Annotated in this window: 200 protein-coding genes, 2 tRNA genes, 2 other RNA genes and 5 pseudogenes (1 of these 209 running past the window's edge); 106 read left to right on the plus strand and 103 right to left on the minus strand. The window is 65.2% G+C overall.

What is annotated here, in order from left to right:
* On the minus strand, nt 1-1,103 hold the 5' portion of the coding sequence (gene recN / locus AC1POX_RS08495) for a DNA repair protein RecN (RefSeq protein WP_372356997.1). The gene continues 562 nt to the left of window position 1, outside the view; only the first 1,103 of its 1,665 coding nucleotides appear in the window; the start codon lies at nt 1,101-1,103; its stop codon lies off the left edge, out of view.
* 137 nt (nt 1,104-1,240) lie between these two features.
* Here recN and hrcA point away from each other — a divergent pair, with 137 nt between their 5' ends.
* The 6 genes from hrcA to AC1POX_RS08525 all read left to right on the plus strand — a co-directional run bounded on the left by hrcA (nt 1,241) and on the right by AC1POX_RS08525 (nt 8,784).
* Complete coding sequence (hrcA, locus tag AC1POX_RS08500; protein ID WP_008577240.1) at nt 1,241-2,272, plus strand: heat-inducible transcriptional repressor HrcA; 1,032 nt, start codon at nt 1,241-1,243, stop codon at nt 2,270-2,272.
* Between the two features lie 98 nt (nt 2,273-2,370).
* Nucleotides 2,371-2,889: a nucleotide exchange factor GrpE gene (gene grpE, locus AC1POX_RS08505; protein WP_003483633.1), complete on the plus strand. Its 519-nt coding sequence runs from the start codon at nt 2,371-2,373 to the stop codon at nt 2,887-2,889.
* A 141-nt stretch (nt 2,890-3,030) separates the two neighbouring features.
* Nucleotides 3,031-4,956, plus strand: a complete 1,926-nt coding sequence (dnaK, locus tag AC1POX_RS08510) for a molecular chaperone DnaK (RefSeq protein WP_011346955.1) — start codon at nt 3,031-3,033, stop codon at nt 4,954-4,956.
* A 160-nt stretch (nt 4,957-5,116) separates the two neighbouring features.
* Nucleotides 5,117-6,244 carry a molecular chaperone DnaJ gene (gene dnaJ, locus AC1POX_RS08515; protein WP_008577236.1) on the plus strand — a complete coding sequence of 376 codons (1,128 nt, stop codon included), beginning with the start codon at nt 5,117-5,119 and terminating at the stop codon, nt 6,242-6,244.
* A 525-nt stretch (nt 6,245-6,769) separates the two neighbouring features.
* Entirely contained in the window at nt 6,770-7,666 is an 897-nt protein-coding gene (gene pdxY / locus AC1POX_RS08520) for a pyridoxal kinase (RefSeq protein ID WP_372356998.1), read from the plus strand.
* The gene (locus tag AC1POX_RS08525; RefSeq protein ID WP_122273089.1) at nt 7,663-8,784 is read left to right on the plus strand and encodes a prephenate dehydrogenase; all 1,122 of its coding nucleotides are present in this window, start codon (nt 7,663-7,665) and stop codon (nt 8,782-8,784) included. The genes pdxY and AC1POX_RS08525 overlap by 4 nt, the downstream gene beginning before the upstream one ends.
* Nucleotides 8,785-8,958: 174 nt before the next feature.
* Here the strand turns inward: AC1POX_RS08525 and AC1POX_RS08530 are convergent, their stop codons facing one another.
* From AC1POX_RS08530 to purB, 15 genes are all read right to left on the minus strand, one after another.
* Complete coding sequence (locus AC1POX_RS08530; RefSeq protein ID WP_008577231.1) at nt 8,959-9,153, minus strand: hypothetical protein; 195 nt, start codon at nt 9,151-9,153, stop codon at nt 8,959-8,961.
* 446 nt (nt 9,154-9,599) lie between these two features.
* Entirely contained in the window at nt 9,600-11,003 is a 1,404-nt protein-coding gene (locus tag AC1POX_RS08535; RefSeq protein ID WP_046931948.1) for a TolC family protein, read from the minus strand.
* Entirely contained in the window at nt 11,000-12,085 is a 1,086-nt protein-coding gene (locus AC1POX_RS08540; protein ID WP_372356999.1) for an efflux RND transporter periplasmic adaptor subunit, read from the minus strand. The genes AC1POX_RS08535 and AC1POX_RS08540 overlap by 4 nt, the downstream gene beginning before the upstream one ends.
* Nucleotides 12,069-13,757, minus strand: coding sequence for an ABC transporter transmembrane domain-containing protein (locus tag AC1POX_RS08545; protein WP_372357000.1), 1,689 nt, complete (start codon nt 13,755-13,757; stop codon nt 12,069-12,071). The genes AC1POX_RS08540 and AC1POX_RS08545 overlap by 17 nt, the downstream gene beginning before the upstream one ends.
* 89 nt (nt 13,758-13,846) lie before the next feature.
* A complete protein-coding gene (locus tag AC1POX_RS08550) occupies nt 13,847-14,746 on the minus strand; it encodes a hydrogen peroxide-inducible genes activator (protein ID WP_011346962.1) in 900 nt (299 codons plus the stop codon).
* A gap of 241 nt (nt 14,747-14,987) precedes the next feature.
* Entirely contained in the window at nt 14,988-16,757 is a 1,770-nt protein-coding gene (locus tag AC1POX_RS08555) for an ABC transporter transmembrane domain-containing protein (protein ID WP_109290661.1), read from the minus strand.
* Nucleotides 16,754-17,356, minus strand: a complete 603-nt coding sequence (locus AC1POX_RS08560; protein ID WP_008572004.1) for an IMPACT family protein — start codon at nt 17,354-17,356, stop codon at nt 16,754-16,756. The genes AC1POX_RS08555 and AC1POX_RS08560 overlap by 4 nt, the downstream gene beginning before the upstream one ends.
* A 266-nt stretch (nt 17,357-17,622) precedes the next feature.
* Nucleotides 17,623-18,216, minus strand: coding sequence for an LOG family protein (locus tag AC1POX_RS08565; protein ID WP_029819100.1), 594 nt, complete (start codon nt 18,214-18,216; stop codon nt 17,623-17,625).
* 213 nt (nt 18,217-18,429) lie between these two features.
* Nucleotides 18,430-19,872: a dihydrolipoyl dehydrogenase gene (lpdA, locus tag AC1POX_RS08570; protein WP_014089806.1), complete on the minus strand. Its 1,443-nt coding sequence runs from the start codon at nt 19,870-19,872 to the stop codon at nt 18,430-18,432.
* Between the two features lie 111 nt (nt 19,873-19,983).
* Nucleotides 19,984-21,198: a dihydrolipoyllysine-residue succinyltransferase gene (gene sucB / locus AC1POX_RS08575; RefSeq protein ID WP_372357001.1), complete on the minus strand. Its 1,215-nt coding sequence runs from the start codon at nt 21,196-21,198 to the stop codon at nt 19,984-19,986.
* Nucleotides 21,199-21,240: 42 nt separating this feature from the next.
* A complete protein-coding gene (locus tag AC1POX_RS08580) occupies nt 21,241-24,069 on the minus strand; it encodes a 2-oxoglutarate dehydrogenase E1 component (RefSeq protein ID WP_008571999.1) in 2,829 nt (942 codons plus the stop codon).
* Nucleotides 24,070-24,249: 180 nt separating this feature from the next.
* On the minus strand, nt 24,250-25,182 hold the full coding sequence (locus AC1POX_RS08585; RefSeq protein ID WP_372357002.1) for a GNAT family N-acetyltransferase: 933 nt from the start codon (nt 25,180-25,182) through the stop codon (nt 24,250-24,252).
* Nucleotides 25,179-26,675 (minus strand): JmjC domain-containing protein, encoded by a 1,497-nt coding sequence (locus tag AC1POX_RS08590; protein ID WP_372357003.1) that lies wholly within the window; start codon nt 26,673-26,675, stop codon nt 25,179-25,181. Before AC1POX_RS08590 ends, AC1POX_RS08585 begins: the two co-directional genes overlap by 4 nt.
* A 245-nt stretch (nt 26,676-26,920) precedes the next feature.
* The gene (locus AC1POX_RS08595; protein ID WP_011346970.1) at nt 26,921-27,421 is read right to left on the minus strand and encodes a DUF3060 domain-containing protein; all 501 of its coding nucleotides are present in this window, start codon (nt 27,419-27,421) and stop codon (nt 26,921-26,923) included.
* Between the two features lie 243 nt (nt 27,422-27,664).
* Nucleotides 27,665-29,032, minus strand: coding sequence for an adenylosuccinate lyase (gene purB / locus AC1POX_RS08600; RefSeq protein ID WP_057681578.1), 1,368 nt, complete (start codon nt 29,030-29,032; stop codon nt 27,665-27,667).
* Nucleotides 29,033-29,196: 164 nt separating this feature from the next.
* On the opposite strand from purB, the gene AC1POX_RS08605 reads away from it, so the two are divergent.
* Nucleotides 29,197-30,180 (plus strand): CAP domain-containing protein, encoded by a 984-nt coding sequence (locus tag AC1POX_RS08605; protein ID WP_041855041.1) that lies wholly within the window; start codon nt 29,197-29,199, stop codon nt 30,178-30,180.
* Between the two features lie 10 nt (nt 30,181-30,190).
* On the opposite strand, the gene AC1POX_RS08610 is transcribed toward AC1POX_RS08605, so the two are convergent.
* Nucleotides 30,191-31,513, minus strand: a complete 1,323-nt coding sequence (locus AC1POX_RS08610) for a hemolysin family protein (RefSeq protein WP_029819108.1) — start codon at nt 31,511-31,513, stop codon at nt 30,191-30,193.
* A gap of 283 nt (nt 31,514-31,796) precedes the next feature.
* Between AC1POX_RS08610 and AC1POX_RS08615 the strand changes: the two genes are divergently transcribed.
* Complete coding sequence (locus tag AC1POX_RS08615) at nt 31,797-33,200, plus strand: class II fumarate hydratase (RefSeq protein WP_338334507.1); 1,404 nt, start codon at nt 31,797-31,799, stop codon at nt 33,198-33,200.
* A 128-nt stretch (nt 33,201-33,328) separates the two neighbouring features.
* Here the strand turns inward: AC1POX_RS08615 and AC1POX_RS08620 are convergent, their stop codons facing one another.
* The 7 genes from AC1POX_RS08620 to AC1POX_RS08650 form a co-directional block, all read right to left on the minus strand.
* Nucleotides 33,329-33,751, minus strand: coding sequence for a hypothetical protein (locus AC1POX_RS08620; RefSeq protein WP_014089812.1), 423 nt, complete (start codon nt 33,749-33,751; stop codon nt 33,329-33,331).
* A 366-nt stretch (nt 33,752-34,117) separates the two neighbouring features.
* Nucleotides 34,118-34,648, minus strand: a complete 531-nt coding sequence (locus AC1POX_RS08625) for a DUF2884 family protein (RefSeq protein ID WP_071117725.1) — start codon at nt 34,646-34,648, stop codon at nt 34,118-34,120.
* Between the two features lie 34 nt (nt 34,649-34,682).
* Nucleotides 34,683-35,501: a DUF4097 family beta strand repeat-containing protein gene (locus AC1POX_RS08630; protein WP_011346977.1), complete on the minus strand. Its 819-nt coding sequence runs from the start codon at nt 35,499-35,501 to the stop codon at nt 34,683-34,685.
* Between the two features lie 10 nt (nt 35,502-35,511).
* The gene (locus tag AC1POX_RS08635) at nt 35,512-36,498 is read right to left on the minus strand and encodes a hypothetical protein (RefSeq protein WP_011346978.1); all 987 of its coding nucleotides are present in this window, start codon (nt 36,496-36,498) and stop codon (nt 35,512-35,514) included.
* Entirely contained in the window at nt 36,495-37,370 is an 876-nt protein-coding gene (locus AC1POX_RS08640; RefSeq protein ID WP_005913764.1) for an ABC transporter ATP-binding protein, read from the minus strand. The genes AC1POX_RS08635 and AC1POX_RS08640 overlap by 4 nt, the downstream gene beginning before the upstream one ends.
* Nucleotides 37,367-37,729, minus strand: a complete 363-nt coding sequence (locus AC1POX_RS08645) for a GntR family transcriptional regulator (RefSeq protein ID WP_003483692.1) — start codon at nt 37,727-37,729, stop codon at nt 37,367-37,369. Before AC1POX_RS08645 ends, AC1POX_RS08640 begins: the two co-directional genes overlap by 4 nt.
* A 2-nt stretch (nt 37,730-37,731) precedes the next feature.
* Nucleotides 37,732-37,980 (minus strand): hypothetical protein, encoded by a 249-nt coding sequence (locus tag AC1POX_RS08650; RefSeq protein WP_074053199.1) that lies wholly within the window; start codon nt 37,978-37,980, stop codon nt 37,732-37,734.
* Between the two features lie 132 nt (nt 37,981-38,112).
* Between AC1POX_RS08650 and AC1POX_RS08655 the strand changes: the two genes are divergently transcribed.
* The 11 genes from AC1POX_RS08655 to AC1POX_RS08705 all read left to right on the plus strand — a co-directional run bounded on the left by AC1POX_RS08655 (nt 38,113) and on the right by AC1POX_RS08705 (nt 48,084).
* The gene (locus AC1POX_RS08655; RefSeq protein ID WP_011346979.1) at nt 38,113-38,670 is read left to right on the plus strand and encodes a glutathione peroxidase; all 558 of its coding nucleotides are present in this window, start codon (nt 38,113-38,115) and stop codon (nt 38,668-38,670) included.
* Between the two features lie 30 nt (nt 38,671-38,700).
* Nucleotides 38,701-38,886: a hypothetical protein gene (locus AC1POX_RS08660; protein WP_223866235.1), complete on the plus strand. Its 186-nt coding sequence runs from the start codon at nt 38,701-38,703 to the stop codon at nt 38,884-38,886.
* On the plus strand, nt 38,804-39,727 hold the full coding sequence (locus AC1POX_RS08665; protein ID WP_223866234.1) for an FKBP-type peptidyl-prolyl cis-trans isomerase N-terminal domain-containing protein: 924 nt from the start codon (nt 38,804-38,806) through the stop codon (nt 39,725-39,727). The genes AC1POX_RS08660 and AC1POX_RS08665 overlap by 83 nt, the downstream gene beginning before the upstream one ends.
* Nucleotides 39,728-39,752: 25 nt before the next feature.
* Nucleotides 39,753-41,102 (plus strand): UDP-glucose dehydrogenase family protein, encoded by a 1,350-nt coding sequence (locus AC1POX_RS08670; RefSeq protein WP_136733828.1) that lies wholly within the window; start codon nt 39,753-39,755, stop codon nt 41,100-41,102.
* Nucleotides 41,095-41,331: a SlyX family protein gene (locus AC1POX_RS08675; protein WP_008576524.1), complete on the plus strand. Its 237-nt coding sequence runs from the start codon at nt 41,095-41,097 to the stop codon at nt 41,329-41,331. The genes AC1POX_RS08670 and AC1POX_RS08675 overlap by 8 nt, the downstream gene beginning before the upstream one ends.
* 18 nt (nt 41,332-41,349) lie before the next feature.
* Entirely contained in the window at nt 41,350-42,084 is a 735-nt protein-coding gene (locus AC1POX_RS08680) for a DUF2058 domain-containing protein (RefSeq protein ID WP_372357004.1), read from the plus strand.
* Nucleotides 42,085-42,415: 331 nt separating this feature from the next.
* The gene (locus AC1POX_RS08685) at nt 42,416-43,261 is read left to right on the plus strand and encodes a transporter (protein WP_029819116.1); all 846 of its coding nucleotides are present in this window, start codon (nt 42,416-42,418) and stop codon (nt 43,259-43,261) included.
* Nucleotides 43,262-43,399: 138 nt separating this feature from the next.
* Nucleotides 43,400-44,575 (plus strand): LacI family DNA-binding transcriptional regulator, encoded by a 1,176-nt coding sequence (locus tag AC1POX_RS08690; RefSeq protein ID WP_372357148.1) that lies wholly within the window; start codon nt 43,400-43,402, stop codon nt 44,573-44,575.
* Nucleotides 44,576-44,588: 13 nt separating this feature from the next.
* The gene (gene fucP / locus AC1POX_RS08695) at nt 44,589-45,899 is read left to right on the plus strand and encodes an L-fucose:H+ symporter permease (protein WP_372357005.1); all 1,311 of its coding nucleotides are present in this window, start codon (nt 44,589-44,591) and stop codon (nt 45,897-45,899) included.
* Complete coding sequence (locus tag AC1POX_RS08700; RefSeq protein ID WP_338334502.1) at nt 45,896-46,882, plus strand: carbohydrate kinase family protein; 987 nt, start codon at nt 45,896-45,898, stop codon at nt 46,880-46,882. The genes fucP and AC1POX_RS08700 overlap by 4 nt, the downstream gene beginning before the upstream one ends.
* A complete protein-coding gene (locus AC1POX_RS08705) occupies nt 46,879-48,084 on the plus strand; it encodes an AGE family epimerase/isomerase (protein WP_011346984.1) in 1,206 nt (401 codons plus the stop codon). Before AC1POX_RS08700 ends, AC1POX_RS08705 begins: the two co-directional genes overlap by 4 nt.
* A gap of 140 nt (nt 48,085-48,224) precedes the next feature.
* On the opposite strand, the gene metH is transcribed toward AC1POX_RS08705, so the two are convergent.
* The 3 genes from metH to AC1POX_RS08720 form a co-directional block, all read right to left on the minus strand.
* A complete protein-coding gene (gene metH, locus AC1POX_RS08710; RefSeq protein ID WP_372357006.1) occupies nt 48,225-50,978 on the minus strand; it encodes a methionine synthase in 2,754 nt (917 codons plus the stop codon).
* Between the two features lie 166 nt (nt 50,979-51,144).
* Nucleotides 51,145-52,275: a homocysteine S-methyltransferase family protein gene (locus tag AC1POX_RS08715; RefSeq protein ID WP_011346986.1), complete on the minus strand. Its 1,131-nt coding sequence runs from the start codon at nt 52,273-52,275 to the stop codon at nt 51,145-51,147.
* Nucleotides 52,272-53,267 carry an ArsR/SmtB family transcription factor gene (locus tag AC1POX_RS08720; RefSeq protein WP_008576541.1) on the minus strand — a complete coding sequence of 332 codons (996 nt, stop codon included), beginning with the start codon at nt 53,265-53,267 and terminating at the stop codon, nt 52,272-52,274. The genes AC1POX_RS08715 and AC1POX_RS08720 overlap by 4 nt, the downstream gene beginning before the upstream one ends.
* 88 nt (nt 53,268-53,355) lie before the next feature.
* Between AC1POX_RS08720 and AC1POX_RS08725 the strand changes: the two genes are divergently transcribed.
* Together AC1POX_RS08725 and AC1POX_RS08730 are read left to right on the plus strand one after the other, a co-directional pair.
* Nucleotides 53,356-54,537, plus strand: a complete 1,182-nt coding sequence (locus AC1POX_RS08725; protein WP_029819122.1) for an acyl-CoA dehydrogenase family protein — start codon at nt 53,356-53,358, stop codon at nt 54,535-54,537.
* 208 nt (nt 54,538-54,745) lie between these two features.
* Entirely contained in the window at nt 54,746-56,269 is a 1,524-nt protein-coding gene (locus AC1POX_RS08730) for a platelet-activating factor acetylhydrolase IB subunit (RefSeq protein ID WP_372357007.1), read from the plus strand.
* Between the two features lie 346 nt (nt 56,270-56,615).
* Here AC1POX_RS08730 and AC1POX_RS08735 read toward each other — a convergent pair.
* Nucleotides 56,616-56,702: transfer RNA gene (locus AC1POX_RS08735), tRNA-Leu, on the minus strand.
* A gap of 121 nt (nt 56,703-56,823) precedes the next feature.
* On the opposite strand from AC1POX_RS08735, the gene rnr reads away from it, so the two are divergent.
* The 4 genes from rnr (at nt 56,824) to AC1POX_RS08755 (ending at nt 64,454) form a co-directional block, all read left to right on the plus strand.
* Nucleotides 56,824-59,352: a ribonuclease R gene (gene rnr, locus AC1POX_RS08740; RefSeq protein WP_372357008.1), complete on the plus strand. Its 2,529-nt coding sequence runs from the start codon at nt 56,824-56,826 to the stop codon at nt 59,350-59,352.
* A gap of 273 nt (nt 59,353-59,625) precedes the next feature.
* Nucleotides 59,626-60,099 (plus strand): GFA family protein, encoded by a 474-nt coding sequence (locus AC1POX_RS08745; protein WP_033837274.1) that lies wholly within the window; start codon nt 59,626-59,628, stop codon nt 60,097-60,099.
* A 308-nt stretch (nt 60,100-60,407) separates the two neighbouring features.
* Nucleotides 60,408-61,157 carry a 23S rRNA (guanosine(2251)-2'-O)-methyltransferase RlmB gene (gene rlmB / locus AC1POX_RS08750; protein WP_011346992.1) on the plus strand — a complete coding sequence of 250 codons (750 nt, stop codon included), beginning with the start codon at nt 60,408-60,410 and terminating at the stop codon, nt 61,155-61,157.
* Between the two features lie 261 nt (nt 61,158-61,418).
* Nucleotides 61,419-64,454: a diguanylate cyclase domain-containing protein gene (locus AC1POX_RS08755; protein WP_372357149.1), complete on the plus strand. Its 3,036-nt coding sequence runs from the start codon at nt 61,419-61,421 to the stop codon at nt 64,452-64,454.
* Nucleotides 64,455-64,686: 232 nt separating this feature from the next.
* Here AC1POX_RS08755 and rnt read toward each other — a convergent pair whose 3' ends face one another.
* The 9 genes from rnt to AC1POX_RS08800 form a co-directional block, all read right to left on the minus strand.
* Nucleotides 64,687-65,328 carry a ribonuclease T gene (gene rnt, locus AC1POX_RS08760; protein WP_082244450.1) on the minus strand — a complete coding sequence of 214 codons (642 nt, stop codon included), beginning with the start codon at nt 65,326-65,328 and terminating at the stop codon, nt 64,687-64,689.
* Between the two features lie 257 nt (nt 65,329-65,585).
* On the minus strand, nt 65,586-65,993 hold the full coding sequence (locus AC1POX_RS08765) for an RcnB family protein (protein WP_011346994.1): 408 nt from the start codon (nt 65,991-65,993) through the stop codon (nt 65,586-65,588).
* A 110-nt stretch (nt 65,994-66,103) separates the two neighbouring features.
* Complete coding sequence (gene phoU, locus AC1POX_RS08770) at nt 66,104-66,814, minus strand: phosphate signaling complex protein PhoU (protein WP_008572166.1); 711 nt, start codon at nt 66,812-66,814, stop codon at nt 66,104-66,106.
* 128 nt (nt 66,815-66,942) lie between these two features.
* Nucleotides 66,943-67,773 carry a phosphate ABC transporter ATP-binding protein PstB gene (pstB, locus tag AC1POX_RS08775; protein ID WP_005913798.1) on the minus strand — a complete coding sequence of 277 codons (831 nt, stop codon included), beginning with the start codon at nt 67,771-67,773 and terminating at the stop codon, nt 66,943-66,945.
* A gap of 22 nt (nt 67,774-67,795) precedes the next feature.
* Nucleotides 67,796-68,665 (minus strand): phosphate ABC transporter permease PstA, encoded by an 870-nt coding sequence (gene pstA / locus AC1POX_RS08780; RefSeq protein WP_008572164.1) that lies wholly within the window; start codon nt 68,663-68,665, stop codon nt 67,796-67,798.
* Nucleotides 68,665-69,639 carry a phosphate ABC transporter permease subunit PstC gene (gene pstC, locus AC1POX_RS08785; protein WP_003487154.1) on the minus strand — a complete coding sequence of 325 codons (975 nt, stop codon included), beginning with the start codon at nt 69,637-69,639 and terminating at the stop codon, nt 68,665-68,667. Before pstC ends, pstA begins: the two co-directional genes overlap by 1 nt.
* 112 nt (nt 69,640-69,751) lie before the next feature.
* Nucleotides 69,752-70,843: a phosphate ABC transporter substrate-binding protein PstS gene (gene pstS / locus AC1POX_RS08790; RefSeq protein ID WP_372357009.1), complete on the minus strand. Its 1,092-nt coding sequence runs from the start codon at nt 70,841-70,843 to the stop codon at nt 69,752-69,754.
* A 347-nt stretch (nt 70,844-71,190) separates the two neighbouring features.
* Nucleotides 71,191-72,210, minus strand: coding sequence for a phosphate ABC transporter substrate-binding protein PstS (pstS, locus tag AC1POX_RS08795; RefSeq protein WP_008572161.1), 1,020 nt, complete (start codon nt 72,208-72,210; stop codon nt 71,191-71,193).
* A gap of 190 nt (nt 72,211-72,400) precedes the next feature.
* Nucleotides 72,401-73,651, minus strand: coding sequence for an OprO/OprP family phosphate-selective porin (locus AC1POX_RS08800; protein WP_008572160.1), 1,251 nt, complete (start codon nt 73,649-73,651; stop codon nt 72,401-72,403).
* A 337-nt stretch (nt 73,652-73,988) separates the two neighbouring features.
* Between AC1POX_RS08800 and AC1POX_RS08805 the strand changes: the two genes are divergently transcribed.
* The 3 genes from AC1POX_RS08805 (at nt 73,989) to AC1POX_RS08815 (ending at nt 76,684) form a co-directional block, all read left to right on the plus strand.
* Nucleotides 73,989-74,309 (plus strand): hypothetical protein, encoded by a 321-nt coding sequence (locus AC1POX_RS08805; RefSeq protein WP_014089829.1) that lies wholly within the window; start codon nt 73,989-73,991, stop codon nt 74,307-74,309.
* A 114-nt stretch (nt 74,310-74,423) separates the two neighbouring features.
* The gene (locus tag AC1POX_RS08810; protein ID WP_011346996.1) at nt 74,424-75,104 is read left to right on the plus strand and encodes a carbonic anhydrase; all 681 of its coding nucleotides are present in this window, start codon (nt 74,424-74,426) and stop codon (nt 75,102-75,104) included.
* A gap of 11 nt (nt 75,105-75,115) precedes the next feature.
* Nucleotides 75,116-76,684 carry a SulP family inorganic anion transporter gene (locus AC1POX_RS08815; RefSeq protein WP_008572157.1) on the plus strand — a complete coding sequence of 523 codons (1,569 nt, stop codon included), beginning with the start codon at nt 75,116-75,118 and terminating at the stop codon, nt 76,682-76,684.
* Nucleotides 76,685-76,906: 222 nt separating this feature from the next.
* Here AC1POX_RS08815 and nth read toward each other — a convergent pair whose 3' ends face one another.
* Genes nth through AC1POX_RS08830 form a run of 3 tightly spaced genes read right to left on the minus strand, consistent with a single transcriptional unit; the run spans nt 76,907 to nt 78,784 of the window.
* The gene (nth, locus tag AC1POX_RS08820; RefSeq protein ID WP_372357010.1) at nt 76,907-77,617 is read right to left on the minus strand and encodes an endonuclease III; all 711 of its coding nucleotides are present in this window, start codon (nt 77,615-77,617) and stop codon (nt 76,907-76,909) included.
* Nucleotides 77,614-77,994 carry a hypothetical protein gene (locus AC1POX_RS08825; RefSeq protein ID WP_011346998.1) on the minus strand — a complete coding sequence of 127 codons (381 nt, stop codon included), beginning with the start codon at nt 77,992-77,994 and terminating at the stop codon, nt 77,614-77,616. Before AC1POX_RS08825 ends, nth begins: the two co-directional genes overlap by 4 nt.
* 7 nt (nt 77,995-78,001) lie before the next feature.
* Complete coding sequence (locus AC1POX_RS08830) at nt 78,002-78,784, minus strand: enoyl-CoA hydratase/isomerase family protein (RefSeq protein ID WP_029819135.1); 783 nt, start codon at nt 78,782-78,784, stop codon at nt 78,002-78,004.
* Between the two features lie 163 nt (nt 78,785-78,947).
* On the opposite strand from AC1POX_RS08830, the gene AC1POX_RS08835 reads away from it, so the two are divergent.
* The 4 genes from AC1POX_RS08835 to AC1POX_RS08850 all read left to right on the plus strand — a co-directional run bounded on the left by AC1POX_RS08835 (nt 78,948) and on the right by AC1POX_RS08850 (nt 82,473).
* Nucleotides 78,948-79,646: an FKBP-type peptidyl-prolyl cis-trans isomerase N-terminal domain-containing protein gene (locus AC1POX_RS08835; RefSeq protein WP_004429231.1), complete on the plus strand. Its 699-nt coding sequence runs from the start codon at nt 78,948-78,950 to the stop codon at nt 79,644-79,646.
* 112 nt (nt 79,647-79,758) lie between these two features.
* Complete coding sequence (locus AC1POX_RS08840) at nt 79,759-80,562, plus strand: CoA pyrophosphatase (RefSeq protein WP_014089834.1); 804 nt, start codon at nt 79,759-79,761, stop codon at nt 80,560-80,562.
* Complete coding sequence (locus AC1POX_RS08845) at nt 80,559-81,431, plus strand: sulfurtransferase (protein ID WP_057681561.1); 873 nt, start codon at nt 80,559-80,561, stop codon at nt 81,429-81,431. Before AC1POX_RS08840 ends, AC1POX_RS08845 begins: the two co-directional genes overlap by 4 nt.
* Before the next feature lie 88 nt (nt 81,432-81,519).
* Entirely contained in the window at nt 81,520-82,473 is a 954-nt protein-coding gene (locus AC1POX_RS08850; RefSeq protein ID WP_184420661.1) for a DUF1684 domain-containing protein, read from the plus strand.
* A 219-nt stretch (nt 82,474-82,692) separates the two neighbouring features.
* Here AC1POX_RS08850 and AC1POX_RS08855 read toward each other — a convergent pair whose 3' ends face one another.
* Entirely contained in the window at nt 82,693-83,268 is a 576-nt protein-coding gene (locus tag AC1POX_RS08855; RefSeq protein WP_008576336.1) for an N-acetylmuramoyl-L-alanine amidase, read from the minus strand.
* A gap of 23 nt (nt 83,269-83,291) precedes the next feature.
* On the opposite strand from AC1POX_RS08855, the gene AC1POX_RS08860 reads away from it, so the two are divergent.
* The 8 genes and pseudogenes from AC1POX_RS08860 to AC1POX_RS08895 all read left to right on the plus strand — a co-directional run bounded on the left by AC1POX_RS08860 (nt 83,292) and on the right by AC1POX_RS08895 (nt 90,100).
* Nucleotides 83,292-83,783, plus strand: coding sequence for an MOSC domain-containing protein (locus AC1POX_RS08860; RefSeq protein ID WP_008576334.1), 492 nt, complete (start codon nt 83,292-83,294; stop codon nt 83,781-83,783).
* Entirely contained in the window at nt 83,780-84,307 is a 528-nt protein-coding gene (locus tag AC1POX_RS08865) for an alpha/beta hydrolase (RefSeq protein WP_008576332.1), read from the plus strand. Before AC1POX_RS08860 ends, AC1POX_RS08865 begins: the two co-directional genes overlap by 4 nt.
* 40 nt (nt 84,308-84,347) lie before the next feature.
* On the plus strand, nt 84,348-84,854 hold the full coding sequence (locus AC1POX_RS08870) for a GNAT family N-acetyltransferase (protein WP_029819137.1): 507 nt from the start codon (nt 84,348-84,350) through the stop codon (nt 84,852-84,854).
* Nucleotides 84,855-85,165: 311 nt separating this feature from the next.
* Nucleotides 85,166-85,642 (plus strand): annotated as a pseudogene (locus AC1POX_RS08875) (ATP-binding cassette domain-containing protein); the annotation flags it as partial.
* Entirely contained in the window at nt 85,639-85,830 is a 192-nt protein-coding gene (locus AC1POX_RS08880) for a hypothetical protein (RefSeq protein ID WP_074053196.1), read from the plus strand. The pseudogene AC1POX_RS08875 and the gene AC1POX_RS08880, both read left to right, overlap by 4 nt.
* Nucleotides 85,827-87,962 carry a bifunctional 23S rRNA (guanine(2069)-N(7))-methyltransferase RlmK/23S rRNA (guanine(2445)-N(2))-methyltransferase RlmL gene (gene rlmKL / locus AC1POX_RS08885; protein ID WP_338334497.1) on the plus strand — a complete coding sequence of 712 codons (2,136 nt, stop codon included), beginning with the start codon at nt 85,827-85,829 and terminating at the stop codon, nt 87,960-87,962. The genes AC1POX_RS08880 and rlmKL overlap by 4 nt, the downstream gene beginning before the upstream one ends.
* A gap of 220 nt (nt 87,963-88,182) precedes the next feature.
* Nucleotides 88,183-88,959 (plus strand): NAD kinase, encoded by a 777-nt coding sequence (locus AC1POX_RS08890; RefSeq protein WP_011347007.1) that lies wholly within the window; start codon nt 88,183-88,185, stop codon nt 88,957-88,959.
* Nucleotides 88,960-89,134: 175 nt separating this feature from the next.
* The gene (locus AC1POX_RS08895; RefSeq protein ID WP_481108601.1) at nt 89,135-90,100 is read left to right on the plus strand and encodes a 5'-nucleotidase; all 966 of its coding nucleotides are present in this window, start codon (nt 89,135-89,137) and stop codon (nt 90,098-90,100) included.
* An 81-nt stretch (nt 90,101-90,181) separates the two neighbouring features.
* Here the strand turns inward: AC1POX_RS08895 and AC1POX_RS08900 are convergent, their stop codons facing one another.
* The 3 genes from AC1POX_RS08900 to sbcB all read right to left on the minus strand — a co-directional run bounded on the left by AC1POX_RS08900 (nt 90,182) and on the right by sbcB (nt 93,001).
* Nucleotides 90,182-90,748 (minus strand): DUF2939 domain-containing protein, encoded by a 567-nt coding sequence (locus tag AC1POX_RS08900; protein WP_219196928.1) that lies wholly within the window; start codon nt 90,746-90,748, stop codon nt 90,182-90,184.
* 124 nt (nt 90,749-90,872) lie between these two features.
* Nucleotides 90,873-91,559, minus strand: a complete 687-nt coding sequence (locus AC1POX_RS08905) for a DUF2461 domain-containing protein (RefSeq protein WP_057681556.1) — start codon at nt 91,557-91,559, stop codon at nt 90,873-90,875.
* Nucleotides 91,556-93,001: an exodeoxyribonuclease I gene (gene sbcB, locus AC1POX_RS08910; RefSeq protein WP_014089841.1), complete on the minus strand. Its 1,446-nt coding sequence runs from the start codon at nt 92,999-93,001 to the stop codon at nt 91,556-91,558. Before sbcB ends, AC1POX_RS08905 begins: the two co-directional genes overlap by 4 nt.
* 147 nt (nt 93,002-93,148) lie before the next feature.
* On the opposite strand from sbcB, the gene AC1POX_RS08915 reads away from it, so the two are divergent.
* Nucleotides 93,149-93,225, plus strand: a non-coding RNA gene (locus AC1POX_RS08915) — sX9 sRNA.
* Between the two features lie 239 nt (nt 93,226-93,464).
* Here AC1POX_RS08915 and AC1POX_RS08920 read toward each other — a convergent pair.
* The 5 genes from AC1POX_RS08920 to can form a co-directional block, all read right to left on the minus strand.
* Nucleotides 93,465-94,832, minus strand: a complete 1,368-nt coding sequence (locus tag AC1POX_RS08920) for an FAD-dependent oxidoreductase (RefSeq protein WP_008576314.1) — start codon at nt 94,830-94,832, stop codon at nt 93,465-93,467.
* Nucleotides 94,833-95,003: 171 nt separating this feature from the next.
* Nucleotides 95,004-96,275: a kynureninase gene (gene kynU / locus AC1POX_RS08925; RefSeq protein ID WP_372357011.1), complete on the minus strand. Its 1,272-nt coding sequence runs from the start codon at nt 96,273-96,275 to the stop codon at nt 95,004-95,006.
* Nucleotides 96,276-96,308: 33 nt separating this feature from the next.
* On the minus strand, nt 96,309-98,489 hold the full coding sequence (locus AC1POX_RS08930) for an FUSC family protein (RefSeq protein ID WP_338334494.1): 2,181 nt from the start codon (nt 98,487-98,489) through the stop codon (nt 96,309-96,311).
* Nucleotides 98,490-98,501: 12 nt separating this feature from the next.
* Entirely contained in the window at nt 98,502-99,032 is a 531-nt protein-coding gene (locus tag AC1POX_RS08935) for a 3-hydroxyanthranilate 3,4-dioxygenase (RefSeq protein WP_136733812.1), read from the minus strand.
* An 86-nt stretch (nt 99,033-99,118) separates the two neighbouring features.
* Nucleotides 99,119-99,781 carry a carbonate dehydratase gene (gene can, locus AC1POX_RS08940; RefSeq protein WP_008576307.1) on the minus strand — a complete coding sequence of 221 codons (663 nt, stop codon included), beginning with the start codon at nt 99,779-99,781 and terminating at the stop codon, nt 99,119-99,121.
* Nucleotides 99,782-99,936: 155 nt separating this feature from the next.
* Here can and AC1POX_RS08945 point away from each other — a divergent pair, with 155 nt between their 5' ends.
* Genes AC1POX_RS08945 through AC1POX_RS08965 form a run of 5 tightly spaced genes read left to right on the plus strand, consistent with a single transcriptional unit; the run spans nt 99,937 to nt 102,496 of the window.
* The gene (locus tag AC1POX_RS08945; RefSeq protein ID WP_014089846.1) at nt 99,937-100,473 is read left to right on the plus strand and encodes a glycoside hydrolase family 108 protein; all 537 of its coding nucleotides are present in this window, start codon (nt 99,937-99,939) and stop codon (nt 100,471-100,473) included.
* 42 nt (nt 100,474-100,515) lie between these two features.
* Nucleotides 100,516-101,046, plus strand: coding sequence for a DUF2589 domain-containing protein (locus tag AC1POX_RS08950; protein WP_008576304.1), 531 nt, complete (start codon nt 100,516-100,518; stop codon nt 101,044-101,046).
* Between the two features lie 51 nt (nt 101,047-101,097).
* A complete protein-coding gene (locus AC1POX_RS08955; RefSeq protein WP_003485902.1) occupies nt 101,098-101,715 on the plus strand; it encodes a DUF2589 domain-containing protein in 618 nt (205 codons plus the stop codon).
* 46 nt (nt 101,716-101,761) lie between these two features.
* Nucleotides 101,762-102,022, plus strand: a complete 261-nt coding sequence (locus AC1POX_RS08960) for a hypothetical protein (protein WP_008576302.1) — start codon at nt 101,762-101,764, stop codon at nt 102,020-102,022.
* Nucleotides 102,023-102,496 (plus strand): hypothetical protein, encoded by a 474-nt coding sequence (locus tag AC1POX_RS08965; protein ID WP_338334492.1) that lies wholly within the window; start codon nt 102,023-102,025, stop codon nt 102,494-102,496.
* Between the two features lie 11 nt (nt 102,497-102,507).
* On the opposite strand, the pseudogene AC1POX_RS08970 reads toward AC1POX_RS08965, so the two are convergent.
* A pseudogene (locus AC1POX_RS08970) lies at nt 102,508-102,696 on the minus strand (hypothetical protein); the annotation flags it as partial.
* A gap of 52 nt (nt 102,697-102,748) precedes the next feature.
* Between AC1POX_RS08970 and AC1POX_RS08975 the strand changes: the two are divergent.
* The 4 genes and pseudogenes from AC1POX_RS08975 to AC1POX_RS08990 all read left to right on the plus strand — a co-directional run bounded on the left by AC1POX_RS08975 (nt 102,749) and on the right by AC1POX_RS08990 (nt 105,779).
* Nucleotides 102,749-103,459: a hypothetical protein gene (locus tag AC1POX_RS08975; protein ID WP_039417641.1), complete on the plus strand. Its 711-nt coding sequence runs from the start codon at nt 102,749-102,751 to the stop codon at nt 103,457-103,459.
* 168 nt (nt 103,460-103,627) lie between these two features.
* Nucleotides 103,628-104,497, plus strand: coding sequence for a hypothetical protein (locus AC1POX_RS08980; RefSeq protein ID WP_014089851.1), 870 nt, complete (start codon nt 103,628-103,630; stop codon nt 104,495-104,497).
* Nucleotides 104,498-104,869: 372 nt separating this feature from the next.
* Entirely contained in the window at nt 104,870-105,583 is a 714-nt protein-coding gene (locus AC1POX_RS08985; protein WP_014089852.1) for a response regulator, read from the plus strand.
* Nucleotides 105,550-105,779, plus strand: a pseudogene (locus tag AC1POX_RS08990) (hypothetical protein). The gene AC1POX_RS08985 and the pseudogene AC1POX_RS08990 overlap by 34 nt, the downstream one beginning before the upstream one ends.
* Nucleotides 105,780-105,919: 140 nt before the next feature.
* Here the strand turns inward: AC1POX_RS08990 and AC1POX_RS08995 are convergent.
* Genes AC1POX_RS08995 through asnS form a run of 5 tightly spaced genes read right to left on the minus strand, consistent with a single transcriptional unit; the run spans nt 105,920 to nt 108,835 of the window.
* Nucleotides 105,920-106,555, minus strand: coding sequence for an FMN-binding negative transcriptional regulator (locus AC1POX_RS08995; RefSeq protein ID WP_127171421.1), 636 nt, complete (start codon nt 106,553-106,555; stop codon nt 105,920-105,922).
* 1 nt (nt 106,556) lies between these two features.
* On the minus strand, nt 106,557-106,883 hold the full coding sequence (locus AC1POX_RS09000) for a type 2 periplasmic-binding domain-containing protein (RefSeq protein ID WP_014089854.1): 327 nt from the start codon (nt 106,881-106,883) through the stop codon (nt 106,557-106,559).
* On the minus strand, nt 106,880-107,185 hold the full coding sequence (locus tag AC1POX_RS09005) for a hypothetical protein (protein WP_008576283.1): 306 nt from the start codon (nt 107,183-107,185) through the stop codon (nt 106,880-106,882). The genes AC1POX_RS09000 and AC1POX_RS09005 overlap by 4 nt, the downstream gene beginning before the upstream one ends.
* Entirely contained in the window at nt 107,182-107,439 is a 258-nt protein-coding gene (locus AC1POX_RS09010; RefSeq protein ID WP_029819147.1) for a hypothetical protein, read from the minus strand. Before AC1POX_RS09010 ends, AC1POX_RS09005 begins: the two co-directional genes overlap by 4 nt.
* 1 nt (nt 107,440) lies before the next feature.
* On the minus strand, nt 107,441-108,835 hold the full coding sequence (asnS, locus tag AC1POX_RS09015; RefSeq protein ID WP_011347025.1) for an asparagine--tRNA ligase: 1,395 nt from the start codon (nt 108,833-108,835) through the stop codon (nt 107,441-107,443).
* A gap of 204 nt (nt 108,836-109,039) precedes the next feature.
* On the opposite strand from asnS, the gene AC1POX_RS09020 reads away from it, so the two are divergent.
* The 7 genes from AC1POX_RS09020 (at nt 109,040) to AC1POX_RS09050 (ending at nt 115,986) form a co-directional block, all read left to right on the plus strand.
* Nucleotides 109,040-109,378, plus strand: coding sequence for a HesB/IscA family protein (locus AC1POX_RS09020; protein WP_372357012.1), 339 nt, complete (start codon nt 109,040-109,042; stop codon nt 109,376-109,378).
* Nucleotides 109,379-109,784: 406 nt separating this feature from the next.
* Nucleotides 109,785-110,216 (plus strand): 30S ribosomal protein S6, encoded by a 432-nt coding sequence (gene rpsF / locus AC1POX_RS09025; protein ID WP_003485869.1) that lies wholly within the window; start codon nt 109,785-109,787, stop codon nt 110,214-110,216.
* Nucleotides 110,217-110,227: 11 nt separating this feature from the next.
* Entirely contained in the window at nt 110,228-110,458 is a 231-nt protein-coding gene (gene rpsR / locus AC1POX_RS09030; protein WP_002804494.1) for a 30S ribosomal protein S18, read from the plus strand.
* 187 nt (nt 110,459-110,645) lie between these two features.
* The gene (gene rplI / locus AC1POX_RS09035) at nt 110,646-111,095 is read left to right on the plus strand and encodes a 50S ribosomal protein L9 (RefSeq protein ID WP_003485864.1); all 450 of its coding nucleotides are present in this window, start codon (nt 110,646-110,648) and stop codon (nt 111,093-111,095) included.
* A gap of 209 nt (nt 111,096-111,304) precedes the next feature.
* The gene (gene smc / locus AC1POX_RS09040; protein ID WP_372357013.1) at nt 111,305-114,808 is read left to right on the plus strand and encodes a chromosome segregation protein SMC; all 3,504 of its coding nucleotides are present in this window, start codon (nt 111,305-111,307) and stop codon (nt 114,806-114,808) included.
* A 56-nt stretch (nt 114,809-114,864) separates the two neighbouring features.
* Entirely contained in the window at nt 114,865-115,596 is a 732-nt protein-coding gene (gene zipA / locus AC1POX_RS09045; RefSeq protein WP_008576275.1) for a cell division protein ZipA, read from the plus strand.
* 6 nt (nt 115,597-115,602) lie between these two features.
* Nucleotides 115,603-115,986: a hypothetical protein gene (locus AC1POX_RS09050; protein WP_008576274.1), complete on the plus strand. Its 384-nt coding sequence runs from the start codon at nt 115,603-115,605 to the stop codon at nt 115,984-115,986.
* Between the two features lie 177 nt (nt 115,987-116,163).
* Here AC1POX_RS09050 and AC1POX_RS09055 read toward each other — a convergent pair whose 3' ends face one another.
* Nucleotides 116,164-117,288, minus strand: coding sequence for a pyridoxal phosphate-dependent aminotransferase (locus AC1POX_RS09055; RefSeq protein ID WP_031422051.1), 1,125 nt, complete (start codon nt 117,286-117,288; stop codon nt 116,164-116,166).
* 343 nt (nt 117,289-117,631) lie between these two features.
* Here AC1POX_RS09055 and ligA point away from each other — a divergent pair, with 343 nt between their 5' ends.
* From ligA to AC1POX_RS09085, 6 genes are all read left to right on the plus strand, one after another.
* Nucleotides 117,632-120,133, plus strand: a complete 2,502-nt coding sequence (gene ligA / locus AC1POX_RS09060) for an NAD-dependent DNA ligase LigA (protein WP_372357014.1) — start codon at nt 117,632-117,634, stop codon at nt 120,131-120,133.
* On the plus strand, nt 120,130-121,092 hold the full coding sequence (epmA, locus tag AC1POX_RS09065) for an EF-P lysine aminoacylase EpmA (RefSeq protein ID WP_057681549.1): 963 nt from the start codon (nt 120,130-120,132) through the stop codon (nt 121,090-121,092). Before ligA ends, epmA begins: the two co-directional genes overlap by 4 nt.
* Before the next feature lie 108 nt (nt 121,093-121,200).
* On the plus strand, nt 121,201-121,887 hold the full coding sequence (locus tag AC1POX_RS09070; protein ID WP_008576270.1) for a DUF3011 domain-containing protein: 687 nt from the start codon (nt 121,201-121,203) through the stop codon (nt 121,885-121,887).
* A 198-nt stretch (nt 121,888-122,085) separates the two neighbouring features.
* Nucleotides 122,086-123,150: an S-methyl-5-thioribose-1-phosphate isomerase gene (gene mtnA, locus AC1POX_RS09075; protein ID WP_011347031.1), complete on the plus strand. Its 1,065-nt coding sequence runs from the start codon at nt 122,086-122,088 to the stop codon at nt 123,148-123,150.
* A 209-nt stretch (nt 123,151-123,359) separates the two neighbouring features.
* Nucleotides 123,360-126,062, plus strand: a complete 2,703-nt coding sequence (gyrA, locus tag AC1POX_RS09080) for a DNA gyrase subunit A (protein WP_011347032.1) — start codon at nt 123,360-123,362, stop codon at nt 126,060-126,062.
* 225 nt (nt 126,063-126,287) lie between these two features.
* Nucleotides 126,288-128,756, plus strand: a complete 2,469-nt coding sequence (locus tag AC1POX_RS09085; RefSeq protein WP_372357015.1) for a membrane-bound PQQ-dependent dehydrogenase, glucose/quinate/shikimate family — start codon at nt 126,288-126,290, stop codon at nt 128,754-128,756.
* Between the two features lie 395 nt (nt 128,757-129,151).
* Here the strand turns inward: AC1POX_RS09085 and AC1POX_RS09090 are convergent, their stop codons facing one another.
* The 5 genes from AC1POX_RS09090 to hutI all read right to left on the minus strand — a co-directional run bounded on the left by AC1POX_RS09090 (nt 129,152) and on the right by hutI (nt 135,633).
* The gene (locus AC1POX_RS09090) at nt 129,152-129,880 is read right to left on the minus strand and encodes a hypothetical protein (protein WP_008576266.1); all 729 of its coding nucleotides are present in this window, start codon (nt 129,878-129,880) and stop codon (nt 129,152-129,154) included.
* Between the two features lie 269 nt (nt 129,881-130,149).
* Complete coding sequence (hutU, locus tag AC1POX_RS09095) at nt 130,150-131,817, minus strand: urocanate hydratase (protein WP_372357016.1); 1,668 nt, start codon at nt 131,815-131,817, stop codon at nt 130,150-130,152.
* 16 nt (nt 131,818-131,833) lie between these two features.
* Entirely contained in the window at nt 131,834-132,691 is an 858-nt protein-coding gene (hutG, locus tag AC1POX_RS09100) for an N-formylglutamate deformylase (protein WP_218488410.1), read from the minus strand.
* Between the two features lie 181 nt (nt 132,692-132,872).
* Nucleotides 132,873-134,414, minus strand: a complete 1,542-nt coding sequence (gene hutH / locus AC1POX_RS09105) for a histidine ammonia-lyase (RefSeq protein WP_218488411.1) — start codon at nt 134,412-134,414, stop codon at nt 132,873-132,875.
* Nucleotides 134,415-134,427: 13 nt separating this feature from the next.
* Nucleotides 134,428-135,633: an imidazolonepropionase gene (gene hutI, locus AC1POX_RS09110; protein WP_127165853.1), complete on the minus strand. Its 1,206-nt coding sequence runs from the start codon at nt 135,631-135,633 to the stop codon at nt 134,428-134,430.
* A gap of 60 nt (nt 135,634-135,693) precedes the next feature.
* Between hutI and AC1POX_RS09115 the strand changes: the two genes are divergently transcribed.
* The 3 genes from AC1POX_RS09115 to hutC are packed head-to-tail and all read left to right on the plus strand — an operon-like array spanning nt 135,694 to nt 138,118.
* Entirely contained in the window at nt 135,694-137,064 is a 1,371-nt protein-coding gene (locus tag AC1POX_RS09115; protein WP_071117823.1) for a formimidoylglutamate deiminase, read from the plus strand.
* A 60-nt stretch (nt 137,065-137,124) separates the two neighbouring features.
* The gene (locus AC1POX_RS09120) at nt 137,125-137,352 is read left to right on the plus strand and encodes a hypothetical protein (protein WP_008576254.1); all 228 of its coding nucleotides are present in this window, start codon (nt 137,125-137,127) and stop codon (nt 137,350-137,352) included.
* 28 nt (nt 137,353-137,380) lie between these two features.
* Nucleotides 137,381-138,118, plus strand: a complete 738-nt coding sequence (gene hutC / locus AC1POX_RS09125; protein WP_008576253.1) for a histidine utilization repressor — start codon at nt 137,381-137,383, stop codon at nt 138,116-138,118.
* Between the two features lie 182 nt (nt 138,119-138,300).
* On the opposite strand, the gene AC1POX_RS09130 is transcribed toward hutC, so the two are convergent.
* From AC1POX_RS09130 to AC1POX_RS09140, 3 genes are all read right to left on the minus strand, one after another.
* On the minus strand, nt 138,301-139,299 hold the full coding sequence (locus AC1POX_RS09130) for a restriction endonuclease (protein WP_011347042.1): 999 nt from the start codon (nt 139,297-139,299) through the stop codon (nt 138,301-138,303).
* 539 nt (nt 139,300-139,838) lie between these two features.
* Nucleotides 139,839-140,399 (minus strand): phasin family protein, encoded by a 561-nt coding sequence (locus AC1POX_RS09135; protein ID WP_372357017.1) that lies wholly within the window; start codon nt 140,397-140,399, stop codon nt 139,839-139,841.
* Nucleotides 140,400-140,561: 162 nt separating this feature from the next.
* Nucleotides 140,562-140,837 carry a polyhydroxyalkanoic acid system family protein gene (locus AC1POX_RS09140; RefSeq protein ID WP_008576246.1) on the minus strand — a complete coding sequence of 92 codons (276 nt, stop codon included), beginning with the start codon at nt 140,835-140,837 and terminating at the stop codon, nt 140,562-140,564.
* A gap of 235 nt (nt 140,838-141,072) precedes the next feature.
* Between AC1POX_RS09140 and AC1POX_RS09145 the strand changes: the two genes are divergently transcribed.
* Complete coding sequence (locus tag AC1POX_RS09145) at nt 141,073-141,882, plus strand: FHA domain-containing protein (RefSeq protein ID WP_014089873.1); 810 nt, start codon at nt 141,073-141,075, stop codon at nt 141,880-141,882.
* Here the strand turns inward: AC1POX_RS09145 and msrQ are convergent.
* Together msrQ and msrP are read right to left on the minus strand one after the other, a co-directional pair.
* The gene (gene msrQ / locus AC1POX_RS09150; protein WP_008576242.1) at nt 141,824-142,480 is read right to left on the minus strand and encodes a protein-methionine-sulfoxide reductase heme-binding subunit MsrQ; all 657 of its coding nucleotides are present in this window, start codon (nt 142,478-142,480) and stop codon (nt 141,824-141,826) included. The genes AC1POX_RS09145 and msrQ overlap by 59 nt on opposite strands.
* A 125-nt stretch (nt 142,481-142,605) precedes the next feature.
* Nucleotides 142,606-143,574: a protein-methionine-sulfoxide reductase catalytic subunit MsrP gene (gene msrP / locus AC1POX_RS09155; RefSeq protein ID WP_372357018.1), complete on the minus strand. Its 969-nt coding sequence runs from the start codon at nt 143,572-143,574 to the stop codon at nt 142,606-142,608.
* A gap of 176 nt (nt 143,575-143,750) precedes the next feature.
* Here msrP and serC point away from each other — a divergent pair, with 176 nt between their 5' ends.
* The 3 genes from serC (at nt 143,751) to aroA (ending at nt 147,575) form a co-directional block, all read left to right on the plus strand.
* Nucleotides 143,751-144,836, plus strand: coding sequence for a 3-phosphoserine/phosphohydroxythreonine transaminase (serC, locus tag AC1POX_RS09160; RefSeq protein WP_011347046.1), 1,086 nt, complete (start codon nt 143,751-143,753; stop codon nt 144,834-144,836).
* An 84-nt stretch (nt 144,837-144,920) separates the two neighbouring features.
* On the plus strand, nt 144,921-146,129 hold the full coding sequence (pheA, locus tag AC1POX_RS09165; protein ID WP_011347047.1) for a prephenate dehydratase: 1,209 nt from the start codon (nt 144,921-144,923) through the stop codon (nt 146,127-146,129).
* 123 nt (nt 146,130-146,252) lie between these two features.
* On the plus strand, nt 146,253-147,575 hold the full coding sequence (gene aroA, locus AC1POX_RS09170; RefSeq protein WP_011347048.1) for a 3-phosphoshikimate 1-carboxyvinyltransferase: 1,323 nt from the start codon (nt 146,253-146,255) through the stop codon (nt 147,573-147,575).
* Nucleotides 147,576-147,713: 138 nt separating this feature from the next.
* On the opposite strand, the gene AC1POX_RS09175 is transcribed toward aroA, so the two are convergent.
* Nucleotides 147,714-148,181, minus strand: a complete 468-nt coding sequence (locus tag AC1POX_RS09175; protein ID WP_372357150.1) for an energy transducer TonB — start codon at nt 148,179-148,181, stop codon at nt 147,714-147,716.
* Nucleotides 148,182-148,538: 357 nt separating this feature from the next.
* Nucleotides 148,539-149,210: an energy transducer TonB gene (locus AC1POX_RS09180; protein ID WP_372357019.1), complete on the minus strand. Its 672-nt coding sequence runs from the start codon at nt 149,208-149,210 to the stop codon at nt 148,539-148,541.
* A 111-nt stretch (nt 149,211-149,321) separates the two neighbouring features.
* Here AC1POX_RS09180 and serS point away from each other — a divergent pair, with 111 nt between their 5' ends.
* A complete protein-coding gene (gene serS / locus AC1POX_RS09185) occupies nt 149,322-150,602 on the plus strand; it encodes a serine--tRNA ligase (protein ID WP_209261498.1) in 1,281 nt (426 codons plus the stop codon).
* Between the two features lie 321 nt (nt 150,603-150,923).
* Here serS and AC1POX_RS09190 read toward each other — a convergent pair whose 3' ends face one another.
* Nucleotides 150,924-151,508 carry an FMN-dependent NADH-azoreductase gene (locus AC1POX_RS09190; protein WP_011347050.1) on the minus strand — a complete coding sequence of 195 codons (585 nt, stop codon included), beginning with the start codon at nt 151,506-151,508 and terminating at the stop codon, nt 150,924-150,926.
* A gap of 100 nt (nt 151,509-151,608) precedes the next feature.
* Between AC1POX_RS09190 and AC1POX_RS09195 the strand changes: the two genes are divergently transcribed.
* Both AC1POX_RS09195 and AC1POX_RS09200 read left to right on the plus strand, forming a co-directional pair.
* Nucleotides 151,609-152,625: a LysR family transcriptional regulator gene (locus AC1POX_RS09195; RefSeq protein WP_003485786.1), complete on the plus strand. Its 1,017-nt coding sequence runs from the start codon at nt 151,609-151,611 to the stop codon at nt 152,623-152,625.
* A 368-nt stretch (nt 152,626-152,993) separates the two neighbouring features.
* A tRNA-Ser gene (locus AC1POX_RS09200) sits at nt 152,994-153,083 on the plus strand.
* Nucleotides 153,084-153,365: 282 nt separating this feature from the next.
* Here AC1POX_RS09200 and AC1POX_RS09205 read toward each other — a convergent pair.
* Nucleotides 153,366-154,007, minus strand: a complete 642-nt coding sequence (locus AC1POX_RS09205; RefSeq protein WP_338334480.1) for a XopG/HopH/AvrPtoH family type III secretion system effector — start codon at nt 154,005-154,007, stop codon at nt 153,366-153,368.
* Nucleotides 154,008-154,395: 388 nt separating this feature from the next.
* Between AC1POX_RS09205 and AC1POX_RS09210 the strand changes: the two genes are divergently transcribed.
* The 4 genes from AC1POX_RS09210 to AC1POX_RS09225 all read left to right on the plus strand — a co-directional run bounded on the left by AC1POX_RS09210 (nt 154,396) and on the right by AC1POX_RS09225 (nt 160,478).
* Nucleotides 154,396-154,875 carry a JAB domain-containing protein gene (locus tag AC1POX_RS09210; RefSeq protein WP_372357020.1) on the plus strand — a complete coding sequence of 160 codons (480 nt, stop codon included), beginning with the start codon at nt 154,396-154,398 and terminating at the stop codon, nt 154,873-154,875.
* A 246-nt stretch (nt 154,876-155,121) separates the two neighbouring features.
* Nucleotides 155,122-155,781 (plus strand): DUF1629 domain-containing protein, encoded by a 660-nt coding sequence (locus tag AC1POX_RS09215; protein ID WP_338334574.1) that lies wholly within the window; start codon nt 155,122-155,124, stop codon nt 155,779-155,781.
* Nucleotides 155,782-155,813: 32 nt separating this feature from the next.
* Nucleotides 155,814-159,788 (plus strand): hypothetical protein, encoded by a 3,975-nt coding sequence (locus AC1POX_RS09220; RefSeq protein ID WP_372357021.1) that lies wholly within the window; start codon nt 155,814-155,816, stop codon nt 159,786-159,788.
* A 63-nt stretch (nt 159,789-159,851) separates the two neighbouring features.
* Nucleotides 159,852-160,478 (plus strand): hypothetical protein, encoded by a 627-nt coding sequence (locus AC1POX_RS09225; RefSeq protein ID WP_202903039.1) that lies wholly within the window; start codon nt 159,852-159,854, stop codon nt 160,476-160,478.
* A gap of 11 nt (nt 160,479-160,489) precedes the next feature.
* Here the strand turns inward: AC1POX_RS09225 and AC1POX_RS09230 are convergent, their stop codons facing one another.
* From AC1POX_RS09230 to AC1POX_RS09245, 4 genes are all read right to left on the minus strand, one after another.
* Entirely contained in the window at nt 160,490-161,725 is a 1,236-nt protein-coding gene (locus tag AC1POX_RS09230; RefSeq protein ID WP_277574996.1) for an HNH endonuclease, read from the minus strand.
* Nucleotides 161,726-161,772: 47 nt separating this feature from the next.
* Nucleotides 161,773-162,333 (minus strand): hypothetical protein, encoded by a 561-nt coding sequence (locus tag AC1POX_RS09235; protein ID WP_040237428.1) that lies wholly within the window; start codon nt 162,331-162,333, stop codon nt 161,773-161,775.
* Nucleotides 162,327-162,677 (minus strand): HNH endonuclease, encoded by a 351-nt coding sequence (locus AC1POX_RS09240; RefSeq protein ID WP_078515451.1) that lies wholly within the window; start codon nt 162,675-162,677, stop codon nt 162,327-162,329. Before AC1POX_RS09240 ends, AC1POX_RS09235 begins: the two co-directional genes overlap by 7 nt.
* 181 nt (nt 162,678-162,858) lie before the next feature.
* On the minus strand, nt 162,859-163,185 hold the full coding sequence (locus AC1POX_RS09245) for a hypothetical protein (RefSeq protein ID WP_016850716.1): 327 nt from the start codon (nt 163,183-163,185) through the stop codon (nt 162,859-162,861).
* A 266-nt stretch (nt 163,186-163,451) separates the two neighbouring features.
* Here AC1POX_RS09245 and AC1POX_RS09250 point away from each other — a divergent pair, with 266 nt between their 5' ends.
* Nucleotides 163,452-165,047 carry a MobA/MobL family protein gene (locus AC1POX_RS09250; RefSeq protein WP_338334477.1) on the plus strand — a complete coding sequence of 532 codons (1,596 nt, stop codon included), beginning with the start codon at nt 163,452-163,454 and terminating at the stop codon, nt 165,045-165,047.
* A 52-nt stretch (nt 165,048-165,099) separates the two neighbouring features.
* On the opposite strand, the gene AC1POX_RS09255 is transcribed toward AC1POX_RS09250, so the two are convergent.
* Entirely contained in the window at nt 165,100-165,441 is a 342-nt protein-coding gene (locus AC1POX_RS09255) for a hypothetical protein (protein WP_277574998.1), read from the minus strand.
* 213 nt (nt 165,442-165,654) lie between these two features.
* The gene (locus tag AC1POX_RS09260; RefSeq protein ID WP_338334573.1) at nt 165,655-166,452 is read right to left on the minus strand and encodes an NYN domain-containing protein; all 798 of its coding nucleotides are present in this window, start codon (nt 166,450-166,452) and stop codon (nt 165,655-165,657) included.
* Between the two features lie 542 nt (nt 166,453-166,994).
* Here AC1POX_RS09260 and AC1POX_RS09265 point away from each other — a divergent pair.
* Complete coding sequence (locus AC1POX_RS09265) at nt 166,995-167,600, plus strand: DUF488 domain-containing protein (protein ID WP_372357151.1); 606 nt, start codon at nt 166,995-166,997, stop codon at nt 167,598-167,600.
* Nucleotides 167,601-167,672: 72 nt separating this feature from the next.
* Here AC1POX_RS09265 and AC1POX_RS09270 read toward each other — a convergent pair whose 3' ends face one another.
* The 4 genes and pseudogenes from AC1POX_RS09270 to AC1POX_RS09285 form a co-directional block, all read right to left on the minus strand.
* Nucleotides 167,673-169,784, minus strand: a complete 2,112-nt coding sequence (locus AC1POX_RS09270; RefSeq protein WP_372357022.1) for a methyl-accepting chemotaxis protein — start codon at nt 169,782-169,784, stop codon at nt 167,673-167,675.
* 270 nt (nt 169,785-170,054) lie between these two features.
* Nucleotides 170,055-171,245 (minus strand): FAD-dependent monooxygenase, encoded by a 1,191-nt coding sequence (locus AC1POX_RS09275; RefSeq protein WP_372357023.1) that lies wholly within the window; start codon nt 171,243-171,245, stop codon nt 170,055-170,057.
* 35 nt (nt 171,246-171,280) lie between these two features.
* Nucleotides 171,281-171,745, minus strand: coding sequence for a MarR family winged helix-turn-helix transcriptional regulator (locus AC1POX_RS09280; RefSeq protein WP_372357024.1), 465 nt, complete (start codon nt 171,743-171,745; stop codon nt 171,281-171,283).
* Between the two features lie 42 nt (nt 171,746-171,787).
* Nucleotides 171,788-171,957 (minus strand): annotated as a pseudogene (locus AC1POX_RS09285) (MarR family transcriptional regulator); the annotation flags it as partial.
* A 261-nt stretch (nt 171,958-172,218) separates the two neighbouring features.
* Between AC1POX_RS09285 and AC1POX_RS09290 the strand changes: the two are divergent.
* Nucleotides 172,219-175,074, plus strand: a pseudogene (locus tag AC1POX_RS09290) (hybrid sensor histidine kinase/response regulator).
* A gap of 114 nt (nt 175,075-175,188) precedes the next feature.
* On the opposite strand, the gene AC1POX_RS09295 reads toward AC1POX_RS09290, so the two are convergent.
* Both AC1POX_RS09295 and AC1POX_RS09300 read right to left on the minus strand, forming a co-directional pair.
* The gene (locus AC1POX_RS09295; RefSeq protein ID WP_031422223.1) at nt 175,189-175,533 is read right to left on the minus strand and encodes a response regulator; all 345 of its coding nucleotides are present in this window, start codon (nt 175,531-175,533) and stop codon (nt 175,189-175,191) included.
* Between the two features lie 125 nt (nt 175,534-175,658).
* Nucleotides 175,659-175,865, minus strand: a complete 207-nt coding sequence (locus tag AC1POX_RS09300; RefSeq protein ID WP_033478913.1) for a hypothetical protein — start codon at nt 175,863-175,865, stop codon at nt 175,659-175,661.
* Here AC1POX_RS09300 and AC1POX_RS09305 point away from each other — a divergent pair.
* Together AC1POX_RS09305 and AC1POX_RS09310 are read left to right on the plus strand one after the other, a co-directional pair.
* Nucleotides 175,831-177,348 (plus strand): ATPase domain-containing protein, encoded by a 1,518-nt coding sequence (locus tag AC1POX_RS09305; protein WP_039417102.1) that lies wholly within the window; start codon nt 175,831-175,833, stop codon nt 177,346-177,348. The two genes, AC1POX_RS09300 and AC1POX_RS09305, sit on opposite strands and share 35 nt — an antisense overlap.
* Nucleotides 177,335-179,407: a PAS domain-containing sensor histidine kinase gene (locus AC1POX_RS09310; RefSeq protein WP_014089935.1), complete on the plus strand. Its 2,073-nt coding sequence runs from the start codon at nt 177,335-177,337 to the stop codon at nt 179,405-179,407. Before AC1POX_RS09305 ends, AC1POX_RS09310 begins: the two co-directional genes overlap by 14 nt.
* A 354-nt stretch (nt 179,408-179,761) precedes the next feature.
* Here the strand turns inward: AC1POX_RS09310 and AC1POX_RS09315 are convergent, their stop codons facing one another.
* The 14 genes from AC1POX_RS09315 to AC1POX_RS09380 form a co-directional block, all read right to left on the minus strand.
* Nucleotides 179,762-180,469 carry a tetratricopeptide repeat protein gene (locus AC1POX_RS09315; RefSeq protein WP_008574942.1) on the minus strand — a complete coding sequence of 236 codons (708 nt, stop codon included), beginning with the start codon at nt 180,467-180,469 and terminating at the stop codon, nt 179,762-179,764.
* The gene (locus tag AC1POX_RS09320; RefSeq protein WP_033478914.1) at nt 180,463-180,960 is read right to left on the minus strand and encodes a cytochrome c-type biogenesis protein; all 498 of its coding nucleotides are present in this window, start codon (nt 180,958-180,960) and stop codon (nt 180,463-180,465) included. The genes AC1POX_RS09315 and AC1POX_RS09320 overlap by 7 nt, the downstream gene beginning before the upstream one ends.
* Nucleotides 180,957-181,499 (minus strand): DsbE family thiol:disulfide interchange protein, encoded by a 543-nt coding sequence (locus AC1POX_RS09325; protein WP_008574944.1) that lies wholly within the window; start codon nt 181,497-181,499, stop codon nt 180,957-180,959. The genes AC1POX_RS09320 and AC1POX_RS09325 overlap by 4 nt, the downstream gene beginning before the upstream one ends.
* On the minus strand, nt 181,496-183,484 hold the full coding sequence (locus AC1POX_RS09330) for a heme lyase CcmF/NrfE family subunit (RefSeq protein ID WP_127167881.1): 1,989 nt from the start codon (nt 183,482-183,484) through the stop codon (nt 181,496-181,498). Before AC1POX_RS09330 ends, AC1POX_RS09325 begins: the two co-directional genes overlap by 4 nt.
* 63 nt (nt 183,485-183,547) lie before the next feature.
* A complete protein-coding gene (ccmE, locus tag AC1POX_RS09335) occupies nt 183,548-184,018 on the minus strand; it encodes a cytochrome c maturation protein CcmE (protein WP_372357025.1) in 471 nt (156 codons plus the stop codon).
* Entirely contained in the window at nt 184,015-184,221 is a 207-nt protein-coding gene (gene ccmD / locus AC1POX_RS09340; protein WP_008574947.1) for a heme exporter protein CcmD, read from the minus strand. Before ccmD ends, ccmE begins: the two co-directional genes overlap by 4 nt.
* The gene (gene ccmC, locus AC1POX_RS09345; RefSeq protein WP_011347066.1) at nt 184,218-184,976 is read right to left on the minus strand and encodes a heme ABC transporter permease CcmC; all 759 of its coding nucleotides are present in this window, start codon (nt 184,974-184,976) and stop codon (nt 184,218-184,220) included. Before ccmC ends, ccmD begins: the two co-directional genes overlap by 4 nt.
* A 10-nt stretch (nt 184,977-184,986) precedes the next feature.
* Nucleotides 184,987-186,312, minus strand: coding sequence for a S8 family peptidase (locus AC1POX_RS09350; protein ID WP_014089941.1), 1,326 nt, complete (start codon nt 186,310-186,312; stop codon nt 184,987-184,989).
* Nucleotides 186,309-186,965: a zf-HC2 domain-containing protein gene (locus AC1POX_RS09355; protein ID WP_029819182.1), complete on the minus strand. Its 657-nt coding sequence runs from the start codon at nt 186,963-186,965 to the stop codon at nt 186,309-186,311. Before AC1POX_RS09355 ends, AC1POX_RS09350 begins: the two co-directional genes overlap by 4 nt.
* On the minus strand, nt 186,962-187,555 hold the full coding sequence (locus AC1POX_RS09360; protein WP_007964109.1) for a sigma-70 family RNA polymerase sigma factor: 594 nt from the start codon (nt 187,553-187,555) through the stop codon (nt 186,962-186,964). Before AC1POX_RS09360 ends, AC1POX_RS09355 begins: the two co-directional genes overlap by 4 nt.
* Nucleotides 187,556-187,606: 51 nt before the next feature.
* Nucleotides 187,607-188,416: a TorF family putative porin gene (locus AC1POX_RS09365; protein WP_011347069.1), complete on the minus strand. Its 810-nt coding sequence runs from the start codon at nt 188,414-188,416 to the stop codon at nt 187,607-187,609.
* Nucleotides 188,417-188,745: 329 nt separating this feature from the next.
* A complete protein-coding gene (locus AC1POX_RS09370) occupies nt 188,746-189,138 on the minus strand; it encodes a c-type cytochrome (protein ID WP_011347070.1) in 393 nt (130 codons plus the stop codon).
* 26 nt (nt 189,139-189,164) lie between these two features.
* The gene (locus AC1POX_RS09375; protein WP_372184339.1) at nt 189,165-190,508 is read right to left on the minus strand and encodes a cytochrome C; all 1,344 of its coding nucleotides are present in this window, start codon (nt 190,506-190,508) and stop codon (nt 189,165-189,167) included.
* Nucleotides 190,509-190,591: 83 nt separating this feature from the next.
* A complete protein-coding gene (locus AC1POX_RS09380; RefSeq protein ID WP_195903660.1) occupies nt 190,592-191,212 on the minus strand; it encodes a cytochrome b in 621 nt (206 codons plus the stop codon).
* A gap of 304 nt (nt 191,213-191,516) precedes the next feature.
* On the opposite strand from AC1POX_RS09380, the gene AC1POX_RS09385 reads away from it, so the two are divergent.
* The 15 genes from AC1POX_RS09385 (at nt 191,517) to AC1POX_RS09455 (ending at nt 205,482) form a co-directional block, all read left to right on the plus strand.
* Complete coding sequence (locus AC1POX_RS09385) at nt 191,517-191,954, plus strand: sugar 3,4-ketoisomerase (protein ID WP_008574961.1); 438 nt, start codon at nt 191,517-191,519, stop codon at nt 191,952-191,954.
* The gene (locus AC1POX_RS09390) at nt 191,951-192,622 is read left to right on the plus strand and encodes an acetyltransferase (protein WP_029819188.1); all 672 of its coding nucleotides are present in this window, start codon (nt 191,951-191,953) and stop codon (nt 192,620-192,622) included. Before AC1POX_RS09385 ends, AC1POX_RS09390 begins: the two co-directional genes overlap by 4 nt.
* Nucleotides 192,623-192,625: 3 nt before the next feature.
* Entirely contained in the window at nt 192,626-193,579 is a 954-nt protein-coding gene (locus AC1POX_RS09395) for a glycoside hydrolase family protein (RefSeq protein ID WP_338334470.1), read from the plus strand.
* Between the two features lie 7 nt (nt 193,580-193,586).
* On the plus strand, nt 193,587-194,498 hold the full coding sequence (locus tag AC1POX_RS09400; protein WP_122273040.1) for a GNAT family N-acetyltransferase: 912 nt from the start codon (nt 193,587-193,589) through the stop codon (nt 194,496-194,498).
* On the plus strand, nt 194,486-195,610 hold the full coding sequence (locus AC1POX_RS09405) for a DegT/DnrJ/EryC1/StrS family aminotransferase (protein ID WP_372357026.1): 1,125 nt from the start codon (nt 194,486-194,488) through the stop codon (nt 195,608-195,610). The genes AC1POX_RS09400 and AC1POX_RS09405 overlap by 13 nt, the downstream gene beginning before the upstream one ends.
* Complete coding sequence (locus AC1POX_RS09410; RefSeq protein WP_011347075.1) at nt 195,607-196,860, plus strand: O-antigen translocase; 1,254 nt, start codon at nt 195,607-195,609, stop codon at nt 196,858-196,860. Before AC1POX_RS09405 ends, AC1POX_RS09410 begins: the two co-directional genes overlap by 4 nt.
* Nucleotides 196,857-197,807, plus strand: a complete 951-nt coding sequence (locus AC1POX_RS09415; protein ID WP_338338584.1) for a glycosyltransferase — start codon at nt 196,857-196,859, stop codon at nt 197,805-197,807. Before AC1POX_RS09410 ends, AC1POX_RS09415 begins: the two co-directional genes overlap by 4 nt.
* Nucleotides 197,804-198,937 (plus strand): hypothetical protein, encoded by a 1,134-nt coding sequence (locus AC1POX_RS09420; RefSeq protein WP_372357027.1) that lies wholly within the window; start codon nt 197,804-197,806, stop codon nt 198,935-198,937. Before AC1POX_RS09415 ends, AC1POX_RS09420 begins: the two co-directional genes overlap by 4 nt.
* A gap of 43 nt (nt 198,938-198,980) precedes the next feature.
* Complete coding sequence (locus tag AC1POX_RS09425; RefSeq protein WP_071117905.1) at nt 198,981-199,832, plus strand: Wzz/FepE/Etk N-terminal domain-containing protein; 852 nt, start codon at nt 198,981-198,983, stop codon at nt 199,830-199,832.
* 283 nt (nt 199,833-200,115) lie between these two features.
* A complete protein-coding gene (locus AC1POX_RS09430; protein WP_372357028.1) occupies nt 200,116-200,958 on the plus strand; it encodes a class I SAM-dependent methyltransferase in 843 nt (280 codons plus the stop codon).
* 12 nt (nt 200,959-200,970) lie between these two features.
* Complete coding sequence (locus tag AC1POX_RS09435) at nt 200,971-202,206, plus strand: amidohydrolase family protein (RefSeq protein WP_372357029.1); 1,236 nt, start codon at nt 200,971-200,973, stop codon at nt 202,204-202,206.
* Nucleotides 202,203-202,901, plus strand: coding sequence for a class I SAM-dependent methyltransferase (locus tag AC1POX_RS09440; protein ID WP_372357030.1), 699 nt, complete (start codon nt 202,203-202,205; stop codon nt 202,899-202,901). The genes AC1POX_RS09435 and AC1POX_RS09440 overlap by 4 nt, the downstream gene beginning before the upstream one ends.
* Nucleotides 202,902-203,025: 124 nt before the next feature.
* Complete coding sequence (locus AC1POX_RS09445) at nt 203,026-204,156, plus strand: glycosyltransferase family 4 protein (protein ID WP_372357031.1); 1,131 nt, start codon at nt 203,026-203,028, stop codon at nt 204,154-204,156.
* Nucleotides 204,153-205,274, plus strand: a complete 1,122-nt coding sequence (locus tag AC1POX_RS09450; RefSeq protein ID WP_008574982.1) for a glycosyltransferase family 4 protein — start codon at nt 204,153-204,155, stop codon at nt 205,272-205,274. The genes AC1POX_RS09445 and AC1POX_RS09450 overlap by 4 nt, the downstream gene beginning before the upstream one ends.
* A gap of 131 nt (nt 205,275-205,405) precedes the next feature.
* Nucleotides 205,406-205,482, plus strand: a non-coding RNA gene (locus AC1POX_RS09455) — sX9 sRNA.
* A gap of 15 nt (nt 205,483-205,497) precedes the next feature.
* On the opposite strand, the gene AC1POX_RS09460 is transcribed toward AC1POX_RS09455, so the two are convergent.
* Complete coding sequence (locus AC1POX_RS09460; protein ID WP_372160711.1) at nt 205,498-206,712, minus strand: nucleotidyltransferase family protein; 1,215 nt, start codon at nt 206,710-206,712, stop codon at nt 205,498-205,500.
* A gap of 55 nt (nt 206,713-206,767) precedes the next feature.
* On the minus strand, nt 206,768-208,321 hold the full coding sequence (locus AC1POX_RS09465; protein ID WP_372357032.1) for a B12-binding domain-containing radical SAM protein: 1,554 nt from the start codon (nt 208,319-208,321) through the stop codon (nt 206,768-206,770).
* Between the two features lie 131 nt (nt 208,322-208,452).
* On the opposite strand from AC1POX_RS09465, the gene AC1POX_RS09470 reads away from it, so the two are divergent.
* On the plus strand, nt 208,453-209,511 hold the full coding sequence (locus AC1POX_RS09470; protein ID WP_372357033.1) for a phosphoenolpyruvate carboxykinase (ATP): 1,059 nt from the start codon (nt 208,453-208,455) through the stop codon (nt 209,509-209,511).
* Nucleotides 209,512-209,604: 93 nt separating this feature from the next.
* Nucleotides 209,605-211,326 (plus strand): ATP-binding cassette domain-containing protein, encoded by a 1,722-nt coding sequence (locus AC1POX_RS09475; RefSeq protein ID WP_372357152.1) that lies wholly within the window; start codon nt 209,605-209,607, stop codon nt 211,324-211,326.
* Between the two features lie 160 nt (nt 211,327-211,486).
* Here the strand turns inward: AC1POX_RS09475 and AC1POX_RS09480 are convergent, their stop codons facing one another.
* On the minus strand, nt 211,487-212,902 hold the full coding sequence (locus AC1POX_RS09480) for an MFS transporter (RefSeq protein ID WP_303401379.1): 1,416 nt from the start codon (nt 212,900-212,902) through the stop codon (nt 211,487-211,489).
* Between the two features lie 348 nt (nt 212,903-213,250).
* Here AC1POX_RS09480 and AC1POX_RS09485 point away from each other — a divergent pair, with 348 nt between their 5' ends.
* Together AC1POX_RS09485 and AC1POX_RS09490 are read left to right on the plus strand one after the other, a co-directional pair.
* The gene (locus AC1POX_RS09485; protein WP_008574989.1) at nt 213,251-214,252 is read left to right on the plus strand and encodes an LLM class flavin-dependent oxidoreductase; all 1,002 of its coding nucleotides are present in this window, start codon (nt 213,251-213,253) and stop codon (nt 214,250-214,252) included.
* A gap of 60 nt (nt 214,253-214,312) precedes the next feature.
* Nucleotides 214,313-214,813 carry a pyridoxamine 5'-phosphate oxidase family protein gene (locus AC1POX_RS09490; protein ID WP_372357034.1) on the plus strand — a complete coding sequence of 167 codons (501 nt, stop codon included), beginning with the start codon at nt 214,313-214,315 and terminating at the stop codon, nt 214,811-214,813.
* A 34-nt stretch (nt 214,814-214,847) separates the two neighbouring features.
* Here AC1POX_RS09490 and AC1POX_RS09495 read toward each other — a convergent pair whose 3' ends face one another.
* The gene (locus AC1POX_RS09495; protein ID WP_169306489.1) at nt 214,848-215,516 is read right to left on the minus strand and encodes an exopolysaccharide biosynthesis protein; all 669 of its coding nucleotides are present in this window, start codon (nt 215,514-215,516) and stop codon (nt 214,848-214,850) included.
* Nucleotides 215,500-216,840, minus strand: a complete 1,341-nt coding sequence (locus AC1POX_RS09500) for a hemolysin family protein (protein WP_008571220.1) — start codon at nt 216,838-216,840, stop codon at nt 215,500-215,502. Before AC1POX_RS09500 ends, AC1POX_RS09495 begins: the two co-directional genes overlap by 17 nt.
* Nucleotides 216,841-217,112: 272 nt before the next feature.
* Here AC1POX_RS09500 and AC1POX_RS09505 point away from each other — a divergent pair, with 272 nt between their 5' ends.
* From AC1POX_RS09505 to AC1POX_RS09515, 3 genes are all read left to right on the plus strand, one after another.
* Nucleotides 217,113-217,739 (plus strand): DUF47 domain-containing protein, encoded by a 627-nt coding sequence (locus AC1POX_RS09505; RefSeq protein ID WP_008571222.1) that lies wholly within the window; start codon nt 217,113-217,115, stop codon nt 217,737-217,739.
* Between the two features lie 9 nt (nt 217,740-217,748).
* Nucleotides 217,749-218,876 carry an inorganic phosphate transporter gene (locus AC1POX_RS09510; RefSeq protein WP_372357035.1) on the plus strand — a complete coding sequence of 376 codons (1,128 nt, stop codon included), beginning with the start codon at nt 217,749-217,751 and terminating at the stop codon, nt 218,874-218,876.
* 106 nt (nt 218,877-218,982) lie between these two features.
* Complete coding sequence (locus tag AC1POX_RS09515) at nt 218,983-219,744, plus strand: YdcF family protein (protein WP_372357036.1); 762 nt, start codon at nt 218,983-218,985, stop codon at nt 219,742-219,744.
* Nucleotides 219,745-219,936: 192 nt separating this feature from the next.
* Here AC1POX_RS09515 and AC1POX_RS09520 read toward each other — a convergent pair whose 3' ends face one another.
* Both AC1POX_RS09520 and parE read right to left on the minus strand, forming a co-directional pair.
* Complete coding sequence (locus tag AC1POX_RS09520; RefSeq protein WP_372357037.1) at nt 219,937-221,442, minus strand: S10 family peptidase; 1,506 nt, start codon at nt 221,440-221,442, stop codon at nt 219,937-219,939.
* Nucleotides 221,443-221,810: 368 nt separating this feature from the next.
* Nucleotides 221,811-223,700, minus strand: a complete 1,890-nt coding sequence (gene parE, locus AC1POX_RS09525; RefSeq protein WP_003481816.1) for a DNA topoisomerase IV subunit B — start codon at nt 223,698-223,700, stop codon at nt 221,811-221,813.
* A gap of 164 nt (nt 223,701-223,864) precedes the next feature.
* Here parE and AC1POX_RS09530 point away from each other — a divergent pair, with 164 nt between their 5' ends.
* Both AC1POX_RS09530 and AC1POX_RS09535 read left to right on the plus strand, forming a co-directional pair.
* The gene (locus AC1POX_RS09530; RefSeq protein ID WP_008571226.1) at nt 223,865-224,107 is read left to right on the plus strand and encodes a hypothetical protein; all 243 of its coding nucleotides are present in this window, start codon (nt 223,865-223,867) and stop codon (nt 224,105-224,107) included.
* A 313-nt stretch (nt 224,108-224,420) separates the two neighbouring features.
* Nucleotides 224,421-226,085: a CTP synthase gene (locus tag AC1POX_RS09535; protein ID WP_011347097.1), complete on the plus strand. Its 1,665-nt coding sequence runs from the start codon at nt 224,421-224,423 to the stop codon at nt 226,083-226,085.
* The last annotated feature ends 132 nt before the right edge of the window (nt 226,086-226,217 follow it).

Below are 226,217 nucleotides of genomic sequence, written 5' to 3' on the forward strand. Positions count from 1 at the left end.
GTGCGGCTGTCGCTGAGCACGCCGGCCGCGCTGCGCCAGGCGCCGGTGGCGGTTTCGATGTGCTTGTCGAGCTGCTGCAGGCGCTCGTCGGCGCCGCGCAGGCTCTCGACTTCGGCGCTCAGGTGGTCGCGATGCGCGGACAGTTCGTCCGGCGTGACGCGGTGTTTGCGGGCCAGGTCGTGCAGGCGGCCGAGGCGGCGCTCCATCGCCTCGAACTGGGCCGGGTCGGCCTCCAGGTCGTCGCGCACACGGTCGAGCAGGGCCAGCGCTTCCTCGATCTGGATCACGGCGCTGTCCAGCAGCGCGTCCACTTCGGCCAGCCGCGGTTCGTGTTCGGCCACGCGCGACAAATCGTGGCGGCTGTCCTGCAACAGGCCCAGGGCACTGGCGCCGTCGTCGCCGTTGAGCTGCTGGGCGACGCTGTCGCAGGCACCGATCAGCGCGGTGGCATGGGCCTGGCGGCGGTGATTGACGTCCAGTGCGGCAATCGCGGCCGGGTCCAGGTCCTCGCGCTCCAGTTCGGCCAGTTGGTGTTCCAGAAAGCCGATCCGGTCGGAGACATCGCCCTGCGCGGAGAGCGCATCGCGCTCGTCCAGCAGCGCCTGCCAGCGCTGGCTGGCCTGGCGCACCTGCTCGCGCTGGGCGCTGTTGCGGGCGTAGGCATCGAGCAGGGCGAGCTGGCTGTGCCGGGCCATCAGCGCCTGGTGCTCGTGCTGGCCGTGGATTTCGACCAGTCTCGAGGCCAGTTCCGCCAGTTGCGAGGAAGTGACCGGGCGGCCGTTGATCCACGCGCGCGAGCCGCCGTCGGCGCGGATGATCCGGCGCAGCTGGCATTGCGCCTCGTCGTCGAGTTCGTTGTCGGCCAGCCAGCGCAGCCCGGGATGCTCGGCCGGTAGCTGGAATTCGGCCGACAGTTCGGCGCGCTCGGCGCCATGACGGACCACGCCGCTGTCGGCGCGCAGGCCGGACAGAAAGCCCAGCGCGTCCACCATCAGCGACTTGCCGGCGCCGGTTTCGCCCGATACCACGGTCATTCCCGGCCCGAATTCCAGTTCGGTGGCACGGACAACGGCGAAATCCTTGATCGAGAGGTGTCTGAGCATGAGGTCGAGTGTGAACGCTTTGGGGAAGCTTAGGGTGGCAGGGGCAGACGGGGAATCGGACGCTTGCCATCCCCGGGGCCAGACATTATCTATGCGCTGTCTCACCGGATGATCCCATGCGCGCGTCCCAGTCCCCAATGCTCGACCCTCGCGCCCGCCAGTTGCTGCGCACCCTGATTGCGCGCTACATCCGCGACGGCGAGCCGGTGGGCTCCAAGACGCTGGCCCAGCATGCGGGGCTGGACGTCAGCCCGGCCACCATCCGCAATATCCTGGCCGACCTGGAAGACGTCGGCCTGCTCAGCTCCCCGCATACCTCGGCCGGACGCGTGCCCACTGCGCATGGCTACCGGGTGTTCGTCGACAGCCTGGTGCAGATGCAGCCGCCTGGCGAAGAGGAAGTCCGCCGCCTGCGCGCGGAGCTGGCCAGCGGCAACGGCACGCAATCGTTGCTGGGCAGCGCCTCGCAGATGCTGTCGGCGATGAGCCACTTCGTCGGCGTGGTCAGCGCGCCGCGCCGCGAGCAGTTCGCGTTCCGGCATATCGACTTCGTGGCGCTGGATGCGCGCCGCGTGCTGGCGATCCTGGTGTTTGCCGACAACGAGGTGCAGAACCGCGTGATCGAGCCGCGCCGCGCTTACGAGCCGGCCGAGCTGGAACGGGTGGCCAATTACCTCAATGCGCAGTTTGCCGGGCGCGCGCTGGCCGACATCCGCGCCTGCCTGCTGCGCGAGCTGCGCATGGCCAAGAGCGAGATGGAACAACTGCTGGCGCACAGCGTGGACCTGGCCAGCGAGGCTCTGGTACCGGCCGATGCCGAGGACATGGTGATGGCCGGGCAGACCCGGCTGATGGGCGTGCAGGACCTGTCGGATCTGGATCGCCTGCGCGAACTGTTCGAGGCCTTCGCCAGCAAGCGCGAGATCCTGCAGCTGCTCGAGCGCACCATCCAGGCGCCGGGCGTGCGCATCTTCATCGGCGAGGAAACCGGCATGGTGTCGCTGGAAGACGTCTCGCTGGTCACTGCACCTTACGCCGCCAATGGCCAGGTGCTGGGCGTGCTGGGGGTGATCGGGCCCAAACGCATGGCCTACGACCGGCTGATTCCGCTGGTGCAGACCGCCGCCGACGTGCTGGGCGCGGCCATGGAGTCGCCCGGTACGCGATAACCGGCATCGATCGGCGCGATGCTTTGCTTGAAACGCGCGCGGGCGCCCATATACGGGGTGACGTTGGGGCGGGCGTTCCGCTTGCCCGGGAACTGCATATGAACCAAGACCACCCCGAATTCGACTCCGAAGACCTGTCCCAGAACCCGCCCGAGACCGATCCGCTCAAGGCCGAGATCGAATCGCTGCGCAGCGAGATCGCCCTGGTCAAGGCCGATGCCCTGCGCGAGCGCGCCGACCTGGAAAACCAGCGCAAGCGTATCGCCCGCGACGTGGAAAACGCGCGCAAGTTCGCCAACGAGAAGCTGCTCGGCGAGCTGCTGCCGGTGTTCGACAGCCTGGACGCGGGACTCACCGCCGCCGGCACCGAGCCCAGCCCGCTGCGCGATGGCCTGGACATGACCTACAAGCAATTGCTCAAGGTGGCCGCCGACAACGGCCTGACCCTGCTCGATCCGGTCGGCCAGCCGTTCAACCCGGACCAGCACCAGGCGATCAGCCAGGGCGAGGCCGAGGGCGTTGCGCCGGGTCACGTCGTGCAGGTGTTCCAGAAGGGCTACCTGCTCAACGATCGCCTGCTGCGCCCGGCCCTGGTGGTCGTGGCCAAGCACGACTGAACCGCAGCGCCGGCTGAACTGCCAGGCGCAGGCACGAAACACAGATGTGCGCCGGTGGCTTGAACACCTGCGCACCACCCCCACATCTCAGCCAGACCCGGCGTCGCCGGACACAGCTACAGAATCATCAGGAGCGTATCCATGGGCAAGATCATTGGTATTGACCTCGGCACCACGAACTCGTGCGTGTCGATCATGGACGGCGGCAAGGCCCGCGTCATCGAAAACTCCGAGGGCGATCGCACCACGCCTTCGATCGTCGCCTACACCAAGGACGGCGAAGTGCTGGTCGGCGCCTCGGCCAAGCGCCAGGCCGTGACCAACCCGAAGAACACCTTCTACGCGGTGAAGCGCCTGATCGGCCGCAAGTTCACCGATGGCGAAGTGCAGAAGGACATCTCGCACGTGCCGTACGGCATCCTGGCGCACGACAACGGCGATGCCTGGGTGCAGACCAGCGATGCCAAGCGCATGGCGCCGCAGGAAATCTCCGCGCGCGTGCTGGAAAAGATGAAGAAGACCGCCGAAGACTTCCTCGGCGAGAAGGTCACCGAAGCGGTGATCACCGTGCCGGCGTACTTCAACGACAGCCAGCGCCAGGCCACCAAGGATGCCGGTCGCATCGCCGGTCTGGACGTCAAGCGCATCATCAACGAGCCGACCGCCGCAGCCCTGGCCTATGGCCTGGACAAGAACGGCGGCGACCGCAAGATTGCCGTGTACGACCTGGGCGGCGGTACCTTCGACGTGTCGATCATCGAGATCGCCGAAGTCGATGGCGAAAAGCAGTTCGAAGTGCTGGCCACCAACGGCGACACCTTCCTGGGCGGCGAAGACTTCGACAACCGCGTCATCGAGTACCTGGTCGACGAATTCAACAAGGACCAGGGCATCGACCTGCGTAAGGATCCGCTGGCGCTGCAGCGCCTGAAAGACGCCGCAGAGCGCGCCAAGATCGAGCTGTCGTCCAGCCAGCAGACCGAAGTGAACCTGCCGTACGTCACCGCCGATGCGTCGGGCCCGAAGCACCTCAACATCAAGTTGACCCGTGCCAAGCTCGAAGCGCTGGTGGAAGACTTGGTCAAGAAGTCGATCGAGCCGTGCCGCACCGCGTTGAACGACGCTGGCCTGCGCGCCAGCGACATCAACGAAGTGATCCTGGTCGGCGGCCAGACCCGCATGCCGAAGGTGCAGCAGGCGGTTGCCGATTTCTTCGGCAAGGAACCGCGCAAGGACGTCAACCCGGACGAGGCGGTGGCCGTGGGTGCGGCGATCCAGGGCGGCGTGCTGGCCGGCGACGTCAAGGACGTGCTGCTGCTGGACGTGACCCCGCTGTCGCTGGGTATCGAGACCATGGGCGGCGTGTTCACCAAGATCATCGAAAAGAACACCACCATTCCGACCAAGGCCTCGCAGACCTTCTCCACCGCCGAAGACAACCAGTCGGCCGTGACCGTGCATGTGTTGCAGGGTGAGCGCGAGCAGGCCCGCTTCAACAAGTCGCTGGCCAAGTTCGACCTGTCCGGCATCGAGCCGGCGCCGCGCGGCATGCCGCAGGTAGAAGTGTCCTTCGACATCGACGCCAACGGCATCCTGCACGTGTCGGCCAAGGACAAGAAGACCAACAAGGAACAGAAGGTCGAGATTAAGGCCGGTTCGGGTCTGTCGGACGAAGAGATCCAGCGCATGGTCGCCGACGCGGAAGCCAACCGCGAAGAAGACAAGAAGTTCCAGGAGCTGGTGCAGGCCCGCAACCAGGCCGATGGTCTGATCCACGCCACCCGTACCGCGATCACCGAGCATGGCAGCAAGGTCGGTGGCGATGTGATCGGCAAGGTGGAAGCGGCGCTGTCGGATCTGGAAACCGCCATGAAGGGCGACGACAAGGCGCAGATCGAAGCACGCACCAAGACGCTGGAAGAAGCCGGCCAGTCGTTGTACGCAGCAGCTGCGGCGGCAGAGCAGGGCGGTAACGCCGATGCGGCCAGCGGCAACGCACAGGCCTCCAAGGCCGCCGACGACGTGGTGGACGCCGAGTTCACCGAGGTCAAGGACGACAAGAAGTAAGCCGTGATTTGGGAGTCGGGAGTGGGGATTGGCAAGCGCTAAAGCTTGCCGATTCCCGTCCCGATATCCTTAACGCGTCGCGTCGCCAGGGCGGACCAGCACACGCTGTCCGCTTTTGCGTTTCAACGAATCTCAAATCACGAATCCCGAATCCCGGCTTATGAGCAAACGCGATTACTACGAAGTGCTGGGCGTTGCCCGTGGCGCCAGCGACGAGGAGCTGAAGAAGGCGTACCGGCGCTGTGCGATGAAGCACCACCCGGACCGCAATCCTGGCGACGCGGCTGCCGAAGCGGCGTTCAAGGAATGCAAGGAAGCCTACGAGGTGCTGTCCGATGGCAATAAGCGGCGCGCCTACGACGCGCACGGCCATGCGGCCTTCGAGCACGGCATGGGCGGTGGCGGTGGGCCGGGTGGCCCGGACATGGGAGATATCTTTGGCGATATCTTCGGCAATATTTTCGGCGGTGGCGCCGCCGGTCCGCGCGCTGCGCGACGTGGTGCCGACGTGGGTTACGTACTGGAACTGGATCTGGAAGAAGCCGTCGCCGGGATCGAGCGCCGCATCGAGATTCCGACGCTGGTCGAATGCGCGCCCTGCCACGGCAGCGGTTCGGAAGACGGCAAGGTCGAGACCTGCGGCACCTGCCATGGGCGCGGCCAGGTGCGCATCCAGCGCGGCATTTTCGCCATGCAGCAGAGCTGCCCGCATTGCGACGGGCGCGGCACGCTGATCCAGAACCCCTGCAAGACCTGCCACGGTGCCGGTCGCGTGGAAGAAGACAAGGTGCTGTCGATCAAGGTGCCCGCCGGCGTGGATACCGGCGACCGGATTCGTCTTGCAGGCGAAGGCGAGGCCGGCCCGGCCGGCACGCCGCCGGGCGATCTGTATGTGGAAGTGCGGGTGCGCGAGCATGCGATCTTCCAGCGCGACGGCGACGATCTGCATTGCGAGGTGCCGATCCGCATTTCGCAGGCCGCGCTCGGCGATACCGTGCGCGTGGCGACCCTAGGCGGCGAAGCGGAGATCCGCATCCCGGCCGAGACCCAGACCGGCAAGTTGTTCCGTCTGCGCGGCAAGGGCGTGCGTTCGGTGCGCAGCCGTAGCGAAGGCGATCTGTATTGCCGCGTGGTGGTGGAGACCCCGGTCAATCTCACCGCCGACCAGCGCGAACTGCTGCAGCAGTTCGAAGCGACGTTCACCGGCGAGGATGCACGCAAGCATTCGCCCAAGTCGGCCACCTTCATCGACGGCGTCAAGGGGTTTTGGGATCGGATGACGTCCTGACCCAGGCGGCGTGATGTCACGATGGCCCGGCGTGCGGCTTGCTGCGCGTCGGGCTCTTTTTTTGGGTTGTCCCGAAGGCTGCCCGCGATGCGGCCGACGCGTTGAAGTTGCGGACGCAACGCGATGTCAGCGTGAGAATTGCCGGGGCAGCTGCGCGCGTTTCAGTAGCGCCACTGCGAGATCTCCAGCGACATCTCCGCACATCGCACGTGTGTGTTTGACGCGTCGTCATTGCCTTCAGACGCAGCACGCTGTCGCCCGCAACGCGAGGCAACGCCAGTCCTTGATCGTGCAGTTCGGCCATTGGCCTGCAGCATCGGTCGAGCGTCTTTTGGCGTCTCACCTTGCTCAACGAGCGTACTGCCACTCACGCTGCGCCGGCGGGCTTGGGCATCTGGCCGTGATGTGTTCAAGACCAGGGGCGTGCTGTTCAGCAGCGCCCACTGCCGGTGGTGCCGTTCCTCCACGACATCCTGGCAAGGTTACGCGGATAATCGGTGCCATCTCTCCAGCATGGTCGCCCGCATGAGCGATGCAACCGACAGCCACCTCGTCCATGGTCGCCGCCAGCGTCCGGACGGCCCTTCGCCGATCGACGTGATTTCGGTGCAATCGCAATTGGTCTATGGCCATGCCGGCAACAGCGCTGCGGTGCCGCCGCTGCGCGCGCTGGGACTGCGTGTGGCCGAAGTACCCACCACGTTGCTGAGCAACGCGCCGTTTTACGCGACCCTGCGCGGGCGCATCCTGCCAGCCGACTGGCTGGCGGATTTGTTGCTGGGCGCCACCGAACGTGGCTTGCCGCAGCGTGCACGCATGCTGGTGTCCGGCTATTTCGGCAGCCTGGCCAACGGCGAAGCCTTCGCCGACTGGCTGGAGCAGACCTTGCCGCAGGCCCCGCAGCTGCGTTATTGCCTGGACCCGGTGATTGGCGACACGCACACCGGCCCATATGTGGAACCCGGGCTGGAGCGCGTGTTCGCCGAGCGTCTGCTGCCGCACGCCTGGCTGGTGACGCCCAACGCGTTCGAGTTGGGGCGGTTGACCGGTTTGCCGAGCCTGCAGCAGGACGAGGCCATCGCCGCCGCGCGCGAGTTGCTGGCGCGTGGGCCGCAATGGGTACTTGCACACAGCGTGGCCGGTGCCGCAGGTGAGCTGGTGACCTTGGCAGTCAGCGATGCGGCGGTGTATCGCTGGGCCAGCCCGCACCTGCCGGTCGATGTGGCAGGCACCGGCGATGTGCTGATTGGCTTTCTGTTGCGCGATGTGCCGTTCGAGCAGGCGGTGGGACACGCGCTCAGCGGCGTGCATGGCGCGCTGGAAGCGACGCTGGCCGCAGGTTTCGAGGAGTTCGACGTGCTGGCCGCGGCGCCGGCCGCACTTGCTGGGACGCCGCGATTTGCCGTCGAGCGATTGGCATGATCGCGCAGCCGGTGGTCGGCATCGTCGGCATCGCCGGCGCGTACGGGCGCTGGCTGGCGCAGTTCCTGCGCACGCGCATGCAGCTGGACGTGATCGGGTTCGATCCGGCCGACAGCGGCAGCATGGACGAAGCCACACTGGCGCAGCGTGCTGACGTACTGATTTTCGCCGCGCCGATTCGCCATACCGCCGCATTGATCGAGCGGTATGTGGCACTCGCCGGCGCACGCGCTGCCGCGCAGCTGTGGCTGGATGTCACCTCGATCAAACAGGCACCGGTCGCGGCAATGCTGACCTCGCAGGCGGACGTGGTCGGCCTGCATCCGATGACCGCACCGCCAAAATCGCCGACCTTGAAAGGGCGCGTGATGGTGGTCTGCGAAGGGCGGCTGCAGCGCTGGTCGGCGTGGGTGCAGAACTTGTGCAGCGCGCTGCAGGCCGAATGCGTGTATGCAACGCCGGAGCACCATGACCGCGTGATGGCGCTGGTGCAGGCGATGGTACACGCCACTCACCTGGCGCAGGCCGGCACCCTGCGCGACTACGCACCGCTGCTGGGCGAGCTGCGCGCACTGATGCCGTACCGCTCGGCATCGTTCGAACTGGATACCGCGGTGATCGCGCGCATTCTCTCGCTGAACCCCTCGATCTACGAAGACATCCAGTTCGGCAACCCGTATGTGGGCGAGATGCTCGACCGGTTGCTGCAGCAGCTGCAGCAACTGCGTGCCTTGGTGGCGCGGGGCGACGATGCTGCGCGTGCGCAGTTCCGCACCCAGTTCCTGCACGACAACGCGCAAGCCTTGCAGCACGACGCGCTTGCGGCAGGCAATTACACCTACGAGCGCGTGGGCTACCTGCTGGCCGATCTCACCGAGCCGCTGACACTGAGCGTGTATCTGCCCGAAGACCAGCCCGGCTCGCTGCGCGCCTTGCTGCATGTGTTCGAGCGGCATGGAGTGAACCTGTCTTCGATCCACTCGTCGCGCACGCCGGTTGGCGAACTGCATTTCCGGATCGGCTTTGAGGTGGCGAGCGATCGTGCCGCATTGGCGCAGGCAGCGACCGAGATCGACCGAAGCGGGATCGGCCGGGTGCTGGAGCGTTCCGGCAGCTAGTGGCGTGACCAAGCCCGCCCCAACGCGGTCGATTTCATCCACACAAGGTGTGGATGAAACTTGCACAAGCGTGTGGATAACTGCGCACGGCCCTTGCAGCGCAAGGGTCGGGCAGTGGGTGGTCAAAATTTGACCAGGCTGTGAGGTGACGACGCGCGGGTTTGGCTGCCGTACCTAAAGCGCGGAAAGGCGTAGCTCGCCGCCGTCGGTCACAAACCGCTGCCCCTGACGTTGCAGATGTCGACCGTCGGGAAGCTCGTAACGCGGTGCCGACTGCGGGTTTGCGCGCGGTTGTTGCTCGTCGCGAAATTCGATGATGACGTAAGGCTCGCCATCTGCACCGATTGCGGGAAATTGCCGGAAAGACATACGCACCTCCGAAAGTTCCTGAGTTTGCAGTGCAGATCGCGATGGACTGCACGCCCGGCGCCGAGCCGGTATGGCGAGCATGCGCATGCAGGTGTTACCCAGATGTCGATATGCGGTGAGGTGTGCGAGCCCTGCTGGTTGAGCTCGTCAGGCGCGGTGGCGACAGTGTTTGGCCACGCCGACAAGCGGCTGAGTACGCGTGCGTGGCATGGACGGCTGCCTGGGAGTGATGGGGCAGGCAGCTGCAACCTCGGGTTCGACCACGCGCCAAGCGCGCTGAAGCGTCGCTGGGCGTCATCAGCCAGCCACCTGCGTGACGGTTGCGTACGTGCGTGCGCTGCGTAGGCTTTGCTTGAATCCAGGGATGCTGCTGCGGCATCGCCAAGTCACTCGCACAACCGCGCGATTGCCCGGCATCACCGCCTGCCCGGCGCGCAGCCGAGCGGTCAACGACTCAACTGCAAGGCATCCCGGTCGGCGGTGGCCGCCGCCAGTTCGGCACGCGCAGAGGCGATGCGCGCCTGCGCATCGATCAGGCGTACGCGCGCGTCGTTGGCGGTTTCCTCGCGCTGGTTGACCAGGAAAAAGTCACCCGAGCCCAGCTCGAAGCGCCGCCGCTCGGCCGCGGCCAGGCGGTCTGCCAAGCCGCGTTCCTCATCGGCGATCTTGGCCAGCCGCTCGGCGGCATTGAGCGAGATGACGATCGATTCGACCTCGATCGAAATCTGGTCGCGTAGAAAACGGCTGCGCTGATCCAGCGCTTCGATCTCGGCACGCGCTTCGGCCACGCGGCCCCTGGCGGCGCGGTTTTCCAGCGGCACGCTGAAACGGAAGCCGATGATGGCGTCGGTCAGCGACCGGTTCGGGCCGCCGACGCCGGGCGGGCCCAGATCCTTGCTGACTTCCACGCTGACATCCAGGCGTGGTTTGAGATCGTTCTGGGCCAGCATCAGCCGTGCGGTGGCCTGGTCGATGCGGGTCAGCACGGCGCGGTAATCCGGGCGCTCCACCGGCGCGGTGATCTTGCTGGCGCCGGCCAGTCCTTCCAGCGCCGAGGTGTCGGCCGGCAGGCGTTCGGCGGACACGATCAGCGGCATGCCGGCGTCATCGCGCAAATACAGCGACAAGGCGTTGGCCGCGTTGGCGAAGTCCTGTTCCGCGCGCACCACCAAGGCGCGACGACGCACCAGATTCTGGTCGTTTTCGGTCAGCAGGATGGTGGGGCGCGCACCGAGCGTGACCTGGCGCGAAATCGCATTGCGCCGTTGCTCGGCCAGTTGCAGCAGCTCGTTGTAGGCGCGCAACTTCAGCCCGGCGGCGACCCAGTTCTGGTAGGCATCCACGGCGCGCCGCTGCACGCCGATGGCCACCATTTCCGCTTCGTACTTGGCCACATCGATATCGGTGCTGGCGATACTGCGCTTGGTGCGGCGTTCGTCGATCACGCGGTCGCGCAGCAGCGCGTATAGCGCGCCGACCTTCACTTCGCCGCCGCGATCGGTATAGGACTTGTCCTCGTAGATCGGGAAGGAGCCACGCGAGGAGCGGTAGCCACCGTAGTAATAGCCGCCGTTCTCTTCGAACGGCCGCTTGACCCCGGTTTCGATCGTGCTGCCGTCGTAATAGCCGGCCTCGCGCGAGCGGCCTTCGATGTCGAACACCGTATCGAAGGCGCCATCGGCCGAGATGCCCTTGCCTTCGGCCTGGCGCACCTTCGCCAGCGCTTCGACGATCTGCGGTGCCGAGCGTGCCGAGGACTGCAGCACCTCATCCAGCGTCAGCGCAGCGCCCTGGGCGAATGCCGCACCGGGGCAGAGTGCGATCAACAGGACGACAAGACGGCCGATCATTTCTTACCCGTCGCTTCGTCTTCGGACTTGGGTGTGGCCGGCTTGGCCTTGCTCTCTTCCTGCGTGGCCGCAGCCGGGCGCCGTCCGAATTCCAAGGGGAAGTTGTTGAGCTGGCGCCACAGTTCGTAGCCGACCTTGACCGTTTCGCCCTGCACCCAGCCGCGCACCTTGCCGCCCTGGCGGGCGAATTCCTGCGCCGGCCATGCCGGCTTGCCCGGCATCGGCTCCACCAGGATGCGGAACAGCCCATCGGGCGCGGCGTTGGGGTCGATGGCGCGCACCCGGCCGTCGAACATGCCGTGCGCCACCGACGGCCAACCGCTGAACTGGATCGCCGGCCAGCCTTCGAATTCCAGCCGCACCGGGCGGCCGGGGCGGATCAGCGGCACGTCGCGGCCGTCGATATACAGCTCGACCGCGCGTTCCACCCGTTCCGGCGCGATCACCGCCAGCACGGTGCCCGGCGAGACCATGGCGCTGCCGCTGGCGGCATTGAGCTGCTGCACGCGGCCGTCGCGCGGGGCGCGCACCAGCTGTGCAGACTGGCGATTCAGCTGGATGTCGATGCGGGTCAGCTTGGCGCGCGATTCGGCCAGCTTGGCGTCGGCTTCGGCCACCTTGATCTGGGTCAGCTCGTAGTCGCGGCGTCCGGCCAGGCCTTCGGCCAGCAATTGCCTGCTACGCGCCACATCGATGCTGGCCACTGCACGCGACTGCTGGATGGCGGCGATTTCCGCCTGCGCCTGCGCGCGCTCGCTGGCCAGGCGGGTGAGCAGGTCCGGGTCCAGATCGCCGACACGCGCGATCGGGTCGCCCTTGGAAACATGCTGGCCGTCATGCACGTACCAGCGCTCGACGCGACCCGGCACGAAGGCGGTGACCGGTTGCTGACGGTCGCTGGGATCCAGCGAGACGACCTGGCCTTTGCCACTGGCGGTCTGCACCCACGGCGCCAGTGCCAGGATCGCCGCGGCGATGCCGATGCCGATCAACAGCATCCAGGCGACCGCCTTGGCGATGCTGGGCGGACGCATTGCCGCCAGGGTCGGGAAATGCACCATGCGATCAGGGGCGTGCGGCATGCGGCACCTCCTGCGTGGATGCGATCAACTCGGCGCGTGTGGCGTAGCGTTGCTGGCGCTCCGGCTCCAGCCGGAACCAGCCATCCAGGGTGATGTCCTCCGGCCGCCCGGTGCACAGCAGCACCGTGGTTCCTGCATCCTTCAAGCGTCGCAGGACCTGGGTTAGGCGCTCGGCCGGGATCAGGTCGTACAGCTGCGACAGCATCAGCACGCGCGGGCGCACCAACAGTGCATTGGCCAGCTTCAGCGCCATGACCTCGCCAATCCACAGCGGGAACCCGGAGGCGGCAAGCCGGGTGTCCAGGCCTTGCGGCAACGCGGCGATGCGCGCGCGCAGGCCCACCGTATCGATGGCTTGCAGCATCGCTTCGGAGGTCACATCGGCCGAGGCCATCGCCAGGTATTCGCGAATGGTGACCTCCACGATGGTCGGGCGGTCGAGCACGGTGACTTCCGAACGCAGCAGGTACATATCGAACGTGGCCATGTCCGCACCACCCACCATCACCAGCCCGCGGTCGGGAACGACGTGGCGCTTGAGCACCATGGCCAGCAGGCGCTCGGCGCCGCCATCGGCCAGCGTGACCAGCTGCTCGCCGGCTTCCAGCGCGAAATCGAAACGCGCGCCCTCGATCACCACCCCATCCAGGCGGACCCCGCTGTTGCGCGGCGCCTCGCCGGCGGCAAGCACCGGGCGTTCCTGGGGGATGGCGTACAGCAACGACAACTCCTCCGCGCTGGCCACCAGGTCGTACAAGGTGTCCAGGTAGCTGCCCAGCTGTGCAATGCCGTAGAACACTGCGCTCAGGATCAGTTCGGCTGCCACCAGCTGGCCGATCGACAGCTCGCCGCGCAGGATCAGGCTGCCGCCCAGCGCCAGCAGCGCCGCGCTGGCCACTGCATAGGTGAGCAGGAATGCCAGCGTCTGGGTGAAGGTGTAGCGGAAATGGCGCCGATGCCGGTCGACATAGTCAGCGGTCACCTTTTCCGAGCGATCCATGGCGAAGTTGAGATGGCGGCTGGATTTATAGAACCCGTTGGAGCCGCCGACGCTTTCCAGCCAATGCGCGGCGTTGTGCTTGGCCTGGCTCAGTTCGACCGCCGAGCGGATCGAACCGCGCGACCAGATCATCCAGATCGAGAAGATGGTCAGCAGCAGCAGCGCATTGAAGCCGAGGAAAAACGGGTGATAGAAACTGGTGACGATCAAGCCGACCGCCGACTGCAGCACGATGGTGAACGCACCGACCGCCAGGCTGGGCACTGCCTTTTGCACCACCACCAGATCGAAGTAGCGGTTGAATACATCGCCGCGGTTCTGGTCGGCGAAGAACGGATTTTGCGCATGTACCGCGCGCACGGTGATTTCCGCTACCACGCGTGCGAACAGGCGACGTTCGAACAGCGCCATCACCCACACCCGCATCGCGCTCAGTGCCGCCACCAGCAGCAGCAGGCCCAGCAGCAGGCCGGACAAGGTCCACAGCGGCGTGGGCAGCGCGGTGTTGGCAACGCTGTTGATCAGCAACTGCACCGAGATCGGCGTGGCCAGCGACAGCAGGCTGATCGCAACGCCGTACACCAGGGTCAGGCGCACATACGGCATGTCCGGGCCAACAACTTCCGTCAGCCAGCTCGCCGCTTCCCGCCATCCAATCCGCTTGGCCGCCATTCGATATCCGTTGATGAGTTCAGTGAAGCATTGACGAGTTGCCGGCCCGCAAACAAGGCCATCGCGCTTATGTGCCGCATAGGATTTTCCTATGCAGCCACCGCGCGCAACAGATTGGCGATCAAACCGAAGGCCGGTGCGCGACCGGCACCCTGGCGCCAGAGCAGACCGATCTCCCTATAGTAGCGCCCGCCTTTGACCGGCCGCACCACCACATCGTCGCCTTCGCGGATTTCCTGGCGCACGTACAGGTCCGGGAGCAAGGCAAGACCCATGCCCATGCCGGCCATCTGGCGGATCGCGTCCAGGCTGGTGCCTTCGTAATCGCGCAAGACATTGGCGCCCACGTCCATGGCGATCGCGGCAACCTGTTCTGCCAATCGGTATTCCGGCATCAAGGTCAGCAAGTTGGCACCGCGCAGATCGGCCGGGGTGATGCAGGCCTTGGTGCGCAGCGGATGATCGGCCGCCATGGTCACATGCAGCAGTTCGCGAAACAGCCGCTCGCTGTGCAGGCCGCGGCCGGCCACCGGCAGTTGCGCGAGGACCAGATCGTGCGTGCCGCTGCTCAGGTCGGCGGCGAGTGCGGTTGGCAGGCCTTCGCGCACGTGCACGCGCAGGGCCGGATGCTCGCGATGCAGACGTGCCACCAGGCTGGGCATCAGATAGGCGCCGAGCGTGGGCGAGACGCCAAGGCGAATGGTGCCGATCAAGGTATCGGCGGCGGTGGCGCGGACCTCTTCCAGATCGGTGACATCGAGCAGGATGCTGCGTGCGCGGTCGAGCAGCTCGCGACCGAGCGGGGTCAGGATCGCCTGCGCGCCGCGCTCGAACAGCGGCGCACCGATGATCGCTTCCAACGCGCGGATCTGCTGCGACAACGATGGCTGCGAGACGCCCATCTGCTCGGCGGCACGGGTGAAGCTGCCGGTATCGGCCAGCGCGACGAAATAGCTCAGCTGGCGAAGGGTGGTTCTGGGGCGGGGCATGGGGTCACATCGGATTGCGTGGGAGCGCACGGCCGGCATGGCCGGTGAGACAAGACGGGCGAGGTACGGCTAGCGAGTGCAGCGGTAGCGCGTCCGGCGAGTGCGGACGAGCCGCGGTAACCGCAGTGTACGAATGGCGCATGCCGATTCCGAGCACCGGCCGCGCCCGCATCGCGGTGGGCGCAGTCGTTTCGCTGGTTGCGCCAGGTGCCACCGCTGGAACGACGGCGCCTGGCGGCGCTCATTGGTCGATGAACTGCAGCCGCGCCAGCTCCGCATACAGCCCACCTTCGGCGATCAACTGCGCATGCGTACCCTGCGCGACGATGCGCCCGGCATCCATCACCACGATGCGGTCGGCCTTGAGCACGGTGGCCAGGCGGTGCGCGATCACCAGCGTGGTGCGGCCTTCCATCAGCCGCTCCAGCGCCTGCTGCACGGCGCGCTCGCTCTGCGCATCGAGCGCGCTGGTGGCTTCGTCCAGCAGCAGGATCGGCGCGTCCTTGAGCAGCGCACGCGCAATGGCCACGCGTTGCTGCTGTCCGCCGGACAGGCGCGTGCCGCGCTCGCCCAGTTCGCTGGCGTAGCCCTGGGGCAGGGCGCGGATGAAGCCATCGGCTTCGGCGGCGGCCGCTGCCGCTTCCACCTGTGCATCGCTGGCTTGCAGGCGCCCGTAGCGGATGTTGTCGGCGGCGCTGGCGGCAAACAACGTAGGTTGCTGCGGTACCAGCGCGATGTGTTCGCGCAGCAGGACCGGGTCGACGTCGCGCAGGTCGATGTCGTCGATGCGCACCTTGCCGCTGACCGGGTCGTGGAAACGCAGCAGCATCGACAGCACCGTGCTCTTGCCCGCTCCGGACGGGCCCACCAGCGCCACGGTTTCGCCGGGGCTGACATGCAGGTCGAACCCATCCAGCGCCGGCGCGTCCGGGCGTTGCGGGTAATGGAAGACCACCCGGTCGAAATGGATCGCGCCGCGCAGCGGCTGCGGCAAGGCCTGCGGCGTGGCCGGCGCCACGATCGCCGGTTGTTCGTCGAGCAATTCACTCACCCGGCCCATGCCGCCGGCGGCACGCTGCAACTCGTTCCAGACCTCGGCCAGCGCCCCGACCGACCCGCCGCCGATCAGCGCGTACAACACGAATTGGCCGAGCGTGCCCGGCGTCATGCGGCCAGCGATCACATCGTGCGCGCCAAGCCACAACACCGCGACGATCGCACCGAAGATCAGCATGATCGCCACCGCGGTCACGGTGGCCTGGGTGCGGATGCGCAGCTTGGCGGTATCGATGGCGGCAAACAGCGCAGTGCTGAAACGTTGGCTTTCGTAACGCTCGCGCGCGTGTGCCTGCACGGTGCGCACCGCGCCCAGGGTTTCGGCCGCCAGCGTATTGGCGTCGGCCACGCGGTCCTGGCTTGCGCGCGAAATCTTCTGCAGGCGGCGTGCGCCCAGCACGATCGGCAGCACCGCCAGCGGGATGCCGATCAAGGTGAAGCCGGCCAGCCGCGGGCTGGTGACGAACAGCATGACCATGCTGCCGATCACTGTGACCGAACTACGCAAGGCCACCGACATGGTGGTGCCGATCAGCCCCCGCAGCAATTCGCTGTCGGCCGACAGGCGCGACACCAGTTCGCCGCTGCGGCTGCGGTCATGGAACCCGGCGTCCAGTCCGATCAGGTGCGCGTACAGCCGGCCGCGCAGGTCGGCGACCACTTTCTCGCCCAGCAGGGCGACGAAATAGAAGCGCGCCGCAGTTGCCAACGCCAGCACGACCGAAACTGCGAACAGCAGCGAGAACGCCTGGTTGATCTGCGAGTCGCCGGAGAAGCCCTGGTCGATCATGCGCTTGACCGCTGCGGGCAGGCTCAGTGTGGCGGCAGCGGAAATCGACAGCGCGACCAGCCAGGCGGCGAACAGGCCGCGCTGGCGTTGGACGAATGGCCACAAGGTGCGCAGGCTGCCCAGCTTCCGCAACGGGTTGGAACGTGCAGCGGCTGGCTCGGTCATGCGGCTTCCGGGGTTGAGAGATGGACACGATTGCGAGTGGCGTCGCACAGGCGGGTTTTCAAGCCGGCGAGCTGATCTGCAGGCAGTTGCACGCGCAACGCTGCACCTTCGGCATCGAAGCGTTCGTCCAGTTTGTCGGCATGGAAGGCCGCCAGTGCTGCGTGCACCAGGCCCAGATCGTCGAACCGGCATTGCACCTGCACCAGCGACAACGCGATCAATGGCTGTCGCGTTGCCAGCCGCAGGCACTCGGCCGCGGTACCGCCGTAGGCGCGCACCAGCCCGCCAGCACCGAGCTTGATGCCGCCATACCAGCGCGTGACCACGACCACCACCCGATCGAAGCCCTGGCCATCGATGGCGGCCAGGATCGGCCGGCCGGCGGTGCCGCTTGGCTCGCCGTCGTCGCTGGAGCGGTAGTCCTGCCCGAACCGATAGGCCCAGCAGTTGTGCGTCGCGTCCGGCACTGCCACGCGCTGCACGACCTCCAACGCATGCGCGGGAGCATCCAATGCGGCAGCGTGGGCCACAAAGCGACTGTGCTTGATGTCCAGACTGTGGTGCGCATCAGCGGCGAGGGTATCGAGCATCGCCGCCATTCTATGCGAGGCGGTGCTACCGATCGCTGCAGCCATCGTGACTGCCGTTGCAAGCTGGCAACACGGCGCCGTGCGCGTGCCGTCGTGCTGCAGCACCTGCGCAGTGTGGCAGTGACGGCGGGCGACGCGCCGGCAGTGGCATCGTGCGTGCCGACGCCGCGGCAGCGGCTACGTACGCCTGTCATCGTGTGCCGGGCGACCAGGGAGCCGCGCTCTGCAATCCAGCCGACGCGCAGTGAGACGCCGTTTGTCTTGGCTGCCTTCGATTACACAAGGGTGGAACGACGCTTCTCGTCGATCCACTTCGACGCCTGCGCCGGGGTGTAATGCTGCATCCATTCGAGCATCTGCTCGATGTCGGCGCCGTACCACAGGTCGGCGCGTTGGTCCGGGTGAAGGAAGCGCTCTTCGACCATGCGGTCGATCATGCCAATCAGCGGTGCGTAAAACCCTTCGATGTCCAGAAACGCGCACGGCTTGTTGCCGATGCCGAGCTGGCGCCAGGTCAGCATTTCGAAGATCTCTTCCATGGTACCGAAGCCGCCGGGCAGGGCCACGAACGCATCCGACAGCTCGAACATGCGCATCTTGCGCTCATGCATGGAACCGACGATTTCCAGCGTGGTCAACCCACGGTGCGCCACTTCCCAATCGGCCAGCTGCTGCGGAATCACCCCGGTCACTTCACCGCCGGCCGCCAGCACCGCATTGGCCACGGTGCCCATCAAGCCAACGTTGCCGCCGCCATACACCAGGCGCAAGCCCTGCTTGGCGATGCGATCGCCCAACGCAATGGCGCGCTCGGCATAGGCGGGTTTGTTGCCGGCATTGGAGCCGCAGTAGACGCAGATGCTTTTCATGGGATTCGGGATTGGGGAGTAGGGATTCGTAAAAGCGGGGGCGCGCCGCGTCGATGTCATCTGGAAAGCCGTGGAATGCACGTTGCACGACTGTTCTGACTGGGCCTGAAAAACTTAACGCCGGAATCTACCCGGCGTTATGTCATGGCTGGGAATAGTCAGAGGCGGGAACCGCAGTTGCGAATCCCAACTCCCGAATCCCAAATCCCGGCCTCAGTTAGCCTTATGAATCGCGCGCTTGCTCACCGCCATGGCAGCATCGTGGATCGCTTCGGACAGCGTCGGATGCGCGTGGCAGATGCGCGCCAGGTCGTCGGCCGAGCCGTTGAATTCCATGGTCAGCACGCCTTCGTGCACCAGCTCGGACACGCCCACGCCCACCAGGTGCATGCCCAGCACGCGGTCGGTTTCGGCATCGGCGATCACCTTGACGAAGCCGGCCGGCTCACCCATGGCCACCGCACGGCCGATCGCCGCGAACGGGAAGCTACCGGCCTTGTAGGCGACGCCCTCGGCCTTCAGCTGCTGCTCGGTCTTGCCGACCCAGGCAATTTCCGGCTCGGTGTAGATGACCCACGGAATGGTGTCGAAGTTGACGTGACCCGGCAGGCCAGCAATCAGCTCGGCGACCGCGATGCCTTCCTCGAAGCCCTTGTGCGCCAGCATCGGGCCGCGCACGCAGTCACCGATCGCCCACACGCCATCCACGCCGGTGTGGCAATGCCCATCGACCTCGATCTGGCCACGGTCGGTGACCTTGACGCCCGTGCCTTCGGCCAGCAGGTTCTTGGTGGCGGCCTTGCGGCCCACGGCCACCAGCAGCTTGTCCACGGTCAGGGTCTGCTCGCCGGCCGCGTCGGTGTAGCTGAGCACCACCTGCTTGGCATCGCCACTGCCGGTGATCTCCGTCTTGCTGACCTTGGCGCCCAGCTTGATGTCCAGACCCTGCTTCTTGAATTCCTTCAGCGCGGTCTTGGCAACCTCGGCATCGGCCAGCGCCAGGAAGTCCGGCAGCGCCTCGAGGATGGTGACCTCGGCGCCCAGGCGCTTCCACACGCTGCCCAGCTCCAGACCGATCACGCCGGCGCCGATGACCGCCAGACGCTTGGGAACGGCGGTGAAATCCAGGCCGCCGACGTTGTCGACGATGGTGTCGCCGTCGAACTTGGCGAACGGCAGTTCGATCGACTCCGAACCGGCCGCCAGGATCACGTTGGTGCCCTTGAGTTCGATCTCGCCGCCTTCGTGCTGGGTCACCTTGACGATGTTGCCCGGCTGCAACTGGCCGAAGCCGTAGTACGGGGTGATCTTGTTGGCCTTGAACAGCATCGCGATGCCGCCGGTGAACTGCTTCACGATCTTGTCCTTGCGGCCGATCATGGTGGGCACGTCCATCTTGGCGTCGTTGAAGCTGATGCCGTGGTCGCCGAACAGGTGACCCATGTTCCAGAACTGGCGCGAGGAATCCAGCAGCGCCTTGGACGGAATGCAGCCCACGCGCAGGCAGGTGCCGCCCAGCGCCGGCTTGCCGTCCTTGCCCAATGCCGCGTCGATGCAGGCGACCTTCATGCCCAGCTGCGCCGCACGGATAGCGGCGTGATAACCGGCCGGACCGGCACCGATGACGACGACGTCGAATTGTTCTTGTTCGCTCATTCTTCGCTCACGAGATTAGGAATTGGGGATTGGGGATTCGCAAAACGCAGGATGCTCGAGACCGGGATGCTTTCGCCATCCCGAATCCCGAATCACCAATCCCGGCTTTCATCACAGACCGAACAACATCCGGCCCGGGTTTTCCAGCTGATTCTTGATGTCGACTAGGAACTTCACCGAATCCTTGCCGTCGATGATGCGGTGGTCATAGGACAGCGCCAGGTACATCATCGGGGCGATCACGACCTGGCCGTTCTCGGCGATCGGACGTTCCTTGATCGCGTGCATGCCCAGGATGGCGCTCTGCGGCGGGTTGATGATCGGCGTGGACAGCAGCGAGCCGAAGGTGCCGCCGTTGGTGATGGTGAAGGTGCCGCCCTGCAGGTCGTCCAGGCCCAGCTTGCCGGCGCGCGCCTTGGCGGCGTAGTCGGCAATGCCTTGCTCGACATCGGCGAACGACTGGCGCTCGACGTTACGCAGCACCGGCGTGACCAGGCCCTTGTCGGTCGACACCGCGATCGAGATGTCGCTGTAGCCGTGATAGATGATGTCGTCGCCGTCGATCGAGGCGTTGACCAGCGGGAAGCGCTGCAGCGCGTTGGCGGCGGCCTTGACGAAGAAGCTCATGAAACCGAGCTTGATGCCGTGTGCCTTCTGGAACTCGTCCTGCAGTTCCTTGCGCGCGGCCGACACCTTGGCGAGGTTGACCTCGTTGAAGGTGGTCAGCATCGCGGTGGAGTTCTTGGACTCCATCAGGCGCTTGGCAATGGTCTTGCGCACGCGGGTCATCGGCACGCGCTCTTCCGGACGGGCGCCCGAGGCCTTGCCGACGCCGCCGGCCTTGGCGAAGTTGACGATGTCTTCCTTGGTGACCGCGCCACGACGGCCGGTGCCTTCGACCTGCGACGGGTCCACGCCCTGGGTGATTGCGGAGAAACGCGCACCCGGCGGCAGCGCATCGGCAGCCGACTTGGACGCAGCAGCAGGCGCGGCGGCGGCAGCCGGTGCCGGAGCGGCGGCCGGCGCAGCAGCGGCAGGCGCCGGTGCATCGGCCTTCTTGGCTTCAGCCGGTGCAGCGGCAGCCACGGCGCCTTCTTCGATGATCGCCAGAATCTGGTTGCTGGTGACCGTGCTGCCGGTGTCGAACTTGATTTCCTTCAGTACGCCGTCGACCGGCGAAGGAACTTCCAACACGACCTTGTCGGTTTCCAGGTCGACCAGATTCTCGTCGCGCTTGACCGCTTCGCCGGCCTTCTTGTGCCAGCTGGCGATGGTGGCGTCGGAAACGGATTCGGGCAGTACCGGAACTTTGACTTCGGTGGCCATTCGGGGAGCGTCCTAGGGTTTTCGTTCTTTGGGGAAGAGGAGTTATTCAGCGACTTGGTCGTTGAACGGGTTGAGCAGCGCATCGGCGACCAGCTTCTGCTGCTCGATGATGTGGTCGGCCATGTGGCCGGCGGCAGGCGAGGGCGAACGGGCACGGCCGGCGTAATGCAGGCTCTGACCGCCGGCCAGGCAGAAGTTGAGGTGGTGGCGGATCTGGTACCACGCACCCTGGTTCTGCGGCTCTTCCTGGCACCACACCACATCGGTGGCGTTGCCGTAGGCCTTGAGCTCGGCCGCCAGCTGCGCGCGCGGGAACGGATACAGCTGTTCGATGCGCACGATGGCAACGTCGTCCTGGCCGCGCTTGGTCTGGTCTTCGAGCAGGTCGTAATAGACCTTGCCCGAGCACAGCACCACGCGCTTGACCTTGGCCGCGTCGGCCTTGGCGTCCGGGATCAGATGCTGGAACTGACCGTCGGCCAGTTCTTCCAGGCTCGACACCGCTAGCTTGTGGCGCAGCAACGACTTGGGCGTCATCACCACCAGCGGCTTGCGGGTGGTCATGCGCATCTGGCGGCGGATCATGTGGAAGCACTGCGCCGGCGTGGTCGGCACGCAGACCAGCATGTTCTCCAGCGCGCACAGCTGCAGGAAGCGCTCCAGACGTGCGGAGCTGTGTTCCGGGCCCTGGCCTTCGTAGCCGTGCGGCAGGAACAGCGACAGGCCCGCGATGCGGCCCCATTTGGCTTCGCCGGCGGCGATGAACTGGTCGATCACCACCTGCGCGCCGTTGGCGAAGTCGCCGAACTGCGCTTCCCAGATGCACAGTGCATTCGGGTCGGTGGTGGAGTAGCCGTATTCGAAGCCCATCACCGCTTCTTCGCTCAGCAACGAGTCGATGACGGTGGCGTCTTCCGGGTTCTGCACCAGCTGGCGCAGCGGCAGATAGTAGTCGTCGGTCTTCTGGTCATGCAGGATCGCGTGACGGTGGAAGAACGTGCCGCGGCCGGCGTCCTGGCCAACCAGACGCAGCTTGTGGCCTTCGGCCAGCAGCGTGGCGTAGGCCAGGTTTTCGGCAAAGCCCCAGTCGCCGGGCTGATCGCCGGCAGCCATCTTGACGCGATCTTCGTAGATCTTCGCCACGCGGGCGTGCAGTTCGACGCCTTCCGGGATGGTGGTGATCAGCTTGGCCAGACGGTCCAGCTGGTCGCGCTTGACGCGCGTGTCCACCGGATCGGCAGCGGTTCCGACCAGGTACTTGGACCAATCGATGGCGAATTCGTCCGGCTTGCGCTTGGCCAGTTCGGTGGTGTATTCGCCCGAATCCAGCTTGTTGCGGTAGCCGTCCACCAGTGCCTTGGCCTCGTCGGCGCTCAGCACGCCTTCGCTTTCCAGCTTGGCGGCGTACAGCTCGCGGGTGGTCTTGTGCTTGCGGATGGTCTGGTACATCACCGGCTGGGTCGCTGCCGGTTCGTCGGCTTCGTTATGGCCCCAACGGCGGTAGCACACCAGATCGATGACCACGTCCTTCTTGAACTGCTGGCGGAACTCGTAGGCCAGCTTGGACACGAACATCACCGCGTCCGGGTCGTCGCCGTTCACGTGGAAGACCGGCGCGCCGATCATCTTGGCCACGTCGGTGCAGTACAGCGTGGAACGGGCGTCGTCGCGGGTGCTGGTGGTGAAGCCGATCTGGTTGTTGACCACGATGTGCACGGTGCCGCCGACCGCGAAACCGCGCGCCTGCGACATCTGGAACAGCTCCATCACCACGCCCTGGCCGGCGAATGCGGCATCGCCGTGGATCAGGATCGGCAACACGCTCTTGCGCTCGGCATCGCCGAAACGCTCCTGGCGCGAACGCACGCTGCCGACCACGACCGGGTCGACGATTTCCAGGTGCGAGGGGTTGAAGGCCAGCGCCAGGTGCACCTGCTTGTCGGTGCCAACGGCGATGTCGGCCGAGAAGCCCATGTGGTACTTGACGTCGCCGGTGTGCGCGCGGTCGTCATGGGCATGCTCGAACTTGCCTTCGAATTCGTCGAACAGCTTGCGCGGGTTCTTGCCCAGCGTATTGACCAGCACGTTGAGGCGGCCGCGGTGGGCCATGCCGATCACGATGTCCTTGACCTGATCGTTGCCGGACTGGCGAATGATCTCGTCCATCATCGGGATCAGCGAATCGCCGCCTTCCAGCGAGAAACGCTTCTGACCGACGTACTTGGTGTGCAGGTAGCGCTCCAGGCCTTCGGCAGCGGTGAGCCGCTCCAGGGTGCGCTTGCGGCTGGCCGCATCGCCGGCAATCTTGCCGCCGGCGTCTTCCAGGCGCTTGTAGATCCACTGGCGCTGGTCGAACTCCTGGATGTGCATGAACTCGGCGCCGATGCTGCTGGCGTACGTCGCCTTCAGGCGCGTCAGCAGATCCTTGAGCTTCATCCGCGGCTGGCCACCGACGCCGCCGGTGCTGAATTCGCTGTCCAGATCGGCCTGGGACAGGCTGTGGAACGGCAGGTCCAGGTCGGGCGGGTTGACCGGCGGGACCAGGCCCAGCGGGTCGAGCTGTGCGCCGAGGTGGCCACGGGCGCGGTAGGCGGTGATCAGACGGCCGACATTGCGCTCGCGCTCGTCACTGGCGCCTGCGCCGGTGCCGGCGTTGGCAGCCTGCTTGGAAGCGGTGAGGATGTGGGCGATGGCCGCCGAATGCGGGACGTCACCGGCACCGCGACCTTCGAAACCATCGAAGTAGCTCTTCCACTTCGGATCGACACTGTCCGGGGCGACGAGGTACTGCTCGTACAGATCCTCGATATAGGCGGCGTTGCCGCCGGCGAGCTGCGATGACTGCGCGAACTGCTTTAGGAGATTATCCACGATGGTAAGTCGGGTCTGCTGTGGGGATGATTGTGCGGAAGCGGCAGGGCGAGATGCCCCATCGGTCGGTCTCAAATCTCGAAAAATTATACCCCCTTGCGCTAGTGAGGGGGCGTCTGCAAGCTGACCGGCGGGGTAGACCAATTGCGCGCGCGCCTACGTGCGAGGGGCGCTGTGGGGTCAGATGCCGAGCGCGCGCGGCTCGTTCCAGAGCGCGCTGCGCTCCCATATCTGCGCGAATTCGCGCTCCAACTGGCGGCTGCGCGCTGCGCCCGACAGCCAGGTTTCGCCATCATCGAAGCGATGACCTGTTGGACGAAAGTAGTAGGCGTCGTCGCCGACGACATAGGCCGATGCAAAACTTGCATCGACCGGGTCGCTGACCGCGCGGAACCGGAACACGCTGGGCAGGCGCTGTGCCAGGCGCAGCATCGCGCTGCTGCTGGCCGCAGCGCTGGCGGTGTCTTGCACCAGGACATGTACGCGCTTGTCGTGGCGGGCGGTGGCGAAACGGCGCAGCGCATCCAGCACCGCCGCGTTGTCGAACAGGGGCGGGTCCAGGGCGCGGGTGTAGATGAGCACCTGGCGGCGCGCGGTGCACAGCAGCCCGGTGGTGGCGGCCAGGGCTGCGGTGAAGGTGTCCACTGCCATCGGGCCGTCGAGGCGACGGTGCACGACGGTGCCGGGCGCATCGTGGGCCTGGCCGATGTGCTCGGGTGAGGAAAGGGGGGGCGCGTCGGGCAGAAAGCCCAGGCGCGCGAAGACCGCTTCCGCAGCTGGGGTGGGACATGCGTGCAGGCCGGGCCAGCCGTGCTGCCGTGCCGCGTCGACCGCGGCAGCGAGCAGTTGGTCCGCCACGCCACGGCGGCGCCAGTCGGGCAGAACGCCGAGCCGGTCGAGACGGCGGTCGGCGGTGAGCCGCACCGAGGCGATCAACTGGCCGTCGTCGGTGCGCGCTGCCAGATGCAGGCTGAGTGGGTCCAGTGCATCCCACTCGACACCGCTGGTGTCGCCCGCGGTGTCGGTGGCACAGGCCGGCCGCAGCGCACGCAGCGCCGCGGCGTCGGTGGCCGGGTCCAGCGTGACGATCTGCGGTCTGGCGTGCGCGCTCATGCAGGCTTGGTGGCGTCGTCGCTGTCGTCGGAATCGGTCTCGTCGGCGATCGCGCTGTCGACTTCCTGCTCGGCTTCGGCGGCGTCGCCGGGTTCGACATCGGCCTCCAGCGCCTCTGCAGGGGTGTCGGCAGCGTCGGCAACCTGTTCGACATCGGCGTCGGTATCGATGTCCCCGTCCGCCTCCGGCGCGTCGTCCTCGGCGTCTTGGTCGCCTTGGTCGTCGTGGTCGGCCGACACGCTCAGGGCATGCGCGTGGTCGTCGTCTGCGATGTCGTCCTCGGCATCTTCGTGGGCGCGCTGGTAGTGGCCCTGTGCCAGCAGCTCCAGCACCACCTCGCGGCCACGCGGGGACAACTGCGCGTACAAGGTGCCGTCGATCTCTTCGGCTGCCGCCAGCCGGGACGCATCCTTGGCCGACAGCGCAAACTCCAGGCCGCTGCAGAACAGCGTGGCACCGCGCTTGGCGCGCCGCCAGGCCAGTCGCGACCACGGGTGGCGGTGCAGCAGCACGCCTTCTTCCAGCGCCTGCTCGACCGCTTCGCGCGGGATCGGCTCGGGCGCCGGCACCACGTCGCCGGAGGCGCGGTAGGTGGTCATGAAGCGGCCGAACCAGTCGCCCAGACGGTCGGGGTCATTCATGCGCAGCGCATTGAGCGCAGCGACCACGCGGTTCATCGCGGTGACGTCGATCTCGTAGGGGTCGGCCGGCACCTTGAGGTCTTCGTCGTGATAGCGCACGGCCTCGTCGGCATCGGCAATCAAGGTGTCCAGGTAATCGCCGATCAGCTCGGCCGAGGACGGTGCGCGGGTGCCGATGGAAAAGGTCAGGCAGGCGTCTTCAGCCACGCCGTGGTGCGGGATCAGCGGCGGCAGGTAGAGCATGTCGCCCGGGCCCAGCATCCAATCGTGGGTGGGCTTGAACTCGCGCAGCAGCTTGAGCTCGACATCGTCGCGGAACGCCAGCGGCGTGGCCTTGCGGCCCTGGACGGTGCGCGCATCGATCTGCCAGCGGCGGTGGCCCTGGCCCTGCAGCAGGAACACGTCATAATGGTCGACGTGCGCGCCCACCGAACCACCGGTGGCGGCGAAGCTGATCATGATGTCGTCGATGCGCCAGCGCGGCAGGAAGCTGAAGTGCTCCAGCAGGGCACGCACGTCGGCGTCCCATTTGTCCACGTCCTGCACCAGCAAGGTCCAGTCGTGGTCGGGCAGGCCGGGGAAATCGGTTTCCTGGAACGGGCCGGTGCGCACGTCCCAGCCGTCGGTGGCGCGGTCGTGGCTGATCAGGCGCGCCAGCACGCCGTCTTCGCAGGCCAGCCCGGCCAGGTCTTCCGGCTGTAGCGGCGAGGCGAAATCCGCGAACGCATTGCGGATCAACAGCGGATGCTTGTGCCAGTAATTGCGCAGGAAACGCTCGACCGGCATACCAAGCGGCTGTCCCGGACGGGCCTGGACTTCGATGGCAAGTGGGGTCGCTTTACGTACGGCCATGTGGGGTCCTTACACGATGTAGAAGAGAGTGTGGTGCGCGGCATCGGCCGGCGCCAATGGCCTATTGTCGACTGCCCGAGCCGGATGTCCACCTGTGCGGCGCGCAGCGTGCCGGCTCGCGTTCGCCGCTGCGGGGCTGGTCGGCATTTCCAATCGCTTCTTCATGTCGATGGCCTTGCGAGCGGCATGGTGGCGCTATCGGCGCACGCCGATCGCCGCGTGCGCCGATAGCGCACCAGCGCGCATCACATCACCTTGTTGCCGCTGCCACGGTCGTCCAGTACAGGCTTGCTGGATGGGTTGACGGTGTTGTCGTTGCCCGAAAACCGCACCTGTTTCACGGCGCGCGCGAGCACAAGATTCTTGTTGCCCTGGATATCCACGCGATCGACATCGGTGAGATTGAGCGTGTTGTCGTGACCGCTCACGCTGAGCTGGCCAAGTTGCTGGTTGAGCACCGTGAAGTTGCTTCCCTCCAGGCGAATGCTGCGCGCGGTGTCCAGATTCATCGCGCCACGCGAGGCGGTGATGGTGACCGTGCCGCACTCGCCGTGCAGGATCCATTCGCTGTCATTGCGGGTCAGCCGGACATCCTTGCCGGCACAGTCTGCGCCGCTGGCCGGATCGGTCAGCGTGTTAGATACCGCCGACGGGGCCTGCGCGGCGGGGCCATCGCCGCCGCATCCGCTCAGTGCGAGGACGCTTCCCAGCGTCAACAGGGTCAGTGCCGTGTGAGTGACGCGCATCGCCGATCTCCTGAAAGTGAGGCCGGCACGATAGCAGTCCGGTTCGGTCACCATGTGCAGGCCCTCGCCGGCCGCCCGTCCGCGTGCGGGGGGCGACGCGTCCCGCCCCGGGCGTCTTGGCCTCGTCATCACTGGCCTTGATCGTGCTGCATCGGCATGTGGTGATGCCGATGCAGATTCGCCGATGAGGTCCGATGACGTGGCCCGCTTCGCAAGTCCTGCACCGCGTGCGGTTCGGTCAGCTCAGATCGCGCGCGCCAGCTGCTCGGCCAGGCCGGTATAGGCGCCCGGGGTGAGCGCGCGAAGGCGCTGCTTGTCGTCTTCCGGCAGTTGCAGGCTTTCCACGAAGGCCTGCATCGAGGCGGCGGTGATGCCCTGGCCGCGGGTCAGCGCCTTGAGTTGTTCGTAGGGGTTCGGCAGGCCGTGGCGGCGCATGACCGTCTGTACGGCTTCGGCCAGCACTTCCCAGGCCGCATCCAGGTCGGCATCCAGGCGCTCGGGGTTGACGGTGAGCTTGCCCAGGCCCTTGGCCAGCGAATCCAGCGCGACCTGGGTGTGGCCGAACGCGGTGCCGAGTGCCCGTAGCACGGTGGAATCGGTGAGGTCGCGCTGCCAGCGGCTGATCGGCAACTTGGCGGAAAAGTGCTCGAACAGCGCGTTGGCGATGCCGAGATTGCCCTCGGCATTTTCGAAGTCGATGGGGTTGACCTTGTGCGGCATGGTCGAGGAGCCGACTTCGCCCTCTTTCAGCTTCTGCTTGAAGTAGCCCAGCGAGATATAGCCCCAGATGTCGCGCGCCAGGTCGATCAGGATGGTGTTGGCGCGGCGGCTGGCATCGCCGATTTCGGCCACATTGTCGTGCGGCTCGATCTGGGTGGTGTAGGGATTGAACACCAGCCCCAGGCTTTCCACGAAACGCTGTGCGAACGCTGCCCAGTCCAGGTCCGGGTACGACACCAGGTGCGCGTTGTAGTTGCCGACCGCGCCGTTGATCTTGCCGGTCAGTTCGACCGCGGCGATCTGCTTGCGCTGGCGCTCCAGGCGCGCGACCACATTGGCGATTTCCTTGCCCAGCGTGGTGGGCGAGGCGGTCTGGCCGTGGGTGCGCGAGAGCATCGGCTGGGCGGCCTGGGCGTGGGCGAGGGTGCGCAACGCGGCGGTAATGCCGTCCAGGCTGGGCAGCAGCACCTCGCGGCGGGCCTGCTCCAGCATCAGCCCGTAGCTGAGGTTGTTGATGTCTTCGCTGGTGCAGGCAAAGTGCACGAATTCCAGCGCCGGCCCCAGCTCGGCGTCGTCCTTGAGCTGCTCCTTGATGAAGTACTCCACCGCCTTGACGTCATGGTTGGTGGTGCGCTCGATCTCCTTGACCCGCGCGGCATGCGCCACGCTGAAATCGTCGGCCAGGGCGCGCAGGCGCTGCGCGGCAGCCGGCGAGAACGGCGCCAGTTCGGCGATGCCCGGCTCGGCGGCCAGTGCCAGCAGCCATTCGATTTCGACCTTGACCCGCGCCTTGATCAGGCCGTATTCGGAGAAGATCGGGCGCAGCGCATCCACCTTGGAGGCGTAGCGGCCGTCGAGCGGGGACAGGGCGAGCAGGGCGGAATCCGACATGGGCAAGGGAGGCAGCGGTGACAGTGGGGCCAGCATTCTACGCCGCCAGGGCCGCGGGCAGGCCCGCTGCGCTGGAAAGTGGGTTGCCAGGCCCACGCCAGCGTGGGCTGAATGGCGGGCTATCAGCGCGGCAGAGACGCCCGACATGGCGCGAGCTGCACTTTATGGTAGAGCTCCCCGCGCTGTTCCGGCCTGCCATGCGCCCGATCTTCGCTCGTCTCGCCTTCGCGATCTTGCCCGCCGCGCTGCCCGCCACCGCGCAGGATGCCGATTTCGCCGCGCAGGCGGCGGCGCTGTATCGCACCCCGCCAGCGATCGCCAGCTGCCGGGCCGGCGAGTTGCAGCCGGCGCAGCGACAACGCGTGCTGGCGCTGATCAACGACATCCGTCGGCTGCACGGTCTCGACGCGGTCGACGACGACCCGGCGGCCGAGCCCGAGGCCACCCAGGCGGCCTTGGTGATTGCCGCCAACGGCCGCCTCAGCCATACGCCGACGCCGGACTGGCGCTGCTATTCCGACAGCGCGGCCAAGGGCGCGCGCCGCAGCCTGATCTATGGCGGGGTCAGCTCGCCGCTGCTGCGTTTTTCCAGCGCCGATGAGATCGTGATCGAGTGGCTGACCGACGCCAACAACGTCAGCGCCGGTGGACTGGGGCACCGGCGCTGGCTGCTGGATCCGTTTCTGCAACGCGTCGCCTTCGGCATGGTGGCCGGCCGCAATGGCGCTGCGTTCAGTAGCGGTGCCGCGCTGCGCTTGGTTCCGACGGTCGGCGTCGCCGCGCGAACGCGCGAGGATTTCGTCGCCTGGCCGATCGGCGAGTACCCGGGCCGGTACTACGCCGACGACGCGTTGTTGTCGTTCACCGCCTTGCCGGACCGCAAGCGCAAGTTCGCCAATCGCGATGTCGACTACGCCGATGCGCAGGTGGAGATCCGTGAGCGCGATGGACGCCAGCTGCAGGTGCGCAACCTGAGCGAGGACCACGAAGGTTTCGGGGTGCCCAACAGCCTGCAATTCCGGGTGCCGCGCTTGCAGCCGGGTGTGATATACGACGTGACCATCCGCGGGGTGCGGTTCGGTGGGCAGTCGCGCGATTACCGTTATTGGTTTCGCATCGGCCAATCGCCTCGCGCGTCCACCGAATGAATCGACGACATCAGCTGGCCGCATCGACGGCTTCGCCCACCGGGCGCACCGTGACCGCCTGGATGCGGTGGCCTGCCATGCGCCTTACGGTCAGCAAGTGGCCATCCAGTTCCAGCGTTTCGCCTTCCTCGGGCAGGCGCTGCAGCTGATACAGGATCAGCCCGCCGACCGAATTGACGTGGTCCGGCGCGCTCAGATCCTGACCGAGCAGGCGTTCCAGGCGGAAGATCGAGGTGCTGCCGGCGACCAGCAGCGAGCCGTCCTGGCCACGGATCGGGGCATCGCGCACCACATGGCGGTGCTCGTCCTCGATGTCGCCGACCACCACTTCCAGCAGGTCTTCCAGGGTGAAAAAGCCCAGGATGCGGCCTTCTTCTTCCACGCACAGCGCCAGATGGGTGGTGCCGGCGCGGAATTGCTCCAGCGCGTTGGGAATCGGCGTTTCCAGGGTCAGCACGGTGGGAGGGCGCAGCAGCGGGCGCAGATCGTCCAGGTTCTGGCCGCGTGCCATCGCCACCAGCAGATCCTTGGTGTGCAGGATGCCCAGCACTTGCTCGCCATCGGCATCGAACCAGGGGTAGCGGCTGTAGCGCGACTCACTGAATTCGGCCAGCACCGCTTCCAGGGTCATGCCTTCGCGCAGGCTGCGCAGGTGCTCGCGCGGACGCATCAGGTCGCCGGCGACCAGATCCGGCAATTCCAACGCGTGGCTCATCAAGGCCAGCCCCTGGTCGGGCGCTGCTGCGTTCGGGTCCTGGCGGCCGACGATCAGCATCAATTCCTCGCGTGAATAACGATGCGAGTGGTGTTCCACTTCGCCCCACCCGAGCAGGCGCAGAAAGCGGTTGGCGCTGGTATTGAGTACCCAGATGGCCGGGTACATCAGCCAGTAGAAAACGTACAGCGGCGCGGCGGTCCACAACGACATGCGTTCCGGGCGGCGGATCGCCATGGTCTTGGGCGCCAGTTCGCCCAGCACGATGTGCAGGAACGAAATCAGGCTGAAGGCGATTGCCAGCGCGGTGAATTGTGCCGCTTCCGGCGACAGGCCCAGCGTATCGAACAGCGGTTGCAGCAGATGTGCGAACGCCGGCTCGCCGACCCAGCCCAATCCGAGCGAGGCCAGGGTGATCCCGAGCTGGCAGGCCGACAGATACGCATCCAGATGGGCGTGCACCCCGAGCAGCAAGCGCCCACGCCAGCCGTTGGTTTGCGCCAGGCCCACCGCTTGCGTGTGCCGCAGCTTGACCAGCGCGAATTCGGCGGCGACAAAGAACCCATTCAACAGCACCAGCAACAGCGCGACCAACAGGAGCAAGACGTTACCTAACATTTCCGCCTCCGTGCGCTGCAGGAGCGGTACATCTGCGTGCTAGCGCATATGCGGCAGAGGTGCGGGGTATCCCGGCAACAGATGTGGAGTCTGCGTTTCTACAGTCAGGCTCGTCGCCCATGGCGGCTTGGCATCTCGTCATGATCAACAGGCAGTCTAGCCGACAGCGTGCGACGACATCGTCGCAACGCGGCGAGCGAGTATCGTAGGCAGCCTCGCCAGCGTGGGTACGCCCGCCGCCAGCCATCGATCACCACAAGTCAGCAATGTGCGGAGAGTGCAGATGAGCGAACGTTTCAGGACCGAACACGACAGCATGGGCGAACTGCAGGTGCCCGCCGATGCGTTGTGGGGCGCGCAGACCCAGCGCGCGGTGCAGAATTTCCCGGTGTCCGGGCAGCCGATGCCGCGTGGTTTCATTCGCGCGCTGGGCTTGATCAAGGCCGCGGCAGCCGGCGTCAACGCCGAGCTTGGATTGCTGCCCAAGTCGATCGGCAAGACCGTGCAGGCCGCCGCGTTGCAAGTGGCCGAGGGTCGCTACGATGCGCAGTTTCCCATCGATGTGTACCAGACCGGTTCGGGCACCTCGTCCAACATGAATGCCAATGAGGTGATTGCCACCTTGGCCACGCGTGCCGGCAAGGATGCGGTGCATCCCAACGACCACGTCAATCTCGGCCAGAGTTCCAACGATGTGGTGCCCACCGCCATTCGCGTGTCGGCATTGCTGGCTGTGCAGGAACATCTGCAACCGGCGCTCAAGCATTTGCGCAAGAGCATCGACAAGCGCGCCAAATCGCTGGACAAGATCGTCAAGACCGGTCGCACGCATTTGATGGATGCGATGCCGCTCACCTTTGGGCAGGAGTTCGGCGCGTGGTCGGCGCAGCTGAGTTCGGCGCAGGAGCGTATCGACGACGCGCTCAAACGCTTGCGACGCTTGCCGCTGGGCGGTACGGCGATCGGGACCGGCATCAATGCCGACCCGCGCTTCGGTGGCAAGGTGGCCAAGGCCTTGTCCAGCCTGAGCGGAGCCAGGTTCGAGAGCGCGGAAAACAAGTTCGAAGGCCTCGCCGCGCAGGACGATGCGGTGGAGCTGTCCGGTCAGCTCAACGCGTTGGCGGTGGCGCTGATCAAGATCGCAAACGACTTGCGCTGGATGAATGCCGGCCCGCTGGCGGGACTGGGCGAAATCGAACTGCCGGCGCTGCAGCCTGGCAGCTCGATCATGCCGGGCAAGGTCAATCCGGTGATTCCCGAAGCCACCGTGATGGCGTGCGCGCAGGTGATCGGCCACCACACTGCCATCACCATTGCCGGGCAAACCGGCAACTTCCAGTTGAACGTGACCTTGCCGCTGATCGCCTACAACCTGCTGGATTCGATCAACTTGCTGGGCAATGTTTCGCGTCTGTTGGCCGACACGGCCATTGCCGGGCTGAAGGTGCGTCAGGAGCGCGTCCGCGAGGCGCTGGACCGCAACCCCATTCTGGTGACGGCATTGAATCCGATCATCGGCTACGAAAAAGCCGCGGCCATCGCCAAGCGTGCCTACAAGGAGCAGCGGCCGGTACTGGATGTGGCCAAGGAAGACAGCGGGCTCGGCGAAGCGGAACTGCGGCGATTGCTCGACCCGGCAGCCTTGACGCGCGGCGGTATCCAGGCCGGCGGCGGTGGCGGCGGCTGATCACCGCAGTGAATATGGAGGAGCGCACCTGTGCGCGATGAGGCTGATCGGTCACTGCTCATCGCGCGCAACCGCGTTCCTGCGGTTTTCTTGCTGCTTCTGGCCGCTTGGCTGACGTGCGCTGGGCGTCAATGCCGCTCGGCTTGCAGGTTACTAAAACTCTCGCGATACGGCTGCAGCGACGGAATTTCATCCAGCAATTCCCCACTGAGCGTCTGGATCTGCGGCGTGGCGGTCAGCTTGATCGACTTGTATTCCGGATCCGGGCCGGCCTCGTTCACTGCCTGCTGACGCAACATCTGCAGGTGGCCGAACAGCAACTGCAGCTTGGCGCGTGTGGCTTCTTTCTGCGGCAGCGCGATGTCGTCGATCTTGAGCGTGCCGTCGGGGGTGATTTCGGCATTGGCAGCCGGCGGGCGGCGGATCATCACCGACTGCGTGGTGACCGCAACGCGCGGCTTGCCGCGTTCGGCGCGGCGAGACGACTGGTCGCCGCAGGCAGCAAGCGTGCACAGCAGAAGCGCCATGCAGAGCATCACGAACTTGTTCATGGGGTCGATGGAGTGAGGGAAGCACATTAGTGTAATCCCGCTCCGGTCTGCGGATCGGCAAAGCGGCCGTCCGGTGCCTGCCAAAATGTCGCAGGGCGTCGATGCGTTTGGTTACCGTGCACGCATCGCCGGTTCCAAGCGCGTTCCGGCCGGCCGATCAGCGATGGCACGCGCCATGCGGACAGCTGCGCAGGCGGTGCGATACGCAGTTGCTGAGCGTTGCGGATGGAGGCGCTGCCACCTGCCTGCGAACGGTCGTCAACCAGGCGTGTGGCGCACCGGCGTCGCAGTGGACGATCGGCACATGCCGCGCCGCGCACCGACGACGCCCGCCCGGCGGTGCGCGTCGTCGGTCTGTCGGGCCATCTACTTGCGGCAATCGTCGATGTCGTGCTGCGTCAGGGTCGAGTACGGCGCAAAGGCCGGCACCAGGTGCGCGGCTGCATCCTGTGCGGTGCGCAGCGTGGCCAGCTGATCGCAGATCTGCAGGGCCTTGTGCTTGAAGGTGTCTGCCTCGGCCTCGATCTTGTCGCCGATCTGATCTGAGTTGCCGCTGAGCACGCCCTTGATCGCTTCGCCTGCGGCATGTGCGCCGAACGCCGCGCCCTGGGTGCCGATGTCGATGCCCTTCTTGGCCACGCCTTGCACTTGCGCGTAGTAACTGCGCATCGCCTGGCGTTGCGCCTCATTCAAGTCCACCGGCTTGCCGTCGATGCTGAGCGCGCCATCGACACCGATGGTGGCGGCCGGCAAGCCGTCGCGCTTGAGCGTCAGGCTCTTGCCGGTAAAGGTCACGCCGGCACCATTGGCCTGGCCGGAGACGTTGACGGTGGGTTCGGACTTGCCGCAACCCGCCAGCAATACGCTCATCACTACCGCCGAAACAAGCAATTTCATCAGCAATTCCCCCACATCCTGAAAGAAGTCGTCGTCATTTGTCTGTCGGTACCCGGGTGCTGCCGGAGACCTCGCTCACATCGATATCGCCGCTGCCCTTGTGCGCCACGCTCAGATCGCCACGCACCTTGCGGACATTCAACGCGCCGGAAGCGACCGACTCCACGTTGACATTGCCTTGCACATCGCGGATATCGACATCGCCCGAGCCGATCGTGCCGATCTTGATGTTGCCTGCGACGCCGTGCAGCTTGATCTCGCCGGACTGCACTTTCGCCACCTCTGCCGCACCGTGCACCTCACGCGCCTTGAGGTCGCCCGAGCCCACTGCCAGCACGCGCAGCGCGCCCAGATCTTCCAGCTCGACATCGCCGGAACCCACCTTGGCGGTCACGCGGCCCTTGGTGTGACGAATGGTCATGTCGCCCGAACCCACGTCGGCGCTCACTGCGGCGGCCCCGTTGATCTGCGCATCGCCGGAACCCACGTCAAATTGCACCAGCATCGTGTTGGGCACGCTGCCGCGCAGGTCCAGGTAGGAATAGCTGTTGCCGAAGGAAAACCGGCGGTCATCGTTCAAGCTCACCACCAGCTTGTCGCCGATGCGCTTCTGGGTCACGGTCAGGCTCTTGAGCAATTCGACCCTGGCAGCACAGGCGCGCCCGCCCAGTTTCCCGCCGCCGCCGGGCGAGGCGTCCAGATGCAGGTCGTTGGAAGCGACCTCGAACAGGACCGACTTCACGCCGGTCAGTTGCAGGTCCAGGCTACGTGGTTCGGAGAACTTGCACTGCTCCTCTGCCGCTGCAACACCGGGCAATGCGAGCAGGATGGCCAGGCTCAGGGTCAGGCGCATGGGAGGTCCCTCAGGCTTCGGAGCGCCGACGGCGCAGGTAGATGGAAGCGGCGATCAAGGCGATACCGACGGCTGCGCCAATCCAGATATCCGCGCTGCCATAGACGCGCGTGCTGTCGGTGTGCTGCAGGGCCCATTGCACCAGGTCGCTGGGGCTTTGCAGGGTGCTGCTGTCCAGGTTCCCGCTGACGGCAAGTGGCGACCAGGTGCCGGGCAGGGCGCTGAGCAGGCCACGGTAGCCGACGATGTACCAGATCCAGCCGATCGGCAGCGACACGCCCGGCATCGCCGAAAGAATGCTCAGCATCACGCAGGCCAGCAGCGGAAACAGCACCGCCCACAGGAACGGCTTGCTGTTGGCCCAGGCCGAGCAGAACATCAGCCAGCCCACGGTCGGCAGCGCCCATAGCAGGCTCATCGGCACGGTCTTGAGCAACAGCCACAGCAGCGAGAACGGGTGCGAATGGGTCGCCAGCGCCCAGGGGCTGGGCACGCCGGCAATCAGGGCGCCAACGATGGCGATCAGCCACAGCGCCATGCCGACCGCCGCACCGATCGCGATGGAGATCAGCGGCGCCAGCAGCAACGCCCAGGCAGCCTTGGACAACACGGTCTGCACGTCCGACACCGGCAACGATTTCCAGAACAGCACGCTGCGGTCGCGGCGATCGTCGTACAGGCTGCCGAGTGCGTAGAAAAACACCACGAATGCCAGCACCACCGAGGCGATGCCGATACCGCCCAGCAGCAGGCCGTCGCCGACCTGGCCCAGTGTGCGCGTGTATTCGGCCAGATCGTCCATGGTGATGCTGTCGCCGACCATGTTGCGGCGGGCGCTGATCGCACCGATCACCGCGCCTAGCAGCGCGAAGAACACCGCGATGCCGCCGGTGATGAACTGCGCCCACACGAAGCCGCCACGGTGCTCCCAATATTCGCGTTTGAGCAGCCAGGCGAAGGTGCGTGCGGGTGATGCTTGGTTGGTCACTGCATTCATGCGTAGGTCCCCTTCATGACCGCAACGAACAGGTCGGCTAGGCCGGGATTGCGGGTTTCGCCAAAACGGGCGAGCTGCTCTTTCGGCGCGCCATCGAACAACATCACGGTCTTGCCGAACGGCAGGCCGCGCTCGTCGATCGGTTTCAGGGCGCGCGCTGCATCCAGCTGGTCGGCACCGACCAGGACTTCGGTGTAGCGCTCGGAGACGCTTTCCATGTCGGCGGTGAGCACGATGCGGCCGTCGCGGATGAACATCACATCGGTGAGGATGTGTTCGATCTCTTCGACCTGGTGGGTGGTGACGATGATGGTCTTCTGCTCGTCGAAGTAATCCTCCAGCAGGCGCTGGTAGAACTGCTTGCGGTAGAGGATGTCCAGGCCCAGGGTCGGTTCGTCCAGCACCAGGATGCGTGCGTCGATGGCCATCACCAGCGCCAGGTGCAGCTGCACGATCATGCCCTTGGACAACTCGCGCACCCGCGATTTGCGGTTGAGCTGGGTATTGGCCAGGAAGCGCTCGCACTTGGCGCGATCAAAACGCGGATGCACGCCGGCGACGAAGTCGATCGCTTCGCCGACCCGCAGCCAGCGCGGCAGCACCGCCACGTCGGCAATGAAGCAGACCTCGTTCATCAGCGCATTGCGCTGGGTGCGCGGATCCATGCCCAATACCTGCAACTCGCCGGCGAAATCGGTCAGCCCCAGCACCGCCTTGAGCGCAGTGGTCTTGCCGGCGCCGTTGGGGCCGATCAGTCCAATAATGCGGCCGGCGGCAATGGTGAAGCTGGTGTTGTCCAGCGCGAGCCGATGCTTGTAGGCCTTGCGCAGGCCACGTGCGTCGACCACATGGTCGGAGGAGACGGCGGTCATGGTGTTTTTCCCTGTGGCAACAGATCGTCGATGGACAGTCCCAGGCGCTGGATCCTTTCCAGCACGGCGGGCCATTCTTCATTCAAGAAACGCTCGCGTTCGCTGCCACGCAGCTTCTGTGCGGCCTCCGGGGTCATGAACATGCCCAGGCCGCGGCGTTTCTCCACCAGGTTCTCGTCGGCCAGTTCCTGGTAGGCGCGCGAGACGGTGATGGGGTTGAGTTGGTAATCGGCCGCCACCTGGCGCACCGAGGGCAGGGCATCGCCGGGCTTGAGAATTCCATCGAGCATCATGGCAATCACCCGTTCCTTGAGTTGGCGGTAGATGGGAGCGCCGTCGCTCCACTGAATGTCGTTCATGATCAGCTCCGTGGGCGCAGGGCCTGCGCGAAGGAGAAATAGGGCATCGACAGCGAGGCGCGCACATGCCGGCCAGGCCGGGAACGCGCTTCGGGGGGAGTTGTCGCGTTTTCCGTAACCGCCTCCGACACGCCATAATCGGCGCCGGACTCCGTCACCTGACTGGAAGCGGCTCCCAGGCAACCAATGGCAAACAGGGTGCTGCCGAACAGCAACAGCGGAACTGGTCGCGTCAAGCGTGTGCTGTTCATGCTTTCCCCTGCGTTGGGTGACTGGTGTTGTATTCAACTATAACACCGACACGCAGGCAGTCAACTGTTTGTCATCCCCAACTGATGGCACCCCTTATCGGTGCGCCGCCTCAACTTCGAAGGGCATTGCTCATGTTGCTCAATCGTCTGCTAGCTCTTGTATTGACTGGCTTTTTTGCAACATCCGCGTTCGCTGCCGGCACTCCGGTACTGGATGTGGAATACCGGCCGCTGGCCGGCAAGACGCCAATCAACCTGAACCGTACCTACGGCGGCAAGGTCGTCATGGTGGTCAATACCGCCAGCAAGTGCGGCTTCACCCCGCAGTACGAGGGGCTGGAAGCGCTCAACCAGCGCTTCGGCAGCCGCGGCTTCACGGTGCTGGGTTTTCCATCCAACGATTTCCAGGGACAGGAACCGGGATCGGAGAAACAGATCCAGGAATTCTGCACGCTGACCTATGGGGTGAAGTTCCCGATGTTCGAAAAGGTCCATGTGCTGGGTGCGCAGGCAACGCCGCTGTATCAGCGCCTGACCCAGGCCACTGGCGTGGCGCCGGGCTGGAACTTCCACAAGTATCTGATCAGTCGCGATGGCCGGGTGGTTGCGCAGTTCCCCAGCAAGATCAAACCGGACGATCCGAGCGTGCTGGCAGCAATCGAACGCGAGCTCAAGGCACCGGCGCACTGAGCACTCGCATCGCCGCGCGCGCATGCGACAATGCGCATTCAGCGCCATCGGTGGCGTGTCTTTTCACTTTTGGGAAGTGCATCGAATGAAGATGGGAAAGCGCGGCGCGGCGGCGTCGTTACTGATGGTGGCAATGTCGGCATCGATGCCGGCGATGTCGCAGCAACCGGCCGCAGCGGCCACCAAGGAGAAGCCAGCTTTGAATGCATCGTCTGACAAGAGCACGCGCGAGGACGTGAGCTACGCCATCGGTATGGACGTGGCACGTTCGTTCGAGCCGATTGCTCAGGACATCGATGTGAACGCGATGCAACGCGCCATCGAAAATGCATTCAAGGGCGGCAAGCCGCTGTTGTCGGATGAGCAGACCCAGGCCACCGACACCGCGTTGCGTACCGCGCTCGCTGCCCGCAATGGCCAGCAGGTGCCAGGCATGGCGCCGGGCGCCGCGCCGGCCGCACCGTCCAAGGAAAATGTCGGCCTGATGCTCGGCGATCGTGCGGTTGGTCCGTCGCTGGCCGGCATCAAGGACGAGATCGATCTGTCGATCCTGATGGAAGCAGTGCGTACCGTGTTCGCCAAGGGCACCACGCGTCTGACCCAGCAGGAAGCCGCAGCCACCATGCAGGCATTTGCCTCTGCCAAGCAGGGTGCTGCCGCTGCCAACAATCGCAAGCAAGGCAATGAGTTCCTTGCCAAGAACAAGACCGAGAAGGGCGTGATCACCACCGCGTCCGGCCTGCAGTACATGGTGTTGCGCCAGGGCAGCGGCGAGCGCCCGATGCGGACCAGCAAGGTGCGTGTGAACTACGAAGGCAAGCTGCTCAACGGGCAGGTCTTCGACAGTTCCTACCAGCGCGGCCAGCCGGCGGAGTTCGGTCTGGATCAAGTCATCCCCGGTTGGACCGAGGGCGTCGCGTTGATGCCGGTCGGCTCGAAATACCGTTTCTGGATTCCATCCAACCTGGCCTATGGCCCGAACGGCACGCAAGGCGGGCCGATCGGACCTGACGCAACGTTGACGTTCGATGTCGAGCTGATGGGTATCCTTCCCTGATCTTCCGTGGCAGGCATTCCATTCCATGCGCGTTGCGATCTTCGGCACCGGCTACGTGGGTCTTGTGACCGGTGCCTGCCTGGCCGAAGTGGGGCACCAGGTCGTCTGCGTGGATATCGATCAAGCCAAGCTTGATGCCCTCAATCGCGGGTTGATTCCGATCTATGAGCCCGGCCTGGAGCCGATGGTGAAGGCCAACCATGCCGCCGGCCGGTTGCGCTTCACCAGTGATGCGGCTGCAGCCATCGCGCATGGCGAGATCACCTTCATTGCCGTCGGCACGCCGGCTGACCAGGACGGGAGCGCCGACCTGCAATACGTGCTGGCAGTCGCGCGCACGGTGGGCCGGCATATCGACGGCCCGGCGATCGTGGTCAACAAGTCCACGGTGCCGGTCGGCACGGCCGACATCGTGCGCGTGGCGATCCAGGAAGAGCTGGACGCACGCGGCGTGGACCATGAGTTCGATGTCGTCTCCAACCCCGAATTCCTCAAGGAAGGCGACGCGGTGGCCGACTGCATGCGCCCGGACCGCATCGTGATTGGTGCTAAGAAGCCGGCGGCCATTGCGCGCATGCGGCGGCTGTACGCGCCGTTCAACCGCAATCGCGATCGCATCGTGGAAATGGACGTGCGGTCGGCCGAGCTGACCAAGTACGCGGCCAACGCGATGCTGGCGACCAAGATCAGCTTCATGAACGAGATCGCCAATATTGCCGAGCGTGTCGGTGCGGACGTCGAACAGGTGCGTAACGGCATCGGCTCGGATCCGCGTATTGGCTGGCACTTCATCTATCCCGGCGCCGGCTACGGCGGCTCGTGCTTCCCGAAGGACGTGCAGGCATTGGCCAAGACGGCCGAGCAGTACGGCATGCGGCCGACCCTGCTCGACGCAGTGGAAAGCGTCAATAACGCGCAAAAGGGCCATCTGTTCGAATTGGTGCAGCGGCATTACGGTGCCGAGGGCACCGGTAGTGTGGCCGGCAAGACCTTCGCGGTGTGGGGTCTGGCGTTCAAGCCCAATACCGACGACATGCGTGCTGCGTCCAGCCGTCGCCTGATGGAACAGTTGTGGGAAGCCGGTGCCACCGTGCGCGCCTACGACCCTGAAGCCACTCGCGAAGCCAGGCGCATCTTCGGCGAGCGCGATGATCTGGCGTATTGCGACGATGCCTTTTCTGCACTGGAAGGTGCCGACGCCCTGGTCGTGGTCACCGAGTGGAAGCAGTTCCGCAGCCCGGACTTCGGCAAGATCAAGCAGGCCTTGAAGGACGAGGTCGTCTTCGACGGCCGCAACCTTTACGACCCGCAGGAGATCGAAGCCGCAGGTCTGGCGTACTACGCCATTGGACGAGGCCGTTCGCTATATGCATGAGCAACTCCCGCTGCACGACCGCGCGCTGGAAGCGCGGTTGATCGAATTGGAAACGCGCCTGTCCTTCCAGGAGCAGGCGCTCAACGAACTGAGTGAAGCACTTGCAGACGCCCGTTTGACGGGTGCGCGCAACGCCGAACTGATCCGCCACCTGCTCGAGGATCTGGGCAAGGTGCGCTCCACATTGTTTGCCGATGCAGCGGACGAACCGCCGCCTCCGCACTATTGATTGCAGATTGCCGCCGCCATGAGCGATACCTTACGTGACCAGTTGCTTGGGTTGGGCTTCAAGTCCGCGCCCAAGCCCGAACGCAAACCCGACGCACGGCCTGCAGCGCGTGCACATGGCAATGGTGGCAAGCCAGCACCCGGGGGAAATCGGCCGGGCCAGGGCAGGGGACCGCAGCGGCCACATGCCGCCGCGTCAACCGACGGCAATGGCGAGCGCAAACCCGCTGGCAGGCCCGAGCGTCGGCATGACGGCAAGCCCGGCGCAGCGCCGCGTCCGCAGCATGCCGCTGCAGACCGTCGCGGCCCCAGGCCGGCACGCACGCGTGAGGACATCGACCTGGCCAAGGCCTATGCGATCCGCGCGCAACGCGAGAAGGACGAGCGCATCGAAGCCGAGCGGCTGAAACAGGAAGAAGCACGCCTGCGTCGCGAAGCCAAGGCCAAGCTCGAAGAGCTGCTCAAGGACAAGGGGCTCAATCATGCCGATGCGGATATCGCCCGGCATTTCCCGTATGGCGGCAAGATCAAGCGCATCTACGTCACCGCCGATCAGCTCAAGGCGCTCAATGCCGGCGAGCTGGGTGTGCTGCAACTCAACGGACGCTATCTGCTGGTGACTGCCGAGTTGCTTGCCGAAGCCGAAGCGGTGTTCGCTCCATCGGTCGCCTTGAAGGTGGACCCGAACGCACCAGCGGGCGATGACCCGTACGCTGATCCGAAGTATCAGGTGCCCGACGACCTGGTCTGGTAGAACGCCCGATGCGTGGTGTGTGTTGTACATGGGCACCTGCCGGTGCCCATTTTCATTGCATTTTCCGCAGGTAATAAGCGCGCAGCCACCGCGCAAGCCAGAGGGCGGCCATCGGATTGTCTGGCGCAGAATGCGGGTTGGTTGCTTGACCATGGTGCTTCATGCAAGGCCATCGGGGCTCGCCCTGACCGCTGGCGCGGGAGACAACGCGCAGCGCGACGCTATACAAGCCGGTCACGGGTGGCGCGGCACCATGCGCGCCGTTACGTGTCGATGCAGGCCGGCGCCTTTTGCCGTGCCCTCGTCCCCGCTCGGTTGCTCCGTCCTGCCAATGGTGCTGCATATGTCCCTGTCGTCGAAATCCCTGAAATCCAACGTCGTGGCAGCCGTCGACAGTCGTGCCCCCAGTCGCGTGCCGGTGCAGGCGCCGCGCCGAACGGCGTCGGCCTTGGTGATGCTTGCGCTGTGCGTGGCTAGCGGGCACGCCGCCGCGCAGGCAGACGATGCGCCGGCGTTCGACCGGCCGGGCATTCCATTCGCTGCGGAGGCGTTGCAGCCAGGTGCGTTTGCCTGGGAGCAGGGCTTGCCGGATGCAAGTACCGACCGCAGCGACGGGCAGCGCACGACCCAATACACCGCCGACACGCTGCTGCGTCTGGGGTTGTTCCAGAATGTCGAACTGCAACTCGGGAGCGACAGCTACAACTGGCAGCATGGTGGTGGCGTGCGGGTACGTGGCGGCGGGGATAGCAGTGTCGGATTGAAGGTGGCCTTGCCATCGCGTTCGGAGAGCTTTCATTGGGCTGCGCTGGGCACTTACAGCATCCCGACCGGCAGCCCGGCCTTCAGCGACGGCTACTCGCGCGAACTCGGTGTGACTGCATCCTGGGATCTGGCGCAGCAGCGTGCCATCGCGTTGTACGTCAATTACGCGCGCGATGACGACGGGCACACCTGGACCTTCGCGCCCAATTACACGTTTTTTTCCGGCGACCATTTCAGCAGCTATGTGGAAGCGGGCGTGGACACCGGCAGCGCGCATTCGCGCGTGGCCGGCGCGGGTGGCGCCTGGCAGCTGCCGCATGCGATGCAGCTGGATGTGTCGGTGTTGCGGGGACTGACCTCGGAAAGCCCGGCCTGGCAAGGTGGCATCGGGCTATCGATCGCGTTTGAGTGACTGGTGCGAACCGCCGCTGTCGGATCACTGGCCAGTCGGTGCGTTGCCTTGGGCCTTGGCCTCGTGCGAAATGGACTATGTTGCACTGCCGCATGCATTGACTGCGCGGAAGAGGCCTAATTGGATCGATCCAATTTGATGCCACTGCATGCGTCTTTTTTCCACCGCAAGGCTTGCCACGTGACGCCAGCCAAGCCGACACCCGAGATGACTACGGACGATGGTACGCCAGGCGCGCGGCGCGGCGCGGTGACGCTACGCGATATCGCCAGCGCCATCGGTGTCTCGCGCGCGACGGTGTCGCTGGTGCTGCGCGGGAGCCCGCTTGTGCATGCAAGCACGCGCGCGCGCGTGGAGGCCGAGTTGGATCGGCAGAATTACGTCTACAACCGCGCCGCGGCGAATTTGCGCCAACGCACCTCGTCCAGCGTCGCGCTGGTCATCAACGATTTGTCCAACCCGTTTTTTGCCGAGTTCGCCGCCGGTGTGGACGAGGCACTGGGCGCAGCCGGCTATGTCACCTTGCTCGGCAGCACCGGCGAATCGACGCAGCGTCAACAGGCAGTGCTGACCTCGCTGATGGAGCACACGCCGGCGGGCATCATCCTGTCGCCGGCCGAAGGCAGCCAGGCGCAGGCGCTGACCCAGGTGCTCGGCCGCCAACGCAACGTGGTGCTGTTCAATCGCGAGGTGGAGGGCGCGCAATGGGATCTGCTGGCGCTGGACAACGCACAAGGCGCGTTCGAGGCCTGCGCGCACCTGATTGCGCAAGGTCATCGGCGTATCGTGTTCTTCGGTGGGCATGCCGCATCCAGTTCCTGCCGGCAGCGTCGCGCCGGCTATGCGCGCGCGATGCAGGAGGCGGACCTGGAAACGCATTACGTCGAGTCGGCTCCAAATCGCCAGGACGCCGCACTGTGCGGGGCGCGCTTGCTGAGCACTGCGGCGCAGGCTGCGACTGCAGCGGTCTGCTACAACGACAGCGTTGCGCTCGGTTTGATGGCGGCCCTGGCCAGGCACGGCATCGTGCCCGGCCGCGACTTTGCGGTGACCGGCTTCGACGACATCGCCGAAGCGGCGCTGTTCACGCCTGCATTGACCACCCTGGCCGCAGACCCGCGTGCACGTGGCAGGCAGGCTGCGCAGCTGGTACTGCAACGCATCGGTAGCCCCGAGCTCGCCGCACAACAGCTGACCGCCGCAGTTGCCTTGAATATTCGCGCGAGCAGCGCCTGCGGACCGACAGCGCGAATGTCATCACCTCCCCAAAGCGGTCCATCCGCCCATTCCCCCACCAAGGCCTCCGGCCGCTGACCAGGCAATCCCTATGGTTTCCCTTTCCACGCAATCCTCCGTGCCCAGCGGCAACAAGGCGCCCGTCAACAACGGCGTCGCGTTGTCGGTGGTCACCACGATCTTTTTCATGTGGGGCTTTCTGACCTGCCTCAACGACATCCTGATCCCGCATCTGAAGGCGGTGTTCGAGCTCAATTTCGCGCAGGCGATGCTGGTGCAGTTCACCTTCTTCGGTGCGTACTTCCTGATGTCGCTGCCGGCCGGTTGGGTGGTGAATCGGTTGGGCTACAAGCAGGGCATCGTGGCCGGGTTGGCGGTGGCGGCGGTCGGCGCGCTGGGTTTCTGGCCGGCGGCGGAACTGCGCGTGTACAGCGCTTTTCTCGGCGCATTGTTCGTGCTGGCCACCGGCATCACCATCCTGCAGGTGGCCGCCAATCCCTACGTCGCCTTGCTGGGGCCCGAGCGCAGCGCCTCCAGTCGCCTGACCCTGGCCCAGGCGTTGAATTCGCTCGGTACCGCGATCGCGCCGCTGTTGGGCGGCTGGTTGATCCTCTCCAACACAGTGATGAGCGGCGACCAGCTGAAAGCCCTGCCGGAAGCCGAGCAACTGGCTTATCGCGTGCAGGAAGCGCAGGCCGTGCAAGGCCCGTACATCGGGCTGGGTATCGTGCTGTTCTTGCTGGCGATTTTAGTGTTCTTGTTCCGTCTGCCGGCACTGACCGACGCCAGCGCACAGAAAGACGACAGCAAGCATTCCTTGCTCGATGCCTTGCGACACCCGCATGTGCGCTTCGGTGTGTTGGCGATCTTCTTCTATGTGGGCGCAGAAGTGGCCATCGGCAGCCTGATGGTCAATTACTTCTCGCTGCCGCAGATCGGTGGGTTCACCGAGCGTGAGGCAACCAAGTACGTGTCGGCCTACTGGACGCTGGCGATGATCGGCCGTTTCATCGGCTCGGCGCTGCTGGCCAAGTTGTCGCCGCGCGTGTTGTTGTCGGTGTTAGCGGCCATCAATGCGGTGTTGCTGGGCCTGACCATGGCCAGCGGCGGCATGTTGGCGGTATATGCGCTGGTGGCGATCGGCCTGTTCAATTCGATCATGTTCCCCACCATCTTCACCCTGGGTATCGAACGGCTCGGCCCGCTGACCGGGCGCGCCTCGAGCCTGCTGATCATGGCCATTGTCGGTGGCGCCATCGTGCCGTATCTGCAAGGGCTGCTCGCCGACAGCATCGGCCTGCATGAGTCGTTCGTGCTGCCGTTGCTGTGCTACCTGTACATCGTGTTCTACGGTATCTGGGGCTCGCGGTTGCGCGGCGCACTGGCGGAGGCACGCGCATGAGTGCGACCAAGCATCAGGTAGTGTGTTTCGGCGAAGCGCTGATCGACATGCTGGCGTTGCCGCAGGCCGGCCCGGACCAGGCGCGTACCTTCGCGCAATATGCCGGCGGTGCGCCGGCCAATGTCGCCGTTGCGGTGGCGCGCCTGGGGGGTGCTGCGCATTTCGTCGGCATGCTCGGGCGCGACATGTTCGGCGATTTCCTGCTGCAAAGCCTGCAGCAGTCCGGCGTGGCGACCGATGGCATCGTGCGCACCGATCAGGCCAAGACTGCGTTGGCGTTCGTTGCGTTGGACGACGCGGGCGAACGCAGTTTCAGTTTCTACCGTCCACCGGCAGCGGACCTGTTGTTCCGTCCCGAGCACTTCGCCGCGGACGGGTTTACGCAGGCAGCGGTATTGCATGTGTGCTCCAACAGCATGACCGAGCTGCAGATTGCCCAGTGCACGCTCGACGGCATGCGCCGTGCGCGCGCCGATGGCGCCATCGTCAGCCTTGACCTCAACCTGCGCCCGATGCTGTGGCCGCAGGATGTCGATCCGGCGGCGTTGCTATGGGAGGCGCTGGCGTTGGCCGATGTGGTCAAGCTTTCGCGCGAGGAGCTTGAGTATCTGGCGGGAACGCTCGATGGCGATGCCAGTGCGGTCACGCAAAAGCTGTGGCAGGGCAAGGCCAGTTGGTTGCTGGTCACCGATGGCGGCGGGCCGGTGCATTGGCAGACACGCACCGATGCGGGCCAGGTGCCGGCGTTCCAGGTGCAGGTGCGCGATAGCACCGCCGCTGGCGATGCATTCGTCGGCGGGCTGCTGTATCAGCTGGCAACGCGTGCTGCATCGCTGGAGCAGCTATGCGGCGATTCCGCGGCAATCAATGAGGTGATTCGGTTTGCTGCCGCGGTCGGCGCGCTGGCGGTGACGCGCAAGGGCGCGTTCGCGGCAATGCCGAGCATCGATGAAGTCCATTCCTTGATCCAGGAACAATCATGAGCCGCTTGCCTGCAACACCCGCACCCGATTTCCGTTCGGCTGACGTCTTGCGCCAGCACATCGCCGACACCATGGCGTTCTACCATCCGCGCGCGATCGACCCGGCAGGTGGGTTTTTCCAGTATTTCCGCGATGACGGTTCGATCTACGATGCCGGGCATCGGCACCTGGTCAGCAGTACGCGCTTCGTTTTCAACTACGCAATGGCCTACCGCGAGTTCGGCGATGCTGCGTACCTGCAGGCGGTACGTCACGGGCTGGACTATCTGCGCAATGTGCATCGCAATCCGCAAACCGGCGGCTATGCGTGGACGCTGCGCGATGGCGTGGTCGAAGACGACATGAATCACTGCTACGGCGTGGCGTTCGTGTTGCTGGCGTATGCGTGTGGTTTGAAGGCCGGTGTCGATGAGGCACGCGCGTGGATGGACGAGACCTGGCAACTGCTGGAGAAGTACTTCTGGGACGCGGAGTTCGGGCTGTACCGCGACGAAGCCGACGCGCAGTTCAACTTCACCAGCTACCGCGGCCAGAACGCCAACATGCATATGTGCGAAGCGATGATCGCCGCGTACGAAGCCAGTGGCGAGCAGCGTTATCTCGATCGCGCACTGGTGCTCGCGGAGAACATGACCCGTCGCCAGGCAGCCAAAGCCGATGGGTTGGTGTGGGAGCATTACGATCTGCAGTGGAATATCGACTGGGATTACAACCGCGACAATCCCAAGCACCTGTTCCGCCCGTGGGGTTTTCAGCCCGGCCATCAGACCGAATGGGCCAAGCTGCTGATGCTGCTGGATCGCTATGCGCCGGCCGACTGGTTGCTGCCGACCGCGCAGCATCTGTTCGACGTGGCAGTGGAGCGCTCATGGGACACGCAGCGCGGTGGGCTGTATTACGGCTTCGACCCTGACGGCAATGTCTGCGACGACGACAAGTATTTCTGGGTGCAGGCCGAGTCGTTGGCCGCTGCTGCATTGCTGGCGCAGCGCAGCGGCGACGATCGCTACTGGCAGTGGTACGACAAGCTGTGGGCCTATTCGTGGGCGCACATGATCGACCATCAGTATGGCGCGTGGTATCGCATCCTGGATGCGGACAACCGCAAGTACAGCGATGAGAAAAGCCCGGCGGGTAAGACCGATTACCACACCATGGGCGCGTGCTACGAAGTCTTGAACGTGTTGCGGCCGGCTGCTTGATGCTGGCGTGATCCAAGCGCCGCCGCGCAATGCGGTGGCGTTGCCGCGTAGGAGCGCACCCGGGCGCGATGAGGCTTTACCGATAAGACCCCCATCGCGCCCGGGTGCGCTCCTACGATATCTGCGGTCAGCAGATGCCCTTACTCCGGGTCGTAATCCAGATTCGATGCCAGCCAACGCTCGGCCAATGCCAGCGTGATGCTCTTGCGCTTTGCATAATCGGCCACCTGTTCCTTGCTTAGTCGCCCGACCACGAAGTATTGGCTCTTGGGATGGCTGAAGTAATAACCGGAGACCGCGGCAGTGGGCAGCATCGCAAAGCTTTCGGTCAGCGACATGTCGGCGTTGCGCTCGGCATCGAGCAGATCGAACAAGGTGCGTTTTTCGCTGTGTTCCGGGCAAGCCGGGTAGCCGGGAGCCGGGCGAATGCCGCGATAGCGCTCGGCGATCAAGGCTTCGTTGTCCAACGCTTCGTCCTCCACATAACCCCAGAACTCGGTGCGCACGCGTTGATGCAGCCGCTCGGCCAGCGCCTCTGCCAGACGGTCGGCCAACGCCTTGAGCAGGATGGAGTTGTAGTAGTCGTGCGCCGCTTCGAACCGGGCCACATGCGCATCGATACCGATGCCGGCAGTGACCGCGAACGCGCCGATCCAGTCCTGCTTGCCGCTGCTCTTGGGAGCGACGAAATCGGCCAGGCAGAAGTCGGGGCGGTCGATGGGCTTGTCGACTTGCTGGCGCAAGAAGTGCAGGGAATGGGGGATGGAGAATCGGGAATGGTCGAGTGTGCGGGCATCGCCTTGCAATTCCCGGTTCCCGATTCCCGATTCTGCCGGCTCCGTCAGGACGACAACATCGTCTCCAACGCTATTTGCCGGCCACAGCCCGAACACGGCCTTGGCCGTCAGCCACTTCTCTTCGACGATGCGCTTGAGCATGCGGCGTGCGTCGCGATACAGCTCGCTGGCTTGGGTGCCGACGATTTCGTCGCTGAGAATCGCCGGGAACTTGCCGGCCAGCTCCCATGCCTGAAAGAACGGCGTCCAGTCGATGAGTTCGATCAGCTCCTGCAACGGGTAGTCGTCGAAAACGTGGATGCCTGGCTGGCGTGGGGCCGGTGGAGTGTAGGTGTCCCAATCGCCGTCGAAGCGCTGCGCACGGGCTTTTTCGAGCGACACCAGGCGCTTGGCATCGCCGCGGTTACGGTGGCGTGCGCGGATTTCCGCGTAATCGGCATCGTTGGCGGCAACGAAGGCCTGGCGCAGGTCGCGCGAGATCAGCGACTGCGCCACGCCCACGGCACGCGAGGCGTCCTTCACCCACACGGTGGGCGCGGTGTAGTGCGGGTCGATCTTCAGCGCGGTGTGCGCGCGCGAGGTCGTTGCGCCGCCGATCAACAACGGAATGTCAAAGCCCTGCCGCTGCATCTCGCGCGCCACATGCGACATTTCTTCCAGAGATGGCGTGATGAGGCCGGACAGCCCGATCAGATCCGCGTTTTCTTCGCGAGCGCGATCCAGGATCACCTGCGCCGAGACCATCACGCCCAGATCCACCACATCGAAGTTGTTGCAGGCCAACACCACGCCGACGATGTTCTTGCCGATGTCGTGTACGTCGCCCTTGACGGTTGCCATGATGATCTTGCCGTTGGACTTGCCGACATCGCCGGTGCGCAGTTTTTCCGCTTCGATGAAGGGCAGCAGATAGGCCACCGCCTTTTTCATCACGCGCGCGGACTTGACCACCTGCGGCAAAAACATCTTGCCGGCGCCGAACAGATCGCCCACCACGTTCATGCCGTCCATCAGCGGGCCTTCGATCACGTCCAGAGGGCGCGTGGAATGCTGGCGCGCTTCTTCGGTGTCGGTTTCCACGAATGCGTCGATGCCGTGCACCAGCGCATGCGCCAGGCGCGCGCGGACCGGCTTGTCGCGCCAGGCCAGGTCTTCGACTTTCGCCGCGCCCTTGGTGCCCTTGTAGCGCTCGGCGATTTCCAGCAGACGTTCGGTGCCGTCGCGGCGCCGGTTGAGGATCACGTCCTCCACGCGTTCGCGTAGTTCCGGATCCAGCTCGTCGTAGATCGGCATGCCGCCGGCATTGACGATGCCCATGTCCATGCCGGCCTTGATCGCATGGAACAGGAACACCGAGTGGATTGCCTGGCGTACGGTTTCGTTGCCGCGGAAGGAGAACGAGACGTTGGAAACGCCGCCGGACACATGGCAGTGCGGCAGCGTGTCCTTGATGATGCGGGTGGCTTCGATGAAGTCCACCGCGTAGTTGTCGTGCTCTTCGATGCCAGTGGCCACGGCAAAGATGTTCGGGTCGAAGATGATGTCTTCCGGCGGAAAGCCAACCTGCTCGGTCAGCAGCGTGTAGGCGCGCGTGCAGATCTCGACCTTGCGCGCGCAGGTGTCGGCCTGGCCCGCCTCGTCGAAGGCCATCACCACCGCGGCGGCGCCGTAGCGCAATACCTTGCGGGCGTGTTCGATGAACACTGCTTCGCCTTCCTTGAGCGAAATGGAGTTGACCACGCTCTTGCCTTGCAGGCATTTCAATCCCGCTTCGATGACGCTCCACTTGGACGAATCCACCATCACCGGAATGCGCGCGATATCCGGCTCGGACATGATCAGGTTGAGAAAGCGCGTCATCGCCTTCTCCGAATCGATCAGGCCTTCGTCCATGTTGACGTCGAGGATCTGCGCACCGCTGTCCACCTGCTGCCGCGCGACCTCCACCGCTTCCTCGTAGCGCTCCTCCTTGATCAGCTTGCGGAACTGCGCGCTGCCGGTGACGTTGGTGCGCTCGCCGACGTTGACGAACAACAGGTCCGGCGTAATGACCAGCGGCTCAAGGCCGGACAGGCGGGTGTAGCGGGGAGTGCTCATGCAAGGCTCTGCTGGACGATGACGGCGCGATCGGTCGTGGTGAGTGGGTGTTCACGGCCCGGGCCTCGGGCGCGGTGCAATGCAGCCCTCATCCGGCGCTGCGCGCCACCTGCTCGCGCAGGCGGGAGAAGGTGCGCAAAGGGTGGATGAGGGTGAGCCTGACGCATCACGCCGCCAGCTCTTGTGCGCCAGGCAGTTGCCGCGGTGGCAGATCGGCGACCGCTTCGGCGATGGCGCGGATATGGTCCGGAGAGGTACCGCAACAGCCGCCGACCAGGTTGAGCAGGCCGGCCTGTGCGAATTCGCGTAGCGTGGACGCCATTTCTTCCGGCGTCTCGTCGTATTCGCCGAAGGCATTCGGCAAGCCGGCGTTCGGATGCGCGCTGACATACGCGTCGGCGATCTGCGCCAAGGTTTCCACGTGCGGGCGCAGATCCTTGGCGCCGAGCGCACAATTCAAGCCGATCGACAACGGCCTGCCGTGCGCGACCGATGCATAAAACGCTTCGGCAGTCTGTCCGGACAAGGTGCGCCCGGATGCGTCGGTGATGGTGCCGGAGACCATCACCGGCAAACGCCCGCCGCGTGCCTCGAAGACCTCTTCGATCGCATACAACGCGGCCTTGGCGTTGAGCGTGTCGAAGATGGTTTCCACCATCAGCGTATCCGCGCCGCCATCGATCAAGCCCTCGATGGCCTCGCGATAGGTTTCGCGCAGTGCATCGAAACTGGTGTTGCGGTAGCCGGGATCGTTGACATCGGGGCTGATGGAAGCGGTACGGCTGGTGGGGCCGAGCACGCCGATCACAAAGCGCGGTTTGTGCGGAGTCAACGCCTCGACTTCGTCGCAACAGGCGCGCGCGACTTGCGCGCCCGCCTTGTTCAACTCGTACACCAGATGTTCCAGGTGATAGTCGGCCTGGCTCACCGACGTGGCGTTGAAGGTATTGGTTTCCAGTAGATCGGCACCTGCATCCAGATAGGCGCGATGAATGCCGGCAATGATCTGCGGGCGGGTCAACAGCAGCAGATCGTTGTTGCCCTTCAGATCGTGGCCCTGCGGTACGTGTGCGTGGTCGCAACCGGGGCCGTGCACGTGCGCACTGTCGTAGCCCTCGGCAAAGCGGGTGCCGCGGTAATCGGGCTCCTGCAGATCGTGGCGCTGGATCATGGTGCCCATCGCGCCATCGATGATGAGGATGCGCTCGGCAAGCGCGGCGGTGAGCTTGGCTGCGCGCTCGGGACGTAGCCAGGGCAGGGCATGTGCAACGGGGGAGTGGAGTGCTGCAGGCGTCATGATGCGATGCTCCGTGAGCCAGCGGCGCTGCGGTCGGCGATTCCCGAATCCCGATTCCCCATTCCCGGCTTCACAGCAATCAACGAGATCACTTCGAAATGGGGCGGGCGCTTTTCGCGTGTCACCGTCTCCAGGCTGGAGACGTCCAGCCCGGCTTTTTCAACGAACTTGCGCAGCTCCTTGGCAGCAAACCCCAGATTGACGTGGCCGTACGCATGCACCGCGGCGCGGTGTTCGTGCTTGGCCAGGCTGCACAGCAGCAGGCGGCCGCCCGGGCGCAGCACGCGCGCCGACTCGGCCACCGCCTGCGCCGGTTTGGCCGCGTAAGTCAGCGCGTGCATCAGCACCACCAGGTCGAAGCTGGCATCGGGGAATGGCAGCGCATGCATATCGCCTTCGCGCACTTCCACGTTGCGTAGTTTGCGCAGGCGCTCGCTGGCGGCCGCAACCACGCGCGCGCTGGTATCGATGCAGATATAGCGGGTGGCATGCGGTGCCACCAGTTCGGCCAGCACGCCGTCGCCGGACGCGATATCGAGCACGTCGCCGGTTTCCAGCAGGGGCAGGGCGGTGCGCGCCAGGGCCTCCCAGGTGCGTCCCGGCGAGTAATGCCGTTCCATGTCGCCGGCCACCGAATCGGCCCAGTTCTGGTCCGCGGCACGGTTGGCCAACACCGCGGCCACGCGCTCGGCATCCTGGCGCAACAACGGATCGTCGCTGCCGGTGCTCAGTGCCAGCCATAGCGCGCGCTGCGCCGGGTCCAGCGACACTTCGTCGAAGCGGTAGTACGCCGATACCCCGGCGCGGCGGTCGCGGACCAGCCCGGCTTCCTTGAGTTTGGCCAGGTGCGTGGACACCCGCGGCTGCGCCAGCCGGGTAATGGCCGACAGCTCGGCCACGGTGAGTTCTTCCTGCTCCAGCAAGGCCAGCAGGCGGACTCGGGTGGCGTCGGCGAATACCTTCAAGCGGGCCGACCAGTCTTCCAGATCCATGAATATCTCTATATCGCGATATGGAGATATTTTCGGGCCGGCGGCAGGTGCGGTCAACTACATACGCATGCGAATGGTTGGCGCTACAATGGGGTCCAGCTCAGGCCTGAAGGGGTGCGACGTGGATTTCAGCTTTACCGAAGAACAATTGATGATCCAGGATGTGGCGCGCCGCATCGCGCAGGAAAAGATCGCGCCCAGCGCCGAGCAATTCGACCGTAGCGGCGAATTCCCGCTGGAAAATATCCGCCTGCTTGGCGAAAACGGTCTGATGGGCATCGAGGTGCCGGTCGAGTACGGCGGCGCCGGCATGGACCCGATCAGCTATGCGCTGGCGATGATCGAAATCGCCGCGGCCGATGGCGCGCACTCCACCATCGTCTCGGTCAACAACTCGCTGTTTTGCACCGGCATTCTCAAAAACGGCAGCGAAGCGCAGAAGCAGCTGTACGTGCGCGCGATCGCCGAGGGCACGCACATCGGTGCGTTCGCGCTGACCGAGCCGCAGTCCGGCTCGGATGCCTCGGCAATGCGCTGCCGCGCGGTCAAGCAGGCCGATGGCAGCTTCGTCATCAATGGCAAGAAGAGCTGGATTACCTCCGGCCCGGTGGCCAAGTACATCGTGTTGTTTGCGGTGACCGAGCCGGACAAGGGCTCGCGCGGCATCACCGCCTTCATGGTCGATACCGACCGCGCCGGTTTTCATCGCGGCAAGACCGAGCCCAAGCTCGGCATCCGTGCCTCGGCCACCTGCGAAATCGAGTTTGCCGATTACGTTGCGCAGCCCGACGAGGTGCTGGGCGTGGAAGGCGAGGGTTTCAAGACTGCGATGAGCGTTCTGGATGCCGGGCGCATCGGCATTGCCTCGCAAGCGGTCGGGATTGCACGCGCGGCGTATGAGGCCACGCTGGCCTACGTCAAGGAGCGCAAGGCATTTGGCGCGGCGATCGGCACGTTCCAGATGACCCAGGCCAAGATCGCCGACATGAAGTGCAAGCTGGATGCGGCGCTGCTGCTGACGTTGCGCGCGGCGTGGTTGAAGGGGCAGGGGCAAAAGTTCGGTACCGAAGCGGCCGTGGCCAAGCTCACCGCATCCGAGGCGGCGATGTGGATCACCCATCAGGCGGTGCAAATTCATGGCGGCATGGGGTATTCGAAAGAAATGCCGCTGGAGCGCTACTTTCGTGACGCCAAGATCACCGAAATCTACGAGGGCACCTCGGAAATCCAGCGCCTGGTGATCGCGCGCGGCGAGACCGGGCTGCGCTGAGGTCTTGGCGCGCTCCAGCGGTGCCGCTGCGCGCGGCACGACAGGGTCGCGGCGAAGCCCGTGATTCCCTCAGCATTGCCGCAGCAACGCGGCAACGACGGAGTGATCGCGGCAGTGCGTTGTGATCATCAAGGGCGGCTATGCCAAGGGTTGTCCTGCGTTGCATGCGCGGACCACAATCGACGCTTCTCCCGTGTCTGGTGCGCGCATGTCCCGGTCTTCGCACGCTGCTTCGTCCCGTGTTTCACGCTCCGGCTTAGCGCATACCCTGTGGTGCTGGGGGCTGCTGCTGTTCTGCACGACGGCAGGCGCGCAAACCTCGCCGCCTTCGATCGTGCCAACCGATCGTCTGCAGGAGTCCTGGTGGGCGCAGCGGCATGCGCAGGTGCTGGAGCAGGTCAAGCAGCACCCGGATAGCAAATTGCTGCTGATCGGCGATTCGATCACTCAAAACTACGAGAAAGCCAAGGCGCCGGACGAAGACTTCCGACCGACCTGGCAAACCTTCTACGGCAGCCGCGGTGCGCTGAACCTGGGTTTCAGTGGCGACGGCACCGAAAACGTGCTGTGGCGGCTGGCCAATGGCGAAGTCGACGGGCTGCAGCCGAAGGTCGCGCTGGTGCTGATCGGCACCAATAACACCGGCCATCTCGGTCAAACCGCCGAACAGACCCAACTCGGTATCGATGCGGTGGTCGCGGCGATCGAGCAGAAGCTGCCGCGAACGCACATCCTGCTGCTGAGCGTGTTGCCCAGCGATCTCTCCAGCGAAAAATCGCGGCGCGATGCGCAGATCAATCAGGGCCTGGCCGTGCGTTACGGCGACAACCCACGCGTGACCTATCTGGATGTGAGTTCGGTCTTCCAGCGCGACGGCAAACTCCGCACCGATCTGTTTTACGACACCCGGTTCCGTCCGGCGGCCGGTGCCTTGCATCCGGACACGCGGGGGCAGCGCATGCTGGCCGAAGCGATCGAGCCCACGCTGGCGCGGCTGTTGGGCGAGCCACCGGTCAAGCCTGTGGCCGAACTCGGCCGTGACGCGGCGACCTCGCTGATGCCGGTCGACTGGCTGGAGCAGGATTCCTACGACTGGTACGCACGCCACCACGCAGCGCTGGCCGTCGCGCGCAGCCTGAAGCCGGAGGTGGTGATGATCGGCGACTCGATCACGCATTTCTGGTCTGGGCCACCGCAGGCCACGCGCGTCAGTGGCCCCGAATCATGGCAATGGTTGTATGGCACGCGGCCGGTCCTGAATCTGGGCTTCGGCTGGGACCGCACGCAAAATGTGCTGTGGCGCATCCGGCAGGGCGAACTCGATGGTCTGGACCCGCGCTGGGTGGTGCTGCATATCGGCACCAACAATCTCAGCGGCACGGCGCAAGCGCGCGCCAGCACCCCGGCTGAAGCGGCGTTGGGTGTGCAGGCGGTGGTGAGCGAGGTGCGCCGTCGCCTTCCCAACAGCAAGCTGATCCTGATGGCGATCATGCCGCGTGGCCGCAACCCCGACGATGCACGGCGCGCGCCGATCGCCGAGACAAACCGGCTGCTGGTCGCGCGCTATGCCAAGGATCCGGCGGTGCAGTTGGTCGATATCGGCCCCAAGATGCTGCAGCCCGACGGCACGCTGCCCGAAGCGCTGATGCCCGATGGCACCCATCCCAGCGAGTCCGGCTACCGCATCTGGGCGCAGGCGCTGCGCGAGGCGGGCATTACCGCTGCGCCGTAACGGTGGCGGCACGCGAGCGCGTTCATCCAAAAGCGAGCGCGGAGGGTAAGGGGGGGACGTGCGGCCGCCCGCGCGCTGGCGCGTCGCGCGGGTCGGCAGTCGCGTTTGGTTTTCAGGAGTGCGCGGGGCCACGCTCCGGCGTGGAACGTGATGATGGCCAACGGGCTCAAGCGAGGCCATCTGCGTCCCGGGCGAGGCCCGGCATGAGCTGGTCTGCCGTTTCCAACGCCGAAAGAGCGAGCTAGGGCCGGGCTGCCGGCGAGGGCGCGGCGATCGAGTGCAGCGCACTGCATTTTCGAACCCCAGAAACCAGAAGACCCCCGATTGCTCGGAGGTCTTTTTAAACTGGTGCCCAGAAGAGGACTCGAACCTCCACGAAGTTGCCCCCGCTAGCACCTGAAGCTAGTGCGTCTACCAATTCCGCCACCTGGGCAGGTGAGCCGCGAATTTTGCAGGCCCCCGGCTGGCTTGTCAATGGGTTCCATGCGGCAATCGTCGGCGGTCGCGCCGGCCTTGCTGCCCATCTCGCCGCGCCACGCAGTACCATGTAAGCAATGACAAAGAAAAAAACCCCAGATTCCGATCGGCCGAGTCGCCGCAAATCCACCGGCGCAGGCGATTCCAGCACTGCCGAACAGCAGAAGTTGCCGGGCTGGATGCCAGACTTCCTGGTCCGCGCCGCAGCCGGCGCATCGACCAAGTCCGCCAACAAGCGCGCTGCCGACAAAGCATCCAACCCCTCCAAAGCCTCGCCACAGCAGGCGTCCGCGCCGCCTGCGCCGCGCGCTCCGCATCCGCGCAAGAGTGGCCCGTCTGCGCCGCCGCCGGAACGCTTCCAGACCGCTGCACCTACGACTGCCGAATTCAAGGATCCGCATGCCGAGCGCGAGGCTCTTCGGTATGCCGAGCCGATCGCCAGCCGCGAGGCCATCCTGCAATTGCTTGAAGCCTGCGACGGTCCGCAGACCGCCGAAGAAATTGCCGAGCAGCTCAATCTGAGCGACCGCATCGATGCGCTGGGCAAGCGCCTGGCCGCAATGGTGCGCGAAGCGCAACTGGTGCAGAACCGCCGCGGTGGCTACGCGCCGGTGCAGCAGACCAGCCTGATCGCCGGCGTGGTCATCGCCAATCCGGAGGGCTTCGGTTTCCTCAAGCCCGACGAGGGCGGCGACGACCTGTTCCTGCCGCCGTTCGAAATGCGCAAGGTCATGCATGGCGACCGCGCGCTCGCCAATGTCACCGGCATCGACCGTCGCGGCCGTCGCGAAGGTGCCATTGCACGCGTGCTCGAGCGTGGCATGTCGCGCATGCTGGGGCGCTTTTTCTATGAGCACGGTGTGGCTTACGTCGACCCCGACGACAAGCGCATCCAGCGCAATGTGCAGATTGCCCCGGACGGTATCGGCGAGGCACGCGAAGGCCAATTGGTGGTCTGCGAACTGATCGCGCCGCCGGACGCGCGCCGCCCGGCGATCGGCAAGATCATCGCGGTACTGGGCGACAAGCTGACGCCGTCGCTGGTCGTCGAAATGGCCATCCACGGCCATGAATTGCCGCACGAATTTCCGCAGGAAGTGCTGGACGAAGCGGCGGCCGTGCCGTTGGTGGTCGAGCCGCAGATGATCGGCGGGCGCGTGGACCTGCGGCAGACGCCACTGGTCACCATCGATGGGGAAGACGCCAAGGATTTCGACGACGCGGTGTATTGCGAACCCAATGTCGACGGCTTCCGTCTGGTGGTGGCAATCGCCGATGTGTCCAACTACGTCCGTCCCGGGACGCCGCTGGACGACGAAGCGCAAAAGCGCGCCACCTCGGTGTATTTCCCCGGCTTCGTGGTACCGATGCTGCCGGAAACGCTGTCCAACGGCATCTGCTCGCTGATGCCCAAGGTCGACCGCATGTGTTTCGTCTGCGACATGCAGGTGGGACGCGATGGTGAAGTGACCGGCTCGCGTTTCTACGAAGCGGTGATGAATTCGCACGCACGCCTGACCTATAACCAGGTCTGGAAGGCGGTGGGCGAAGACGATGCGGACACCAAGGCCTTCATCGGCCCGCTGCTGCCGCAGGTGCAGCGCCTGCATCAGCTGTATCACGTGCTGTCGAAGGCACGCACGCAGCGCGGGGCGATCGAGTTCGAAACCTCCGAAGTGCGCTTCGTGCTCGACAACACCGGCGAAGTCACCCAGGCCGGCATGCTGGTGCGCAACGATGCCCACAAGCTCATCGAAGAATGCATGATCGCCGCCAACGTCGAGGCGGCGCGCTATCTGCTGAGCGTGCATGTGCCTGCGCCTTACCGTGTGCATGAGCGCCCGCCGGAGAGCAAGTACGAAGACCTGCTGGAGTTCCTCAAGGAGTTCCAGCTGAGCTTGCCGGCATGGAGCAAGGTGCGCCCCGGCGATTACACCAAGTTGCTGAAGAAAGTGCGCGCGCGCCCGGATGCGGCGTTGCTGGAATCGGTGTTGCTGCGCAGCCAGAGCCTGGCGGTGTATTCGCCGGAGAACAACGGCCATTTCGGTCTGGCGTTGGAGGCATACGCGCATTTCACCTCGCCGATCCGGCGTTACCCGGATCTGCTGGTACACCGCGCAATCAAGCATGCGTTGACCGGCGCCAGCCCGCAGACATTCATCTATGCCCCGCGTCAGATGGCGGCGCTGGCTTTGCAATGCTCCGAGCGCGGACGGCGTGCCGATGAAGCCGAGCGCGAAGTGGACGAGCGCTACCGCGCGGCGTGGATGGAAAAGCACGTCGGTGGCCAGTTCGACGGCGTGATCAGCGGTGTGACGGGATTTGGCCTGTTCGTGGAGTTGACGCAGTCCAAGGTCAACGGCCTGGTGCACGTCACGCAGCTGCCGCAGGACTATTACCAGTTCGATCCGATTCGCAAGACGCTCAGCGGCGAGCGCCGTGGCCGCGAGTTCCGCCTCGGCGACCCGGTGCGCGTGCTGGTGCTCAAGGCCAGCATGGAAGAGCGCAAGATCGACTTCCGCCTGGCCGACGAAAATGGTGCAGCGCCCGAAGCGCCGCTGCCGCCACGCGAGAAGCCGACCAAGCGCAAGAAGAAGTCGTACTGAGTTGCAGGACGGCGCTGCGGGCGGCCGAACTGGCAGCCCGCCACGCGAGGTGGTGGTGACAAGCAGCCACTAAAATGAAGCGCGGGTCGTCGGGCGGGTGTAGACGAGGCTGATGAGCCGCGGCGCGCCCGCGGTTCACGGCGACTCCCACGATTGGCCGCATCCGCTTGGCCGTGATCGCAGTCGTGTTATTCGCTGTGAGAGAGGCCGGTGGGCTGTTGCAGGCGAGTGGGTCTGCAATGATGTCCATAACAGACTGACGCGGAGCGGGGCATGGACACTTCAAGCGAATATAGCGGTGGCTGCCAGTGCGGGGCGGTGCGGTTTCATGTGCGTGGTGCGTTGGTGGATGCTTCGATCTGCCACTGCCGCATGTGTCAGAAGGCATTCGGCGCGTATTACGCGCCGTTGGTGTCTGTGCGAGGCACCGAGTTTCGCTGGACCCGTGGCGAGCCCAAGCGCTTTGCATCGTCGAATGTCGTGCAGCGCGGTTTTTGCGCCGAATGCGGCACGCCATTGACGTATGAGGCACCCGACGGCGTGGCAGTCGCGGCAGGTGCCTTCGACACGCCTGAGCAGTTGCCGCCGCATATCCAATATGGACTGGATCGCAAACTGCCCTTCGTCGATGGCCTGGCGCAGCTGCCTACGCGTCCACCCGAAGACGATGCCGCCGCGGAGGCTTTTTTGGCCAGCGTGGTGTCGCGACAACATCCCGATCACGACACTGCGCATTGGCCGGCGTGAGAAAAGGCTTTGGTTTGTTGTGCTGCTGATCGCGGCATGCGAGCAGCAATGGCGTCACCTCGCTCGCGGCCGTCACTGGCCGCGGCAACACGCGCCAGTGCGCCATCTGGCAGGCATCCATCGACACGATGGGGTGCGCGGCCGGCGTGCGGTCAATGCAGGCGTGCGCCATTGGCCCCGGGCGCTGCGCGTCCAGCACCAGTGCCATCGCCGCATCGCGTCGTTGGCATCGCCGGGCTCCACGCACCGGCCGTGACGTGACAGGCCGCAGGCCCTACCATTCCCCTTTACCTCTTCGTATGCCCGCAATGAGCAAGCAGAACCAGTGGATCGTCGGCGTCAATGCTGTCGCCTCGTCCGTCGAGAACGACGCCGACAACGTGCGCGAGGTGTTGATCGAGGCCGGCAGCAAGAACCCGCGCCTGACCGAGATCGAAGAACAGGCGCGCCGCAAGGGCATCGACGTCCGCCGGGTCAATACCCAGGCACTGGACGGTGTGGGTGGGCAGGTACGCCACCAGGGCGTGGCCGCACGCTATGCCGCCGCGCGGCTGTGGGCCGAGAACGAGCTGGAAGGGTTGGTCGAGGCCGCCGAAGGGCGCGCGCTGGTGCTGATCCTCGATGGCGTGCAGGACCCGCACAACCTTGGCGCATGCCTGCGCAGTGCGGCAGCGGCCGGGGTCACCGCAGTGGTGATTCCCAAGGACAAGTCGGCCACGGTGAACGCCACCGTGCGCAAGACCTCCGCCGGTGCGGCCGACCGCATTCCGGTGGTGGCGGTGACCAACCTGGCGCGCTGCCTGCGCGACCTGCAGAAGCAGGGTGTGTGGCTGTATGGCTTGGCCGGCGAAGCAGAGGCTTCGTTGTACAGCGTGGATCTGCGCGGCAATGTCGGGCTGGTGCTGGGTGGCGAGGCCGATGGCCTGCGCCGTCTCACCCGCGAGCATTGCGACGGCCTGGTCAAGATCCCGATGCCCGGCGAAATTGAAAGCCTCAATGTGTCGGTCGCCACCGGTGTGACCCTGTTCGAGGCCGTGCGCCAGCGCCTGGGCACCTAACGGCCCGCATGCAGGCGCGAGCGCAGGCGTGCCGGTCTGCGTAACCCACGCGCGTTACGCGATGCACAGCAGCGCCAACGCTTGATCGTTGCATTGCCGATGGGCATCTGCGCAATGTTCCGCGCAGATGCGGTTCGCGAGGCGTTGACTGGCGCACGCGCAGGGAGGTGCAGCAAGGCTTTCCAGGCATGCGCAGCCACCGTCGAACGCAGCGCGACGTTTTTGCCTACCATATCGCCAGCGAACGGCGCGTTGTGTGTGATGAACGATGGGGTGGGCGCCTGGCAAACAGGCGAGAGCAGTTGCGGCGTCCAGGCGTCAGCACGACGAAAACATAGACGGCAGCCGCGCTGGCTCGGTGTCGGCGCCTGCCTGTTGTTGGCGCTGTGTTCGCTTGTTGCGGCTGCCTCACCGGCCGGCACGGCACGCTTGCGCGATTACGCCATCGATAGCTGGAGTTCGCGCAACGGGCTGCCGCACAACTCCTTGCGCGACATCGCCCAGACCCGCGACGGGTATCTGTGGTTCGCGACCTGGGAAGGGTTGGTGCGCTACAACGGGCTGGAATTCAGCGTGATCGACCGCAGCACGCGTCCGGGGCTGCCCGATAACGGCGTCGGCGCGCTGTATGTAGATCGCGATGGCGCGCTGTGGCTGAGCGATGCGCGCGGCAATCTGGTCCGGCATGGTGCCGACGGGCAATGGCGACAGTGGCAGCGGCAAGGGCAATGGCCGCAGGCGTTGATCCATGCCATGACCATGGACGCCGAAGGCCGCATGTGGTTGTTGTTCGAAGGGCACGGGCTGGGCTGCCTGTGGCCGGATGGGCGCTTCGACTATTTCCCGCCGCACGATGACGCACCGCTGCAGAGCAGCTTTCCGCGCATGGTGGTCGATGCGCAGGGGCGCTTGTTGATCGGCACCTTCGATGGATTGATCTACCGCGAACCGGATGGGCGCATGCACCGCGCGCCGGCTGCATACGGGTTTCCACCGGGGTTGGCATGGCCGTATCGCGCAACGGACGGCACGGTGTGGGTGGTTGCGGGAGATCAGCTGTATCGCCTGCAGGGCGAGCGCGCCGAGCTGATGCATCGGGTGCCGGGGCAGGGCCACTTCACCGCGATGCTGCAGGATCGCAATGGCGACCTGTGGCTGGGCAGCGAAAACCAGGGGCTGCTGCGGATCGGGCCGTACGGCGTGGAGCATCTGCCGGCCGGTCGCAGCCTGCCGACCGGGCGCATCGTCAGTCTGCGTGAGGACGCCGAAGGCAGCATCTGGGTCGGCGCAAATGGCGGTCTGTTCCGGCTGCGCGAGACACTGTTCAGTAGCTACAGCCAGCGCGATGGATTAAGCGGCGACTACAGCCGCGCCATGTTGGAAGACCGCGACGGCAGCCTGTGGATCGCCGGAACCGCCGGCCTGGACCGGATGCTGCCGGACGGGCGCATCGTGGCGGTGCCGGTGGCCACACCATCGGGGCGACGTCTTTCGGTGCTCAGCCTGGCGCTGGACCGGCACGGCGATCTTTGGGTGGGCACCTATGCCGATGGTGTCTTCGTGTTGCGCGCCGGGCGCGTGCTGCGCCATTACGGCGAGGCCGAGGGCATTCCCGGCGGACATATCCGCGCGATCGTGATCGACGACCACGAGACGGTATGGCTGGCAACCCAGCGTGGCGTGGTGCAGCTGGTGGATGGCAAGCGCACGCCGTTGGCGATCGACGGCTTGCCTGCCAGCGTGGTGACCGCATTGGCCAACGTCGATGGCGCGGTGTGGATCGGTTCGGTCGATGGTGCGGCAGTGCTACGCAACGGCAAGCTGCGCCAGTTGAATCTTGAGCAACTGGGCGGCGCGCGCAGCGTATTCGGTTTTCAGGCCATCGGCGATGCCATGTGGATCGCGACCGACCGCGGGTTGTATCGCGAGCGCAATGGCGTTCTCGCACGCGTAGGTCTGGAGCAGGGGATGCCGGTCGACACGGTGTTCCAGCTTGTCCAAGACCGGCTTGGCAATGCGTGGATCAGCAGCAATCGCGGCGTGCTGCGTACCGAATTCAAGACGCTCGATGCAGTTGCCGATGGGCGCGGCACGCTCGCGATCGAACGCTATGGCGAGATCGATGGCATGGGCAATGCACAGGCCAACGGCAGTTCCGGCCCCAGCCTGCTGCGGCGCGCCGACGGCACGGTGTGGGTGGTGACAGCTGGCGGGGTAAGCATGGTCGACCCCTCACGTCTGCAGCGCTTTCGCGAACGTCGCCCGCCGCCGGCAGTGATCGAGAACGTGCAGCAGGATGGCCGCCCGTTGGTGTGGCGCCAGCGCGCACAACTGGCTGGCGGGCATCGCTTGAACGTGTCCTACGTCGGCATGAGCTTTCTGCTGCCGGAGCGAATCGAGTACCGCACCCGGCTGGAAGGCCTGGACAACACCTGGACCGAACGCGGCCGGCAGCGCAGCGTGGAATTCATCGGCCTGCCGCCGGGCCGATATCGTCTGCACGTGGCTGCGCGCCATCCGGGCGGGGCATGGAGCCCGCACGAAGCGGTGTGGGCGTTCGAGGTATTGCCGCTGTGGTGGCAACGCCAGGATGTGCGCTTTGCCGCGGCGCTGGGGGCGCTCTTGCTGCTGGCCCTGCTGTATCGGGTGTTGCTGCATCGCTACAAGACCCATAACGCGCGCCTGGCCGAGCTGGTGCGCAAGCGCACCGAAGACCTGCAACGGCAGGCGCAGCGCTTGCTGCAGGCCAATCAGGAAAAGAGCGAGCTATTGACACGTTTGCGCATCAAGTCCGATGTGTTCGAGCGCCAGGCGCACGAAGATGCATTGACCGGGCTACCCAACCGTCGTCATTTCGACGAAGCGCTGGCGCGCGATATCAGCCGTGCACGGCGCAGTGGGCGGCCGCTGGTGCTGGCGATTCTGGATATCGATCACTTCAAGCGCATCAACGACCATTATTCGCACGCCAGCGGCGATGCGGTCCTGCACGAGGTGGGAGTGCTCCTGACGGCGGCCGCGCGCGCCTCGGATCTGCCGGCACGCCTGGGCGGCGAAGAATTCGCGCTGCTATTGGCCGACACCACGCTGGACGAGGCACAGGCGCTTTGCCTGCGCATCCGCGCGCTCTTCCACGCCCGTCACAACTGGGCCAGCGTCGAGGGCTTGCAGGTGACCTTCAGCGCCGGTGTTGCCGCGCTGCGCGACGACGACACCGGCTCGTCGCTGATGCAGCGCGCCGATCACGCCTTGTACGAGGCCAAGAGCGCCGGCCGCGATCGGATCTGTGTGGCTTAGACGCCGGGATTCGGGAATCGGGATTTGGGATTGGCAACGGCAGTGCAGGCGTTCCTTCTCCTGCACGAGAAGGTGCTCAAAAGGGCGGATGAGGGTACGGCAGCAAGCAGCAGTGCTGCGTCGTGATCAAACGGTTGCGGCTCGTGCTTGGTAAACGTACGCGATTGGCCGCTTCAATCCAGAAACCACGACGCTTTTGCCAATCCCGAATGCCCAATCACGAATCCCGTCCTCACACCGGCCCGGGCCAGGCGTTGGCGATCTTGCAGAACAGGCGTGCGGTCTGTTCGGTGTCGTAGACCGCGCTGTGGGCGTCGGCCGCATTCCAGTCCAGTCCTGCGGCCTGGGCGGCGCGTGCCAGCACGGTCTGGCCATAGGCCACGCCAGCCAACGTCACCGTGTCGAACACGCTGAAAGGATGAAACGGGTTGCGTTTGTGGCCCACGCGCGCCACGGCGGCGTTGAGAAAATTCAGATCGAAATGGGCGTTGTGGCCGACCAGGATTGCGCGCTGGCAGCCGTATTTCTTCACTGCTGCGCGCACCGGCGCGAACACATGGTCCAGCGCGTCCTTTTCCTGTTTCGCGAAGCGGAACGGGTGGTCGAGCACGATACCGGTGATTTCCAGCGACTTCGGGTCTATCTCCAGCCCGGGCGCCGGCACCAGGTGCGCGCTGGCGGTCTCGCCGGGAACGAAGCGTCCGTCGGTATCCATCTCGATCGGCACGCAGGCGATCTCCAGCAGTGCATGCTTGTTCCAGTCGAACCCGCCGGTTTCTACGTCCACCACCACGGGCAGATAGCCACGAAAGCGGCGCGACATCGGCAAAAAAGAGGGGGCAGGCTGTGCATCGACCGGTTCGTTCATCCGCATAGCCTAGCAGGTCGCACGCCGTGCTCTGCCCCGGCTGCAGGCTGGCACGCTCACACCGGCGGCAGCTACGCCGCGACGATTCGGTGCACGGCCACTCGAGTGGCGTCGGCGTGCATTGCCGGCCCACCGTCTACGCGCGTCTTCCCCGAACCGGGCGACTGCAGACCACACAGCGACAGTCGCCATACACCGAAATGAAAAGGCCCGATCCGCGTTGCCACGGACCGGGCCTCCCTAACGACACGGTGAGCGAGCCCTTAGCGACCCGCGACGACGCTGGTAATCAGCCCGGTGGCCACTGCGATCAGCACGTAGGTGTTATCCACGCGACGCCATTCGTGCCCGCGCGGCGGCGGCTTGAGATGGTGCTTGTGGTAGTCGGCAACGCGGCTACCACGATGGTCCGGTGCCAGCCGCTCGCCGCGGCGATACGGCGGGCCGCGGCGCTCGTTGCGATGATCCTCGTGATGCGCGTTGCGGCGATCGTCGCGCCTGTCGTCATGCCTGTCGTCGCGGTGATCGTCATGGCGGTCAGGACCATGGTCGTCGTGACGCTGCGCATTGCGGTCACGGTCGTGATCCAGCTCGTGCTGCTGCGGTGCTGCAAACGCTGCGCCAGAGGTCAGCAGCGTCAAGGCCATGAAGGATCCAACGAAACGTTTCATCAGCGGACTCCTGGGTCACAGGAAATGCCTGTGCAGCTGCACCGTAGAAGTTTCAAGCTGAATACGTAATGAGAAGGCCTTGCGGCGCCTCACGGCAACGCTGCCGCGGTCTAGATGACGCCGGTGCTGCTGGTGTCGTCGCGCTTCACCCGCGGAGGCAAGGGCTGCTCGCCATGCACCAGGAACCACACGTTCTCGGCGATGTTGGTGGCGTGGTCGCCAATGCGTTCCAGATTCTTTGCCATGAACAGCAGATGCGTACACGGAGTGATATTGCGCGGGTCTTCCATCATGTAGGTGAGCAGCTCGCGGAACAACGCGGTGTACTGCGCATCCAGGCGTGCATCTTCGTCGCGGACACGGATCGCCGCATCGGCATCCTTGTTGCGATACGCCTGTACGGCTTCGCGCACGGCATCGGCCGCCATCTGGCCAAGCGCGCGCAGGCCCACGGTCTGCGGCAGCGGCGGTGCGGAATTGAGCGCGATCGAGCGCTTGGCCACGTTGGCCGCGTAATCGCCGATACGTTCGATATCGGCCGGAATCCGCAGGCCTGCAAGAATTTCACGCAGATCGCGCGCCATCGGGCCGCGCAATGCAAGCCGCATCACGTCGTGGCTGATCGCATGCTCCAGTGCGTCGATCGCCTCGTCGTTGACCACGATGCGGTGCGCGGCGTTGTCATCGCGACGCTCCACCACATCCAGCGCGGCTTCCAGCTGCGCCACCGCCGTCTCGCCCATGCGCACGATCTCGGCGACAAGACGGTGCTGCTCCTCGTCGTAGCTTTTGACGATATGGTCGTTGAGGTGCTGGTTCATCGTGGTCTCGATTCGTGGCAGTGGTGGATGTCCGCCGTAACCTTGGCGACATGGCACATGATGCAAATGTCGTGCCGGGCGGTGCGGCGGAACTGCGTCAATGCGGCGTTGCGCTGGCGCGCCTTACATCAACCGAAGCGGCCGGTGATGTAGTCCTCGGTCTGTTGCTTGGATGGCTGCGAAAAAATGGTTTCGGTGCGGTCATGCTCGATCAGGTCGCCCAGGTACATGAAGGCGGTATAGTCGGACACGCGCGCGGCCTGCTGCATGTTGTGGGTGACGATCACGATGGTGTAGTCGCGCTTGAGCTCTTCCACCAACTGTTCGATGCGGCTGGTGGAAATCGGGTCCAGCGCGGACGTCGGTTCGTCCAGCAACAACACATCCGGGCGCAGCGCCACCGCACGTGCGATGCACAGGCGCTGCTGCTGGCCACCGGAAAGCCCCAGTGCGCTCTGCCCCAGCTTGTCCTTCACCTCGTCCCACAGCGCGCCCTGGCGCAAGGCCTGCTCGACGCGGTTCTGCATGTCGGCCTTGGACAGCTTTTCGTGGTGGCGGATGCCGTAGGCCACGTTTTCGAAGATGGTCATCGGAAACGGCACCGGCTTCTGGAACACCATGCCCACCTTGCTGCGCAGGCGGTTCATCGGGTACTTCGGCGACAGGATGTTTTCGTTGTCCAGCAACACCTCGCCGCGCGCTTCCATCTTCGGATACAGCGCATAGATGCGGTTGAAGATGCGCAGCAAGGTCGACTTGCCGCAGCCGGAGGGACCGATCAACGCGGTGACGCGCTTTTCGGGAATCTCGATGTTGATGCTCTTGAGCGCGTGGTACTTGTCGTAATAGAAATCCAGATTGCGTGCGGCCACCTTCACCGGCGCCTGCGCCGTCGGCGCCCCCGTGGCGGCCGGAACAGCGATGCGATGCATCGGCTTGGCGTTTTGGAGATCGTTCATGTCGGGTGTCCGGAGGGAAAGGTCAGTCATTGGAAATCTTGTTGCGCAAGAGCAGGGCACGCGCACCCAGGCTCACCAGCAACACGAACACGGTCAGTACCAGCGCGCCGGCCCAGGCCAGCGTTTGCCAGGTGTCGTACGGGCTGCCGGCGAATTGATTCATGATCACCGGCACGCTGGCCATCGGCTGGAAGATGTTGCTGTTCCAGTACTGGTTGCCGAATGCGGTGAACAGCAGCGGTGCGGTTTCGCCGCTGATGCGCGCCAGCGCCAGCAGCACACCGGTGACGATGCCTGCCGAGGCGCTGCGGTACAGCACCTGCACGGTGACTTTCCACTGCGGAATGCCCAACGACAATGCCGCTTCACGCATCTGCGCCGGCACCAATCGCAGCATTTCGTCGGTGGTACGCACCACCACCGGCAGCACGATGAAGGCCAGCGACAGTGCGCCGGCGAATGCCGAAAAGCGCCCACCGGTCTGCATCACGTACAAGGTGTAGACGAACAGGCCCAGCACGATCGAGGGCGCCGACAACAGGATGTCGTTGACAAAGCGCACCACCACGCCGGCCTTGCGCGCATTGCCGTACTCCGCGAGCCAGGTGCCTGCGGCGATGCCCAGCGGCGTGCCGATGGCCAGCGCCAGCCCGCACATCACCGCACTGCCGAAGAAGGCATTGAGCAGGCCGCCTTCCTGCATCGGCGGCGGCGTCATCTTGGTAAACAGGTTGAGGTCGATGCCCGGCACGCCCTTGGACACCAGCGTCCACAGGATCCAGGCCAGGAAGAACAAACCAAACAACGCAGTGACGCAGGAGAGCAGCAACGCAATGGCGTTGACGACCCGGCGGCGGTTGTACAGCGATTGCGACACCGAAGCGGCGGACATCAGTTGCCCTCCCGACGCGACAGCTGCATCAGCATGAAGCGTGCGATGGCCAGCACGATGAAGGTCACGATGAACAACACGAAGCCCAGCAGCAGCAATGCCGACCGGTAGGTTTCAGTGGCTTCGCCGAAATCGTTGGCGATCAACGCCGCGATGGTGGTGCCAGGCTCCAGCAGCGACGGCGACAGGCGCACCGTGTTACCGACCACGAAGGCCACCGCCATGGTTTCGCCCAGCGCACGCCCCAAACCCAGGAACACGCCGCCGATCACCGCCGAGCGGGTGTAGGGCAGCACGATGTCCCAGCTCACTTCCCACTTGGTCGAGCCCAGTGCGTATGCCGATTCCTTCAAGCGCGTGGGCACGGTCAAAAACACTTCGCGCATGACCGAAGAGATGAAGGGAATCACCATGATCGCCAGCACGAAGCCGGCGGTCAGCAGGCCGATGCCCAACGGCGGGCCCTGGAACAACGGGCCGATCAGCGGCAGCGTGCCGAGATGATCGTTGAGCCATGGCGTGACATGTTCGGTCATCACCGGCACCAGCACGAACAGGCCCCACATGCCGTAGATGATCGAGGGGATGCCGGCCAGCAGTTCGATGGCAGTGCCCACCGGGCCACGCAGCCAGCGTGGTGCCACTTCGGTCAGAAAGAACGCGATACCGAAACTCACCGGCACCGCAATCAGCATCGCGATCACCGCGGTGACCAGGGTGCCGTAGATCGGTGCCAGCGCACCGTATTTGTTTTCGACCGGATTCCAGTCGGCCGAATAGAAGAAACTCAGGCCCTGCATCTGCAAGGCATGGCGTCCGCCCCACAGCATCGACAGTGCCGCGCTGCCGAGCGCCAACAGGACGAAAACGACCGTAGCGGCCAGCGCAAGCTTGAACAGGCGATCGGCACGTGCGTCGCGCAGGTCGCGGCCGCGTGGCGCGGTCATCGCTTCGGGAATGGCGGTGGCATTCATTCGATTGGACTCGTCACCCGCGCAATGGCGGGAGCGTGAGACAGCAGGAACGGCGAGGCACCTTCAGGTACCTCGCCGCAGCGCAGCCCGCCGCATGGGCGGGTGCAGGGCATTACTTGAACTCGCTGCCCCAATAGGCTTCGATCTGCTTCACCAGCTCCGGCGGCAGCGGCACGTAGTGCAATTCGCTGGCCTGGGCCTGGCCGTTTTCCAGCGCCCACTTGAAGAAGTCCAGCGTCGCCTTGCTGCGCGCGGCGTCCTTGGACTGCTTGTGCATCAACATGAAGTTGGTCGCGGTGATCGGCCACGCCTTCTCGCCCGGCGCATTGGTGATCACCAGGTTGAAGTCACGGGCGTTGGCCCAGTCGGCGCTGGCAGCGGCGGCGGCAAAGCTTTCCGCATTCGGCTCGACCCAATGGCCGGCCGCGTTCTGCAGCGAGGTGTACGGCATCTTGTTCTGCAGGGCGTAGGCCAGCTCGACGTAACCGATCGAGCCCTTGATCTGCTGCACATACGAGGCAACGCCTTCGTTGCCCTTGCCACCCACGCCGCCCGGCCACTGCACCGAGGTGCCTTCGCCGACCTTGCTCTTCCACTCCGGGCTGACCTTGGACAGGTAGTTGGAGAAGTTGAAGGTGGTGCCCGAACCATCCGAGCGATGCACAAGATTGATCTTGGTGGCCGGCAGGGTCACGCCCGGGTTGGCCGCCACAATGGCCGCATCGTTCCACATGGTGACCTTGCCCAGGAAGATATCGCCCAGCAGGGCGCCGGTCAGGCGCAGCTTGCCCGGCGCGATGCCTTCCAGATTCACCACCGGCACCACGCCGCCGATGGCGGACGGGAACTGGCCCAGGCCAGCCTGTTGCAGTTCCGTGCTGTCCAGCGGTTTGTCGGTCGAGCCGAAATCCACGGTGCCGGCCTTGATCTGCGCAATACCGCCGCCGGAGCCGATCGACTGATAGTTGACCTTGTTGCCGGTGGCGGCGTTGTAGTCGGCCGACCACTTGGACACCAGCGGATAGATGAAGGACGCACCGGCGCCGGAAATTTCAGCGCCCTTGCTGTCGCTGGCGGTGGCGCCTGCGGTCGGCGCGCCCTTTGCGGCGTCTGCGGACTGCGCGTCCTTGCCGGGCGAGCACGCGGCCAGGGCGAGGGCGATGGTGAGGGACAGGGCGGTCAGGCTGGCCGACTGCAATTTCATGGAAGCTCCGAGGCTGGATTGGCCGGTGTCTCCGGCAGACCACACTATGAAATGATGTTTTTGTTACACCTGCATGACAGTGCCTTCTGGCCAACGCATCACAAAAAAAGGACGCGGACCGCGGAGGGAGTGGCACCCTCCGGGATCCGCGTCCCGGGGCCGACGCCGGGGAGAGAGACGGCGTCGTTCCTTTACGCGTTTACGTGCTGGCTGCCGAGCCTCGGTGCGGGGCACCTAGTTGCCATTTCAGGCGGCCCTGCAGGTCGCCGGCATGGACCAGACAACCGCCCATGCCGTTCAAGGCATGGCTTGCCCACCTTGGCGCTGCACCAGAGGCTGCGCCGTCCTTAGTGCGGCAGATTCTTGGCCCAATACGCCTCGATCTGAGTGACCAGCGTGTCCGGCAGCGGCACGTAGTCCAACTGCTTGGCCTGCGCATCGCCCTTGGTGTAGACCCAGCGGAAGAAGTCCAGCGTGTTCTTCAGGCCAGCCGGGTTCTTCGGCTTTTTCTGCACCAGAATGAAATTGGTCGCCGTGATCGGCCAGGCGTTATCGCCAGCGGCGTTGGTCATCACCAGATAGAAGTCCTTGGCCGTGCCCCAGTCGGCACTGTTGGCCGCGGCGGCGAAGGTTTCATCCGACGGTTGCACGAACTTGCCGGCCGCGTTCTTCATTGCGGTGTAGGCCATCTTGTTCTGCAGCGCGTACGACAACTCGACATAGCCGATGCCGCCCTTGATCTGCTTCACGTAGGCGGCCACGCCCTCGTTGCCCTTGCCGCCGATGCCGGTCGGCCACTGCACGGCAGTCCCTTCGCCAACCTTGCTCTTCCAGTCCGGGTTGACCTTGGACAGGTAGTTGGTGAAGTTGAAGCTGGTGCCCGAACCGTCGGAGCGGTGCACCACGGTGATCTTGCCTTCCGGCAGTTTCATGCCCGGGTTGAGCGCAGCGATGGCCGGGTCGTTCCAGGTGCTGACCTTGCCCAGGAAGATGTCGCCCAGCGTCTTGCCGTCCAGCTTGAGCGTACCGGCGGCGACGCCCGGAACGTTGACCACCGGCACCACGCCGCCGATCACCGAGGGAAACTGCGCCAGGCCGGCAGCGGCCAGTTCTTCCGGCTTGAGCGGGGCATCGGACGAGCCGAAGTCCACGCTGGCCGCCTTGATCTGGGCAATACCGCCGCCCGAACCGATCGATTGGTAGTTGACCTGCTTCTTGGTGGCGGCGTTGTAGTCGGCCGACCACTTGGACATCACCGGATAGATGAACGACGCACCGGCACCGGTGACATCGGCAGCCTGGGCACACAGTGCCAGCGAGGCGGCGAGTACGCCGACGGCCAGACGGGTCTTGAAGGAGTGGATCACGGAACAGCTCCTGTAGCGAAGGGATGAGGACGTCCCGCCGTGGTGCCATTGCAGGGCAATGGCATGACCATGCGGTGTCTGGGAAATGACAGGGCGATGACGGCGTTGCGCCGTCGGATGTTCAGGCCGGCAGGAAGTGGCGGCGCTGCCACCGCGTGCGCTCGACCGATCGCACGCGGCAGCGACGCACTTACCAGTAGAACTGCGCGCGTGCTTCGATGATCGACGGGTTATCGTCGACCAGGCCGCGGGTGGTGCTGTTGTAGCGGGTGCTGTCGACCTTGGCGTAGTCGAGGGCGAACTTGAAGTTCGAGCGCCAGTACCAATTGGCGCCGACCGTCCAGATGTTCATCTTGCCGCCCAGCACGCCATCGACGAACGGTGTGTTGCCGTTGGCGACCAGGTGGCCATCGTTGAGGTCCAGGGTGTCGTAGCGCACCGCCAGCTGCCACATGCCCGATGCCGGCTCGTTGGGCAGCGGGGTGGTCGGCACGCCAGCCTTGTAGCCCCAGGTTTCGCCGGTGAGGTTCCAGACGCCGCTCACGTACCAGCCGTCGCTCTTATAGTCGTGCGCATTGGCACCGATGCGGTTGGCGTTTTCCTGGAAGTACTCGCTCTGCAGCTTGAACGGCCCGGTGATCCACATCGCCTCGGCACCGGCCACGCCAACGTTGTCCACATTGGTGATGGCGCCGCTGTCGATCAGGCGAACGGTGGTCAGGTCGGCGTCGGGGCGTGCGCGCAGGCGCAAGGTGTCGTCGTCGGTGTCGTAGGCCAGGTAGCTCAGGCCGAAGTGCAGCACGTTGCCAGTCTCGTTGATCGGCGCCCAGGTGCCGCGCGCGCCATAGCCGTTGCCGTGCGCCTGGTTACGGGTCAGCTCGCGGCCGAATGCACTGGCGGTCACGCTCCAATTGTTGTCGCCCATGCCATAGGCCACGCCCAACCGGCGCGAGATGCCATAGGTGTTGGTCACCGACGCCTTGGAGACGAAGTCGTTGTTCTTGGTGCTGGACAGTTCTTCCAGGCTGTTGGGCTGCTTGAACTGGCCGATCTGCAGGTAATTGTTCGCGTTGCCGCCGAACTTGTACTTGATGTTGTTATCCAGGAAGCGGCCCGTGCTGCGAATGGTGGTGCCACGGATGGTGACCTCCTTCAGCACGCTCGGGTCATAGCCGGCGACCCATTCGAAGTTGCCCGGGCCCTTGCCCTTGAGGACCAGCTCGGCGCGCCGGATGCTGAACTCGGAATTGTCGCCATTGGCACCGATCGGGCCATTGAGGTCCTGCACATCGTTGTGGAACCAGTTGCCGTCGGCCTGGACCAGGCCTTCCAGCGAGATTTCCGAACCACCGATTACATCGATGGCGATCTCGGCGTGTGCTGCAGGGGCGGCCAGTGCCAGCAGCAGCGCGGAACCAAGCAGGGTGGGAGCGAGTTTCATAGATGCCTTGCGACCTGAGAAAGTGGGCGCAGGCTAGGGTGTGAAGGTTGCGTTAATGTGACAAAACAACAGAAACGTAATACGTCATTTTTGCCAATAAAGACAAGAGTTTACGTGCGTTTCAACTATGTCAGTGTGTGTCAAAAAACTGAACGGCGCTGTTTTATGACAGTACTCGGTGCCAACCTCAACGCCTTGAATTTCCCAGCTGTGGCGCTGACGGGCTGAACTGGCGCTATGTCAGCCTGAACACATGCGTCAGTTTGTGCGGCGCACCACTTGCATACGCGGCGTCAAAATTGTTAGCTTCGAGGCCATGTTTCCTCGATTCCTCCAAATGCTGTTGGTCTGCCTGCTCGCGCTTTCCGCGTGGTCGGCAGCCAATGCGCACGCGCGCATGCATCATGCGTTCGTGGGCGACGGCCTGGCGGTAATGGTGGATGCTGGCGAAGAACGCGATGCAGCAGAAGATCCGCAGGACGACGGCGATACACAGAGCCAAGTCGACACACAGCCTGCAGACGATATCCCCTTGCTTTCCCAAGCATGGCCGATGCTGGCGCGGTATTCCCCCTCTTGGCACGCGCATCACGCGCCGGCAAATCAAAAACGCGACCTGATCCCACAGCTGCGTCCTCCAAACGCACTGCTTGGCTGATCCCCGCTGTCGCTGCACCCGGTGCATTCCGCGCCGGATTCCCAATTGATTTGTTTGTCTTGCAATTCGCGGTTTGCGCCGCGGATGGCTATTCGTTGCCTAGAGGAATCTCCCATGGAAAGTTTGCTAGAAGGTTTTCGCCATTTCCGTAAGGAAGTCTATCCGCGTCAGAGTGCGCGCTTTCAGGAACTGGCAGGCGGCCAGAGCCCGCACACGCTGTTCATCACCTGCGCAGACTCGCGCGTCATGCCGGAGCTGATCTTCTCCGCACAGCCAGGCGAATTGTTCGTCTATCGCAATATCGGCAATGTGGTGCCGCCGTACTCGCAACATGTCAGTGGCGTGGTGGCAGCGATCGAATACGCCATCGCAGTGCTGGGCGTGCGCCACATCGTGATCTGCGGGCACACCGACTGCGGTGCGATGAAGGCCGTGCTCAAGCCGGAGTCGCTGGAAGACGTGCCCTCCGTGGCAGCGTGGCTCAAGCACACCGATGCGGCGCGCCATGTCACCGCGCATCACGGGCACGATCCGCAGAGCCATGAAGCGCTGAGCTGCATGACCGAAGAGAACGTGGTCTCGCAGTTGGACCACCTGCGCACGCAGCCGGTGGTGGCAGCGCGCCTGGCGGCAGGCACGTTGCGCATCCACGGCTGGATCTACGATATCGCGCACGGGGAGATCCGCGCCTTCGATGCCGAGAAGGGTGGCTTCCGGCCACTGCTGGCCGAAAGCACCCCCGAAGCCACTCCACGCCCGCGACTGCAGCAAGTCGTGCGCGCTGAACTCGCCTGACGGAGCCTGCCATGAACACATCAGGTATCGGCGGATATTTCCGCCAGGGACTGTTTGGGCGTGATTTATTGGCGTCCGTGGTGGTCTTCCTTGTCGCGCTGCCGCTGTGCATGGGTATCGCGATCGCATCCGGCATGCCGCCCGCCGCGGGCCTGATCACCGGCATCGTGGGTGGTCTGGTCGTCGGCTTTCTGGCGGGTTCTCCGCTGCAGGTGAGCGGGCCGGCCGCCGGCCTGGCTGTGTTGGTGTTCGAACTGGTGCGGGAGCACGGCGCTGTTGCGCTCGGGCCGGTGATCTTGGTGGCCGGCGCAATTCAGCTGATTGCCGGTCTGTGCCGCGCAGGCGTCTGGTTCCGGATGACATCGCCGGCCGTGGTGGCCGGCATGTTGTCGGGCATCGGCATCCTGATCGTGGCCTCGCAGGCGCACGTCTTGATGGATGCCGCGCCCAAGGCCCGCGGTCTGGAAAACTTCGCTGCATTGCCTGGCGTGTTGTGGCAGGCCATCAGCGAGGGGACCGGCCGTAATGCGCTGTTCGTGGGTCTGGCGACGATCGGTATCATCCTGGCCTGGGACAAACTGCGCCCTCAGCGCCTGCGGTTTTTGCCGGGTGCATTGATCGCGGTGGTGGTTGTCACCGCGACCGTGCAGTTGCAGGGCTTGAACGTCAACAAGGTCGATGTCCCGACCAATCTGTTCTCTGCGATCAGCATCCCCAGCATTTCCGACATCTTCGGCGTGTTCAACCACACCTTGCTGGTCTCGGCAGTGACCTTCGCCTTCATCGCCAGCGCCGAGACCTTGCTGTCGGCGGCGGCGGTGGACCGCATGCATCAGGGGGCGCGGACGCAGTACGACCGTGAGCTGGCGGCGCAGGGCGTGGGCAATATGCTCTGCGGCTTCCTGGGGGCATTGCCGATGACCGGGGTGATCGTGCGCAGCGCGGCCAACGTGCAGGCCGGTGCGGCAACGCGTGCATCGACCATCCTGCATGGCAGCTGGCTGCTGGTGTTCGCCATGCTGTTGCCGTGGCTGCTGCGGATGACGCCGGTGGCCTGTCTGGCCGGCATCCTGGTCTATACCGGCGTGAAGATGATCAAGATCGGGCAGGTCAAGGAACTGGCGACCTATGGCCGCGGAACGGCCGCGATCTACCTGGCGACCACCTTCGCGATCGTGGCCACCGACCTGCTGACCGGCGTGCTGATCGGCTTCGGTCTGTCGCTGTTCCGTCTGGCACTGCATTCGTCGCGTCTGAAGGTCGAGGTGCGCGAGCACGCCGACAAGAAGGACGAAATGCATCTGACCCTCCAGGGTTCGGCCACCTTCCTGAAGGTGCCGGCCATGGCACGTACGCTGGAAAGCGTGCCGCCGAACACTGCGCTGCATCTGGATGTGGCCAAGCTGCACCACGTCGATCATGCCTGCATCGAGTTGTTGCGCGACTGGAGCCGCAATGCGGCCTCACGCGGCTGCGAACTGGTGGTGGACTGGAAGGAGCTGGATCGACGTGTCGAAGGCCAGCCCACGGTGGATGGCGTGCTGGTGGAACAGCGCGTCGAGCAGGCGAAAGCTGCGTAAAGTGTTGTAAACGCCCGGCGTTCGCGCCGGGTGACCCCCATCGTGATCGGGTGATGCATGGCGCCGAAAGACGCATCATCCGGTCACGATTTTTTTTTTGGGGGAGTGGGGAGTCGGGATTCGGGAGTCGGGAGTCGGGATTCGTGAAAGCCTGCGACCTTGTGGTTTGCTGAGTGGGATCAGGTTGCGCGGTTGCGCCGTTGCTCCGGCGCCACTGCTGCCTCAATTCTTGGTTTTTGTTTGCCGCTCAGGCGCCGGTGGCGTCTTGTCGCGGTAGCGGCATAGATCGTGGATCACGCAGCCCGGGCAATCCGGCTTGCGTGCCTTGCAGACGTAGCGTCCGTGCAGGATCAGCCAGTGATGCGCATCGTGTAGAAACTCGGCCGGGATCACCTTGACCAACTTGTCTTCGACCGCGCGTACGTCCTTGCCTGGCGCAAGGCCGGTGCGGTTGGAAACGCGAAAGATATGCGTGTCCACGGCCATGGCGGGCTCGCCGAAGGCGGTGTTGAGCACCACATTTGCGGTCTTGCGGCCCACGCCGGGCAGCGCTTCCAACGCGGCGCGATCATGCGGCACCTCGCCGCCATAGCGCTCCAGCAGGAGACGGCAGGTGGCGATGACGTTCTTGGCCTTGGCGTTGAACAAGCCGATGGTGGAGATGTACCGCTTCAGGCCCTCCTCGCCGAGATCGAGAATGTCGCGTGGGGTGTTGGCCACCGGATAGAGCTTGCGGGTCGCCTTGTTGACGCCGACATCGGTGGCTTGCGCCGACAGCAGCACCGCGATCAATAACTCGAATGGGGTGGTGTATTCCAGCTCGGTGGTGGGGTGCGGATTGAGTTCGCGCAGGCGCTCGAACATCTCCTGTATCTCGGGCTTGCGCATGCTGCTGCCACGACGCGCCGGTACCATTGCCTGGGGTGTGTTCATGGCTGCGCTCCGCCAGCGGCTTTCGCCTTCGCGCGCGCCAGGATGGCAGCGGCCAGCGGCGGCAGTGCGGGCGTTGCCGGTTGGCTGGGTGCCGGGGCGGGCGCCCTGCGCGCATCGCGTTCGGTGGCGCGCCGTTGCAGGCGCGCCGAGCGCGCGCGGTAGCGTTCGCGCGCGGCCCAGGCGTCTTGTAGACGGCGTTGCGCGCTGAGCAACGTGGCGCAGACCTGCGGGCAGTCGGCGTCCAGCGTATCGTGCTGCGGGTCGGGCAGATACGCCATCAAGCCGAGTGCCAGCGCACGATCCAGGTCGTCGGCCTGCACACAATCGAACAACCGCAGCGCCAACGGACGCGATGCCGGAATGAGCTCGAGCGTCATGGCGATATCAGCGGTTGTGGAACTGGGCAGGGCGTTTGTCGAGGAATGCGCGAGTGCCTTCGCGCATGTCGTCAGTGGCGAACAACAACGCAAATTGCGCGGTTTCCAGCTGCAGGCCTTCCTCGATGGCGCATTCGCCGCCGAACACCACCGCATCCAGAATGCCGCGCAGTGCCAGCGGCGCTGCAGTTGCCAGGCGTTGCGCAAGCGCCAGCGTTTCTTCGTGCAGGGCATCCGCTTCGACCACGCGATTGACCAGGCCCAATTGCAGTGCGCGGGCCGCGTCGATCGGCAGGCCAAGCAGGCACAGTTCCAGCGCTGCGGCGCGGCCGGTGAGGCGCAGCAGGCGCTGCGTGCCGCCAAAGCCGGGAATCAGGCCGAGATTGATTTCCGGTTGCCCCAGGCGCGCTGTTGCTGCGGCGATGCGCAGGTGACACGCCATTGCCAGCTCCAGGCCGCCGCCCAGCGCAAAGCCATTGATCATCGCGATCACCGGCTTGGGCATGCGCTCGATCCGGCGCATCAGTTGCTGGCCCAGCAACGAGAACTCGCGCGCCTGGATTGCCGACAGGTCACTCATTTCCGCGATATCGGCACCCGCCACGAAGGCCTTGGGGCCGGCGCCGGTGAGAATCACGGCGCGTATATCGTCCGCATTGGCTGCGTCCTGGAACGCCTGATCCAGGGCCTGCATGGTCTGCCGGTTCAATGCGTTCAGTTTGTCCGGCCGATTGACCGTAATCGTCCGGACGCTGGCGTGATCGGCGATCAGAATGACGTGATTGGACATGTGAACCCTTGCGAACGTAAAAAAATAGTAAACACGGAACTTCCCAAACCCTTGCTGGTCCTAGCTTTCGCGATAAGTAGCGGTTCGGTATCGCGGCCGCTATCCTAGCGCGTCATCTCAGGCGGCAGACCCGTCCTGTGCCACCACCCTGGAGAATTGTTTGATGAAGTTGCGTTCTATCGCGGTCGCTGTGGCGGCCCTGGCCCTGACGGGCAATGCACTGGCCCAGGACACGACGTCCGAGAAGGGCAAGTTGAGCTATTACTTCGGCTACGACTACGGCAACAACCTTGCCGAGCTCACCGGCCGCGGCGAGCAGCTCGACATCAACTCGGTGGTAAAGGGTCTGCAGGACGCCTATGCCAAGAAGCAGCCGGCCATCACTGCCGACCAGTTGAAGCCGGCCGTTGAGGCGTTCCAGAAGCGCGAGCAGGGCCGTGCCCAGCAGGCCAAGGCCGAGTACGACAAGGCCGCTGCAGCCAACAAGACCAAGAGCGATGCGTTCCTGGCCAAGAACAAGAGCACCGCCGGCGTGCAGACGCTGCCGAGCGGCGTGCAGTACCGCGTGATCGAAGCCGGCAAGGGCGCCAAGCCGACCCAGGCCAGCACCGTGCAGCTGGAAGTGGCCGGTCCGTTCCCGTTCGGCGACCGCGAGAAGGCACGTCCGGCGCAGCAGATCCCGGCCATCAAGGTCAGCGAAGTCGAAATGCAGGCCATGCGCGACACGCTGCTGCAGATGCCGGCCGGCTCGAAGTGGGAAGTGACCCTGCCGCCTGAAAAGGCCTACGGTGCCGACCCGCGTACCCCGTTCCCGCCGAACGTGGCTGTGCAGTTCGAGATCAAGTTGGTCAGCGTCAAGTAATTGCATGTGATGTTGTTGCGACAACGCCGGCCACTAGGCCGGCGTTGTCGTTTTGGTCCAGCGATTGTCTGAAGAGAACGATGCAACGATGCAGCGGCTGCAGGACCCAGCGATGAGTGGCAACGATGTCGGATCCGAGGCAGGCCCTCTGCCCAGTCCGTGTATCGGTGTATGTTCGCTGGACGCGCAGTCGCACTGCGTCGGCTGTTTGCGCAGCCTGGATGAAATTGCACGCTGGATGAGCATGAGCGACGCCGAACGCCAGGACTATCTGCACACGGTGCTGCCCGCACGCGCGCTGACGGCGCGGCTGCCCGAATACGCGCAGTTGAGGCGGGCGCTGTATCCGCTGGATACCGCGCCGGCCGGGCCGGGTTGGAACCATGCCGAGCTGATCGACCTGACCGACGGCGACCCGTCTGCCGAAGCGGCGGTGCTGTGCGGGCTGGTGCCGCGCGAACAGGGCACGACGGTGTTGCTGACCCGGCGCACGGACAGCCTGCGCCATCATGCCGGGCAGGTCAGCTTCCCCGGCGGGCGGATGGAGCCGTCCGATGCCGATGCCGCTGCTGCAGCGCTGCGCGAGAGTTGCGAAGAAATCGCGCTGGGGGCGCAGCACGTGCATGCCTTGGGGTACCTGGATCCGTTTGTGACGGTGAGCGGATTTCGGGTGACGCCGGTGGTGGCGGTCATCGACCCGGCGTTCGTGGCGGTGCCGCAGCCGGATGAAGTAGCGGACGTCTTCGAAGTGCCGCTGGCCTATCTGATGGACCCGGACAATCTGCGCAGTGTGGAACTGGAGTTCCGCGGACGCCCGCGACGCGTGCTCGAATACGACTGGCCTGCCCACCGTATCTGGGGCGCCACCGCCGCCATTCTTCTCAATCTTCGTCGTCGCCTGGAGCAGGTTGCATGAGTGCCGATCCGAACTGGACCACGCTGGTCGATGCCGCCACGCTTTCGGCCGCGTTGCAGCATCCACAGCTGCGTCTGCTGGATGCGCGTGCCGCGCCACCGACTGCGCCAGACCCGCACGCAGCGCGCAAGGCGTACGCGCAGGGGCATCTGCCCGGCGCGCACTATGCCGATCTGGACCACGACCTTGCAGATCTGTCACGGCCGGCGCAGGGGCGGCATCCGTTGCCGCATAGCGAGGCCTTTGCAAGACGCCTCGGCGAATGGGGCATCGATCCGCAGAGCCTGGTGGTTGTCTACGACGCAGGCGATGGCAGCATGGCGGCCGCGCGCGCGTGGTGGATGTTGCGGCTGATGGGCCATCGCCGGGTGGCGGTGCTGGACGGTGGCTTGGCCGCGTGGCGTGCGGCCGGTTTTTCGGAAAGCACCGAGTCGCCTGCCTTGCGCAGCGGCACCGCGTATCCGGGCCACTTTGACGCCACGGCGGTGGTGGATGCCGAGCAGATCGCGCAGCGCCTGCAGCAGGCGCCGGGCTGGTTGCTGGACGCACGGGCGGGCGAGCGTTTCCGTGGCGAAGTCGAGCCGATCGACCCGGTGGCCGGGCATGTGCCCGGTGCAGTGAGTCGCCCGCTGGGACTGAGCCTGCGTGATGGTCGCTTCAAACCAGCTGCCGAACTGCGCGCCGAGTTGTCCGCGTTGCTGGGTGCGTACCGGCCCGAGCAGGCGGTGGTGATGTGCGGATCGGGCGTGACGGCCTGCCATCTGTTGCTGGCATTGGAAGTGGCCGGGTTGTCCGGTGCGCGCGTCTACGCCGGTTCCTGGAGCGGTTGGCTGCAAGATGCCTCGCGCCCGGTCGCGACCGGCGCCTGATTGCAGGCACAATGGCGGCAGGAACGGTGACCTGTGGGGACGCAGGTTCGCTGCGCGGAGCGCAGTTTCTTGCAGTGCTGGGTGAGCCATGCGGTTGCAGTTACGGATTGGCGCGCTGTGCGTCGCGGTGTGGACGCTGGCTGCCTGTTCGGCGGAGTCGTCCGCCGATGTCAGCGATACGCCTGCGGTCGCTCATCGCAATGCGGCGCCGCATGATGTGTACGAAGTCGCGCTGGAACGCGCGCGCGCGGAGCGGCTGAGGCAGCTGCGGGCGCCCGATGGGTGGTTGAGCTATACCGGTTCGGGGCGCGTGCGCGCCGGCCAGTACCGTGTGGGCAGCGACCCGCTCAGCGATATCGTCCTGCCTGCCGGCCCTGCGCAGCTGGGGCAACTGACGCTGGATGCTGCAGGACACATACGCTTTCGCGCAGATGGCTCTGCCGCGGTGACGCTCAACGGGCAGCGCATCGGCGACGTACGCCTGCAACCAGAGCGGGCAGGGCAGCGCGGCGACCGGCTGGACGTGGGGGGCCGACAGTTCTACCTGGTGCAGACCGGCGCCTTGTATGGCTGGCGCTTCCGCGACCCGGCAGCGCCGGCGCTGACGCAGTTCGACGGGCTGGAATATTTCCCGACCGATCCGCAGTGGCGCATCCAGGCGCAGTGGCAACCCTATCCAACGCCGCGCACGACCACCTTGCTGACCTCGATCGGCACGCCGCTCACCGTGGAGGTGCCGGGAGAAGCCGTGTTCTCGCTCAACGGCCACGAATACCGCTTGCGGCCGCTGCTGCAGGAAGATGGCCAGGGCCTGTTCTTCCTGTTCGCCGACCGCACCAGCGGCAAGGAGAGTTATGGCGGCGCGCGGTATCTGTTTGCCACCTCGCCCCGCGATGGTCAGGTGGTCCTGGATTTCAATCTGGCCGAAAACCCGCCATGCGCACTGACGCCCCATGTGGTCTGCCCCATCGCGCCGCCTGAAAACCGGTTGGACGTGGCAGTGAATGCCGGCGAGAAGACTTACCGTGCGACCGAACGTTGAGTGTGCTGCAACGGGTGGACGGTGTGCGAGGCAAGAGGTGTTTTCGATGGCTCATCACAGCATCCGGGAGCGGTCACGTGCGTGTTCTCCGGGCGACGCTGTCTTTCGACGGCGCGGCTGGCACGCAGGTTGGATCGCTTCTCGGCCCTGTCGGGCGCGACCGGGCATGACCGACGTAACGCAGTGACTCGCCCACCGGCAGTGGCAAGAAAGCGCCTCCTAACGCGGCGTGTGCGACCAGCTCACCGCCGCTTCGATGCGCGGCCACGGGAACAGCGGGCCGGGGTCGAGCTTGCGCCGGATTTTACGGGCCGGGTCGTCGCTGGCGGCTTCCTGGGTGGTATCCAGCGCCTGATGGCCGGCGATGCGCCGCACCGAGGGCAGCTGCTGCTGCAGCCATTGCAACAAGGTGATCAGCGCGGCGATCTGCGCTTCGGGATACGGTTCGGTCATCTGCTGATACCGCGAATCCAGCCAGTGCGGATAACGGCCGCGGTTGACCAGTTCGATGCCCAGCGTATGCGGGTTGTGCCCGCGCACATGATGCGCAACGCGCTCCAGGGCGACGTATTGCTGGATGCTGCCGTTGCGATCGAGGTAGTAATGCCCGCTGTTGCCGGTGCCGCTGTCATAAAGCACGCGTTCGCCGTATTCGCGCGCCATCGCCATGTCCGGCAATTCGGTGCAATGGATGACCACCATGTCGATCTGGGTGAGCGCGCGCCTGGCCAACCGCGATTCGTAGGATAACGGCGCATAGGTGATTGGCGGCGACGGCAAGACGGCATCGGACATGGAGCGGATGCTAGCATTGCCCGATGGCTTTGAATCCCGACAGCCCTCTGGGCAAATTGATGGCGACGCTGCCACAGACCGGTCAGGTGACCTGGATCGGCGTGCGCCCGGCGCGTGAGGTGGCGATGCAGGAAGTGGACGCGGCGCAGGTGAGCACCGGTATGGGTCTTGTGGGAGACCGCTACAAGGGTGGCAGCGGCAAGCGCGGCGTGACCCTGATCCAGGCCGAGCATTTGCCGGTGATCGCGGCGCTGTCAGGACACGCCACCATCGCGCCGGCGACGCTGCGGCGCAACCTGGTGGTGTCCGGAATTGCGTTGATCGCGCTGAAAGGGCGGCGATTCCGAATCGGCGAAATCGAATTGGAAGGCACCGACCCGTGCGACCCATGTTCGCGCATGGAAGATGCCCTGGGTGCGGGCGGCTATAACGCCATGCGCGGCCACGGTGGGCTGTGCGCACGCGTGCTGCGCGGCGGCGTGCTGCGCATCGGCGATACGGTGCAGGCGCTATGAGTCGCGGCCATTGCATCCTCTCGCACGGCTTCGAAAGCGGCCCGGACGCCTTGAAGGTGACCGCGCTGGCCAACGTGGCCGAGCAGTTGGGCTGGACCCATGAGCGCCCGGATTACACTGACCTGGATGCACGCCGCGAGGTGAGTACGCTGGGCGACGTGCCAGGCCGGCTGCAACGCCTGCTGGAAATTGCGCGGGCGGCGGCCGAGAAGGGGCCGGTGGTGCTGGCCGGCTCCAGCCTGGGCTCGTATATCGCCGGGATGGTGTCGTTGCAGGTGCCCACGCGCGGCCTGTTTCTGATGGTGCCGCCGACCAAGATGGGCCCGATGCCGGCGCTGGACGCCGCATCGGTGCCGATCTCGATCGTGCATGCCTGGCGCGACGCGTTGATTCCGGCCGCCGACGTGATCGCCTGGGCGCAGGCCCGGCATGCGCGCCTGCTGCTGGTCGACGATGACCATCGTCTGGCCTCGCACGTCGACGCGTCGGCGCGCGCGTTCGCAGCGTTGTTGCAGGGCCTGTGATGCGGACGGTTGCCAGCCATGGCTGCGCGCGGTGCCACCGATGAACGTGTTGATCCGCGAAGCCACCGAAGGCGACGCCGCTGCCATCGAACTGCTGACCATGGTGGCCTTCATGCGCGCCGAACACAGCCGGCATGACGAGCACCAGGTGATTGCAGGATTGCGTCAGGACGGCGCACTCGTGTTGTCGTTGGTCGCCGACCACGACGGCTACGTGGTCGGGCATCTGGCCGTCTCGCCGGTGGCGCTGTCGGACGATTCGCCCGGCTGGTTCGCGCTTGGCCCGCTGGCCGTGGGGCCCGGCCACCAACGGCAAGGGCTGGGGACGCGGCTGGTGCAGGCCGCGCTTGCCACGTTGCGCGAGCGCGGCGCCGCAGGCTGCCTGGCGCTGGGCGAGCCGGCGTTTTTCCGGCGCTTGGGCTTTGCGGTCGAACCTGGCCTGGTGTTGCCCGAGGTGCCTGCATCGGAATTGCAAGCCCTGGCGTTCGGCGACCGGCTGCTGCCGCTGGCCGATGTGGCTTACCACCCGGCGTTCGGGCTGGGTTGAGCGCCGGCTGCATTGGCCCGGCCTGTTGCGCCGGTGTCGCTGCCAGTGCGGCAGGTTGGACTGGCTGCACTTCACCTGAGGATTGGTCCGATGCGCCATTGATGCCGCCGTCGTGATGACGGCCTACCCGCTGCTGGACCGGTTGGATCGGCACGTGTGCTGGCATGCAATGGAGACCCGGATGACTGTCCGTCGCTGACGCTGGAAAGCGTGGCGCATGCGCTGCCCGATGGCAGCGCGCTGTTTTCCGATCTGAACATCCATATCGACCAACGCGCGACCGGCTTGGTCGGGCGGATTGGCCTGGTCGCCCGAACGGCAGCGGCAAGTCCACATTGCTGCAGCTGCTGGCCGGGCGCCTGCAGCCCGGCGCCGGGCATTGCCAGGTGCATGCGCCGACCGCCTATCTGGATCAGCACCTGGCGCTGCTGGACCCGGCGCTTGGTCGTTGCGCAGTTGCAGGACGCGGATCCGGCTGCGCCGGCCCACGCACAGCGGCTGCGCCTGGCGCTGCTGGGGCTGGACCGGGCGCGTGCCGACCTGCCCTGCAGCCAGCTCAGCGGCGGCCAGCGGCTCAAGCCGGCACTGGCCTGCGCGCTGTACCGGGCGCAGCCGGCGCAACTGCTGTGCTGGACGAGCCCACCCACCACCTGGATCTGGCCTCGGTGGAAGCGATCGAGGCGCTGCTGCGTGGCCATCAGGGGGCGCTGATCGTCGCCTCGCATGATGCCGCCCTCCTGCAGCGGTTGGGCCTGCAGCAGCGCCTGGACACGGCACAGGCGCAATAGGGGCTGGCGGCGTGGTGAACCGTGCGGCGGGCGATCCGGGCGCCGGGCTGGTAATGCCGGCCGCGATGGCCGACCATTTGCGGCCCGTCCACCGCGGCCGCGGCATTGCCCACCCAGGCGCCGGCCCGCTGTCCTGCTTTCACGCTCGCCGCCGCGGCCAGCGTCTCTATCGATACCTGCCTACGTGAAATTCTTCGCATCCTGCGCCAAGGGCCTGGAATACCTGCTTGCCGACGAGCTGCTTGCGCTCGGTGCCAGCAAGGCCACCGCCACTATTTCCGGCATCAACGTCGAAGGCGAACTGCGCGATGCGCAGCGCGCCGTGCTGTGGTCGCGCCTGGCCAGCCGCGTGCTGTGGCCGCTGACCGAATTCGATTGCCCGGACGAAGACGCGCTGTACGCCGGCGTGGCCGAACTGCCCTGGGACGCGCATCTGTCTGTGGGGCATACGCTGTCGGTGGACGCACATGTGTCCGGGACCGCCATCACCCACGCACGCTATGCGGCGCAGCGCATCAAGGACGCGGTGGTGGACACCATGCGCCGGCAGGGCCTGGAGCGCCCGTCGGTGGACGTGGAAAACCCCGACCTGCGCCTGAACCTGTCGCTGCGCAAGGGCCGCGCCACCATTTCGGTGGACCTGGGCGGCGGCCCGCTGCATCGACGCGGCTGGCGCATGGCGCAGAACGAGGCGCCGTTGAAGGAAAATCTGGCCGCAGCGGTGCTGATGCGCGGCGGCTGGCCGCGCGCCTATGCCGATGGCGGCGGCTTGCTCGACCCGATGTGCGGCAGCGGCACGCTGCTGATCGAAGGCGCGCTGATGGCCGCCGATGTCGCGCCCGGTCTGCAGCGCTACGGCAGCGATGTGCCCAGCCGTTGGCGCGGCTTCGACCGCGAGAGCTGGCAGCAGCTGGTGAGCGAGGCGCGCGAACGCGACAGCGTCGGCCGTGCTGCGCTCAAACAGGTGATCCATGGCAGCGACATGGACCCGCACGCCATCCGCGCCGCGAAAGAGAATGCGCAGGTGGCCGGCGTGGCCGAGGCGATCTGGTTCGGCGTGCGCGAAGTCGGTGCGTTGCAGACGCCGCCGCAGGCCACCGGCGTGGTGGTGTGCAATCCGCCCTACGACGAGCGCCTGGCCGCCGATGCGGCGCTGTATCGCCGTCTGGGCGATACCTTGCAGCGCGTCGTGCCCCAGTGGCGTGCCAGCCTGCTGTGCGGCAATGCCGAGCTGGCGTATGCCACCGGCCTGCGCGCGGGCAAGAAATACCAGCTGTTCAACGGTGCGATCGAATGCGCGTTGATCGTCTGCGACCCGATCGCAGTGCCGCGACGCACCCCGCTGGCAGCACCGACCGCGCTCAGCGAGGGCGCGCAGATGGTGGCCAACCGGCTGCGCAAGAATCTGCAGAAATTCAAGAAGTGGCGCGCGCGCGAAGGCATCGAATGTTTCCGCGCCTACGACGCCGACCTGCCGGAATATTCCGCCGCCATCGACGTGTACCAGCAAGCCGACGGCGACCGGCGCATCTTCCTGCATGTGCAGGAATACGCAGCGCCAGCGACGATTCCCGAGGCCGATGTGCGCCGTCGTCTCAACGAATTGCTGGCCGCCGCACGCGAGGTCTTCGAAGTGCCGGCCGAGCGCGTGGCGCTGAAGTCGCGCGAGCGCGGCAAGGGCGGCAGCAAGTACGGCCGTTTCGAACAGCGCAACGAAATCGTCCACGTGCGCGAACACGGCGCGTTGCTGCGCGTGAACCTGTTCGATTATCTGGATACCGGGTTGTTCCTGGACCATCGCCCGCTGCGCGGCACCATGGCGCAGCAGAGCAAGGGCCGGCGGTTCCTCAACCTGTTCTGCTACACCGGCGTGGCCAGCGTGGAAGCGGCGGTGGCCGGTGCGGCGTCCACCACCAGCGTGGATCTGTCGGCAACCTACCTGCAGTGGTGCGCCGAGAATCTTGCGTTGAACGGGCTGGCCGGCAGCAAGCACAAACTGGTGCAGGCCGATGCGCTGGCCTGGCTGGAAGCCGAGCGTGCGCACTTCGATGTGATCTTCTGCGACCCACCGACCTTCTCCAACTCTGCGCGTGCGGAAGATTTCGATATCCAGCGCGAGCATGTGCGTCTTTTGCGCGCGGCCGTGGCGCGGTTGGCGCCGGGGGGCGTGTTGTATTTCTCCAACAACTTCCGTCGCTTCAAGCTGGACGAGGAAGGGGTGGCGGAGTTCGCGCAGTGCGAAGAAATCAGCCCGCGCACCATCGACCCGGATTTCGAGCGGCATGCGCGCATTCATCGCGCCTGGCGGTTGACGGCCTGAGCTCGCGCCGGTTGCGTCCGATGGCGCGCCGGCTCGGCTCGCGTAGACGCCAGCAGACGCGGTTGCCAAGGTGCCATGCGTCGCAGGCGCGGGAGCGCGTGCTTGCCACGACGCGACCGCTGCCGTGCACGCGCAGAAGGCGTGGGCATGATCGCAATGCGCCCACAACAAGCCCAGCACAGGGCTGCGGTATGCTGATTCGCATGCTCTGGAGTCAACGATGACCGCACCACCTCGCATCGCTTTTCTTGCCAGCCCCGCCGAGCCGGCGGTGGCCGCGCGCGCACGCCTTACGCAGCGCTATGGCGACCATGCCCTGGACAGCGCCGACATCGTCTGTGCGCTGGGCGGCGACGGGTTCATGTTGCAGACGCTGCACCGGCATGGCGCCGCCGACAAGCCGGTGTTCGGCATGAAGCTGGGCTCGGTCGGCTTTTTGATGAACCAGTACCGCGACAACGAAGACGACCTGCTCGAGCGCCTGCAGCGCGCCGAGCCAGCGTATCTGCGGCCGCTGGAAATGCAGGTGCAGACCGAATCCGGTGCCAGTGCCGGCTCGCTGGCCTACAACGAGGTCTCGCTGCTGCGGCAGACCCGGCAGGCCGCGCATCTGAGCGTGGATCTCAACGGCCAGACCCGCATTGCCGAGCTGATCGGCGATGGCGTGATGGTGGCCACGCCGGCCGGCAGCACGGCGTACAACTATTCGGCGCACGGGCCGATCCTGCCGCTGGGCTCGCATACGCTGGCACTGACGCCGATCGCGCCGTATCGTCCGCGGCGCTGGCGCGGCGCCATCCTCAAGGCCGATACCGAAGTGCGCTTCCGCGTGCTCGACCCGTACAAGCGCCCGGTCAGCGTCACCGCCGACTCGCACGAAATTCGCGACGTGGTCGAAGTGACCATCCGCGAATCCACGCAACGCCAGGTCACGCTGTTGTTCGATCCCGAACACAATCTGGAAGAGCGCATCTTCAGCGAGCAGTTTGCGGTTTGAGGAGCGGGGATTTGGGATTCGAGATTCGGGATTGGCAACGGCAGCAGCGTGCCACGTCGTCTTTAGAATCGCGCGCACGCGCTACGATGCTGCGCGGATGGGCGATCAAATCCCGACCTCCAGTTCCTGCTTTAAACCACTCCCGAATTCCCAATCACCAATCCCGGCCTCCCCAATGCCCGACAACTCCCCAAGGTTATTGACCGTCGCGGTGACCTCGCGCGCCCTGTTCGATCTCGAAGAAGGCCACGCACTGTTCGAGGCCGACGGAGTGGAGGCGTATTCGGCGTTCCAGCGCGAGCATGAGGACGACATCCTGCAACCTGGCGTTGCGTTCCCGGTGGTGCGCAAGCTGCTGGCGCTCAATCACGATGTGCCCGAGGACGCGCCGCGGGTGGAAGTCATCCTGCTGTCACGCAATTCCGCCGATACCGGCCTGCGCATCTTCAACTCGATCCAGCATTACAACCTGGGCATCGTGCGTGCCACCTTCACCTCGGGCGAGCCGACCTGGCCGTACGTCAAGCCGTTCGGGACCGATCTGTTTCTTTCGGCCAATCCGGAATCGGTATGGCGCGCGCTGAGCCATGGCATCGCGGCGGCGACCATCATGCCGCGCGCACTGGGCGAACGCGCCGAGGCCGCGGCGGCAATCGTGGACAACGACGAAAGCCGTTTGTCGACGCAGCTGCGGATCGCCTTCGATGGCGATGCGGTGATCTTCGGCGACGAGAGCGAACGCATCTCGCGCGAGCAGGGCGTGGAAGCCTTCGGGCGTCACGAGCGCGAGCGCGCACGCGAGCCGTTGTCGGTGGGGCCGTTCCGTAATTTTCTGGCGGCCCTGCACACCTTGCAGGCGGCGTTTCCGCCCGGCCAGGCCTCGCCGATCCGCACGGCGCTGGTCACTGCGCGCTCGGCGCCGGCGCATGAGCGGGTGATCCGCACCTTGCGCGAGTGGGGCGTGCGTCTGGACGAGGCGCTGTTCCTGGGCGGGCGTCACAAGGGCCCGTTTCTTCAGGCGTTTGGTGCGGATATCTTCTTCGACGATTCGCAGCACAACATCGACAGTGCGCGCCAGCATCAGCACGTGGCCGCCGGACATGTGCCGCACGGCGTGGCCAATGATCCGCCGTTTGCCTGAGCCACACACCCGCGCACGACAGGAGGGGCTGCGCGGCGTCTGCGCTGGCTGACGCGCCAAAGTGTTGTCGCGAAGGGACGCTTAGCGTCCCTGTCCCGCTTGCGCGTCAGCCAACGGCAGGCGGATATCGGTCAGCCGCCATCGCAGGCCTTGCCGCGTCAAAACGAACACCACCGGCGCGCCAGTGGCGGTATGCGTAGTTGCGGTAAAGCAGCGAGTGGACTCGAAGCGTTGTTCGGCGCCTCGCAGCGGCCGTGCGGGCGCTGGCGCGGCGTAGGTGTCGGCGCTGACGGTGTCGCCGGTGACTCGATTCCAGACGCTGTGGCCTTGCAACAGCGCGCCAATCCCAAGCGGCGTGACCAGAGTATCCACGCCCGCGCCGCCGATGCCGCTGGCGAGCTGCAAGGCGAACCCGCCGAGCAAGCTCGATTGCAGGCTGCTCCCGGCCTGGCGCACCAGGTAATCGTCCAGCTGCGCCTTGAGGTTGACGCGCAGAGTCGGGAAATCCACGTGTCGCTCCAGCTGTCCGGCATCGCGGTTGGCCACAGCCTGGCTGATGCCGCGGATGGCCAGATATGGTCCGGCAACGATGTACCCGGCCAGCAGCACGACGGCCAGCACCGGCAGCAGCAACCAGCGCTTCCTCATCGTGTGCATTCCGGTGCTGTTGAAGCCGGGGGCGTGGTCGCCAGGTAGGCGAGGGCTGCGTAACGTCGCTGCGGTGCGCGCAGGATCGGCGCAGCGCGGCACGATTCGCGTGCCAAGTGTGTCATCAAAATTCCAGGTCCAAGGCCGCGCACAGGTAATCGACGAACGGGGCCAGGGTCACCAGGTCCGTCTCGATGGTCTGGCGCAGTCGCGGCCCGGTCATGATGCTGTCGTCCAGGTGACGCAGGTACGCCCAGTTGCGGTGCTTGAGATCCTCGATGAACTCGAAGTCGTTGGGGAATCCACGCGGTGCGCGCACCAGTTTTTCGCTGTCGTCCATGGTGAATTTGCGCAGCAGTTTCGGGTTATGCGCGGCGGCCTTCCAGCTGCCGGGATTGTCGAAAATGAATTGCCGCAGCTTGCGTTGCGTGTCCGGCTCCGGATGCCACAGGCCGGCGCCGACAAAACTTTCGCCCGGCTGCAGGTGGATATAGAACGATGGCGCCGGCATCTGGCGGCGGCGTTCATGGAACAGGCGCGCGCCTTGCCAGTTCTTGTAAGGCGATTTGTCGTTGGAAAACCGCGCATCGCGATAGATGCGAAACAGCGAGCCGCCCTGGGTTTTTGGATCGGCGCGATAGTGTTCGCTGACCTGTGCCAGTGCCGGCTGCAGATCGGTGATCAGCTGCAGAAACGGCTGGCGCACATGCGCCTCATACTGATGCCGATGGTCGTTGAACCAGGTCTTGTCGTTGTGGCGGGCCAGGGCGCGCAGGAACTTGAAGCTGGCGTCGGAAAAGTAGGTGGTCATAGCGTGCGTTGGAGGTCCGAACCCCAGGCGGCGAGCTGATCGAGTAGGGCTTGCTTGGTAGCATCGTCGGGGTGAGTACGCCGTAAATCCGCAATCTGCGCGTGGTATTGCTCCAGGGTGACTTCACCCAGGCCGCGGTCTTCGAACAGGCGCTGGCGGCGATACACGTTCCAGCGCTCCTGTTCCTCGAATGAGAGTGTCTGCGGCCAGTTGCGCGCGCGGTAGCGAAACAGCAGCTCGATCAGGCGCGGGTCGCGAAAGCGCGCTTCCAGCGCGCCCAGTTCGTCCGGCGCGCTGGCGCGGACCTGTGCAAGCAGGCGTTTGTCGCCTTCGGCCAGAAATCCATCGTAGAGCGAGGCATCGGCATCGTTGACCGCTGCTGCCGCGGCGCGTTCGCTGCCGTAGACCTGGCGCACCTTCTCGGCAAGTTCAGGGCCCAAGGCGCGCAAGCGTGCCGCCTTGGCCACTACCGCGTCGTGATCCACACCCAGGCGCTGAAAATCTGCAGCGCGCAGATGCTGCCAGGCCACCAGCGCGGGCGACTTGTTCAGATGCACTTCCTTCAACGGAATGCGCTGTTCGCCTTCCGGCAGATCCGCGGCGCGGATGTACAGGCGGTCGGCAATATCGTCGGGGCTCAGCCGCAACAACACCTCCGGGTCGCCCTCCAGATCGAACACGATCACGCGGCTGTCGATGCGCGGGTGGCGCGTCAGCGGCAGCACCGCTGCGGCGCACAGGCGCGAGGCGGGGTAGCGCTGGGAGATATGCAGCACCGGCTGCATGGCGATGACATCCAGCAAGGTGGCGGCAAAGCGCTTGTCGCGCAGGCGCAGCGCGTAGTCCCACAACTTTGGCTGGTGCTGCTGGAATTTGCGCGCCATGCCGATGGTGGCGTACACGTCCGACAAGGCTTCGTGCGCATCGCCTTCGCGCACATCGTTGGCATCGGCCAGGTGCTCCAGCTTGAACGAGGTGGCGCCATCTTCGCGCTGCGGCCAGACGATGCCGTCCGGGCGCAGCGCATGGACCAGTCGCAGCACATCCAGCAGGTCCCAGCGCGAATTGCCGCCACGCCACTCGCGCTCGTACGGGTCGTAGAAATTGCGGAACAGGCCGCAGCGGATGAATTCGTCGTCGAAGCGGATCGAGTTGTAGCCCAGCGTGCAGGTCTGCGGCCGGCCCATTTGTTCGGCGATGCGCGCGAACGCCTCTGCTTCGGTGACGCCTTCGCGCAGCGCGTGTTGCGGGGTGATGCCGGTCACCATGGTGGCATAGGGCGAGGGCAGCAGATCGTCGGCCGGCTGCACGAAAAAGCTGATGGGCTCTTCGATCACGCGCAACTGCGCATCGGTGCGCACCGCAGCGAACTGTGCGATGCGGGTGCGGCGTGGATCCTGGCCGAAGGTTTCCAGGTCGTAGAAGAGAAAGCTGTCAGGCATGCGGGTACGACATCCAGATGCGCGGCGCACGGCGTATGCGCTGCCGGTGCCGCCCAGTATCCCTCATCGCGGCAACGTCACGCTAAGAGCAGCCAACAAAACTACTGCGCAGCCGCCAGGCGGGTGCGGCCGGTGCTCGGAATCCTCATGTACCACTCGTGCACTACGGTTCTGAGCGCGCCGTCCGCGCCCACCTGACGACTGCTCGCTACGTTTTGTTAGCCGCTCTAAGGCATGGCCGTGCGGGAGGTGAGCCACGGCCAGGAGCGAAGCGCTCGCGTGGCGGGCCGGGTGCGGCGTTTTTCCGGCGCTGGCGACCCCCAATGGGGCGCTTGCAAGTGCCTGGCAGCTGCAGCCACCGCCACCGCACCGGAAGGACATTCGACTGGGCGCCCATCGCAAGCCGGCACGTCACCGTCGCCCGTGCAAGCATCAACGCCGTCCTCCGTGTCTTCCGCAGAGGTCAATGCGCGCCGTCCAGCGGCTCCAGGCGTGCGTGCACAACCGCTTCCAAGGCAGCCCAGTCGATGCGCGAGAGATCGCGGTGTCCCCGCGTGGCCTCCACCAGGATCTGGCGCTGGATCTCGCTGCGCGCCAGCGCAATCGAATAGCGCGTGCGCAGGAACGTCACCATGGTGTAGTGCGGCACGAAGCGGGTGGGCCAGCGCGCCTGCAATTGCTGTTCGAGCTCGCGCTGCAGCAGGAAGTCGGGGTCGTCGACGCGGTCGCGCATTTCCAGGTAGTTCTCCAGCGCCATCTGCTGGATGGCGGCCGCATCGTCGCGACGCGCAGCCTCGAAGGCCGCGAACGCGCTGGCGAGGTCGTCGTGCGCGTCCAGCTGATCTGCCAACGCCACGCAATCTTCGAATGCGCAATTCATGCCCTGCCCGTGGAATGGCACCATCGCATGGGCGGCGTCGCCGATCAGCAATGCGCGGCCATCCAGATGCCAGCGATCCAGGGTCAGCGTGCCGAGCAGTCCGGGCGGATGCTCTTCCCAATGCTCCCTGAGCTGCGGAATCAGCGGCAATGCGTCCGGGAAATCGCGTGCGAACAAGGCCAATGCTTCATCGCCGGTGCGCGTGGTGGCAAAGCTCGGCTCGCCGGCGTTGGGCAAGAACAGGGTGACGGTGAACGTACCGCCATCGTTTGGCAGCGCAATGCACATGTAGCGCCCGCGCGGCCAGAGATGCAGCGCGTTGCCTTCGATCCGGAATCCGCCGCCCGGCTGCGGCGGAATTTCCAGCTCCTTGTACGAGTGATCGAGGAATTCGGTGCGTTCGCCCAGCGGCGATTTGCGCTGCATCGCCGCGCGCAAGGCCGAGCCGGCGCCATCGCTGCCGATCAAGCTCTGAAAGTGGATCTCGTGCGGTTGGTCGTCGCGGTCGTCGATGAAGCGCGCATAGCCGGCGTCGAAGTCCACGGTATGCAGGCGGCGGTAGAAATGCACGCGCGCGCCGGCCTGTTCGGCCAGGTCGAGCAGGGCGACATTCAGCGCGGCGCGGTGGATCGACCAGATCACCTCGCTGTCGTCGCGCCCGTAGCGTTGCAGCTGCGGTTGGCCGATGATTGGGTGCACCATGCGCCCACGCATCATCACCGCTTTGGCCATCACCGCATCTTCGGCGCCCGCCTGGCGCAGCGCATGCCGGCCGCGTTCGGCCAGCGCCAGGTTGATCGAGCGGCCGGACTCGTAGCCCTTGATGCGCGGGTCGCCACGCCGTTCGTACACGGTGACCTGCCAGCCGCGACGCGACAGCAGGATGGCCAGCAGGCAACCGGCCAGACCGGCGCCGATCAGGGTCAGGGAACGCGGAGAAACTGGGCTCAATGCAATGTCCGGCAGCAGCCGGACGCAGCGCCGGCGAAAAGGGGAAGACAGCGACTGGCAACGACGGTGGCCCCGGCAGCAACGCCGGGCAGGCTAGGAGTGTACGTGGGCGCGCGGCGATTCCGCGTGCCGTACAGGTGCTTTGGTGGCACTGCAGTCAGACTGCCGCGCTCAAGCAGCCGCCCAGGCTTCCACCTGCTCGACGAAGGTATGCAGATCGCTGAAGCGGTTGTACAGCGGCACCGGCGCAATACGGATCACGTCCGGTTCGCGCCAGTCACCGAGCACGCCGGCCGCGTGCAGATGCTCGAACAGCGCGCGGCCCTTTGCGCGTCCGCCGGTCACCCGCAGCGACAGCTGGCAACCGCGTCGTGCCGGTTCGGCCGGGGTGACGATCTGTAGTACCTGCGGCACCCGCGCCTGGATCAATTGCTCCAGATGCCCGGTGAGCTGTTCGGATTTGGCGCGCAACGCAGCCATGCCGGCCTGGTCGAACAACGCCAGCGAGGCGCGCAGCGGTGCCAGCGCCAGCACCGGCGGATTGCTCAGCTGCCAGCCTTCGGCACCGGGCGAGGGCACGAACTGCGGGTCCATGCGGAAGCGGGTCTGCTGCTCATGTCCCCACCAGCCGGCCATGCGCGGCAGGTCGCTATTTGCATGCCGCGCGTGCACGAAGCAACCGCCCACTGCGCCGGGGCCGGCGTTGAGATATTTGTAGTGGCACCACACCGCGAAATCCACGCCGTCGTCGTGCAGGGTCAGCGGGAGATTGCCCACCGCGTGCGCCAGATCGAAACCCACCGCCGCGCCCTGCGCGCGCGCCAGCCGCACGATCTCGGCCAGGTCGAAGGCCTGCCCGGTGCGGTACTGGATGCCCGGCCACAGCACCAAGGCCAGGCGCGGGCCATGCTGCGCGATGGCTTCGGCAATGGCCGTCATCGACACGGTGCCGTTGGGTTCGTCGGCGTCCACTTCGATCAGATGCCTGGCCGGGTCCAACCCGTGCAGGCGCAGCTGCGATTCCACCGCGTGGCGGTCGGATGGAAATGCGCCTGCCTCGATCAGGATCGCGCCGCGCTCGGCAGTGGGACGGTAGAAGCTGGCCATCATCAGATGCAGATTGACGCTGAGGGTGTTCATCGCCACCACTTCGCCGGGTTGCGCGCCGACCACGCGCGCCAGCCCGTCGCGCACGAGTTGGTGGTAGGTCAGCCATTGGGTCGGGCCGGTGAAGTGACCTTCCACCGCCAGCGCGCCCCACCGGTCGAGCACCTCGTCCACCATCGCACGTGCCGCACGCGGCTGCAGGCCGAGCGAATTGCCGACGAAATAGGTCTGATCGTCATCGCCGTGCTGCGGGAACACGAAGGCATCGCGCAGGCCGCGCAGCGGGTCGGCGGCATCCAGGGCGACAGCATGGGCGCGGGACAGCAGGTCGGTCATCGTCGGGCTCGCAACTCGGATCAGGGCGGCAGTTTACCTGCCCGCATCGTGCACGCCGTCATGCACGGCCGGCGCATCGGCCGAGGCCGGTCGGGCAGGGCGCAGCAGGTGGGTGAGCGTGCCGATGCTGTCGGTGACGCGGTCGATGGTGTCGGCCAGCGCGGCGGTGGTTGGGGAACTGTCGGGCAATGCGGCCAGCGCATCGGAAAGCTGGCGCTCGGCGTTGCGCAAGGTGGTCGCGGCAGGAATACCGCCAGTGCGCAGGCAGTCGATCACCGCGGACAGCGCCTCATCGGCCTGCCGCGCGAAGATGGGCAGCGCGTCCAGCGTGGGCAACGGATGGCCATCGCGCAGCGCCGCTTCCAGCAACAAGCTGGCGCGGATCAGCCGGTTGCCATTGGCCAGCAGCGATTCGGCCAGCTTGAGCTCCTGCAGGTTGCGGCGGCTGCGCGGTTCGCCGCGAAGACGCTCGATCGAGGCCTGCGCATTGGTGCGGGCAACACGCGCGGCGGCACGCGTATCGCTCAGACCCTCCATCTGGCCGAGCAGCACATGGCGGAGATGGTCGCGATATGCGCTGAGCAAGTGCGCCAGCGAGGCGCGAATCTGCCGGCGTTCGCGCGTGGGCCACAACGCATAGGCGACCAGCGCCAGCGCGCTGCCGGCCACTGTCGCCTGCAGGCGCGCGCCGACCGCTTCGCCCGGTGCCACGCCTTCGAAGGACAGCAGCAGCACCAGCATGCCGGTCAAAAACGCCACGCCGATGCCGTAGTTCACCTGTGTCAGCAAGCGAAACCCGAGACAAAGCAGCGCCAGCAGGGCCATGCGGACGCTGGCGCCGTCCATGGCCAGGTGCGCGAGCAAGGTGGCAAGCAATAGTCCGACGAAGGTGCCGGCCACGCGCAACGCGCCAAAGCTGAAGGTGCCGCCGAAATCGGGCTTGAGCACGATGGCGGTGGTCATCGGAATCCAGAAGCCGTGCGGAATCTGCTGCCAGCGCTGGAAGGCGATGGCCAGCGCCAGGCACACGCCGCAACGCAACGCGTGCCGGAAGGCGACCGACGACAGGTCCAGATTCGCGCGCAACGTGGCCCAGGTCGCGGCCGGGCGCAACGCCGACGGCAGCCGCGCTTCGGCCAGTTGCGCCTGGATTTCGCCACGGCTGCTGGCCCAGTGCGCGTTGCGGATCAGCGCGCGCAGCTGGCCGCCCAGGCCTTGCGCGCGCGCGACGGCGACACGCACCAGGCGGCGTTCGCGCGTGTCGGCGTTGTCGTGCTGAAACTGTGCCAATGCACCGACCAGATCGTCGAACCCGGTCATCGAGGCATTGGCGGCCTGCGGGTCTTCACCCATGGTCATCGCGTGCGCGAGCTGTTCCAGCACGATGGCGCTGCGTTCGAGCACGCGTTCGATCGCCGGTCGCGCCTGCGAGTCGGTCAGGCGCGTCTCGGCATCGGCCAACGACAGCAGCTCCAGCCGCACCCGATCGCACAGCTCGGCGATGATGCGAAAGCTCTGCACCGCGATCGCGCGCGAGCGATGCTCGCCGTGCAGCATCACCATCGCGTCGAGTACTTCCTGCGTCGCCGGCGGCGCCGCACTGGCGTCCGGGCGCTGCCGCGCGATGCCGGCCAGCTGGCGCATCAGGTCTGCCAATGCAAAGCGTTCCGGGCGATAACGCTGCAGCGGCCACGCCGCCAACGCCAGCACCACCTGCAGCAGTCCGCCAGCGAAGATCAGCGCCGCTACACCGGGTGCCTGCTGCACCGGTAGCCGCATGTCTGCGCTGACGACCAGCAGGATCATGCTGGTCAGGCCCACCCGCGCGGCCACCGGTCCGAGCGCCACCAGCAAGCCGCCGCCCAGGCCGAGCAACAGGCCGGCCAGCACCAGCGCCGGCGTATTGTGGCCGACCCAGATGCCGAGCAAGGCAGCCAGGCCGGCCGCCAGGGCTGCCATCAACATGCGTTGCAGACGCGCGCGATACGGCCCGGGCTGGTCGGAAAACATGGTATTGAGCGCGCCGCTGCACACCGCCAGGCCGGCGGCAACCTGCCCGGTCGCCACGCCGATCGCCAGCGGCAGGACGACTGCAGCGGTGTTGCGCAGCGCGACGCGCAAGGGCACGTCGCGCGGTTTGAGGTCGATCAGTGCGCGCAGCATGGTGCCGGTTTCAGAGCATGCGAGCGGCAAACCTGCTGCGCGCAGCCGCATGCCATCGCGCTGTCAGTCCTCGATCGTGGCATATCGCTCGGGCGCAGGATGCAGATGCCCGCACTGCGAACAGGTGCGCAGCGCCAGCGAACGGTAGAAGCGATCGAACACCGGCGGGAAGTCGGCTTCGATGTTCTTCAGCGGAAACATCGCTTCATACAACTTGTGATTGCACTGCGGGCAATACCATTGCAGGCCGTCCTGCTCGTTGGGCAGGCGCTCGCGTTCAATCACCAGGCCGATCGAGCCGGCCGCGCGTTGCGGCGAGTGCGGCACCTTGGGCGGCAGCAGAAAGACTTCGCCGGCACGGATCGGAATGTCGCGCGCCACGCCCTCGTCCTGCACCTTCAGCACCATTTCGCCTTCGAGCTGGAAGAACCACTCCGGGCCTTCGTCGTAGTGATAGTCGGTGCGCGCGTTCGGCCCGCCGACCACCATGATGATGAAGCCATCCTGCTGGATGCACTTGTTGCCCACCGGCGGTTTGAGCAGATGGCGGTGTTCCTCGATCCAGGCGTGCAGGTTGATCGGCGGGATCAGCATCGACGTTCCTCGGCAAAGTAAGGTATCCGGCTCAGCCGGCCGCGTATGTCCGATGGACGCTGCGGCCGGCCACGTGTGCGTGCGGCTCAGCGCTCGGCGCGATCGGCCTGGATCCGCGCCAGCGCTGCGTCATAGCGTTCCTGCAGCAACTCGGGGCGGTCGATCGACATGCCCAGGTCGTGCGCGCGGCCATCGCGCAGGCTGTATACCCAGCCATGCACGCTCAATTGCTGGCCGCGCTCCCAGGCATCGTGCACGATGGTGGTGCGGCACACGTTGACCACTTGTTCGAGCACGTTGAGCTCGCACAGGCGTGCGTGCTGCACCGACAGCTCGCCGGCGTTGTGCAGGCAGGCTTCGTGCTTGTCGGCCACGTCGGTGACGTGGCGGATCCAGTTGTCGACCAGGCCCATGCGCTTCTGGGTCAGGCTGGCGAACACGCCGCCGCAGCCGTAATGGCCGACCACCAGCACGTGCTTGACCTTGAGCACATCCACCGCGAACTGGATCACCGACAGGCAATTCAGATCGGTATGCACGACCACGTTGGCGATATTCCGGTGGACGAAGACTTCGCCCGGCGCCATGTCGATGATCTGGTTGGCCGGCACGCGCGAATCGGAGCAGCCGATCCACAGATATTCCGGCGTCTGCTGGGTCGAGAGCTTGGAAAAGAATTCCGGATCCTCGCGGCGGATACGCTCGGACCAGGCGCGGTTGTTTTCAAGCAAGTGGTTAAGCTCGTTCATGCGTGCAGTATTCCAGAAAACGTGGCGGTGGCGGCTTCTATGAGCGCCCAGGATGAATCAGCTTTCAGGCTTAACGGTCTCGGCGAACGACCGATGTGCGGCCAGTGCACCCCTGGGGAAACTGGCGCCACCGATCAACTCCACAGGTGGCGCCGATGGCCGACTTCAACGCATTCTTTCCGACCTTGCTCAAACACGAAGGCGGCTTCGTCAACGATCCCGTCGATCCGGGCGGAGCCACCAACAAGGGCATCACCCTGTCGACCTTCAAGGCCTACGCGCAGAACCTGCTGGGCATCGAGCCAAGTCTGGCGAACCTGCGTGCGTTGACCGACGCCCAGGCTGGTGTCATCTACAAGGCGCAGTACTGGGACCGGCTGCGCGCCGATCAGATCGCGCTGCAGCCGTTAGCCAACATCGTGTTCGACTTCTACGTCAACGCCGGCAACAACGCCATCAAACTGCTGCAGACCGTGCTCAACAGCCAGACCGGCGGCAAGTTGGTCGCTGACGGCCGCATGGGGCCGGCCACCTTCGCGGCGCTGGCATCCAGCAACCAGCAAGACCTGTATGCACGCTACAAGGCCGGCCGCAGGGACTATTACCACAGGCTCGTCGCAGCGCGACCGGCGCTTGGCAAGTTTCTCAAGGGCTGGCTGGCGCGCGTGGATTCCTTTCCCGACTCGGTCTGAGCCGGCAGCGGCCCAGCGACACTTCCCACCGACGAGCCCGACATGGCGCAGATATCCCTCAATGATCTGATCGAAGCACTGGCCGGCGCGGTCATCGACGCCCAGGACCGGATCGAGCAACACCAGATGGCCAACCTGGGTGCGTTCTTCGACGAAGACAACCGTCCCAGAAGCGTCCTGATCCGCTTGCCGTCGCAGCACCCGGAAGCGGGTGAGAACGACGAAGACCTGTATCGGGCACCGCTGTTGCCGCTGGTGTCGTCCAACGTCCTGCGGATCAAGGATGTAGAGATCAGTTTCGATGCACAGCTCGGTGAACTCAGCGAGCTGGACGAAGCAGGCGTGCCGGATGCGTTGGCGGTTGCATCCGTCGTCGAGGACTGGCATCCCAAGCCGCCGGCGCTGCCAGGCCAGATCGGCATCGATCTCGGCTCCAACGCAAAAAATGCACGAAACAGTGCGGTGCACGTCGTGTTGCGCGTGGAAGGCAGCGAGCCGACCGAGGGCGTGGCACGTCTCATCAATCGCCTTGCGCAGTCGCAAGGTGTGTTCAAGACGGTCAAGGGAGAGTAACGCCCGCCGTCATCGCTTTCTTCTTAAACAACCGTTCTTCAGGAGAACATCATGAGCGATATCGTCAACATGTCCGACCAGTTCAAGGGCCTGCCGATGGCAGACCTGATCGGCGCCCCGTTGCGTGCAGCCTGCGATGCGCAGGTCATGCTGGCACGGGCCACCGCCGACTTCATCAAGGTCATCGGCTTTCTGCCGCCGACCGACCCTGCCGATCCCAACGGGAACGGCGGCACGCGCACCGCGCAGTTCAAATTCAAGCGCCCGGTCGAAGACCCTAGCGGTACCGGCATGGCAGAGGAGGAAGTGGAGATCGTTGTACCGCTGTTGACCCTCGTCAACGTCCCCAACCTGAGCATTCAGACCGTGGACGTCACCTTCGATATGGAAGTCAAATCCTCGTTCTCGGAAAAGGAAGCCGAAGACAAGAGCCTCAAGGTGGATCTGGAAGCCAGCGTCGGCTGGGGTGTCTTCAAAGCCAAGGTCAACGTGCAGGGCTCCGTGTCCAGCCACAAGGAAAATACCCGCTCTTCGGATAACTCGGCCAAGTATCACGTCGCGCTGCACGCCGAAGATCGCGGAACGCCCGAAGGCCTGTCGCGTGTGCTCGACATCCTGCAGACCGCTGCGGCCCCACGCAAAGTCACCGCACCTGTGCCGGTGCCGTAACGTCGCTGGTGCGTCCCGTACTTTTCCCTAACCCGAGTCGTTGCCGATGATGGATTTTTCAGAAGTCAGTTTCATCAAGCGCATCGTCGTCGGCAGCGACAACCCGGCAAAAATGCAGACTGCCGAGCAGGTCGAAGCCGCGCAGCAGTTGCTCAATCGCTGCCTCAGCGAAGCGCCCAGGGGGGCGATTCTCGGAATCGAGAAGAGCTTCAATATCCTGCAGTTGGGCGAGCACCAGGTCGTGCTGCAATGGCTGTGCTACCACGTCGGGTTCAAGCGCAAGCCGGTCTGGCTGACGGAGGCATAGATGGCACGTGCGAGCTATTGCCTCGACACCTTCGTGGAGCTGCTCGACCAGGCCGTCCGACGCGCGCAACAGCGGTGCCGCCAGCGGCACGCTGCAGTCGTAAATGCCGCGGCGGCCGCATGCGACCTGTGGGTGCAGTGCATGGATGCAGAGCAAACGGCGCAGGCCGAAACGGCAACCCTGTTCTCCATTCCTGTGTGCCAATTGCGTGCGCTGCGGCTGCAGCAAATCAGCGAGTTTTCGTTGACGCTGCAAGTGCAGATCGAGCCGGTCACGCAGGCCGACGGTGCGCCCGGGTTGGCATTGCGTCTTGCGCCGCCAGATGGCCGCACGCCTGGGCATACGCTGAAGATCAGCTATCAAGGAGCCGAGCGTCCGCGTGGCGTGCTTTGGTTCGATGGTGTCGCGTTGAAGGAGTGGACGCTGCACCCGTTCATGGACGTGCCACTATCCGATCCAGGAGTGCTGCGGTGAGGCTGCTGCTGTCGGACGCCGATGCCCGGGCGCTCGCCGAGCGGCTGGGAACCGATGTGGCCACCTTGCATGCGGATCTCTGTCGGCAGTCCCGGCGCAAGCTGCGATCCAGCTTCGTCATCTGCCTGCTTGTTGTTCTGGTCATCGCTGCGTTCGGTGTGCTGAGTGGCAGCGTGATCGATCTCTCCATGCTTTCCAATTTCTTATCGGAGCTTTTTCATGGCTGGTCAACATCGCTATCGACATCACATTTTGCGCATCACCTCGGCACTTGCCTTGTGTGTATCGCTGACTGCAGCGCAGGCAGCTCCGGCGGGCGGGATTCCGGCTGGTGACTGGCGCGGCATCCTGTCCGCCAGCGGCAGTGCTGGGCCGGTCTACGTCCGTCTGAGTGCGCGCGCGGCTGGAGGCGAGGGTACCCAGGTGGCGGATCTGCGATTCGGGCCTCCCTACAATTGCGCGCTCGAGTTGCGCGCGCAGCCGGACGGGTATGGTTTGCTGTCGCGCAATGGCGGCAAGTTCTGCGAGGCGCTGACCGGCGGGCTTGCCCAACTCCAGATCGCAGAGGGTGGGGCGCACGGGATGCAGCTCACCTTGTCTGGCAGCGCCTCGCCGCTCGTCGTCGCCCTGAGTCAGAGCAGTGCTGGATTGGCCGAAGCCGGGCGCTGGCGTGGGGCGGGGCTGATTTCCGCACAGCTGGAAATCGTGGCGACCACGATCCGTCCCGGCGACGTGCTCGGTCGCCTGCGTTACGGTGCTCCACGGGATTGCCAGGTGGAATTGCGCTATGCCGGGCGTGCAGCAGGTGCGTTGAATGCCTGGGTCGTGGCCAACGATAGAGGCTATTGCCGTCAGCTCAGCGATGCCCAGGCCAGTCTGCAGGTTCGTGCAGATGGCAGTGCCGAGCTTGCATTGCTGTTGAAGGGACAGCGAGAGACGGCGCTGTTCGAGCGGATGCCTTGAGGTGTCGTAGCCGCGTGGCTGCCAGTAAGGACGTCATTTATGTGGAAGCGAGCCAGTCGGCGCGCCGGCCTACGACGACGCGCAGTGGCCCAGCCGGTCCCGCCGGCGGATTTCGGCGGGCCGGCATTTTCCAGCGTGCTCGAACAACTGGAGCTCGAATGCCGGGCGATGGTGTCCTACGCACTGAAGCAAGGTCTGGCGATGTCTCCCGATCTGCCTGGCCGGCTGGCAGAGCTGCGCGTGATGCCTGGCGCCTCCTTGCACGGCGAATCCGGCGCGCGCGAATTGGCCGGTTTGCACCGACAGCTGGTGCGTGCGATCCAGCCGGCAACGCCGCAGGCGGTGGTGCTGATCGAGCGCGAGCGCCTGCGCGGTGGCTGGTTGCGCTGGCTGGGGCCGATTCCGTTGATCCGCACCTTGACCTTGACCTCGGTCGGTTGCCTGGCCTCAGTGGTCGGTCTGGCAATGTCCAGCCTGGTGAACGAGCACAACATCACGCTGGGCTTCCTCGATTCCTCGGGGAGCACGCTGGGCTGGAACGTGATGTTCATCCTGGCCTGTGCCGGACTCGGTGCGGCGTTCTCCGCGTTGTTCCAAGCCCATCGTTACGTTGCCGACGCAACATACGATCCGCGCTTCGATTCCTCCTATGCCGCGCGCATGATCCTCGGTCTCATCGCTGGCCTGATCCTGGTGGAGTTGCTGCCGGAGAATCTTTTTGCTGACAGCAGCCTGGGCGCGTTCGGAAAGCCCGCATTGGCGATGATGGGCGGCTTCTCGGCAAGCGCGGTGTATCGCTTGCTGCAACGCATGGTCGAGGTCATGGAAACGGTCGTGCGCGGCGATTCCGGCCAACAAGCCGCTGCCGCGATCCAGTCGCAGCGTGCGTCGGCCGAATCTGAAAGCATCCGCGCCCGTGGCGAACTTGCCGCGGGTCTGTTGGACCTGCAGCGTGAGATGCAGGCCGACCCGCGCCTGGATCAGGTGCGCCAGCAACTGACCGGCCTTGCCAGGCAGATGATGTCAGACGAGTCCTGATCGTTCGCGCATGAAATGCGCTCAACACGCGCGTGCGCCCTTTTTTGCCCGTCCGTAGAGTGCGGTTTGGCACGGCCTGCCGGACATCAGGTGGCAGCACGCTTTCGCGTTGTGCGGCATAGCTCGCTTCGGCGTCGGCGCAAATTGCGTAACACGCTTCAGGCAGGCGCACCCGACACGGCGCCTCAGCGACATTAGCGGCGTTGTCGATACCAGCATCTGATGCTCGCCAAATCAGTTCAAGACCGATGGCCCGGAGATAAGCGTGTGACAAGCTCGCTCAAGTGCTCCTGCCGAGCATCTGCCGATTCGCTGCAGCGCGCCGCGTGCAAGCCGCTGCACAGCGCGGTCCCCATTCGTGCACCAGAGGGTATGATGAAGACACGTATCGTCGTCGCTGCCGATCGCACCATCCTTGTGGAAGGGATGGTCGCTTTGCTGCAAAAGGTTCCCGGTATCGAAGTGGTAGGCCATGCAGAAGACGGGCTGGCATGTCTTCAGATCGCCGCCAGAGAGCGCCCTGATATCGTTCTGGTGGATGTGCTCCTACCCGGCCTCAATGGTATCGATCTGACGCGGCGCTTGATGCAGCGCAGCCCCAACAGCCGGGCAATCTGTATCGCTCCGTCCGATGCCTGTACGCAGGCCAGCGCAGTCTTCGAAGCTGGCGCCAAAGCATATCTGGCGCGAACCAGCCGTTTTGCCGAATTGCTGCGGGCAATTCAATGCGTCATCCAGGATCAGACCTACATCAGCCCGCAGATGTCGCGTTCGCTGATCGCCGGGCTGCGTCGAGCCGCCAAGGCCGATTCTGCCTACACCCGACTCACCTCACGCGAGCGCGAAATCGTGCAGCTCTATTCGGAAGGCCTGTCCACCAGGCAGATCGCCAACCGCTTGCACCTGAGCGTGAAGACGGTGGGGACGCATCGCGAAAACTGCATGTTGAAGCTCAATATCCAAAGCATCGCTCAGCTGACCCGTTATGCGATCGCCCAGGGCCTTTCTCCGCTTGAAGCTGCAATCGACGGTAACAGTGAGTCATCCGATGGCTGCGTAGCGCAGCACATGCGCCGTGCCGGCTGAGGCGTGTCGGCATGCACTGCGGTACATCGACGTCGGCACATTTCTGAGCGCCAAAAGCGCCGATCTGGCTGGCGCGCTGTCCAAGGCCGGCAATGGTGCCGTTGCCGGCGCGCGAGGCGGCAATCTGGAGTCGATTCAATGGCTGGGGCGAATGCTCGAACATGACCGCACCGCCAAACTACTGCTCATGCCATGAGCGTCGCAAAGGGCAATTCCTTGCGAAGTGGGGACACCTGCAATGACCTGTGCGCGGGCCGATGCAGGCGTCGGCCGCAGTGTGGCCGACGCGTCCCAGCCGTTTGGTGACTAGCCGTTCGGGGTACGAATACGGCCGCCTCAGCGCGTCGTATCGGCGTCCAGCGCCGCCTGCATCAATGCCGCGATGGCGTGCGCGTCTTGGTCGGCTTGCTGCGTCAGGAACTGGGCGACACTGCGTTGATTGCCGGCCGGATGGTTCTGGCTCAGCTTGAAGGTGAGCTCGATGCGGCTTGGAACGAAGCGGAAGCCGACCAGGCCGCGCAATTGCCGGCGATGACTGTCGCGCTCCATTTCGAACTGCCAATCGCTGCCCACGCGTTGCTCGAAGTGCGCGCTCATGCGCGCAATCAAACTGCCCAGCGCGTCTTCATCGCTCACCTGGCTGCAACGTCCATGCAGGTGCGCAACGGCGTAGTTCCAGGTGGGCACACGCGCAGCTGCGTCCTTGTCCAGGTACCAGGTGGGCGAGACATAGGCATGCGGGCCCTGCAACACCAGTACCGCGTCGCCAGCAGTGCGCGCCTGCGGATTGGGGCGTGCCCAATGGCCTTCGATCATGACATCCTGGCCATCGCGCTGATACAACACCGGCAGGTGCGAGATCGCCGGCTGCCCGCCCTCGTCCTGGCTGATCAGGGTGACGAACGCATCGCGCGCGAACAGCCAGTCCAGCAAGGCCAGATCGGTCTGCGCAAATGCGCGCGGGGCGTACATGTCAGGCGCGGCCGCCCATGTTCACGACCATGCGCGCACGCAGCTCGGCATCGTCGTTACCTTGGGGCGGCGAGACTTCATGCAGCGAAAAGCCGCGGATGAGTGCGTCTTCCTCGTCCAGCCCATCCAGTGCCACGAATTCGGCGTCGAACAAGGCTGCGCGTGCGCTATCTTCGCTGTCGTAGGGCAGCGTCTTGCCGTCGCTGTCCAGTACCTCGGCGGTGCCGGCTTCGTTGACGCGCAGGCGCGCCCAGATCAGCGTGCGGCCGATCGTGGCCAGCCACCAGGAGTCGCGGGCGCCCTGCAGGGTGTCTTCGTAAGTGGTCATTGCATTACCTTGGAAAGCAGGCCGAGCAGGGCCGCCATGCCCAGGCCGAAAAAGATGGTGAGCAGCGAGAGCCAGGCGGGTGTGGCCAGACCGGACAGCGCAGTGTCGCGGTAGCTGCGGTAGCGCCGCGCCAGCAACCAGCGCAACGCCACGGGGCTGATGAAGGCCGGGTCGCCGAAGCTGGCCAATGCCTCCGGGTGGCGGTCGCGCATGTGCACCAGGGTCAGCGGCCAGAAGATCAGCAGCGCGGTCAACCCGGCGACGGCGACACCGACAAAACACAGTGCGAAGAACAGGGTCATGTGGCCGCCAGCAGGAGTGCGAGTTTGGGGAGTGTCGCGCCGATAACCAACGCAGCGATGGACCAACGCATTGGACCGGTGGCATGCCGGGTTGCGGCGCGCGCGGCGTCGGTCTGCCACCAGCGTTGCGGCTCCAGTTGGCGCGCTGCCAGCCGCGCCAGCAACACGCTCCGTACCGCCGTCAGCCCGGCCATGATCGCCGCTAGCCAGAAGGCCAGCGATTGCAGCAGGGGGACGGCGGCCGGCAAGCTCACCTCAGAACTCCGCGCTGCCTGGCGCACGCGGGTAGGGGATCGCGTCGCGGATGTTGCTCAACCCGCACACGTACACCACCAGCCGCTCGAAGCCCAGGCCGAAGCCGGCATGCGGCACCGAGCCGTAGCGACGGAAATCGCGATACCAGCTGTAGTGCTCCTTATCCAGGCCGAACTGCGCCATGCGCGCGTCCAGCACGTCCAGGCGTTCTTCACGCTGGCTGCCGCCGATGATTTCGCCGATGCCCGGCGCCAGCACGTCCATCGCCGCAACGGTCTTGCCGTCATCGTTCAAGCGCATGTAGAACGCCTTGATGTGCTCGGGGTAATTGGTCACCACCACCGGGCGGCCAATGTGTTCTTCGGTGAGCCAGCGCTCGTGCTCGGTCTGCAGGTCCAGGCCCCATTCCACCGGGAAATCGAACTTCTTGCCGGAGTTCTGCAGCAGCTTTACCGCCTCGGTGTAGTCGATCTGCTCGAACGGTGCATTGATGAACGCTTCGAGCTTGGTGATTGCGTTCTTGTCCACGCGCTCGGCCAGGAACGCCAGGTCGTCGCCACGCTCATCGAGCACCGCGCGGAACAGGTATTTGAGGAACTGCTCAGCCAGGCGTGCGTCTTCGGCAAGATCGGCAAAGGCGATCTCCGGCTCGATCATCCAGAACTCGGCCAGATGGCGCGTGGTGTGGCTGTTCTCGGCACGGAAGGTCGGGCCGAAGGTGTAGACCTTGCTCAGCGCCAGGCAGTACGCCTCCACGTTGAGCTGGCCGGACACGGTCAGAAAGGTTTCCTTGCCGAAGAAATCGCGGCTGAAATCCACATTGCCGCTGGCATCGCGTGGCAGGTTGACCATATCCAGCGTGGAGACGCGGAACATCTGCCCGGCACCTTCGGCATCGGAGGTGGTAATGATCGGCGTGCTGATCCAGTTGAAGCCGTTCTGATGGAAGAAGCGGTGCACCGCCTGCGCCAGGCAGTTGCGGATGCGGGTCACCGCACCGAACAGGTTGGTGCGCGGGCGCAGATGCGCCACTTCACGCAGGAATTCCGGCGTCATCGGCTTGGGCTGGATCGGGTACGTCAACGGGTCTTCGACCCAACCGACGATCTCCACGCCGCTAGCCTGGATCTCGAACGACTGACCCTTGCCCTGCGATTTCACCAGTACGCCCTTGGCGATCAGCGAGCAGCCGCTGGTCAGCCGCTTGATCTCGTCGAAATTAGGTAGGGTGTCGTTGGCCACCACCTGGATCGGAGCGAAGCACGAGCCGTCGGTCACGTTGATGAAGGCCAGTCCGGCAGATCCGCGCAAGGTGCGCACCCACCCCCGTACCGTGACTTCGCCGCCTTCCGGGAGCTTTCCCGCAAGCGCATGTTCAACGCTGACCACCGTCATGACTGTTCCTCGCCGTAGCGACCTTGAATGGCCTGCGAGTTTACTGGCTGCGGCCGCGCCGGCGCGAGCATCTGAACCGCGTGCCGACGGCGGCGCTTGTCGCAGGCGCAGGCTGCCCCCATCTGTTGCGGACGCCGCCACTCAGCGTTCTGCCCGGTTGTTGCGGCCTCGCTATACTTGCCACCACTGTTTCGGAGTGCCCTCATGGCCGTCAGCCTCACCCCCGCCGCGCTGGAGCGCGTGCAGCGTTTCGTGCAGCAGACCCCGGGTGCGTTGGGTCTGCGCTTTGGCGTGACCAAGACCGGTTGTTCCGGATGGGGCCACGTCACCGACCTGGCACGCGAGTCGCGCGACGACGACGCGGTCTTCGAGCAGGGCGGGGTACGCATCTTCGTCGACCCCGCCAGCCTGCCGCTGGTGGATGGCACCTGCATCGACTTCGGCAAGCACGGCCTGAGCGAGACCTTCACCTTCAGCAATCCCAACGCCACGGCCGAATGCGGCTGCGGGGAGAGCTTCACCACCGCGGACGAGCATCGCTGAGCGCGACCTGAGCCAAGCGGCGCTGGAGTGTTTCCTTCTCCCACCGGGAGAGGCTGCCCCAAAAGGGTCGGATGAGGGGACGGGCGAAGCTTCGCGTGGTTGAACGACACGAGTGGCTTTGCCCCGTATCCTCACCCCAACCCCCGCTCTGCGCCCCAGCCCGCGCTTGCAGCGCGGGCGCTCCAAGCCACGCGCGCCAGTGGCGCGCAGACCGCGCCTTGGAGCCCCGGCAGGAGAGGGGCTTTGAAAGTAACCTTGCCCGGTCTGTTGCGGCTAAGCATCTGATCTGCCATACTTTCCTGCTTCCTGCCCGATTCCGGGCGGAACCCCTTGCTCCACCGGCCGCTTGCGCGGACCACCGGGGAGCTGTCCGGCCCACGTGGCCACATCCGAAAGGTAAAACAACATGAGTCGTCATTACGAAGTCGTGTTCCTGGTCCATCCGGACCAGAGCGAGCAGGTCCCGGCCATGATCGAGCGCTACAAGTCGCTGATCGAGGGCGGTAACGGCACCATCCACCGCCTGGAAGACTGGGGCCGTCGTCAGCTGGCCTACCCGATCCAGAACCTGGTGAAGGCGCACTACGTGCTGCTCAACATCGAAGTCGACCAGGCCGTGCTGAGCGAGCTGGTGGAAAGCTTCCGCTTCAACGATGCGGTGCTGCGTCACCTGGTCGTCAAGCGCGATGGCGCCGACACCGAGCAGTCGCTGATCATGAAGAGCAAGGACGAGAAGGGCGACAAGCCCGAGCGTAGCGAGCGTCGTCGTCGTGACGACGAAGAGGGCGAAGCGCCCGCCGCCAACGATAACGACGGCGACAACGCCGAAGCCGCTTAAGGAGCGCTGTCATGTCCAAGTTCTTCCGTCGTCGCAAGTTCTGCAAGTTCACCGCCGAGGGCGTCAAAGAGATCGACTACAAGGATCTCAACACCCTGCGTCAGTACCTCACCGAGAACGGCAAGATCGTGCCGAGCCGCGTGACCGGTACCAAGTCCAAGTACCAGCGCCAGCTGGCCACGGCCGTCAAGCGCGCACGTTTCCTCGCGCTGATCCCGTACACGGACAACCACGACGTTTAATCCGAGTCCCTCGGAAGAGCCCGCACATCCGTGTGCGGGTAATTAAAAATATAGAGGCCGGTCATTCGAGATGCGGTGTTAATCGTGCTTTTACGATTCCCGACTCCCGATTCCCGAATCCCGTCTTTTCGGACAGCACCCGTTGCGCCCTCCACATGCCGGCGCTAACGAATAACGGAGTAACACCATGGATCTGATTCTTCTGCAGAAAGTGACCAACCTGGGCAACCTGGGCGACAAGGTCAGCGTCAAGCCGGGTTACGGCCGCAACTTCCTCGTGCCGCAGGGCAAGGCCGTGCCGGCTACCGCTGCCAACGTTGAAGCGTTCGAAACCAAGCGCGCCGAGTACGAAGCCAAGGCCAACAGCATCCTGGCCGAGGCACAGAGCCGCGCCACCAAGTTCGAGGGCGCCAGCGTCACCATCGGTGCGCATGCATCGACCGAAGGCAAGCTGTACGGCTCGGTTGGCCCGCGCGACATCGCCGAGGCGTTCACCGCCGCCGGCCTGCCGCTGGAAAAGAGCGAAGTGATCCTGGGCGAAGGCGCATTCCGCAATGTTGGCGAATACGACGTTGTGCTGCACCTGCACGCAGATGTGGAAACCACGGTCAAGGTCATCGTCGAATCCGACGCCTGATCCAGGCCACATGTGTCACCCGAAGGGCGCCTTGTTAGGCGCCCTTCGTTTTTGGGGTGCCGCCGCCAGTGCGGGCATGCCCGTTATACTCATGCCCCATTGCCGGTTCCACGGCCCGCGGATCTTATGGATCAAGGGCTTGGGCGCTGGCTTCACAGGAAAAGTACCTGCCGGCCTCGTCCGCGCGGTGCCCGGAATCTCCAGCCCCCATGCGCCTGTCCACGATCAAGCTGTCCGGTTTCAAGTCGTTCGTCGACCCGACCACGTTGCACCTGCCCACCAACATGACCGGCATCGTCGGCCCCAATGGTTGCGGCAAGTCCAACATCATCGACGCGGTGCGCTGGGTGATGGGCGAAAGCTCGGCCAGCCGCCTGCGTGGCGATTCGCTGACCGACGTGATCTTTTCCGGCTCTTCGGCACGCAAGCCGGTATCGCAGGCGACGGTGGAGCTGATCTTCGACAACTCCGACCACACCATCAGTGGCGAGTTCGCCTCGTTCAACGAGATCTCGGTCAAGCGCCTGGTCAGCCGCGACGGCAATAGCGCCTACTACCTCAATGGTACCAAGTGCCGGCGCCGCGACATCACCGATCTGTTCCTGGGCACCGGCCTTGGGCCGCGCAGCTACTCGATCATCGAGCAGGGCATGATCAGCCAGATCATCGAAGCGCGCCCGGAAGACCTGCGCGTCTATCTGGAAGAAGCCGCCGGCATTTCCAAGTACAAGGAGCGCCGCAAGGAAACCGAGACGCGTATTCGGCATACGCGCGAAAACCTCGACCGTCTGAGCGACCTGCGCGAAGAAATCACCAAGCAGTTGGCGCATCTGCAGCGCCAGGCGCGGCAGGCCGAGCAGTACCAGGCACTGCAGGAAGAGCGCCGGATCAAGGACGCCGAGTGGAAGGCGCTGGAATACCGCGGTCTGGATGGTCGGTTGCAGGGCCTGCGCGAGAAGTTGAATCAGGAAGAGACACGCCTGCAGCAATTGATTGCCGAGCAACGCGATGCCGAAGCACGCATCGAGACCGGCCGCGTGCGCCGCGAAGAAGCCGCCGAAGCGGTGGCCAAGGCACAAGCCGACGTCTACCAGGTCGGTGGCGCGTTGGCGCGTATCGAGCAGCAGATCCAGCACCAACGCGAACTCTCGCATCGCTTGCACAAGGCGCGCGATGAGGCGCAGAGCCAGCTGCAGGAATTGACCCAGCACATCAGCGGCGACTCGGCCAAATTGAGCGTGCTGCGCGAAGCGGTCGCCGCTGCCGAACCGCAACTGGAGCAACTGCGCGAAGACCACGAATTCCGCCAGGAGTCGCTACGCGAAGCCGAAGCGCGGCTGGCCGACTGGCAGCAGCGCTGGGAAACCCATAACCGCGACACCGGCGAAGCCTCGCGTGCCGGTGAAGTGGAGCGCACGCGCGTCGATTATCTGGACCGCCAGGCACTGGAAGCCGACCGCCGCCGCGAAGCACTGGTCAACGAGCGTGCCGGGCTGGACCTGGACGCATTGGCCGAGGCGTTCGAGCAGATCGAACTGCGCCATGAAACCCAGAAGACCTCGCTGGACGGCCTGACCGAGCAGGTCGAGGCGCGCAAGCACGCGCTCGCTGGGCTGCAGGAACAGCAACGCGCCAGCCAAGGCGAGCTGGCCGAAGTGCGCAAACAGGCGCAGGCTGCGCGTGGCCGGCTGTCGTCGCTGGAAACCTTGCAACAGGCCGCGCTTGGCCAGGAGCAGGGCGCCGCAGTGGCGTGGCTGAAGTCGCGCGGACTGGATTCGGCCGCGCGCGTGGGCGAGCGCATCAGCGTCGAGAGTGGCTGGGAAAACGCGGTCGAAGGCGCCTTGGGGCAGTTGATCGAAGGCGTGCTGGTGGAGGCGCCGGAGCAACTGGTCGACGCGCTGGGCGAGTTGGGCGATGGCCGCATCGCGCTGGTGTCCAGTGCCACTGACAATGCGAGCTTCGCGCCGACCTCGCTGGCCGCCAAGGTGCAGGGGCCGATCGCGATCCGTCGCCTGCTTGCGCGTCTGCACACCGCCGAGGATCTGGACGCTGCGCGCACGCTGCAACGCAGCCTGCCCGAAGGCGATTCGGTGATCACCCGCACTGGCGAGCGGCTGGGCGAGGGTTGGGTGCGCGTCTCGCGCTCGGGCGCGGCCAAGCAGGGCGCGTTGCTGCGTGAGCGCGAGATTCAAGAACTGCGTACGCAGATCGAAACCTTGCAGGAGCGCGAAGCCGAGCTTGAACATCAGCTCTCCAGCTTTCGCGAACAATCGCTGGCGGCAGAGCAGCAGCGCGAAGACGCGCAGCGCCAGCTGTACATGGCGCACCGCAGCGTTTCCGAACTGGCCGGGCAATTGCAGAGTCAGCAGGGCAAGGTCGACGCGGCGCGCACGCGCATCGAGCGCATCGAAACCGAATTGGCGCAACTGCTGGAAACGCTGGACACCAGCCGCGAGCAGGCCCGCGAGGCGCGCGCAAAACTCGAAGACGCAGTCACCCTGATGGGCGATCTGCAGGGCACGCGCGAAGCGCTGGAAAGCGAGCGCCGTCAACTCACCGATGCACGCGATCAGGCGCGCGATGCCGCGCGCGGCGTGCGCGATGCGATGCATGCATTGGCGCTGACGCTGGAGTCGCAACGCACCCAGATCGCATCGCTGAGCCAGACCCTGGAACGCATGGACAGCCAGCGCGGGCAGCTCGATACGCGCCTGGAAGATCTGGTCGCCCAGCTGAGCGAAGGCGATTCGCCGGTGGAAACACTGGAACACGAACATCAGGCCGCGTTGAGCGAACGCGTGCGCACAGAGCGCGCGCTAGGCGAAGCGCGCACCCTGCTCGACAGCATCGACAGCGAGCTGCGCAGCTTCGAACAGACCCGCCAACAACGCGACGAACAAGCGCTGGCGCAGCGCGAGCGCATTTCGCAACGCAAGCTCGATCAACAGGCGCTGGTGCTCAATGCCGAGCAACTGGAAGCGGCGGTGGTCAAGGCGGGCTTCGTGCTGGAAGACGTGGTCAACGGGTTGTCCGAGGCGGCCAACGTGGCCGAATGGGAAGCGGCCGTTGGCCAGATCGACGCGCGCATGCGTCGCCTGGAGCCGGTGAACCTGGCCGCCATCCAGGAGTACGGCGAGGCCGCGCAACGCTCCGAATACCTGGACGCGCAGAACCTGGATCTCAACACCGCGCTGGAAACGCTGGAAGAAGCCATTCGCAAGATCGATCGCGAGACCCGCGGCCGCTTCAAGGACACCTTCGACCGCGTCAACTCCGGCGTGCAGGCGCTGTACCCGCGCCTGTTCGGCGGCGGCCATGCGTATCTGGAACTCACCGGCGAAGACCTGCTCGACACCGGCGTCACCATCATGGCGCGCCCGCCGGGCAAGCGCGTGTCGAGCATTTCGCTGCTTTCCGGCGGCGAGAAGGCAATGACTGCGGTGGCGCTGGTGTTTGCGATCTTCCAGCTCAACCCGGCGCCGTTCTGCCTGCTCGACGAAGTGGACGCGCCGCTGGACGAAGCCAATGTCGGCCGTCTTGCCAACATGGTGCGCGAGATGAGCGAAAAGGTGCAGTTCCTGTTCGTCAGCCACAACAAGGCCACGATGGAAGCCGCGCGCCAGCTCTCCGGCGTGACCATGCGCGAGCCGGGCGTCAGCCGTCTGGTCAGCGTGGACCTGGAAGAGGCCGCACGTTTGGCGGGTGCGGCATGACGTGCCATGCTTGTTGGAATAACGACACCTGTCACTCTTATGCGGAGGCACGCTGAATGTCCGACATGGCCATGATCCGGATCGGGATCCTGATCGCTGGACTGCTGCTGGTCGCGGCCATCTTCCTATTTGGTCGCCCGAAGAAATCGCCGCAAGGGCGCCGGGTCGACAAGGACGAAGGCCAGCCGCGCGAACGGCGCGAGCCGGTGATTTCCAGCGAGTTTGGTGTGGAGGGTGACGCTGCAGAACGCGCAGAAGGCGTCGAGCAGAGCGAGCTCAACCTGGAAGGGCAGGATGCTTCCGGCGGCAACGAGGTCGGCAAGCGCCCGAACCAGGATTTCGACAAGATCGTGTCGTTGTTCGTGGCCGCCAAGGCGGGCCAGGTGTTGCGCGGCGAAGATGTGGTGGTGGCCGCAGAGAAGACCGGGCTGGTGTTCGGCCACATGAACGTGTTCCACCGCTTGGTGGAAGGCCACCCGGAGCGCGGGCCGATCTTCAGCATGGCCAGCATCCTCAAGCCCGGCAGTTTCGACATGGCCAACATCCGCGAGATGCAGACGCCGGCGATTGCGTTCTTCCTCACGCTGCCGGCACCGATGACTGCGCTCGACGCCTGGGAAAAAATGCTGCCCACCGTGCAGCGCATGGCCGAGCTGCTGGATGGCGTGGTGTTGGACGACAGCCGCAATGCGTTGGGCCGCCAGCGTGTTGCGCATATCCGCGACGAACTGCGCGCCTACGATCGCCAGCACCAGGCACCGCCGCTGACCAAGTCGCCGCGCTGGTGAGTTGACATGTTGAGCCTGCAGGGCGTGTTGGCGGTGGCATTGCTGCTGGTGCTGTGGGCGATCTTGGCGATGCCGTTGTTGTGGATCTTCACCAGGATCGCCGCGCGCCTGCGCAAAAGGCCGCGACATTCGCCCTGGGTGGTCGTGGGCTTTGCTGCCGCGATCACGTTGCTGGTCGCGCCGGTGCCGACGCCTTTCGTCAGCGTGTTCATGCCGCACGCCATCGCGCTGCTGGATCGCCGCTATTACCTGCACATCCTGCAAGGCCCGCCGCTACTGCACGAGCTGCTGTTGTGGAACGCCGGCTCGATGGCGCTGACCTTCGTCATCAGCTATCTGTGGATCCGCCGCACGCTGCGCGCACCGGAGCCTGATGGGTTGGATCGCTAGGAACTTTAAGCCCCTCTCCTGCGGGAGAGGGGGTGAGGGTACGGGGCGAAGCCCTCGTGCAGCCGGACAACGCCAGGCGTCGCTCGCACCCTCATCCACCCCTTCGGGGCACCTTCTCCCCCATGAAGGAGGACAATGTCCCGAGTGGAGAAGGATCTACCATTCAGTGCTGAGTGCTCAACGCTTGGCTTTCCCGAATGCCTCGCGGAAGCGCAGCATTTCCGCTTCGGTCCCCACGCTGACGCGCACGCGCTTGGGCCAGATCGGCCAGCTGCGGCCGACGATGACGCCCTGCTTTTGCATCGAATCGGCGAACACGCTCGCATCGCGCTTGACGTCCAGCAGGAAGCAGTTGGCTTGCGAGGGCAGGCAGGTGTAGCCCTTGCCCTTGAGCCAGGCGATGGTCTCCTCGCGCACCCGGGCGTTCTCGGCGCGGCGGGTCTGCACCAGCAGCGGGTCGCGCAGGCTGGCGATACCGGCGGCCATTGCCGGAACCGACACCGGGTTGCTGCCGAAAGCGGCAAGTTTGGTCTGCAGGCCGGGCGGGGCAAGGGCGGCGCCCAGGCGCAGGCCGGCCATGCCGTAGAGCTTGGAGAAGCTGCGCAGCACGATCAGATCCTGGCGCTGACGCACCAGATCGGCCACCGAGGGCTCGTTGCTGTAGTGGATGTACGCCTCGTCGACCACCAGCACGGCGCTGGCCGGTTTGTTGGCCAGCAACCATTCGATGTCGGCGCGCGGGGTGATGGCGCCGGTGGCGTTGCCGGGGTTGCACAGGTACAGCATGCCGGCAGTCGGGTCGGCCTTGGCCATCGCCTTGACGTCATGCGCGCCATCGGCACGCAGCGGCACCTTGCGTACGGCCACGCCGCGGGCGGTGGCGCTTTCGATCAACGGGTCGAAGCTCGGGTCGGCCACCACCAGCCCTGCACGCGCGGACGTGAACAGGCTGCCGGCACGGTTCAGCGCGTCCCGCGAGCCGGGGAATAACGACAGATGATCGTTGGGCAGCTGCAGCTCGCCGGTCATCAGGTTACGCAGATCCTGCTCCATCTCGAGCAGGTAGCGGCCCGAGCGTGCCAGCGAACGGGTGGCAGCGTCCAAGGCGGCCGGGGCAGGCCCGAGCGGATGCTCGTTGAGGTTGAGGTAGACCGTGCCGGCCGCCGCGGCCACGCCCGGCGTTGCCGGCGCCGCGGCGCGCTTGCGGGCCGCTTCGGCTGCGGGTGCCAGCCCCAGTGCGGAAACCGCCACGCCGGTGGTAGCGAGGCTGAGAAACGAACGGCGCGAGACGGGCAACGACACGGCGAACTCCATAGGCGGCGGGCAAAGAGGGCGCCACGCTAGCGGGTTTGTGTCTGTCTGCCTATCGGGGAATTGCCATAAAACTGTTTGACGCATGCTTGCAGGCGTTGGACGGCAGAGACAGGTGGCGTGACGGTGGCTGGCTGTAATGGCCGTGCTCCTGCCGGGCCCGCTGTCCAGCCCGGATGCGAATGGGTGCTGGCGCGCCCGGTGCGCATCGACGCAAACGACTTCATCCATCGCTCAAGCATCGCTCAGTCATCGCGAACGGCACCCGCACCGCTGACCTTGGCATCGGCATGGCCCGTTAGAATAGGCGGCCCAGAGCCAGCCCTGCGATCGTATGACTGCCAGCCCGGATCCCGCTCAGCGCATCGATGCCCTGCGCCGTCGCATCGAAGACGCCAACTACCGGTATCACGTGCTCGACGAGCCGCAGATGGCCGACGCCGATTACGACAAGTTGATGCGCGAGCTGGAGGCCTTGGAGCGCGCGCACCCGGAATTGGCCAGTGCCGATTCGCCAACCCAGCGCGTCGGTCATCTGGCCGCCTCGCGATTTGCCGAAGTGCGGCATGCCTTGCCGATGCTGTCGTTGGGCAATGCCTTCAGCGATGAGGAAGTGACCGAGTTCGTGCGGCGCATCAGCGAGCGGCTGGAGGTCAAGCAACCGCTGTTTTCGGCCGAACCCAAGCTCGATGGCCTGGCGATCAGCCTGCGCTACGAGAATGGCGAGTTCGTGCAGGGCGCCACGCGCGGCGATGGCGCCACCGGCGAGGATGTCAGCGCCAACCTGCGCACCGTCAAGGCGATTCCATTGCGGCTGCGCGGCGAGGGCTGGCCGCAGGTGCTGGAAGTGCGCGGCGAGGTCTACATGCCGCGCGCCGCGTTCGAAGCCTACAACGCACAGATGCGTGCGCAGGGCGGCAAGGTGCTGGCCAACCCGCGCAATGGCGCGGCCGGCTCGCTGCGCCAGCTGGATGCGCGCATCACCGCGCAGCGCCCGCTGAGCTTCTTTGCCTACGGCGTCGGCGAAGTGAGCGAAGGCGCATTGCCGCAGACCCATTCGGCGATCCTGGCGCAGTTGCGTGCGTGGGGCTTTCCGGTCAGCGCGCTGGTCGAGGTGGTGCAGGGCAGCGATGGTCTGCTGGCGTATTACCAGCGCATCGGTGCCGCACGCGATGGGCTGGCCTTCGATATCGATGGCGTGGTGTACAAGCTCGACGATCTGGCCGGGCAACGCGAAATGGGCTTCGTCTCGCGCGCGCCGCGTTGGGCGATTGCGCACAAGTTCCCCGCACAGGAGCAGTCCACCACGGTGGAGGCGATCGAGATCCAGATCGGCCGCACCGGTGCGGCCACGCCGGTGGCGCGCTTGAAGCCGGTGCATGTGGCTGGGGTGATCGTCACCAATGCCACGCTGCACAATGCCCACCAGATCGCGCGGCTGGATGTGCGCGTGGGCGACACGGTGATCGTGCGCCGCGCCGGGGATGTCATTCCTGAAGTGGCCGCTGTGGTGGCCGACCAGCGCCCGCCCGGTACCCAGGCCTGGCAGATGCCGACGCAATGCCCGGTGTGCGGTTCGCAGATCGTGCGCGAAGAAGGTCAGGCGGTCTGGCGCTGTTCCGGCGAGTTGACCTGCCCGGCGCAGCGCAAGGAGGCGTTCCGGCATTTTGTCTCGCGGCGCGCGATGGATGTGGACGGCCTGGGCGAAAAATTCATCGAAGTGCTGGTCGACAGTGGCCTGGTGAAAGGCGTGGCCGACCTGTATCTGCTAAGCGTGGATCAGCTGCTGCAATTGCGCCTGATCAGCACGGCCGAGAGCCCGCACGCGTTCTTGCGCGAGGCGCGCGAGCATCTGGCCAGCGGCGCATATGCGCAGCTGGAAACCAGCGTGGTCGGCATCGGCGTGGACCTGGCCGGCGAGCGCGACGTGCCGCAGACCTGGCAGGCCGATCTGCTGCGCGCAGGCTTGCCGCGCTTCGACTGGAACCGTAAGAAGATCGCCACCAAGTGGGCGGAGAATCTGATCGAGGCGATCGAAACATCGCGCGACACCACGCTGGAGCGTTTCCTGTTTGCGCTGGGTATCGAGCATGTGGGCGAAAGCACGGCCAAGGCGTTGTCGGCCTGGTTCGGCGATCTGGAATTGATCCGGCATCTGCCGTGGCCGCTGTTCAAGCGCGTGCCGGACATCGGCGGCGAAGTGGCGCGTTCGCTTGGGCACTTCTTCGATCAGGCCGGCAATCAGCAGGCCATCGATGACCTGCTGCAGCGTGGCGTGCGCATCGGCGATACGCATCCACCTTCGCCCAAGCTGCGCGAGGCGCTGAGTTTTGCCAGCGTGCTGGAAGACATGGACATTCCCAAGGTGACGCCGGTGCGCGCGCAGCAGCTTGCCGCGGCGGTGGATTCGTTCGCTGCGTTGCGCACAGCCGGTGCCGATGCCTTGCAGCAAGCTGGCGTTCCGGCACCCGTGGTGGCCGCGTTGCTGCAATGGCTGGATCGCCCCGAAAACACTGCGCTCGCGAATGCGGCGCAGCAGGCGATGGAAACCGTGCTGGCGCGTCTGCCCCAAGCCGATGCGCTGCACGCCGGCCCGCTCGATGGCCAGACCGTGGTCATCACCGGGACCCTGGCTGCGCTGACGCGCGATGCGGCCAAGCAGCGGCTCGAAGCATTGGGCGCCAAGGTCGCCGGTAGCGTCTCCAAGAAGACGGCATTTCTGGTGGCCGGCGAAGAAGCCGGTTCCAAGCTCGACAAGGCGCAGTCGCTGGGCGTGGAGATCTGGGACGAAGCGCGTCTGCTGGCCTTCCTGGGCGACCACGGCCAACAGCCATGAGCACGGCGCAGTTGGATCTGGCCGCGCTGCAGTTGCGGGCGCGGCTCAACGCCACGATCCGCGACTTCTTCGCCGAACGCGGCGTGCTGGAAGTGGAAACGCCGGTGCTTTCGGAGGCCGGCAATACAGAACCGAATATCGAAAGTTTCAGTACGCGCTTCACCGGTCATGTCGATGCTGGCGCGCCGCTGCGCTGGTTGCGTACCTCGCCGGAGTATCCGCTCAAACGCCTGCTTGCCGCCGGCCTGGGCGATTGCTACGAGCTGGGACGGGTGTTTCGCAACGGCGAAGCCGGTGGCCGTCACAATCCCGAGTTCAGCATGCTCGAATGGTATCGGGTGGGCTGGAACGATCGCAGTCTGGCGCAGGAGACCATCGAATTGGTGCGTCGCGCGCTGGCGCTGGTCGGGCGCCAGGCGAGGGTGCAGGTGCTGACGTATCGCGCGCTCTTTGTGCAGGCGCTGGGCATCGACCCATTGTGCGACCCGATCGAAATGCTACGCGCTGCCTTGCATGACGTGGCGATCGATCCTGTGGGTCTGACCCGCGACGATTGGCTGGACCTGCTGATGACCCATCGCATCCAGCCGGGCTTTGCCGCCGACACCCTGACGGTAGTGCACGATTGGCCGGCCAGTCAGTGTGCGTTGGCGCGGATCCGCCACGACGATCCGCCGGTCGCCGAGCGCTTCGAGCTGTATCTGGGCAGTTTCGAGGTGGCCAATGGCTATCACGAACTGAACGATGCGCAGGAGCAGCGTGCGCGCTTCGTGCGCGACAACGCCGTGCGTGCGGCACGTGGATTGCCGCAGCTGCCGTTGGACGAGCGCCTGCTGGCGGTGTTGTCGCAGTTGCCTAACTGCGCCGGTGTGGCGGTGGGCGTGGATCGCCTGTTGATGGCCTTGCGCGGCACCACGCAGATTGCCGACGTGCTGGCGTTCGACTTCGCCCGCGCCTGAGTCATCTGGCTGTCATTGGCGCCGTATTGCTATCTTCACATCGATGATGCTCTCATCTTCACGTCCACGGGGGCGCGACGAAGATCGTTCGGGGTGAGGATTGTCGGCATGAAGTGGCTGGTCAGCTTATGCGGTTTGTGGTGCTTGCCGCTGCTGCTGCTCGCCGATGCGCGCGCGTCCGACCGCGCAGCCGGCGTGGTGCGCTGCGAGTCCAAGGACCTGGCGCGCGTGCACTGCGCGATGGACACCGCCCAAGGCGTGCAACTGGTGCGCCAGCTCTCCGAAACCAGCTGCATCCGCGGTAGCGAATGGGATGTCGAACGCGACGGCGTGTGGGTCGAACAAGGCTGCCGCGCCGAATTCGCAGCGACCCGTGCGAAGACCGCAACCGTGATGCGCCGCGTGGTGCGCTGCGATTCCAACGGCGGCACGGTGGCCTGCCCGGTGGTGCTGCGGGGCGCGCCGGTGCGGCTGCTGCGGCAACGCTCGATGTGGCCATGCAAGGAAGGGCGCACCTGGGGCGTTCGCCGCAACGAAATCTGGGTCTCGCGTGGATGCGACGGCGAATTCGAAGTGGGCGCAGAAGATGGCTCCGGCTTCGTCGCGGTGCCGCGCATGGTTACCTGCGAATCGAAGAAAAGCGCGCGGCGCACCTGCGGGGTGTCGGTGGAACGTGCGGTGCGCCTGGGCCGGCAGATGTCCAAAACGCCCTGCGTGGAAGGCCAGACCTGGGGCTGGAGCCGCGACGGGGTGTGGGTGAACGACGGCTGCCGCGCCGAGTTCATCGTCGACTGAGAGCGGCCAACACGACATCGCGCGCAGTCGTCATGCGGGTCGGGACGACGCGCCGTCAGCGCAGGTGTACGAGTGGTACCTGCCGATTCCGGGCACCGGCCGCGGCCGCCTGCCGGCTGCGCAGTGGGTTTGTTCGCCGCGCCAAGGCCGCGCGGTCGTGCAACGGCGCAGGCGCTGCGCGCGCCTTACAATGGGCGCATGAACGACAGCGCCCATATCGATTACGCCCGCTACGACCACATCCGGCCACTGCTGTGGACCGGCGATGCCCTTGAGTTGCTCGACCAACGCAAGCTGCCCTTCGAGGTGGCGCATGTGCGTTGCGACAGCAGCGACGCGGTGGCCGAGGCGATCCATTCCCTGGCCGTGCGCGGTGCGCCGGCGATCGGCATCGCGGCAGGTTGGGGCGTGGTGCTGGCCGCGCGCGACATCGCTGCCGACGACGGCAGCGCTGCGCTGCAGAAGCTGGAGCCGGCGCTGCTGCGGCTCAACGCGGCGCGTCCGACTGCCGTCAACCTGGCCTGGGCGCTGATGCGCATGCGCCGCGTACTGGGCGCGGCCGGCGCCGACTGGCGCGAGGTGATCGCGCGCGAGGCGCAGGCCATCGCCGATGAAGACCTGGCCGCCAACCGCCACATGGGCGCGCTTGGCGCCGCGTTGATCGCACCTGGCAGCGGCGTGCTCACCCATTGCAACACCGGCTCGCTGGCCACCGCCGGCTTTGGCACCGCACTGGGCGTGATCCGCGCCGGCATGGCGCAACAGCGCATTGCCAAGGTGTTCGCCGGAGAGACCCGGCCGTGGCTGCAGGGCGCACGCCTGACCGTGTGGGAGCTGCAGCAGGACGGTATCGACGCCACCCTGATCGCCGATTCGGCGGCCTCGCATCTGATGAAATCCGGACTGGTGCAGTGGGTGATCGTCGGCGCCGATCGCATCTGCGCCAATGGTGATACCGCCAACAAGATCGGCACCTACCAGCTGGCCATCGCCGCCCGCCACCACGGGGTCAAATTCATGGTGGTGGCGCCGTCGTCCACGGTGGATATGGCAACGGCCAGCGGGGACCAGATTGAGATCGAGCAACGCGATCCCGGCGAGTTGTTCGGCGTGGGCGGGGTCAGGACGGTGGCCGATGGCATCCATGCCTGGAACCCGGTTTTCGACGTCACTCCGGGCGATCTGATCGACGCAATCGTCACCGAACGCGGCGTGATCGCACAGCCGGACCTGGCGCGGATGCAGGCCGCCTTCGGCGCCTGAGCCCGGGGCCGGCCGCCCGGCTTCCAACGCCGCCCAAACTCCCTGCAAGTGCTTGTTTCTGGCTGGTAAAGCGGAGGCGTCGGGATGCCCTGCCGTGGTACAATCCGGCGCTTGAATCGATCGGCGGGAGCGTGGGGTCGGCAGCCTGATGCAAGGGCGCTCCCGACGCGGCTTTCCGGCTCGCCCGCCACCTCACATACGGAACCCGAATGGCAGAAACCGCCAAGGAAATCATCCAGGTCAACCTGGAAGACGAGATGCGCAAGAGCTACCTCGATTACGCGATGAGCGTGATCGTGGGCCGCGCACTCCCCGATGCCCGTGATGGCCTCAAGCCTGTGCACCGGCGCGTGCTGTACGCGATGCACGAGCTGGGCGCACACAGCAACAAGGCCTACTTCAAGTCGGCGCGTATCGTCGGCGACGTCATCGGTAAATACCATCCGCACGGCGACCAGTCGGTGTACGACACGCTGGTGCGCATGGCGCAGCCGTTCTCGCTGCGCTACATGATGGTCGACGGTCAGGGTAACTTCGGTTCGGTCGACGGCGACTCCGCTGCGGCAATGCGTTACACCGAGTCGCGCATGTCGCGGCTGGCGCATGAGCTGATGGCCGACATCGACAAGGAAACCGTCGATTTCCAGCCCAATTACGACGAAAAGGAACAGGAACCGACGGTCATGCCGACCCGGTTCCCGAGCCTGCTGGTCAATGGCTCGGCCGGTATCGCGGTGGGCATGGCCACCAATATCCCGCCGCATAACCTGACCGAGGCGATCAACGCCTGCATCGCGCTGATCGACACACCCGAGCTGGACGTCGAAGGCCTGATGGAATACATCCCCGGCCCGGATTTCCCCACCGCCGGCATCATCAACGGCACTGCCGGCATCGCGGCCGGCTACCGCACCGGCCGTGGCCGTGTGCGCATCCGCGCCAAGGCCGATGTGGAAGTGGCCGACAACGGTCGCGAGGCGATCGTCGTCACCGAGATCCCGTACCAGGTCAACAAGGCGCGGCTGATCGAGAAGATCGCCGAGCTGGTCAAGGAAAAGAAGCTCGAAGGCATCAGCGAGTTGCGCGATGAGTCCGACAAGGACGGCATGCGCATCTACATCGAAGTCAAGCGCGGCGAATCTGCCGAGGTTGTGCTCAACAACCTGTACCAGCAGACCCAGATGGAGGCGGTGTTCGGCATCAACATGGTGGCGCTGATCGACGGCCGCCCGCAGTTGATGAACCTCAAGCAGATGCTGGAGGCGTTCATCCGCCACCGCCGCGAGGTGGTCACCCGCCGCACCATTTTCGAACTGCGCAAGGCGCGTGCGCGTGCGCACGTGCTGGAAGGCCTGACCGTCGCGTTGGCCAACATCGATGAAATGATCGAGTTGATCAAGACCTCGGCCAACCCGCAGGAAGCGCGCGAGCGCATGCTGGCCAAGACCTGGCAACCGGGCCTGGTGGGCGCGCTGCTGGGCGCCGCCGGCGCTGAAGCCTCCAAGCCGGAAGATCTGCCGCCGGGCGTGGGCCTGATCCAGGGCTTCTACCAGCTCAGCGAAGTGCAGGCCTCGCAGATCCTGGAAATGCGTCTGCATCGCCTCACCGGCCTGGAACAGGAAAAGCTGACCGACGAGTACAAGCAGTTGCTCGGCGTCATCGAAGGCCTGATCCGCATCCTGGAAAACCCGGACGTGCTGCTGCAGGTGATCCGCGACGAGCTGATCAATATCCGCGAAGAATATGGCGACGAACGCCGCACCGAAATCCGTCACAGCGAAGAAGATCTGGACATCCTGGATCTGATCGCGCCGGAGGACGTGGTGGTGACGCTGTCGCACGCCGGGTACGCCAAGCGCCAGCCGGTGAGCGCGTATCGCGCGCAGCGCCGCGGTGGCCGTGGCCGCTCTGCCGCAGCGACCAAGGAAGAAGATTTCATCGACCAGCTGTGGCTGGTCAACACGCACGACACGCTGCTGACCTTCACCAGCAGCGGCAAGGTGTTCTGGCTGCCGGTGCACCAGTTGCCGGAAGCCGGCTCCAATGCGCGTGGCAGGCCGATCATCAACTGGATTCCGCTGGAAGCCGGCGAGCGCGTGCAGGCGGTGCTGCCGGTGCGCGAATACGCCGACAACCGCTACGTGTTCTTCGCCACACGCAACGGCACGGTCAAGAAGACGCCGTTGAGCGAATTCGCCTTCCGTCTGGCGCGCGGCAAGATCGCCATCAACCTGGACGAGGGCGATGCGCTGGTCGGGGTGGCCTTGACCGATGGCGACCGCGACGTGTTGCTGTTCGCTTCCAACGGCAAGACCGTGCGCTTTGGCGAATCCACCGTGCGTTCGATGGGCCGTACCGCCACCGGCGTGCGCGGTATCCGTCTGACCAAGGGCGAGGAAGTGGTCAGCCTGATCGTGGCCGAGCGTGCTGGCGGTGTCGAAGAAGAGATCGAAGGAGAGGAGGTCGATGACGTGGTGGAAGCCACCGATGGCGGCGAGTCTGCCGTAATCGAGGTCGCCGACGACGGCAACGTGGCCTACATCCTGACGGCCACCGAGAACGGCTACGGCAAGCGCACCCCGCTGACCGAGTACCCGCGCAAGGGGCGTGGCACCCAGGGCGTGATCGGCATCCAGACCACCGAGCGCAACGGCAAGCTGGTGCGTGCAGTGCTGCTGGGCGCCACCGACGAAGTGCTGTTGATTTCCGATGGCGGCACGCTGGTGCGCACGCGTGGTTCGGAGATCTCGCGCGTTGGCCGTAATACGCAGGGCGTCACGCTGATCCGCTTGTCCAAGGGCGAAAAGTTGCAGGCGGTGGAACGCCTGGATGCGTCGCTGGATGAAGTGGATGAGGTGGTGGACGAAGCAGGCGCAAGTGTGAGCGAGGCGCCGCCAACAACTGACGCATGATCGCAGCGCCAACGCGATGCAGTTGAGCAAAAACGCCGGTGAAAACCGGCGTTTTTTTTATGCGCGAAGGTTTGGGGCGCCACGCTTTATGGCGAGTGCTGACATCTGCAACGCAGTGTCTTCATGCGTTCGCCGCAAAGATCGCGGCTCTTTCACTGGCACGGGTCGAAGGTTGTGGGTGGTGCGGCGGCGTTGCGTCGCCGCTGAGTCGAAGAGGAACAAGGGATGACGATTCTGGATCGTCCTTCCGGTCGCGGCCATTGGGCGCTGGCGACCTTGGGAGGCGTGATTGCTTTACTGGGCGCGGTGCTGCTTGCCGGTGGCGTGTGGCTGGCTGCGTTGGGCGGCTCTTGGTATTACGCACCGGCCGGTGCGGCGATGCTCGTTGCCGGCGTGCTGCTGTTTCGTGGCCGCAACGCGGGCGCCTGGTGGTTTGCCGGCGTGGTGGCGGTTTCGTTGCTCTGGACGTGGTGGGAATCAGGCAGCGATTACTGGCGCTGGGTGCCGCGTCTGGGCCTGATCGTGGGTCTGGCATTCGTGCTTGCGCTGTTGCTACCGAAACTGCATCGCCCTGTGTCGCGCACGGTATCGCGCAGCCTGGCCGGTGCGCTGGCGATGGTATTTGTGGTGGCGTTCGCATTGGCGTTCATGCCGCATGGCGTGACTGAAGCCGATGGCGCGCTGGCGCATGCGGCAGGCATGCTCGGTGGTCTGGTCAACCGCGACACCTCCGCCCCGGTCGCGGCGTCCGGCGTACAGCCGGCGAATGCACCGGCCGACGACGATTGGCCCGCATACGGACGCAGCCAGGCCGGCCAACGCTATTCGCCGCTGCAGCAGATCAATCGTGACAACGTCGCGCAGCTGCAGCAAGCCTGGCTTTTCCACACCGGCGATCTGCCGAACAAGCGCTGGGGTGCGGAAACCACGCCGCTGAAGGTGGGCGACAGCCTGTACCTATGTACTGCACGCAACCAGGTGATTGCGCTGGATGCCGCCAGCGGCAAGCAGCGCTGGCGCTACGATCCCAAGGTCAAGGACGAAGCGATTCCGTACACGGCGGCATGCCGTGGCGTCTCGTATTACGAAGTGCCGGCGGCTGCCACCGCTGCGGATGCTGGAGCAACCGCACAGCTGTGCCGCACGCGCGTGATCGAAGGCACGCTCGACGGGCGCTTGATTGCGCTGGACGCACGCAGCGGCACGCCGTGCCCGGATTTCGGCAGCAACGGTCAGGTCGATATCACCGTCGGTATGGGCCAGACGCCGCCGGGCTATGTGTCGATCAATTCGCCGCCGGCCATCGTGCGCGGCGTGGTGGTCACCGGGCATCAGGTGCTCGACGGGCAGAAGCGTTACGAGCCCTCCGGTGTGATCGAAGGCTTCGACGCGGTCACCGGCAAGTTGCGTTGGGCCTGGGACATGACGCATCCGGAATGGAACGGCGCACCGCCGCCGGGCCAGAGCTGGACACGCGGCACGCCCAATATGTGGACCACCGCCGCAGCCGATGAGCAGTTGGGCTATGTCTATTTGCCGATGGGCAATTCCACAGCCGATTACTGGAGCAGCTCGCGCACGCCGCAGGAAAACCGTTACGCGACCTCGCTGGTGGCGCTGGATGTCGCCACCGGCAAGCCGGCATGGAATTTCCAGACCACCCACATCGATGCATGGGACTACGACCTGGGCTCGCAGCCGAGCCTGATCGACTTCCCCAAGGACGGCGTCAACGTGCCGGCGGTGCTGTTGCCTAGCAAGCAGGGCGAGCTGTACGTCCTGGATCGACGCACCGGCAAGCCGCTGGTGGGCGTGGAAGAGCGTGCGGTGCCAGGCGGTGGCGTGGAGCCGCAGATGCGTGCCAGGACGCAGCCGTTCTCGCTGTACCACACGTTGCGCAAGCCGGATCTGACCGAACGCGACATGTGGGGCATGACCCCGATCGACCAGCTGGTTTGCCGTATCCAGTTCCGCAAGGCCAGCTATAAGGGCATCTACACGCCGCCGGAAGCGGACCGGCATTCGATCGAGTACCCCGGTTACAACGGTGGTTCGGATTGGGGCAGCGTGGCGGTAGATCCGCACCGCGGTGTGATCGTGGCCAATTACAACGACATGCCCAACTACAACCTGCTGGTGCCGCGCGCCAAGGCCGACAAGCTGGGTTCGGCACCGCGTGATGAAGTGCGTGGCGATGCGGGCGGTGCGGAAGGCGCAGGCGACCCGCAGACCGGCACGCCGTATGCAGTCAACGTCAATGCCGGCTGGCGTCTGCCGTTCACCAAATTGCTGTGCAAGGAGCCACCGTATGGCGGCATCCGCGCCATCGATCTGGCCAGCGGCAAGACGCTGTGGGACCGCCCGTTCGGCAGTGCGCGCGGCAATGGCCCGTTCGGCATCCGTTCCGGCCTGCCGATCGAAATCGGTACACCGAACAATGGTGGCGCGGTGGTGACGGCAAGCGGTTTGATCTTCATTGCCGCAGCCACCGACGACCTGATCCGCGCGATCGATCTGGCCACCGGCAAGGAGCTGTGGCATGCCAAGTTGCCGGCCGGCGGCCAGGCCAACCCGATGGTGTACGAATACGATGGACGCGAGTATCTGGTCATCATGGCCGGCGGGCACCACTTCATGGAGACCCCGGCAGGCGATGCGTTGATCGCCTACGCGTTACCGCAGAAGGCGCAATGATGTCGGAGACGAGCGGGGGCGGCTGCTAAAGACAGGCAGACGCAATGCCACGTGGTTAGTGGCTGGAATCGGAGTGTGCAATGCAGGCAGACATGCTGATGTCGCCCGCGAGTCGTCCTCCGGCAGCTACGAGGGATCGCACCATTCGTCAGTGACTCAGGACGTTGAAGCACGAAAAAGCGCACCGCAAGCGGTGCGCTTTTTTCTTGAAGCACATCTGGCAAGCGCTCAGCTATCTCGGCAAGACGACGCTATCTGCCCAGCGCTTGCCCACATGATGCATCAGGCCGCACGCTTTCCCGATTCCCGATTCCCGATTCCCGATTCCCGATTCCCGATTCCCGATTCCCGATTCCCGATTCCCGATTCCCGATTCCCGATTCCCGATTCCTGAATCACCCAACGTTCGCCGCCACCTCGTCGTCCTGCACCGCATCGCGCACGTCCTGCGCCAGCGTCGCCTTGACGATGATCGAGCGGATCGCATCAGTGGCCTCGGACAGCGGCACATCGTTGCTCAGGCGCTGGAAGGTGTCGCGGCTGTTGTAGCCGGAGCCATCCTTCAGGTAGTGCTCGTACATCGATAGCAGATCCTGGCAGGCGGTGATCAGCGCAGCGACATTGCCACGTACCAGCGCATGACCGATCTGATCGAAGCTGTGCAGACAATCGGCAAGCCAGTGCAGGTCGTAGCGCGCGGTGGCAGGCTCGGGTGCGTTGTGGCCGCGGCTGTAGGCGCTGTAGCGACGCAGGCTGCGCGCCACGCGCGCCACATGCGCGAACAGCGTGCCGATCTCGCTGGCGATATCCAGCCGCTGCACCAGCACCATGGGAATCACCTGGCCGGCAGCGGCTGCCTGCTGCTCGGAGGCGTTCTGCTCATGCTGTTCCAGCGATTGCTTGAGCACGGCATAGCTACGCTGCAGCGATTCCAGTTCCAGCGTGGTGGCCGCCGCTCGCGCCTTCAGTTGCGACAGCGCCGCCTGATAGCGGCCAAGGCTGTCCTGCGTACTGGCAAGCTCGCCGGATTCGGCACGCAGCTGGCGGCCACGCACGAATGCCAGCCCGGTCGCGATCAGCGCCCAGAGTGCGAATGCAGGCACCAGGTAGATCAGGATGCCCATGGGGATTCCTCGAAACGTTGCATATCTTGTCGGCCTGCAACGCGCAGACTTGAGGCTGATCCCCGGCGCATGCCCCGATCCGGGACATCGTGCCCAGACACGGCAACTGCATGGTGCCGGCGCACAGCATCTGATGTGGCCAATGGCAGCCGTAAGAGGCCCGACAGCGGGCCCTTGCGGGGGACCGCGGAAGGCATGAACAAGGCTGCGGGCGGGAGCGGCCCGGATGCTGCAGCGGTGCCCCCAAAGCGTGGCGCTGTTCGGCCGGGTCAGCGAAGAATGCCAGGCAAATCCAGCCCTTTTTCCTTCGCGCAATCGGTTGCAATGGCGTAACCGGCATCGGCGTGGCGCATCACCCCGGTGGCCGGGTCGTTCCAGAGCACGCGTTCGATGCGCCTGTCGGCGGCCTCGCTGCCGTCGCAGACGATGACCATGCCGGCGTGCTGCGAAAAGCCCATGCCGACGCCGCCGCCGTGATGCAGCGACACCCAGGTGGCGCCGCTGGCGGTGTTGAGCAGGGCATTGAGCAGCGGCCAGTCGGAGACCGCGTCCGAGCCGTCGGCCATCGCTTCGGTTTCGCGATTGGGCGAGGCCACGCTGCCCGAATCCAGATGGTCGCGGCCGATCACCACCGGCGCCTTCAGCTCGCCGCTGCGCACCATGGCGTTGAAGGCCAGGCCCAGCCGGTGGCGATCGCCCAGGCCCACCCAGCAGATGCGCGCGGGCAGGCCCTGGAAGGCGATCTTTTCGGCGGCCATGTCGAGCCAGCGATGCAGGTGCGCATCGTCGGGGATGAGCTCCTTGACCTTGGCGTCGGTCTTGGCGATGTCGTCCGGGTCGCCGCTGAGCGCAACCCAGCGGAACGGGCCAATGCCGCGACAGAACAGCGGGCGGATGTAGGCGGGCACGAAGCCGGGGAATTCGAATGCATTGTCGATGCCGGCTTCCAGCGCCATCTGGCGCAGGTTGTTGCCGTAATCCACGGTAGGCACGCCCAGCGCGTGGAAAGTGAGCATGGCGCGGATGTGGTTGGCCATCGAATCGCGCGCAGCGGCTTCCACTTCCTTGGGCGCGCTCACGCGCTTTGCATCCCAGTCTTCCACGCTCCAGCCCTGCGGCAGGTAGCCGTTGACCGGGTCGTGTGCAGAAGTCTGGTCGGTCAACAGATCCGGTTTGATCCCGCGCAGCAGCAGTTCGTCCAGCACGTCGGCGACATTGCCGAGCAGGCCGACCGACAGCGGTTTTTTCGCGGTGCACGACTCCTCGATCAGGCGCAGCGCCTCGTCCAGAGAGTCGGTCCACGTATCCAGATACCCGGTACGCAGGCGCATGTCGATGCTGGAGCGGCGGCACTCCACCGCCAGGCACGAGGCGCCGGCCATTACCGCCGCCAGCGGCTGCGCGCCGCCCATGCCGCCGAGACCGCCGGTAAACAGCCACTTGCCGGCCAGATTGCCGGCGTAGTGCTGGCGGCCCATTTCCACGAAGGTTTCGTAGGTGCCCTGCACGATGCCTTGCGCGCCGATGTAGATCCAGCTGCCGGCGGTCATCTGGCCGTACATGGCCAGGCCCTTTTGATCGAGTTCGTTGAAGTGGTCCCAGTTGGCCCAGCGCGGCACCAGGTTGGAGTTGGCGATCAGCACGCGCGGCGCATCGGCATGGGTGCGGAACACGCCCACCGGTTTGCCGGACTGCACCAGCAAGGTTTGGTCCTCGTCCAGCCGCGTGAGCGCAGCGACGATGGCGTCGAAGGATTCCCAGTCGCGCGCGGCGCGGCCGATACCGCCGTAGACCACCAGTTCCTGCGGGCGCTCGGCCACGTCCGGGTCCAGGTTGTTCATCAACATGCGCAGCGGCGCTTCGGTGAGCCAGCTCTTGGCGGTGAGCGTGGTGCCGGTGGCGGCGCGGATGACGCGGGTTGCATCGTGACGGGTCATGCCGGGTTCCTTGCAATCAGCGGTTGGCCGCAGGCGGCGCGGCGTCGGAAGAGGGCGCATTGGCAAAGTGCAGGCAGGCCTGCAGCACGTGGCGCAGTACCGCGCGCAGCACCACGGCGTGTACCGGCTGCCACGGCGTTGGCCAGTTTTCGGGCGTGAGGCTGTCGGGCTCGCGCATGTAGCCGCGGCAGGCCAGTTCCATCTGCAAGGTGTGCACGCCCTGCGCGGGCTGCGCGTAGTGGCGGGTGATCCAGCCGCCCTTGAAGCGGCCGTTGCGCACCGTGCTGGAGCCGCTGCTGCGGCACAGGCGCTCCACCGCATCGACCAGGCGCCGGTCGCAGCTGCGGTCCTCGTTGCTGCCGATATTGAATTGCGGCAATTCGCCATCGAACAGATGCGGGATGAACGAGCGGATCGAATGTGCGTCGTAGACCACGATCTTCGCGTGCTGCGCGCGCAGGCGCGTAATTTCCCCGGCAAGCGCGGCGTGGTACGGGTCGAACCAGCGCGTGCGACGCAACGCGATCTGCGCCTGATCCGGTGCCGCACCATCGGCATACAGCGGCTGATCGTCGAAGGTGGTGAGCGGGCACAGACCGGTGGTGTTCTGGCCCGGATACAGCGAGGCCCCGCTCGGGTCGCGATTGACGTCGATGACCGAGCGCGAGATGGCAGTCCGCAGCGTGGTGGCGCCCAGCGCCTGTGCGAAGTCGTAAAGATGGTGTACCCACCAATCGGTATCGCGGCGCGCCAGCCACGGCGACACGAACTGGTCGGCCACGTCCTCCGGTAACTCGGTGCCGGTATGCGGAAAACTGACGATCAACGGCGCGTCGCCGCGGTGCAGTTCCAGCCAGTCGGGCAGGGCGTTCATCGCTGCGCTCCATGCACGCGTGCTGCGTGCGTGCGGCATGCGTTGCGCAGCTGGGCGTTGCGGATGCCTCGCGTGCGCGGCACGGTGTCATCGCAAGTGCGTATGCTTGGAGAGATCGCGAAAGACTGCAGTTGCGGCCGCGTCGAGGCAGGTATCGACGCGCTGCATAAGCGCTGCCCACTCATATGTCCTGCTCCACACCCGGCAACGGGATCGCCACTGCCTGCGCCAGCGCGCCCGAGCGCACCAATGCGCTGGCAGCCAGCATGTCCGGATGAAAGTAGCGGTCGTCCTGCAGTGTCGGCACCTGCGCGCGCAACAGGGCACGCGCCGCTTCCAGCGCAGTGCTGGAGCGCAGTGGCGCATGGAAATCGCAGCCCTGCACGGCGGCCAGCAGCTCGATGCCGATGACGTTGGCGGCGTTCTCGGCCATCGCCAGCAAGCGGCGCGCACCGTGCGCAGCCATCGACACGTGATCTTCCTGATTGGCCGAAGTCGGAATCGAGTCGACACTGGCCGGATACGCGCGCTGCTTGTTTTCCGACACCAGCGCGGCGGCGGTCACCTGCGGAATCATGAAGCCGGAGTTCAGGCCCGGGCGCGGGGTGAGAAAGGCGGGCAGGCCGGACAGTGCCGGGTCGACCAGCATCGCGGTGCGGCGTTCGCTGATCGAGCCGATTTCGCAGACCGCCATCGCCAGCATGTCCGCGGCGAAGGCGACCGGCTCGGCGTGGAAGTTGCCGCCAGACAGCGCTTCACCGGTGTCGCTGAAGACCAGTGGGTTATCGGACACGCCATTGGCTTCGATCTGCAGGGTGCGCGCGGCCTGACGCATCACATCCAGCGCCGCCCCCATCACCTGCGGCTGGCAGCGCAGGCAGTACGGGTCCTGCACGCGCACATCGCCCAGCCGATGCGATTCGCGAATGGCCGAATCGGCCATCAGGGCGCGCAATGCGGCAGCGGTGGCGATCTGCCCGGGCTGCCCGCGCAAGGCATGAATGCGCGCATCGAAGGGCGTATCCGAGCCCTTGGCCGCTTCCACCGACAACGCGCCGGTGACCAGCGCGGCCTGCAGGACGGTTTCGATCTCGAACAGACCGGCCAGGGCGCAGGCGGTGGAAAACTGGGTGCCGTTGAGCAGGGCCAACCCTTCCTTTGCGCCCAGCACGCGCGGCTGCAGCTGCGCATGTGCAAGCGCGTCGGCAGCAGGCAGTCGCTGCGCGCCGACGAAGGCTTCGCCAACGCCGATCATCACCGCGGCCAGATGCGACAGCGGTGCCAGGTCGCCGGAAGCGCCCACCGAGCCCTGGCACGGCACCACCGGGGTGATGCCGGCGCGCAGCATCGCTTCCAGCAACGCCAGCGTGCCCGGCTGCACGCCGGACGCGCCCTGGGCCAGGCTGGTGAGCTTGAGCGCCATCATCAGCCGCACCACCGGTACCGGCGTGGGCTCGCCCACACCTGCCGCGTGCGAGAGCACGATATTGCGTTGCAGGGTCTGCAGATCCTCGGGCTCGATACGCACGCTGGCCAGCTTGCCGAAGCCGGTGTTGACGCCATACACCGGCTCGCCACGCGCCACGATGGCCTCCACCGTTTGCGCGCTGCGCAGCACCGCGGCAGCGCATGCATCGTCCAACGCGACGTCGGCACCGCGATACAGCGCACGCCATTGCGCCAGCGTGACCCGGCCGGGTTGCAAGACAACAGAAACACTCATGACGACTCCGGATTCAGCACAGATGCCCGCGCCAGACGCGGGCATGAAGAGGATTGAAGCCCATGCGGTAGACCAGATCGGCCGGCGCATCGATGTTCCAGATCGCCAGGTCGCAGTCCATGCCGGCGCGCAACTGGCCCAGGCGCTCGCTGCGGCCAAGCGCCCGCGCAGCCTCGCGGGTGAACCCGGCGATGCATTCGTCCACGGTCATGCGGAACAACGTCGCCGCCATGTTCATCGCCAGCAGCGGGCTGGTCAGCGGCGAGGTGCCCGGGTTGCAATCGGTGGCCAGCGCCAGCGGCACGCCGGCCGTGCGCAGCGCGGCAATCGGTGGCAGTTGGGTATCGCGGGTGAAGTAGAACGCGCCTGGCAGCAGCACTGCCACGGTGCCGGCAGCGGCCATCGCCGCAATGCCCGCCTGGTCCAGGTACTCGATGTGATCGGCCGACAACGCGCCGTAGCGTGCGGCCAGTTCGGCGCCGTGCTGGTTGCTCAATTGTTCGGCGTGGATCTTGATGCGCAAACCATGCGCTTGCGCCGCAACGAAGACCTGTTCGGCCTGCGCCTGCGAGAACGCCAGATGCTCGCAGAACACGTCCACCGCCTCGGCAAGTCCTTGCGTGGCGATCGCCGGAATCATCTGCGTGCAGACCTGGTCGATGTAGTGCTGCGCCTGCCCACCAGGCGGCACGGCATGCGCGCCCAGGAAGGTCGGCACCACTTCCACCTTGCGCAGCGCGGCGAGTTGGCGCGCCACGCGCAGCTGCTTGACTTCATCGTCCAGCGTGAGCCCGTAGCCGGATTTGATTTCCAGCGTGGTGACGCCTTCGCCAAGCATCGCATCCAGGCGCGGCAGGCTGGCGGCCAGCAACGCCGCATCGTCGGCGGCGCGGGTGGCGCGCACCGTCGCCACGATGCCGCCGCCGGCTGCGGCGATGTCGGCATAGCTGGCGCCGCGCAGGCGTTGCTCGAATTCATTGGCACGATTGCCGGCGTACACCAGGTGCGTGTGGCAATCGATCAGGCCGGGGCTGATCCAGCGGCGCCGGCAGTCGTGCGCACTGTCGGGCTGCAGCGCTGGGGCCTGTGCGGCCGCGCCGGCGTAGACGATATGGCCGTGCCGGCAGGCGACGATGCCATCGTCCACGATGCCCAGGCCGCCATCGGCCGCATCCAGGGTCATCAGTTGCGCGTTGTGCCACAGAACGTCGCAATGCATGGCGCAGGCTCGTGGTGTCTGATATGTATATACAATAAGTTCGGCGATCGAGGGTGTCCAGTGGCAGACCAACAGACGCAGGTGTTCTGGGCAGCCCGGGCATTGTTGCCCGACGGCTGGGCGAGCAAGGTGCGGGTCGCGGCAGAGCAGGGCCGCATCGTTTCGGTAGAGGCCAATGCGGCTGCTGCGATTACCGACACGCGCTGCGACGTGCTGTTGCCTGGCTTGGGGAATCTGCACAGCCATGCCTTCCAGCGCGGCATGGCGGGGTTGACCGAAGTCGGCGGGCGCAGCGGCGACAGCTTCTGGAGCTGGCGCGAGCTGATGTACCGCTTCGTCGACCGGCTCGACCCGGACAGCCTGCAGGCAATCGCCGAGCAGGCATATGTTGAAATGCTCGAAAGCGGCTTCACCCGGGTCGGCGAATTCCATTATCTGCATCACGCAGCCAGCGGTGCGCCGTATGCGCAGCCCGGCGAAATGTCCGAGCGCATTGCCGCCGCTGCCGCCAACACCGGCATCGGGCTCAGCCTGTTGCCGGTGTTCTATGCGCACTCGGATTTCGGTGGTGCCACCCCCAGCCCGGCGCAACGCCGTCTGATTCACGACATTGACGGCTTCGCGCGCTTGCTGGACGACTGCAGACACAGCCTGAAAGCGCTGCCGGACGCGGTACTCGGGCTGGCGCCGCACAGCCTGCGCGCGGTCACTCCGCAGCAACTGGCAGGGCTGGTACCGCTTACCGATGGCCCCATCCACATCCATATCGCCGAGCAGCAGCGTGAAGTGGATGCCTGCCTGGCCTGGTCCAAGCAGCGCCCGGTGCAGTGGCTGCTGGCCAACGCGCCGGTGGATACGCGCTGGTGCCTGGTACACGCCACGCACGTGGATGCACACGAACTGCAGGCAATTGTCGCCAGCGGCGCGGTCGTCGGTCTGTGCCCGATCACCGAGGCGAATCTGGGCGATGGCGTGTTCCCGATGCAGGCCTTCGCTGCTGTGGGCGGGCGTTTTGGCGTGGGCTCGGATTCGAATGTGCTGATCGATGCAGCCGAAGAACTGCGCCTGCTCGAATACGGCCAGCGCCTGACGCTGCAGGCACGCAATGTCGTGGCGCAGGGGCCCGTGTCGAGCGGACGCTGGCTCTACGATCAGGCCGGCATGGGAGCCGCGCAGGCGCTGGGCCTCGCGCAGACCGGCATCCGCGCCGGCGCAGCAGCCGATCTGATCGAACTGGACACCGCGCATCCGGCCCTGCTGGCGCGCAGCGACGACGCCTTGCTGGACAGCTGGCTGTTCGCCGCGCGTGGCACCGCGGTGCGCAACGTCTGGCGCGGCGGGCGCTGGGTGGTGCGCGAGGGGCAGCATGTCGACCGCGCCCGTATCGCCACACGGTTTGCCGCAGTGTTGCGCAGCCTGCTGGGCCAGTGACATTGCTCATCGCACGGTGGCGAGAGTGGTCAGGTGGCTGCCCAACGGCGCGCAGGAGTCGTGGTGTACGCTTTGCACCTGCCGATGACGGGCCCCGGCCGCAACCGCCAGTGGCTGCGCCTGAACCGCTCCAAGCGGATGCGCGCGCAGTGCTGCTCCTGGAGCCACCGCAGACGCAGCTGCGACTCCGGAGCAGGTGCACGCAGTGCGCTCGTCCATGCAGCGTGCATGGTGCATGCCGCAACCTGCAGCTGGCGCACGCTGCCGACCATGCGGCATGCCGATTGAATAGCCGCTCTTTTCGGAGACCCGCGCTTTGACCGCCACCACCACCATCGTGCCTGGCACCTTGCATCAGCGCATCCGCCAGGATCTGGAACAACGCATCCATAGCGGCGACTGGCCGCCCGGGCACCGCGTGCCGCCCGAGCACGAGTTGATGGCGCAGTACGGCTGCTCGCGCATGACGGTGAACAAGGTGCTCGGCTTGCTGGCCGATGCCGGCATGATCGAACGCCGCCGCCGTACTGGGTCGTTCGTGGCACGGCAGCACCCGCATCTGGAACAGGTGGCGCTCTCGATCCCGGACATCGAAGTGGAAATGACCACGCGCGGCCATGCGTACCGGTTCTCTTTGTTGTCGCGGCAGCTGCGCAACGTGCGGCAGCGCGTGCCGCAGGAACGTGCGCTGGGCAGCACCGGCAAGGTGCTGGAATTGCAGAGCGTGCACCTGGCCGACGGCCGCCCGTTTGCGCTGGAGCACCGCGTGATCGACATCAACACCGTGCCCGACGCATTGGACCAGCCGTTTACGGAGGTGGCGCCGGGCAGCTGGTTATTGCGCAACGTGCCATGGACGCGTGCCGAGCACCGCATCAGCGCTGCCAGTGCCGACGCCGCGCAGGCCGAGCAGCTCCAGGCGGACGACGGCGCGGCCTGCCTGGTGATCGACCGCCACACCTGGCGCGGCGAGCTGCCGGTCACCTACGTGCGCCAGATGTTTCTAGGCGGTTCGTACGATCTGGTGGCACGGTTCGCGCCGGGACTGCGCTGAGATGACGTCGGCAGGCGACGGGCGCGGTACTGCAGCGCTCAAGTCGCCAGGGGTTCGCTGAACGGTACCGGCCGTGTTGCAGTCGCTGCACGCCGGGATGGCGGCGACTGCGTGTTCACGATCAGGTGCCCGGCTGGGCAGGCAGGCGACGCGGCACGACGACAGCAGCCAACGCCCCAGGATCAAATCGTGCTGCATTGACGCCAGCGCACCGGCTCGGCGGTGCCCGGGCGCGGGTTGAGTTGCACGCGCACCGTGCGCAGGTACGGGTAGCGTTGCAGCTCGCGGCAAATCAGCGGCCATGCCGCGCTGTCTTCCACCGTCCGATCCACTACCAGGGTTGCCTGGGTCAGCCAGATGCCACGCACCAGCCCCGGTGTCTGCGCCAACGCCTTGGAAACCTCGCGCTGATAGCCTTGGATGGTGGCTGCATCCGGTTCTGCGCCGGCTGCCGGCGCGGCCGGGGCCACTGCAGTAGGTGACGGGCCCGGCTGGGCGGTACTGGCGGAGGGCGTGGGCGGTGCGACCACGCGGGCCGGTGCGGGAATCGGTGCAGACGCCGCAGCGGGCGGTGTGGCCCGCGTCGGAGCCGGCGGGCGCAGCGCCAGCACCGCCATGACGGCCAGCGTCGCCAGCGCGGCGCCGGCGATGATGCTATGGCGGATCGCGCGGCGGCGCGCCGCACCAACCACGCCGGCTTCCACATCGCCAGGCAGATAGGGTTTGAGCAGCGGCCACAGACGCACACCGTCCAGCACTTCGATCGATTGTTTCTCCGCGGCGGCGATACCTTCGCGCTCCATGCGGCCTTCGGTCACCATCACGCCGCCGTTTGCACCAGCCAGCCGTGCCATCGCGCCCAGCTCGTTCACCGCCGCCACGCCGATGCGATAACCGCGCCCGTGCTTGCAGGCCACCAGCCGGGTGCCATGCTCGGTCTGCATCATGAAATCGGCGGTGGGCAGGCCATCCTGCGGCAGCTGGGTGGGCTGCCATCCGCGTTGATCCTGCAGGACGCGCAGCACCACGGCGGAAAAATCGCGCCAGTGCATGATGGCCAGCGCACGGACGCCTTCATGCACTTCATTGGCGCGTCGTCGTACCAGCCACAGGTAGGCAGACACCGCCAGCCAGAGCAGCAGTGCGGCCAAGGGCGCCAGAATCCAGGAAGGCATGAGCATCAAGCAATGGCGCGTATAACGAATCGTGCGTGTAGAAGAATCCTTCGCGAAAGATTCGTCAATGGATCGTGCGCGGTGATATCGCGAGCCGTGATCCAGATAGCGAAAGACCCGCCAGTCCGAAGCCGTGAGGGGAGGGGAGCAAACGGACTTCGTAACGCAGGACTGGCGGGTCGTTCCCGATTGTCCAAAAAATCATGTTGCTTTGCAACATCGGGCCGGAAGAGCTGCGTTTTGGCGCTAAGCCACTGATTCAAAAAGGCTGCGCAGGGCCAAATCGCACGTCAGCGACGCTGCATCCTCACGCCGGTCCATCGCCAACGCGCGGCTGCGGATTAGCCAATACACCACCCACGGTGAGTTGCACCCATCGGCGCGGGTAGCACCAGCCGATGACACCGCTCGAGGTGGCTGGGGGCGCCGCGCTTGGCCGGCGTGCAGAAACGTAGTGCGCAGCTGCACTCGGCGATGACTCCCTTCACCATCTCGGGCAACAACCGCGCCGTCACATGACAGCGCGGCTGCTTTCACTGTTGCGCTCATTCCGGGTCGAACGCACCGGGATTGCTGGACGACGATGCCGCCCCGGCACCCGCGCCGCCGGCAGCGGTCGTCTCGCTGGCCGCCTGCGCCGCCTGGTTAGCGGTACGGTTGGCATGCTTGGTGGCCGCGGTATTTGCGCGGACCTGGGCCTTCAGCGATTCGACCTCGCGCCGCAGGTTTTCCAATTCTTCCTGCTCGGGAATGTTGAGCGTGCGCAGCACGCCCTTCACGCGTTCGTCGAAGGCCTTGCCCAGTCTGTCCCAGCCGCGCACCGCGGTATCGCGTGCCTGCTCGAACTGGGTTTCCACCTCTTCGCGCAATTCGTCGACGCTCTCGGCCGCCCTGCGCTGGCCGGTGCGCTCATAGGCGGCGCCCTCGCGCACCAACGAGTCGAACAGCTTGCTGCCTTCGTTCTGCACGCGCCCAAGCGCGCCCAGACCGGCAAGCCATACGGTCTGAGCCGATTCGCCAAGCCGGCGCGAGATCTGTTCCGCCTGCGCCTGGAAGCCCTGGGCCGCGTTACCGCGGTTACCGTTCTGATCGTATCCGGTCGTCATGCGATGCTCCTGTAGGTTGCCAACGTGACATTGCGTTCACCCTAGTGCCGACCCTGCATCGGGCAGGTGAAGCACTGCCCGATCAGGCGTGCCGAAAGCATCTACCCGCAAGCGCCCGAGCAGGTGACTTGACGCTGAAGCAGCGCAGCGCCAATCGCGCGATCAGGCCAGTTTTTCGGCCAGCAAGCGCCGGATTTCCGATTCCACCATCGGCTGCACCGCCGACAGCAAAAAGCCGAGTTCGGCGGTGACGTGCACTTGTTGCGGCAACAGCGCGATTGCTCCGTCCACGCCGGCACGTGCGATGCGCAAAGTGTCGCCTTCCCAATGCGAAGCGACGCCGTAGCGATCGGTCAGCTTGCGCGCCGCCTCGTCGATGGCCGCGCGTGCCTGGGCCGGCGTCAAGGAATGGTCGTGGCGGATATCGATGCTGGACATGGGTGCGATGGGTCATGCGAAAAGTGAGGGCGCATTGTGCGCATGCCAGGCCCCAGCTCCAAGTGCGGCCATGTGTGGCCTTGCTGTCCGTGTCGCAAACACAGGTCTGCAAGCTGCGCTGCCGCCTGCTCAGCCGACGGCAGCGCGATCCTGGCGCGCCCGCGCCAGCGATCCAGCACGGCTCCGATCACCACCGATGGCCGCGCATGGGGGCAAACCTGCTAGGCTGCGGCGGGTGCGCGACCTGCAAGTTCATTTCACCCACCGGCAGCAGCCGGATCATTCCCTCAAGCCCGGCGTCCACCGGATCGTCCGTCATGCCTCCGGCAGCGTGCGGGTGGTCGGCGATGCGCAGGGCGCGTTGCTGTTGGCGCAGTTCTGCCTGGACCAACGCGGCCTGTGGCTGCAGGTAGCCAGCGGCATTCGCGGTATCCACGTCAATGGGCGCCCGGTGCGTCGCATGGCGCTGCTACGGGCGGGCGATGCGATCTATGCCGATGGCGTGGAAATGCTGCTGCGCAGTGCCCCGTCCAGTGCGCCGGCCAACGATATCCACGACGACACGGCCAACCTCGGCGAGGTCTGCCTGTTGTTGCGCGGCATCGGCGGGCGCCATCATGGTCGCAGTTTCACCCTGGATCGCGCGCGTCTGGTCGGCAGCGATGCTGCCGCCGATATCGTCATCGACGACCCGGCATTTGCGGCGCAGCACGCCCGTCTGGAACGACACGGCGACCGTGTGCTGATCCGCGATCTGGGTTCGGAAGAGGGGAGCTGGATCAATGGCGTCCAGGTGCGCGACGGCTGGCTGCAGGCTGGCGACCAGGTCGTCTTCGATGCGCGCCACCGTTTCGTGGTGGAAGTGCCGAGGACGCACCACGGCACCACCTGGGATCTGCCCGATACCGAACCCCCGCCGCCGCCGCGTGCGGTTGCAGAGCCGACGCGCGCACCGGTGAAGGTGGCCCGCTGGCCCTGGTTGCTGCTCAGCGCGGTGTTGCTGGCGGCGGCGTTGAGCGCCTTGCTATGGTTCGGCGCGCGCTGAGTTTTTTCCAGACGCGCCAGCTCAGCAATACCGCAAGAATGCCGGCGTACAGGGCCGGCTCGCGGATATCGGATTTCACCAGCCACCAGAAATGCAGCACCGCCAGCAGGCCGATCGGGTAGATCAGCGTGTGCAGGCGGCCCCAGTTGCGCTTGAGCCGACGCATCCACCCCTGGGTGGAGGTGATCGCCAGCGGCATCAGCAACAACCACGCCGCAAACCCCACCGTGATGTACGGGCGTTTGAGGATCTCCTCGAAAATCTGCGTCCAGAAGCCGCGCAGGTCCAGCGTGAGGTAAGCCGCCAGATGCACGCTGGCGTAGAAGAACGCGTACAGGCCCAGCATGCGGCGGAAGCGGATCACCACGGCCTGCCCGGTGAGTTGGCGCAACGGCGTGATCGCCAGGGTGATCAGCAAGAAACGCAGCGCCCACAGCCCGGTGCGGTGTTCGATCTCGGCCACCGGATCGGCGCCCAGCGCGTCGCTGCCGCCTTGCCACACCTGCCAGAATTGCCAGCCGAGCAGGGCGATCGGCGCCAGCGCGGCGGCATGCACCAGCGTCTTGGCAGCAATCACGGAAGTGGATGTCTTGGCCATGCGATCTCGAAGAAGGAAACGATGCTGAAGCGTAGGAGCGCACCCGGGCGCGACTGGCTTTGGTGGTCATGCCCGTCGCGCCCGGGTGCGCTCCTACGCCGGGTCGATGCCAGATTGTGTGTTGCCTAGAACCACTTTTTCAGATCCATGCCTGCATACAGCGAAGCGACCTGATCGGCATATCCGTTGAAGGGCTTTGTGGCGATGCGCTCGGCAAACAGCTTGCTGGCGGTGCCGGCGATGCGGCGTTCGGTCTTCTGGCTCCAGCGCGGGTGGTCCACTGCCGGGTTGACGTTGGAAAAGAAGCCGTATTCGGACGGTTGCAGATCGTGCCACGCGGTCTCGGGCATTTTTTCGACGAAACGGATTTCCACGATCGATTTGATGCTCTTGAAGCCGTACTTCCACGGCACCACCAGGCGCAACGGCGCGCCGTTCTGCTGCGGCAGCGGCTTGCCGTACAGGCCGGTGGCCAGCAGGGTCAGCGGATGCATCGCCTCGTCGATGCGCAAGCCTTCGCGGTACGGCCAGTTGATCGAGCGGTAGCGTACGCCCGGCATCTGCTGCGGGTCGGCCAGGGTGGTGAATGCCACGTACTTGGCCTTGGAGGTCGGCGCGAAGCGCTTGAGTACCTCGCCCAGCGGCACGCCCGTCCACGGGATCACCATCGACCAGCCTTCCACGCAGCGCAGCCGGTAGATGCGTTCCTCCGCGCTGATGCCCTTGAGCAACTCGTCCAGCGACAGACTGCCGGGCTTTTCGCATTCGCCGCTGACCTTCACCGACCACGGCGACAGCTTCAGGGTCTTGGCGGCCTTGGACGGATCGGTCTTGTCGGTGCCGAACTCGTAGAAGTTGTTGTAGCTGGTGACGTCTTCCAGCCGGGTCAGTTCCTCGGCGGTACGGAAGCCGCTGCGCGCCTGCGCCGGGGTCACCACGGTCTTGGGCGGAGGCGGCGGATCGGCCTCGGCGCAGCCGGCCACGCCCAGCGCCGGGGTCAGCGCAAACAGCTGTAGCAGCCGGCGTCGGTCGCGGTAGACGGCCTCATCGGTGATCTCGCTGGACGGCAAGTTGAAAGCATCGCGAAACGACATGGCAGGCTCCGGCAGTGGCTGCAGCGTGAGAGTAACGAACCAAGACAAAAGTTCGCCTGGGCACGTGTCTACGTTACGTCAGGCTCAGTCAAAAGGATGCAGCTGCAACTTTTTTGTCCGCTGCCAAGCCCGATGCGCTGCGGCATACTAGAAGGCTAGCTCGACCAAGGTGTGCCATGACACGCGCGTTCAATTTCAGTGCCGGCCCTGCGACATTGCCGGAATCGGTCCTGCGGCAGGCGCAGGCAGAGATGGTCGAGTGGAACGGCGTCGGCGCCTCGATCGTGGAAATCAGCCACCGCAGCGCCGATTTCATGGCGGTGGCGGCTGCCGCCGAAGCCGATCTGCGCAGTTTGTTGTCGATTCCCGACGACTATGCGGTGCTGTTCACCGCCGGTGGCGCCACCACCATCCAGGCGCTGCTGCCGCTGAATTTTGCCGCGCCCGGCCAGGCGGCCGACTACGTGATCACCGGGCATTGGGGCAAGACCGCGATCAAGCAGGCGGCCACGTCTGTGGATGCGCGCATCGCCGCCGACGCGCAGGCCGATGGCTTTGTCGACATTCCCCCGGCGGCCAGCTGGACCTTGTCGCCGCATTCGGCCTACGTGCACATCACCGCCAACGAAACCATCCATGGCGTCGAATTTCGCGACACGCCGGACGTGGGCACGTTGCCGTTGTTTGCCGACTTCAGTTCGTCGATCGCCTCCGAGCCGCTGGATATCTCGCGCTACGGCCTGATCTACGCCGGCGCACAGAAGAATCTTGGCCCGGTGGGCATTTCGGTGGTGATCGTGCGGCGCGATCTGCTGGAGCGCGCCGGGCAACCGCGTGCGGACATCTTCAATTACGCCTCGCATGCCGCGCGCGATTCGATGCTCAACACGCCGCCGACCTGGAACTGGTACGTGCTCGGGCTGACCGTCAAGTGGATGCTGGAACAGGGCGGAGTGCAGGAGTTCGCGCGCCGCAATGCCGAGAAGGCCGCGCTGGTGTATGGCGCCATCGATGGCTCTGGCGGCTTCTATCGCAACCTGATCAAACCGGCAGTGCGTTCGCGCATGAACATCCCGTTCTTTCTGCCGGACGAGCAGCTGGATGCGCTGTTCGTCAGCGAATCCAAGGCAGCCGGGCTGCTCGCGTTGAAGGGGCACAAGGCAGTCGGTGGCATTCGGGCGTCGCTGTACAACGCGATGCCGGTGGCCGGCGCGCAAGCGCTGGCCGCGTTCATGCACGACTTCCAGCAGCGTCACGGCTGAGTCTTCATTTACCTGCGGCGTCTGCCGCGCAGGCGCATGCGCTGACAGCGCACATGCGCCGCCATTTTTTAGGAATGCCCAGCGATGGCCCCCAAGTCCGACAAGTCCACGGCCGCCACAGGCGGCAAGAAAAAGCCGACCAAGACATCGGTGCGTGCTTCAGACAGCAAACCTGCAAACACGCCGGCTGAAAAGGCCGCGATCAAGACCGCCGCGCCGGTGCTGGCCGATGTGCGTGCCAAGATCGACGAGATCGACCGCAACATCCAGGCGCTGATTGCCGAGCGCGCCAACTTCGCGCATCAGGTCGGCAAGGCCAAGGGCAAGCTTGCGGCGGCGGTGGATTACTACCGCCCCGAGCGCGAGGCGCAGGTGCTTCGCATGGTGGTGGACCGCAACGAAGGCCCGCTCAGCGACGAAGTGCTGGTGCACGTCTACCGCGAAATCATGTCGGCGTGCCTGGCCCAGCAGGAGCCGCTGAAGATCGGTTACCTCGGCCCGGAAGGCACCTTCAGCCAGCAGGCGGTACTCAAGCATTTCGGCCGCTCGGCGGTGGGGTTGCCGATGGCGACCATCGAAGAAGTGTTCCAGGAAGTGGAAGCCGGCAACGCCGATTTCGGCGTGGTGCCGGTGGAAAATTCGGGGCAGGGCACCATCCAGGTCACCCTGGACATGTTCCTGACCTCCAACCTGAAAATCTGCGGCGAAGTCGAGCTGCGCGTGCATCAGTACCTGCTTTCGCGCAACGGCCGGCTGGAAGATATCGAACGCATCTACGCGCATTCGCAATCGTTCGCGCAGACTGCAGGTTGGTTGCGCTCGCATTTGCCCAAGGTGGAAAAGATCGCGGTGTCCAGCAACGCCGAAGGCGCACGCCGCGCACGCAATGCTGAAGATGCCGCGGCCATCGGCGGCGAAAGCGCAGCGCACGTGTATGGCTTGAAGAAGGTCATCATGAAGTCGATCGAGGACGACGACGACAACACCACGCGCTTTTTGGTGATCGGGCGGCAGATCTTTCCTTCCTCCGGGCACGACCGCACTTCGGTGCTGGTGTTCATCCACGACAAGCCAGGTGCGTTGTTCGACGTGCTGAGCCCGTTCGCACGCCACGGCATCAGCATGAACCGCATCGAATCGCGGCCCTCGCATCAGGCCAAGTGGGAATACGGCTTCTTCATCGATCTGATCGGCCATGTCGAAGACGATGCGATGAAGCAGGCGCTGGCCGAACTGAAAGCGCACTCGGCACAGATCAAGGTGCTGGGTTCGTATCCGGTGGCCATTCCCTGAGCATCGAAGCTCGATACGACAATCCATGCCGGAGCGCCGCGACCTTGTATCGACGGCAGCGCCGCAACCTTCTTCAAAGCGCATCGTCAGCATTGGCGATGCCGCAGCCATCGGATCACATGCATGAGCAGCAGCACGCACCACTGGATTGCCCGTCGCGGCACCGCACTGCAGGGCAGCCTGGCCATTCCTGGCGATAAATCGGTTTCGCACCGCGCGGTCATGTTCGCCGCGCTCGCCGACGGCGTTTCGCAGATCGATGGGTTTCTCGAAGGCGAAGACACGCGCTCCACCGCTGCTATTTTCGCCAAGCTGGGCGTGCGCATCGAAACGCCGTCGGCGTCGCAGCGCATCGTGCACGGCGTGGGTGTGGATGGTCTGCAGCCGCCGACCGAGGCGCTGGATTGCGGCAATGCCGGTACCGGGATGCGTCTGCTGGCCGGCCTGTTGGCAGCGCAGCGCTTCGACAGCGTGCTGGTGGGAGACGAGTCGTTATCCAAGCGGCCGATGCGGCGCGTGACCGGCCCGCTGGCGCAGATGGGCGCGCGGATCGAAACGCAGGACGATGGCACGCCGCCACTGCACGTGCACGGTGGGCAGGCACTGCACGGCATCGATTTCGTCTCGCCGGTTGCCAGCGCGCAGGTCAAGTCAGCGGTGCTGCTGGCCGGTCTCTATGCGCAGGGCGAGACCTCGGTGACCGAGCCGCATCCCACCCGCGACTACACCGAGCGCATGCTGTCGGCATTCGGCGTGGAGATCGATTTTTCGCCTGGTAAGGCCCGTCTGCGCGGTGGGCAGCGTCTGCGCGCGACCGATATCGCGGTACCTGCGGATTTTTCGTCGGCTGCGTTCTTCATCGTCGCTGCCAGCATCGTTCCCGGCTCGGAGGTGGTGCTGCGCGCGGTCGGATTGAATCCACGCCGCACCGGGCTGCTGGCCGCGTTGCGCCTGATGGGCGCGGAGATTAGCGAAGAAAACCACGCTGAACACGGCGGCGAGCCAGTCGCCGATCTGCGCGTGCGTTACGCGCCATTGCGCGGTGCGCAGATCCCCGAAGCGCTGGTGCCGGACATGATCGACGAGTTCCCGGCCTTGTTCGTGGCCGCGGCTGCCGCAAGCGGGCAGACCGTGGTGACCGGCGCCGCCGAACTGCGGGTCAAGGAGTCCGATCGCCTGGCGGCGATGGCCACCGGCCTGCGCACGCTTGGCGTGCAGGTCGACGAAACACCGGATGGTGCCACCATCCACGGGGGCAGCATCGGCAGCGGCGTGATCGAAAGTCATGGCGACCATCGCATTGCCATGGCGTTCGCCATCGCCGGCCAGCTGTCCACCGGTCAGGTGCAGGTGAACGATGTGGCGAATGTGGCGACTTCTTTCCCGGGCTTCGACACGCTGGCGCAGGGCGCCGGATTCGGGCTGGAAACCGCCGGGCGTCGGTGACGCGTTTTCCGTTGCAGGATGGCCCAGATCTCGCCGGGTCCGGAAAGACCATGTCTGTTTGCGAGTCAGGAGCCGGGCGACGCGCCGCGACATCGCGAGCGTTGCCGTCCGTCAAGCGCCGCAGCGCTGAGCAAATCCTCAACGCTGCGCGGTGAACTCCACCGGCACCTGCACGCTGCTCACCACCGCATGGCCGTCGCGCGTGGCGGGCTCGAAGCGCCACCGGCGCAAGCTCTCCATCACCGCTGCATCCAGCCGAGGGTCGTCACTTCCGCTCCGGTCGACGATGGTGACATCGCTCACCCGGCCCTGCACATCCAGCTGCAAACGTGCAGTGCGGCTGCCCTGGATGCCGGCACGCGCCACGGCGGCCGGGTAGCTCGGCATGGCATTGCCCGGCAGCGGCTTGGCTCCCACGCTGCTGACCGCTGGGCGAGCAGGCTGGTGCGCCACCATCGTCATCGCACGCGGGCCATCGGTCGTCGGCAGGATCTGCCGACTCGCTGCCGGCAGCGGCCGCGTATCGGTCGCCAGTGACTCGTCGCTGTGGCGTGCCCACCACCAGCTGGGTACCACGATGAGCAACGCCACCAGCGTTGCCCACATCCAGGGCGAAGCGCCGTCGCTCGCTGCATTCTGCTGCCGCTCCATCGAGCGCCTGCCGTGCTGCGGCAGCGACGACGGGTGAGCGGATGAAGGATTTGAAGTGACGGACATGGCCGACCTCCTGGCGCATCTGAGGATGACGAGACCAGTCTGGTTGGCGCTACCTGAGGGGCAGCTAAGGCGGACGGCGAATGAAGCGCTCGAGCTTGCTGAAAGTTCAGCTTAGTCAAGCTGACATTGCGGCCCGGTTAAAACTGCATGCTGTTTGTGGCTGCGTGGCGTCAGCCGAGGCCTGCCCCGTCGCGCCCCACATCGGCAAGGCAGTGACAAGCAACACGCGCGAAGGGTTAGCTGTACTTACTGCGCAGGCTTGAACTCGAACGGGATGTCCATGCTGCCGGCCACCGGCTGGCCATTGCGCTGCGCCGGGTGGAAGCGCCAGTGCCGCACCGCTTCCATGGCCGCACGGTCCAGGTCGCGCGAGCCGCTGCGCTGCACCAGGGTCACGCCACCGGGATTGCCGGCGGCATCCACGTCGACCCGCACCACCACATCGCCAGCATCGCCGCGACGCAGCGCAGCCGACGGATAGCGTGGCGGCGGCATTTGGCCCTGGATCGGTACCGGGCGATCGCCGCCAGCGACCGGTGCGTTGACCGGCGCGGCGCTGCCAGCGGCACCTGGCGCGCCGGGTGCCGCATTTTCCGGCAGCGGCGTCGGCGCGGGCGGGGCGGGGGGCGCGGTGTCCACCAGGGTGGGGGTTTCGGCCGGCGGTTTGGCCTGCGGCATGTCGCTTGCGCCGTCCTGGGCCGGCAACGGTGCCGGCAGCGGCGCAATGGTGTCGTCGGTCTGCGTGCCTGCGGTCGGCTGCGCCGGCGAGGCTTTATAGAAGTCGTCCTTGCGGCCGGTGGCCCAGACCAGCAAGAACAACAGCAGGCCGGCAGCGAAGGCGATGCCGGCGATTTTCAGCGTGTGGCGGGGCAGACGCAGAACGATGTGGCGATCGGACGCAGGACGGGGCGCGGGCATAGGGCTCACCTGAAGAATCGTCGCAATTCTGGCATAGCCGTAGTGAATCGATCGCAGCAGGTGCCGGAACAGGCGATAATCTCGCGCTATTCCACTGACGCACCTATTCCGATGCTAGATCCGGCCCTGCTTCGCCAACACCCCGCCGACCTTGCCGAGCGCCTGCGCAGCACGCGCAGTTTCGCCCTGGACACTGCGGAACTGGAGTCGCTGGAGAGCGAGCGCAAGCGTATCCAGGTGCGCACGCAGGAACTGCAGAGTCAGCGCAATTCCAAATCCAAGGCGATAGGGCAGGCCAAGGCCAAGGGCGAAGATGTGGCCGCGCTGATGGCCGAAGTGGCCGGGTTCGGCGATGAACTCAAGGCGTCCGAAGAGGCGCTGGATGCGATTCGCGCCAAGCTCGAGGGCATCGCGCTTGGCTTGCCCAACCTGCCGGCCGAGGATGTGCCGCTCGGCAAGGACGAAAGCGAGAACGTGGAGCAATCGCGCTGGGGCACGCCGCGTCAATTCGATTTCGCCGTCAAGGACCATGTGGAACTCGGCGCGCCGCACGGCTGGCTGGATGGCGAAACGGCAGCCAAATTGTCGGGCGCGCGGTTCACCGTGCTGCGTGGCCCGGTCGCGCGCCTGCACCGTGCCTTGGCGCAGTTCATGCTTGACCTGCATGTGGGCGAGCACGGTTACGAAGAAACCAACGTGCCGCTGCTGGTCAATGCCGATTCGATGCGCGGCACCGGTCAGCTGCCGAAATTCGAAGACGATTTGTTCCAGACCGAAGTGGGCGAGTCGCGCCGTTACCTGATCCCCACCTCCGAAGTGCCGCTGACCAATATCGTGCGCGATGAGATCATCGACGCCGAGCGCCTGCCATTGCGCATGACCGCGCATTCGATGTGTTTCCGCGCCGAAGCCGGCAGTGGTGGCCGCGATACGCGCGGCATGATCCGCCAGCACCAATTCGAAAAGGTGGAGCTGGTGACCGCCTGCGCGCCGGAAGACAGCGATGCCGAGCATCAGCGCATGACGCGCTGCGCCGAAGTGGTGCTGGAACAACTCGGCCTGCCGTATCGCAAGGTGCTGCTGTGCACCGGCGACATGGGGTTTTCCGCGATCAAGACCTACGATCTTGAGGTATGGCTGCCTTCGCAGAACACCTATCGCGAAATTTCGTCCTGTTCCAATTGCGGCGATTTCCAGGCGCGGCGCATGCAGGCGCGCTGGCGCAACCCGGTCAGCGGCAAGCCGGAGTTGCTGCACACGCTCAACGGATCCGGCACTGCCGTGGGCCGCGCGATGATCGCGGTGATGGAGAACTACCAGAACGCCGATGGCTCGATCGATGTGCCGCAGGTGCTGCGTCCGTACATGGGCGGGCTCGAGCGGATCGGCTGAGTGCGGGTAACCGGAGGACGGCGCTCATCACCAGGCGACGCGGGCGGCGTTCGGTGCGCATATCGCTTCGGGCGCTGCGGTTGCCCGGTTAGATCGACACTTGTCAGACGCGTGCTCGCTACGCTTGGCAGCTTCCACACATGCGAGTGTCGAATGGAGTCTGCGATGTCTGGCGCACATGGTGCGAGGGCGTTTGAGCGCGAGCTTCTTTGCTATTGGAAATCGACACAAAAAAACGGGACCAGCGGTGGTCCCGTTTTTCGCTATGGCAACTCGCAGTCATGACGACCTTTCAACGCGTCAACCCGTCACGCCGCAGGCTTACGCGCTCACAGCAGCCTCTTCTTCCTCACCCAGCCCGGCCAGCGCCGAGGCCAGCGCATCGGCGCGATGCTGCGGCGAATACGCCACACCCTCTGCGCGCACGAAGCTGATGTCGTCGATGCCCAGGAAGCCCAACACCTGGCGCAGATACGGCTCCTGAAAATCGTTCGTCGGATCGGCATACAAGCCACCACGCGCGCTGGCGATGATGACGCGCTTGCCGCCGGCCAGGCCTTCCGGACCATTGGCGGTGTACTGGAAGGTGCGCCCGGCAACTGCAATGCGATCGATCCAGGCCTTGAGCGTGGAGGGGATGGCGAAGTTGTACATCGGTGCGCCAATCACGATGACATCGGCCTGCAGGAACTGCTGCATCACCGCTTCGGCGGCCGCGGCCTCTGCCGGGTCGGTCTGCGCCAGCGTCTGCGCGGTCAGATGCGGAATCGGGTCGCGGTCGAGGTCGCGATACGACACGTCCACCTCGGGATGGCGCCGGCGCTGCTGCTCCACGACGGCGGCGCTGAGCACGCGCGTGACGGAATTGGCGCCTAGCGCGCTGGAATCGAGGTGCAGCAGTTTCATGACGATGACCTGTGGCAAGCGGCAGCGCCGCGGAGGTGTGCAGCCTAGGTCGTTGCTCTGTTGGAATAAAGGTGGTTAAATATCACGTATCGTTCTATTCATGGATACCTGCGCCATGCACGACCTGAATGACCTGTATTACTTTGCGATGGTGGTGGATCACGGCGGCTTTGCCGCTGCCGAGCGTGCGCTTGGCATCCCCAAATCGCGCCTGAGCCGGCGCATCAGCCAACTCGAGACCGACCTGGGTGTGCGCCTGTTGCAGCGCTCCACGCGCCGTTTCGCGGTGACCGACGTCGGCACCAGCGTGCACCGGCACGCGCAAACCATGCTTGCCGAAGCCCAGGCCGCGCGCGAGGTGGTGGATCGTCTCAGCGCCGAGCCGCGCGGTCTTGTACGTGTGAGCGTTCCTGTTTCGCTTGCGCAGATCCAGTTGCCCAAGTTGTTGCCGGAATTCTTGGCCAAGTATCCCAAGGTGCGGCTGCAGCTCAATATCAGCAATCGCCGCGTCGATGTCATCAACGAGGGCTACGACATTGCGCTGCGCGTGCGCTCGCGCCTGGACGACGACGGCAGCCTGGTGATGCGCAGCTTCGGCCAGGTGCAGGAACTGCTGGTTGCCAGCCCCAAATACCTGGATCGCGCCGGTCGCCCCAAGGATCCCAGCGAGCTGGCCAACCACACCACCATGAGCACCAGCGAAGACGAAGCGCATCAGCGCTGGGAGCTGCACGGCCCGAACGGCGAAATGCGCCGCGTCGATCTGCAGCCACGCCTGGCCGGCTTCGACTTCCCGCTGCTGCAGTCGATGGCGCGCGACGGCTTCGGCATCACCATGCTGCCGGAAACCGTGTGCGCCGAAGCGGTGCGCAGCGGCGAGCTGGAAGTGGTGCTGCCGCACTGGTCGCTGCCGCAGGGCATCTGCCATGCCGTGTTCGCCTCGCGTCGCGGCCTGCTGCCGGCGGTGCGGGTGTTCATCGACTTCCTGGCCGAACACCTGCCGCAGGAAATCGAACGCTCGCGCCTGGATTGCGGCGGCAATTGCGCCGAACTGGCGGAGAAGCTCAAGCGTGCCGCCGGCACGGCGCCGCGCCTGGTGGTGGCCGAAGCGGGCTGAGCGTCCGTGACAAAGCTGGCCAAGGCTGGGTTGGCGGCCGAGGCTGGCCGGCACGTACGTTGGCAGTTCGCTAGCTGCTGCGCAGCCAGTGCGCTGCAGATGTTCGGCAGGTTGCCTGTGTGCTCAGGCATCTTCGCCGACCATGCGGGGTAGTGGCCGAGTACCATCAAGGGAGCGGCACGCTGCGCCAGCTGACGGCGTTGGTGTCATTGAGCAAAACGCGCCCGGGCATGCGAGAATGCGCGCCCGGGAGCGATCCTGGGAGAACGGCCGCACAGATGTTCGTGCGGCCATAGACAGGGCCACCCGCGCAAGGCGGGTCGCCCGCGTGACATCCGGCGCCTTCGGCGGTCACGTGCAGCAGCATCGGAGAGATGGCCGAGCGGTTTAAGGCACCGGTCTTGAAAACCGGCGAAGGGTCAAACCTTCCGTGGGTTCGAATCCCACTCTCTCCGCCAGTCACTTCCAAGGCATTGATTTTTTAATTTAAGAATCTGTTTTTTTGGTTGAAAGGCAGGAGGAATGCGGAGGAACACTCGCATGCCGGGCCTGTGCTCGACACGTAGAACCTGATCCTCCGATGCTCGGCTTGGCCATAAGCGGCGCTTTGCTCAGTGAATACGACACAGCATGTCGCTCCAAATGCGCAGATGAGTTTCTATGCCGAGCACTCGTGCAACGGGTGATGCGTGGATCTGAGATGGTTTGGCGACCTAATCAAGCATTTGACCATTGCAGCCTCACATTCCGTGAGGCTTATATTTTTTGCGGATAGGCAGCCCATGCTCCTGCCTGATTGAGTTTTCGCTCGGTTGCCCGGTCTTTTGATATTCGTATTTTCCGACGCCGACGGCCCTGAGTTCCTCTTTCCCGGCCTCGGATTTTTCGTCGTAGCGATGTCCACCCTTGTAGGCTCTCGACGTGCCCGCCAATAGATGCTGAGCATGGATAAGCTCGTGCGCAAGAACAACAAACGACTCCTCGGGATTCGATCCAAGTCGAAGAGGGGAGCCGTTTGCGTTCAGTTCGATGTGACTCTGCGGGCTCCATTCTATGATGGCGTTGCATCCCTTTCCTTTTCTTGCTCGTTCCTTGGCGAGCGCTAGATTATCGGCGAAAGTTCTCGGCTTATATTTTTCAGCCTCGCTCGCACTGAGGGCAGCTCTGGTGTTGGGCTGCGCTTCAGCGCCTATCTCCGCTATGGTCACTTTTCTATTCTTGCTAGCGCTAATAGCACTCAGGCCTTGAAGCAGGGCGCTGCCCGAGGTGCCGGCCGCAATCTTTTCAAGCGCTGACTCAACCTGATTCTTGTATGGCTCTTCTCGAGCGCTTGTCTGAGTGGAAATATAGATTCCTGGAAAGTTTGTTTGACCGATTGGCATGTCGAGTATGTGTCGTTAAAGTGTTTATGGGACTGCCACTCGAATGGTAATTGTGAGAAGGCAAACACACTGCCAGTATGTGAAATCCTGTCATCAATGGCGAATGGATGATCCAATTCGGACTCCGTGAGTTAATTCGCGGCGGTCTACAAGCTCACAAGCTTTGTGGGGCATGCATGGTGCGGTCTCCACCAGCGCTGGGCCGCTTGAAGGGAATCCTGGCTCCGCTGTCCCGACCGCGAGGCTAGCCTCCTTCTCGGCGCTCGCGTTCTGTTGCGGCCCTTCGCTGTTCGCCGCTTGCGCGGTGCTCGCTCCCGGGTGCGATAGGGGTTGGCGCTCCGCCTACCGGTTTCCACGAGGCGCACAACGCGCTGGTGGAAAAGAACCGATGAAGCGCACCCAAGACCTGAAGGCCCAATACCAACTCCAGATGGACGAGGAAGGCATCTTGCTCGCTGCCGCGACCATCCTGGAGCAACGCCTTCAACGCCAAGGCCGTATCCACAGCCCCGAGCAGGCCGGCAGCTACCTGGTCGCCCGCTGCGCCCACCTGCCGCACGAAGCCTTCGGCGTCGTCTTCCTCGACACCAAGCACCACATCCTGGCCACCGAGCACCTCTTCACCGGCACGACCGATGCCTGCGAAGTCCACAACCGAGTCGTCGCCAAGCGCGCCCTGGACCTCAACGCCGTCGCCGTCATCCTCTTCCACAACCATCCGAGCGGGAATCCGGAGCCCAGCGAAGCAGACCGCAAGGTCACCGAACGCCTGAAGCAGGCGCTGAACCTTCTGGACATCCGAGTGCTGGACCACTTGGTTATCGGCGGCCAGAAGAGCGTCAGCCTGGCGGCAAGGGGTTGGGCATAGCCCACCCCTTCACCTGTGCGGTCTGCCGAAGCTAGACTGCAAAGGCAGATGTCCCCAAGGAGCGGAATGAAAGCGTTTCACGTGCGAGGGATTGTCTGGAAGATCGATGGCAAGCGTCCCGCGTTGCCGATGGAAGCCACGGTCGAGTGCGAGAGCGAAGACGGTATCGCCGACGCCCTTAGTGACGCCTTTGGCTGGCTTGTGGGCGACTTTGCTGTTGTAGAAGAACTTGAAGAACTAGAGCCTATGGAATGGACGCAACGCATGAATACCGCAATGATCAATGAGCCCAAGAAAGGGGAGTTCTTCCACCTGCAGCCAGACGTTCGACGCGGGGGGAAAGGTCATGGGGTTGTCTTTGAGAACCGAAAGGCGCTCCTCACTCCGCCTAGGCTGATTCTGAGGCCAAAGGATGGCGGGTTTCCTGCTTTGCGCGAGGTTCCACGCTTGGTCTACCACCCCAGTGAAGGCGTGCCTCCCCAAGACCTGGAAGGGGGATTCAGTGGCTACTGGCTGGTGTCAGAGCGCCTACGTCGAGTGATGGAGACGGTAGATCCTGCGGCGTTCGAGTTTGCCGAGACCGACTATCGCTTGGCCGATGGCTCGAAGGGGCCAAACGTCTACCTGTGCGATGTGGTCCGCACGTTAGACGCACTCGATGAAGATGCTTCTTACCTCGACATCAAAGTCAGTGACGAATACGAAACTGGTAAACATTACAGCCTGGCGGGGGGCTCGCGGCTGGCCTTCAAAAGCGATGTGCTCGGGGTAGCACACGTCTTCAGACTGCCATTTCACGGTGGCGTCTTTTGTGATCGAGTGTTCAAGGATGCTGTGACTGCAGCCGGTATCGGCACCGATGGACAGTCGGACGGCCTCTGGTTCTACGACGTGGTGAACCGCTAGGCCGAGCCGCAAGGCGACAAGGAGCCTGATCCGTGCCGAATTACCGAACACTTTTCCAGGATCACCACAACATCGAACAGCAAACGCTGAAGAACAGCGAGTTGCTTGATGAGTTGCAACGGGCAGGGAAGTTTGACATCCACGCACAGGAAAACCGACTGTTTCTGCCGGCCAATCCCACGTTCGCTCAAAAAATGGGAATCACGCCACATAGCGGCGGCCCTCTTGGCGCTTACCAGTATGGGCTACTTGATCGCCTTGAAGATATTTACGCGTCCCGAGATGGGCAAGCCATGTTGGAGGGTGACCCAGCCGCGATGGATCGTGTTGTCCAGCGTGTCGAGCGCTTACGCGATACCGTCAAAGTAGGACTAATCAATGGTGATCTGAACACCAATACGCCCGTTGGTTTAACCCCTGCACAGACCAATCAAAAGGTTCAAGACTTTTTCCGCGATATCCCGACCTACCAGAAAACCCATGCCCAGCAAATCGAGGCCTTGAAGGGCTTCACGGGGGTGGACCACGGCTGGGGAGCTGTTGCGCATTCCGAGTCGCGCATCGTCACCGCGCTAAACCAGATCCATGTCAGCAACGCCGCCATCGTGCGAGGCGGGGACATCCAGCTCCAGCGCAGCGGCTTGTCGCTCGCCATCGCCAATGCCCATCACGATGGGCGCGTGGTCTTGTCCGAGCAGGGTATCCTTAAGGTTGAGCAGACCCTGGGTGAGGAGGCCGCAGACAATCTGCGCGTCCCACGAGGCCAGCACGGTGCGGCATCCATGGAAGTGCTTCTTGGCAATGCATCCACCAGCACCCTGGTGCGCTCGGGTGGCTTGCTGGCTACCGGCGCGGATGCGGTGCTGACTGCCCGCCGCTCCGCCGAGCTGCTGGAACAAGGCAATGCCACGGCCGCGCAGTCTGAGGTTACCCATGCACTGGCACGCAACGTCGGCGGCTGGGCCGGTGGTGCGTCTACTGCGGCAGCATTGGGCGGAAGCGGCTTCGTACCGGCTGCGTTGGTGGTCGGTGACGCACTGCTGATGAGCAAAGCGTTCGACAAAGGCGCCGATCTGCTGGACAACCGCGCCATCTACCACCAGATCGACAAAGCGCACATGGAGTGGCAGTTCAACGGCCGCAACTGGCAGCGCGAAGCGGCTATCGACCTCGCTCCGGATGGCCGGCGCACGAGCGGCGAGCATTTCGTGGTCGCCAGCTACGAGAAATCGCAGGAACTGGGCGCGCTGGCAAACGCCAAGGCAGTGGAGTTGGCGCTGGGCAAGGCTCCTCCACCGCAAGACCCGTTCAACGTCCCTGCACGGGCCAGCGACCAAGTTGGGTTGGACAACCAGAACTGGCACCGCAATCCTGAGAGCCAGGCATGGGAACGCCAAGTCAAAACCGCCGTGTCCGGTGCCAACGACCGGGGCAGCTACGAGCACCAGACCGCCTCTCCGGAACGCGCGCAACAGCTCAACCAGGAAGCCCTGGGCCGCATCGAAAGCAACATTGCCACCGGGCGCGAAGCCATCGCCGCCGCTTACCTGGAAAACCATGCCGCGCAGCGCGCCCGCGACTATGGAGTGGAAGTGCCGGCAGCCGTGGAAAGTGTCCTCGCCAAGCAAGGTCAGGTGCAGGGACACGACGGGCAGGTCTACCAGCGGAACGACGCTGGACAGTGGGCTGGGAAGGATGGGGTGGCTACTGGAAACCTGGCGGTGGAACTGGAGTTGACGAACCAGGTGCGCCAGCCGTCGGTGGAGCGTGCCCAGGAGACCCTGGCAGCGATCCAGGCGCTTCCGGCTCCCACGGCGTCGCAGATGGAGCACAACGAGCTGCTGCACCGTTACCGGGCCGCAGGCGTCGATTTGAACGTCAATCCAGACACTCAGCAGGCAGTGGAGCTGGCCGCGCAGCGGACCAGGGACGCCAATGGCATCACCGGGCCGACCATGCAGCAGCTACAACGCAATGAGTTGGGGCAATACGGGTATGACAGCCCCATCGCGCACCTGCAGCGCGGCAGCGATGGGGTCACCCGCATGGTGGCCACTACGAGTAGCGACGACATCCGGCAGGCGTTGAGTGAGGTGCAAGGCAGTCGGCGTGAGGTGCCAAGCCTTGGAGGGGCGCCCGAAGCGAAAGGGGAAACAGACAGCTCTACGTCTGACTCTTCCAATCCGCAGCAGGTGCTGGACATCCAGGCGCGCATGCAAGCCTCTGTCGCGGCGCAGGCGCGGCAAGAACGCGAACAGCAAGATCGTCTTGCGCAAGAGCAACACGCCGCGCAGGTGCGCGAACACCTCCAGCAGGCACATCCGGAGCACGAGGATCGGGCGCAGAGCGAACAGGCGGTCCAGGCGCATGCGGTGCTGGAAGGTCAGCGCCAAGCCGAGCAGCATCGGGAGTCAGAAGAGCGGCAAGTGCAGGAGCGGCAGGCACAGACCAGCCAGCAACGCGAGCTGCAGGAGCGTGAGGAAAGGGATGTCCAGGAACGTCAGGCGCAGGAGCGCCAAGCCCAGGACAACCAGCAGCGGGAGCAGCAGCAAGAGCGCCAGGCTCAAGAAGCCACGCGGGTTGAGGTCCAGGAACATCAGGTTCAGCAAGCGCAGCAACAAGAGCAACGACAAGAAGCCTCGCAGCAACCGGACGCTCAGCTGCACGCTCCAGATGCGGCGCTGGATCAACAAATGCCGCAGCCCGAGTTGCAGCAGGCATATGCCCACCAGCAGCTAGATGCGCATAACCAACAGGCAGGCGAACGCGCGGCTGACACTACGCCCGACCCACGGACGCAGCCGCATCAAGCAAGAGAAGCGGGACGCGCGCTGGAAATGCAGGCAGTGGAAAGCCGCGATGCCTCGCGCCTGCCGATTCCTGCACCCGAGGGCGAGAAATCCGGCAACCAACCTTTGCAAAGCGCGGAGGCCGATGCGGTGTCCCTGGCGCTGTATCGCCAGGTGCAACCGCAGCAGGCCGAGATGGAGCAAGCGTCGGCCCGTCAGCAAGACGTGGCGCGTGAGCAGGAGGCAACACCGGTTCGGGCCATGGCCCCAACAGCAGAGCCGTTGACGGCATCACTTTCCAGAGCGTCTACTACGCCTGAGCGAGAAGCCGAGGCTGAACAGCCCCGTCCTTCAAAGGCTTTGCTCGCTGATCATGGTGCACCGGTGTTGCCCGCAGAACACTTCGCGCAAGCGCGTGAGGAGTCATTGGCAAGCAGTGCGGCCACTCGCGTGTCCGTCGGGTCTGCTGACGCAGAAAACCAACAAACGCAATCAACCCCAGCGCAGGATCACAGCGCCGCAGACCCGGGTGGCGCCCTGTTCCTGGAAGAGACCATGCGCTCGCTGCGCCAGCTGCAACAGGAAATTGAGGCGGCGGATCGGGAAGACGAACGCTTCCATCAGGAATGGAGGGAGTATCGCGAGCGCGGAGAACCTTATCCCTTCGCTCAAAAGAGGGCGCTAGACCAGGAGGGTAGCGGCATTGATGCGTTCAGCGCACACCAACCAAGTCACCGCTCGCCCAGAGAAGCGGCCGCGCAAGCCGATGCCTTCCCATCTCCAGTTCAGCGCTTTGCTGGTCCAGGGGAAGGGAATGCACCAAACGAGTCGCCGAAAGCTGAGCGCAAATCCATCACGGGCGACCCGGACGTAGACGAGGTCCTCTACGCGCTCGACAGCAAGAACGAGTTGGCGATCGAGCAGGCCCTGAACCGAGTCGCCAACAGCGCAGCGACGCAGGCGCTCATCAAAAGAGGCAACGAGTTCCTGGAGGCGCAAGCCCAGCAGGAGGCCCAGGAGCTCGCCGCAACACGTCAGGCGCTGGGGATGGATGTCTCAGCGGAGATCAACACCAGTCGCGGGCCGGTGATGGTGATGACCTTGCCGGAGTTTGCCAAGGGGCCGATGCAGAGCGGTCCCCAAGGGGACGGCGGTGGGGGTGGAGACGGCGGGGGAGGCGGGGGAGGAGGCGGTGGTGGTGGAGGGGGCGGCGGTTAGTCAAAATCGCTTCCTGACCAGCCGAGCTCAGGAGACCTCATGGACAGGCAAGCCACCGCCGCAATGGCGGAAATGATGGCCACGTTGAATGCATCGAACACCTCGCTGCAAGAGACGGTCAAAGTGCTGACGACGCTGGTGGCATCCATGCAGCAGCGCGAACAGCGGTTGCGCGAGGTGGTCGCCGAGCAACTTCAGGTAGTCCAACACGCGGCCAGCAGCGCCGATGCAAAGGTCAATCGGGTGCTGGAAAATGCGTTGCCGCGCTTGACGCAGCTGACCAATCAGGCGTTGACGCAGACGCTGGAGCCGGCTGCTAAGCGATTCAACAAAGAAATGGCCACTGCGGACGAGACATTGCAGCAAGCCACTCGACGTTATGCGCAGGCCCAGCAGTCCTTGGAAACGCGGAGCACGCGGCGCATGTGGATCGCATCGGCCACGATGCTCGCGGCGGGCGTGTTGGGACTGGGGGCGGTGGCTTACTCGGTGGGCATCATCAACGAGAAGCGCAGCGAGCTGGTGCAGCTCCGCACCTCAATCGACTATTGGGAGCGGGTTGCGCGAGCTGACCTAGCTCCTTGTGGCGAAGGAAGGATCTGCGCCACGCTCGAAAAGAACGGCCCACGTTTCGGCAGTCAGAAGCAATACCGTGCCGTTAGCCTGCGCAGCGCCTCAGACGCGCGCTGATGCTCGTCGACCTATGGGCTTGGTGCGCCGTCGAGCTCCTGACAACGCCGGGCGTGTTCGCTCAGATGGTCGGGATTGGGGCGGTTCTTCCTTGACTCCGGCTGACGCACAGTCTGGCCTCTGAGAGCAAGGTAGTCAGTGGTAAGCAACGACGGAGCCAACGCGACCTTGTTCTCTGGGGTGATCCAGAGCAGCAGGCAGTCGAAAAGGGTGTGGAGGTCGGCGCGGAGCAACAAGCCGTTGTCCACCCGGTCGGTGTGGTCTCCCCGGTAAGGCAATATATGCGCCGCCTCCAAGACCTCCTTCGCCGAACAGCCAGTGATGGCACAACGGCCGCCATACGCGTCCAGCAACTGGTTCCGGAAAAAAGATTGACCACGGCGCTGGGCTACTGCACGCATGGTCCAGACACGTGCGTCGTGGTCTGAATCCAATGGAGGCAGATGCGCAAATGCCGCGTCCTGCCCTTCGGCCTCGGCTTTCGATTGTGGGGTGGCGGGCAACTGCACAGCTTCCCAATCGCCGGCGTCGTTCCGCTGCAAAGTCCAGTGGCCATGGATGCTTGCCCGAAAAGGCTCATACGTCACGCCCCGGAATTTGCCTCGTCTGAAAACGAGATCACGAGGGTGATTGGAGTTTGAGCGCCAATCCTTCCGCGTCTTGTCGTAATGCCGCCGGTTAGTGTCGTTGACCGTCAAGAATGAAAGGTTGGCTCCCAAGTCTGAGTGGTCTTCGCCTGGGTAGCGTCCTTCGAGCCACTCGCGAATCTCTGCGGTGGAGGAGGGCTTGGCCAGTGCTTGCATGGCTTCGGCCACGTGCCAGTATTTCACGGTAGCCCGGTCGCGCATGAGCATCTCTCTTTCTGGGAACTCGCCAGTGCGCTCAAACGCAAGTTCAAAAGAATTGGCCTCGAGCGATACGACCTGCCCGACCAGGCTGAAGTCCGGCTCGAAGTCGTTGGAGGCGCGTGCGGCATTGCCAGCCCTAACTTTTGCCGGGTTGTCGGAGGTGGCCACCACGACTCGGATTGGCAAGCTTTCCGCCCGGGCTTGTTCGAGATGAGCGCGAAAAGTGTGCTTGCCACTGCCCTTCCAATGGGCGGTCTCCATCGCGTAGCGGGACATGTCGGGCGAGAAGTTGTGTGACCACAAGCTCAAAATGACCTGGCGCGGATTCTCAGACAGGGCGGACGAGTTGAACTGCGGGTCCTTGATCTCAACGCCATATCGGCGAAAGGCATCGCTCATTCGCATGGGGTGTCAGTGTCCTCGGCAACGGGTGTGCAGGCGTGGCGTTATGGTGTCAATCCAATCGGCGTGACCACAATCATGCGTTCGTCAATGGCTGGCCCTCGGTCGAACGTGTATTCGAAGCGGTAGCCATTGCCTTCCAGGGTAAGGTTTTTCTTGCCCTTGAACGCTTTAAGCAAGGCCTTGTCGTGGTCGCTGGGATAAAGTTTGATGAGGTCGTGGATCATCTTGTCCGCAGCTTTAGCGTCAGCGTGGAGCCCATAACCGCGATCCTTGAACCAGTCGTTCCATAGGAACTTCGTGGTGGAGACCCTGCCGGTTTCCGGCTCTTCGTTGATAAAGAACTTGACTGTCTCGGCCTCGCCGCCGATACAGCCAAACAGGGCCCCCCAGCCTGAGGTTCCTGGCGTGATCTTGGTTGACTTGCATGAAAGCACTGCCTTGCTGCGCTCGACCTCGTTTTGGAATGGAGTGACCACTGAACGATCGGCCGGCTGCTGCGTTGAGCTTTCCGTGGGCAGCGATGGCTCGGCCGGAGGCGGAGATGATTGGGAGCACGCAGTCAGCAGCAATACGGCACTGGGGAGCAGGCGACGGATCAACATCCGATGTGAGTTCCAGTTGGAGGCGTGGGCCACCATCTTCCCATTGCAAGTCGCTTTCGAACCAGCTGTTTGAACACGTCGGGAGATGGTGCAGGCCCTTGCCGCTTGTGGCGTCCTTGATTGCAGCGTGTATGCGCGGCCACCACGTTCTCGGGCACATCCAAACCGCCGTCTTGTTGAGCAATCAGGTGTTCGGCAGTGCACTGGTAGGGACGTGCAGAGCGGGGCCGCAAGCCCAGCTCGCTGGGCGAGGTTAGCCACATCGGGAGGCCGCAATAAAAACAGCAGCCCGACTGGGCGTGAAAGGCACGGATGCGAAGAGATTTGAGGCGCTTGTTGCTCATAGTAGGCTCCGGAATCAAAAGAAGATTCCCGTGCCTCCTAGTGGAGAACCTCGGGCACCCGGAGCCTAGTGGCTATGCGGGCACAACACCGGGGGATGCCCCCACTGGCAGACACGTTGTAACCGACCATCGGTGCGGCTGCAACCCTTCGACGCGCGCTGGGCTGGGCGGGCGACCAGGATCAATGCGTGCTGTGGCCTTCTTCAGTGTTCGTGATTGCCATTCGCAGCGCGCCGAGGGAGCTCGCTTGGTTACGGATTGCCGCGTCGCTCCGATTTCCTACGTGAGCCAAAAGCGCACCCACCAACTCGGCATCCTCCAGCGACTCTGCTCCTGCAAGGAAAACGAGTTCTGCTACCCGTGTGCGTCGCTTGGCTTCTTCGCGACGCTGCGTTTCCTTGGCCTTCACGGCTTGGCGCTGTTGCGCTAAAAGCTCGCGCGCTTGATGCTGAGCCAAGCGCTCCGTGGCTCGTTGGATTTGGTCTCGGTAGTGATTGGTGGTGGTCATGGGTTTGTCCTGCGTTGCTGAAATGAGTCAAGCAGGAAAACGGCTCGCGTCAAGCATCGAGGTGGTCTCGAATTTCGTCCGCATCGAGAATCGGAAAGCCTGAAAAACAGGGCTTAAAAGAAAGAAGCAAGAGCGCACATAGGCGTTCCTGCGGAACGCGTGCGCAAAGGGCTTCGCCCCTTGAACCCCAAGCGCCCAAGGCGCTTGCGAAAATCCAAAGCCGAGGCATAAACCAAGCAACCCCACTGCTTCGGAGTCGCTGCCTCATGGCCATCTACCACGCCAACGTCAAGACGTTTAGTCGCGCCAAAGGGCATTCGTCCATCGCAGCGGCGGCCTACCGCGCTGGGCTGCTGCTCGAGGACGCGCTCACCGGCCTGCGCCACGACTACCGCCGCCGGGACGGCGTGGTCGAAACGCGCTGCTTCGCTCCCGAAGACGCGCCCGACTGGGCCCTGGTCCCCGCTGAGCTCTGGCCTGCTGCAGAAGCTGCCGAGCGCCGGAAAGATGCGACCGTCGCGCTCGAGTTCGAGTTCGCGTTGCCGCACGAACTCGATGACCTCCAGCGGTCTGACCTGGCCGTAGAGGTCACCCGTGCTCTGGTGGGGCGCTACGGGTTCGCGGCGCAGGCCAGCATCCATAGCCCGGGTAGTAAGGATGGCTTGAATTGGCACGTCCACGTCTTGGCAACGACGCGTCGCATCGGGCCCGATGGCCTCACAGACAAAACCAGGGAACTCGATGGTGGGCCGTCGGGCAGGGCAGAGGTGGAGTGGGTCCGCGAGCTGGTCGCGTCCACCATCAACGCCCACCTTGAGAAGGCGGCGCTCGAGATTCGCGTGGACCATCGCAGCCTGGCCGCCCAGGCCGACGCTGCCTTGGTGCGCGGCGACCTGGCCGCCGCTGCCATTCTGTCCCGCGAGCCCACCCAGCACGTCGGCAAAAACGGCACGGCGTTGGCCCGGCGGGGCCAGCCGTCGGAGCGTTCGGACGCAAACCGTCGAATCGAAGAGACCAACGAGGAGACCTTCCAAAAGCTCATCGCCGTGTTCGAGCAGGAAGGGCATGCCATGCCGGTGCCAGACGGTCACAGCCAGGCCCAGGCCGAGCGCGAGGTCCGCCGACCTTCTGACGTGCTGTCCCTGCCGCTTAGGCGCGGGGCAGGGCACATCGAGGTGTCCCGCAGCATGGCGACCATTGCTCGCGGGCTGGGACTGATGGAGGCCGAGGAGGCCACGCCGTCGCGCGCGCCACGTTCGGTCGCCGAGCTTGCGGAGGAGGCCAGCGACGAGTGGGGAGTGGCCGTTCAAGCGGATCCCCGCTTGGCTCAGACGCTCCAAGCAACCCTGGCCTTGATGCAGTGGGTCAGGGAGCGAGTGACTGCCTTCGCCGAAGCGGCGCAGCTCCGGCCAGACCTCAACGAATTGCTTCGTCGGCTGCGGCGCTTCAAGGCAGCCACCATGAAATTCGCCCGGCGGCTATTGGCGGTGCGCCGAGCGGAGAAGCTACACCACATGGCCGAGAACGCGTGGCACGACTTCCTGGCGAACAATCCCGAGCCGGGAACGTCATGGACGCAGGGGGACTGGAAGCAGCGGCGCGGGCGTCGGTTGAGCACCCTCGAAGCCCGAGCCGCAGAGTTGGCCGATGCAAAGGTTCGGGTGACCCCGCAGGGACAAGCCCTCTGCGAGAAAGAGGCGTTGGCCAGCGCGGCGCATCTGGAGGTGTGGAGCCGAGACATGCTCCAGCGCTATCCATTGGCACTGGACATGGCGAATGAACCCGATGAGCCGCATCCAAGCCCTGTCATCGTCGCACCTCCTGCGCCGGCCTACGTTCCCCGGCCGCCGCGCTTCCACTGAAACCAAAGAGCCCCGCACTGCGGGGCTCAATGTTTATATGCTCTCGGTAGACTCAGTGAAGGGTCGGCCGTTTTTTGGCACGCACAGGATCCAACTGTGCGTCTTTGTTCTTCCGGCCCGCGCGCCATTCGTCTATCGATGGGAGCTCTCGAACGATGACAGCTTCGCGGGTGCGCAAAGCCGGGGAGGGCCGGGGAGGAGCATAGTCCAACGATAGAGCGGCGTTGCTCCCGCCCGGGACGTTCTTCTGGCTATAGACGATCAGTTCGCCAGCGGAGGCCCAGGCGTTGCAGACATTGCGTTGGCGCACCAGCGGTTCGTCCGAAAGGGTCTGACTCATCAGCGCTGCGAGCAACTGGCTGGCAAGTTCGAACTGTTGGGGGTTGGTGGTCATGAAAGCTCCTACGTGTGTGGGGGGAATCCTCATCCAACCAAGAATCGCCACTTCCGCAAGAGCTCGCTTCGAGCTGCATTTCACAAATTTGAATACGGGCAAAAATTAGATAGCTGCTATGTCATTTGACGACTAGAGGTGTTGCGAATGCGACCTGGCTTCTCGTTTTGCGCAGACGCAGATGGGCAACTTGAGCCGATGCAAAGGAAGCAGTTAAGCCGGGTCGGGCAGCTCGGGCTTGTGCGAGATGCTGACCGACCAACCGCCGGTCTCCTCTCGCTGCGTTGTCAGCAGGTCATAGGTTTTCACCATGTTGAGCAGCCCGGAGTGTCCGTAGAGGTTGGGCGAAAAAGATGGGTCAGTGCGTTTGAGGTATTGGCCGAGTGCTGACAGTCCTACCTTGCCCTCGGAAGTGTCGCCGGTCAGTAGGGTCACGGCTTCGACCAAGAACCGGGGACGCCGTTTCGGCAGTGGCTTGGTTTCTACGCGAGGGGCTTCTTCTTTCGTCGCTTCCGATTTCAGGACAGGCAGTTCATTGCCCTGGACTTCGGGTGCGGCCACCTCCTTGGCCGTCCGGTCCCATTCGAAGAACTGGTCGCAGGCGTTGCGCAAGGCATCCGGGGTCTTGGGCTCGCCCACAATGAAAACCGTGGCGCCGCGCTCGCGGAGCTTGCGGCAGAGGTAGGAAAAGTCCGAGTCGCTGGTGACCAGGCAGAAGGTGTCGGCCCGGCTGTCGAACAGTGCCTCCAAAGCGTCGAGCGCCAAGGCGATGTCTGCCGTGTTCTTGCCGGAGGCGTATTGGTATTGAAGGCAGGGGGTGAACGCCTGGCGGACCAGGACTTCCTGCCACTTGTTGGCGAGGGTGTTGTGGTTGCCATATCCGCGACGAAGCACGACCCGGCCGAACTGCGCCACCATGAGCAACGCGTGCTCGACGATGTCGGTCGGCACGTTGTCGCAGTCGACCAACACCGCGACACGTGCTTCATGCGGGCTGTTTGAGTTGCTCATGTCTGTGAGGTCCGATTTTATGCAGACAGACAATGGCGTCAGCAACTCGTCCATGGCAAGCGGGCGCTAGCAATCGGGCCGATACGGAGGCTATGATCGAGGAAACATTGAAAGGAAACCTGCCCAGCAGGCTTTCTGCAACGGTTTGAAGGGGTTGGATCGAAAGTGATCCGATCCCACTCTCTCCGCCACACGTCGCTGCAAATCGCTCCGCGCCGTGACGCTTCCCCAACGCACACCGCCCGTCTCATCTTCTGTCCCGCACTCAGCGCGATGGTCCCCTGACGATCAATGTGTCATCGGGCTGATCGCTCAGCGACGCGGTCGACCGTGTCGTGCAGATGGTCGCGCTACCAGCGCACCGCTGCCACCGCATTCAGGACGATCTGGAGCGATCAGCCATTACCTTGCTACGGGAATTGCACGCGCTTAAAAAGCCGATGAGCCAGATCCGCGTGCGGGAAGAGGTCGCGTGCCCATCACTTGCTGTGGGCGCTGGCAGTGCTAGTGCTGTATTGCCACTCCGCCTAACTGCTGCTGCGATGCATGACACCTCTCCCCTGATCAACACCGACGCGCCTGGGCTGCAGGCCGCTGGCGATACGGCCGGGATGCTCTGGACAATCGGTCATTCCACCAGGACCTGGGAGGCGTTCGTCGCGTTGTTGAGCGCGCATCGGATTAAGGCAGTGGTGGATGTGCGGCGCTTTCCGGGCTCGCGTCGCTACCCTTGGTTTGCCAGCGACACGATGGCGCATGCACTGGACGCGGCGTCGGTGCGCTATCTGTGGCTGCCCGAGCTGGGTGGACGGCGCAAGGCGCAACCCGGGTCGCCCAATGGCGCGTGGTGCAACGCGGCGTTTCAGGGCTATGCCGACCATATGACCAGCGCCGACTTCGGCGCCGGGCTGGAGCAGGCGACCGCCATGGCACGTGAGCGGCGTACGGCGCTGATGTGCGCCGAAGCACTCTGGTGGCAATGCCATCGCCGCCTGATTGCGGATCTGTTGCTGCACCGGCGGTGGCAGGTGCTGCACATTCTTGGCGAGACCGCGGTGCAGCCGCATCAGTTGAATGCCGATGCGCGCCCGGTTGGGCGCGATCTGATCTATCCGCCGCGACAGGTTGGTCTGTTTTCTGCCGAGTAGGCGCTTGCGGTAGGTCGAGCCCCAGACGATCGCCGCGACCGTCGCTGGTGCGCCGAACGCTATCGCGCGGACTCACAGCACCGTTGCGTTGACCTTGAAGACCTCCACTGCGCGGGTGAGTTGCGCGGAGTGCTGTTCCAACGCATGCGCGGCGGTGCTGGCGGCTTCGACCAGGCGCACATTGTGTTGGGTGGTCTCGTCCATCTGCGCGATGGTGTGATTGACCTGTTCGATACCGCCGGCTTGTTCCTGCGAGGCGGCGGAGATATGGGCCATGATGTCGGTGACGTGCTGGACGCTGGTGACGATTTCGCCCATGGTGGTGCCGGCGGTGTGCACGAGGGTGGAGCCGTCGGCGACGCGTTGTACGGAATCGTCGATGAGCCGCTTGATTTCTTTTGCCGCATCCGAGGAACGGTGCGAGAGCGTGCGCACTTCCGATGCAACAACAGCGAAGCCGCGGCCCTGTTCGCCGGCGCGTGCGGCCTCCACCGCGGCATTGAGGGCCAGGATATTGGTCTGGAAGGCGATGCCGTCGATGACCGAGATGATGTCGGCGATGCGTCTGGACGAGGCTTCGATGCCGGACATTTGTTCGATCACCTGGCCGACCACGTCGCGGCCTTCCGAGGCGATGGCGGCGGCGCCGCGTGCGAGCTGGTTGGCGCGGGTGGCATGTTCGGCATTCTGCTTGACGGTGGAGGTCAGCTCTTCCATCGAGGCAGCGGTTTCTTCGAGGCTGGCGGCCTGTTGTTCGCTGCGCTGCGCCAGCTGCTGATTGCCGCTGGCGATATCTTCTGCGACGAAGCTGATGCTGTTGGAGGTTGTCTGGATGCGGGTGACGATGTCGGTGAGGCGGTGCACGGTGCTGTTGGCATCGTCACGCATGGAGGCGAACACGCCGTGGAAGTTGCCGGACATGCGCACGGTCAGGTCGCCATCGGCGATCGCGCGCAGCAGCCCGGAGAAGCTGGCCAGGTTGGTATCGGAGGTGGCCATCATGGTGTTGAGGTTTTCCACCATCAGGCGAAAATCGTGCTCGAACGTTTCCGCCTTGCCGCGGAGTGCAAAGTCGCCTGCGCAGGCGGCCTGGGTCAGTTCCTGGATCTGCGCGTTGATGGCCTGCAGGTTGCGTTTGACCTGCTGCATGGTGGCGGTGATGGCGGATTTTTCGCCCGGGTACTGCTCGATGTCCTGGGTGAGATCGCCAATGGCGTAGCTGCCCATGACCTGGGTCATGCGCAACTGGGTCTGCACGTGGGCATGTACGAGTGCGTTGGTGTCTTGCACCATGTCGCCATATTCGCCGGGAAAACCCTGTGGGTCGGTGCGGTAGCTGATTTCGCCGGCGTCGTGGCGCGCAGCCATGCTGCGTTGCGCCCAGATCACCTCCTGCAGGCGTCGCTGCATCTGCTGCATGGCGCGCAGCAGTTGCCCGGATTCGTCGTTGCTGGTTGCTGCGTCCTGGCTGCGCAGATCGCCGTCGTTGATGCGCTGGGCCAGGCGTAGCGACTGGCGCAGCGGCAGCACCACACTGCGCGTGAGCAGGAACGCGATGGCGGCGCCCAACAGCAGGGCGACGACGGTGGACATCACCATCAGCATCGCAAAGCCGCGCGCAGTGGCAACGGCCTGCCTGGCGGCTTGGCGGTTCTTGGCCTCCTGCAGGTCGATGAAGGCGTTGATGCTGGCCAGCCAGGCAATGAAGGCCGGGCGCGCTTGCTGCAGCAGGTGCTGTTCTGCCTGCGCCTTGTCGGCCGCATCGCGGAACGCGCGCACTTGCGCGATCAGCGGCAGGGTGCGCTGCTCGATGGATTTGATCTGCTGGAGAATGTCTTTCTCTTTTGCATCGGTCGAGCTGGCGATCATGTCGTCGAGCGGTTGCGCAGCGCGTGCGTAATCGGCAGCGAGCTTGTCGATCGATTGTTCGGCGGCGTGGCGGTCTGCGGGGTCGTCCATGAGCACCACATCGCGCAGAGCAATCGCGCGGTCGTGGACGCTGCCACGGAAATTGATCGCGTAGCGTTGCTTGACGCTATTGACCTCGTTGATGGCGGTGAGTTGCTGGTCGATGCTGCGAACGCGTTGGATGCCCACCACGGTCAGGATCACCATCAAGACGATGATCGCGAGAAAGCCCAGGGCCAGGCGCTGTCCAATGCGCAGATTCGGGAAGAAATGCATAGGTGTTCGATCGGTGTTCCGACTGGCGGAAGAGCGGGGGAGTCCCGGCAACGGCAGGGAGACGAATACGCACGCGACAGCGCAAGAGCCAGCGCAACGGCTGCCGCTCAAGTGGTGTCTCGACGTGTTCGTTAGCGACCTCTAGCAGTGGAACTGAAGACGTTGCGTCTGCCGGTTCAGGTGCTGGTGGGGCTGCTCAATGCGCCGAGACACTCGTCATTCCTGCCTGCAACGCTGCCGCCGGCGGCTTACCGGCGCCTGCAACGGCGCTTAGGGATAACGCGAGAGATCCGGCGCCTTGATCGCCGGCGTCATCCACTTTGCAGCGAGGTTCTGCACGCTTGGCTGGCTGGCGAGTTTGAGTGCGCCATGCAGCAGGTGGATGCCGAGCCGGCTATGCGGGTTCATCAGGCGTGGGCCGATCTTCGGCACGCCCTGGGCCTGCTCGACCATCGGGCGCATGGCGGTGGCGTAGGCAGCGAAGGCCGCGTCCAGCGTGGCGGCCTGGGCGATTTCGTTGGCCAGCACATACGCGCCGGTCACTGCCAGGGTGGCGCCGATCCCGGCCAGTGGCGTCGCGCACCAGGCCGCATCGCCGGTAAGCACGGTGCGACCGCTATGCCAACGCTGCATGCGCACCTGGCGCAGGGCATCGAAGTAGAAGTCGTCGGTGCCATGCATGCCATCGAGCACGCGCGCCGCCTGCCAGCCGGCGTCGGCAAAGCGCTCGTGCAGGTAGGCCTTCTGGGCGTCGATGTCCCAGTCTTGTTCGCCTTCGGGCGGTTTCTGCAGCGAGAGCATGGCGCGCGTGGTGCCGTGCCGGTCGGGTCGCAACGAGATGCTGCGCCCGCCGGTGGTGTGGTACCAGCGCCACAGCGGGTCGTCGTCGGCGCTGCGCGGGATGGTGAAGTAGGCGATGGTCAGATCCATCCAGCGCGGATCGTTTTCCCCCGGGAAGACCTGTTCGCGCGTCGAAGAGCCCACGCCTTCGGCGACGATCACCGCGTCGAAGCGTTCGCTGCAACCGCTTTCGAAGGTGACGGTTGCGGCATCGCTGCCGGCAGCGTCTTCGATGCTGGCGATGCGGTCGCCGAAGCGGTACGTCACATGGCCGCGCGCGGCATCGTAGAGCAGGCGGGCCAGATCGCCGCGCAAGATCTCCAGTTCGGCGGTCGGGCCATCGCCATCGATGTCTTCGGTCTTGAAGGTGGCGACGGCCTGGCCGTGCGCGTCGATCCAGGCGGTGCCTTCTTCGCCGGTTCCCTGGGCCAGCGCGGCCTGTTCCAGGCCCATGCGTTGCAGCACCTCACGGCCGACACCGCGTACGTCGATGTTCTGGCCGCCATCGCGAAACCGGGTGGCGCGTTCCACCACGGTCACATCGAAGCCGCGATGGGCGAGTGTCCAGGCGGCAGCGTTGCCGGCGATGCTGGCGCCGGTGATGAGGATACGACGCGGCATTGCTGTCATCCTGGCAGGAAATATCAGGCGTGATATTACACGTCCTGGCCGTAACGCTCCATGTTCGCGATCAGCCGGTGCATCAACGCGACGGTCTGCTGCACCTCGTCGGCGGAAAAGCCTTCCAGCGCCACTGCGTTCATACCCAGCAGCGCACGCCCACCGAGTTCGGCCATCTTGCGCCCGCGGGCGGTGAGCGCCACCAGCGCGGCACGGCGATCCTGCGGGGTCGGGGTGCGCTTGATGAGCTTCAGTCCCTCCAGCTTGTCCAGCAGTGCCACCATGGCCGGCTGCTTCACGGCCGATGCGATGACCAGGTCACGCTGCAGCATCGGGCCTTTCCAGGACAGCAGCATGATCGGGCCGATCAGCGCCAGCGACACGCCGTGCGGCCGCAGTTCGGCGTCCACCAGGCGGTTGAAGACCCGCGCTGCATGGTTGGCCAGATACCCCGGCGCGATAGCAGCCTGCGGATGGATGAGTTCACTCTGATCAAGCATCTGTAAGACCGTGCGTTGTCCTGTGGCTATCGGGCAATGGTACGTCTCCTGCAGTGCGGCATGGCGCTCGTTGCCGCGTGGCACCGCGTGCACGCCCGGCGGCTTGGCTGCCGGGGCGATATCGCGTCGCTGCGCGGCCCGAAGACGGCACGGCCCCATGTGCGCGGGCCGACGGCTGTACCGGCCGTGGCGCAGGCTGCGCGCTGCCGCAGACGCAGGAGCGCAAGCTGCCTGGTTCAGCCATCGCCTGCGGGCGTGGCTGGACGCCACCAGCCATAGGCCAGATGATGGGCGCGAGCGCGCGGCTCGGTCTTGCCGAGGCGTCATGCGCCTGCGGCGACCTGGTCTTTTCAACGGTTGGACATGATGTACGGATGGATGATGGAGAAGCTCGCAGCAGGCGACCTCGCGGTCGTGCACGTTGCGTGCTGGAGCGGCGACCTGCGTGTGGACACAATGCAGGTACGCCCTCTATGAATGCGGGATTTCCGCACGGCAACAGCGTCATGGCGCAGGCGGTACGCAGCCACGACTGGGCGGCGAGCCCGCTGGGACCAACCGCTCAGTGGCCATCGCCGTTGCGCAATGCGGTCGATCTGATGCTGGGTTCGCCCGAAAGCATGTATGTGGTGTGGGGCGATGCGCTGACCTTTTTCTACAACGACGCCTACACGCCGATCCTGGGGCCGCGCCAGGCGCAGGCGCTGGGCGCGCCGCTGCGCGTGTTGTGGGCCGATGCCTGGGAGGCGGTGCGCGAGCCGATTGAAGCGGCGTTCGCAGGGCAGGCATCGCGCTTTGAGGAATTGCCGATCGGCATGAACCGCTACGGCGTGCCGGAGCAGACCTGGTGGACGTTCTCGTTCTCTCCGATCTATCTGGACGATGGCCGGGTGGGCGGCGCGTTCTGCGTCACCAATGAAGTCACCGCGCGCAAGCTGGCGCAGGCGCGGCTGGCCGACGAACACGAGCGCCTGATCCGCTTGTTCGAGCAGGCGCCGATGTTCATGGCGTTCCTGAGCGGGCCGCAGCACCGGGTGGAGTTCGCCAACCCGTGTTATTCGCGCCTGATCGGCCACCGCGATGTGATCGGGCGGCCGTTGGCCGAGGCGCTGCCGGATGCGGTGGAACAGGGACATGTGCGTCGCCTGGACGAGGTGTACCGGTCCGGGCGCGCGTTTTCGGCCAATGCGCTGCCGTACAACGTGCAGGCGGTGCCCGGTGGTCCCGCCGAGCGACGCTTGCTGGATCTGGTCTATCAGCCGATCGCAGGCGCCGATGGCACCATCTCCGGCATCTTCGTGCAGGGCCTGGATATCACCGACCGCATCAGCCTGGAGCGCGCGGTGCGCGAGGCCGAAGTGCGCAACCGTCAAATCCTGGACAGCGTGATGGACTACGCCATCATCGCCACCGATATGCACGGGCGGGTGACGTCGTGGAACGAGGGTGCGCGGCGCATTCTGGGCTGGAGCGAGGTCGAGATGCTCGGGCAAACGCTGCAGCGCACCTTTACGCCGGAAGACGTCGAGCAGCGGCAGATGCTGATCGAGGCCGCTGCCGCGCTGGAAAGCGGCAGCGGCATGGACGAGCGCTGGCACGTGCGCAAATCCGGCGAGCGGTTCTGGGCCAATGGCTCGCTGATGGTGTTGCGCTAAGAAACCGGCGAGGCGATCGGGTTCGTCAAGGTGTTGCGCGACCGCACCGCCGAGCGGCTGGCCAGCGAAGCGCTGCAAAAGAGCGAGCGGCGCCTGGACGCACTGGTACGCGCGTCATCGCAATCGATTTTTTCCGCCAGTGCCCACTGGCGCGAATGGCGCCAATTGGTCGGCGACGGTGTGCTGAGCGATGCGGTGTCGGCCACGCCCGACTGGCAGGCGATGGTGCACCCGGACGACCGCGCGCGATTGGCGCAAGCGCTTGCGCAGGCGACTGCCACCAAGTCTGGTGTGGATGTGGAATACCGGGTGCTCGGCACGGATGGGCAGGTGGGCTGGACCTTGATGCGCGCGATTCCGTTGCTGGATGAGCGCGAACAGATCGCCGAATGGTTCGGCACCTCTGCCGACATCACCGACAAACGCGTGGCCGAAGAGCAGCTGCGGCAACTGACCGAGACGCTGGAAGAGCGCGTGCGCGAACGCAGCGCGGCGTTGTTGCTTGCCGAAGAGAAGCTGCGTCAGAGCCAGAAGATGGAAGCGGTGGGGCAGCTGACCGGCGGGCTGGCGCACGACTTCAACAATCTGCTCACTGCCATCAGTGTCGGCCTGGAGTTGCTGCAGACGCGCATCGAACAGGGCAAGTACGACCGGCTGGAGCGCTATGTGGAAATGGCGCAATCCAGCGCGGCGCGCGCCACTGCCTTGACCCAGCGGTTGCTGGCGTTTTCGCGCCGGCAGACGCTGGCGCCCACCGCGCTGGATGTGGAGGAGCTGGTGCGTGGCATGCACGACATCATTGCGCGCACGCTGGGGCCGTCGATCGCGCTGCAGCTGCGTCCGGCAGACCAAGCGTGGCAGGTGCTGGTGGACGCGCCGCAGCTGGAAAACGCGCTGCTCAATCTCTGCATCAACGCGCGCGATGCCATGCCCGATGGTGGGCAGCTCACCATCAGCCTGCACAACCGCGCGCTGGATGCCGCTGCCGCCCAGCAGCTGGAGCTGCCGCCTGGCGATTACGTGTGCCTGAGTGTGCAGGACACCGGTACCGGCATGACGGCCGAGGTCATGGCCAAGGTGTTCGAACCGTTTTTCACCACCAAGCCCATCGGCCAGGGCACCGGGTTGGGCCTGTCGATGATCTATGGGTTTACTCGACAGTCCGGCGGGCATGTGCGCATCGATTCGGAAGTGGGCGTGGGCACCACCATGGCCTTGTACCTGCCGCGCTTCACCGGCGTGCTGGCGCAAGACGACGTGGCACCTGCTGATGCGCCGCTGCAGCGCAATGCTGCGCACAGTCGCACCGTGTTGTTGGTGGAGGACGAAACCGCGATTCGTGTCTTGATCTCCGAAGTACTCACCGAAGCCGGCTACCGCGTGATCGAAACCGCCGAGGGTAGTGCAGCGGTGGAGCGCTTGCGCTCGCAAGAGCACATCGATGTGCTGGTGACCGACGTCGGCCTGACCGGCGGCCTCAATGGGCGACAGGTTGCCGACGCCGGGCGGCAATCGCGTCCTGCACTGCCGGTGCTGTTCGTCACCGGCTATGCGGCCAGCGCCGCGGTGGGCGCGGGCCAGCTCGACGATGGCATGGAAGTGTTGACCAAACCATTCCAGGCCATCGAGCTGGAGCGGCGGGTGGCGCAGTTGCTGGAGCGTCGCGCGCGCTAATCAGGTGCCGGTGCTGCTGCGAGCCGCTCGTTGCACCGGCATCGATCGCCTGAGACATGCGTATCGCAGCGAACGTGGCGCAAAGACGCAGCGGGCTTGCGCGGTTGGGCCTGCCTAGAGCGCCGTCTGGACGATGCCCAGCAGATCGCGCAAGGAAAATGGCTTGGTCAAAAGACGCATGCCGGTATCCAGAAAGTCGGCACGTTTGGCGATTTCGCCTGCGTAGCCAGTCATGAAGACGATGGGCATTGCGGGGTAGAGCATGCGCGCCTGATCGGCAAGGTCGCGCCCGTTCATGCCGGGCAGGCAGATGTCCGACAGCAGCAGATCGAACGGGCATGCCCTGGTCAGTTGCGTCAGCGCGTGTTCGGCGTCGGCAGACGCCACCACGTGGTAGCCCTCGTCGCCAAGAATGTCTGCAGCCATCTCGCGGATTGCATCGTCGTCTTCGACCAACAGGATGCGTGCGTTGGGTAATGCGTGAGCCACTGCGGTCCTCGAGCGATCGCAATGCTGCGATGCTTCGAGATGCACATTAGGCGCGCCTGCGTGACGGCGGCGTGCGATGCTGCAACACGATGCGTTCACCGCTGTTGCCAACGCCATGCGCCACCAGTCGGATGATCGAAAAACAGCGCAATTCTGCTGATCTGCGATACCTGCAGCAGCGATGCCGTGAATCGCGTCAAGCAAAGCAAGCTGATCAGTTCAGTCGCGCCCACCGGCCAATAACGCGCACGTGTTAAATTCAGCTCTATGAAGAACGTGACGCCGATGATCGCAAACCGCATCACCACTGGCAGCACCGGGCTCGACACTATCTTACGAGGTGGGCTGCCCGCCAACCGTTTGTACCTGCTTGAAGGCCAGCCTGGTGCGGGCAAAACGACGCTTGCACTGCAGTTCCTGCTGGATGCTGCGGCCAAGGGCGAGAGTTGCCTGTATGTGACCTTGTCGGAAACCATCGACGAGCTCACTGAAGTGGCTGCTTCGCACCATTGGTCATTGGAGTCCCTGCATATCTTTGAGCTGGCATCAGCAGAGGCCTTCCTGGGCGAAGGGCGGCAGCAATCCATCCTGCATCCGTGGGAGATGGAGCTCGATGGCACCATCAAGCTCATCCAGGCCGAAGTGGACCGGGTGAAGCCGACGCGGGTGGTGTTCGATTCGTTGTCCGAGTTACGCCTGCTCGCGCAGGATTCGCTGCGTTATCGGCGCCAGGTGCTGGCGCTCAAGCAGTATTTCGCGCCGCGCAACATCACGGTGTTTCTGGTGGACGATCTCACCGGCGAAAACGGCGAGCGGGACGCGCATTTGCACAGCCTGTGCCACGGGGTGATTTCGCTCGAGCGCACGACGCTGGAGTTCGGTGCGGCGCGGCGCCGCATGCAGGTGCAGAAATTGCGTGGCGTGGATTTCATCGCCGGCTATCACGACCTGGCCATCGTCACCGGCGGCATGCGTATCTATCCACGTTTGATCGCCTCCGACCACCACCGGCCATTTATCGGCGAACCGGTACCAAGCGGCGTGGAGCGCATCGATGCATTGCTGCACGGCGGCCCGTTGCGCGGGACCAGCACGCTGCTGACCGGGCCAGCCGGCTCGGGCAAGACCAATCTGGCCCTGCAGTTCGTGGTTGCCGCGTGCGAGCGCGGCGAGCATTGCTGCGTGCTGGAGTTCGACGAGCGCACCGGCACCTTGTTGAAGCGTGCCGAAGGCCTGAGCATGGATCTGCGCAAATATATGGACGCGGGTCTGCTGGAGCTGCATCAGATGGATCCGGCCGAAGTCACGCCGGGCGAATTCGCCTGGACGGTGCGTGGCAGCGTGGAGGAGCGCGCGTGCCGCATTCTGGTGATCGACAGCCTCAACGGGTATCTGGCGTCGATGCCGCAGGAAAAGCAGCTGATGTTGCAGATGCACGAGCTGTTGTCGTATCTCAACCAGAGCGGGGTGACCACGTTCCTGATCAACCCGCAGCAGGGGCTGGTCGGCAGCATGGCGACCAGTAGCACCCTCAATGTCTCCTACATGGCCGACACCGTCGTCTTGCTGCGCTTTTTCGAGGCGAAAGGACGCATCCGCAAGGCGTTGTCGGTGATCAAGAATCGCAGTGGCGCGCACGAAGATGCGATTCGCGAATTGCGCATCGGCAGCAGCGGTCTTCAACTGAGCGAGCCGCTGGAGAAATTCCACGGCGTGTTGACCGGTACGCCGCAGTTTGTCGGAGACGACGGCCCGTTGCTGGATCGTCCCCTTGAATATCTGTGACGCGGACGGCTCCATCGTCCATATCATCGCGCCGTTCGGCCGCGACGCGCAGAGCATTGCCAGCATCGTTGGCGAACGCGGGCTGACATGCCGGGTCCATGCCACGCTGGGCGCGCTGGCAGGCGACCTGCACGATGGCTCCGGCGTGGTGGTACTGACCGAAGAAGCCATCCGTGGCGACCTGCATGCGCTGTCGCACATCCTGCAAGGCCAGCAGGCCTGGTCGGACATTCCGTTCGTGTTGTTGCGTACGCCGCGTGGCGCGTACAACCGCCGGCAGGTGCGGCTGCCGGCCGACATGACCAACGTCATCGAGTTGGAGCGGCCGCTGAGCTCGGCTTCGTTGCTGAGCGCCATCTCCACCGCGTTGCGCGCACGGCAGAAGCAGTTCGTCATCCGCGACCAGCTGGCGCAGTTGGCCGAAAGCCGCACCGCGCTGGCGCAGAGCGAGGCCGAACTGCGACGTGTCACCGATGCGCTGCCGGTGCTGATCGCCTTCATCGACAAGAACCTGATCTACCGCTTTGCCAATCGTTCGTACGAAGACTGGATTGGTGTGCCGCCTGCCGATGTGATCGGGCGGCCGCTGGTGGATGTGGTGGGGCCTGCGGTGGTCGAACAGCGCCGCGCCTGGATCGAGGCCGCATTGGCCGGGCAGACATTGACCATCGAGACCAGTTGGCCGCATGCCGATGGCCGGCGCCGCGATGCGGAAATCCGCTACATGCCGCGCTTTGATGCAGATGGCAAGGTGGATGGATTCCATGTGTTCGCCACCGATGTGACCGCGCGTGCGCTGGCGCTGGAATCGATCCAGCAACAGGCCAACCTGCTGGAAGCCAAGGTGGCCGAACGGACCGCCGAGTTGCAGCAGCAGATGCTGGCGCGCGAATCCAGCGAAGCGGCACTGCGCCAGGCGCAGAAAATGGAAGCAGTGGGCCAGCTCACCGGCGGCATCGCACACGATTTCAACAACATGCTCACCGGCATCCTGTCTGCGCTGGATCTGGCGCGGCTGCGCATCGACCAGGGGCGTACCGAAGGGCTGGGTCGCTTTCTGGATGTGGCCTCTGCCTCGGCATTGCGCGCAGCTGCGCTCACCCAGCGCCTGCTGGCATTCTCGCGGCGTCAGTCGCTACAGGCGCGGGATCTGCAGTTGAACGATCTGGTGGTGTCGCTGCAGGAGTTGCTGGCGCGCACGTTGGGCGAATCGGTGCGCCTGGAGATCGATCTCTGTGCGGAACTGCCGCAGGCGTACGTTGACGAGAATCAGCTGGAAAGCGCACTGATCAACCTGGCCATCAACGCGCGCGATGCCATGCCCGACGGTGGGCAGCTGCGTATCGCAACCCGGCAGCTGCAGGTGGAAGATCAGCCGCTGGAACTCGGGCGTGGCATCGCCTTGGCGCCGGGGAATTACGTGGTGGTGTCGGTTGCAGACACCGGAACCGGCATGCCCGCTGACGTGCTTGAACGCGTGTTCGAGCCGTTCTACACCACCAAGCCGATCGGCCAGGGCACCGGCCTGGGCATGTCGATGATCTACGGCTTCATGCAGCAGTCCAACGGGCAGGTGTGGGTGGAGTCGCAGCCGGGCGCGGGCACCACCGTCAGCCTGTATCTGCCCGCCGGGGTTGCGGCGCAAACCGCGGTGCCGCAGACGCAGAGCGATGCGGTGCTGGCAGGGCAGGGCCAGCATGTGCTGGTGGTGGAAGACGACGAGCAGGTGCGGCTGCTGGTCACCGAACTGCTCAGCGAGCTGGGTTACCAGGCCGACGTGGTGGCCGACGCGGACGCGGCACTGCCGATTCTTGCCTCGCCACGGCGGATCGACCTGCTGGTCACCGATGTCGGCTTGCCGGGCCTCAACGGACGCCAGTTGGCCGAGATCGCGCGGCAGTCGCGGCGCGATCTGCCGGTGATCTTCATGACCGGCTACGCAGAAACGGCACGCGACCGTGGCGAATTTCTCGGCGAAGGCATGAGCATGATCGCCAAGCCATTTACGCTGGGCGAGTTCAGTGGAAAGCTGCACGATGTGCTGGGGCCTTCGGCCTGAGTGCAGATAACGCGATGTAGCGAGCCGGTCGAACGTGGATGATGCAGGGGAGCGGCGTGTACGCGTGCTCGCTTTCGCTCTTGCGTGGCGATCTGTCTGCCTCGCGATTGCCCGGCCTTTTCGGTAGATGCGCTCCAGCTGGCACGCTGGCGCGAGAGGCTGCAATGCGATGACGTGCGTTCTGCCGCAACTGCACGGCACGATGCGTCGCACTTGAGTGCACGATGCGATGACGCGGAGTGTTTGCGCCAGGTGCCGCGTCTTGCGCGTGAACCGGCTGCTCGGCATTGCGTACGCGCTGTGCAATTGCGCTGCAGCCATCGCAATCAAGCCGCATCACGCAGGCTGCGTTGCTCAGCGCGTCCCACGCGCGGATTGCCGCGCGCTGGCCATCGATTCGGCCACCGCGATCTTGTCTGCCACCGCCTTCTGCATCGGCGATCCGGTTTCCAGCAAACCGTGCAGATGCCGCCAGTGCGCAGTGGCGGCGGCGAAGTCCTGCTGCTGAAAATCGCTGATGCCTAGCAACCAGAGCCCACGCTGGTTGTCCGGCTCGCGTGCGATCACCTGCTGCAGGCGTGTGCGCGATGCGGCGTCGATGGCGAAATCGGCGTGCGTGGCCATATCCGCCGCCACCCAGCCCACAATGGCGGCGCTGATGTCGGGAGCGATCTTGAGCACTTGTGCATACGCCTCGCGCGCCTCGGCGGGTCGGTCGTTCTGCTCGAATGTCTTGGCCTGCTGCATGAAGCGATCCAGCGCCTGCGCCTGCGCATCGGCAGGGGTGCTTGCCGCTTGCGCCTGCCCTGCATCCGCAGAGGGTGGCAGCGAGGCGACTTGCGCTGGCTGCGCTGCATACACCTGCGTGACGATCGCCTCCGGCGCGCCCACCAGCCGGTACAACCCGGCCGTGGCCAGCGGCAGGCCCAGTCCCAGCAGAATTGCCAAGCGGTAACGCGCACGACCGCTGCCGGTTGGGCGGCGCAGCAGCGGTGCCAGCAACAGCAGCAAGGCCAGCGCCACCAGCACGGCGCTTGCGATATAAAAACCCGCCATCACCATTGGTCCTCCACTTGCGGCGCCACCGGCGTGCCGGCGCGCGCACGGGTGCGCACGGTGTGGATGACCACGCCGGCACCTGCAAGCAACATCAGCGCCGGCCCGAACCACAGCAGCCAGGTGCCGCGTGTGACCGGCGGGTCGTACAGCACGAAATCCGAATAGCGATCGACCATGTACTGCTTGATCTGCGCATCGCTCTTGCCGGCCTGCAGTTGCGCGAACACCTGATGCCGCAAATCGCGCGCCAGGCTCGCGTTGGAATCGGCCAGGTTTTCGTTCTGACATACCAGGCAGCGCAGTTGCGCGGTCAAGCGCTGGTAGCGCGCCTCCTCGCTGCGGTTCTTGAACGGCAGCGGATCCACGGCCTGCGCTGCCAACGAGGGCGCCAGCAGCATGCCAAGCAGCAACACCAGCAACAAACGCACACGGCGGCCTTGCGCGCGCCAATGCCAGCGCCAATGCCACAGTCGTGTGTGACGCGCCGCCATCACGGCGTACCCTTGGGCAGCGCGGCGATGGCCGGAAGCAACTCGTCGTTGATGGCATCCGGGGTCAGCACGCCGATGTGCTTGTAGCGGATCACGCCCTGCGCATCGATCAGGAACGTCTCCGGTGCGCCGTAGACACCGAAGTCGATGGCGGTCTGGCCGGCTTCATCGGCGATCACCACTGCATACGGGTTGCCGAGTCGCGCGAGCCAGGCGATGGCGTCGGCGGGCACGTCCTTGTAGTTGTAGCCGATCAGCGGCACGCCAAGCCGGCTGGCCTGGGCCATCAACACCGGGTGTTCGTGCACGCATTCGGCGCACCAGCTGCCGAACACATTCAACACGTAGGGTTTGCCCAGCAACTGGTCACGACCGACGCGTTGCGCCGGGTGGTCCAGCCGCGGCAACGAGAACGCCGGTGCCGGTTTGCCGATCAACGGCGACGGTACGTCGCGCGGATTGTGCTGCATGGTCCGCAGGATGCCGACGCCGAACAGCGCCGCCAGCAATACGAAGCCCAGCAAGGGCAGCAGACGATTCACGGGTGCGATTCCTGTGCGATGACGAGCGCTGGTTGCGCCGGAGAAGCGGCCAAGGGGTGTGCAGTCACCGGTGCACGAAAGCGGCGTGCGCAGGCGCTGACGAAGCCGCCGAGCATCATCAGCAGGCCACCGGCCCAGATCCAGCGAATGAAGGGCTTGTAGTACAGGCGCAGCGTCCAGTCGTTTTCGATGTGCTCATCGTCCAAGGGCTCGCCCAGCGCCACATACAGGTCGCGGGTGATGCCGGGATCGATGGCCGATTCGGTCTGGATCCGCTCGCTGCTGTACAGGCGTTTTTGCGGATGCAGTTGCGCGACCACCTGGCCGTCGCGGCTGACCTGCACGCTGCCTTGTTCGGCCTTCCAGTTCGGCCCATCCACCAACTGCACGCCATCGAAGCGGAAGCTGTAGCCGGCGATCTGCGCGCTCTGGCCGGGCGACAGCCGTACATCGCGTTCCACCGACAGGCTTTCGGAGACCAGCACGCCGGCAACGAACACCGCCACGCCCGCATGCGCGATCAGCATGCCGGCCATTTCCGCCGGGAAGCGCCGCCCGCGCGGCATGTCGCGCCAGCGTTTGACCACGTACAGCGCGGTGCCCGCAGCCACCCATGCGGCCACACCCATGCCGGCGATCGCCTTGGCCTGGCCATCGGCAAACACACTGCCGACCAGGGCGCAGGCGATCGCGGCGATGCCTGCGCGTGTGCCGAGTGCTTTCAACGGTGCGGCTTCGGCCTTGCCCCAGCGCAGGTAGGGGCCGAACGGCAGCAACAGCACCACCGGCAACATCAACAACGGAAACAGCAGGCCGAAGTAGGGCGGCCCGACCGAGACCTTGCCCAGCGCAAACGCGTCGGCGATCAGCGGGAACAAGGTGCCCAGCAACACCATCGCCGCGGCGACGGTGAGCAGCAGGTTGCCGATGAGAATGCCAGTTTCGCGCGAGGCGGCGGCAAAGGGTTTGCCGCTGGCGATCTTGGGCGCGCGCAGTGCATACAACAGCAACGAGCCGCCAACGACGGCAACCAGAAAAATGAGGATGTACAGGCCACGGCGCGGATCGGCCGCAAACGCGTGCACCGAGGTCAGCACGCCCGAGCGCACCAGGAAGGTGCCCAGCAACGAGAGCGAAAACGCCAGGATCGACAGCAGGATGGTCCACGCGCGCAGGCTGCCGCGTTTTTCGGTGACCGCCTGGGAGTGGATCAACGCAGTGCCGACCAGCCAGGGCATGAAGCTGGCGTTTTCCACCGGGTCCCAGAACCACCAGCCGCCCCAGCCCAGTTCCGCATAGGCCCACCAACTACCGGCGACGATGCCGGCGGTGAGGCAGGCCCAGGCCACATTGGTCCACGGCCGTGCCCAGCGCACCCAGGCCTGTTCCAGTTCGCCGCCGAGCAATGCCGCCACTGCGAATGCGAAGGCCACCGAAAACCCGACATAGCCGGTGTACAGCACTGGCGGGTGGAAGGTCATGCCGGGGTCCTGCAACACCGGATTGAGTTCGTTGCCATCCAGCGGAATCGGCGACAGCCGCCCGAACGGATTGGAGGTCAGCAGGATGAAGGCCAGAAAACCCACCGAAATCAGCCCCAAGATCGCCAGCACGCGGGCGGCGAAATGTTGCGGCAGGTGCCGGCTGAAGGCGGCCAGCAGCACCGTCCAGGTGGCGAGGATGGCGATCCACAACAGCAACGAGCCTTCGTGCGCGCCCCACACCGCCGCAACGCGGTAGTACCAGGGCAGGGCAATGTTGGCGTTGGCGGCGACGTAGCCCACCGAAAAATCCAGCGACAACAACGACCAGGCGAGCAGGCCGAACGCCATCCACACGAACACCGCCTGGCCCACCGCCGCAGGCCGCGCGACACCCATCAACGCGGTGTTGCCGCGCCACGCACCGATCAAGGGCAGTACGCCCTGGGCGAGCGATAACAGCAGTGCCAGGATCAGTGCGATCTGGCCAAGTTCAGGCGTCATGGGCGGATCGCAAGGCGAAACGGAAGGGAAGTCATGAGGTGCGTGGCAGCGACCGGAAGCGCATCAACGCGGCGCGGTCAGCGGCGTGGCGGTGGCGGGGAGTGGTTTTCCGGCATGGCCTTCGGCCATGGCGTCCTTCAGCTCTTTCGGCATGTAGGTCTCGTCGTGCTTGGCCAGCACTTCGTTGGCGACGAAGCGCCCGCCCTGCATGCGCCCGTTGGCGATGACCGACTGGTTGTCGCGAAACAGATCCGGAAGAATGCCGGTGTACTCCACCTGGGTGGCCGCGTTTTTATCGGTGACGGTGAAGCTGACTTTCAGCGAATCACCTGCACGCTGGATCGAACCGGCCTTGACCATGCCACCGAGCCGGAATTGCTGGTAGCCGGCGGCTTCCCCCGCGCTGACCTGGCTTGGGGTGAACAGGTAGCTCATGTTCCGCTGCAAAGCGAACACGATGAGCGTGACGGCCAACGCGGCGGCGGTGAGTACACAGATCACCCACCACAGACGTTGTCTACGCGTGGCGTTCATGGCGCGTCGCGCTCCAGTGCCGGTGCCGGTTGATCGCGTGCACGACGCGGCACCTGCCGCTGCAACTGGCCGCGCAGTTCACGCGGCAAGCGGCGGCGACGCAGCCAGGGCGCTGCAAGATCGGCCAGCAGCACCAGCACGAATACTGCATAAGCGGTCCACACGTATTGGCCGTAGCCGCCCATCGCCAGGAAAGCGCTCATGCGCTGCGCTCCGTCAACACGATGCGGCGGACCCAGTCCTTGCCGCTTTCGAGCGCCAGCAAATCCACCCGCACGCGGCCGAACAGGCTCGCAACGTAATAGCACTTGGTTGCCAGCATCATGGTCAGCAGCGGCCACAGCATGTCTGCGCTCATCTTGGAGGGGCCGAGCAGGCGCACGGTGGAACCCTGGTGCAGCGTGTTCCACCACACCACCGAGTAATGCACGATGGGCAGATTCACCAGCCCCACCAGTGCGAGCAAGCCGGCGGCGCGCATTGCCTGGCGGCGGTCTTCCACGGCGTAATAGAGGCCCAGCACGCCCAGGTACAAAAACAGCAGCAGCAACTCGGAGGTGAGCCGCGCATCCCAGGTCCACCAGGTGCCCCACATCGGCTTGCCCCACAGCGCGCCGGTGCACAGGGTGATGAAGGTGAAGGCTGCGCCGATCGGTGCCGAGGCCATGGCGACCACTTCGGCCAGCTTGATGCGCCACACCAGCGCAATGAACGCCGAAACGCCCATTGCCGCGTAGATGAAAAGACTCATCCAGGCGCTGGGCACATGGATGAAGATGATGCGGTAGGCATCGTGTTGCTGGTAATCCGGCGGTGCCAGTACCAGGCCGCCGTAGACTGCGACCGCGCCGAGCAGCGCTGCCAGCCCCAGCGCCCACGGGCGCACGCTGCCGGCGACACGATAGAACGTCGGTGGCGAGCTGAGTTGATGCAGCCACAAGGGAATCCACTTGGCCATGCCGGTGCCGTCAGTTGGAGTGTTTGGCGTGAGGCGCCAGCGCCTGCACTGCGGCGCCGGCGTTGACCTGCAACTGCCCGTCGGAAACTTTGCTGGTGCGCTGCATGAGTTCGCGCAACGCCTTGGCATCCATCGACGGTTGCAGCGACAACAACAGCGCGGCCATGCCGCTGACATGTGCGGTGGCCATCGACGAGCCGGAGGTGAAGTCGTAGCGGCCGTTCGGTTGCGTGGTCAGGATGTCCTTGCCGGGCGCGCTGAGCACGCCGGGCATGGCCGGTGTTGCGCTGCTGCTGCGCACGACCAGCACGCCGGGTACGTCATTGGGAAAGCCATCCAGGCGCCCGTTCGGTGGCATTGCCGCCACCACGATGCGGCCCTGTTGCACCAGCTGCTGCAGCATCTTGCTCAGCAGCGGATCGGCGGGGCCACCCAGGCTCAGGTTGATCACGCGCGCTGAGCTGTTGTCGATCGCCGCCAGCGCCTTGGCCAGGGTGAAGGTATTGCACCGTGCGGTGGCGCCGACCGTGGGCGCGTACCAGCACGCCTTGTAGATACTCAGCATGGCCTTGGGTGCCATGCCGACGATGCCCTGGTGATTGTTGCTGCCGGCGGCAATGATGCCGGCCACTTCGGTGCCGTGCGGATCGGTGCTGGTCTTCACCGGTGTGTCGTCGACCAGATCGTGCACGTCGCGGATGCGCGCTTTCAGATCGGGGTGGTTGGTGTCCACGCCGGTATCGACGACCGCGATCACCACGCCGCGGCCCTCGGTCACGGTCTGTGCGCTGGCGGCATCGGTGTCGATGAAGCCGCGTTGCATGTCCACGTACGGGTCGTTGTAGCTGGACAGCGCGGTCGTCTTTTCCGACGCATCGGCGGAGAACACCGAAAAATCCTGCACCGGCTGCACCAGCTCCACGCCTTCGTCGTCGGCCAGCGCACTGACCAGTTCATCGCGCGAGACGCCCGGAGGCGGTTGCAGCACAGCGCAATACAGGCCCAGCGAGGTGATCGGCCAGGCCGAGACTTCGCGCAATTTGTAGCGCTGCTTGATGCTGTCCATGCGCGCGGCAGCCTTCTGGCCGGCGCCGTAATAGCTGGATGCGTAGCCGATCAGGCTGGAGCCGGCGCGGGCCGGCGGTGCGGCGAGCGGGTTGGCTACCGCCAGCAGGATGTCGCGGCTGCTGTCGGGCATCTGCGCATCGGCCGGCGGCATGGCAGGATCGGCCCCCTCGGCGGCCGGCTCCTGCATCGCTGCGGCAGCATGTGCGTTGGCGTGCGCCCCCAGGCCGGCGAGCGCGGCGATCAGACCGATGGCGAACAGACGATTCATGGGGCCGAGACGATCTCCGCCAGCCGGATGCCCGGGGTGGCGCGTAGTTGCTGCACGGTCTGCTGCGGTTGGACCGGGGGCTGCGGTGCGGCAGGCACCACGGTGTAGGCGCCCATGTCGTTGGGGCCGCCGACCACCTGCAACTGCTGCGCATGCAGCAGCCGGTCCCAGTCGGCCACGGTCATCTTTGCGTCCGGCACCACGCGGATGGCGCCCTGCGGCACCGGCAGGGCCACCACGCTGCTGAGCGTGCGGTAGTCGTGCGATGGCGCGGGCGAGGCCAGCTTGACGCCCATCACGCCCAGCCCGATGGCCTGGACCAGCGCCGCGGCGGCCAGGGCGCGTACCGTCCAACTGCCGGAGCGGCGTGCGGCCGGCACGCGCGCAGGTGCGCTGTGCTGCTCCGGTGCATCCAGGCGGCCGAGCAGGCGTTGCAGACCGGCGTTCGGGTCCAGTTGCACTGTCGACGGCAGCGCCAAGGCCTGGCGCAGGCGGTTCTGCTGGGCGAATTCGGCGCTACATGAGGCGCACTTGGCCACGTGCGCGATCAGCCAGGTGTTTTCTTCCTCGGTGGCACTGTCCAGCAGCACCGCCGGCATCAATTCCCAGGCGTGCGAGCATTCCTTGCCAGGCGCGATGAAAAACGTCTTCATTGCATGGTCTCCGTGTAAGGGGCGCCGCCGGCCAGGCCGGGCAGCACATTGCGTAATTTGACCCGGGCGTGGAACAGCCGGGCTTTGATGGTGCCAACCGGGCACTGCATGATGTCGGCCACTTCCTCGAGCTTGTGGCCGACGCCGTAGACCAGTTCGACCACCAGGCGCTGGTCCGGCGACAACCGCTCCATGCCCTTGTCCAGCCAGTCGCGCAGTTCGCGGTCGTCGTTGTCGTCGGCGCTGGGGGCGTGGTCTTCCACCAGGGCGGTGTCGTCGATGGCTTCGCCGTCATGCTGGCGCAGGCATTTGAGTCCGCAGCGGTAGGCGATGCCCATGATCCAGGTGGAGACCTGCGAGTCGCCGCGGAAGTCGCCGGCCTTTTGCCAGGCGATCCAGAAGCAATCGTTGATGGCCTCTTCGATGATGTCCGGGCGGCGGGTCAGCCGCGACAGGAAGCGGCACAGCCGTCCGTGATAGCTGTGGTACATGCTGGCCAGCGCGTCGCGATCGCCCCCGGCCATGCGGCGCAACAGCATGCGGTCGGTGGCATCGCCCAGGGTGTCGGTGTCATTCATCGGTGCAGGCATGGCGGGTAACCCACGTCAGTGCGCGCAGGCAGGCAAAAGGTTGCGTGTGGATCAGAAGGTTCTGGCGACCGTGCCCAGCCACGGCATGTCGCCGGGGCCGCCCTGCATGCGCGGGGTATTGCCGCTGGTCAGGATGCGCTCGGCTTTCAGTGTCCATCCGGCGCGGTTCCACTTCAGGCCCACCTGGCCGTACTGATAGCGGCCCGAGCGCGCTGCACCGTAGGCCATGGCCGGAAAGCGCGACGAACCGGCACCGAGCGACAGGCTGACATCGTTGCGCAGCGGGACGTTGGCGGTGATGTCGAACGCCACGTTCCACGGCGACCGGTCGGCCCGCGGGAAATTGAAGGTGGACAGCGAAAACGTCAGCAGGTCGCGGTAGGACCAGGCCAGGCTGGCTTCCTGGCGGTCGAAGGTGCGCGTGGCGCGGTCGGTCGGGTAGCCGTAGTAGAGCAGGCTGGCCTGCATCTGCCAGCGGTCGTCCAGCATCCAGGCGCGCCCGACCTGGGCGGTGACCGCGACCGGATCACTCCAGGCGGGGGACTGCAGCGCCACCGAGGTGGAAACCGACCAGCCGGGGGCGGGCAGCCAGTAGCCGGCGGCCTGCACGGTGACCTTGTTGGGCGCGATCGAGATACCACGGTCGATCAGGCTGGAGGTCAGCGCCACTGCACCGCCGAAGTCCTTGGCCAGGGCGCTGCCGCAGGAGCCGGCTGCCAGCGCGAGCAGCAGCCACTGCACCAGCGTGCGGTGACTGTGTGGTGGGCGGCGCCCCCGCGGTTGGCCTGGTCGCTGGGCGGATAAGGCCGGTTGCGCTTCGCACCGTGGGTGGCGTGCGGCACTGTCCAGCAGTGCGCCCACGCAGAAGATCGCGCGGGCGCAGTGGCGTCGCGGTCGGGAGGGGAGCGGCTTGGAAGCTGGAGCGGTCGGCAATGGCGTGGGCGGGTGTCAAACAGGGACGCGATGGTGCCCCAGGGCGGCGAACGAGACCACCGCGGCGGCGGCGATTGCGTCCGTATACGCGAAGGCACCGCGTCGGGCAACGCGAATCCATCCGGGCCGGCCGGTCGCGGCCGCCTGCAACGCCTGGCTGTGCAGGCGGCCGACGGACAGGCTGCCACGGCTGGGCGATTGGCGCGCCATGCGTCCGCCCCCTCGGGCGAGGACGCGCCATGCCGCAGTGGCCGCGCCTACTTCAAAGTGTTGAGGTAGGCGATCAGTGCGTCGAGCTCCTTCGGGTCGTCCAGGCCGTCGTACTTCATCTTGGTGCCCGGCAGCGCCTTGGACGAGGATTGCGACAGATAGGTCTTGAGCTGGGCCGGAGTCCAGGTCCACTTGCTGTTCTTGAGCGCATCGGAATAACCGCCGAAGTCTGCGACGGTACCGGCAGGGCGGCCTGCCACGCCGAACAGCGACGGACCTTTCTTGTTCTTGCCCGGTTTGACGCTGTGGCATTCACCGCATTCGGTGAGGAAGACGCCGGCGCCGTCGGCAGCGTAGGCCGAGGGCATGGTCAGTGCGCCCGCCAGCATCAGGCCGGCCAACGGGGCGCACAACACGGAGAGTTTGCGTGGTGGGTTCATGTGGATCCGTACAGGTGCGGGAGGGATCAGAAGGCCAGATTGACCGACAGGGTGAAGCTGTCGAGATCGCGCGGATTGGTGATCGGCGGGCCACGGAAGACGTTGGAGGTGCTGCCGTTGAACTTGTCGAAACGGAACCAGCCGGCGGACACGCGCAGGTTGGCCATCGAGGTGTAGGTGCCGTCCTTGCCGAACGGGGTCCAGTACAGCAGGATCAGATTGCTGGTGGTGTCCGGGATACCCACCGGCGAATAGCGCGCCGCATCGAACGAGCCGCTGTTGATCATGTGCGCGGCCAGCACGCCGTAGGTCTGCTTGAAGGCGTAGTTCATGCTGAGGGTCTGATCGCGCACGCTGCCCCGGTCCAGCGCCGGCATGGTGGGGTCGGTCGACATCAGCGGGCTGCCGTATTTGCGACGCTCGTAGATGTTGACGTAGGCCAGCGACAGCACGTGCTCGCGGGTGCCGAGGAACTGGTAGGTCAGGTCGTAGCCCAAATCGGTGAGGTCGTCGCTGGGCCCGGTGCGCAGCGGCTGGCGGCGGGTCGTGAGCGCAGTCAGGCCCACCGAGAAGAACTGGCGCTTCATGTCCTTCATGTAGGCAAGACGCGCATAGCTGGTGTCGCTGAGCTTGCCCGGGTCGCCGTTGACCGGCCAGCCGAGGCGGTCCTGCGCAGACGGCGACAGCGCGCTGTAGCTACCCACTTCGCCGTACCAATTGCGGTCGTACAGGCCGTAGACGCTGGCACCGATGACGCGGTTGGACAGCGCCGAGGAGCTGAGCATGGTGGAGGCGCCGCCATTGGAGGCAGGGGTAAGCGTGGAGGCGTTCGGCAACACGTGCACCGGGTCGGAAATGCCCGGGTTGTTGTTGACGCTGACACCGATCATGGTGTCCTTGCCCGCCATCTGGAACGGCTTGCTGACAAAGCGCAGATCGACATCGTCCAGGCGCGTATCGAACGTCGCATTGCCGCTGTTGTTGGAGCGGATCTTCGAGTAGCCGCCGATGTTGTCGTTGAGGCGGCCGCCCAGATACAGATCGCCTTCGCGCAGGCGCGAGGTGCTGTCGCCGCGGCTGGGGTTGTTGCGCGACCAGGTGAGCTGGCCGGACACCGGGATCTTGGTGCCCTCGCCATCGGTATCGGTAAAACCGCCGAGCTTGAAGCGCATGCCGTAGGGCGTGAGCGAGGGACCATAGGAACCGACATGGCAATCGGCGCAGGACGAGCCGGTCTGGCGCGCGAACGAGGGAATCGCCTGCGCCTGCGTACTGGCCAGTAGCAACAAGGGGCCGGACACGCACAACAAGGACGTCAGGGAGGCGGTACGCGCGGCAGTGCGACGCGGAGCGGGCTGGGGCATGGGCATGGAAAGTCCTTGTTCGACGGTGCGGGAGGCAGCGGTGCGGGAACGGGCGAGGAAACGAATGACAGACGGCGGGGTGCGGCGGCTCATGCGCGCTTGCCCGGCAACACGCGGCGCAACAGGCCGTCGCGCAACACCAGGTGATGCCAGAGCGCGGCGCCGATATGCAGCAGCACCAGCGCCAGCAGCGCCCAGGCCGCATTCAAGTGCCAGGTGCCCAGGGTGTCGCCGAGGTCGCCGTCCGGCGCGACCAACGCGGGCAGGGGGATGCCGAAGAAATACACCTGCTTGCCGTAGGCGCTGCTCAGCGACCAGCCCAGCAATGGCAGCGCGAGCATCAGGCCGTACATCGCCACATGCGTGGCACCAGCGGCCAGGCGCATCGGCAGCGATGCGGGTGGGCCGGGCGGCAATCTGCGCAACCGCAGGCGCAACCCGATGCGTAACGCAAACAGCACCAGGACCAGCAAGCCAAAGTGGCGGTGGCCTTCCAGCAGCCACTGACGCAGTGCGCGGCCATCCAGCTCGGCGCGCAGCAGGATCAGCGTGGCCGCCATGGCCAGGCACAGCACGGTGAGCCAGTGCAGCACGCGCATCGCCTTGGGCAAGGGCAGCACGCGCGCAGCTGCGGGCGCCTGTTCTGGCAGGGGCGCGGTGTCTGTGCCGTTGACGGGAGCGCTGGCGGGCGCAGGGGGGGAGGAACGCATCTGATCTGTCTTCCGGTGGTGGTCGTTGGTTCCGGCTGCGCGCTGCGCTGCCAGGCCTGGCTCCCCACGCCGGCCGAACGGCGGCCAGGTGAACGTGCACCGATGGGTGCGGCGATGTCGGAAAAAGGTTGCGTCGCCGTGGCACCTGGTTTGCACGTGCTGCACACCGAAGCGCTGCGATGCGGTCGGCTGCGCTTGCGCGCACAGCGCTTCGCATGGCCCCGAGCGCGCGCAACCTTTCGCGCAACCCGACGCACTCAGGCATGTCGCACTACGTGCAGTCAGCGGTTACGCCTCTCCGATCATGGCTATCGAACGCATCCAGTTGCATACCCACGGTGACGATCGCGGGCTGCTCATTTCATTGGAGCAGCAGCGCAATGTTCCGTTCGAGATCCGCCGTGTGTATTACCTGTTCGGCACGCGCCACGACGTGCACCGCGGCCAGCATGCGCACCGCCAGCTCAATCAATTCGCCGTGGCCTTGCACGGCTCGGTGACGATTCTGCTCGACGAAGGCAACGGCAATGGTCCTAGCGAAGTGGTGCTGGACGACCCGTCGCAAGGCCTGCTGCTCGGCCGCATGGTGTGGCGCGACCTGTACCGCTTCAGTGCCGACTGCGTGCTGATGGTACTGGCCGACCAGTTTTACGACCCTGGCGATTACATCCTGGATTACGACCAGTTCGTGAGCGAAGTGCGCACTGGCGCCGCGCTGCAAGCCTGCAGGCTGGAAGCATGAGCGTACCGAGGCAACTGGTGATTGTCGGCGCAGGCGAGTTCGCGCAGATCGCGTGCGAGTACTTCCAGCACGACAGCCACTACAAAGTGGTAGCTTTCAGTGTGGAGCGCGATTTTCTGCTGCAGACCACCGTGGCCGGCTTGCCGGTGGTGGCGTACGAAGAACTGGAACAACGCTATCCGCCGCACGACTATGCGGTGTTCGTGGCGATTCCGGCAACGCAACTCAATCGCCTGCGCACCCGTTTTTTTCAGGATGTGGTGCGGCGCGGCTATCGCTGTGCGACGTACGTGAGCTCACGCGCGTTCGTCTGGCAGAACGCGCAGATCGGCGCCAACTGCTTCATCTTCGAGGGCAACGTCGTCCAGCCGTTCACCCGCATCGGCGACAACTGCGTGTTGTGGAGCGGCAACCATATCGGCCACCGCACGGTGGTGCAGGATCATGTGTTCATCGCCTCGCATGCGGTGATTTCCGGCTATTGCGAGATCGGGCAGGGCAGCTTCATCGGGGTCAACGCCACGCTCAGCGACAAGGTGCGGATTGCCGCGGACAACGTCATCGGTGCCGGCGCGCTGGTGACGCGACATACCGAAGCCGAGCGTGTGTACGTGGGTTCGCCGGCACGCGCGGTGGCGGGCAGATCCAGCTTCGATGTGGAGCTCTGAACGGTGTTTGCCTGGAACAAGCGCGGCTTGGTGTTCGACGTCGCACGCCACGGGGTGGGTGGCTGGATGCACCATGCGGCCCTGACGCCAACACCGTATCGCTTGTCTGCTCAGGTGTTGCGGGTGTACGCCGGCTTTCGCGATGCGCAGGGCGTGAGCCGGATCGGCTACGTGGATGTGCGCGCCGATGCGCCAACGCAGATCGTCGGCGTCAGCAAGCAGCCGGTGCTCGACATCGGCCGTGACGGTTGTTTCGACGACAACGGCATGATCCTGGGCGATGTGGTGGCCGGGCCGGACGGGCTGTACCTGTTCTATGTCGGCTTCCAGCGCGTGGCCAAGGCCAAGTTCCTCGCCTTCACCGGTCTGGCGGTCTCCTGCGACGGGGGCGAGAGCTTCCAGCGTCGGCAGGAGACGCCGCTGCTCGATCGCGCCCCCGGTCGCAGCACGATTGCCGCGGTGCATTCGGCACGCTACGAAGAGGGCCGCTGGCGATTGTGGTACGCGGTGGGCGATGACTGGGAAACGATCGGCGGCCAGCCATATCCGCGTTACCACATCCGCTACGCCCAGACCGACGACCTGCGCTGCATCCCCACCGACGATGCTGTGTGCCTGCGTCCACGTGGCGACGAATACCGTATCGGGCGTCCGCGCGTGTACCGGCTCGGCGAGCGCTATCTGATGTATTTCACCCGCGGCGACCTTCAGGGTGGCTACTTTCCCGGCATCGCCTTCAGTGGCGATGGGGTGCACTGGGAACGCGACGACCGCCAGTTGGGGCTTGCATTGTCCGATGACGGCTGGGATGCGCAAATGCTGTGCTACCCCGCCTTGATTCAGCACGGCCAGCGCGTGTTGATGTTCTACAACGGCAACGCGATGGGGCAGGCCGGCTTCGGCCTGGCAGAGGCGGCGTTGCCGGTTGCGTTACAGGGCGGCCATGTTTTCGGTTAGGTCTTACATGCCTGGCGATGCATCCGCGTGGGATGCCCTGGTGGCGTCATCGCGCAATGGCAATCTGCTGCATCGGCGTGACTATATGGACTATCACGCCGAGCGCTTTGTGGATGCGTCCCTGCTGGTCCAACGTGGGGACACGGTGGTGGCGGTGCTCCCGGCTAATGTGCAGGGCAGTTGCGTCAGCAGCCACGCCGGGCTCACCTATGCCGGGCTGCTGTCGTCGATGGCGCTACGTGCCGGCGCCACCATGCAGGTGTTCGAGCAGATTGCCGCGCACTACCGCGTGCTTGGCGTGCGCGAGGTCATCTACAAGCCGGTGCCACATATCTTCCATGCGTACCCGGCCGAGGAAGAGCTCTACGCACTGCATCGGCTTGGCGCGCAGCTGTGCCGGCGCGACTTGTCGTCGGTGATTGCACTACGCGAGCGGCCTGCATTCAGCACTGAGCGGCGGCGTTCCATTGCCAAGGCGCGAAAGGCCGGCGTGCAGATCCAGCGCGGGACCCTGCTCGATGGATTCCATGCGCTGCTGACCCAGGTCCTGCAGCGGCATGGCGTGGCACCGACGCACCGGCTGGATGAGCTTCAACTGCTGCAACGCCGGTTCGCGCAGCAGATCGTGTTGCATGAAGCGCACGCTGATGGACAACTGGTCGCAGCCGCATTGGTCTTCGACTTCGGCCGCTGCGTGCATACCCAATACCTGGCGGTCTCCGAACAGGGGCGCCAGCTGGATGCGTTGAGCCTGCTGCTGGCCGACCTGATCACCGATGTCTATGCGCAGCGCGAATATTTCAGTTTCGGTATCTCCACCGAACAGGGCGGGCAGGTGCTCAACGAAGGCCTGGTGGAACAAAAGGAACGCTTCGGCGCGCGCGCCGTGGTGCAGGATGTCTATCGATGGTTGATGTAATGGATGTGCCTTTCCTGGATTTGCGTGCAGTCAATGCGCGCTATGCGGATGAACTCAAACTCGCAGCGGCACGCGTGATCGATGCCGGCTGGTATGTGCTCGGTCAAGAGCTGGCCGCGTTCGAAGCCGAATTCGCCAGTTATTGCGGCACCACGCATGCAGTCGGCGTGGGCAATGGGCTGGATGCGTTGGCGTTGATCCTGCGCGGCTATCGTGAGCTGGGGGTCCTGCGCGAAGGTGACGAAATCATCGTGCCGGCCAACACCTTCATCGCGACATTCCTGGCGATCAGCCAGAACCATCTGGTGCTGGTGCCGGTCGAGCCGGACCCGGTCACTTTCAACATCGATCCGGCAAGGGTGGAGAAGGCGATCGGGCCACGCACGCGCGCCATCATGGCAGTGCACCTGTATGGCCAATTGGCCCAGATGCAGGCTCTGCAGACCCTGGCCCATCGCTACGGCCTGCTGCTGATCGAGGATGCCGCGCAAGCGCACGGGGCACGCGCACAGGGGCGGCGCGCCGGTGCCTTCGGCGATGCGGCGGCCTTCAGTTTCTTCCCGACCAAGAACCTGGGTGCACTGGGCGATGGCGGCGCAGTCACGACGTCGGATGTACGTCTGGCCGAGTGCATTCGCGCGCTGCGCAACTATGGCTCGGAAGTGAAGTATCACCATCTCTGCCAGGGGGTGAACTCGCGTCTGGATGAAATGCAGGCTGCTTTCCTGCGCGTCAAGCTGGGCTATCTGGAGGACGAAATCGCGCTGCGGCGTGCAGTGGCACAGAGGTATCTGCACGGCATCTGCAACCCGCTGATCGTGCTGCCCGCGCCGGTGGCAGAGCAGCAGCACGTCTGGCATCTGTTCGTGGTACGCAGCCCGCAGCGCGATGCCTTGCAGGCACATCTGTTGCGGCAGGGCATCCACACGCAGATTCATTATCCGGTGCCGCCGCATCGGCAGCCGGCATACGCCACCCTGGGCGAGGCGTGCCTGCCGCTGAGCGAACAGCTGCATCGGGAAATACTGAGCCTGCCCATGGGGCCGGCGCTGGACGATGCAGCTGTTGCGCACGTGATCGCGGCCTGTCAATCGTTCGGCAGCAACACATGAATCTCGTGCGCAGCAGCGCCTACACCGGCGTTGCGACGCTGGCCAAGCTGCTGGCGGCATTGGTGGTGGTCAAGCTGGTTGCCGTCTACGCCGGGCCGCAGGGCGTGGGCCGGCTTGGCCAGTTCCTCAACCTGATGTCGGTGCTGGCGGTATTGGCCGGTGGCGGCATCAGTGCCGGCATCGTCAAGCATGTAGCGCAGTACCGCGACGATGCGCCCGAGTTGGCGCGCTTGCTGAGTGCGGCGCTCTTGTACGCATTCTGCGCGGCCTGCGTGATCGCGCTGCTGGCCATAGCCTTCAGCGGAGCCATTGCCGAGCGCTTGCTGGGCGATGCGAGCTACCGTCCGCTGATCTGCGTGTTGGCAATCGCGCAGCTGGGAATCGCATTGCTCAACTACATACTGGCGCTGATCAACGGCTTCATGGACGTGCGGCGGCTCGCCTTCGTGCAAGTGACAGGCGCCGTGCTGAGCGTTGCCTTGGTGGCGTGGCTTTCCAGCCAAGTGCAACTATACGGGGCGCTGCTGGCGCTGGTCCTGGGTCAGGTACTGTGGCTGCTGGCTGCGGTTCCGGCACTGCGGCGTAGCCCCTATTTTCAGCCTGCCATGTGGCGGATGCGCTTCGATGCGGAGATGACCCGTCGGCTGGCGGCATTTTCGCTGATGACGCTCACCTCGACACTGGTGCCGCAGCTGGCGACCATCCTGGTGCGCGATCATCTGGCGCTGCAATTCGGCTGGGGGCAAGTGGGCTACTGGCAGGCGGTGAGCCGGGTCTCCGATGCCTATCTGCTGTTCTTCACCACCGCCATCAACGTGTACTACCTGCCCAAATTGGCGTCGCTGCAAGGTGCTGCGGGGCTGGGCAGCGAGCTGCGCAGTGCATATCGCTATGTCATGCCGGCGGTGATCGTGGCGGCGCTGGGCGTGTATGTATGCCGCGATTGGGCGACCCGGCTGCTGTTTGATCCCCAATTCGCCGCGGCGGCGCCCTTGTACGGCCCGCAGCTGCTGGGCGATGTGATCAAGATCGCGGCGTTCGTGCTGTCGTATGTGATGGTGGCCAAGGCGATGACGCGGCTGTTCGTGATTTCCGAATGCGTGTTTGCAGCGAGCTATCTGGCGCTGGTGTACGTGTTCACCGCGCAGTTCGGGCTGATCGGCGCGATGTACGCGTTTGCAGCAAACTACGTGCTGTATCTGTTGTTCAACATCGTGGTGGTGCGGCGCTACCTGGAGCGGGCGGCATGAACGATCAGGCACCTGTATCGGCACGTGCACGCTGGCCGTTGGTGTCGGTACTGATTCCGGCGTTCAACCATGAGCATTTCGTGCAGCGCTGCCTGGACAGCGTCCTGGAAGATCCGTATCCATGCAAGGAAATCGTGATCATCGACGATGGCTCCAGCGATGCCACCGGCGAAAAGATCAGTCAATGGATCAGCGATCATGGGCATCGGCTACCGGTGCACTTCGTGCAACGCGAGAATCGGGGAGTTGCCGCCACGCTCAATGAACTGGCCTTGCGTGCGCGGGGAGAGTATCTGCGGCTTGGCGCAAGCGACGATTATCTGTTGCCCGGCGGGCTGGACGCGCAGGTGCGCTATCTGCGCGGACATCCGCAAAAACTTGCGGTGATCGGCGATGCCTGCGTGGTCGACGCGCATGGGCGACTGTTGCATGGCAGCGCCATGCGCGATCTGCATAAGGTCGACAAGGGCTTGTATCGCTGCGAATCCGGCATCCGGCATGCGGTGATACGGCGGTGGGCAGTCAGTGGAGCGGTGACGCTGCTGCGGCGCAGCGCCTTCGACGCGCGCAGCGGGTGGGACGAGTCGCTCCGAATCGAAGACTGGGATTTTTTCCTGCGCCTGGTTGCAGCCGATGCGCTGGCTTTCATCGATCTGCCGGTATGCGCCTACCGCTTGCATGGCAGCAACCTCAGCAAGACCGCAAAGGTGCCGGCACGCATCGCCAACCTGCGCGAATCACGGCAAGTGGCGTTGCGCTGCGCACCGTTATTCGAAGAGCCCGATCGCACACTGCTGCATGCGCAGGCGCGCTACATCGCTGCCAAGGTGGAATTCCTGCGGCGCCGGCCGCACCGGGTGGCTGTGCATCTGGTGGTCTACGCATGGTTGTCGCTGTCTGCCAGATGGCGTCCGAAACGTAATGCACGTGCGGTGGAGCTTGCATGAGCACACTGTTGCGCCGCCCGGCGACGTATCTGGCCGTGCCGATGCTGCTCAGCTGCGCGCTGACGTGGCTGACCTATGCGCTACCCGATGGCTACCTGGAAGGCATCGTGCTGCTGGCGCTCGCGGCAGCGGCCACCTTCTCGCTCGATACGGTGCTACGCACGCAGGTGCCGTCGGTCGAGCGCTTTCGCCACTACCGTTACGCCGGTACCCGCGATGCATTCCTGGCGATGGTACTGGCCGCGGCGGTGACGGTGTTCTGCATCGCCGACCTGGTGCTGTTTCCGATTCCGTTGTTCAGCGATCCGGCGTCGTACGCCACCTTGAGCCCGTTGCGTGCGCACGTGCGGCACATCTCCAATATGTGCTGGATCCTGCCGCCGATCGCCCTGCTGTGCGTACGCCATCGTGGGCTGCGTGCGGCGATGGTGACGTTGGGATTCGTGTTTCCGATCGTGGTGATCGATCGCAACCGCATCTTCGCCGGCTTGTTCTCGTTCGTGCTGGTGATGCTGCTGCGGCGCGATCCGGCGCGTCGGCTGCCGTGGAAGACCATCGGCCTGCTCGTGCTGGCCGGCGGTGGCGTGTTTTCGATCCTTGGCGCGTTGCGCTCCGGTTCCCTGGCCACCGTGGCGTTGCCGTTCAGCGCGTTCTACCGTGCCATGCCGCAGGGCGTGCAATGGTTGCTGCTCTACATCAGCGCAGGGCCGTATAACTTCGGTGCGATGCTGGCAAAGGGCTACCTCAACGCCAGCTTCCTGATCAATCAACTGGTGCCGTTCAGTGGTTCGATTGCCACCGCCGGGACCAGCATTCCGCTGGATGCGCCCAACATCAATGTAGGTACCGAGTTCTTTCCGTTCTTGATGGCGTGGGGCGCTGCCGGTGCCTTGCTTGCAATGTTGGCCCTGTACGCCGGGCTGGTCTGGAGCGTGCGCCGCCTCAATGGCTCGCTGTCGATCTTCCATGTGCTGATCTTCCTGCGTATGGCCTACGCCTGCCTGATGTCGCCCTTCGCGCCACAGGCGTTCACATGGACCAACTTCGGCTTTATCGCGCTGTGCCTGGTGCTGCATGCCTGCACGGTGCTGCTGCCCAACCGCCTGTCCGCACATCCGTCTGCCGCGTGAGCGGGCAGCACGTCATTATTCGCCCCGTTGCAGAGCCACGCCCATGAATCAACACGACGAAATCTATCTGATCGACCTGTGGCGCATCCTGCGCCGGGAATGGCGCTGGGCAGTGGTAGCGCTGGTGGTGGTGCTGGGCCTGACCTTCGCCTTCACCCGCCTGGCCAAACCGCAATGGGAGGCAACCGCGTGGATCCAGGTTGGCGAAATCGGCCCGACTCCTGCTGGCCGCGACCCCAAGGTCGAACCGTTTCAGCGCGTGATCGATCGCATGAAAACGCGGCTGTTTCAGGATGCGGTGTTGCGTCAGGCGCAGGTGCCGCTCGATAGCCGCGCCGCGCAGCTGTATCGCGGCAGCCTGAAGCCGGACCCCGACCCTTACGCCAATCTGATCGGTGTGACCATCCGGGCTGAATCGGCGCAGCAGGCGCGCACGCTGGCCACGGCCACCGTGACGCAACTGCAGATACTGCACGGTGACACCAATGCAGCTGCGCTCGATCTTGCGCGCGCCCGCCTGCAGGGCTTGAGCGAGGATCTGCGCGCGGCCACCAGCCATCGCGAGCAGCTGCAGCGGCAATTGCAGGCCGGGCAGGGAGGGGCTTCCGCCACGCCGACACAGGTGCTGGCGGGCGTGTTGCTCACCGACAGCAACACCACGATTCGCGCCTTGAAGACCGAGCGCGACGACCTCGTCGCCCGGCTCACCGCGCGCTACACCTACCAGACCTCGCTGGCGTGGCCGCTGTACGTGCCCGACCGCCAGGCGTATCCAAATGCGATCACCGTCTGGGCGGCCGGCCTGCTGGCCGGCGCAGGGCTGGGCGTGCTGGCCGCGGTGCTGCGCAATGCGCTGCGTCGTCGTGCGCGGACTCCTGCACACGCTGGTGTGTGACGCTGCAGTGGTGCCTCGGCGCAATCTGGGGAATGCGTTCTCGCATGCAGCAGGCGCCGGGTGATACGCGAGCGAAAGCGAGACCGTGCATCGCGTGCGGCGCGTTTGGCCAATGCATGCATCTTGGGTGTGATTGTCTGCGCCAGCTCGGCCACCATCCAGTGCGCTGCAACCAAACCGGCAACATCGCGCACTCACGGGTCTATCAAGCGATGCCGCATTGGTGGCGTTGCGACCGGAGAGTGTGTGGTGAAAACAATAGGACGGGTGTGGGAGGCTGCGCATGTCGTCACTCAGTGAGCATGCGGCGCGGGGCGGCACGGTCGCGCCGGAGCAACTGCTGGAAACGCAACGTGCCTTCGACAGCGTTGCTCCCGACTACGATGGTCCCCGCGGCAACAACGCGCTGATCCAGCGCATGCGCACCACGCTGTGGGACACCGTAGCGAGCGAGTTGCCGGTGGGGTCGCGGCTGGTTGATCTGGGCTGCGGTACCGGCCTGGATGCTGGCGAATTCGCGCGCCGCGGATATTCCGTGCTGGCCACCGACTGGTCGCCGGCCATGGTCGAGCGCACCCGCCAGCGCGCTGCCACGCACGGCCTGCAAGAACGCCTCACCACCGCGCATGTCGGCATCCAGCAACTCGATCGGCTGGAAGGCAGCTTCGATGGCATGTACTCCAACTTCGGCCCGCTCAATTGCGCGCCGGATCTGCCGGCCGTCGCCGCACAGTGCGCGCGCCTGCTGCGCCCGGACGGCTGCCTGGTGTTTTCGGTGATCGGGCGGATCTGCCCGTGGGAAATCGGCCATTACGCCTTGCGTGGGCGCCTCAGGCGCGCGGCGGTGCGTGCCGCCAAAGGCGCAATTGCGGTGGGCATGAATGGGCACACCATCTGGACCTGGTACCACCTGCCGCGCGAGTTCTACCGCGCATTCGAAACGTACTTCGTGCTGGACAGCTACCGCGCCTTGAGCCTGTTCTTGCCGCCGCCGTATCTGGTGGAGTTTTGCGAACGCAATCCACGCCTGTCCGAGCGCCTGGGGCGCTGCGACGACCGGTGGGGCGGGCTGCCGCTGCTGCGCGACATGGGCGATCACTTTCTGATCGTGATGCGCAAGCGCTGAGTGGAGCAGTCGATGGCCATGGCCGATGTCTGCCTGCAAGGCGCACGTGCGATCACCCAGGCCGGTCCGTCGCGTGCCGCAGTGACGATCCGCGCGGGGCGCTTCGGCGGCACGCTGGGCACCGGCACCGTGCGCATGGATCTGCAAGGGCATGTGCTGGCGCCGGGCCTGATCAATGCGCACGAACATCTGCAGGTCAACTGCGTGCCGCCGCTGCCGCAGACCGCGCCGTTTCGCAACAGCTACGCGTGGATCGAGGCATTTCAGGCGCATTTCCAGCATCCGGACGTGGCCGCCGCACTGCGTGTGCCCAAGGCAGTGCGGTTGCGCCATGGCGGTTTGAAGAACCTGTTGGCCGGCGTCACGTGCGTGGCCCAGCACGACCCATGGCACGCCACGCTGGACGAAGCGAATTTCCCGGTGAGCCTGCTGCGCGACTTCGGCTGGAGCTACGCATTGGGGTGGACAGGCTACGGCCCGCCCGTACAAAGCAGCTTTGCCGCGACCCTGCCAGCGCATCCCTGGATGATCCATCTGGCCGAAGGCACCGATGCGGTGGCGCGTGCCGAGCTCGACGAACTCGACCGGCTCGGCTGCCTGGCCGCCAACACGGTGTTGATCCACGGCGTGGGCATGGGTGAGCAGGATGTCGAGCGCGTGATCGCGCGTGGCGCAGCCGTGGTGTGGTGTCCGTCCAGCAATCAGGCGCTGCTCGGCCGCACGCTCGATCCGTGGCGCTTGTGCATGGCCGGCCGGCTGGCGCTGGGCAACGATTCGCGCGTCAGCGGCGCGCGCGACCTGCTGGAAGAACTGCAGATCGCCAGCCGGAGCGGACTGGCACCGGACCAACTGCTTGGCATGGTCACCAGTGACTGCGCGCGTATCCTGCGCATGGCAACGCGTGGGCGGATCGCGCCTGGAGCCACTGCAGATGTGTTGATCGTGCGCGACCGCGGCGGCGAACCTGCCAGCAGCATCATCGGTTGCACGCGCAGCGACTTGCGTGCGGTGATTCGCGATGGCAAGCCGCGCATCGCCGATCCGGATTTTGCGCCGTGGTTCGACGCGGCAGGCATCCGGACCGTGCCGGTGTTGCTGGACGGACGGCCCAAATTGCTCGATGCCACGCTGGCCGACCCCGCGGTGCTGGCGCTCGAACCCGGTCTTCAGCGTTTAACGCAGGAGCAGCCGGCGCAGGCCGCCGCGCAGGTTACCCATGCGCCGGTTGCCAATGGAGCGCTTTCGTGAGCGCAGTGGCGGTGCTCGAGCCCGCTGCTGCCTACGCACTGTGGGCGCAGGCGTATCCACCGCACGCGCACAACCCGGTGATGCTGGCCGAAGAGCGCGCCATGCTCGCACTGATGCCATCCAGCCTGCAGGGCCAGCACGTGCTGGACGCCGGCTGCGGCAGCGGCCGCTACATGCTGCACGCACTGCACCGTGGGGCCCGGCAAGTGACCGGTGTCGACCTGTCGCCGCAGATGCTGCACCGTGCCGGTACCGAGCTCGCACAGGACTGGCCGGCCGCACGCATCGTTCTGCAACAAGGCAGCCTGGATCATCTGCCGTTGCCCGATACGGTGGCCGACCTGAGCGTGTGCGGTCTGGTGGTGGGGCACCTGCAACAGCTATGGCCGGCGCTGGAAGAACTGCATCGCGTCACCCGCGTCGGCGGCATCGTGCTGTGCAGCGACGTCCACCCGATCGGCCACGCGCTGGGCTGGCGGCGCGACTTCAAGGCCGATGGGCAGCACTACGCGGTCCGCCACACCCCGCATCTCTATAGCCACTGGCATTCGGCATGCACCGCACTCGGGTTCGCGATCGAAGCCGTGTCCGAGCCGATACTGGATCCCGCGGATATCCCGGCCGGGGCACGTTTCGACAAGATGGCGCTGCAGGTGCCGGTTGCGCTGGTGCTACGGCTGCGACGGGTCGCGTGAGCAAGATCTTGCACACCGCAGTGGCTGTCTGTGCGTGGGTTACTGCCCGTCAGCGGCACGCTGCGGTCGCAGCGGCAAGCAGCAGCGACGTTGCGTCGATCGCCATCCAGGCGCTGCCGGCCCTATGAGCCTGCACGTCGCACAGCTGAATCTGGTTCCCACGCCCGATGGCCTGAACGTGGAGCAGGTGTTCGCGCAATGGCCGACGTTGGCAGATATCGCCGAAGCTGTCGCCAGTGCTGGCGTGCAGGTGTCGGTGATCCAGGCCTCCGCCTTGAACACCAGGTTGCGCCACCAGGGCGTGGATTACCGCTTCGTCGATCTGCACCAGCGTGGCAGCGCAGCCCGCGCCGGTACGCTAGCCGCATTGCTGCACGAGATCGATGCCGATGTGCTGCATGTACATGGTCTGGAATTCGCCGGCGACGCGCGGCGTCTGGCGCGCCTGCTGCCGCAGCTGCCGATTCTGCTGCAGGATCATGCCAACCGGCCACCACGCTGGTGGGCCAGGCGCCTGTGGCGCGCACGCTACGCGGCCGCAGCCGGCATCGCGTTCACCTCGCTGGAGCTGGCGCGGCCGTTCGTGCGTGCGCGCCTGTTTCGCCGCAGCACGCAGCTGTATGCCATCCCCGAATCCAGCAGCCGCTTCACCCCGGGCGACCGATTGCAGGCACGCGAGCAGACGCGGGTGCACGGTGACCCTTGTGTGGTGTGGATCGGCCATTTCAGTCCAGCCAAGGACCCGCTCTGTGTGCTCGATGCAGTGGCCATGGCTGCGCCTCTGTTGCCCGGTGTGCGGTTGTGGTGCGTGTTCGACCAGGCGCCGCTGATGGCGCAGGTGCAGCAGCGCCTGCGCGCCGATCCACAGCTGGCCAGATGCGTCCACTTGCTCGGCAAGGTCGAGCACGCACGCGTGCAGGAGCTGCTGCGTGCGGCGGATTTGTTTGTTTCTGCCAGCCATGCAGAAAGTTGCGGTTATGCCGCACTGGAAGCCTATGCCTGCGGTTGCCTGCCGCTGCTGACGGCCATTGCGTCGTTTCGTGCGCTCAGCGATGACGGCGCAATGGGCGAGTTGTGGCCGGTCGGCGATGCATCGGCATTGTCGGAACTGTTGCTGCGCGTCAGTCGGCAACGCCCCTCGCGCGCACAGGTGCGTGCCCATTTCGACGCGCGCCTGTCGTTTGCCGCAGTGGGCCGGCGCTGGGCGCAGGCTTATACGCACTTGCGCGCGACCACGCCGGAGCGCACCGCATGAAGCTGGCCTTGGTGGTGCCAGGTGGTGTGGATCGGAGCGGGGAAGTCCGCGTGATCCCGGTGTTCCTGACCTTGATCGAGTGGCTGGCACGCAACCATGACGTGCACGTGTTCGTGCTGCATCAAGAGCCGCAGCCGGGCATCTGGCGCCTGCGCGGTGCCACGGTGCACAACATCGGCGCGCGTCGGACGCGGCTGCGCGCAATTGCCGCCATCTGCGACGAGCACCGGCGCGAACCGTTCGCTGTGATTCAGGCGATTTTTTCCGGCTATTGCAGCTTGATCGCGGTCACTGCCGCCAAGCTGCTACGCCGTCCCAGCATGGTGCATATCGCCGGCGGCGAGTTGGTGGCCTTGCATCGCATCGATTACGGCGGCCGCCGCAGATGGCGAGGGCGTCTGCGCGAGGCGGTGATCCTGCGGCTTGCCGACCAGGTAACGGCTGCCAGCGCGCCCATCATCGCTTCGCTGCAGGCACTGGGCATTGCTGCGCAACGCGTACCGCTGGGCGTGGATCTGCGCGCCTGGCCGCCGGCAGCGCCGCGCGCCCGTACCGGGCCGACCGCGCGCCTGCTGCATGTGGCAAGCCTCAATCCGGTCAAGGATCAGGCCACCTTGTTGCAGGCAATGGCCGCACTCAAGCGCGCCGGCGTTGCCTTCACCCTGGACATAGTGGGCGTCGACACATTGGGCGGTGCCATGCAGCGCCTGGTGCAGCAGCTCGGCTTGCAGCAACAGGTGCGTTTTCTCGGCTTCAAGACCCAGCGCGAGTTGCGCCCGATCATGCTGTCGGCCGATCTGCTGGTGCTGTCCTCGCTGCACGAAGCCGGGCCGCTGGTGCTGCTGGAAGCTGCCGTTGCAGGGGTTCCTACGGTGGGAACTGCGGTGGGGCATCTGGTCGAGTGGGCTCCTGTCTGCGCATTGGCGGTGCCGCCGGGCGACTGGGCCGGAATGGCAGAGGCCATCCGCCAGGTGCTCGGCGATGACGAACTGCGCTTGCGCCTTGCCTGGGCGGCGCAGTGCCGCGCCGTCCGCGAAGATGCTGCATTGACCACGCGCCTGTTCGAGCAGTTGTATCGCCAGCTGTGCGAGCAGCGGCCGCTGCCTGAAGTGCGTTGATGTGCGCGGCAAGGCAGGGCGCTATCGTCGGTGATCTCGTGCGCTTGTGCCTTGAGCGAGGAAAACTCCTTAGCAGCTGACAAAACCACTGTGCAGCCGCCACGCGGGTGCCACCGGTGCTCGGAATCGGCATGTGCCACATGTACGCTGCGGTTCTGAGCGCGCCGTCCGCGCCCACCTGACGGCTGCTCGCTACGTTTTGTTAGCCGCGCTTAGCGCAGCCTCACGCCGGCTGCAGATAGCCATCCAGCGCCGCACGCACCACGTACAACATGTCCGTGCGCGGCACGGGTCTGGTCAGGCGCGTCACCAGGCGGCGCGCCTGGGTTTGGCGCACCCATGGCTGATCCTGCAGCCATAACTGGGTCTGCAGCATGTCCGCGCGCTCCTTGCGGCTTTCTGCCGAAGGCACCACACGGCTGTGCAGATACTGCCGCGCTTCGCCCAACGAGCGCGACCATTCGATGCCAGGCAGCGCCGATAACCACAGGTTCGAGCACGATGCGGCGGTGAGCGTTTGCCGGGCTGCTCGCATGCGCAGCAGCGCAGGACAGTCAGCATGCAGGCGCGCCATCACCGCGGCTGGCACCACAGCGCGGTAATAGCGCTGCAGCAACAGCAGTGGCGGCAACGCCCACCATGGCGGCATGGCGCTGTCTTCCCACAATTGCTCCCAATCGCGCGGGCCCATGCGCGTTGCCAGCAAGGCAAGATCATGCAGATGCATCAGGCGAATGGTGCGGTGGCAGATGCCGCCTGCCGCATGCAGCAGCAAGTGACACATCAATGCGCCAATCGATGGATAGGGATTCAAGCCCGGTTGCGGCCGCTCCGGCCGGATTCGGGCAGTGATCTCCACGCTGCTCACCGGCAAACGTTCCTGGATGCGCGTGTGCAGCTCGATATTGATCGGCGCATCGCGGTGTTCGCCCAGCCCGGCCACTGCCTCGCCGTGCTGCGGCTTGAATACCTGGTGCTTCCACTGCTCGAAGGAAGCGACGTAGCCGAGTTCGCACAACAACGCCGCCGCTGCAGGCGCGTCGTCGGGTTCCACCAGCAGATCGATATCGGCCATCGGGCGGTCGCCAGGCAGATACACCCCCAGTCGATGCAAGGCGGTTCCCTTCAATCCCACCAGCGCGACGCCCACGCTGCGGGCAGCGGCATCGATACGTGTCAGCAGCAGCGCGATGCGCCGATGGCGGTCTTCGACATGGCTGCGCTGTTCGCTCAGGAAGGCATTCCATTCGGCGTCCTGCCACAACGAGCGGCGCTGCAACAGCGGCGAAACGCCGTGCGCGGCCGCTGCCGCTGCCGCCAGCTGCCACTGCAGCCGGTCCCATTGCGGCAGTGCATCGCCTGGCTGGGCCAGCTCCAGAGCCAGCCGTTCGGTCGCCGTGTGCAGGCGCTGCTTGATGGTGCGAAGGGAAGGCTGCATGCGCGTGGTCCGGTCAGGCAAGGTGTCGATAGAAAAGTGTGGAAACGATCGCGCGCTAGCCCACCAGGACGGTGCTCAGGTGGCGTGGCTGACGCGCAGCACTGGGGGGCATCGGCTCGCTGCGGTGCCGGGCCTCACTGGCGATCAAGGCAGACCAGCGTGCTTCCAGCTGGTCCGACGCCTGCGCGAACGCATCGGCCGTCATCGCGGCACGCGCCTGTTGCAGATCGACCTGCCTGTGCAGCAGATCGCGGACACTGCGATAGAACTCGGAGTCGTACGCGCCACGGAACATCATCGCCAGGTCGTCGCTATCCTGCCAGTGCGTCTTGCTGCCCAGCTGATTCTTCACTTCTTCGTAGAACTTGGTGCCGGGCAGGGGATACGACACGCTGACTCCGATGATGTCCGGATTGGCCTGCGTCACCAATGCGCGCGTGGCCAGGATGTCGTCGAGTTCCTCGCCCAGATAGCCCAGCTGGATGAAGAAACCCACGCGGATGCCCTGCGTGCCCAGGCGCTCACGTGCGGCAATGACCTCGCCGACCTGGGTGCCCTTGGTCATCTTGTCGAGAATGCGCTGGCTGCCGCTTTCCGCACCGATCCAGGCCTCCACGCAGCCGGCGCGCGCCAGCGCTGCGGCCATGCGTTCGCTGGCAAGGTCGGCACGGGTCTGGATGGTGAAGGGAACCGCGCCGTCGGCATCGCTCAATTGCTGCGCAAAGGTCTCCACCCAATCGATATGGAAGCCGAAGATGTCGTCGGCCATCCAGATATGGTCCGGCCGAAAGGTGCGTTTGAGGTGGATCATCTCTGCGGCCACCTCTTCGGCGCCGCGCCGCTTGTAGTGATTGCCCCAGATCGGCTTGGCGCACCAGTTGCAACGGAACGGGCAACCGCGCGAGGCGGCCATGTTCAAGCTGAAATGGCCATGCCGTTGTTGCCAGAAACGCCGGTAGCGCGGCATATCCACCAGGTCCCATGCCGGCAGGCCGCTCAGCCGTGCGTCCGGTGGTTGCGCGCCGGGATGCACGCGCACTGCCGCAGGCTGGCTGGTGGCGATCTGCGCAACTCCCTCCAGCCAGTGGTCGGTGGTGATATCCGGCTTCGCTTCGATGCGCTCCAGCAACGAGATCAACGGGGCGATGCCTTCGCCGATCAACACCGCATGCGCGCCTGCGGCCAGGAACGCATCCGGGTTGTCGGACGCATCCGAGCCGGCCACCAGCACGCGGCAGCCGGCGGCACGGGCCTGCGCGATCATGCGGCAGGCGGCCTCGCGCATCCGGCTCAGGCACATCTTGGTGAGGAAGTTGAAGTTGTCTTCGTAGAAAACAACCAGATCCGGCTGCGCAGCGCGCAGTGCGGCGGTGTAGTCCTCCACATCGTCGGCCAGCATTGCATCGAACAGGCTCACCGCATGCCCACGCTCGCGCAGCAGCGCTGCGATCTGCAACGTCGCCAATGGCGGATACGGCTTGCCGCGCTCCCATTGCTTGGGGTCGTAACGCAGGAAATACGAATGACTGACCTGGATCTTTACCATCGGCACAAGGCTCTCGTTCTCTCGCCAGGCGGGCGCAGCAGCGGCGTGCGCAGATACCGGCATTCGGCTCGGCAGTAGGTGCGGATGCAGGCCGCTTTGGTTGCGTCGCGTTGCGTGCGGGCAAGGCTGCGGCGAGGCAACCTTTCTGTAGGAAAGCGGCACCCATCGGCTGATTCAGTGCATCGGATGAAGGCATGCCGCAGTCGGCTGCATGGGCGCAACACACGCCGCTGAACGATGGCTCAGCCGCCATCGCGGCAGGGGCCGCAGTAGCTGCAGATCCGTTCGGCGAGCATCGCCCGCGGCGCTTGGGCGTGCGCCGGCAGATTCTCGGCGCGCTGTTTCATTTCCACAGCGATAGCCAGGCACTGCTGGCGCTTGTCGATGCCGCCTACGCGGGTTTGCCCGCGCATCGGCTGCCGGGCGCTCCGGAATTTCATGTCACATTGGACCTGCTGCCGCGTGCGCCGGGCCGCACCGATGCCGAGCCGCCGCCTGTGCGCACGCACGCCAGCGGCGGCCTGCTGTGCGGCGTCATGGATGCCTGCAATTACCTGATGCTCTCGGTGCCACAGCGCCGCGCGATGCTGGTGGTGTCCGAGGACATGCTTGCCCACGCGTATCACGTGCGTTACGAACTGATCGAATTCGCCGTATTCCTGCTGGCTGCGCGTGGCATTGGGCTGGTGCCGCTGCATGGCGCTTGTGTAGGTCGACGCGGACGCAGCGTGTTGCTGCTTGGCGCCAGCGGTGCGGGTAAATCGACCTTGGCCTTGCACAGCCTGTTGCATGGCCTGGACTTTGTCGCCGAAGACGGTGTCTTTGTGGCGCCCGATAGCCTGCTCACCACCGGTGTGGCCAATTTCCTGCATCTGCGTGCCGAAGCGCTGGGCCTGGTCGACGCGCCCACGCGCGCATGGATCAGCGCATCGCCGGTGATCCGGCGCCGCAGCGGCGTGGAAAAATTCGAGGTCGATCTTCGCCATCGCCACGCGCATCTCGCGCCCAAGTCAATGCGGTTGCATGCGGTCGTGATGGTGTCCAGGTCGCCGGCCATCGCATCGGCACAGCGCCTGGTCGCGGTGCCTGGCGAGCAAGTCGCCGCCTGCCTGGCCCATGATCAACCGTACGCCGCCGGTCAGCCCGGCTGGCAGCGCTTCGTCGAACAGGTGCGGCGCATCGGCATGTTCACCTTGCTCCGTGGCACGCATCCGCAGGCATCGGTGGATGCGCTGCTGCAGCTGTTGCAATGAGTGGCCGTATGCAAGCCTCCTGGAACGCCACCGGTCCGCAGACCCGCATCGCGCACTGGCGCCTGCATGTTGCGCACGAATGAGCCGCTGGCGATGACCGCCATCCGGCGCGTGCGCGTTGCATTGCAACAGTTCGCGAGCACGCTGGTGCCTGCAGACATGCCGATGATTGCGCTTTACGTCGCGTTGTCGCTGGCTGCCGCGTTGGCCGGCAGCGTGGTGGCGGTGTGCCTGCTGCCGCTGGTGCAGCCAGGCCACAGCGTGCAACTGGCGGGCTATCGCCTGGCCTTGCCGGGCGGGCTGGCGATGCAGGCGTGCCTGTTCATTGCGGTGAGCCTGCTGTTTGCCGTGTTGCGCTGGCAGAGCGCGCGACTGGCCGCGCAGTTGACCAGCCGCTATGCCATCGGTCTGCGCGCGCGCGTGCATGCGGCATTGATCGATGCGCCATTGCCGGCCCTGTCCGGGGCCAGCTCGGCAGAAATCGCCAACGTGCTCACGTACAACATCGAGATCGCCACGCAAGGCTTCGGCGCCGTGCTGCAGCTGCTGGTCGCGGCCATCACTGCGCTGGTGAGCGTGTGCATCGCGGTGCTGATTGCACCTGTGCTGTTGATCACCACCCCACTGCTGGCGGTGTTGGCAGGGTTGGGTCTGCGCTTCTCCAGCAGTCGCGCACAGGCACGCATCAGCCGCGCGTATGTGGCCGACATGACGCAGCTGTTCTGGCTCAGCGAAGATTTTCCGCGTCGCTTGCGCCACGTACGCTCGTTTCAGCGCGAAGGCCTCGAAACCCGCCATTACGAGCGCATTTCGGCGCGACTGGGGCACGGGTATGCGCAACAGCAAGCACTGGTTGCCGCCAGCCGCCTGCTGCTGGAACTTGCCGCGGTGGTCGCCATCGCCGGCATCCTGGTGCTGGCCAATCGCTGGCAGGGGGGCAATCGTGCTGCGCTGATCACCGTCAGTCTATTGCTCGGCCGTCTGCTGCCGTACCTGGTCACCACGCGGCAGAGCCTTCAGCAGTTGCGTTCGGCGTGGCCGGCGCTGCAGCTGTGGCGCCGCTATGTCGACCTGGGCGCTGCGCGGGTACACGTTCCGGAACAAATGGCCGAACCACTCACGGCTGCGCTGCATATCGAACACATCGGGCTGGCGCCGCCACTGCCCCAATGCGCGATCGAATCGATATTGCTGGTACCAGGCCAGATGACCCTGGTGGTCGGTGCCTCCGGCGCGGGCAAAAGCAGTCTGATGGATGTGCTCTCCGGGCAGACGCCGCCGGCGCAGTTCGTGGCGCACATGGGTGGACGACGGCTGACATTCTCGGCATATCGACATCTGGTGCGACACAGCGCCTACATCGGCCAGGGCGTGCGGCCGTGGCAGCGCACGGTGCGCGACTGCCTGCAGTGGGTGCTGCCCGCAGCGTCCGACGCACGCATGTGGGAGGTGCTGGCCGATGTGGGCCTATGTCCGCGGCTGCAGCGCGATGCGCAAGGCCTGGACACGCCGATCAACGCGCAGGACGGGCGCCTCTCGGGCGGCGAATCGCAACGCCTGTTGCTGGCGCAGGTGCTGCTGCGTCGGCCGACCCTGGCCGTGTTGGACGAAGCAACCAGCGCGCTGGACGCCGATGCCGAACATCAGGTGCTGAGCACCTTGCGCGCGCGTTTGCCGGACACCGTGCTGGTGGTGGTTTCGCATCGAACCAGCTTGGCCGCCGTGGCCGATCGCACGGTGAACTTGGATGGTGCGCCTGTTCGGCGGGTGCATATCAGTTCGTCGGAAATTGCCACACCGTACGACGTGCGCTAGGCCCGTCACACGCTGGCGGGTCGGTGGCTTTGCAAGTCGCTGACAGTACATAGCGCGCAATCGTCGGGCTCGAGTCGAAGACACGCAGGCACCGGATGGGCCGGTCACGCGGCGCACCGGCTGCGCACGCCAGGTGCGCCTGGTCACTGGGTCAGCCGTTTTATCCCGCAATCTCTTCCAGCGCCCGATTGCGCGTGCGCGGCCCGAACGCGGCAATCACGCTCGCCACGATCGACATGCTGAGCGCGATGAAGGCCAGCACCCCGTGGCTGCCAACCTGGGTCAGCAACCAGCCGATCAGCACGCTGCTCACCGCCGTGGAGAGGCGACTGAAGGAATAGCAGAAGCCCACTGCACGTGCACGCAAGCCGGTCGGGAACAGCTCCGCCTGATAGCCGTGATAGGCAAAGCTCATCCAGGCGTTGCAGAACGCGACCATCGCCCCGCACAGCACCATGCCGACTGCCTGATGCTGCAACGCGAACAGCCCACCGAACAGAACAGCGCCCAGCGCCGATGCGGTGATCTGCCATTTGTTTTCCCAGCGCTGTGCAAAACGCAGCAACAGCAATGGCGCCAGCGGGTAGGCCAACGAGATCGCAAACGAGTACGCCAGGCTTTTGGTCACCCCGGCCCCGGTGCCCTGCGCCGAGATCAGCGCAGGCAACCAGTTGCCGAAACCGAAGAAGCCGATCGCCTGAAACACATGGAAGACCACCAACATCCCGATGCGCCCGCGATACGGCGCACGCCACAGCAGTGCGCTGGGCATTACACCGGCCGGCGCGGGTGTGGCCGCCTGCGGCGCGGGCAGTGGCGCACCCACATCGCGCGTGCAGCGCGCTTCCAGTTCGGTCACCACTGCATCGGCTTCTGCGTGCCGGCCGTGTGCGGCCAGCCAGCGCGCCGATTCCGGCAAGCGGCTGCGCAGCCACCAGATCGCCAGCGCAAACGCACCGCTGAGCAACACCACCCAACGCCAGCCGCTCACGCCCAGCGGCGCAGACGGCACCAACATCCACGCGGTCAGCGCGACCGTCGGAACCGCCAGAAATTGCACGAAAAATGCAAATGCGAACGCCGCGCTGCGCATGTGCCGCGGTACCAGTTCGGACAGATACGTATCGATGGTAACCAGTTCGATTCCCAACCCGATGCCGACCACGCAGCGCAGCACGATCACACCGCTGGCCGTGCTCTGCAGACCCATCGCCACGGTCGCAGCGGTGTACCAGATCAAGGCGAAGGTAAACATCGGGCGACGCCCGAACCGGTCGGCAAACGGGCTCAATAGCGCGGCACCGACAAACAACCCAAGGAAGGTGGCCGCCGCGAATGCGGCTTGGTCGGACATGCCGAACGCGCCATCGGCGCCGCTGGCAAAAATGCCGTCGCCAATCAGCCCGGGGCTGATGTAGGCGGTCTGGAACAGGTCATACAACTCGAAGAACCCGCCCAGCGCCAGCAACCCCACCAGCCGCCACAGTGTGGCGCTGGCGGGCAACCGGTCGATCCGGGCGGCGATCTGCGCGGAAGGCGAGGGCTGTTCGGGGGGCGCTAAAACACTCGGAGACATGGGCAGGCAGGCGCAGGTAGGGCAGTCTCATCATAGCCAGCGTCCAGATGCCGCAGCGGGCACGCTTCGTCGCGCGGTCAATGCGTTCGTCTGTGGCAAGAGGGCACTGGGCATCCAAGGTGCGCGCAGCCGACCAGGCAACAGCACTCTTCCTCACAATCGCGCCCGCACCGCCCTTGTTAGCAGCAAGCTCAACAACGCCGCTGTCGCGAGTGGAACCAAGCACGTGCACCTCATGCGTTGTCCGACTGCTGGAATGCTGTAATCCCTCACGGCACCCAACAGGCCGCTGGCAATGCCGCCGGGCCAGCCCCATCTCTGGCATATCACTCTTTCCGGAGTCATTCGATGACCCCCATTTCCGTGCTCGATCTGGCGCCGGTCTGCGAAGGCAGCGACACCACCCACGCTTTCGCCAACATGCTCGATCTGGCCCAGCACGCCGAGCGTTGGGGCTATCAGCGCTACTGGCTGGCCGAACACCACAACATGCCAGGCATCGCCAGCGCCGCCACCGCCGTGCTGATCGGTCACGTCGCCGGCGGCACCAAGACCATCCGCGTGGGTGCCGGCGGCATCATGTTGCCCAACCACGCGCCGTTGCAGGTGGCCGAACAATTCGGCACGCTGGCCTCGTTGTATCCGCAGCGTATCGACCTGGGCCTGGGCCGTGCGCCGGGCACCGATCAGCCCACCGCACGCGCCTTGCGCCGCTATTTCGACAGCGCCGATCACTTTCCGCAGGACGTGGCCGAACTGATGCGCTATTTCGCGCCGGCGGTGCCGGGGCAACTGGTGCAGGCCGTGCCCGGCGCCGGGCTGGAGGTGCCGGTGTGGCTGCTGGGGTCGAGTCTGTTCAGCGCACGCCTTGCCGCCGCGATGGGGTTGTCGTTCGCGTTCGCCTCGCATTTCGCACCCGACGCGATGGACGACGCGGTGGCGATCTATCGCCGCGAATTCCGCCCGTCCGCACAGCTGGCCAAGCCACACGTAATGCTGGCCCTGAATGTGGTGGCGGCCGAGACGCAGGCGCAGGCACGCCGTCTGTTCACCACCCAGCAGCAAAGCTTCGTCAATCTGCGTCGCGGCAAGCCGGGCAAGATCCCGCCGCCCATCGACGATATCGACAGCTTCTGGCAGCCGCATGAACGTGCCGGGGTGGAGCGTGCACTGGCGTGCACGGTACTGGGCGATGCCGAGCAGATTGCGCGCGGCGTGGCAGAGTTCATCGAGCGTCACACGCCCGACGAGCTGTTGTTCACCGCCAACATCTACGACCACGCCGCGCGTCTGCGTTCCTTCGAAATTGCCGCCGCCGCGTGCCGCGAGCTGGACGTGACCTTGGCGTGATTCACGTCGCTTTGCGCGGCGATCGGCTGTGATGCGTGCACATCCATTGGGAAGACCAGCATGCAATTTCAGCAACGCAGCGAGAGCATCAAGCAGTTGGCCGAGTTGATCCGCGGGGTGGATATCGCGATGTTCACCACCGTCTCGGCCGACGGCAAACTGGTGAGCCGCCCGCTGGGCACGCAGGAAGTCGAGTTCGACGGCGACCTGTGGTTCGCCACCGCCGCCGACAGCCCGAAAGTGGCGGAAATCGCCGCTGATCCGCGCGTCAACGTGGCCTATGCGTCGGCCTCGAAGAAGACGTATGTCTCGGTGGCCGGCACCGCGCGCGTGGTCCACGACCGCGCCAAGATCGAAGAGCTGTGGTCGCCGGCAATGAAGGTGTTCTTCCCCGGCGGCAAGGACGACCCGAACCTGAGCTTGATCCATGTGCGCGCCGAATCGGCCGAATACTGGGACGGCCCCAGCGGGCTGCTCGGCAAGGCGCTGTATTTCGTGATGACGGCGGTCACCGACGATACCGGCAGCCTGTCGGACAACCGCGTGGTCGATCTGAAATAACTGCGTCGCAAGCGACGCGCCGGACGCGCTGCGCTCAGCGCCAGGCGTCCGGCCACCAATCGCGAATCAGATCCACCAGCTGGTCGGAGGTGACCCCGAACACGGCCACCGAGATCAGCGCAGCTGCCCAGCCCACCAGCATCAGCGCACCGTCGCGCTCGAGCAGGGCCAGCGCGAACAGCAGCAGGATCAGGCCGAAGATGTAGTTGGTGAAGGGGATCGGCAGCGTCAGCAGGATGCCGACCAGCACCATGAGCAAGCCGGTGAGGAGCTGCGCCGGCATCCGGTCCAGCATGCCATGCAACCGCGGTTTGAGCAGGCGATCCAGGCGTTGCAGCGTCGGTCCCAGTTTGGCCACGAAGCGCTGGCTGGTCCGACGGCGCGGCCCGCGTTCGCCGATGAAGCGCGGTACCCACGGCTTGCGCAGGCAGCACATCATCTGCAGCCCGATCAGGATGGTCAACGGTCCACTGATGCCACCGGCAACGCCGGGAATCGGAATGAACGAGGGCAGGATCGCAAGAAACAGAAACACGCCGAAGGCGCTTTGCTGCAGGTCGGCCAAGATCTCTCGAACGCGCAACACCTGGTCCGGATCACCTTCGCTGAAGGCTGCCAGCAGGCTGCGGATGCCTTCGTTGCGGTAGCGCATCTGCTCGCTGGCATCATCGTGCGGCGCACCGCCGTCACCCGACGATGTCATCGCTGTCCTCGTCGCCCACCCGGCTCAGCAGCAACTTGTCCACGCGCGCACCGTCCAGGTCGACGATCTCGATGCGCCAGCCGGCCCAATCGAAGAACTCGCCGGCCTGCGGAATGCGCCCGAAATAGTAAATGCACAAGCCCGCAAGCGTGTGGTAATCGCCCTCGTCGGCGTCGGGCAGTTCGGCACCGAGTACTTCGCGCAATTCTTCCACCGGCAGCGAACCGTCGATCAACAGCGAGCCGTCCGCGCGCGTGACCACCAGCGCGTCCTCGTCGGTATTTTCCACCGCCTGCAGGCGGCCGACCACTGCGCCCATCAGGTCGCTGATGGTCACCAATCCGCGGATTTCGCCGTATTCGTCCACCACCAGCGCCATCGACTGCTGTTCTTCGCGAAAGATTTCCAGCAGCTTCATCGCGTGCGTGGATTCGGACACGAACAAGGTGTCGCGCAGCGCCTGGAACAGGTGCGCGCCGTGGCCGTCCATGCGCGTGACCAGCGATTTGACTTCCAGCACCCCAGCAATGTCCTGGTCGCTGCCGCGGTACACCGGGTAGCGCGAAAATTCGTGCTCGCGCATGACCTGCAGATTGCGTTCCGGCTCGGCGTTGGCGTCCAGCCAGGCAATGCGGTTGCGCGGGGTCATCAGGCTGTCGGCGGTACGATCGCCCAGCCGCATCACGCGATTCATCATGTCGCGCTCGTGCGCGTCGATCACCCCGGCCTCGTGGCTTTCGGCCACCAGCATGCGGATCTCTTCTTCGGTCACCGAGGCCGACTCGTCCTTGCCCATGCCCAGCATGCGCAGGACCAGGCGGGTGGAGCGCGCCAGCACCCACACCCCGGGCGCGGCGATCTTGGCCAGCCAGGCCATCGGCACCGCGACAACGCCTGCGATGTCTTCGGAATTGCGCAGTGCCAGCCGCTTGGGCACCAGCTCGCCGAAGATCAGCGTCAGGAAGGTGATCAGCGCCACCGCCAGGGTGCTGCCGATCACCACCGAATACGGGCGCGGCTTGCCGACCAGTTCGAACGTGCCCGCCAAGGCCGGGAACACACCCTGCAGCCAGCTGGCGATGGCTTCGCCGATCGCCTCGCCGCCGAACACGCCGGTCAGGATGCCGATCAGGGTGATGCCGATCTGAACCGTGGACAGGAAGTTTTCGGGGCTTTCGGCCAGGGCCAGGGCCCGCGCGGCGCGCTTGCTGGAGCCGGCCATCTGCTTCAGGCGGCTCTTGCGCGAGGTCATCAACGACATCTCCGACATGGCGAAGAAGCCATTCAGCACGATCAGGGCGATGACGATCAAAAACTCAACCACGGGCGTCTTCCCCGGTTAGTGAAGGGGAGGGCGGGGGAGCACTGGGGCTACCGGCGGGCGCACAGGCCGGGCGGCAACACGGGGGGATAGGGTCGTCTTCCATAGGGTGCGCCCGAAGGCGCGGGGGCATGGTAGCAAACCACAGGGTGGTTCGAGCCGGGAAATGTCGATGTGAAGGCCGCTCCCGGCGCGAGATACCCAGAGAGGTCATGGAACGGTCATAATTCGCGTCTGGCGCCGTCTCTCCCTCGACGGCAGGAAGTTGTCCACCCATGTTCTCGTTGCAGACCATCTTCGGTTCCGGCAAGCAGTTCTATGCGCTTCTGAACGAAGCGGCGCAGGCCGCCTACGACAGCACCAGGGCGTTGCACGCCATGATGCGCGAGTCCGACCGCCAACCGGCGCTGGACGCCTTCAAGCTGGCCCGCCTGCGCGAACGCGCCGCCTCCGACAAGATCGGCCAGGCGCTGGTGGATAGCTTCATGACCCCGATCGAACGCGAAGACATCGAGGCGTTGGGCTCGGCGTTGTACAAGATTCCCAAGCAGGTCGAGAAATTCGCCGACCGCTACTCGCTGGCGACCAAGCACCTGGAACACATCGACTTCGCTCCGCGCGCCGCGATGCTGGAGCAGGCCGCCGCGGTGGTGGTGGAGATGGTGGCCGACCTGCCGCACATGAACATCGACCGCATGACCGCGCTCAATGACAAGCTGCGCATGCTCGAAAACGAAGCCGACCGGCTGATGCTGGAGCTGTATCGCGACATCTATTCCGGCCGGCTGGACACGTTGCAGATGTTCCTGCTCAAGGAGTTCTTCGAGATTCTGGAAAAAGCCATCGACCGCTGCCGCGAGGCCGGTGTGGTGGTCTACCAGATCGTGCTGAAGAACAGCTGAGGTCGCCGCGTGCTTACCTTAGTTCTGGTGGTGATCCTGGCCGCGTTGGTGTTCGAGTTCATCAACGGCTTCCACGACACCGCCAACTCCATCGCCACCGTGGTCGCCACCAAGGTGCTCTCGCCCGGTTGGGCGGTGATGCTGGCCGCCGGCATGAACCTGATCGGCGCGCTGACCGGCACCGCCGTGGCGCTGACGATTGCTTCCGGCCTGCTCAACACCAACGTGGTCGACGTCACTCCGCAGGTGATCCTGTGCGCCCTGCTGGGCGGCATCATCTGGAACCTGATCACCTGGTGGAAGGGCCTGCCGTCGTCGTCTTCGCATGCCTTGATCGGTGGCCTGTGCGGCGCCGGCCTGGCCGCGGCGCACAACGACTGGGACGCGCTGATCTGGTCGGAAAACATCGGCAACTGGGCCAAGAACAAGGGCCTGTTGTGGAAGGTGTTCGTCCCGATGATCACCTCGCCGATCGCCGGTTTCGTGCTCGGCATCGTGGTGATGGTGCTGCTGTGGGCGATCATCGCCGGCATGTCCAAACTCGGCGGCCCGATCGGGCGGCTGGCGCGCCCGCGCTGGGTCAATGCGTTCTTCGGCAAGGCGCAGATCGCCTCGGCCGCGTACATGGGCTACGCGCACGGCCACAACGACGCGCAGAAGACCATGGGCATCATCGCCATGACCCTGATCGGCGCGCAGTCGGCCGGTGCGCTGGACGATTTGCCGAGCTGGTTGTCGTTCCTGCATCCGGGCACCGGCCTTGCCGCCGGCGCCGGTATCCCGATGTGGATCGTGCTGACCTGCGCGGTGGTGATGGCCGCAGGGACGGCGTCGGGCGGCTGGAAGATCATCAAGACGCTCGGCCACAAGATGGTCAAGCTGCATCCTATCCACGGCTTTGCCGCAGAAACCAGCTCGGCGACGGTGCTCACCGTGGCGGCGCATTTCGGCATGCCGGTATCCACCACGCACAGCATTTCCACCGCCATCATGGGGGTGGGTTTTGCCAAGAACCCGCGTTCGCTGCGGCTGGGGGTGATCGAGCGCATCGTCTGGGCCTGGATTCTCACCATCCCGGCCGCTGGCGGCGTGGCGTATCTGATCCTGACGCTGTTCGAGCTGTTCGGCTGGACCTGAGCGATGCCGCGGTGCGCTCACGCACCGTCGGCAGACTGCGCCGCCGTTGCCGTATCGACCTGTTTGCGGCAGGTTGCCCGCATGCCATGAGTGAGACCCTTTCCCGATGATGCTTGCCCTGGTGTGCGTGTTGTTCGGGTTTGCCTGGTTGATCGACCGCCGCGGATTGCGGCGGTTCTCCCGCGTGCTGGGCCTGGCCAGCTTACTGCTGGTGTTCGCGGTGGGCTGCGGTCCGTTGCCCTCCTGGATGCTGCAACACCTGCAACGCACCGGGGTCAACGATTTCAACGCGTGGGGCGCGCGCAACGTCATCGTGCTGCTGGGTGCCGGCACCGTGCGCCCGGAAGGCCGCGATGCGGTGGCCGAAGCCAATCTGTTCGCCTACGGCCGCATCGTCGAATCGGCACGGCTGTACTGGCAATGCCGGCACAGCGGGGGCGATTGCAAGATCGAGATCAGCGGCGGCGATGCACGCGGCCTGGGCCTGTCCGAAGCGGTGGTCTACCAGCGTGTCTTGCTGGGCCTGGGCATTCCGCGGGCAGATCTGATCATGGAGCCGTCGAGCATGAACACCTGGCAGAACGCGCAGTTCAGCCAGCCCTTGCTGCGCGCCTACCGGCCCGATCGCATTGCGCTGGTGTCCTCGGCCACGCATCTGCGTCGCGCCGAATTGTATTTTCGCCATTTCGGCATCGATGCCACACCGGTGCGCGCCGATTGGCTGACCGCCACCTGGTCGATCCTGCCGCAGAGCTACAACTTCACGCTGGTCGATGTGGCCCTACACGAATACCTGGGCATTGCGCGCTATCAGGTCTACCAGTGGTTGGGGTGGAACGTGAAGGCTAGCGAGCCTGGTGCGTTGTGATTGGGGAGCCGGGTTTGGGATTGGGGATTGGTAACAGCTGGTGCACTGCTAGATCTGCTTGGCTGATGTCCTTGCGACGGTGCTTGCCAGTTCCAGATTGACGATGGCAACGCAGATGCGCGGCACTCGGAACTGATGGTGCTGCCCGACGGCTTGGTCGCCGGCCGCGTGTGCGGCCGGCTCTGCCTGCACTCAGCGCGTTTGGTACATCGCCTTGACGTCGTCACGGAACGCGGCCTGGCTGTCGGCGCGGTTGTAGAACATGTGGCCGCCGGGATATTCGCGCACCTGCACGCGCTTGCTGTCGCTGCCCATGGCCGGCATCTGGTCCACCGTCAGGACCGAACCCATGAACGGGCAGGAGAGGTCGTTCCAGCCGTGCGCGATCAACACGCGCAGCTTCGGATCGATCGCCACCGACTGGCGCAGCTGGGTCACTGCGCCCTTGCGAAGCTCGTCGTTCCAGTCCCAGAGCTTGTTCACGTCGTAGTTGAGCGCGCGATATTGCGCATCGATCTTCCAGCCGACCACGCGGGTGACGAAGTCCACCATTGCGGTGGTGGTGGGCGCAATGATGCTGTCCAGCAGCGGGTCGTTGGCGCGTTGTTCGGCATCGTTGGGAAACGGGTCGAAGGCGGTCACGTTGGAATCGTAACGGCTGCCCAGTTCGCCCTTGTCACGAAACACTTCGCGCAGATAGGCCTGGGTTTCCAGGCGTCCGCCGGAGCGCCGCACATATGCCGGGTCCAGCCCGGTCATGCGGGTGACCTGCTGCAGCATCGCCTCATGCGCCTGCGGGTCGGTGCGTCCTTTCATCAGCGCCACCGCGTAATCGCCGCGGGTGTAGTCGATCACCTGGCGCATCGCGCTGTCGCTGAGCTGGCCCTGGCGCTCCAGGTGCGCAGCAGCGATCGAGGGAAGCGTCAGCATCCATGCCAGGGGCGACACATCGCCGTTGTCGTCCAGGGTCGGGTTGAGATACGGCGACACCAGCACCACGCCGTTCATCGCCACGCCCAGCTGCGTCTGCAGGTAATGGGTGATGCGCGGGCCGCGGAAGCCGCCATAGCTTTCGCCGACCAGATACTTGCGCGCCTGCAGGCGGCGGTTCTTGAGCAGCCAGTCGTAGATCACCCGCGAGAGATATTCCACATCCGCCTGCGGGTTGTAGAACTGCTTCTTGGCATCGTCGTCGCCGATCAGGGCGCGGCTGAAGCCGGTGCCCACCGGGTCGATGAAGACCAGGTCGGTGAAGTCCAGCCACGTGCCCGGGTTGTCGCGCAGTGTGGCCGGTGCCGACGCACTGTCGCCCTCGGCGCCGAAACCGACGATCTTCGGCCCGATCGCGCCCATGTTGAGATACACCGATGCGGCGCCCGGCCCACCGTTCAAGGCGAAGGTCACCGGGCGGTCCTTGCCATCGACGGTATAGGCGGTGAATACCACTTCGCCCGTGGTCTTGCCCTGCGCATCGCGCACCGGCAACGTGCCGACCGTGGCGGTATAGCTCAGGTTGCGGCCAGCCACGCGTGTGCTCTGGCGCACGCTGGCGTCGGCCGGCAATGGCGCCTGTTTGGCGGCAGCGGCAGCGGCATCGGGTTTGGCATCGCTTTTATCGGTTTTGTCTGGCGCTTCGGCCAGCGCTGTCCCGCTGAACAGCACGCAGGCCAGCAGGCCGGCACGGAGAAAGAAGGGCATGGGCATCGACGTGGTTGCAGGGAAGCGCCGATGCTAGGCTGCTGCAGAGCCCGGTGGATGTGCAGGAAGGCATGGATGTCGCGCAGACCGAGGTGGTACGCAAAGGCAGGTGTGTGCGGCCCGCCGAAATGAGCGCCTATGCAAGGCGCTTCCTTCTCCCGTCGAGACATTGTCCCGCCTGATGCGGACGGTGCTCCGAAGGGGAATGAGGGTGCGGGCGAAGCCTCGTGCTACTCACTTCGCAAGTGCATACGCCCGCACCCAAACGCCGCGCTGCGCCCCGCCCGCGCTTGCGGCGCGGGCGCTCGAAGGCGCGCGCAGGCCGTGCCTTCTCGCCTGGGTGGGAGAGGGGCTATCGGTTTCAGCACTCAGACTTCAAGCGAGGCCAGATCGCCCTTGGTCTCCAGCCACTGCTTGCGGTCGCTTGCGCGTTTTTTGGCCAGCAACATGTCCATCAACGAACGCGTCTGCTCGCCGTCGTCGATGGTCAGCTGCACCAGTCGACGCGTGTCCGGGTGGATGGTGGATTCGCGCAGCTGCTGCGGATTCATTTCGCCCAGGCCCTTGAAGCGGGTGACGCTGATCTGGCCCTTCATCTTTTCGCGCGCGATCTTGTCCAGCAGCGTGGTCTTTTCTTCTTCGTCCAGCGCATAGAACACCTGCTTGCCCACATCGACACGGAACAAGGGCGGCATCGCCACGAACACGTGGCCGGCGGCCACTAGCGCGGGGAAATGCTGCAGGAACAGCGCCGTCAGCAGCGTGGCGATATGCAGGCCATCGGAGTCGGCGTCGGCCAGGATCACCACCTTGCCGTAGCGCAGCCCGGTGATGTCGTCCTTGCCCGGGTCGCAACCGATCGCGATCGCCAGGTTATGCACTTCCTCGGAGGCCAATACGCTGCCGGAAGCCACTTCCCAGGTGTTGAGGATCTTGCCGCGCAACGGCAGGATGGCCTGGAAATCCTTGTCGCGCGCCTGCTTGGCAGAGCCGCCGGCCGAATCGCCTTCGACCAGGAACAGTTCGGTACGCGACAGATCCTGGCTGATGCAATCGGCCAGCTTGCCGGGCAGGGCAGGGCCCTGGGTGACCTTCTTGCGGACGATCTGCTTTTCGGTCTTCAACCGTGCGCTGGCGCGATCGATGGCGATCTGCGCGATCTTCTCGCCGATCTCCACGTTCTGGTTGAGATACAGGCTGAAGGCATCGTGCGCAGCACCTTCGATGAAGCCGGCAGCCTGGCGCGAGGACAGGCGTTCCTTGGTCTGACCGGAAAACTGCGGATCGGTCATCTTCAGGCTGAGCACGAAGGTCACCCGGTCCCAGACATCTTCCGGTGCCAGCTTGACGCCGCGCGGCAGCAGATTGCGGAAATCGCAGAACTCGCGCAGCGCATCGGTCAGGCCCGAACGCAGGCCATTGACGTGGGTGCCATGCTGCGCGGTGGGGATCAGGTTGACGTAGCTTTCCTGCACCAGCTCGCCTTCCGGCACCCAGGCCGCGGCCCAGTCGACGATTTCGGTGTCTTTTTTCAGGCTACCGACGAACAGGTCGGCCGGCAGCAGCTCGTGCTCGGCCATCTCACCCTTCAGGTAATCGCGCAGGCCGTTTTCGAAATACCAGCTGTCCTGCTCGCCGGTTGCCTCGTCGTGCAATTTGACGGTCAGGCCGGGGCACAGCACCGCCTTGGCGCGCAGCAGGTGCCGCAACGCACGCACATTGAATTTGGGCGTATCGAAATACTTGGGGTCGGCCCAGAAACGCAGCCGCGTGCCGGTATTTTTCTTGCCGACGGTACCCACCACTTCCAGCTTGGACGCGGCGTTGCCATCGCGAAACTCCATGCGGTGCTCGCTGCCTTCGCGCTTGATGAACAGTTCGACCTTGGTCGACAGCGCGTTGACCACGCTTACGCCTACACCGTGCAAGCCACCGGAGAAGGTGTAGTTGCGGTTGCTGAACTTGCCGCCGGCATGCAGCCGGGTCAGGATCAGCTCCACGCCCGGAATCTTCTCTTCCGGATGGATGTCCACCGGCATGCCGCGGCCGTCGTCGGACACTTCGCAGCTACCGTCCTTGTACAGCGTGACTTCGACCTGCTTGGCGTGGCCGGCCAGCGCCTCGTCGACAGAGTTGTCGATCACTTCCTGCGCCAGATGGTTCGGGCGCGCGGTGTCGGTATACATGCCGGGGCGGCGTTTGACCGGGTCCAGGCCCGACAGCACTTCAATATCGGCGGCGTTATAACGGGTGTTCATGCATCTCGTTGGCACGTGAAACGACGCGCAAGTGTGGGGGCTGAGCCGATTTTTTGCACGCGACCGGCGTTCAGTGGGGGGGCGGGCAGCATTGGCTACCCTGGCGTTGGTTTCGCAATCAAACGTCCCCACCTGAGGATGTCACCGAAGCCAAAGAGGACGCCATGAAGTTCAAGCACATCCTGATGCTCACCCTCGGTGCGGCCGCAGTCGCAGCGCTTCCCGCCATGGCCCAGGCCGCTCCGCAGCAGACCGGACAGGGCGCCGCGGCTCAAAAGGCCGATGACGCGAAGGCCAAGACCGAAGCCGAACGCAAAGCCGAACGCCGCGCTGCCGCCGCTGCGCAGAAGCCCAAGGCCGACAGCGCCCCGCGCGAGGAAGAGGAAGAAGAAAAGCCTGCACGCTGATCGCGCGGCCTAGCGGCCAGGTGCTACCGACGCCCCGGCATTGCCGGGGCGTTCGCTTTTGGGGTAGCTGTGTAAGACCACGCAGCATTCGCCCTGTTGGCGTAGCCGGTGCATGGGGCTGGCATGTAACGCGCATGCATGCCGGCCCCCGCAGAAAGCCCGCAATCGCCTGGCAGTGCCCGTCATGTCTGCCAGCCGCTAAGGCCTGCGCGACATGCACTGTTTCAACGTGTGATGACCTCGTCGTCACGCAACCCTTGGGCATTCGCCCGTCACCCGCTAAACTATGGCTTTCCGGGAGGCTTCAAGCCCCATGACCCCCCTGATTTTCGTTACCGGCGGCGTAGTGTCCTCGCTAGGCAAGGGCATTGCCGCCGCTTCGCTTGCGTCCATTCTTGAAGCGCGTGGCCTGAAGGTCACGATGATGAAGCTGGACCCGTACATCAACGTGGACCCGGGCACGATGAGCCCGTTCCAGCATGGCGAGGTCTACGTCACCGACGACGGTGCCGAAACCGACCTGGATCTGGGTCACTACGAGCGTTATGTACGCACGCGCCTGTCGCGCAAGAATTCGGTGACCACCGGCCGCATCTACGAGAACGTGATCCGCAAGGAGCGTCGTGGCGATTATCTGGGCGCCACCGTGCAGGTGATTCCGCATATTACCGACGAGATCCGCCGCTGCATCGACGAGGCCACCGCCGGGTTCGATGTCGCGTTGATCGAAATCGGCGGTACCGTCGGCGACATCGAATCGCTGCCGTTCCTGGAAGCGATTCGCCAGGTGCGCACCGAGCGCGGCGCCGAAAAGGCCATGTTCATGCATCTCACGCTGGTGCCGTACATCGCGGCGGCCGGTGAGCTGAAGACCAAGCCGACCCAGCATTCGGTCAAGGAACTGCGCTCGATCGGCATCCAGCCGGACGTGCTGCTGTGCCGGTCCGAGCAGGCAGTGCCGGATTCGGAGCGCCGCAAGATCGCGCTGTTCACCAACGTCTCCGAGCGTGCGGTGATCAGCTGCCCGGATATCGACGTGCTGTACGGCATGCCGCTGGAATTGCTGCGCCAAGGCCTGGACGAACTGGTCATCGAGCAGTTCAAGCTGCGCGACAAGGTCGCCGCGGCCGACCTGTCCGAATGGGCGGCGGTGGTGGACGCGGTCAAGCATCCGCTGGACGAGGTCAACATCGCCGTGGTCGGCAAGTACGTCGATCACCAGGACGCCTACAAGTCGGTGGCAGAAGCGCTGCGTCACGGTGGCCTGCGTCAGCGCACCAAGGTCAACCTGAAGTGGCTGGAAGCGCAGGATCTGGAGGGCAGCGACATGTCTGCCTTGCAGGACATCGACGGCATCCTGGTGCCGGGCGGTTTCGGCGACCGCGGTTTCGAAGGCAAGGTGCAGACCTCCAAGTTCGCGCGTGAGCACAAGGTGCCGTATTTCGGTATCTGCTACGGCATGCAGGCGGCCGTGGTGGACTATGCCCGCCACGTCGCCGACCTGGATGCAGCCAACAGCACCGAGAACGATCGCCAGTCGCCGCATCCGGTGATCGGCCTGATCACCGAATGGCGCACCGCCACCGGTGAAGTCGAAAAGCGCGACGAAAAATCCGACCTGGGCGGCACCATGCGTCTGGGCCTGCAGGAGCAGCGCCTGAAGCCCGGTACGCTGGCGCGCGAGGTCTATGGCAAGGATGTGGTGGCCGAGCGGCACCGTCACCGTTACGAGTTCAACAACCGCTATCGCACGCAGTTGGAAGACGCCGGCCTGGTGATCTCCGGCAAGTCGATGGACGACACCCTGGTGGAAGTGGTGGAGCTGCCGCGCGACATGCACCCGTGGTTTTTGGCCTGCCAGGCGCATCCGGAATTCCTGTCCACCCCGCGCGACGGCCATCCGCTGTTCATCGGCTTCGTGCGTGCGGCGCGCGAGAAGAAGGCTGGCGGCAAGTTGCTCAAAGAAGCGCGTGCGTGAGTTCCTTCTCCCATCGGGACCTCGGTCCCCTTCATGGGAGAAGGTGCCCCGTAGGCGGATGAGAGGGGCACCGCAACGCACTGGAAGATGGCAGCTGTGATGAACGCGTCGCCACGCGCCAGCCAGGGCAAA

Source organism: Xanthomonas sp. NCPPB 3442, from assembly GCF_056725145.1.

Bases quoted from the DNA above. Each gene is read 5' to 3' on its own strand.
- hrcA (WP_008577240.1), top strand. From the start codon at position 1,241: ATGCTCGACCCTCGCGCCCGCCAGTTGCTGCGCACCCTGATTGCGCGC.
- grpE (WP_003483633.1), top strand. From the start codon at position 2,371: ATGAACCAAGACCACCCCGAATTCGACTCCGAAGACCTGTCCCAGAAC.
- dnaK (WP_011346955.1), top strand. From the start codon at position 3,031: ATGGGCAAGATCATTGGTATTGACCTCGGCACCACGAACTCGTGCGTG.
- dnaJ (WP_008577236.1), top strand. From the start codon at position 5,117: ATGAGCAAACGCGATTACTACGAAGTGCTGGGCGTTGCCCGTGGCGCC.
- pdxY (WP_372356998.1), top strand. From the start codon at position 6,770: ATGAGCGATGCAACCGACAGCCACCTCGTCCATGGTCGCCGCCAGCGT.
- AC1POX_RS08525 (WP_122273089.1), top strand. From the start codon at position 7,663: ATGATCGCGCAGCCGGTGGTCGGCATCGTCGGCATCGCCGGCGCGTAC.
- AC1POX_RS08530 (WP_008577231.1), bottom strand. From the start codon at position 9,153: ATGTCTTTCCGGCAATTTCCCGCAATCGGTGCAGATGGCGAGCCTTAC.
- AC1POX_RS08535 (WP_046931948.1), bottom strand. From the start codon at position 11,003: ATGATCGGCCGTCTTGTCGTCCTGTTGATCGCACTCTGCCCCGGTGCG.
- AC1POX_RS08540 (WP_372356999.1), bottom strand. From the start codon at position 12,085: ATGCCGCACGCCCCTGATCGCATGGTGCATTTCCCGACCCTGGCGGCA.
- AC1POX_RS08545 (WP_372357000.1), bottom strand. From the start codon at position 13,757: ATGGCGGCCAAGCGGATTGGATGGCGGGAAGCGGCGAGCTGGCTGACG.
- AC1POX_RS08550 (WP_011346962.1), bottom strand. From the start codon at position 14,746: ATGCCCCGCCCCAGAACCACCCTTCGCCAGCTGAGCTATTTCGTCGCG.
- AC1POX_RS08555 (WP_109290661.1), bottom strand. From the start codon at position 16,757: ATGACCGAGCCAGCCGCTGCACGTTCCAACCCGTTGCGGAAGCTGGGC.
- AC1POX_RS08560 (WP_008572004.1), bottom strand. From the start codon at position 17,356: ATGGCGGCGATGCTCGATACCCTCGCCGCTGATGCGCACCACAGTCTG.
- AC1POX_RS08565 (WP_029819100.1), bottom strand. From the start codon at position 18,216: ATGAAAAGCATCTGCGTCTACTGCGGCTCCAATGCCGGCAACAAACCC.
- lpdA (WP_014089806.1), bottom strand. From the start codon at position 19,872: ATGAGCGAACAAGAACAATTCGACGTCGTCGTCATCGGTGCCGGTCCG.
- sucB (WP_372357001.1), bottom strand. From the start codon at position 21,198: ATGGCCACCGAAGTCAAAGTTCCGGTACTGCCCGAATCCGTTTCCGAC.
- AC1POX_RS08585 (WP_372357002.1), bottom strand. From the start codon at position 25,182: ATGAGCGCGCACGCCAGACCGCAGATCGTCACGCTGGACCCGGCCACC.
- AC1POX_RS08590 (WP_372357003.1), bottom strand. From the start codon at position 26,675: ATGGCCGTACGTAAAGCGACCCCACTTGCCATCGAAGTCCAGGCCCGT.
- AC1POX_RS08595 (WP_011346970.1), bottom strand. From the start codon at position 27,421: ATGCGCGTCACTCACACGGCACTGACCCTGTTGACGCTGGGAAGCGTC.
- purB (WP_057681578.1), bottom strand. From the start codon at position 29,032: ATGTCGGATTCCGCCCTGCTCGCCCTGTCCCCGCTCGACGGCCGCTAC.
- AC1POX_RS08605 (WP_041855041.1), top strand. From the start codon at position 29,197: ATGGTAGAGCTCCCCGCGCTGTTCCGGCCTGCCATGCGCCCGATCTTC.
- AC1POX_RS08610 (WP_029819108.1), bottom strand. From the start codon at position 31,513: ATGTTAGGTAACGTCTTGCTCCTGTTGGTCGCGCTGTTGCTGGTGCTG.
- AC1POX_RS08615 (WP_338334507.1), top strand. From the start codon at position 31,797: ATGAGCGAACGTTTCAGGACCGAACACGACAGCATGGGCGAACTGCAG.
- AC1POX_RS08620 (WP_014089812.1), bottom strand. From the start codon at position 33,751: ATGAACAAGTTCGTGATGCTCTGCATGGCGCTTCTGCTGTGCACGCTT.
- AC1POX_RS08625 (WP_071117725.1), bottom strand. From the start codon at position 34,648: ATGAAATTGCTTGTTTCGGCGGTAGTGATGAGCGTATTGCTGGCGGGT.
- AC1POX_RS08630 (WP_011346977.1), bottom strand. From the start codon at position 35,501: ATGCGCCTGACCCTGAGCCTGGCCATCCTGCTCGCATTGCCCGGTGTT.
- AC1POX_RS08635 (WP_011346978.1), bottom strand. From the start codon at position 36,498: ATGAATGCAGTGACCAACCAAGCATCACCCGCACGCACCTTCGCCTGG.
- AC1POX_RS08640 (WP_005913764.1), bottom strand. From the start codon at position 37,370: ATGACCGCCGTCTCCTCCGACCATGTGGTCGACGCACGTGGCCTGCGC.
- AC1POX_RS08645 (WP_003483692.1), bottom strand. From the start codon at position 37,729: ATGAACGACATTCAGTGGAGCGACGGCGCTCCCATCTACCGCCAACTC.
- AC1POX_RS08650 (WP_074053199.1), bottom strand. From the start codon at position 37,980: ATGAACAGCACACGCTTGACGCGACCAGTTCCGCTGTTGCTGTTCGGC.
- AC1POX_RS08655 (WP_011346979.1), top strand. From the start codon at position 38,113: ATGTTGCTCAATCGTCTGCTAGCTCTTGTATTGACTGGCTTTTTTGCA.
- AC1POX_RS08660 (WP_223866235.1), top strand. From the start codon at position 38,701: ATGCGCATTCAGCGCCATCGGTGGCGTGTCTTTTCACTTTTGGGAAGT.
- AC1POX_RS08665 (WP_223866234.1), top strand. From the start codon at position 38,804: ATGTCGGCATCGATGCCGGCGATGTCGCAGCAACCGGCCGCAGCGGCC.
- AC1POX_RS08670 (WP_136733828.1), top strand. From the start codon at position 39,753: ATGCGCGTTGCGATCTTCGGCACCGGCTACGTGGGTCTTGTGACCGGT.
- AC1POX_RS08675 (WP_008576524.1), top strand. From the start codon at position 41,095: ATGCATGAGCAACTCCCGCTGCACGACCGCGCGCTGGAAGCGCGGTTG.
- AC1POX_RS08680 (WP_372357004.1), top strand. From the start codon at position 41,350: ATGAGCGATACCTTACGTGACCAGTTGCTTGGGTTGGGCTTCAAGTCC.
- AC1POX_RS08685 (WP_029819116.1), top strand. From the start codon at position 42,416: ATGGTGCTGCATATGTCCCTGTCGTCGAAATCCCTGAAATCCAACGTC.
- AC1POX_RS08690 (WP_372357148.1), top strand. From the start codon at position 43,400: ATGCCACTGCATGCGTCTTTTTTCCACCGCAAGGCTTGCCACGTGACG.
- fucP (WP_372357005.1), top strand. From the start codon at position 44,589: ATGGTTTCCCTTTCCACGCAATCCTCCGTGCCCAGCGGCAACAAGGCG.
- AC1POX_RS08700 (WP_338334502.1), top strand. From the start codon at position 45,896: ATGAGTGCGACCAAGCATCAGGTAGTGTGTTTCGGCGAAGCGCTGATC.
- AC1POX_RS08705 (WP_011346984.1), top strand. From the start codon at position 46,879: ATGAGCCGCTTGCCTGCAACACCCGCACCCGATTTCCGTTCGGCTGAC.
- metH (WP_372357006.1), bottom strand. From the start codon at position 50,978: ATGAGCACTCCCCGCTACACCCGCCTGTCCGGCCTTGAGCCGCTGGTC.
- AC1POX_RS08715 (WP_011346986.1), bottom strand. From the start codon at position 52,275: ATGACGCCTGCAGCACTCCACTCCCCCGTTGCACATGCCCTGCCCTGG.
- AC1POX_RS08720 (WP_008576541.1), bottom strand. From the start codon at position 53,267: ATGGATCTGGAAGACTGGTCGGCCCGCTTGAAGGTATTCGCCGACGCC.
- AC1POX_RS08725 (WP_029819122.1), top strand. From the start codon at position 53,356: ATGGGGTCCAGCTCAGGCCTGAAGGGGTGCGACGTGGATTTCAGCTTT.
- AC1POX_RS08730 (WP_372357007.1), top strand. From the start codon at position 54,746: ATGTCCCGGTCTTCGCACGCTGCTTCGTCCCGTGTTTCACGCTCCGGC.
- rnr (WP_372357008.1), top strand. From the start codon at position 56,824: ATGACAAAGAAAAAAACCCCAGATTCCGATCGGCCGAGTCGCCGCAAA.
- AC1POX_RS08745 (WP_033837274.1), top strand. From the start codon at position 59,626: ATGGACACTTCAAGCGAATATAGCGGTGGCTGCCAGTGCGGGGCGGTG.
- rlmB (WP_011346992.1), top strand. From the start codon at position 60,408: ATGAGCAAGCAGAACCAGTGGATCGTCGGCGTCAATGCTGTCGCCTCG.
- AC1POX_RS08755 (WP_372357149.1), top strand. From the start codon at position 61,419: ATGAACGATGGGGTGGGCGCCTGGCAAACAGGCGAGAGCAGTTGCGGC.
- rnt (WP_082244450.1), bottom strand. From the start codon at position 65,328: ATGCGGATGAACGAACCGGTCGATGCACAGCCTGCCCCCTCTTTTTTG.
- AC1POX_RS08765 (WP_011346994.1), bottom strand. From the start codon at position 65,993: ATGAAACGTTTCGTTGGATCCTTCATGGCCTTGACGCTGCTGACCTCT.
- phoU (WP_008572166.1), bottom strand. From the start codon at position 66,814: ATGAACCAGCACCTCAACGACCATATCGTCAAAAGCTACGACGAGGAG.
- pstB (WP_005913798.1), bottom strand. From the start codon at position 67,773: ATGAACGATCTCCAAAACGCCAAGCCGATGCATCGCATCGCTGTTCCG.
- pstA (WP_008572164.1), bottom strand. From the start codon at position 68,665: ATGTCCGCCGCTTCGGTGTCGCAATCGCTGTACAACCGCCGCCGGGTC.
- pstC (WP_003487154.1), bottom strand. From the start codon at position 69,639: ATGAATGCCACCGCCATTCCCGAAGCGATGACCGCGCCACGCGGCCGC.
- pstS (WP_372357009.1), bottom strand. From the start codon at position 70,843: ATGAAATTGCAGTCGGCCAGCCTGACCGCCCTGTCCCTCACCATCGCC.
- AC1POX_RS08800 (WP_008572160.1), bottom strand. From the start codon at position 73,651: ATGAAACTCGCTCCCACCCTGCTTGGTTCCGCGCTGCTGCTGGCACTG.
- AC1POX_RS08805 (WP_014089829.1), top strand. From the start codon at position 73,989: ATGCTGTTGGTCTGCCTGCTCGCGCTTTCCGCGTGGTCGGCAGCCAAT.
- AC1POX_RS08810 (WP_011346996.1), top strand. From the start codon at position 74,424: ATGGAAAGTTTGCTAGAAGGTTTTCGCCATTTCCGTAAGGAAGTCTAT.
- AC1POX_RS08815 (WP_008572157.1), top strand. From the start codon at position 75,116: ATGAACACATCAGGTATCGGCGGATATTTCCGCCAGGGACTGTTTGGG.
- nth (WP_372357010.1), bottom strand. From the start codon at position 77,617: ATGAACACACCCCAGGCAATGGTACCGGCGCGTCGTGGCAGCAGCATG.
- AC1POX_RS08825 (WP_011346998.1), bottom strand. From the start codon at position 77,994: ATGACGCTCGAGCTCATTCCGGCATCGCGTCCGTTGGCGCTGCGGTTG.
- AC1POX_RS08830 (WP_029819135.1), bottom strand. From the start codon at position 78,784: ATGTCCAATCACGTCATTCTGATCGCCGATCACGCCAGCGTCCGGACG.
- AC1POX_RS08835 (WP_004429231.1), top strand. From the start codon at position 78,948: ATGAAGTTGCGTTCTATCGCGGTCGCTGTGGCGGCCCTGGCCCTGACG.
- AC1POX_RS08840 (WP_014089834.1), top strand. From the start codon at position 79,759: ATGAGTGGCAACGATGTCGGATCCGAGGCAGGCCCTCTGCCCAGTCCG.
- AC1POX_RS08845 (WP_057681561.1), top strand. From the start codon at position 80,559: ATGAGTGCCGATCCGAACTGGACCACGCTGGTCGATGCCGCCACGCTT.
- AC1POX_RS08850 (WP_184420661.1), top strand. From the start codon at position 81,520: ATGCGGTTGCAGTTACGGATTGGCGCGCTGTGCGTCGCGGTGTGGACG.
- AC1POX_RS08855 (WP_008576336.1), bottom strand. From the start codon at position 83,268: ATGTCCGATGCCGTCTTGCCGTCGCCGCCAATCACCTATGCGCCGTTA.
- AC1POX_RS08860 (WP_008576334.1), top strand. From the start codon at position 83,292: ATGGCTTTGAATCCCGACAGCCCTCTGGGCAAATTGATGGCGACGCTG.
- AC1POX_RS08865 (WP_008576332.1), top strand. From the start codon at position 83,780: ATGAGTCGCGGCCATTGCATCCTCTCGCACGGCTTCGAAAGCGGCCCG.
- AC1POX_RS08870 (WP_029819137.1), top strand. From the start codon at position 84,348: ATGAACGTGTTGATCCGCGAAGCCACCGAAGGCGACGCCGCTGCCATC.
- AC1POX_RS08890 (WP_011347007.1), top strand. From the start codon at position 88,183: ATGACCGCACCACCTCGCATCGCTTTTCTTGCCAGCCCCGCCGAGCCG.
- AC1POX_RS08895 (WP_481108601.1), top strand. From the start codon at position 89,135: ATGCCCGACAACTCCCCAAGGTTATTGACCGTCGCGGTGACCTCGCGC.
- AC1POX_RS08900 (WP_219196928.1), bottom strand. From the start codon at position 90,748: ATGAGGAAGCGCTGGTTGCTGCTGCCGGTGCTGGCCGTCGTGCTGCTG.
- AC1POX_RS08905 (WP_057681556.1), bottom strand. From the start codon at position 91,559: ATGACCACCTACTTTTCCGACGCCAGCTTCAAGTTCCTGCGCGCCCTG.
- sbcB (WP_014089841.1), bottom strand. From the start codon at position 93,001: ATGCCTGACAGCTTTCTCTTCTACGACCTGGAAACCTTCGGCCAGGAT.
- kynU (WP_372357011.1), bottom strand. From the start codon at position 96,275: ATGACCGACCTGCTGTCCCGCGCCCATGCTGTCGCCCTGGATGCCGCC.
- AC1POX_RS08930 (WP_338334494.1), bottom strand. From the start codon at position 98,489: ATGCGGCTGCGCGCAGCAGGTTTGCCGCTCGCATGCTCTGAAACCGGC.
- AC1POX_RS08935 (WP_136733812.1), bottom strand. From the start codon at position 99,032: ATGCTGATCCCGCCGATCAACCTGCACGCCTGGATCGAGGAACACCGC.
- can (WP_008576307.1), bottom strand. From the start codon at position 99,781: ATGAACGAGCTTAACCACTTGCTTGAAAACAACCGCGCCTGGTCCGAG.
- AC1POX_RS08945 (WP_014089846.1), top strand. From the start codon at position 99,937: ATGGCCGACTTCAACGCATTCTTTCCGACCTTGCTCAAACACGAAGGC.
- AC1POX_RS08950 (WP_008576304.1), top strand. From the start codon at position 100,516: ATGGCGCAGATATCCCTCAATGATCTGATCGAAGCACTGGCCGGCGCG.
- AC1POX_RS08955 (WP_003485902.1), top strand. From the start codon at position 101,098: ATGAGCGATATCGTCAACATGTCCGACCAGTTCAAGGGCCTGCCGATG.
- AC1POX_RS08960 (WP_008576302.1), top strand. From the start codon at position 101,762: ATGATGGATTTTTCAGAAGTCAGTTTCATCAAGCGCATCGTCGTCGGC.
- AC1POX_RS08965 (WP_338334492.1), top strand. From the start codon at position 102,023: ATGGCACGTGCGAGCTATTGCCTCGACACCTTCGTGGAGCTGCTCGAC.
- AC1POX_RS08980 (WP_014089851.1), top strand. From the start codon at position 103,628: ATGGTGTCCTACGCACTGAAGCAAGGTCTGGCGATGTCTCCCGATCTG.
- AC1POX_RS08985 (WP_014089852.1), top strand. From the start codon at position 104,870: ATGATGAAGACACGTATCGTCGTCGCTGCCGATCGCACCATCCTTGTG.
- AC1POX_RS08995 (WP_127171421.1), bottom strand. From the start codon at position 106,555: ATGTACGCCCCGCGCGCATTTGCGCAGACCGATCTGGCCTTGCTGGAC.
- AC1POX_RS09000 (WP_014089854.1), bottom strand. From the start codon at position 106,883: ATGACCACTTACGAAGACACCCTGCAGGGCGCCCGCGACTCCTGGTGG.
- AC1POX_RS09005 (WP_008576283.1), bottom strand. From the start codon at position 107,185: ATGACCCTGTTCTTCGCACTGTGTTTTGTCGGTGTCGCCGTCGCCGGG.
- asnS (WP_011347025.1), bottom strand. From the start codon at position 108,835: ATGACGGTGGTCAGCGTTGAACATGCGCTTGCGGGAAAGCTCCCGGAA.
- AC1POX_RS09020 (WP_372357012.1), top strand. From the start codon at position 109,040: ATGGCCGTCAGCCTCACCCCCGCCGCGCTGGAGCGCGTGCAGCGTTTC.
- rpsF (WP_003485869.1), top strand. From the start codon at position 109,785: ATGAGTCGTCATTACGAAGTCGTGTTCCTGGTCCATCCGGACCAGAGC.
- rpsR (WP_002804494.1), top strand. From the start codon at position 110,228: ATGTCCAAGTTCTTCCGTCGTCGCAAGTTCTGCAAGTTCACCGCCGAG.
- rplI (WP_003485864.1), top strand. From the start codon at position 110,646: ATGGATCTGATTCTTCTGCAGAAAGTGACCAACCTGGGCAACCTGGGC.
- smc (WP_372357013.1), top strand. From the start codon at position 111,305: ATGCGCCTGTCCACGATCAAGCTGTCCGGTTTCAAGTCGTTCGTCGAC.
- zipA (WP_008576275.1), top strand. From the start codon at position 114,865: ATGTCCGACATGGCCATGATCCGGATCGGGATCCTGATCGCTGGACTG.
- AC1POX_RS09050 (WP_008576274.1), top strand. From the start codon at position 115,603: ATGTTGAGCCTGCAGGGCGTGTTGGCGGTGGCATTGCTGCTGGTGCTG.
- ligA (WP_372357014.1), top strand. From the start codon at position 117,632: ATGACTGCCAGCCCGGATCCCGCTCAGCGCATCGATGCCCTGCGCCGT.
- epmA (WP_057681549.1), top strand. From the start codon at position 120,130: ATGAGCACGGCGCAGTTGGATCTGGCCGCGCTGCAGTTGCGGGCGCGG.
- AC1POX_RS09070 (WP_008576270.1), top strand. From the start codon at position 121,201: ATGAAGTGGCTGGTCAGCTTATGCGGTTTGTGGTGCTTGCCGCTGCTG.
- mtnA (WP_011347031.1), top strand. From the start codon at position 122,086: ATGAACGACAGCGCCCATATCGATTACGCCCGCTACGACCACATCCGG.
- gyrA (WP_011347032.1), top strand. From the start codon at position 123,360: ATGGCAGAAACCGCCAAGGAAATCATCCAGGTCAACCTGGAAGACGAG.
- AC1POX_RS09085 (WP_372357015.1), top strand. From the start codon at position 126,288: ATGACGATTCTGGATCGTCCTTCCGGTCGCGGCCATTGGGCGCTGGCG.
- AC1POX_RS09090 (WP_008576266.1), bottom strand. From the start codon at position 129,880: ATGGGCATCCTGATCTACCTGGTGCCTGCATTCGCACTCTGGGCGCTG.
- hutU (WP_372357016.1), bottom strand. From the start codon at position 131,817: ATGACCCGTCACGATGCAACCCGCGTCATCCGCGCCGCCACCGGCACC.
- hutG (WP_218488410.1), bottom strand. From the start codon at position 132,691: ATGAACGCCCTGCCCGACTGGCTGGAACTGCACCGCGGCGACGCGCCG.
- hutH (WP_218488411.1), bottom strand. From the start codon at position 134,414: ATGAGTGTTTCTGTTGTCTTGCAACCCGGCCGGGTCACGCTGGCGCAA.
- hutI (WP_127165853.1), bottom strand. From the start codon at position 135,633: ATGCATTGCGACGTTCTGTGGCACAACGCGCAACTGATGACCCTGGAT.
- AC1POX_RS09130 (WP_011347042.1), bottom strand. From the start codon at position 139,299: ATGCTCATGCCTTCCTGGATTCTGGCGCCCTTGGCCGCACTGCTGCTC.
- AC1POX_RS09135 (WP_372357017.1), bottom strand. From the start codon at position 140,399: ATGACGACCGGATACGATCAGAACGGTAACCGCGGTAACGCGGCCCAG.
- AC1POX_RS09140 (WP_008576246.1), bottom strand. From the start codon at position 140,837: ATGTCCAGCATCGATATCCGCCACGACCATTCCTTGACGCCGGCCCAG.
- msrQ (WP_008576242.1), bottom strand. From the start codon at position 142,480: ATGGCCAAGACATCCACTTCCGTGATTGCTGCCAAGACGCTGGTGCAT.
- msrP (WP_372357018.1), bottom strand. From the start codon at position 143,574: ATGTCGTTTCGCGATGCTTTCAACTTGCCGTCCAGCGAGATCACCGAT.
- serC (WP_011347046.1), top strand. From the start codon at position 143,751: ATGACACGCGCGTTCAATTTCAGTGCCGGCCCTGCGACATTGCCGGAA.
- pheA (WP_011347047.1), top strand. From the start codon at position 144,921: ATGGCCCCCAAGTCCGACAAGTCCACGGCCGCCACAGGCGGCAAGAAA.
- aroA (WP_011347048.1), top strand. From the start codon at position 146,253: ATGAGCAGCAGCACGCACCACTGGATTGCCCGTCGCGGCACCGCACTG.
- AC1POX_RS09175 (WP_372357150.1), bottom strand. From the start codon at position 148,181: ATGTGGGCAACGCTGGTGGCGTTGCTCATCGTGGTACCCAGCTGGTGG.
- AC1POX_RS09180 (WP_372357019.1), bottom strand. From the start codon at position 149,210: ATGCCCGCGCCCCGTCCTGCGTCCGATCGCCACATCGTTCTGCGTCTG.
- serS (WP_209261498.1), top strand. From the start codon at position 149,322: ATGCTAGATCCGGCCCTGCTTCGCCAACACCCCGCCGACCTTGCCGAG.
- AC1POX_RS09190 (WP_011347050.1), bottom strand. From the start codon at position 151,508: ATGAAACTGCTGCACCTCGATTCCAGCGCGCTAGGCGCCAATTCCGTC.
- AC1POX_RS09195 (WP_003485786.1), top strand. From the start codon at position 151,609: ATGGATACCTGCGCCATGCACGACCTGAATGACCTGTATTACTTTGCG.
- AC1POX_RS09205 (WP_338334480.1), bottom strand. From the start codon at position 154,007: ATGCCAATCGGTCAAACAAACTTTCCAGGAATCTATATTTCCACTCAG.
- AC1POX_RS09210 (WP_372357020.1), top strand. From the start codon at position 154,396: ATGAAGCGCACCCAAGACCTGAAGGCCCAATACCAACTCCAGATGGAC.
- AC1POX_RS09215 (WP_338334574.1), top strand. From the start codon at position 155,122: ATGGAATGGACGCAACGCATGAATACCGCAATGATCAATGAGCCCAAG.
- AC1POX_RS09225 (WP_202903039.1), top strand. From the start codon at position 159,852: ATGGCGGAAATGATGGCCACGTTGAATGCATCGAACACCTCGCTGCAA.
- AC1POX_RS09230 (WP_277574996.1), bottom strand. From the start codon at position 161,725: ATGAGCGATGCCTTTCGCCGATATGGCGTTGAGATCAAGGACCCGCAG.
- AC1POX_RS09235 (WP_040237428.1), bottom strand. From the start codon at position 162,333: ATGTTGATCCGTCGCCTGCTCCCCAGTGCCGTATTGCTGCTGACTGCG.
- AC1POX_RS09240 (WP_078515451.1), bottom strand. From the start codon at position 162,677: ATGAGCAACAAGCGCCTCAAATCTCTTCGCATCCGTGCCTTTCACGCC.
- AC1POX_RS09245 (WP_016850716.1), bottom strand. From the start codon at position 163,185: ATGACCACCACCAATCACTACCGAGACCAAATCCAACGAGCCACGGAG.
- AC1POX_RS09250 (WP_338334477.1), top strand. From the start codon at position 163,452: ATGGCCATCTACCACGCCAACGTCAAGACGTTTAGTCGCGCCAAAGGG.
- AC1POX_RS09255 (WP_277574998.1), bottom strand. From the start codon at position 165,441: ATGACCACCAACCCCCAACAGTTCGAACTTGCCAGCCAGTTGCTCGCA.
- AC1POX_RS09260 (WP_338334573.1), bottom strand. From the start codon at position 166,452: ATGAGCAACTCAAACAGCCCGCATGAAGCACGTGTCGCGGTGTTGGTC.
- AC1POX_RS09265 (WP_372357151.1), top strand. From the start codon at position 166,995: ATGCATGACACCTCTCCCCTGATCAACACCGACGCGCCTGGGCTGCAG.
- AC1POX_RS09270 (WP_372357022.1), bottom strand. From the start codon at position 169,784: ATGCATTTCTTCCCGAATCTGCGCATTGGACAGCGCCTGGCCCTGGGC.
- AC1POX_RS09275 (WP_372357023.1), bottom strand. From the start codon at position 171,245: ATGCCGCGTCGTATCCTCATCACCGGCGCCAGCATCGCCGGCAACGCT.
- AC1POX_RS09280 (WP_372357024.1), bottom strand. From the start codon at position 171,745: ATGCTTGATCAGAGTGAACTCATCCATCCGCAGGCTGCTATCGCGCCG.
- AC1POX_RS09305 (WP_039417102.1), top strand. From the start codon at position 175,831: ATGAAGAACGTGACGCCGATGATCGCAAACCGCATCACCACTGGCAGC.
- AC1POX_RS09300 (WP_033478913.1), bottom strand. From the start codon at position 175,865: ATGCGGTTTGCGATCATCGGCGTCACGTTCTTCATAGAGCTGAATTTA.
- AC1POX_RS09315 (WP_008574942.1), bottom strand. From the start codon at position 180,469: ATGGTGATGGCGGGTTTTTATATCGCAAGCGCCGTGCTGGTGGCGCTG.
- AC1POX_RS09330 (WP_127167881.1), bottom strand. From the start codon at position 183,484: ATGACGCCTGAACTTGGCCAGATCGCACTGATCCTGGCACTGCTGTTA.
- ccmE (WP_372357025.1), bottom strand. From the start codon at position 184,018: ATGAACGCCACGCGTAGACAACGTCTGTGGTGGGTGATCTGTGTACTC.
- ccmD (WP_008574947.1), bottom strand. From the start codon at position 184,221: ATGAGCGCTTTCCTGGCGATGGGCGGCTACGGCCAATACGTGTGGACC.
- ccmC (WP_011347066.1), bottom strand. From the start codon at position 184,976: ATGGCCAAGTGGATTCCCTTGTGGCTGCATCAACTCAGCTCGCCACCG.
- AC1POX_RS09350 (WP_014089941.1), bottom strand. From the start codon at position 186,312: ATGAATCGTCTGTTCGCCATCGGTCTGATCGCCGCGCTCGCCGGCCTG.
- AC1POX_RS09355 (WP_029819182.1), bottom strand. From the start codon at position 186,965: ATGAAGACGTTTTTCATCGCGCCTGGCAAGGAATGCTCGCACGCCTGG.
- AC1POX_RS09360 (WP_007964109.1), bottom strand. From the start codon at position 187,555: ATGCCTGCACCGATGAATGACACCGACACCCTGGGCGATGCCACCGAC.
- AC1POX_RS09370 (WP_011347070.1), bottom strand. From the start codon at position 189,138: ATGAACCCACCACGCAAACTCTCCGTGTTGTGCGCCCCGTTGGCCGGC.
- AC1POX_RS09375 (WP_372184339.1), bottom strand. From the start codon at position 190,508: ATGCCCATGCCCCAGCCCGCTCCGCGTCGCACTGCCGCGCGTACCGCC.
- AC1POX_RS09380 (WP_195903660.1), bottom strand. From the start codon at position 191,212: ATGCGTTCCTCCCCCCCTGCGCCCGCCAGCGCTCCCGTCAACGGCACA.
- AC1POX_RS09385 (WP_008574961.1), top strand. From the start codon at position 191,517: ATGGCTATCGAACGCATCCAGTTGCATACCCACGGTGACGATCGCGGG.
- AC1POX_RS09390 (WP_029819188.1), top strand. From the start codon at position 191,951: ATGAGCGTACCGAGGCAACTGGTGATTGTCGGCGCAGGCGAGTTCGCG.
- AC1POX_RS09400 (WP_122273040.1), top strand. From the start codon at position 193,587: ATGCCTGGCGATGCATCCGCGTGGGATGCCCTGGTGGCGTCATCGCGC.
- AC1POX_RS09405 (WP_372357026.1), top strand. From the start codon at position 194,486: ATGGTTGATGTAATGGATGTGCCTTTCCTGGATTTGCGTGCAGTCAAT.
- AC1POX_RS09410 (WP_011347075.1), top strand. From the start codon at position 195,607: ATGAATCTCGTGCGCAGCAGCGCCTACACCGGCGTTGCGACGCTGGCC.
- AC1POX_RS09415 (WP_338338584.1), top strand. From the start codon at position 196,857: ATGAACGATCAGGCACCTGTATCGGCACGTGCACGCTGGCCGTTGGTG.
- AC1POX_RS09420 (WP_372357027.1), top strand. From the start codon at position 197,804: ATGAGCACACTGTTGCGCCGCCCGGCGACGTATCTGGCCGTGCCGATG.
- AC1POX_RS09425 (WP_071117905.1), top strand. From the start codon at position 198,981: ATGAATCAACACGACGAAATCTATCTGATCGACCTGTGGCGCATCCTG.
- AC1POX_RS09430 (WP_372357028.1), top strand. From the start codon at position 200,116: ATGTCGTCACTCAGTGAGCATGCGGCGCGGGGCGGCACGGTCGCGCCG.
- AC1POX_RS09435 (WP_372357029.1), top strand. From the start codon at position 200,971: ATGGCCATGGCCGATGTCTGCCTGCAAGGCGCACGTGCGATCACCCAG.
- AC1POX_RS09445 (WP_372357031.1), top strand. From the start codon at position 203,026: ATGAGCCTGCACGTCGCACAGCTGAATCTGGTTCCCACGCCCGATGGC.
- AC1POX_RS09450 (WP_008574982.1), top strand. From the start codon at position 204,153: ATGAAGCTGGCCTTGGTGGTGCCAGGTGGTGTGGATCGGAGCGGGGAA.
- AC1POX_RS09460 (WP_372160711.1), bottom strand. From the start codon at position 206,712: ATGCAGCCTTCCCTTCGCACCATCAAGCAGCGCCTGCACACGGCGACC.
- AC1POX_RS09465 (WP_372357032.1), bottom strand. From the start codon at position 208,321: ATGCCGGTATCTGCGCACGCCGCTGCTGCGCCCGCCTGGCGAGAGAAC.
- AC1POX_RS09470 (WP_372357033.1), top strand. From the start codon at position 208,453: ATGCCGCAGTCGGCTGCATGGGCGCAACACACGCCGCTGAACGATGGC.
- AC1POX_RS09475 (WP_372357152.1), top strand. From the start codon at position 209,605: ATGACCGCCATCCGGCGCGTGCGCGTTGCATTGCAACAGTTCGCGAGC.
- AC1POX_RS09480 (WP_303401379.1), bottom strand. From the start codon at position 212,902: ATGTCTCCGAGTGTTTTAGCGCCCCCCGAACAGCCCTCGCCTTCCGCG.
- AC1POX_RS09485 (WP_008574989.1), top strand. From the start codon at position 213,251: ATGACCCCCATTTCCGTGCTCGATCTGGCGCCGGTCTGCGAAGGCAGC.
- AC1POX_RS09490 (WP_372357034.1), top strand. From the start codon at position 214,313: ATGCAATTTCAGCAACGCAGCGAGAGCATCAAGCAGTTGGCCGAGTTG.
- AC1POX_RS09495 (WP_169306489.1), bottom strand. From the start codon at position 215,516: ATGACATCGTCGGGTGACGGCGGTGCGCCGCACGATGATGCCAGCGAG.
- AC1POX_RS09505 (WP_008571222.1), top strand. From the start codon at position 217,113: ATGTTCTCGTTGCAGACCATCTTCGGTTCCGGCAAGCAGTTCTATGCG.
- AC1POX_RS09515 (WP_372357036.1), top strand. From the start codon at position 218,983: ATGATGCTTGCCCTGGTGTGCGTGTTGTTCGGGTTTGCCTGGTTGATC.
- AC1POX_RS09520 (WP_372357037.1), bottom strand. From the start codon at position 221,442: ATGCCCTTCTTTCTCCGTGCCGGCCTGCTGGCCTGCGTGCTGTTCAGC.
- parE (WP_003481816.1), bottom strand. From the start codon at position 223,700: ATGAACACCCGTTATAACGCCGCCGATATTGAAGTGCTGTCGGGCCTG.
- AC1POX_RS09530 (WP_008571226.1), top strand. From the start codon at position 223,865: ATGAAGTTCAAGCACATCCTGATGCTCACCCTCGGTGCGGCCGCAGTC.
- AC1POX_RS09535 (WP_011347097.1), top strand. From the start codon at position 224,421: ATGACCCCCCTGATTTTCGTTACCGGCGGCGTAGTGTCCTCGCTAGGC.